The organism is Pseudomonas sp. PDM18, from assembly GCF_014852585.1.
Classification (GTDB): Bacteria; Pseudomonadota; Gammaproteobacteria; order Pseudomonadales; family Pseudomonadaceae; genus Pseudomonas.
This window is the reverse complement of sequence record NZ_JACVBX010000004.1, coordinates 113508-339180: the sequence shown is the minus strand read 5'-3', so window position 1 is coordinate 339180 and position 225673 is coordinate 113508. Positions and strand designations below refer to the sequence as shown.

The window sequence follows — 225673 nt, the reverse complement described above, 5'->3', positions numbered from 1 at the left end:
GTCGGCATGCACGCCAACCTCGGCCGCGCCATCGAGCAGATCGGCCAGCCGCGCTTCTGGAAGCAACTGGTCCTGCTGCTGCACCAGTGGCTGCCGTTCGATAACGCCCTGGCGATGTTCTACCCAGCCAGCGGCACCCCGGTGGCGCTGGAGGAATACGACGCCGAGCCCACCGCCGGCCCGGCGGCCATGGCCATCTACCTCGACGGGCTGTTCCAGCTCGACCCGTTCTACCAGGCCTGCCGCGACGGCGTGCCCAGCGGGCTGTATCGGCTGGAGGAAATTTCCCCGGACCAGTTCCGCCAGAGCGAGTACTTCCTCAGCTACTTCCACGACAACGTGCTGGAGGACGAGGTGCAGTTCATCCTCCAGCTTCCCGGCCAGGGCGCGCTGTCACTGTCACTGGGCATGCGCAAAATGTTCGATGGGGAGCAGATCGGCCTGCTGGCGATGCTCTGCCCCTGGGTGCTGGCGCTGATGCAGCAGCACTGGCAGCTGCGCAGCCAGCGCCTGCTGCCGGGCACAAGCGAGGGTGTGGCGGTGCAGGTGCGCGATGCCCTGAGCCACTTCGGCGCCGGCGTGCTGTCCGAGCGTGAGCTGGAGATCGCCCGGCTGATCCTGCGGGGTTACTCCTCCAAGGCCATGGCCGAGCGCCTGGCGATCTCGCCGGAGACCATCAAGGTCCACCGCCGCCACCTGTACAACAAGCTCGACATCTCCTCGCAGCCAGAGCTGTTCTCGCTGTTCCTGCAGTCGCTGGGGCATGATCCGCAGAATCCCTGAGCGTCGCTTCAGGCCAGGGCAGCCGCCATCCGCGCGGCTGATGGCCCACCATTCGCGCCCACCGGGACACCCCGCTGGCGCTGCACGGACACTACCGCGTGCTCGTCAGGCTTCTAGACTGGACCCGTGCCATCCAGACACGCCACGACTATCACAAGAGAGCACAGCCTGATGAACGCACGCGCCAACTTCACCCACATGGAAGACGGCAGCGCCGAGGACTGGGCGATCATCGCCAAGGACTTCGGCCAGTACGCCGCGCTTCTGCCCGACCGGATCATGACCCACCTGCGCCTGCTCGACGGCGACTTCGGTGGCTTCCCGGTGGACCGCCTGACCCACTCGCTGCAGACCGCCACCCTGGCCCACCGCGACGGTCGCGACGAGGAGTACGTGGTCTGCGCCCTGCTCCACGATATCGGCGACACCCTCGGCTCGTTCAACCACGCCGACATCGCCGCGGCCATCCTCAAGCCGTTCGTCAGCGAGGCGAACCTGTGGATGATCGAGAAGCACGCGATCTTCCAGGGTTACTACTTCTTCCATCACCTGGGCCTGGACCGGCACCTGCGCGAGCAGTTCAAGGACCACCCGCAGTTCGAGCAGACCATCGAATTCTGCGCGCGCTACGATGCCGCCGCCTTCGATCCGGACGGCGAAGTGCTGCCCCTGGAGTTCTTCGAACCCATGCTGCGCCGGGTCTTTGCCCAGCCCCGCCGCTCGATCTACCAGAAGCCCGACGGCACGATGGCCTGAGAGTCCCGAGGTGACCGGCGGTCCGCGACGAAGAGTGGCGAACCGCCGCTGGTCCGGGGGCTGCGCATGGAATAAGATTCCTCCCAAAATCAGACGCGCAAGTGGCCACGAGCCTACGCGCACCAGGGAAGTTTCTTGCGCATGAAGCCTAACGTTCTTGAGCGTGCCAGCAGTCCGCTCACCCCCGCCCCTCTGCGCGAATACCATTCCCGCGTGCTGGCGTATATCGCCATCGCCGCGACTATCACCGCCGGCACCTTCGCCAAGTACTTCGGCTACGAGATCCTCTGGATGATCCCGTACGCCCTGCTCTACCCGCATCTGGCCCAGCAGGTCAGCCGTCGCTTCAAGCGCGACAACCCGCAACGCACGCGCCTGGTGCTGCTGTTCATCGATGCCCTGCATGCCGGCATCGCCACCACGCTGCTGGGCTTCTCCGAGGTGCCCAGCCTGATGCTGGTGCTGATCCTCGCCTTCTCCGCGCTGATCATTGGCGGCCTGCGTTCCCTGGGCCTGGCGCTGCTGGTGGCACTGAGCGCCGCAGTCCTCAGCGCCGCGCTGATCACCCCGGCCTACAAGGGGCAGACGCCGAGCATCGTCGCGCTGGTCAGCGTGCTGTTCTCCACCCTGTACATCTGCATCACCGCTTTCTTCGTGCACCAGCAGGGCCTGCGCCTGGCCCAGGCCCGCTCGGACATCACGCTGGAGCAGGAAAAGGCCGCGCGCCTGGCCAGCAACCTGGCCAAGTACCTGTCGCCGCAGGTGTGGGAATCGATCTTCAGCGGCAAGCGCACAGTGCGCCTGGAAACCCAGCGCAAGAAGCTCACGGTGTTCTTCTCCGACATCAAGGGCTTCACCGAGCTGTCCGAGGAACTCGAGGCCGAGGCCCTCACCGACATGCTCAACAACTACCTCAACGAGATGTCGAAGATCGCCCTGAAGTACGGCGGCACCATCGACAAGTTCGTCGGCGACTGCGTGATGGTGTTCTTCGGCGACCCGGCCACCCAGGGCGCGAAGAAGGACGCCGTGGCCGCCGTGTCCATGGCCGTGGCCATGCGCAAGCACATGAAGGTCATGCGCCAGCAGTGGCGTGCCCAGGGCATCACCAAACCGCTGGAAGTGCGCATGGGCCTGAACACCGGCTACTGCACCGTGGGCAATTTCGGCGCCGACACGCGCATGGACTACACCATCATCGGCCGCGAAGTGAACCTCGCCAGCCGCCTGGAAAGCGCCGCCGAAGCCGGCGAGATCCTCATCAGCCACGAGACCTACTCGCTGGTCAAGGACGTGCTGATGTGCCGCGACAAGGGCCAGATCGCCGTGAAGGGCTTCAGCAAGCCGGTACAGATCTACCAGGTGGTCGACTTCCGCCGCGACCTGGGCTCCAACCCCAGCTTCGTCGAGCACGAGGTGCCGGGCTTCTCCATGTACCTGGACACCAACAACGTGCAGAACTACGACAAGGAACGGGTCATCCAGGCGCTGCAGCAGGCGGCGGAGAAGCTCAAGGACAAGATCATTCTCTGATCCTCGCGGCCTCTTTACCGAGTCCGTGTTCTCTCGCCCAGGCGCCCCGCTTCAGTAACGCCCTTCTCCTTGATGCTCCCACCCGATCGCGGACGAAGTCCGCTCCCACGCTCGCCGGGCATCCTCTGGAATCCGGCAAGGCTGACGCCTTGCGTCGCGGGCATGGCCCGCTCCTAAACCCCGCCTGATACCCCGCGCCCGCTCCCCTGCAGGAGCGGGCCATCCCCACCACAACTGCTGGGCCGAGAGCGCCGCCGGGCTCCAGCTCGCGAACCCGCCCAACTCCAGAGCTGCCGGGAAACGCTTCGCGAGCAAGCTCGCTCCTGCGAACAGCCCCCGCCCTTTTCACCCGCCCATAAAAAAGCCCGCTCAATTGAGCGGGCTGGAAAGGCTCCGGCGCTTCACGTTCACCGGGCCGAATTGCTCTTTAGCGAACCCGTCAGGAAGGCTGCAGCTCCGCGGAGTTGCCAGGACCTGCGGCCAGTTCGGCGGACAGGGTCTTCTCGTCCAGCTGCTTGCACCACTTGGCGACCACGATGGTAGCCACGCCGTTGCCGACCAGGTTGGTCAGGGCGCGGGCCTCGGACATGAAGCGGTCGATACCCAGGATCAGCGCCAGACCCGCAACCGGCAGGTGGCCGACGGCGGACAGGGTGGCGGCCAGCACGATGAAGCCCGAACCGGTGACGCCGGCAGCGCCCTTGGAGGCGATCAGCAGCACGACCAGCAGCGTCAGCTGGTGGGTGATGTCCATCGGGGTGTCAGTGGCCTGGGCGATGAACACCGCGGCCATGGTCAGGTAGATCGAGGTACCGTCCAGGTTGAACGAGTAGCCGGTGGGGATCACCAGGCCGACGACGCTCTTGTCGGCGCCCAGCTTCTCCATCTTGGCGATCATGCGCGGCAGGGCCGATTCGGAGGACGAGGTGCCCAGCACGATCAGCAGTTCTTCGCGGATGTAGGAGATGAAGCGCAGGATGCTGAAGCCGTGGGCGCGGGCGATGCCACCCAGCACGATCAGCACGAACAGCAGGCAGGTGATGTAGAAGCACAGCATCAGCTGGCCCAGCTGCACCAGCGAGCCGAGGCCATAGGCGCCAATGGTGAAGGCCATGGCACCGAAGGCACCGATGGGAGCGACCTTCATGATCACGTTGATGATGTTGAACATCACGTGGGTGATGCGATCGATGAACTCGAACACCGGCTTGCCGTAGTCACCCAGGCGGTGCAGCGCGTAGCCGAACAGCACGGAGAAGAACAGCACCTGGAGGATGTCACCGTTGGCGAAGGCGCCGACCACGGTGCTGGGGATGACGTTCATGAAGAAGTCGATGGTGCTCTGCTTCTCGCCCGAAGCGATGAAGCCGGTGAGCGCCGCGTTCTTGTTCATTTCGGCGGTCAGCGTGGCGACGTCGGCGTGCATGCCGGCACCCGGCTGGACGACGTTGACCACGACCAGGCCGATGATCAGCGCGACGGTGGAAACGATTTCGAAGTACAGCAGCGCCATGCCGCCCGTCTTGCCCACGGCCTTCATGCTCTGCATGCCGGCGATGCCGGTAACCACGGTGCAGAAGATGATCGGCGCGATGGCCATCTTGATCAGTTTGACGAAGCCATCGCCCAGCGGCTTCATCAGTTTGGCGGTGTCGGGGTAGAAGTGGCCGAGTGCGATACCGATGGCGATGGCGATCAGTACCTGCACGTACAGGCTTTTGTAGAAGGGTTGCTTGGTCATGGCAGCTCTGTCCTCACGGGCGAGTGCTCCCTGGGAGGAAACACAAGACCGAACGCGTTATCTCCCTGCAATGGGAGAATTTGTTTTCAGGGCATGCCAGAAGGCAGGCCTTGATCGCATATGGCAAGTGCTGTGCCAGACCTTTAAAAAATATGTAATCCCTTTAAATTCAATAGCTTCCGTAAAAAGTCGCGGCACGGAAGGCCTCAGAAATGGCGGAAACCCGCCTCCGTACTGGCGGGTTTCCCGCCCTCTGGCGGGTATCCGCCACGGCCTTCGTACCGTAGATTGTAGAACTCCGATCAGGTTCGATCGGGTTAACCGCGCGGCTGTTGGACGTGCGGCCAGAACAACAAGGACCGCTCATGCGTGAACGCACCATTGCCAGCCATTTCGTCCGCGCCGCCGTCCACGGGGCCCAGCGCAAGGGGCTTGATGTCCAAGTCCTGCTGCGTGACGCCGGTATCGCCCCGGCCATCCTCGACGAGCCCCGCGCACGCATCGATCCGTCGCAGTTCACCTGCCTGATGCAACGCCTGTGGGAAGTGCTCGACGACGAGTACATGGGCTTCGGCGCCATGCCCAGCAAGCGCGGCACCTTCGCCATGATGTGCAACGCGATCATCCACTGCCGCACGCTGGAAAAGGCTCTGGGACGCGGCGCGCTGTTCTACGGGCTGTTTCCCGAGGCGCCACGGATCGAGCTGGTGCGCGACGGCGACCGCGCCCGCCTGACCCTGGACGAAACGCACCTGCGCGACCCGGACCACTTCCTCGCCGAGAGCCTGCTGCTCATCTGGCACCGCCTGGCCAGCTGGCTGATCGGCCAGCGCATCCGCCTGGAGGAAGCCACCTTCAGCTACCCGGCGCCCGAGCACCAGGCCGAGTACGACCTGCTGCTCCCCTGCCCTCGCCGCTTTTCTGCCGGCAGCACCAGCCTGCTCCTGCAGGCGCGCTACCTGGACATGCCGCTGCTGCAGGACGAGCGCACGCTCAAGCACTTCCTCAAGGATTCCCCCGCCGACCTGCTCGCCCGCCCCGATGGCGGCGACAGCCTGACCAGCCAGATCCGCCGCCTGCTCGGCCGCGACTGCCGCAGCTGGCCGGACCTGGAACAGGTCGCCGCGCAACTGCACATGAGCCCGCAGACCCTGCGCCGCCACCTGCGCGAGGAGGGGCCGAACTTTCAGGAGCTGAAGGACCAGCTGCGCCGCGACCTGGCGATCTACTACCTGGGGCGCGCTGAGCTCTCGATCCAGGACATCGCCGACCAGCTCGGCTTCTCCGAGCCTTCGGCGTTCCACCGGGCATTCAAGAAATGGACGGGGTTGACGCCGGGGGCCTACCGGGCGCAGCAGGGGGAATAGCTCGGTTTCAACCTGTAGGAGCGCCTGCGCCCAGGCCGTAGGGCGCATAACCCGGAACGGGTTATCCGCCGATTGCTCTCGCGGCGGATAACGCTGGCGCATTATGCGCCCTACGACCTAAAACGAGACTCCGGTGAGTGGGCGTTCGCGAGCAAGCTCGCGAACCCGAACCGGCTCCCGACTACCCCGGCAGGCGAATGCGGAAACACGCCCCGCCCAGCGCGGAATCCTCCAGCGCCAGCTCGCCGTCGTAGCTGTCGATGATGTCCTTCACCACCGCCGTGCCGATGCCCTGGCCGGGGTGCTGGGTGTCCAGGCGCTCGCCGCGCTTGAGGATACGTTCGCGCTGGCTGGCCGGCACGCCGGGGCCGTCGTCCTCGATGATCAGCTCGAACAGCCGGCCGTTCTTGCGTGCGCTGACCTTTACCGTGGTCAGGCACAGGCGGTAGGCGTTCTCCAGCAGGTTGCCGAGCAACTCCAGCAGGGCGCCCTTTTCCAACGGCAGGGAAAAGCCCGGCGGAATCTCCCGCTCCAGCTTCACACGCTTGTCGCGGTAGACCTTGTCCAGCGCACCGCCGATAGTGTCCAGCAATGGGTCGAGTGCCGCGCGGTGGCGGATCAGGCCGCTCTTGCGCATCGTTGCGCGCTGCAACTGGTAGCCGATCTGCTGGCTCATGCGCTCGATCTGGGTCTGCAGCACCTGCACCTGCTCGCGGTTCTTCGGCTCGTCGGCGAGGGTTTCGCTGACGCCCTGCAGCACCGCCAGCGGCGTCTTCAGGCTGTGGGCAAGGTCGCCCAGGGAGTTGCGATAGCGCTCGCGCTGGGCGCGCTCGCTTTCCAGCAGGCGGTTCACCGAGTCGGTCAGGCGCAGCATCTCGGCGGGGTGATCGTCACTCAGGCGCTCGCGGTCGCCGGTCTCGATCTGGTCCAGTTCCGAACGCAGGCCGCGCATGGAGCGGAAGCCCCAGCCGAGGCCGAGCCACAACAGGCCCAGCAACAGCAGCAGCGCGCCCCCCAGCCAGAGGTAGAGCTGGTCGCGGAAGCCGCTGACCAGCTCGCGGAACTCGCTTTCCGGCTGCATGGTGACGATGCTGTAGGCCGCACGCTTGCCACCGAGCAGGTCGATCTCCACGTCGTAGACGAAGAACTCCTGGCCGGTGGCGTCGCGGATGCGGGTGAACTCGTCGATCAGGCCGTCGTACTTGGGCGAGTAACTGACGCTCTCGTCCTGGGCCGAGGTGGAGCGCCACACCAGCCTGCCGGACTGGTCGTAGATGAAGCCCAGCAACTTGGACTCGGGGAGGTTGAAGTCCTCCACCGGCAGGTGCTCGGGCATGCTCAGGACATTGCCCTCGATGCGCGCCGAGGACACCAGGGTCGCCACGTCCGCCGCCAGGCGCTGCTGGATGGCGTTCTCCAGGGCGATGCTGAACGCACGCTGGAGAGCCGGCAGCAGCGCCGCCATGAACAGCACGGCGAGAATCGCCGCACCGATCATTAGCCGCAGCCGCAGCGAGCGGATCATTTGCACAGCTCGTTGAAGATGTAGCCCTGGCCGCGCACGGTATCGATCGGTTTGAAGCCCGCAGCGGTCTCGAGCTTGCGGCGCAGGCGGCCGACCAGCACCTCGATGACGTTCGGGTCGCGCTCATCGTCGTCCGGGTAGAGCTGCTCGATCAGCCGTTCCTTGGCCACCACCTGCTGGTGATGGCGCATGAGGTACTCGAGGATGCGGTACTCGAAGGCGGTCAGTTGCAGCGATTCGCCGTTGACCAGTGCCTGTTTACGGTTGATGTCCAGCACCAGCGGGCCGGCCTCGATACTCGACTGCGCAAAGCCGCTGGAACGGCGCAGCAGCGCGTTCAGCCGTGCCTCCAGCTCTTCGAACTGGAAGGGTTTGACCACGTAGTCGTCGGCACCGGCGGCCAGGCCTTCAACCTTGTCCTGCCAGTTGCCACGAGCGGTGAGGATGAGAATGGGGAAGGTCTTGCCCTGGCTGCGGAATTCGCGGATCAGGTCCAGGCCGCTCATGCCCGGCAGGCCCAGGTCGATCATTGCCAGATCGTGATGATATTCGGCGGCGCGGTACAGCGCCTCTTCGGCGTTGGCCACGGCATCGACCACATGGCCTTGCTCGCCGAGCCGGGTATACAGGTGATGGCGCAACAGCGCCTCGTCTTCCACCACCAGCAGTTTCATGCGCGTGCTCCCTGAGTCAGGCAACCGGGCCGCGCGGCCCGGTTGCGTTACCGGTCAGAACTTGTAGTTGGCGCCCAGGTAGAACTGGGAGCTGCTGTGCAGGTCAAGGGATCCCACCTTGCCACCGCCGTGCGGGCTCATCTCGGTACTCGCGTTGGTACGCAGGTAACGGTAGCCGCCTTCTACAGATGCGTTCTTGCCGAGTTCCTGGAGGATACCGGCTTGGGCGCCGATGGCGTAACCCACATCGCTGTCGCGGCTGTAGCCCTTGGAGTCCTGCTCCAGCTTGACCAGGCCGGCGGTGCCGCCGCCGAACAGCTTGGTGCCCTGGTCGCCCAGCGGCAGGAAGGCGTCGTAGCTACCGAGCAGGTTCTGCTGGCGCAGCTTCAGGCCATTCTCGGTATCGGAAACGTTTTCATAGGTGATGTAGTAGCGGCCCTGCTCCATCTGCTGGCCGGCGCGTACGCCCCAGGTGCCGCTGTTGTTGATCACACTGTCGAACTTCGGATTGTCGAGGTTGCGGTTCAGCGCGTCGGATTTCTGGATGTTGTTGCTGGTTTCACCCCAGGTCATACCGACGAAGGTGTCGGCGGCGTTAGCTGCGGTAGCGGCGACGCTGGCACCGAGGATGGCAGTGGCGAGGGCGATTTTCTTCATGGCTTTCATGGGGTTTCTCCCGTAGGGGTCAGTAATGTGTTGACGGGGAGAAGGTTACGGAGAGGGCACTGAACCGAACCTGTCGGACTGCTGAACCAATGCTGAACGACATCGCTGTATGAAAAAAGAATAACGCACGTAGGCTTTTGCCCACACACAGCGCAGGGACTAGGCTCAATTCCAGTCGTTGGCGGGAGGCTGACCTAATGACTGAAGAGACCGGACCCGGCACGGATAAAGGCAAGGAAACCCGGCTGTTCCTGTTCCTCGTGATCTGCCTGTTCCCTCTGCTGTCCGTGGCCATCGTCGGTGGCTACGGCTTCATCGTATGGATGTACCAGCTGATGGTGGGGCCGCCCGGCCCGCCGTCGTAGTGCGCCGCCATGCTCGCCCGTCGTGCCCTGTTGCGGCGCCTGGGCGGTGCGCCTGAAGTACGTCGCCCGCCATGGACTGCCACCGACAGCGAATTCCTCGAAGGCTGCACGCGCTGCAATGCCTGCGTCGACGCTTGCCCCGAGCAGGTGCTGCGCATCGGCGATGGCGGCTACCCGCAGCTGGATTTCAGCCACACCGGCTGCAGCCTGTGCGGCGACTGCGCACAGGCCTGCGAGGCCGGGCTGTTCGACCTTGGCCGCCCGGCCTTCGCCTGGCGCGCACAGATCGACGACCGCTGCCTGGCCCGCGCCGGTATTCATTGCCGCAGTTGCGACGACGCCTGCGAGCCGCGTGCCATCCGTTTCCGCCCGCAGCTCGGCGGACCGTCCCTGCCCCAACTCGATCCTTCCCTGTGCACGGGTTGCGGCGCCTGCGTAGCGCCCTGCCCCGGCCACGCCATCCACCTGAACCGCGAGGCTCCCCATGCCTGAGACTCGGTTGCCCGAGAGCATCCAGATCGCCAGCCTGATCGTTCACTCCCGCCCCAAACTGCTGGAGGCCGTGAAGGCCAATCTGTTGCGCCTACCGGGTCTGGAAGTTCACCAGCAGAGCCCGCAGGGGAAGCTGGTGGTGGTGCTGGAGGCGGCTCACGAAGCCAGCATTCTCGACAACCTGAACGCCATCCAGAACCTGCCGGGCGTGCTCAACGCCGTGCTCATCTACCACGAGATCGTGGATTCGCCCGAAGCCTTGCAGCTCGCCGATAGCCCCCTGATTGCCCAGGCCGGAGGTGCCCAATGAACCTGACTCGCCGCCAGTTTGCCAAGGCCAATGCCGCCGCCATCGCCGCGGCCGCCGCCGGCCTGCCGATCCTGAGCTCCGCCAGCAACCTGGTCACCGAGGCGGACATGACCCGCCTGGACTGGAACAAGGCGCCCTGCCGCTTCTGCGGCACCGGCTGCAGCGTGATGGTCGCCACCCGCGACGGCAAGGTGGTCGCCACCCACGGCGACATCAAGGCCGAGGTCAACCGCGGGATCAACTGCGTGAAGGGCTACTTCCTGTCCAAGATCATGTACGGCAGCGACCGCCTGACGCGCCCGCTGCTGCGCATGAAGGACGGCAAGTACGACAAGCAGGGGGAGTTCCAACCGATCAGCTGGGACGCCGCCTTCGACATCATGGCCGAGAAGTTCAAGGCCGCGCTCAAGGCCAAGGGCCCCACCTCCGTGGGCATGTTCGGCTCCGGGCAATGGACGGTGTGGGAAGGCTATGCCGCCAACAAACTGTTCAAGGCCGGCCTGCGCAGTAACAACATCGATCCCAACGCCCGGCACTGCATGGCGTCGGCGGTGATGGGCTTCATGCGCAGCTTCGGCATGGACGAACCCATGGGCTGCTACGACGACATCGAGGCCACCGACACCTTCGTGCTCTGGGGTTCGAACATGGCCGAGATGCACCCAGTGCTCTGGTCGCGGGTCACCGACCGCCGCCTGAGCGCGGGGCAGGTCAAGGTCGCCGTGCTCTCCACCTTCGAGCACCGCAGCTTCGACCTGGCGGACATCCCCATGGTGTTCAAGCCGCAGACCGACCTCTACATCCTCAACTACATCGCCAACCACATCATCGAAAGCGGCGCGGTGAACCGCGACTTCGTCGACAAGCACACCCGCTTCGCCCACGGCGCCGAAGACATCGGCTACGGCCTGCGACCGGACAACCCGCTGGAGAAGCAGGCGAAGAATGCGGACAAGGCCAACACCTGGAGCGACATCGGCTTCGACGAGTTCGCCGCCTTCGTCAAGCCCTACACCCTGGAACGCACCGCCAAGGAAAGCGGCGTGCCGGCCGAGCGCCTCAAGGCCCTGGCCGAGCTGTATGCCGACCCGAAGCGCAAGGTAGTGTCGTTCTGGACCATGGGCTTCAACCAGCACACCCGCGGGGTCTGGGCGAACAACCTGATCTACAACATCCACCTGCTCACCGGGAAGATCAGCGAGCCGGGCAACAGCCCCTTCTCCCTTACCGGCCAGCCCTCGGCCTGCGGCACTGCCCGCGAGGTGGGCACCTTCGCCCACCGCCTGCCGGCCGACCTGGTGGTGACCAACCCCAAGCACCGTGAAACAGCCGAGAAAATCTGGAAAGTGCCCGCCGGCACCATCCAGGAAAAGATCGGCTTCCACGCCGTGCAGCAGAGCCGGATGCTCAAGGATGGCGTGCTCAACGTCTACTGGACCCAGGTCTGCAACAACATGCACGCCGGGCCGAACATCATGCAGGAGGTCCTGCCGGGCTGGCGCAACCCGGAGAACTTCGTGATCGTCTCCGACGTCTACCCCACGGTCTCGGCCCAGGCCGCCGACCTGATCCTGCCCAGCGCCATGTGGGTGGAAAAGGAAGGCGCCTACGGCAACGCCGAGCGCCGCACGCAGTTCTGGCACCAGTTGGTGAAGGCGCCGGGCGAGGCAAAATCCGACCTCTGGCAACTGGTGGAATTCTCCAAGCGCTTCACCACCGACGAGGTCTGGCCCGCCGAGCTGCTGGCCAAGGCGCCGGCGCTCAAGGGCAAGACGCTCTATGAGGTGCTCTTCAAGAACGGCCAGGTCGACGCCTTCGGCGGCGAGCAGATCGCCAAGGGCTTCGAGAACGACGAGGCCAAGGCCTTCGGCTTCTACATCCAGAAGGGCCTGTTCGAGGAATACGCCAGCTTCGGCCGTGGCCACGGCCATGACCTCGCGCCCTTCGACGCCTACCACGAGGCACGCGGCCTGCGCTGGCCGGTGGTAGACGGCAAGGAAACCCGCTGGCGCTACCGCGAAGGCTACGACCCCTATGTGGCCAAGGGCAGCGGCCTGCAGTTCTACGGCTACCCGGACAAGAAGGCGATCATCTTCGCCCTGCCCTACGAGCCGCCGGCGGAAGCGCCGGACAAGGACTACCCGTTCTGGCTATCCACCGGCCGCGTGCTCGAACACTGGCACACCGGCAGCATGACCCAGCGCGTGCCCGAGTTGTACAAGGCGGTGCCCGACGCTGTGGTGTACATGCACCCAGACGACGCGCGCGACCTGAAGATGCGCCGCGGCAGCGAGGTGAAGGTGATCAGCCGGCGCGGCGAAATCCGCGCGCGCATCGAAACCCGCGGGCGCAACAAACCGCCGCAGGGGCTGGTGTTCGTGCCCTTCTTCGATGCCAACAAGCTGATCAACAAGGTCACGCTGGACGCCACCGACCCGATCTCCAAGCAGACCGACTACAAGAAATGCGCGGTGCGCATCGAACTGGTCAGCCTGGCCTGAGGAACGCGCGATGAAACCGACACTGCCCGCCCTGCTCCTGCTGCTTTTCGCCCTCCCGGCGCCGGCCGCCGACGTCAGCTATCCGCTGGACGCCCCGGCTCCCGACGGCCGCCGCGCTGGCGGCACCCTCACCCAGGACCGCCCGGCTCCGCCGCTGGCCACCGACGAGAACAAGGATATCCGGCGCGAGCGCAACTATCCCGAGCAGCCGCCGACCATCCCGCACACCATCGTCGGCTACCGCATCGATACCAACAGCAACAAGTGCCTGTCCTGCCACAGCCGCGCCAACAGCGCCCGGGTACAAGCGCCGATGATCAGCATCACCCACTACATGGATCGCGACGGCCAGCCACTGGCCGCCGTGGCGCCGCGACGCTATTTCTGCGTGCAGTGCCATGTCCCGCAGAAGGACGTGAAGCCGCTGGTGGGCAACACCTTCGAGGACATCGATACCATCCTGCAGCACGACGCGGCCGCTGGCACGTCGACCGGCAACCCCTGAGGAGGCGCCATGAAAGCTCTGTTCGCCTGGCTTTCGGGCTACTGGCGCGTCCTGCGCCGACCCAGCGTGCACTACAGCCTGGGCTTCCTGACGCTGGCCGGGTTCGTGGCCGGAATCATCTTCTGGGGCGGCTTCAACACCGCGCTGGAAGCGACCAACTCCGAAGCCTTCTGCACGTCCTGCCATGAGATGCGCGACAACGTTTTCGTCGAGCTCAAGGACACCATCCACTACAGCAACCGCTCCGGCGTGCGCGCCACCTGCCCGGACTGCCATGTGCCGCACCAGTGGACCGACAAGATCGCGCGCAAGATGCAGGCCTCCAAGGAGGTCTGGGGCAAGATCTTCGGCACCATCAACACCCGCGAGAAATTCCTCGACCATCGCCGCGAGCTGGCCGAGCACGAATGGGCGCGGCTCAAGGCCAACGACTCGCTGGAGTGCCGCAACTGCCACAACTTCCAGTTCATGGATTTCACCCGCCAGAGCCAGCGCGCGCGGCAGATGCACTCCACCGCTTTGGCCTCCGGCGCGGCGACCTGTATCGACTGCCACAAGGGTATCGCCCACCACCTGCCGGACATGAGCGGGGTGAAGGGCTGGCAGTGAGGTGGGCAGGCGTGGGCGCGTTTCCTGCCCGTGATGGGGCTGCTCTGCGGGAGCTTGGCTGCGTACCCCGCTCCAATGAGCGTAGGGCGCATAACGCGCCAGCGTTATCCGCCGCGAGGCCATCGGCGGATAACCCGTTCCGGGTTATCCGCCCTACGGTGTGATCGTGCCAGCTGACGCCATAGTTTCATCCTGCACCGAACAGCCCCCTCTCCCGCTTGCTGGAGAGGGGGCCGATAGTACCGGCTGATGCTGTAGTTTTCTCCTGCACCGATCGGTCCCCTCTCCCTTCGGAGCGGGGCGCGCAGCCAGGGCTAGGGTGAGGGACTCTTGATCCTGTAGGAACATCCTCCGCCCGCCATCAACCTGCCGCCCCCACCGAATCCGCAGGTTCGCGAGCAAGCTCGCTCCTACGAAAAGCCGCCCAGGCGCGAGGGTGAGACTGTAGGAGCGAGCTTGCTCGCGAACAGTACTCGCCGGCGAACATCAGCAGGAGACGTCACAGCCAAGAAAGCAGAGACCCCGGCAGACCGGGGCCTCTGTCTTGCGGGGCAAACAGGCAGTGTCGGCTAGCCGCCCCTGAGCGCCTTGAGAATCTTCTGCCCGGCGCGCCCGTCCGCCGGCGTCATACCGCGCTTGTTCTGCTCCTGCTGGATCGCCTTGCGCGTCACGTCGCCGATCATTCCGTCGGGCTGACCGATGTCATAGCCGCGCTTGATCAGCAACTCCTGCAGTTCCTTGCGCTGAGCACGGCTTAGGCCCGGATCATCGGTCGGCCAGGGCGTGCGCAGGCCCGGCTCGCCGCGCAGGCGGTCGGACAGCAGGGCGATGGCCAGCGCGTAGCTTTCCGCCGCGTTGTAGGAGTAGATCGCGTCGTAATTGCGCAGCACCAGGAAGGCCGGCCCGTTGGCGCCGGCCGGCAGCAGGATCGCTGCCTTGGAGTCGATGCTCGGGATCGGCTTGCCATCGATACGCGTCACACCGCGGCTGGTCCAGTCAGACAGCGCGCGGCGCTTGGTGCGCCCGGCCTGCGAGGCATCGAAGCCGGCCGGCAGTTTCACCTCGTAGCCCCAGGGCTGCCCTTCGCGCCAGCCGGCCTTGCGCAGGTAATTGGCAGTGGACGCCAGGGCGTCGGCGGTGCTGCCCACCAGGTCGCGGTGGCCGTCGCCGTCGAAGTCCTCGGCGATGCGCGCGTAGGTCGAGGGCATGAATTGCGTCTGGCCGAAGGCGCCGGCCCAGGAACCGGTGATGCCGCTGTCGCGGATATCGCCCTGCTGCAGCAGCTTGAGGGTGGCGAAGAACTCGCCCTGGAAAAACGACTGGCGCCGCCCGTAGCAGGACAGCGTCGACAGCGACACCAGCAGCGGGCGCTTGCCGGTGATGCGGCCGAAATCGCTCTCCACGCCCCACACCGCAACCACAGTCGCCGGGGCGACCTGGTAACGCGCTGCGATCTTGCGCAGCAACTCGGCGTGCTCGGCCATGCGCGCCTTGCCGTCGGCGACGCGCTGGTCATCCACCAGACCGGCCAGGTAATCCCAGATCGGCGTGGTGAACTCGGGCTGGAAATCGAGCAGCGGCAGCACGCTCAAATCCGGCTGCAGGCCCTTGGTGAACTGCGCGAAGCTGGCGGCGCTGACGCCCTTGGCCTGGGCGGCGCCCTGCAGGCGGTTCAGGCAGGCGCCGAAATCGTCGCCCGGCGCGGCCTGCGCCAGTGCCGCCGGCAGCAGCAGGGACAAGGCCAGGCAAGCGCGACGCGCGATGGAAGAAGTCTTCATTGGTGTCGAATGCTCAGATCGGTGAAGGTGGCGCGCCCGCCCTCGCTGGCGGGCCCGCGATTGTCCTGCAGGTAGAGCCCTGCCTTGAAGTACAGGCCCTGGTAGGCCCATTTCGTATCCAGTTGCTGGCTGACCTGGCCGCCTTCGACCTGCACGCTCAGCACCCCGCTGCTGGACACGCCCAGGCGGTAGGTAAAGGTATCGCCCAGCGGAATGCCTTCATAGACGGTATAGGTGCGCGTGGTGATGTCGTCGGGCCGATCGCGAACCAGCGCCTGTACCCGCGCCTTGTCCAGGCGCAGCTGGTAGACCAGCTTGACCAGCGGCAGGGCCTCGGCGCTGCCGCTGCCGTTGCTGTGGATCTGCCCGATCACCATGCGCCGGCTGGAGGGCACGGCCTCCACGCGCAGGGTCGCGACCATCAGGTTCTCCGCCAGCGGATAGCGCCAGGTGACCAGGCGGCCATCGGGCTTGGTCTCGCGCAGTTCGGTACGGGGATATTCGCTGCCGCTGGTATGGGCGCCGTTCACCGGCACCCAGAACACCACGCCATCGGCGCTGCGGCGGAAGTACGGGCTCTCGTAGTTACGGCCGAGTTTCGCCGTGGAAATGGTCGCGGCCGGGCCGCGTTGGGGAATGGTCAGATTCCAGGTGCTCAGGTCCAACATCGGCCTATCGCTTCGCGGGTCAGGACATGGTCGCAAGGGTAGACGAGGCTGTCGGACTTTTCACTCATCCGGCTATCTGAATATCGACCGACAGGTGCGCCCTTGAGCGGCTGCGGGCACACCTCGCGGGCGTTTTTCCCATCACCGGCTATCTTCTTGGATTCCGCCATCCGACATCGCCACGGCCAACGCCACGGAGAACCATCATGCGCCTGCTCACCGCCCTGCTGCTGTTCGCCTTCGCGGCCAGCGCTTCAGCTGCGATCAAGACCCAGGAAATCCCCTACGAATCTACTGACGGCACGAAGATGATCGGCTACTTCGCCTACGACGACGCCAAGTCCGGCATCCGTCCCGGCGTCATCGTCGTCCACGAATTCTGGGGCCTGAACGACTACGCGAAAAGCCGCGCGCGGCAGCTCGCCGAACTGGGCTACAGCGCCCTGGCCATCGACATGTACGGCGAGGGCAAGCACACCGACCACCCCAACGATGCCAAAGCCTTCATGGCCGAGGCGCTGAAGAATGCCGACGCCGCCAGGGCGCGTTTCCAGGCCGGGCTGGAGCTGCTGAAGAAACAGCCGCAGACCGACCCGAGCAAGATCGCCGCCATCGGTTACTGCTTCGGCGGCAAGGTGGTGCTGGACATGGCCCGCGCCGGGCTGCCGCTGGCCGGCGTGGCCAGTTTCCACGGCGTGCTGGCGACCGAGACACCGGCGCAGCCGGGGCAGATCAAGACGAAGATCCTGGTCGAGCACGGCGGCGCAGACACCCTGGTGCCGGCCGAGAGCGTTGCGGCATTCAAGACCGAAATGGACAACGCCAAGGCCGACTACAAGCTGGTGATCCAGCCCGGCGCCAAGCACAGCTTCACCAGCCCGGACGCCGACAAGCACAAGGGCCACGGCCTGGATGTGGGCTACGACAAGACCGCCGACCAGAAGTCCTGGGCGGACCTGCAGGCGTTCTTCAAGGAAATCTTCGACGTAAAACCCGACGCGTAATAAAACGCGGGCAATAAAAAACGGGAGCCCATTCGGGCTCCCGCACTCAATCAAGTGTCAAAGGTCAGAGCCCGCCTTGACGGCACTCCAACAACAACCTCACCTGCGTCCCCTTGGGAACGCGGCGCGCAGTGTGACAAAGCTTGTCGGACGAGTCCGTACGCCTTTGGTGAAGGTTTGCAAACGAATGTAAGTGCCGCGTGACTGGTGAGCCACGTTCTGGCGCGGCAGAATATTCCCATGACCTCCCTCCCCGATTTCTGCACCCCACTCGACGCCGATTGGCCCTTGCCCACGCCGCTGGCGGGCTGCCACTTGCGCAGTACCCGCTTCGACCGCCAGCGTTTGCAGGTTGACGACTTCTCCCTTAGCCGGGTCGAGGCGCCGGCCAACATCCAGCGCTCCGTCGCCAAGCGCCAGGCCGAATATTTGGCCGGGCGCATCTGTGCCCGCGCCGCCTTGCTGGCGGCAGGCTCGGCGGCCTGGGTGCCGGGCACGGACGATGAGCGCGCACCGATCTGGCCGGCGGGCTTCTGTGGCTCGATCACCCACGGCGACGGCTGGGCGGCGGCCATCGTCGCGCGAGACAGCCACTGGCGCGGGCTGGGCCTGGACGTGGAGACCCGCCTGGAAACCGCCCGTGCGGAACGGCTGGCCGGGGAAATCCTCACGCCGGATGAGCTGGCACGTCTGGATCCAAAGCAGGCGGCATTGCAGGTCACCCTCACCTTCTCCCTCAAGGAAAGCCTGTTCAAGGCGCTCTTCCCGCTGGTGCGCAAGCGCTTCTACTTCGAGCATGCCGAGCTGCTCAGTTGGTCCGCCGGAGGGCATGCGCGGCTGCGCCTGCTGACCGACCTGTCGGAGGAATGGCACCACGGCAAAGAGATCGCCGGGCAGTTCAGCCTGTTCGCTGATCGCCTGCTGAGCCTCGTCGCCATCCCCGCGATCAACGACAGCCAGCGAGCCGACTGAGAGCCAGGCGCTAATCTCCCGGAACGCGCCACCCTGCGCTTGCGTAGGGCGCATAACGCGCCAGCGTTATCCGCCCTACAGACTACGAAGAGCAGCCAGACTCAGCCCAGCAACGCCACCGACTTGATCTGCGCCCACACCGCCTGGCCGGTGTGCAGGCCGAGCTGGTCGTGGGAGTAACGGGTGATCCGTGCCAGCAGCGGCGTGCCGGCCACGTCCAGCTTCACCAGCAGGTGCGCCGGGTTGTCCGTCGGCACCATCTCGACAACGGTCGCTGGCAGCACGTTGAGGATGCTGCTGTGGGCCGCCGGTTCCAGGCTCAGGCTGACGTCCCGTGCCTGCACCTTGATGCGCAGCGCCCTGCTCTTTTCCATCGGCGCGTGGGCTAGGCGGATGTGCTGCTCGCAGTGCGGCAGCGCCAGGGTCAGCAGGCCGTAGTCGGCGTTGTGCCCCAGCACCCGGCCGTCGATCACTACGCCAGCGTCTTCCAGGTGGGAGATGGGCAAGTCGGTGCGCGCCAGGGTTTCCACCACCGGGCCGCTGGCGATGGCCTTGCCCTGGTCCAGCAGCACCAGGTGATCGGCCAGTCGCGCGACTTCATCCGGCGAGTGGCTGACGTAGAGAATCGGGATATCCAGCTCGTCGTGCAGGCGCTCCAGGTACGGCAGGATTTCCGCCTTGCGCTTGAGGTCCAGCGCCGCCAGCGGCTCGTCCATCAGCAGCAGGCGGGGGCTGGTCAGCAACGCGCGGGCCATGCCGACACGCTGGCGTTCGCCGCCGGAGAGGTGACCCGGCATGCGCTCCAGCAGATGACCGATGCCCAGCAGCTCGGTGGCCTGGTCCAGCTCGACTCGGTGCTGGTCGCGCGGCACGCGCTTCATGCCGTAGATGAGGTTGCGCTTCACCGACAGGTGTTCGAACAGATTGGCGTCCTGGAACACATAGCCCAGTGCCCGTTTGTGCGGCGGCAGGAATACGCCCGTTGCGCTGTCCTGCCAGACCTCGCCGTTCACCACCAGCCGGCCGAGCGGCGCACGCTCCAGACCCGCCACGCAGCGCAGGCAGGTGGTCTTGCCGGAGCCGGAATGGCCGAACAGCGCGCTCACGCCCTTGCCTGGCAGTTGCAGGTCGACGTCCAGGCTGAAGCCCGAATAGGCGATCTGGAAGCGGGCCTCGATGGCACGCGCGGAAAGCTCTGGCGACATGCCCACCTCAGGTCCAGGCCGAGCGGCTGCGGCGGCTCGCATAGAGCACCAGCAGGACGAAGAAGGAGAAGATCACCATGCCGCCGGCCAGCCAGTGCGCCTGGGCGTACTCCATGGCCTCGACGTGATCGAATATCTGCACCGACACCACGCGAGTCTTGCCCGGGATGTTGCCACCGATCATCAGCACCACGCCGAACTCGCCCACCGTGTGAGCGAAGCCGAGGATGCTGGCAGTGATGAAGCCCGGCCGCGCCAGCGGCAGGACCACGGAGAAGAAGGTATCCAGGGGGCTAGCGCGCAAGGTCGCGGCGGCCTCCAGCGGTTTGTTACCGATGACCTCGAAGGCGTTCTGCAACGGCTGCACCACGAAGGGCAGCGAATAGAACACCGAACCCACCACAAGCCCGGCGAAGGTGAACGGCAGACGCCCCAGCCCCAGGCTCTCGGTCGCCTGGCCGATGACGCCGTGGGGGCCCATGGTGATCAGCAGGTAGAAGCCGATCACCGTCGGCGGCAGCACCAGCGGCAGCGCCACCACCGCTCCCAACGGACCTTTCAGCCAGGAGCGGGTGCGCGACAGCCACCAGGCGATCGGCGTGCCAATCAGCAGGAGGATCAATGTGCTCAGGGCAGCCAGCTCGATGGTGAGCCGGATGGCCAGGAAATCCTCCTGCGTGAGGGGCATCGCGATTCCTTAAGGGCTTAGAGTTCGTAACCGTAGGACTTGATCACCGCAGCGGCCTTAGGCCCCTTCAGATACTCGACCAGCGCCTTGGCGGCGGCGCTGTCCTTGCCCTTGTTGAGGATCACGGCGTCCTGGCGGATCGGGTCATGCAGCTCGGCCGGGACGATCCAGGCGGAACCGCTGGTCACCTTGCCATCCTTGTAGATCTGCGACAACGCCACGAAGCCCAGCTCCGCGTTGCCGGTGGAGACGAACTGGAAGGCCTGGGTGATGTTCTGGCCTTCGACGATCTTGCCGGCAACCTTGTCTTTCAAGCCGAGCTTGTCGATCACCTGGGTGGCGGCCAGGCCGTAAGGAGCGGCTTTCGGGTTGGCGATGGACAGGTGCTGGTACTCGTTCTTCTTCAGCACCTCGCCCCTGGCATCGACATAGCCCTCCTTCGCCGACCACAGCGCCAGGGTGCCCACGGCATAAGTGAAGCGCGAACCGGGGACGATTTCCTTCTCCGCTTCGAGCTTCTTCGGCGTGCTGTCGTCGGCGGCGAGGAAGACCTCGAACGGCGCGCCGTTCTTGATCTGGGTGTAGAACTGGCCGGTGGCGCCGTAAACTGCGACCAGCTTGTGGCCTGTGTCCTGCTCGAAGTCCTTGGCGATCGCCTGGATCGGCGCGGTGAAGTTGGCAGCGACGGCGACCTGCACTTCATCGGCCACGGCCGCGTGCAGGGTGAAGCAGGCAGCGACCAGCAGGGACAAGCTTGCGAGGCGGTGTTTCATCGTGAGCTCCAGTGAGTGTTGTTCTCAAGCGTCGACCCGGCCGATGAATCGCCTGTACGCTCGCTATAACCAAAATTACATAACGACCGAGGCGACTCTGCAATACCCCTCATGGGATAGCAATATCAGTGCGAGGAATCCGTACGGAGCAGGAGCGCCATGGGAGGGCGAATGCCTGGAAGCATTCTGCATTTCCTGACCAAAAGGTCAAATATCGTCATCAACCTTCAGCGCCTGGCGGCGTGGCCACATCAGCGTGAAGCACGCGCCACCCAGCACCTCGCTTTTGGCGATCTGTGCGCGGCCGCCGTGCCAGTGGATGATCCGCCGCACGATGGACAGCCCGAGCCCATGCCCGCCAGTAACCCGCGCGCGGCTGTCGTCGGCTCGGAAGAACGGCTGGAACAGCCGGTGCCACTGCGATTGCGGCACGCCGGGGCCGTCGTCTTCCACGTCCACCTGGCAGCGGTCCACGCTCACCCGGTAACTGATCCGCACCCGCCCTTCGGCGTAGCGCAGCGCGTTGGTCATCAGGTTCTGCAGCGCGCGATGCAGGTAACGCGGCTCGGCCTCGATCCAGCTGCCCTGGTCGAACGGCACCAGCGCACCCGCCTCACAGGTGACGGTGATTTCCCGACGCAGCGGGGCGATCTCCGACACCACCTGCTCCACCAGCGCGCCCAGCTCGATCCGCTGGTAGCTCAGCGCCGGCGAGCCCTGCTCCAGCCGCGCGTAGGTGAGCATCTCGTCCACCAGTTGGTCGAGGTCCTGGATGTCGCCATCCATGCCTTCCATGTACTTGCGCCGGGCCTTGTCGGTCTCCGCGGACTCGATCATCTCCAACCCGAAGCGCAGCCTCGCCACCGGCGTGCGCAGCTCGTGGGACACCGCGCGCACCAGTTCGCGCTGCACCGTCAGCAACAGGTGCAGCTGTTCAGCCATGTGGTTGAAGGCCCCGGCGAGGCGCCCCACCGAGTCCGCGCCGCGCACTTCCACGCGGGTATCCAGGCTGCCGCGGGCGATGCGCGTGGCGGCGGATTCGAGGCCGCGCAGGCGTTGCTCCAAGCCACTGATCAGTAGGTACAGCGTCAGGCCGATCAGCGTCAGCGCGACGACCACGATGATCGTCAGCAGCTGCGGCGGGTACGGGTTCATCTGGTAGATCGGCCCCAGCTCCAGCACCCAGGGAGTGTCGAGGATGCCCGAGAGCACGCGGATCGAATCGCCGCCCTTGCCCAGCGCCATCACCGTGTCGCCCTCCTCCACACGACGGCTCTGGTCGTCGTCCAGATCGACTTCCTTCAGACGCAGCAGGTGCACCTCGAAGCCGAAACGCTTGTCGCGGACGATGCGCGCCAGGTGATAGGGCTGCTCGCTGGCCGGGTAGCGCTTGAGCTCGTCCATCAGCAGGTAGATGGTGGCGCGCGCCAGCTGCTCGCTGACCTGCTCCACCTCGCCGGTGAGGACCAGCCCTTCCGCTGCGCTCACCTGGGTCATCACCTTCACTTCATGGGGCGCACCGGCCTGCACCAGCACCTGGTCGTTCATCAGCCGCGCCCGGCTGCGCCCTTCCATGCCCAGCGCGTCCAGGCTGGTGAGCTTCAGCGGGATGCCCAGCAGGCGGCTCCACTGGCTCAGCGCACGCTTGCGGTCCACCTCGCTCATGGGCAGCAACTCATCCGCCATCAGGCGGAAGGTGCCGCGCGCCAGGTCCTCGCGGTAGCGCTCACCACGCACGTCGTTGACCAGGTGCAACGTCAAAACCGCCAGCGCGGCGACCGCCACCAGGGTCAACAGCATGCCGCCGTAGATGCGCAGGAAGATGGATTTCATTGAGGGCTGTTCCGGGGTGACACGGTGCAGGCTGGGAGCACCCTCACCCTAGCCCTCTCCCAGAGGGAGAGGGGACTGTGCGGAGTACGCGTGAAGATTGGCGCCCTGCTCGAATGGCTCGGCTGGCATCGATCACGACAGGACAACACCGAATCGGCAGCTCGCACGGACGGCCCCCTCTCCCCCTGGGAGAGGGTTGGGGTGAGGGCAGGCCCGAGCAACGGACTCACCCTGCCTCCTCCGAGTTGAGCAACCCGTAGTTGTCCAGGCTGAGGAACGCACCGTCCTTCACCTCGCACTCGCGGCGCCGGCCTTCCAGCGTGAACCCCTGGCGCAGCAGCAGGCGGCCGCTGGCAAGGTTCTCCGTTTCCACCTCGGCCTCGATGCGGTGCACGTTCATTTCTCGGAAGGCGTGGCGGAAGATCAGCGGCAGGCATTCGCTCATCACACCCTGCCCCCAATGCTCAGGCAGCAACCAGTAGCCCAGCTCCAGGCGGCGATGTTCCTGCTGCCAGTTGTTGAAGCCGCAGCCGCCGAGGATGTCCTCGGGGGCGTTCGGCCGGCAGATCGCCCACCAGATGCCGCTGCTTTCCTTATAGATGCGCTCGAACCATTCCATCTGCTCGCGGGTGGCTTCCAGCGTCGCGTAGGAGACGCCGTAGTAGCGGATCACCTCGGGATGCGACAGCGCGCGGAACACCGCCGGCTGGTCAGCATCGGTGAAAGCCCGCAGGCGGAAGCGTTCGCCGTGCAGCTCAGGGAACGGTGGCACGGCGCTCACGGCTCAGAGTTCCCCGACGAACAGGTAGCCCTTGCTGCGCACCGTCTTGATCAGGCGCGGGTGCATCGGGTCGTCGCCGATCTTCGGACGGATGCGCGAGATGCGAACGTCGATGGAGCGGTCCTGGCCGTCGTACTCGATGCCGCGCAGGGAATTGAAGATTTCCTCTCGGGAGAGAATGCGTCCAGCGTTGGCCGCCAGCAGCCAGAGCAAGTCGAACTCGGCGCTGGTCAGCTCGATGGTCTGCTCGTCCAACCAGGCCTCGCGCATGGCGTTGTCGATCACCAGCTTGCCGAAGGTCAGGCGCTTGCCGCTCACCGCCGGCGCAGCTTCGGCCGGCTCACTGCGGCGCAGCAGGGCGCGGATCCGCGCCAGCAGCACGCGCGGGCGCACCGGTTTGCACACGTAGTCGTCGGCGCCCATCTCCAGGCCCTGCACCTGGTCCATGTCGTCGGTGCGCGCGGTGAGCATCAGGATCGGCCCGTCGTAGTCCGGACGCAGGCGCTTGCAGATGGACAGCCCATCCTCACCCGGCAGCATCAGGTCGAGCACCACCAGGTCCGGCCGCTCGGCCAGTACACGCTCCACCGCCTTGCCGCCATGGGACTCGATGGACACCGCCAGGCCGTTGCTCTCCAGGTAATCCTGGGTCAACTCGGCCAGTCGCTGGTCGTCCTCGACGATGAGAATGCGCGCTTCTTGTTCCACCTTGCCTCCTGATGCGCCATGAGCGAGCACGGGCCCCCTTACTATAGAGAGCCCGCAAAAGCGGCCGGCATTGTAGCCAGATTGCCAGCGCTGCCGCACGCAAACGGCGTAAACAGGCATTGCGCGAAAAGGTCAAGGGCTGCTGCCCCAGAAACACTACATATTGTGGTAGTGTTCCTCTCCGCGCAGCGCCTCCCACGCGTGTGAAAAATCTGTCGCCGACCACGACGAACGGTGAAAGGCAGACAGCATCAGGGATAGCGCGAGTTACCCCGCTTCACACACATTCCATGCACATTTTATCCACAGCTTTTCCCCGCCTCCCCGCCTTGCAAACACCCCCATAGCGCATTATCTTGTATCCCCGTTGCGGTATACCCCTACATCTTGGGGTTGCAGCAGCGAACCGGACACAAGAAGAAAGTCGAAATCCCGAGCCTGTTCCACGGCTCCTCCGGTTCCACCACAACGTATTCCAGACGTACTGATGTGCCAGGCGGTCCCGCCCGCAAGGAGCGATTCATGTCGATGGAAATGCGGTACGGGTGTTGCAACGTAACGTTCAACACCACTAGGTATTGTGGTCCCGGCCCGTAAAGCCGGCACCCGAGTTGGGCCAGGGAGGCGCTTCGGGTCATTCCCCCTGTTCCAGAAGAATTCCCGCTTGCGGCTGCATCCGCGAGCTACCGCTCTTTTTGCTCTTTATTTCGCAACGGCGCCCCGGCGTCAGCAACACACCAAATTACGAGAACGTGGAGACAACCACCCATGCAAATCGACACCACTCGCGAGAACCCGCAGGCCAACGCGCCGCAGGCCGCCGAATCCGCTCAGGATCTGGCTGCCACTGCGCCCGGCCAGCTGCGCGTGATCAAGCGCAACGGCACCGTAGTTCCCTACACCGATGACAAGATCACCGTAGCCATCACCAAGGCGTTCCTCGCCGTGGAAGGCGGCACCGCCGCCGCCTCGTCGCGCATCCATGAGACCGTGCGCCGCCTGACCGAACAGGTCACCGCGACCTTCAAGCGCCGCATGCCCTCCGGTGGCACCATCCACATCGAAGAAATCCAGGACCAGGTCGAACTGTCCCTGATGCGCGCCGGCGAGCAGAAAGTCGCCCGCGACTACGTGATCTACCGCGAAGCCCGTGCCAATGAGCGCAAGACCGCCGGCGTCGCCAGCGACATCGCCCAGCCGCACCCGAGCATCCGCATCACCAAGGCCGACGGCAGCACCCAGCCGCTGGACATGGGCCGCCTGCAAACCATCATCCGCGAAGCCTGCGAAGGCCTGGCCGAAGTCGATGGCGCCCTGATCGAACGCGAAACCCTGAAGAACCTGTACGACGGCGTCGCCGAGAAGGACGTCAACACCGCCCTGGTGATGACTGCCCGTACCCTGGTCGAGCGCGAGCCGAACTACTCCTACGTCACCGCCCGCCTGCTGATGGACACCCTGCGCGCCGAAGCCCTGGGCTTCCTGGGCGTCGCCGAGAGCGCCACTCACCACGAGATGGCTGACCTCTACGCACAGGCCCTGGTTGCCTATGTAGAGAAAGGCTCCGAGTTCGAGCTGATCGACAGCAAACTCAAGGGCTACGACCTGGCCAAACTGGGCGCCGCGATCAACCACGAGCGCGACCAGCAGTTCACCTACCTCGGCCTGCAGACCCTGTACGACCGCTACTTCATCCACAAGGACGGCATCCGTTTCGAACTGCCGCAGGTCTTCTTCATGCGCGTGGCCATGGGCCTGGCCATCGAAGAGAAAGACCGTGAAGCTCGCGCCATCGAGTTCTACAACCTGCTCTCCTCGTTCGACTACATGTCGTCGACCCCGACCCTGTTCAACGCCGGCACCCTGCGTCCGCAGCTCTCCAGCTGCTACCTGACCACCGTTCCGGACGACCTGTCGGGCATCTACAACGCCATCCACGACAACGCCATGCTGTCCAAATTCGCAGGCGGCCTGGGCAACGACTGGACTCCGGTCCGCGCGCTGGGCTCCTACATCAAGGGCACCAACGGCAAGTCCCAGGGCGTGGTTCCGTTCCTCAAAGTGGTGAACGACACCGCCGTCGCCGTCAACCAGGGTGGCAAGCGCAAGGGCGCCGTCTGCGCCTACCTGGAAACCTGGCACCTGGACATCGAGGAATTCCTCGAGCTGCGTAAGAACACCGGTGACGACCGTCGCCGCACCCACGACATGAATACCGCGAACTGGATTCCGGACCTGTTCATGAAGCGCGTCTTCGACGACGGCAAGTGGACCCTGTTCTCCCCGTCCGAAGTTCCGGACCTGCACGATCTGACCGGCAAGGCCTTCGAAGAGCGCTACGAGTATTACGAAGCCCTGACCGAGTACAACAAGATCAAGGTGTTCAAGGTCGTCCAGGCCAAAGACCTGTGGCGCAAGATGCTCTCCATGCTCTTCGAGACCGGCCACCCGTGGCTGACCTTCAAGGACCCGTGCAACCTGCGCAGCCCGCAGCAGCACGTGGGCGTGGTCCACAGCTCGAACCTGTGCACCGAGATCACCCTGAACACCAACAAGGACGAGATCGCGGTCTGCAACCTGGGCTCGATCAACCTGGTCAACCACATCGTCGACGGCAAGCTGGACACCGCCAAGCTCGAGAAGACCGTGAAGACCGCCGTGCGCATGCTCGATAACGTTATCGACATCAACTACTACTCGGTCCCGCAGGCTCGCAACTCGAACCTCAAGCACCGCCCGGTTGGCCTGGGCATCATGGGCTTCCAGGACGCGCTGTACCTGCAGCACATCGCCTACGGTTCGGACGCTGCCATCGAGTTCGCCGACAAGTCCATGGAAGCGGTGAGCTACTTCGCCATCCAGGCTTCCTGTGACCTGGCCGACGAGCGTGGCGCCTACGAGACCTTCGAAGGCTCCCTGTGGTCCAAAGGCATCCTGCCCCTGGACTCCCAGCAGATCCTCATCGAAGCCCGTGGCCAGAAGTACATCGACGTCGACCTGACCGAATCCCTCGACTGGGCTCCGGTACGTGCCCGCGTACAGAAAGGCATCCGTAACTCGAACATCATGGCCATCGCGCCGACCGCGACCATCGCCAACATCACCGGCGTATCGCAGTCCATCGAGCCGACCTACCAGAACCTGTACGTGAAATCGAACCTCTCCGGCGAGTTCACCGTGATCAACCCCTACCTGGTTCGCGACCTGAAAGTGCGCGGCCTGTGGGACCCGGTCATGGTCAACGACCTGAAGTACTACGACGGCTCCGTGCAGCAGATCGAGCGCATCCCGCAAGACCTGAAAGACCTGTACGCCACCGCCTTCGAAGTCGAGACCAAGTGGATCGTCGACGCCGCCAGCCGCCGCCAGAAGTGGATCGATCAGGCCCAGTCCCTGAACCTCTACATCGCCGGCGCCTCGGGCAAGAAGCTGGACGTGACCTACCGCATGGCCTGGTTCCGTGGTCTGAAGACCACCTACTACCTCCGTGCACTGGCCGCTACCAGCACCGAGAAGTCCACCATCAACACCGGCAAGCTCAACGCCGTGTCGGCCGGTGGCAACGAAGGCCTGCAAGCCGCTGCTGCCGAGCCGCAGCCGGCTCCGGTTCCGCAAGCCTGCAGCATCGACAATCCTGATTGCGAAGCCTGCCAATAAGGGGGTAAGCGGTCCTCGGAACGGTCCGCGCGTCGTTGCCCGGCAGGTCGGCCCCCATCACGTACAGTCGTACGCTCAGGGGCTCCGACCTACCAGGCGCCTAGCGCGGCCTCGCTCCGAGGCACCGCCAGAACTCCGCAGCTTCAAAGTCCCCTCTCCCTTCGGAGCGGGGCGCGAAGCCAGGGTTAGCGAGAGGGGCTCTTCAAGGCCCCTCAGCCCGACCGAACAACAGCCTCCTCCGCCGCGCACCGCGCAGGACGGAAGACGCACAAGCTCTTAGCGTGCACCACACGCCACCAGACATCAGGCCGCCCTAGAACGGCCATCCAGAACAGGAGAGGACCCATGCTGAGCTGGGACGAATTCGACAAAGAAGACGCCACCGAAGCCAAGGCCGCCCCGGCCGTCGCCCAGGCCGCTGCGCAGAACGCTGACAAACTCGACGCCGACGCCGCCGGCTCCGTCGAAGAAGCGCGCGCTGTATCCGCCGACGACTCCGACGCCGTCGCCCGCGCCAAGCAGGCCCTCGACGCCCTGGACATCCAGGAAGGCCTGGACGATCTCGAAGGCTCTGCCGCCCGCGTACAAGTCGGCGACAAGCAGATGATCAACGCCCGCGCCGACCTCAACCAGCTCGTACCCTTCAAGTACGACTGGGCCTGGCAGAAGTATCTGGATGGTTGCGCCAACCACTGGATGCCCCAGGAAGTGAACATGAACGCCGACATTGCCCTGTGGAAGAGCAAGGACGGCCTCAGCGAAGACGAGCGCCGAATCGTCATGCGCAACCTCGGCTTCTTCTCCACCGCCGACTCCCTGGTCGCCAACAACCTGGTGCTGGCCGTCTACCGCCTGATCACCAACCCCGAGTGCCGCCAGTACATCCTGCGCCAGGCCTTCGAGGAAGCGATCCACACCCACGCCTACCAGTACTGCATCGAGTCGCTGGGCATGGACGAGGGCGAAATCTTCAACATGTACCACGAGATCCCGAGCGTCGCGAAGAAAGCGTCCTGGGGCCTGAAGTACACCCGCTCGATCTCCGATCCGAAGTTCGAAACCGGAACGCCTGAGACCGACCGCCAGTTCCTGCGCAACCTGATCGCCTACTACTGCGTTCTGGAAGGCATCTTCTTCTACTGCGGCTTCACCCAGATCCTCTCCATGGGCCGCCGCAACAAGATGACCGGCACCGCCGAGCAGTTCCAGTACATCCTGCGCGACGAATCCATGCACCTGAACTTCGGCATCGACGTGATCAACCAGATCAAGATCGAAAACCCGCACCTGTGGGATGCCCAGATGAAGGACGAGGCCACCCAGATGATCCTCCAGGGCACCCAGCTGGAGATCGAATACGCTCGCGACACCATGCCGCGCGGCGTGCTGGGCATGAACGCGGCGATGATGGAGGACTACCTCAAGTTCATCGCCAACCGCCGCCTGACCCAGATCGGCCTCAAAGAGGAATACCCGGGCACCAGCAACCCGTTCCCGTGGATGAGCGAAATCATGGACTTGAAGAAAGAGAAGAACTTCTTCGAGACCCGCGTGATCGAGTACCAGACCGGCGGCGCGCTGAGCTGGGACTGACGGAAGTAGTAGCACCACCGCAAGTCAAGACCATTAGAAACGCTGTAACCCGAAATGGAATGTTGGGGCAGTGATTAGAAAGCGAAGAGCCCCGCCTAGTGCGGGGCTTTTTGTTATCTTTAATATGAAACGAAAATACGGCACCCAGCTCTAGACTCACCGAATTTTAACACCCACAATCAAGACAAGCGCGCAAAGTCCAGAATAATTTAGCGAGAAACAAAATGGATAGAGATGCACTAATAACTGTTGCGGAAGATTTGGAATATCTTTTCCAATGGGGTCCAGAAATATCTAACGCAGAGATACGTAGAGGTTCGGCGGTCCTTAGAAGATTATTAGTGGAAAACGCATACGGTAACGCCTGGAGAGCTATAGGCGAACCAGCTCAACCTACCGCAATTGCAGTCGATCTCTCGGCATTATTAGGAAACGACAAGGACAAAGTAATTTACGCACTGGCAGGAGGGGCAAATTTTCGGGGAATCTACTCCGCATGTTCAATTCTAAACAAAGGCTCCACCCCTGTAGGAAATAATCCACCCCCTCCTATTCGTGAAAACGGATATCCTTTCGACAGAAAATTTACCATAACCGAATTACTCTCATCCTTATCCGGAGTAGTAGACGGGAAGGAGTTCAATAGAAGAGAAGTTATAAAATATATAGCCAACATAAAGGGAGGAGTGCATTTAACTACAAAAGAGCGAAAGACCGAAGAAAAACTAATTTCTCGACTAGGGAAAATAGAGAAAAAAATACTACACCACAACACAGATGGGCTTCTCGTCGAATTAGTTGCAATAGCACAGGCCATTGGAAATTCCGAAGACGCAAAAAATCTTATAAAGCGCATCCTATCTATACAAGAAAATTGAGCTCATCCCAAGTTCTGCCCTACGCAGAGGCTGAAATTCCTGTAGGGCGAATAACGCCCCGCGTTATCCGCCGAATCCCCAAGGTACCCTCCAGACTCCAACCGAGCTCGGAGGGACCCAATGCCAAACTACCGACGCGCCTGGGTGCGGGGTGGCACCTACTTCTTCACGGTCACGCTACGTGACCGCCGCTCCAGTCTCCTGACCCAGGAAATCAATCTGCTGCGCCGCGTCATCGCCCAGGCCAAACGCAATCACCCTTTCCAGATCGATGCCTGGATCGTGCTGCCCGAACACATGCACTGCCTGTGGACGCTACCACCGGGCGACGCTGATTTCGCCACGCGCTGGAAGGTCATCAAATCCGGTTTCGCGCGGCGCATTCCCCATGGAGAGCCACGGAGCATCGAGCAACAGATGCGTAGCCAGCGCGGCATCTGGCAGCCGCGCTATTGGGAACATCTGATCCGTGATGAAACGGACTACCAGCGGCACTTCGACTACATCCACATCAACCCGGTGAAACATGGGTTGGTGACGGCGGTGAAGGATTGGCCGTATTCCACCTTTCGCCGGGCGGTTGCCGAGGGCATTTACACCGAAGACTGGGCGGGGGATGTGTCGCTGGATGTGCGGGCGGCGGAGGTACGCCATGTCTGAAGAGTTCCTGATCCCCACCGAATTCATCCGCCACAAGCGCCTGCTACGCGCAGTGCTGCTGGAGGGCCAGTGCTGGTTCTGCGCCCACGACCTGAGCCGGCTGATCGGCGCTCCGTGGTTGGCCGAACGCGTGGAGCGCAACCTGAACGACGACCAATTCCGCCGCGCCCGGGTGGGCGATGGCAGCGGCGATTACGTCAATGAACTACTCCTCAGCGAGTCCGCGGTGTATGCGGCGCTGATCCTGTATTTCCACCCGGAGAACCGCAGCATCCGTCAATGGTTGTCCCTGCATGTGATTCCGGCGTTGCGGGACCCGCATCGGGTGGATTCCGGCAAGCCGAGACGCGAGGTCCTGCGAGGGACGACGACGTTGCCGGTATTGAAGTGGCAGGGCGTGGCCTGGGTGCCATACCAGAGTTGGCCCGAGCTGAGCCTCGGGCCGAAGAGCATGACGTAGGATGGTGTGGAGCGGAGCAATACCCATCGCTCTGCTTCCCCTCCGGTGCTCGGTATTCCCCAGTAGGAGCACCATGCAAACTCGCAACGCCAAAAACCGGAGCCCCCAAAGGAGGCTCCGGTTTTCATTTCAGCAACCGCTTACTTGCCAGCAGCAAACGCGTTGTAGCTGGTCATCAGGTTCCGGTAATCCGGAATGTGGTTCGAGCACAGCGCCGCCAGCCCTTCGATATCGTTGCGCCAGTCGCGGTGCAACTCACAGGCCACGCCGAACCAGGTCATCAGCTGCGCACCGGCCGCTTCCATCCGGCGCCAGGCGGCGTCGCGGGTCATCTCGTTAAAGGTGCCGGACGCATCCGCCACCACGAACACATCGAAACCTTCCGCCAGCGCCGACAGCGCCGGGAACGCCACGCAAACCTCGGTTACCACGCCGGCGATGATCAGTTGCTTCTTGCCGGTGGCCTTCACTGCCTTCACGAAGTCTTCGTTGTCCCAGGCGTTGATCTGGCCGGGACGGGCGATGTACGGCGCGTCCGGGAACTGTGCCTTCAGCTCGGGAACCAGCGGGCCGTTGGGGCCGGTTTCGAAGCTGGTGGTGAGGATGGTCGGCAGGTTGAAGAATTTGGCAAGGTCACCCAGCGCCAGCACGTTGTTCTTGAACTTGTCCGGATCGATGTCGCGGACCAGCGAGAGCAGACCAGCCTGGTGGTCGACCAGCAGTACGGCGGCGTTGTCTTTGTCCAGGCGGTTGTAGGTGGCGTTGGTCATGGTGAAATCCTCGATTTGCTTTCAGTGGGTGCCGGCTGGGCCGGAAGGTTTGGACTCGTTTGCAGTGCGTCACTGCATGGAACAAAGATTAAATTCGACACCCTTGATCCACCAGATGGCAAAATTCACTTCTAGCGTTCCATTTTCAGAACGATAACAAGACACCCCGCAAACCCACGGCTCCCAGGGGCTGCGCCGCTGAGCAAACGCCGACGATCACTCCAAGCACCGCCCCAGAGCCCCCGATTTCACGTCCTTCAGAAATCAGCCTACCAACGATCATCCAGGCCTTTACAAGAAATACTGTATTTACATACAGTATTTCCATCCACCCCGAACCGGAGGCCTCCCATGCACGCCGCAACCTACAACCAGCTGTCCGCCCGCGTGAACGCCCTGCTGGCAGACCCGACCACCCTGAAGAACCTCGGCATCACCCTGCGCCGTGAACCCAGCGACGACTCCGCCGCCTGGAGCCAACTGGTCACCGACCTGCGCCAGGCACCCAACCTGACCCTACTGCCCCTGCAGGACGGCGCGATCCGTTTGGCGTGGCATAGCTGGCTGGATTGAATGGGGATCACGCAGCAGGCCACGTCCGACGTGCACTCCGTCGGCTGCCAAAGCGCAACGCCACTACGCTTCTACGCTCACCTCTGAGGGTATTGCAGTGGAGCGACGCGTGATGAATCTCGACGACGATTTCAACCTCAGTGATTTCAACTTCGATGACCTGAACAGTGACGAACTCAGCCTGGTTCCCATGGAACCCGCCGCTGTGCCTATTGCGGCGATGCCGGCCAAGCCCAAGGCCAAGTTCCAGATCGACACCCGCCACAACGAGCGCCGTTGCAGCGCCGATCGACGACAAACCATTCGCTTCGAAGAGGACCGCCGCAAGGGCGACCGTCGCGGCAGCAGCGTCAGCGATCCCTGGGCGAAGACAGTCGACTTCTGAGCGTCGGCAGCGCCAGATGATTTGCCGGGGCTCGGGCTGAGCTGCTAGAAAGCGGTATCGCATTCAGATTTCCGATACCGCCATGAACGACAGTGATAAACCGAATACCCGCCTCTTCGACCTCGACCTGCTCCGCGCTATCGTCACGGTGGCCGATTGCGGCAGTTTCACCACGGCCGCCACACGTCTGCATTCGACCCAATCTACCGTCAGCCAGAAGATCCGCCGGCTGGAGGAGATGGCCGGGCGTCGCCTGCTCGAGCGCGGCAACCGCGATGTGCTGCCCACCGATGCCGGCGACACGCTGCTGGGCTACGCCCGGCGTCTGCTGGCATTGAATGATGAGATGGTCGAGGCGCTTTCCGGCGCCACCGTGGCGCTGACGGTGCGCATCGGTGTGCCGGACGACTTCGCCACCGGGCGCACTACCGAGCAACTGGCTGCGTTCAACCGCCGCTATCCGCAGGTGAAGCTGGAAGTCACCAGCGGGCTGAGCCGTGATCTGTCCGCCAGCTATGACCGCGGCGAGCTGGACCTGGTGCTGCTCAAGCAGCGGCAGAACGCCCGCGAGGCGGTGGCCTGCTGGCCGGAGAAGACGCGTTGGGTGGATAGCGCGAAGAACGCCTGCATCGAACTGGACCCGCTGCCCATCGTCACCTTCCCACCGCGCGGGGTGTATCGCGACGAGATGATCGCCGCCCTGGAGTCCATCGGCCGGCGCTGGCATATCAGTTTCACCAGTTCGAGCCTGTCCGGCATCCAGTCGGCCATCGCCGACGGCATGGGCATCGGCCTGCTGCCACAGCGCGCGGTAACGACGGAGCACGCCGTGCTGCCGAAGAATATCGGGCTACCCTCGGTGGACGTGTTCGAGGTGGCGATGCTGCACCGGCCGGCGGTGGACCCGATGGTAAAGGAACTGGCGCGGGTGCTGGCGCGGGTTCTGGCGCAGGACACGAAAGGCTGAGCGCCACCGTCGTAGCATTCAATAATTGAATACAGCGGATTCCAACATTTAATTTGTGCATGAACACGCCGCTGGATATCGTGGTTTCCAGCGACGGCCAGCGCACCGACAGCGCGCCGCTCTGCACCAATTGCTCACCACGGCGCCGCACGCGCCGGGCAGCAAGACAACAATGAGGAATTACCCCATGGCCAAATCCACTTATTACGCGCCGCACGGCGGGCACCCGGCACAGACCGAGCTGCTCACCGACCGCGCCATGTTCACCGAAGCCTATGCCGTGATCCCCAAGGGCGTGATGCGTGACATCGTCACCAGCCACCTGCCCTTCTGGGACAACATGCGCATGTGGGTCATCGCCCGCCCGCTGTCGGGCTTCGCCGAGACTTTCTCGCAGTACATCGTCGAGCTCGCGCCCCAGGGCGGCAGCGACAAGCCCGAGCAGGACATCAACGCCGAAGCGGTGCTGTTCATCGTCGAAGGCGAGTTGACCCTGACCCTCCAGGGTGAAGTGCACAAGATGCAGCCGGGCGGCTATGCGTTCATTCCGCCGGGCGCCGACTACAAGGTGCGCAACACCAGCGGCCAGCACACCCGCTTCCACTGGATCCGCAAGCACTACCAGAAAGTCGACGGCGTACCGCTGCCCGAAGCCTTCGTCACCAACGAGCAGGACATCGAGCCGAAGGTGATGCCGGACACCGAAGGCCGCTGGAGCACCACCCGCTTCGTCGATATGGCCGACATGCGCCACGACATGCACGTGAACATCGTGAACTTCGAGCCGGGCGGCGTGATTCCGTTCGCCGAGACCCACGTGATGGAGCACGGCCTGTACGTGCTGGAAGGCAAGGCGGTGTACCGCCTGAACCAGGACTGGGTCGAAGTGGAAGCCGGCGACTTCATGTGGCTGCGCGCGTTCTGCCCGCAAGCCTGCTACTCCGGTGGACCCGGTCGCTTCCGCTACCTGCTGTACAAGGATGTGAACCGTCACATGCGCCTGACCCTGAACCAGCCGCACTGAGTGGCAGGTCAGCCGGGAACTGACTCCGGTTCCCGCAGCTACACACGAAAGACCGGCGCCCAGGCGCCGGTTTTTCTTTTGCGCGTCGCCCGTAGCGTGACCGGTCTCGCGTGGCAAGCATGGCCTGGTCTGCTAAAACGTCTGGCTGGGAAATGTTTTGCAGTCGCCGAGGAAACAGGTACATGGAAGTCCGGTTCTTGCCGCAGACCGAGTTCGACAACGTCCATTTCTACCGCGCCGCCACGCTGCTGATCCTGCTGGCGATGGCCGCCTTCACGCTGATCAAGATGTTCAGCGGCGTCGTTCCCCTGTTCTCCGCCCTGCCCCTCTGCCTGCTGCTGCTCGGCGGGCGCTTCGCCGTGGAGTGGCGGCGGGTGTCGAAGGCGGAACCGGCCTTCATCGACAAGGGTGAACTGGTGCTGTGCGGCCAGGAAAGCCACCGGAAGATCGCCCTGGAGAAGATCAGCTCGGTACGCAGCCGCCACAGCCTGTTCATGGTGCGGCGCTACCGCTCCTGGTCCGAGCACCTGGCGTTCGTGGAATTCACCCTGGACAGCGGCGAGCGCGTCTCCACCCTCGCCGAGAGCCGCGTGCTCGAACTTCCCGCGGCCTCGGGCACGCTGGCGGCGGTCGAGTCGGCCATCCTCGCGGCGAAGGTGAAGCGCCAGGGCGGCGAGGCTGACGCCGTCAGCGGCGGTCGATGACGGCTCAGGGCGAGCCGAACATGGCCGTCCAGTAGATGCCCGCATCGCTCTTCGGGTCCGCCGCGTAGGCCGCGCCCAGTTCGCTGTACTGCGGGTTCATCAGGTTGGCGCAATGGCCGGGGCTGGCCAGCCAGCTGTCCACCACCTTCTGTGCGTTGCCCTGGCCTGCGGCGATGTTCTCGCCGATGCGCTGGCCGGCGTAGCCGTCCAGTTCCGCGCGGTCGCCCGGCGTGCTGCCGTCGCGGCCCTTGTGGTCGAAATAGTTGTTGTTGGCCATGTCGCGACTGTGGGCTTCGGCGGTGCCGCCCAGGGTGGCGTTCCAGCTCAGCGCAGCGGCCGGGCCGAATGCCTGGCCGCCGCACTGGCGGCCCTTGCCGCGTGCCGCGTTGATCGCCTGCAACAGTTGCTGGCCTTCGGCTTCCCAGGTGCCCAGCTTGCCCTGCAGCAGCGGGCGGCCGAGCAGCACGCGCCAGTCATCACCCTCGCGGACGATGCCGACATCGACGAACTGTGGGTCCAACAACACCTGGCAGAAGCTCTCCTGCAGCGCCTTCATGGCGGCGGTCACGTCGCGAGGGCCGGTGAGGCTGAGCATGCGCACGCTGCTCATCGGGTAGCCGGCCTGGTTCAGCGCTGACTTCCACTCCCCCGCCGAAGCCGGCAGCGCCAGGCGCGGGTCCGGCGACAGCGGCGGCAGCACCTGGGAGGCCTGGCCGCCGCAGGACTGCACGTCGCCGCGGTAGGCGTTGATGGCTTCGAGCAGTTGATCCTGGTCGGCCGCACCGGCATTGGCGGCGGCCAGCAGGCCGAGCGACAACGGCAGGCTGCGCAGGAGGAACGACGGGCTGGGCATAGACGGCTCCGAAGGTCGAAAAGGGCTCAATGATGCGTGATTTCTCGACATTTGGCTGCGCCTGAGACGCTCCGGTTCCGTTTCCGGCCGAGGGAAATTCCGGCCTTCGCTCAGCGCGGCTGCATCACCTCGACTTCCTGGATGTCGAAATCGCGGCGCAGGTATTCCATGCGCCGTTCGTGGAACTCGCGCATGTGCGGCAGCGAGGAGTGGATGGCCAGGTGCTCGCGGCTCTGCCAGACCTCGAAGAAGGTAAACAGGGTCGGGTCGCCGGCATCGCGCAACATGTGGTACTGGATGCAGCCCTCTTCGGCGCGACTGGGGGTGAGATAGGTACGGAACAGATCCTCGAAAGCCTGGGACTTTTCCGGAAGGGTGTGGGCCTGGAGGATGAAGGCGTACATCGGATGGGCTCCTGGGAGGTGAAAAGATTGCCCAATCCTGACGCAAATCAATCAGCCGCATTATTGATTCTCACGCACGGATCATTTGTCCGAAAACGGGTTTTTCCGCCGTGCTGAGCTGGATATTCTGCCGCCATCCAATTTCTCACTTCAGGGCCCACACCATGAAAAAGATCCTGCTGATCAATGGCGGCAAACAGTTCGCCCACTCCGATGGCCGTTACAACGCGACCCTGCATGAAGCCGCCATCGCGCATCTGGACCACGCCGGTTTCGACGTGAAGGAAACCTTCATCGACGGCGGCTACGACATCCAGGAAGAAGTGCAGAAGATGCTCTGGGCCGACATCATCGTGTACCAGATGCCCGGCTGGTGGATGGGCGCGCCCTGGACCGTCAAGCAGTACATCGACGAGGTGTTCACCGCCGGCCACGGCAGCCTCTACGCCAATGACGGCCGCACGCGCTCCGATGCCTCGCAGAAGTACGGCAGCGGCGGCCTGCTGCAGGGCAAGCAGTACATGATCTCGGCCACCTGGAACGCGCCGCAGCAGGCCTTCGACGATCCGACCGATTTCTTCGAGGGCAAGGGTGTGGACGCGGTGTACTTCCCCTTCCACAAGGCCAACCAGTTCCTGGGCATGAGCCCGCTGCCGACCTTCCTCTGCGTGGATGTGATGAAGCGCCCGAACATCGCGAATGATGTGGTGCGCTATCAGCAGCACCTGAGTGAAGTGCTGGGCGGCAAGGCCTGATATTCCGAAGTGCGGGCGCCGGGCTTAACCTGTAGGAACGCAGTACCGCTTGGCTAACGGCATTGGGTTCGAGCCTGGAATCGGCTAGGCTTCGCCCTTTCCTACTGCCTGTTCAGGAGTTTTCCCATGGCCCGTGCATCCGCCCGTCACATCCTGGTTTCCAGCGAAGCCAAGTGCAATGAACTCAAAGCCTCCATCGAAGGCGGCGCCGACTTCGCCCAGGTGGCGCGCGACAACTCCACCTGCCCGTCCGGCCGCAGCGGCGGCGACCTGGGCAGCTTCCGCCCGGGCCAGATGGTTCGCGAGTTCGACCAGGTGGTGTTCAGCGCCCCGCTGAACGTCGTCCAGGGTCCGGTGAAGACCCAGTTCGGCTACCACCTGGTGGAAGTGACCAGCCGCGAGGACTGATCCGCTTCACCCGCGCCGCGCCCTTTTCCGGGGGCGGCGCCTGCTCTGCTTTGCGCTCCAGATCCCCGCGTCACACCGGCCCGCCCCGCGCCACCAGCATCACACCCAGCCCTATCAGGATAGACCCGCACACACGCGGCATCAGCCGTTGTCCGCGTCCCTTGCCCAGTGCGCCCAGCAACAGTGAGGCGAACAGCACAGCGAGCACGTCGGCGGTGGAAAACACCAGGTTGACGATCATCCCGAGGATGAAGAACTGCAGGCCCACCGGCAGGCTCGCGGTCGGGTCGACGAACTGCGGCAGGAAGGTCAGGAAGAACAGCGCCGTCTTGGGGTTGAGCACCTCGACGATGATGCTGTCGCGTAGCACTTTCGGCCGCGCCTCGTCCAGATCTTCAGCATCCCTACCCGGTCGGCGTCGGCCGAAGATCATCGTGCCGCCCAGCCAGATCAGGTAGGCCGCGCCGGCCAGCTTTAGCGAGAGGTACAGATTCGGCGCGTGGTGCAGCAATGCGGCTAGGCCGGCACTGGCAGCGAAGATATGGGCGTAGCAACCCAAGTGAATGCCCAGCGCGGCGTGCAGGCCGGCGCGGCGGCCGTGGGCGAGGGTCTGCGAGGTCATGTAGAGAATGGCCGGGCCCGGCATGCAGGCGAAGGCCAGCGTCGCCACGGCGAACGAGGCCCAGTAGGCAGGCAGTGTCATGATGTGATCCTTCCCTGATCGGGTATCGGCCGGCGCTCATCGAGGCGGCGTCTGGTCCGTGTCGGGAAAGGTTAGGGAGCGCGGGCCGCCAGGCACATACGGCAGTTGCCGTATTTTTTATGCCGGTGCGCGGCGCTAGTCTCTGTCCAACGGCTCACTGACAGGACGCGCGACATGCGCACGCAGGCATGGCACAAGCTCGACTCAGGCGCTGGGCACGCCCAGGCGCACGGCGTACGCCGCCAGCTCCGCAGTGCTGTGCAGGTCGAGCTTGCGCATGAGGTTCTCGCGGTGCTTGCGCACAGTCAGCGGGCTGATGCTGAAATGCTCGGCGATCTCCCGCGCGCTGCGACCCTGGGCCGCCAGTGTGAGGATCTGCCGTTCACGGCGGGTAAGGTCCACGGCCGAGAGCAGGTCAGCATCTCCCTGCGGGCGTACGTGCGGGCTTTCCAGCATGAAGCGCAGGCTGCGCGCGAGGTAGAGTTGGCCGCTGCGCAGAGCCTCGATGGCTTCGAGCAGCTCGCCGGTATCATCGCTTTTGCTCAGGTAACCGTGTACGCCGGCATCGAGTACCGAACGCACGGTAGCCGTTTCTGTATTGGCGGTGAGTACCAGCACCTTCAGCCGAGGGCGGCGCTGGCGCAGTTCCTGGATGAACTGCAGCCGGTTGAGGCCGGGCATGTTGAGGTCGAGCAGGAGCAGGTCCGCGCCTTGTTCTTCCAGCAGGGCATGCAGGCGCATGCCATCCCCCGCCTCGCCCACCACCTGGATACCGTCCTGGGTCGAAAGCAACAGGTGCAACCCGTCCCGTACGATGCCGTGATCATCGGCGATGACCACCCGAAATTCGCGCTTCCCATCCATTTTTCGTCTCCCTGAGGCATTTCGGATATGTACAACAGCCTGCAGCAGCGCGATCTGGTCGAACTCCTGTTCCGCCAATCCTACGCCGTGCTCTTTGCCAACCTGGTCATACCCCTGCCGGTGCTGTACATCTTCCGCAATGCCCTGTCGCCGACGACGATGGTCTTCTGGTTGGTCGCGCTCTACGCGCTCACGCTGGGGCGGATTGTCCTGGCACGCACGTACTTCCGGCAAGCCCCCGCGCGCGCGCTGGGCCACGGCTGGCTGTGGAGCAACACGCTGCTGTCCTGGGCCAGCAGTCTGCTCTGGGGATGGCTGGGCTGGGCCGGTTTTGCCCACGGCGATCCGCAGTTGTTCGCGTTCACCTGCATCGTGCTCACCGGCCTGGTGTGCGGCGCGGTGCCGTCGCTGTCGGCCTTTCCGCCGGCCTATATCGGCTCGCTCACCGCGATGCTGTTGCCCGTGCTGGTGCTGTGCCTGAGCGTTGCCGACGAGCAGCACACTACTTACAGCTTCTTCATCGCCTGCCTGGCCGGGGTCAACCTGTACTACAGCCGGGTGACCTACCGCAGCCTGTGCGAGACCATCCGCCTGCGCCAGGAGAATTCCGAGCTGGTGCACGACCTGCGCGAACAGCGCGACCTCGCGCGTGCCGCAGATCGCGCCAAGTCGCGCTTCCTCGCCGCCGCCAGTCATGACCTGCGCCAGCCGATCCACGCCCTCGGACTATTCGTCGGCGCCCTCTCCGCCCTTGCCGAGCGCGGCCCCGTCGACGCCCGCCAGGCGCGTGATATCGCCACGCGCTTGCGTGCCATGCTCGGGAATCTGGGCGACCTGCTCAACGGCCTGCTCGACATCTCGCGCCTGGACGCCGGCGTGGTGCCGGTGGCGCGCGAGCCGATCTCGCTGCATAAACTGTTCGCCGACCTGCGCGAGGCATACGCCGGCACCGCCAACGAGCACAACCTGCGCTGGCGTGTGCAGGACAGCCAGCTGTGGGTGGATAGCGACCCGCTGCTGCTCAAGCGCGTGCTCGACAACCTGCTGAGCAACGCCTTCCGCTATACCCCCAAGGGCAGCGTGCTGTTGGGCTGCCGGCGGCGCGGCGACGAGCTGGAAATCCAGGTGATCGACACCGGCGTCGGCATTCATGCCAGCCAGCAGGAAGTGATCTTCGACGAGTTCGTCCAACTGCATAACGCCGAGCGCGACCGCAAGCAGGGCCTCGGTCTCGGCCTGGCCATCGTGCGCCACACCGCGCGGCTGCTCGGACATCCCCTGGCGCTGTCTTCCGAGGCCGGCCGGGGCACCTGTTTCAGTCTGCGCGTGCCACTGGCCGAGACGCCGTTGCAGGCCCCGCCCCTGCCGATGCCGACGACCGAGCGCGAGCCCGGCCTGGGCATCATGGTGGTGGAGGACGAAGTCGACGTGTTGCACGCGCTGTGCAGCCTGCTGGAGGTCTGGGGCCATCGCGTCTACCCCGGCACCAGCGCACTGCTTGCCTGTCAGCGGCATATCGAAGCCAGCCACGCTGGCCGCGCACCGGTGGACCTGATCCTCAGCGACTACCGCTTAGGTGAAGGCCTGACCGGTGCCGATGCGGTGCGCCGCATCCGCAGCTACCTCTCGCGCAATGTGCCGGCGCTGATCATCACCGGCGACACCTCCCCCGAGCGCCTGCGCGAGGCTGCCGCCAGCGGCAGCCAGTTGCTCCACAAGCCGCTGGACGCCGACCAGCTGCGCGCCGCCATCGCCAGCAGTCAGGAAGTGACCAGCACCGCCTGAAAGCGGCGCCAGGCCTTCAACCACGGGGGCTACGTCAATTCATCCGGGGCTAAAGTCGTGGCCGGATCGGCCGATGCAATGGTGAAACGAATCGGCAACAGCCTTCGTGCCTCACCACTAGAGAAAGCCCTCGCATGTTCAACTCGCGTCTGAAGCAGGAAATCGCCGCCCTGCGTGAAGAACTCGCCTCCTTCGAAGAGATCCGTGCCAGTCTCGACGAGGAAATGCTCGTGCTGTTCCTCGACCCCCGAGGGCGCATCGAGTCGGTGAATGCCAACTTCGAGAAAGAGATGCTTCACCGCGGCGAACAGCTCAAGGGCCGCCCGCTGCTCGACCTGATTCCCGACCACGTGCGCGGACTGGATTTCCACCTGAGGGTCAAGCACGCCATCGAGCGCGGCGAGCACCTCGCCGGGGTGATCCGTCTGCTACGTGGCGACGGCGAAGAAGCCTGGCTGCGCTCTATCCTGCAGCCAGTGCACGACAGCGCCGGAAAGATTCAGCGCTTCTCGATCTACGCCAGCGATCTCACCCGCACCATCGAGAATTCCCGCGAGCACGAGAACCTCATCGAGGCGCTGCAACGCTCCACCGCAGTGATCGAATTCAACCTGCAGGGCGAAGTGCTCGCCGCCAACGACCGCTTCCTCAACGCCATGGGCTACAGCCTGACGCAGATCCAGGGCAAGCATCACCGGATGTTCTGCGAACCCGCCGAGTACAACTCGTCCAACTACGAGGCATTCTGGGCCAAGCTGCGCCGTGGCGAGTTCGTCACCGGCCGCTTCAAGCGTCTCGACAGCCGCGGCCACGAGGTCTGGCTGGAGGCCTCCTACAACCCGATCATCGACGCCCACGATCGCCTCTACAAAGTGGTGAAGTTCGCCACCGTGATCACCGAACAGGTGCACCGCGAGAACGCCGTCGCGCAAGCGGCGACCATCGCCTTCGACACCTCGCAGACCACCGACAACAGCGCCACCAAGGGTGCCGCCGTGGTGCAGCAGACCGTGGATGTGATGCGCGAGCTGGCCGACCGCATGCAGGAGGCCGCCCAGGGTATCGAGGCGCTGGACCGACAGTCCCAGGCCATCGGCGCGCTGGTGCAGAGCATCCGCAGCATCGCCGACCAGACCAACCTGCTGGCTCTAAACGCCGCCATCGAAGCCGCCCGCGCAGGCGACCAGGGGCGCGGCTTCGCGGTGGTCGCCGACGAGGTACGCCAGCTCGCCTCGCGCACCAGCGCCGCCACCGAGGAAATCACCCGCGTGGTGGAGCAGAACCAGCACCTGGCCGGCCAGGCTGTAGCCATGATCGACCGCGGCAAGCAACAGGCCGAGCTGGGGCTGGAGCTATCCGGCCAGGCCGGCACGGTGATCATCGAGATCCAGGACAGCGCCCAGCGCGTGGTCAACGCCGTCGGCCAGTTTGCGAACCAGCTGTCGACCTGAGGTTCTTCCCTGCGGCACGTCAACACGGCGTGTCACAGCCTCGCCTAGGCTCCCGTCCGGCATTGCAGCTAGGCTCAATGCAGATGTGCACCCTCGCCATCGAAGGACGATCCAATGAGCGACACTCCCCTCCCCGACGTCATCCAGTATCTGCGCCTGCTGCCCGAGCGTGGCGGCTCGGACATGTTCTTCAGTGTCGGCGCGCCGCCGCATCTGAAAGCCGAGGGCCATAGCCAACCGGCGGATGACCGCGTACTGCAGAACGGCGAAGTGAAGACCCTCGCCTGGCAACTGATGTCGCCGGCCCAGGCGCAGGAGTTCGAGCGCGACCTGGAGATGAACCTGGCGCTGAGCGTGCCGGACATCGGGCGTTTTCGCGCGAACATCTACTTCCAGCGTGGCGAAGTGGCCATGGTGGTGCGCCTGATCAAGCAGGTGATCCCCGATGTGACCTCCCTCGGCCTGCCTTCGATCCTCGACAAGCTGGCCATGCAGGACCGCGGGCTGATCCTGGTGATCGGCGCGGCCGGCGCGGGCAAGTCGACGACCCTGGCGAGCATGCTGGACTTCCGCAACCGCCACCGCTCCGGGCACATCGTCTGCATCGAGGACCCCATCGAGTTCCTCCACATGCACAAGAAGTCGATCATCGACCAGCGCGAGGTCGGTCTGGACACCCACAGCTACGAGGACGCCCTGCGCAACGTGCTGCGCGAGGCGCCCGACGTGATCATGCTCGGCGAGATTCGCGACGCCGCCACCATGCAGCACGCACTGCACTATGCCGAGACCGGCCATCTGTGCGTTGCCACCCTGCACGGCACCAGCTGTCGCCACGCCATCGAGCGCATCACCCGCTTCTTCCCCGACGAGGCGCGCCCGCAGGTGCTGGCAGACCTCTCGCAGAACATCCTCGCGCTGGTCGGCCAGCGCCTGGTGCCCGGCACCCACCAGCGCCGCGCCGTGGCGGTGGAGCTGGTGCTGGGGACGCCGCACATCCGCGGCATCATCCAGCGCGATGAATTGCCCGAGCTCAAGGGCGCGGTGGAACGCGCGCTGGAAAGCGGCATGCAGAGCTTCGACCAGAGCCTCTACAAATTGCTCGAGGAAGGCCGCGTGAGCGTGAGCGATGCGCTGAAGTTCGCCGATTCGCGCACCGACCTGGCGCTGAAGATCAAACTGGAACGCGGCATGGATGACGACAGCATCGGGCCGGCGTTCGGCAGTTGAGTTGACCCGGCTGCTTTTCGTAGGAGCGAGGGGACGCCCAGTTCTTGCTCGCGAACACAGCTCACCGGCAGGCACAGAGTAAAACGCTTCGCGAGCAAGTTCGCTCCTACTGGATGCCCTTGAGCAACGCATCGATATCCACGCTCCGAGCCATCGCCCGGTTCCCCGCATCGTTGGGGTGCAGGTGGTCGCCGCTGTCGTAGGCCGGCAGCAGGCGCAGCGGGTGGGCGGGATCGCGCAGGTGCGCATCCAGGTCCACCACCGCATCGAACTCGCCGCTCTCGCGAATCCACTGGTTCACCCGTTGGCGCAGCGCCTCCTTGTTGGCGGCGTGGTAGTTCTCGATAGGCGACCCGCTGAGCGCGCGCTCGAACGGCAGGATAGTCCCGCCAATAAGGCGCACGCCGCGCACATGGGCCTGGGCGATCAGTAGACGGTAACCGGCGACCAGGTCCTCGTACTGCACCAGCGGGTTGTTCGGCGCGAAGGTGCTGCCGGGCCAGGAGATGTCGTTGATCCCCAGCGCCACAATGGCCACCTTCACGCCCGGCTTGCCCAGTACGTCGCGCTGGAAACGCACCAGGGCGCTCTGCCCCATGCCGTCGGAGAGCAGGCGCGCGCCGGAGATGCCGGCATTTATCACGCCCACGTCACGCGCTGCCAGCCGCTGCGCCAGCACGTCCGGCCAGCGCTGGTTGCCGTCCAGGCTGGCGCCACGGCCGTCGGTGATCGAGTCACCGAGCACCGCCACCACCGGGCGCGCTGCGGGGCTTTCCACCAGCACATCGGCGAGGAACAGTCGCGCTTCCATCTTGCCGTCCGCCGGCAGGCGCACGGCGTCGAGCTGTTCGCCCGGACCACCGTAGACGCGCTGCTTGCCGTCCCAGTGGAAGCTTTCGATGGCAGTGGGCTGCGGCAGGTAGATCGACACGGCCAGCTCGCCCAGCGGCGGAACGGCGAGGTCCAGCGGATCGCTCAGCAACTCGGCACCCGGTGCGATGTACGCCGTGGGCTGGCCGGCGAAGGTCAGGCGACGGCTCTGGCCATCGAGCTGCCCGGCGGACCCGGCGAGTGCCACGGCGACACCGCCGATGGCCACCGGCTGGCTGCCATAGGCGTTGGACAGCGCGATGCGCACGCGCTGGCCACCCAGGCTCAGCTTCACGCTCTGCCGCAGCGTGTGGTTGCCGATCACCGGCGGCACACCCAGCGGCAGCGGCACTTCCCTGCCCCAGGTGCGCTGCGGGCTGACGCTCCAGGTCGCCTGCCAGTGTCCTTCTTCCGCCTGCGCCAGTGGCAGGGCCAGGGTGATCAGGGCGGCGAGCAGCAAACGTTTCATGGCATTCCTCGAGATCGATGATGGGATGACCACAGGCTCGGCCATTCCCAATCACGGCGGTAGACGGCATATTTGCAGACCCGTCATTCGATAAACGAATAGGACATGGATACTCTCAAGGCGTTGCACTGTTTCGTTCGCGCCGTGGAGCTGGGCAGCCTTTCCGCCGTGGCCCGCGAATCCGGCAGCAGCCAGCCGACGGTGAGCAAGACCATGGCCGCGCTGGAGCGGCAGGTCGGCGCGCAGTTGCTGATCCGCAGCACCACCCGTGTGCAGCCCACCGAACAGGGCCGGCGCTTCTACGAGCATGCCCGGCAGACGTTGGAAAGTTACGCCGAGGGCGTCAGCGAGGCCCGTGGCGAGACCGAGCAGGTGCGCGGCCGCCTGCGGGTCAGCGCACCGGTGAGCCTGGGTGTGCTGCGTCTGAATGCGCTGCTGCTGGAGTTCATGCAATTGCACCCGGAGGTCGATATCGAGTTGCTGCTCAACGACCGCTTCGTTGACCTCGCCGAGGAAGGCATCGACCTCGCCCTGCGCCTGGGCGGCGAACTGCCGGAACAGCTGATCGCGCGCCCGCTGGCCCGCTCGCCGCGCTATCTGGTGGCCGCCCCGGCATGGCTTGCGCGGCAGCTCGAAGTGCGGGAACCCGAAGAACTACCGCTGGCCGACTACCTGCGCTTCGCCTGGCTCGACGCCGGGCAGAACCTGCTGCTGCGCCACGCCGACGGGCGCGAGCTGAACCTCGCCACCCGCAGCCGCTACACGGTGAACAGCTCCCTGGCGATCCGCGAGAGCTACTGCCTGGGCGCCGGCTTCGGCCTGACGCCGGCCTGGCTGGTGGCCGACCTGCTGGCCGACGGCAGCCTGCAACGTCTCCTTCCAGAGTGGCGCGGGCCTACGCAGGAGGCCAGCCTGCTGTATCCTTCGCGGCTTTTTCTGCCGGCCCGGACCCGCGCGCTGATCGACTTTCTCATCGAGCGCCTGCCGCGCCTGCCTGGTTTCGAAGCTCTCTGACGGGCAGCGGCTATGCTTTTCGCCAATGAGCAGAACCGGCGCGCCCACCGACCGGTCGAACCCTGACATCCGCTCCCGAGGGACTTGCATGGGCAAGCAACACATACCTTACCTGCTGGCCACCCTGGCCCTGCCGCTGTTGCTCGCCGGTTGCTCGACGAACGCCAGCAACCCCTGCGACGAGCCACTGAGCGGCGAGGCCTGCCGGCAGGAACGCCTGCTCTATCAGAACGACATGCTGCAGGCAAAGCTGCTGATCGCCAGCGGCGACCTGGCCAACTACGAGCTGGCCGAGGCGCTGCTCGCCCGTTCCATGGAAAAGGACGTGCGCGGCGAGGCGAGCTTCTACATGGCGCTGCTGAAGATCAAGGAAGGCCCGCAGGTGGACGAGGTGCTGCCGCTGCTGGAGAAGGCCGCCGACGCCGGTCAGCCCTACGCCGTGGCGCTGCTCTACAAGATCTGGTCCGAGCCCTTCCTGGTCGAGCAGGCCGACCCGGCCAGGGCCCGGCAGTATCTTGAGGACTACGGCAACCTCGACGTCGCCAAGAGCGGCTACCCATCGTTCGAGAAGGCCACCGCGCTGGTCAACTCACTGCTCAGCGAACCACCCGCCGTCGCCGACCAGCCGGTTCAACCCTAGCCCTCATCGGGCGCCGGAGCGGCCTGGTCGAAGGTCCTCTCGCCCTCGTCCTTCCCGTGGGGCAGATGGTGCTCAATCACCGCATTGAGCTCCGCGCCCAGCAGCAGCACCGCCGACGAGATGTAGAAATACAGCAACAGCACGATGATCGCCCCGACGCTGCCGTACATGGCGTTGTAGTCGGCAAAGTTCTTCACGTAATAGCCAAAGCCCAGCGATGCGGAAATCCACAGCACCACGGCAAGCACCGAGCCGGGGGTGATGAAGCGGAAGCGCTGCTGCACGTTGGGCGTGACGTAGTAGATGATCGCTACCGCCATCATCATCAGCAGCACGATGACCGGCCAGCGCAGGATGCTCCAGAGGATCACCACAAAGTCCTCCAGGCCCACTTTGGCGGCGATCCAGCCCATCACCTGGGGCCCGAGGATCATCAGCGCGGCGATCAGCATCAGCATCGCTACCAGGCCGAAGGTGTAGAACAGCGACAGCGGGATGCGCTTCCATGCCGGGCGCGCCTCCCGCACGTCGTAGGCGGCGTTGAGCGCGATCATCAGCGAACGCACCGCCGCCGAGGACGACCACAGCGCCACCACGATACCAAGAGACAGCAATCCGCCCTGGCGCTGCTGCAACTGGTCGATGACCGGGTTGACCTGATCCAGCGCCTGCGCCGGCAGCACGTAGTCGGCCTGCTGGCGGAGGAAGTCGAAGAACTCCGGCAGGTGCAGGAAGCCCAGCAGGGCGATGAGAAACAACAGGAAGGGAAACAGCGAGAACAGCCCCTGGTAGGCCAGTGCCGCGGCGTAGGTGGGCATCTCGTCGTCGAGGAATTCCTTCACCGTCAGGCTGATCAGCTTCCAGGGCCCCAGACTGAGCCCGCGCATGTCCATGAATCGCATCCCGCACCGTCCTCCCGATGAGCGTCCCGCTCGCCGGCGGGCTGCAGGGTGGACCTGCGCAACGCCGGCAAAGTTGCAACAAAAGCGCGACGCAGAGCGCCCGCCAGCACAGACCATAGCCGCTGGCGGGGCGTGGAAGCCAGTGCGGGGGCGGTTTCAGTCGGCCAGGCGATAGACCTTGGCGAAGCGCTCGGCCTTCACCACGCCGTAGTCGCCGGGGGCGTATTGCATGACCCAGTCGCCAGCGGCACCGGTGAGGCGGTCGCCACCGGCCGAGCGCAGCAGGGTGAAGGGTTCGTCCATGCGGCGGGCCAGCACCGGGCTGGGGATGTTGCAGTAGGCACCCGGCTCGCCGTGGGTGAGCGCGGCGTCGGCGGGCCGGTACTTCGGATCGAAACGCTCGCGGGAGACGACCCAGCGCTCGCCGGTCGCGCCACTGATGATCGCGTCGCCGACGGCATACCGATTCGGGCCTTCGAGGCTCATCAATTCGCCTGCCGCAGCAGCGAATTCGACGGTGACGGTTTCGTCCTTCACCACTCGTTGCGCGGCGGGATCGGTGCGGAGGTCAACCTGGGTCAGTTCGATCATGTCGGGACTACGGACCTGCGGAATAAGGTGGGGTAACTGTGGGGGAAAGAACGGGGGCAAGCCTACTCGCAAAAGAATCGCCCCGCGAGCGGCCAGCGGCTGGCGGTGCTCTACACTCACAGGCCATGAGCGTGCCGTCATCGCGCACTCGACCGAACCCGGCCAACCCCTGGCTGTCGCACCTACTGAGCCCCCCCATCAGCCATACAGGAATCTCCCATGCCGTTTGCCCGTCTCGCCCTGCCCTTCCTGTTGCTCACCAGCCTTGCCGTCCACGCCGAAGACACCCCCGAAGAAGCGAAATTCCTCAAGGAATCGGCGGACTATTTCGACCAGGTGACCAAGTCCAACCTGCCGCGCCAGGTGGACAAGGTGACCACCCTCAACAGCGTGCAGCTCGACCCGGCGAAGAAGATGCTGTATTACCGCTACGCCATCTCCAACCTGCGCCTGGACGCCATGGACCTGGGCGCCCGCGCCAAGTTCGAGAACGGCCTGAAGAAGCAGCTCGAAGGCACCACCTGCGAGCAGACCGACCTGCTGCAGCGCTTCCGCGAGCACCACCTGAGCGTCACCCACGAGTACGCCGGCAGCGACGCCAAGCCGCTGGCCAGCATCACCATCGATCCGCAGACTCTGAGCTGCGCCAAGACCTGACACTGCACCGAAAAGCCACCGATGAGCCGTGCCGACTACCACCAGGAAAACGCCCAGCGCGCCGAGGCCGAAGCCCGGCGCCTGCTGGCCGAACGTGAGCAGCTCGGCGCCCGCTGGCTACCCTGGGTGGCCGGCGAGCTGTACCGGCTGAGCCCGCCGCACTACGCCAACATGGTGCGCCGCGAACTGGAGCGCCTGACCGCCGGCTGAACGGCCGCCCGTCACGGGGCTATGCTGAAGCAGTCAGCTCTCGGCCCGAGGGCGTCCCGTTGGAGGACAGGCGCATGAAAGGTCTCGACGCGAAGAAACAAGCGAAGAAGAAGCCGCTGAAAACCGCGCATGAAAAGCGCATGGCCAAGCGGCAGAAGAAAACCGGCAAGTCGCTGCTGGGCACTCCGCAGCAACCGTCCTGAGGGCGCGCCCCTCGTTCTGCGGATGGCCTCGGTGAGGCTGTCCGCTCACATCTCTTCCCAAGACTCTGCAGGAGCGCGCCATGCGCGCGATCGCGGGCATTGCGCGGTTTCCCTAGGTAAGCAGAGGCAGCCCCCTCCTACAGCCCGGCCATCCCGTTGCAGTTGATTGCTCAGACCAGACCGGCCCGCAGATTCAGCAGCATCCGCTCGCCCTGGGCGAGAATCAGGCCACCCGCGCGATAGCCGGCGGCGCCGATGCACAGGAAGCGCTCCGCTTCACCCGGCTCCACCTGCTCCACCGCGCGGCTGCCGGGGTGCCAGATGACACTGCCGGCGCTGGTGTTCTTGTCGATGCGCAGGCGGCGCTGCCAGCCGGCATCCTCCAGCACCAGGGAACCGGTGTTGTAGAGCACCTGCTTGACCGCGCCACGGGGCGCCCAAGTGTTGGGCAGGCCGCTGGCCTTGCCGTCCAACTCCATCCCGTGGACCACCGAGCGGCGCAGCGAACCCACGCGCCAGTAGGGCTGCAGGGCGAAGCTGAAGAGGCAGTCGCTGTCATCCTCGTGGTAGCTGGAGAGTTCGATGTCCAGGTCCTGGCCCAGGCGCGCTTCCAGGCGCACGTGCCAGTCCTCGATATCCAACTGCCAGCTGACGACCGCCTTCTGGTCATCGGCCCAGGCATCGAGCATGCGCCACTCGCGCTGGCGTGCCCAGCCGTGCTGAGGCCAGTCGGCCTCCACCGGGTGGCTGCCGAACCAGGGCCAGCAGACCGGGATACCGCCGCGGATCGGCGCAGTGCTCAGGCTCGGCCACTGGCTGGAACACCACAGCAGCGGGCGCGCGCCGCGCGGCTGGAAGTGCAGCAGTTGCGCGCCCTGGCGGCTGAAGACCGCCTGGCATTGCGGATGATCGATGAGCAGCAGGTCGCGACGCTGGAAGCGCACCCAGTCGAAGGGGCGCTTGCCCCGCATGGAATGAAAAAAACGCTGCAGCGGATGCTCGAGCATTGTCCGGATGTCCTGATCCAATCCCTGCCCGGACATTCCGGGGCGTGAAGATCTCTGTAGTTTCACTACATCTTACAGAAAAGGCGGCGATTCTAACCGCAAAGCCTAGTCACGCGCAGCGCTCGCGCCAATGAAAAAAGGCCCGTCGCAAGGACGGGCCAGGTTCGCACCAGGGAGCAATCAGAAGCTGGACTGGATCTTCAGGCCGGCCACCACGGCGTTGTTGACCTCGTCCACCCCGCCCGGATGGCGGATGTACTGCAGGTTCGGCCGCACGGTGAGCCAATTGGTCACATGCACGCCGTAGTACAGCTCGGCGTTGTACTCGGTGTCCTGGATGGGCTGGTACAGCGGGTTGTCGTAGTCGTCGATGCCGTTGACCTGGTTCACCAGGCGCTGGCGATCCTGTACGTCGTCGTTGACGTGGATGCGCGCCACGCCGAAGCCGATATCGTCCTTGGGCCGCGCGTCGAACGGGCCTTTGTAGACCACGCCGAGCTGCTGGTAGTTGTCGACGGTGTTGGTGGCCTTGTCGTGCACGGTGAAGTTGGCGAACAGGCTCAGGCCGCGCGAAGTGTCGCCGTCATGGGCGGTGACCTGCTGCTGCGCCACCACCCACCAGCCGTGCTTGCCGCTGTGGGTCTTGGCCGGCTCGCCGGTGAGCGCCTGCGGGTTGCCGTTGACGTCGTCGTACACGTCGTCGGCCTCGGCAGTGCTGTAGTAGTAGCCCAGGCGGTATTCGCCGGGCAGTTGCTGGGCGCCGACCTTGGGCATCCACACCAGCTCCACCGGCAGGATGGTGCCCTTGGTGCCGCTGCCGTTGAGCTTGAAGCCGTTACCGGTTTCCAGGTTCGACGGGTTCTGGTTGTACGCGCCGACCTGGGCGTACCACTGGTCGTTGAAGTTCCACTTCACGCGGGCGGCCCACTGGCTGACAGGCCAGTTGTACCAGATGCCGCCGACCCAGTTGCCCACCTGCGAGCCGCAGAAGGCCAGGTTCTGGAAGTCGCAGGGGAAGCTGTTGAAGTCCTCGCCCTCGCCGAAGCGGCCGACCTTCACGTCCAGCGCGCCGTTGAAGTACTGCTGCTTGATCCACATCTGCGTCAGGCGCCAGGTCTGGCCACGGCCCCAGACTTCCTGCACGGAGCTGAACTGCCCGGCGCGCGGGTCGCTGATGCGGTCGTTGGAGAGGTTGCGACCGCTACGCTCGGTGACGGTGAGCTGGAACTCGGTGGCGTCCCAGCCAAGGATCTTCTGCAGGTCCAGGTGGGTGCCGAGGGCGAACTGGTCGGAGTAGCGCGCAGTGGTGTGCTGGTCATAGCCGCCGCCCAGGTTGCTGGCGGCCTCGCCGACGTAGTCGAGCTTGAAGTCGTAGCCCTTCTCCAGCAGTTCGGTGCGCTTGCCGCCCCAGTCACCCAGGCCCCACTTGGACTCGGATGAGAAGGCATCGGCGGCATGGGCGACGTTGCCCGCGCAGCCCAGTGCGAGCAGGCAGCCCAGGGTTCTTGCTGCAGGCCGGTTCTTGTTGTTCTTGTGCATCTCCAGCGTCCTCGTTGTCTTGGTTTCTAGCGTAGTTACAGGCAGGGGTGTTTCAGGAATGCTTCTGGCGGGCCAGCGGCGTCACCTTGTTCGCGCCGTCGCCGCGCGGCTCGGCGCGCAGACGCTCGCCGCTCTGCGCGTCGAACAGCAGCGCGCGGGAAGGATCGAAGCGCAGCTGCAGGGACGAGCCCGGCTGCGGCGCCTGGTCCGGCGCGAGACGGCAGCAGACCTTGGCGCCGTTGAGCGTGACGAAGGCCAGGGTGTCCGGGCCGGTGGGTTCGACGACCTCGACCTCGGCGCGCAGGTCGCTCGGGCCGTTGGCGCCATCGGTAGCCAACTGCACCTGTTCCGGGCGCACGCCAAGGATCAGCTCGCGGCCTTCGATCAGCCCGGCCTCCAGTTGCAGCGGCAGCTCGCAGCGGTCCTGGCCGCTGTCCAGCAGGCCGACCAGCCGGCCGCCCTGCTGCTGGACCTTGAGCGGGATGAAGTTCATCGGCGGCGAACCGATGAAGCTGGCGACGAACAGGTTCGCCGGGTCGTTGTAGATCTGCTGCGGTGTGCCGAATTGCTGGACGATGCCGTCCTTCATCACCGCCACCTTGTCACCCAGGGTCATGGCCTCGATCTGGTCATGGGTCACGTACACCGTTGTGGTCTTCAGGCGCTGGTGCATCAGCTTGATCTCGGTGCGCATCTCCACGCGCAGCTTGGCGTCGAGGTTCGACAGCGGTTCGTCGAACAGGTAGATCTTCGGCCGCCGCGCCAGCGCCCGGCCCATGGCCACGCGCTGCTGCTGGCCGCCGGAGAGCTGCGAGGGCTTGCGTTCGAGCAGGTGCTCGATCTGCAGGAGCTTGGCCACGCGAGCCACCTCGGCATCGATCTCGGTTTTCGGCAGCTTGCGGATCTTCAGGCCGAAGGCGATGTTCTCGCGCACGCTCATGGTCGGGTACAGCGCGTAGGACTGGAACACCATGGCGATGTCGCGATCCTTCGGGCTCATGCCGCTGATGTCCTGGCCGTCCACCAGGATGGCGCCGCCGGTGAGGTTCTCCAGCCCGGCGATACAGTTCATCAGGGTGGATTTGCCGCAGCCGGACGGGCCGACCAGGATCAGGAACTCGCCCGAATCGATCGACAGGTTGATCGACTTCAGGGTGTCCGCCAGGCCTGCGCCGTAGGACTTGTGCAGGTTGTGCAGTTCAAGGGTGGACATCGGTGCTTACCTCAACCTTTGACGGCGCCGGCGGTGAGCCCGCGCACGAAGTACTTGCCGGCCAGTACGTAGACCACCAGCGTGGGCAGCGCCGCGATCATCGCGGCCGCCATGTCGACGTTGTATTCCTTCACGCCCGTGCTGATGTTCACCAGGTTGTTCAGCGCCACGGTGATGGGCTGAGCATCGCCGCTGGCGAACACCACACCGAAGAGGAAGTCGTTCCAGATCTGGGTGAACTGCCAGATCAGGCAGACCATCACAATCGGCGTGGACATCGGCATCAGGATGCGCAGGAAGATGGTGAAGAACCCCGCGCCGTCCAGCCGCGCGGCCTTCACCAGGGCATCCGGGATAGCCACGAAGTAGTTGCGGAAGAACAGCGTGGTGAAGGCCAGGCCGTAGATGCAGTGCACCATCACCAGGCCCGTGGTCGTGTTGGCCAGGCCGAGCTTGCCGAGGGTGAAGGACATCGGCAGGAGGATGACCTGGAACGGCAGGAAGCAGCCGAACAGCAGCGCGCCGAAGAACAACTGCGAGCCACGGAAGCGCCACATCGACAGCACGTAGCCGTTCATGGCGCCGATGAAGGTGGAGATCAGCACGCCGGGCACGGTGATCTTCACCGAGTTCCAGAAGTAGTCGCCCACCGCGCCCCAGGCTTTCACCCAGCCGATCGCGGTGAAGACATCCGGCAGCGCCAGCAGGTTGCTGTTGCGGATGTCCTCGGGCGATTTGAAGCTGGTCAGCAGCATCACCAGCAAAGGGATCACGTACAGCGCAACGGCGCCCCAGAGGGTCGCATGCACCGCCAGGCGGCTCAGGCTGAACGCCGGTTTCAGGGTCGAGTCATGCATGGCGCTTGCCCCGCAGTTCGGAGTACAGGTACGGCACGACGATGGCCAGCACGGCGCCCAGCATCAGCATCGCGCTGGCCGCGCCCAGGCCCATCTGGCCGCGGGTGAAGGTGTGGGCGTACATGAACATCGCCGGCAGGTCGGAGGAGTAGCCGGGGCCGCCGGCGGTCATCGCAGCGACCAGGTCGAAGCTCTTGATGGCGATGTGCGCGAGGATCATCAGCGCGCTGAAGAACACCGGGCGCAGGCTCGGCAGGACGATACGCAGGTAGATGGTCGGCAGGCTCGCGCCGTCCACCTGGGCGGCGCGCACGATGGCCGGATCGACCCCGCGCAGGCCGGCGAGGAACAGCGCCATGACGAAGCCCGAGGCCTGCCACACGGCGGCGATCACCAGGCAGTAGACGACGCGGTCCGGGTCCACCAGCCAGTCGAAGCGAAAGCCGGTCCAGCCCCAGTCGCGCAGCAGCTTGTCCAGGCCCAGGCCGGGGTTGAGCAGCCACTTCCAGGCGGTGCCGGTGACGATCATGGAAAGCGCCATGGGGTACAGGTACACCGTGCGGATGAAGCCTTCGCGGCGGATGCGCTGGTCCAGCAGCACCGCGAGGAACACACCGAGCGCCAGGCAGGTGCCGATGAACAGGCCGCCGAACAGCAGCAGGTTCTTGCTCGCCACCCACCAGCGATCGTTGTCCCACAGGCGCAGGTACTGGGTCAGCCCGGCCCAGCTGTAGGCCGGCATGAAGCGCGAGTTGGTGAAGGACAGCAGCAGCGTCCAGCCGATGTAGCCGTACACGCAGACCAGCACCACGAGCATGCTCGGGGCCAGCACCAGCTTGGGCAGCCAGGCCTGAAGGCCATCGAGCAGCGAAGCACGGGGCGCGGCGGCGGGAGTGAAAGTCGGAGATCGGGTCGCCATCTGCTTTCTCGAGGATGAGTGAGCCCACCCGGGCTGCCTTGGCGGCCCGGAGTCGTTCAGTTGGGAAGAGAGGCCGGCCCCGCTGCGGAGCCGGCGAACGCCTTACTGCGCGGCGGCCTGGATGGCGGCGCCCAGTTGCTGCGCGGCCTTCTGCGGATCGGCGGCGGGGTCGTTGAAGAAATTGGTGACCACGTCGAAGATCGCGCCCTGCACGTAGCTGGAGGCAGCCATGCTGTGGGCCATGCTCGGCACCAGGTTGTTACTGGCGGAGGCGGCCTTGAAGTCCTTCATCGACTGCTGCGCACAGCTGTCGAAGGGCGTCATGTCGACGTCCAGGCGCACCGGAATCGAGCCCTTGTTCAGGCTGAAATCCTTCTGGAAGGACGGGGCGAGCACCGCGCGCGCCAGGTCCTCCTGGGCCTTGCGGTTTTCCTCGTTGCTCAGCTTGAACATCACCAGGGAATCGATGTTGTAGTCGAAGGCCTTCTGCGTGCCGGGGAATGGCAGGCACTGGTAGTCCTTGCCCGCCACCTTGCCGGCGGCGGTGAACTCGCTCTTGGCCCAGTCGCCCATGATCTGCATGCCGGCCTTGCCGTTGATGACCATGCCGGTGGCGACGTTCCACTCGCGGCCGGCGGCGTCGGCGTCGACGTAGCTGTGCAGTTTCTTCAGCGCGGCAAAGACATCAGCCATCTGCGCGCCGGTGAGGGTTTCCTTGTCCAGTTCGACGAAGGCCTTGCGGTAGCCTTCCGGGCCCATCTTGCTGAGCACCAGGTTCTCGAACAGGGTGCCGTCCTGCCAGGGCTGGCTGCCATGGGCCAGCGGCGTGAAGCCAGCAGCCTTGAGTTTGTCGGCGGCGGCGAAGAGTTCGTCGAGGGTGGTTGGCGGCGTGGCGCCGGCCTTCTTGAAGACTTCCGGGTTGATGTAGAGCCAGTTCACCCGGTGCACGTTGACCGGCACGGCGACGTAATCGCCCTTGTACTTCATGATCTGCGCGACCTGCGGCGGGAGCAGCTGGTCCCATTTGCCTTCGGCGGCGACGTCGTTGAGGTCGGCGAGCAGCCCCAGTTCGCCCCACTCCTGGATGTCCGGCCCCTTGATCTGCGCGGCGGCCGGAGGATTGCCGGAGACGGCGCGGGTCTTCAGCACGGTCATGGCCGCTTCACCACCGCCACCGGCGACAGCGAAGTCCTTCCAGGTGTGGCCCTTGGCTTCGACGAGTTTCTTCAGGGTTTCGGCAGCGCGCTTCTCACCGGGGGAAGTCCACCAGTGCAGCACTTCGACTTCACCGGCGTGGGCCAGCAGGGGGGAGAGACAGAAGGAAGAAAGACAGATGGCGGCCGACAGGCGACGGATCGCATTCATGGGGAGCACCTTGTTCTTGTTATTGGAGGCAAGTCTTCGCTTGCGATGGTCCGAGTCTATCCAAGGCATTCCGTTCTCCGGGTAACGAAGCGATCTTCGATTGTCACCGGCCGGTGACATTGGGCGAATGTTCATGGCGAAAGAGGACGGGAGCGCGAAGCGCCCTACTCCACTTCCAGCCGCGGCAACCTCAACGTCACCCGCAACCCGCCCTCACGGCGGTTCTGCAGGGTGACTTCGCCGCCGTGGGTATGCGCGATGTTGCGCGCGATACCGAGGCCGAGGCCGTACCCCTGGCCGCGTTCGGAAAGGCGGAAGCGCGGTTCGAAGACTTTTTCCAGGCGTTGTTCCGGCACGCCGGGCCCCTGGTCGTCGACGTGCAGGACCACCGCGTCGGGATCGTCCTCGATGCTCAGCTGGGCGCGGCCGCCGTACTTCAGGGCGTTGTCCAGCAGGTTGCCGATGCAGCGCTTGAGCGCCAGGGGCTTGCCCGGATAGGGCTCGAGCGCCGCGCCGAGCACTTCGACGCGGCCGTCGGCGATGTAGGGGCCGGCGACGTATTGCAGCAGTTGGTTGAGGTCCACCGGCTCGACGTTCTCGTGGATGTCGGTGTCCTTCACGCATTGCAGCGCGCCCTTCACCAGCAGCTCCAGTTCGTCGAGGTCGTGGCTGAACTTGTCCCGCGCCTGGTCGTCCTCCAGCAGCTCCACGCGCAGGCGCAGGCGGGTGATGGGCGTGCGCAGGTCGTGGGAGATGCCGCTGAACAGCTGGGCGCGTTCGTTGACGTAGCGGTCGATGCGCTCGCGCATGGTGTTGAAGGCGCGGGAGACCTCCACCAGTTCGCTCGCCCCGCTCTCCTCCAGCGGCTGCTCCTCACCGCCCAACGCGATGTCGCGGGCGGCGCGGGCCAGGCGCTTGAGCGGGCGGCTCTGCCAGTGCACCAGCAGGCCGGTGAACAGCAGGAGCAGCAGGCTGGTGAAAGCGATGGAAATGACCTGCTGCGGCGGCAGGCCTTCGGGTTCCAGGGTGACGTAGGGCGCGGGCATCAGGCTGGCGATGTACAGCCACTCGCTTTCGCCGATGCGGATCTGCGTCACCAGCACCGGAGGGTTCACCGGCTCCAGGGTCAGCGCGTAGTGCGCCCAGGAACGCGGCAGCTCCTCCAGTTTCAGCTCGCCGTTGAACAGCCGCAGATCGTCAGGGCTGACGAACTCCACCTGCAGCTCGACGTCCTTGCCCAGCTTCTGGTGCAGCACCTCCTGCACGATGCCGATCACCGCCTGCTTGTTGGTGGTGTCCGGCAGCGCGCGCAGGTTCAACGGACGCTCATTGAGCGAGACGAAGAAGCGCGTGCCGCCCATGCTGCGCAATTGATCGAGCACCAGCGGGCGGTAACCGATGGGCAGCGAGCGGAAGTAGCTGACGCTGGCGGCCATGGAGTAGGCCAGGCTGCGCGAACTGGTAAGCAGGCCGTCACGCTGGCTGGTGCGCAGGTGGGAAATCCAGAACAGGCTCGACAGGCCCTGGGCGATCAGTACCGCCAGCAGGGTAAGCAGCAGCATGCGGCCGAGCAGCGATCGCGGCACCAGGGCCCAGCGACGGCGTTCACTCATGGCCGGCGAGGTGCGGGCGAACCTGGGCCGCCAGCAGATAGCCGCTGCCGCGCACGGTCTGGATCAGCCGCGCCGGTTTCTCGGTGTCGCGCAGGCGTTGGCGCAGGCGCGACACGGCCATGTCGACGATGCGTTCCAGCGGCATCACCTCGCGGCCACGGGTGGCGCTGGCGATGGTATCGCGGTCGAGTATCTGCCGGGGGTTGTCGAGGAACAGCTTGAGCAGGGCAAAGTCGGCGCCGCTGAGGAAATGCTCCTCGCCATCTTCGTGGAACAGTCGATGGCTGATGGTATCCAGCCGCCAGTCGTCGAAGGCGATGACCTCGCCGCCGCGCACCTGGGTGAACTGCGCCCGGCGCAACAGCGCCTTGATCCGCGCCAGCAATTCGCGGGGGCTGAAGGGTTTGCCGAGGTAGTCGTCGGCACCCAGCTCCAGCCCCACCACGCGGTCGGCCTCGTCGGAGCTGGCGGTGAGCATGATCACCGGCATGCAGGCGTGGCGCTGGTGCGAACGAATCCAGCGGCACAGGCTGAAGCCGTCCTCGTCGGGCAGCATCACGTCGAGGATCGCCAGGGCGGCGTCCTCGTCGCACAGCGCGCGGCGGAAGCTCTCACCATCGGCGACGCTGCGCACCTGGAAGCCGGCGCGGCTGAGGTAGGTTTCCAGCAGTTCGCGGATTTCCTGGTCGTCGTCCACCAGCAGGATGGATCGGGCAGGCTGGTTCACTTCGGGCGTCCTTTCTTTTTTGTTGTTTTCAGGGGTGGAGCGATGCGTCAGCTTTCGTTGCGCAGCGCCTGCTCCAGGGCCACGCCGGCGCCGAACAGGCCCGGATGATCCGCCGTCATGACCCACACCGGAACCGGGTCGAGGTACGGCCCGCTGGTCTTGCCACGGTTGCGGAAGGCTTCGGCGAAGCCGCTGCGCTGGAAACGTTCGAGGAAGCGCGGAACGATGCCGCCGGTGATGTAGACACCGCCCAGCGCGCCGACCGTCAGCACGGCGTTGCCGGCGACCCGCGCCAGCCAGACGAAGAAGTGCTCCAGCACCGCGTCGGCATAGGCGTCGCCAGCCATGGCGCGCTCGCCGATCTCGGCGGCAGTCGCGCATTTCGGCTCCACGCCATCGAGCTGACAGCTCATGCGGTAGAGGTTTTCCAGGCCGCTGCCGGAGAGCACGCGCTCGGCCGAGACATGGCCGTACTTCTCGCGCAGCAGTTGCCAGAGGGCGAAGTCACGTTCGGAGGTCACCGGCAGGTCGACGTGGCCGCCTTCGCAGGGCAGCACTTCCCAGCCGCCACCCGGCAGCGGCATCAGGCTGCCGACACCCAGGCCGGTGCCCGGACCGATGATCAGCTTGGCACGGCCTTCCAGGGCCTTGCCGGGGCGGACCTGCACCAGGTGCTCTTCCGACAGCCGCGAAGCCGCCCAGGCCATGGTGCTGAAGTCGTTCACCAGCAGCAGGTGGCTCAGGCCCAGCTCGGCGCGGAAGGCGTCGCGGCGAATCACCCAGTGGTTGTTGGTGAACTTGAAGTCGCCTGCGCCAACGGGGCCGGCACAGGCCAGGCAGACGTTGTCGATGGCCGACAGGGGCTGGCCGACGCGCTGCAGGTAGTCGCGCACGGCCTCTTCCGGGCGCAGGTAGTCGGCGCAGGCCAGGACCTGGATGGACTCGAGGATTTCTCCGCGCCACAGGGCGAAGCGGGCGTTGGTGCCGCCGATGTCGCCGACCAGGGCGAAACCGTTCGAGGCGTTCTGAGCGTTGTTGGAATTCATTGCGGGCTCGGGCCTGGAAGTGGAGGAAGAAGATTCAGCGTAGGACAGCGCCGAAGGCTCTCCCGCGCGGCGGACAGGCAGTCAATGCCGCGCGGAAGATTCCATCAGGTCTGCGTCTCAGCGCAAGCCGTCGAGCTCGGCGGTGAAGCTGCAGGCGCCCTGCTCGGCCGAACTGAAGGCATTGCGCATGAAGGCGAACAGCTCGCGTCCCATGCCAATGTTATCCAGCGCGGGGGTTTCCACGAGCGGACGGGCATCCCATTCCGCGGCATCCACCAGTACGCGCAGCTCGCCGGTGGTGCCGTCGACGCGCACCACGTCGCCGTCGCGCAGCTTGGCCAGCGGGCCGCCGTTGAGCGCCTCCGGGGACACGTGGATCGCCGCCGGCACCTTGCCGGAAGCGCCGGACATGCGCCCATCGGTGACCAGCGCCACCTTGAAGCCTCGGTCCTGCAGCACGCCGAGGAACGGCGTGAGCTTGTGCAGCTCCGGCATGCCATTGGCGCGCGGGCCCTGGAAGCGCACCACGGCCACCAGGTCACGCTCCAGCTCGCCGGCCTTGAAAGCGGCGGCCAGGCTAGGCTGGTCGTGGAAGATGCGCACCGGGGCTTCGACGATCTGGTGCTCCAGCGCCACGGCGGAGACCTTCATCACGCCGCGGCCTAGGTTGCCTTCCATCAGGCGCAGACCGCCCTCGGCGGAGAACGGCTTGTCGATCGGACGCAAGATGCTCTCGTCCAGGCTCGCCGCCGGCCCTTCGCGCCAGACCAGCTTGCCGTCGTCGAGGAAGGGCTCCTGCAGGTAGCGGCGCAGGCCTTTGCCGACCACGGTCTGCACATCTTCATGCAGCAGGCCGCCATCGAGCAGCTGGCGGATCAGGAAGGACATGCCGCCCGCCGCCTGGAAGTGGTTGATGTCGGCCTGGCCGTTCGGATAAATGCGCGCCAGCATCGGCACGACTTCGGAGAGATCGGCCATGTCCTGCCAGGTCAGCTGGATGCCGGCGGCCTGGGCGATGGCCAGCAGGTGCAGGGTGTGGTTGGTCGAGCCGCCCGTGGCCAGCAGCGCCACCACCGAGTTGACCATGGCCTTCTCGTCGACGATCTCCGCCATGGGCACGAACTGGCCGTTCTCCGGCGCCAGGCGCGACGCCTGGCGCGCGGCTTCGCGGGTCAGCTCGTCGCGCAGCGGGGTGTTCGGGTTGACGAAGGAGGCGCCCGGCAGGTGCAGGCCCATCACTTCCACCAGCAACTGGTTGGTGTTGGCGGTGCCGTAGAAGGTGCAGGTGCCCGGCGCGTGGTAGGAGGCCATCTCCGAGGTCAGCAGCTCCTCACGGGTAGCCTTGCCTTCGGCGAACAGCTGGCGCACCGCGGCCTTCTCCTTGTTGGAGATACCGGTGGGCATGGGGCCTGCGGGCACGAACACCACCGGCAGGTGGCCGAAGCGCAGCGAACCGATCAACAGGCCGGGGACGATCTTGTCGCACACGCCCAGGCACAACGCGGCGTCGAACATGTTGTGCGACAGCGCGATGGCGGTGCCCATGGCGATCACATCGCGGCTGGCCAGGGACAATTCCATCCCCGGCTCGCCCTGGGTCACGCCGTCGCACATGGCGGGTACGCCGCCGGCGAACTGACCGACCGAGCCGATCTGCCGCAGGGCGTCCTTGATCAGCTCCGGGAAGCGCTCCAGCGGCTGGTGCGCGGAAAGCATGTCGTTATAGGCGGAGACGATGGCGACGTTGGCCTGGTTCATCAGCCGCAGCGCCTGTTTGTCGGAATCACCACAAGCCGCGACGCCGTGGGCGAGGTTGCCGCAGGGCAGCGTGCCGCGGTGCGGACCCTTGGTGGCGGCTGCCTTGACCAGATCGAGGTAGCGCTGGCGGGTGGCCGCGCTGCGGGCCTGGATGCGCTGGGTGACTTCAAGCACACGAGGGTGCATGGCAGCATTCTCCTGCAGACTATCGGTTGTTGTTTTTACAACATAATCATCGATTACTAGGCGTTTACTTTTCGTCGACGGCGAAATTTAATTGTTTTTACCACAACAAAAGAAAAGAGACGACCTTCATGACTATACGCCTGGCAATCAACGGATTTGGCCGCATCGGTCGGAACGTACTCCGCGCGCTGTACTCGGGCCCGTACCGCCAGCACCTGCAAGTGGTGGCGATCAACGACCTGGGTGACGCCGCGATCAACGCCCACCTGTTCCAGTACGACAGCGTACATGGGCGTTTCGCCGGCCGCGTCGAGCATGACGCCGAAAGCCTCAGGGTAGAGGGCGACGGCATCGCCGTCACGGCGATCCGCAATCCGGCCGAGTTGCCGTGGAAGGCCCTCGGGGTGGATATCGTGCTGGAGTGCACCGGCCTCTTCACCTCCCGCGACAAGGCCGCGGCGCACCTGCAGGCCGGCGCGCGCCAGGTGCTGATCTCCGCGCCCGGCCAGGACATGGACGCCACGGTGGTGTTCGGCGTCAACGAAGGCATCCTGCGCGCGGAGCACCGCATCGTCTCCAACGCATCCTGTACCACCAACTGCCTGGCGCCCGTGGCCCAGGTGCTGTACCGCGAGCTGGGCATCGAGCATGGGCTGATGACCACCATCCACGCCTATACCAATGACCAGAACCTTTCCGACGTCTACCACAGCGACCCGTACCGCGCGCGCTCGGCCACCCAGTCGATGATCCCGACCAGAACCGGCGCCGCCGAAGCCGTTGGCCTGGTGCTGCCGGAACTGGCGGGCAAGCTGACGGGCCTGGCGGTGCGGGTGCCGGTGATCAACGTGTCGCTGGTGGACCTCACGCTGCAGGTCGCCCGCGACACCAGCGCCCAGGAGGTCAATGCACTGCTGGAGCGCGCCAGCGAGCGCTCGACGATCCTCGGCTTCAACCGCCAGCCGCTGGTCTCGGTGGACTTCAACCACGACCCGCGCTCAGCCATCTTCGACGCCAGCCACACGCGGGTGAATGGCCGGCTGGTGAAGGTGATGGCCTGGTACGACAACGAATGGGGCTTCTCCAACCGCATGCTGGATACGGCGCGGGCGATGGCTGCGGCACGCGGCTGACATTCTGTAGGGCGCATAACGCGCCAGCGTTATCCGCCGTGGAGGATGCGACGGATAACCCGTTCCGGGTTATTCGCCCTACGTCTAACGCCTCTCAGCGGTATAGCCGCTTGCCCTGCGCCTCCAGCACCAGCAGACGCATGTCCGCCTCGGCCAGGATCGCCTCCTGGCCCAGGTGGTCGACACGCTTCCACGCCTTGATTTCCTCACGACTGCGGCCGCAGCCCAGGCAGATGCCCTCTTCGAACTCGCAGACCTTGATGCACGGACTCTTCACGGACTTCCTCTCGATTCGATGGGTGAACGTCAGTGGGCCTGCACAATGGACACCCGCGCGGCGCCAAGGTCCAACTCGATTTCCCCATCGGTGCCATCGACGCGGGTTATCGAAGCGGGCAATCGAAGCCTGCGCGCCTTGCTAGAATCCGCCCTCCACGCCTTCCGGCCTCGCCCATGCTCGCCCTCAAGCTCACCCTGGTTCCGTTGTTCCTGCTGCTGGTATCCCTCTCCGGGCGCTGGTGGGGGCCGACCGTTGCCGGCGGCCTCGCCGCCCTGCCCGCCATCGCCGGTCCCATCCTGTACCTGATCACCGTGGAGCACGGCCGCGACTTCGGCGCACAGGCCGCGCTGCTGGCGCTGGCGGCGATTTTCGCCTCGGAAGCCTTCAACTTCGCCTATGCCTGGCTGTGCCGGAAGCACCGTTGGACGCTGGCCCTGAGCGGCGCGATGCTCGCCTGGCTGGTGGCTGCCTGGGCCCTGACGCAATTTCCAGCCGCGCCCGCCTGGGCTCTTCTTGCCGCAGCACTGGGCGCGCTGACCAGCCAGCAGTTCATGCCCCGCGCCGAGTTGCCGGGCACGGTCGCCGCCCTGGGCCGCTTCGAGCTGGGCCTGCGCATGCTCGCCGGCGCGCTGCTGACCCTGGCCGTCACCGCCCTCGCCGGCTGGGCCGGGCCGAGCTGGAGCGGCCTGCTGGCGGTCTTTCCGCTGCTATCCATCGTGCTCTGCGTGTCATCGCAGCGCTTGCACGGCGCGGGCTTTGTCATCGCCCTGCTGCGCGGCATGGTCAGCGGCCGCCCGGCCTTCGCGGCGTTCTGCCTGTGGCTGGCGCTGCGCCTGCCGGCCAACGACACCCTGCCGAGCTTCGCCGAGGCGGCGCTGCTTTCCGTGCTGGTGCAAGGGGCGGTGCGCTGGCTGATCGGGCTGCGCTCACGCAAGGCTGTCAAAGCCGCCTGAATGAAAAACGCCACGGCTGATCCAGCCGCGGCGTTTCGTTTGCAGCAGCGCGTGACGCTTAGAGCAGCGTGAAGCTTTGCTCCTTCACGTTGTCCGAATCCAGGCCGACGTAGACCTTGAACTCGCCCGGCTCCGAGGCGTAGCGCAGCTGGCTGTCGTAGAAGCGCAGGTCTTCCTCGCGGATCGGGAACTGCACCACCTTCGACTCGCCCGGCTGCAGCAGGATCTTGCTGAAGCCCTTGAGCTCCTTGACCGGACGGCTGATGGACGCGGCGACATCGCGCAGGTAGAGCTGCACGGTGGTTTCGCCGGCGACCTTGCCGGTGTTCTTCACGGTCACGCTGGCGGTCAGCTGGTCACCCTTCTTCAGCTTACTGCCCGACATCTTCACGTCCGAGACGCTGAAGTCGGTGTAGCTCAGGCCGTAGCCGAAGGGGTACAGCGGGCCGTTCTGCGAGTCGAAGTAGCGCGAGGTGTACTTGTTCGGGTGCTCGTGGTCGAACGGGCGGCCGGTGTTCAGGTGGTTGTAGTAGATCGGCACCTGGCCCACCGAGCGCGGGAAGGTCATGGTCAGCTTGCCCGACGGGTTGTAGTCGCCGAACAGCACGTCGGCGATGGCGTTGCCGCCTTCGGTGCCGCTGAACCAGGTTTCCAGCACGGCGTCGGCGTTGGCGCTTTCCCAGCGCAGGTCCATCGGCCGGCCATTCATCAGCACCAGCACCAGCGGCTTGCCGGTGGCCTTGAGGGCCTTGAGCAGCTCGATCTGGCTCTGCGCGATGTGCAGGTTGGTCTTGCTCGACGCTTCGTGGGCCATGCCCTGGGATTCGCCGACCACGGCCACCACCACGTCAGCCTGCTTCGCCTTCTCGACAGCCTCGTCGATCATGGCTTTCGGGCTGCGCGAGTCGACCTTGACGTCTTCGCTGTACTCGTTGAGGTATTTGACGATCTCCGGATCGTCAGTGACGTTGGCGCCCTTGGCGTAGAGCAGCGCAGCGTGGCCACGGGTGGCGGCGCCCATGCCCTCGAGCACGGTCACGGCCTGGAAGGCCTTGCCGGCGGCGGACCAGCTGCCCATCACGTCGCGCTTGCTGTCGGCCAGCGGACCGATCAGGGCAATCACGCCGTCACGCTTGAGCGGCAGCACGCCTCCTTCGTTCTTCAGCAGCACCATGCCCTTGCGCGCGATCTCGCGGGCGTCGGCACGGTGCAGGCGCTCCTCGGCGTCGGTGTCGACCGGGTCCTGGCCCTGCAGGTAGCGGTACGGGTCCTGGAACAGGCCCATGTCCCACTTGGCGGCGAGCACGTCGCGGCAGGCACGATCGATCTCGTCCTGGCTGATCAGCCCGGCCTTGAGCAGCTCGGGCATGTGCTTGCCGTAAAGGTCGTCGTTCATGTTCATTTCGACGCCGGCGTTGATCGCCGCCTGGGTGGCGTCGCGCTCGGTGGCGGCCACGCCGTGCTTGATCAGCTCCAGCACCGCGCCGTGGTCACTCAGGGTCAGGCCCTTGTAGCCCCACTGGCCACGCAGCAGGTCTTGTAGCAGCCACTTGTTGGCGGTGGCCGGCACGCCGTTGATGCTGTTCAGCGAGACCATCACCGCGCCGGCACCGGCGTCGATGGCCGCGCGGTACGGCGGCAGGTAGTCCTGGAACATGCGCTGCGGGCTCATGTCCACGGTGTTGTAGTCACGGCCGCCTTCGCCGGCGCCGTAAAGGGCGAAGTGCTTGACCCCGGCCATGATGGTTTGCGGCTGGTTCAGGCCCTGGCCCTGGTAGCCCTTGACCACCGCGGCGGCGACCTTGCTGGTCAGCCAGGCGTCTTCGCCGAAGCCTTCGGAGACACGGCCCCAGCGCGGATCGCGGGCGATGTCGACGGTGGGCGAATAGGTCAGGTTGAGGCCGTCGGCGCTGGCCTCGATGGCCGCGACGCGGGCGCTGCGCTCGATGGAGGCCATGTCCCAGCTCGCCGCCAGGCCCAGGCCGATGGGGAACACGGTACGGTGGCCGTGGACCACGTCATAGGCGAAGAACAGCGGGATCTTCAGCCGGCTTTTCATGGCCGCGTCCTGCAGGTCGCGGATGCCCGGACGGACCACGGTGTTGAACACCGCGCCGGTGGTGCCCTCGGCGATTTCCTTCAGCAGTACCGGCTTGGGATGGTCCGGCCCGACGCTGACCAGGCGCAGCTGGCCGATCTTCTCTTCGAGCGTCATGCGCTGCATCAGGCTGTCGAGGAAGGCTTCCTTGGACTGGCCGGCCAGCGGCACGGCGGCCGCGGCGGCAGGCGCCTGGGCGGCGGAAAGCGAAGCGCTGCTCAGGCCCAGCAGGAGGCCGAGCCAGCAGATACGGCTGATTGGAGTTCTTTTCATATGGGTACTCAGCAGCCTGCGCGAGGCGCCAGGCCACTGTGGATTGTTGTCGAGAGACGTCGTCAGGGCGGTCGATCGGGCGGCATCCCCGGGTGTTGCCGCCAGCGCCTTGCGAACGCGGCACATAAGGTCGTCGCGCCGAGGGCGGAAGTCAATCACCGAACGGCTGGAAAGCCTCGGTCAGATGCGCCAAAGGCCGGGCTCAATGGTCGCGATTGCGCGCGTTGAACTCCATTTCCTCGAGCATGGCCTCGCGCAGGGCGCGCTCTTCGTCCCATTCATCTTCCGCGGGCGCGGACGGCGTGGGGGCCGACGTTGGCGCGGACGCTTCGGGCTCGGCTTGCGTTTCAGGCTGGACAGGCGCTTGGGCTTCGCCCTGCGGCTCGACCTCCGGCAGCGCGTGCACGCCGCTGAAGTCGGCATCCACGCCGGTGTCCTCGTCGTCGCTCGGCGGGCGGTCGATCAGGTCGTCGAAGTCGGTCTTCAGCCCCTGTTCCATCTCGTCCAGCTCGGCGAGCAGGCTGCGGAAACTGGTTTCCTCCTTCGGCTCCTCCGGCGGCGCGGGCTCGGGCTCCTCACCTGCATCGCGCACGGCCTGGTCGGCCAGGGCCTGCAGCGACGGCGGCACATAATCCTCATCGTATTCCTCGGGGCTCGGCAGGCTGGCCACCGGCGCCATGTCCTCGAGGATCGGCTGCGGCTCGGGTTCCATCAGTTTCAGCTCGGCCAGCGGCGGCAGGTCTTCCAGGCTTTTCAGGTTGAAGTAGTCGAGGAAGGTGCGGGTGGTGGCCAGCATCGCCGGGCGGCCGGGGACTTCGCGGTAGCCGACGATGCGGATCCACTCGCGCTCCATCAGCGTCTTGACGATCTGGGTATTCACCGCAACGCCGCGGATTTCCTCGATCTCGCCACGGGTGATGGGCTGGCGGTAGGCGATCAGCGCGAGGGTCTCCAGCAGCGCACGGGAGTAGCGCTGCGGGCGCTCTTCCCAGAGCCGACCGACCCAGGAGGCGAACTTTTCGCGCACCTGCAGGCGGTAGCCGGTGGCGACTTCCTTCAACTCGAAGGCCCGGCCGGAGCAGGACAGGCTCAGCACCGCCAGTGCATCGCGGAACTGCTGCGGCTCGGGGCGCTCGGCCTCCTCGAACAGCTCGCCGAGGCGCTCCAGCGACATGGGCTTGCCGGCAGCCAGGAGGATGCCTTCGAGCAGGGTCGCCAATTCTTGCGGGTCGGAGAGATTCATCGAGGGCTCGGGTCGGGTTGAAGGTTAAGCGGCTCAGCCGGGAAAGCTACTCAAAGCGCGGCGCCAGGGCAACGCTGGCGGATCAGAGCGGCTCGTCTTCCGCCTCGCCGTCCAGCGCCTGATCGAGCGCTGCCTCGCCTTCCGGGCCGTCGAAGTGGCCGTCCTCGAAGGTCAGCTCGGCCGGCGGCTCCTCGCGTGGCTCGAAGACGTCTTCGTCGCCCTCTTCGAGTACTTCTTCCGACGTTTCCCCGAAGCGTGCGGCGCCTTCCTGCACTTCCGTGCGGGCGCGAACGTGGATCGGCGCGAAGGCTTCGTTCTGCACCAGTTCCACCAGCTGTTCCTTGACCAGCTCCAACACCGCCATGAAGGTCACTACCACGCCCAGCTTGCCTTCCTCGACGCGGAACAGCGTGATGAAGGGCACGAAGCCCTCCCCTTTGAGGCGCTCAAGAATCTCGGTCATGCGCTCCCGGGTGGAGAGCATCTCGCGGGTGACCTGATGGCTTTCGAACAGGTCGGCGCGGCGCAGCACCTCGGCCATGCACAGCATCAGCTCCTGCATGTCCACTTCCGGCAGCAGCCGGCGCGCCCGCGCGTCCGGCGCGGCGACGGTGGGCACCACGTAGTCGCGGCCCAGGCGCGGCAGCTCGTCGAGGTCCTCGGCGGCCTTCTTGAAGCGCTCGTATTCCTGCAGGCGGCGGATAAGCTCGGCGCGCGGGTCTTCCTCTTCTTCCTCGGCCTCGGCCGAGCGCGGCAACAGCATGCGCGACTTGATCTCGGCGAGCATGGCGGCCATCACCAGGTACTCGGCGGCCAGCTCCAGGCGCACCGATTTCATCAATTCGACGTAGCCCATGTACTGGCGGGTGATTTCCGCCACGGGGATGTCGAGGATGTTGATGTTCTGCTTGCGGATCAGGTAGAGCAACAGGTCGAGCGGGCCCTCGAAGGCTTCGAGGAAGACCTCCAGGGCATCCGGCGGGATGTACAGGTCCTGCGGCATCTCCGTCAGGGCCTCGCCGTAGACGAGCGCCAACTGCACCGGCACCTGGTATTCAGGGGCGGCGGCGGGGGCTTCCGGCTCGGTCAGGTCACTCATCGGCCACTCGTCAGGCGCTGGGGTTCGAAGGCGGCATTATCCCTGCTTTTGCCGGCGGCGCGAGGGGCTTTTGGCGGATTTGCGCGGGCCGCCGTCTGCCTGTGCGAAGTCCGCCCCTACAAGATCAAAAGCCCCTCACCCTAACCCTCTCCCGCAAGCGGGAGAGGGAACCGGCCGGAGCAGGCGGAAACCATGGCATCAGCCGGCACGGACGGCCCCCTCTCCCTCTGGGAGAGGGCTGGGGTGAGGGGATAGCAGGCACCGATTGCCGGGAAAGCTACGATTCGTCAGCGGTAGGACAGCCCCATGGCATGCCGCACTTCAACCAGCGTCTCCCGCGCCGCCTCGCGGGCGCGCTCGGCACCTTCGGCGAGGATGCTGCGCACCAACTCAGGGTTGTCCTCGTAGTCCAGCGCGCGCTCCTGGATCGGTTCCAGTTCGTGGAGGATCGCCTCGATCACCGGCCGCTTGCAGTCCAGGCAGCCGATTCCCGCACTGCGGCAACCTTCCTGCACCCACTGGCGGCAACTGTCGTCGGAGTAGATCAGGTGCCACTGCCACACCGGGCAGCGCTCCGGATCGCCCGGGTCGCGGCGGTGCACGCGTGCCGGGTCGGTGGGCATGCGCGCGATCTTCTCCTCGATCAGCGCCGGGCTGTCGCGCAGGGCGATGGTGTTGTGGTGCGACTTGGACATCTTCTGCCCATCCAACCCCGGCATCTTCGGCGCGTGGCTGGTGAGGGTCTGCGGCTCCGGCAACAGCACGCGGCTGGTGCCTTCGAGGTAGCCGAACAGCCGGTCTCGGTCGCCCAGGGTCAAGCTCTGCTGCTCCATGAGCAGCGCGCGGGCAGTTTCCAGGGCCTCGGCATCGCCCTGCTCCTGCCAGGCACGGCGCAGGCTGCTGTAGAGCTTGCCGGTCTTCTTGCCCAGGCGGGCGATGGCGGTCTGGGCGCGGTCTTCGAAGTCCACCTCGCCGCCATAAAGATGGTTGAAGCGGCGGGCGATCTCGCGGGTGAATTCGACGTGGGCGAACTGATCCGAGCCTACCGGCACCAGGCCGGCGCGGTAAATCAGGATGTCAGCGGCCTGCAACAGCGGGTAGCCGAGGAAGCCGAAGGTGGAGAGGTCCTTGTGGACCAGCTTTTCCTGCAGTTCCTTGTAGGTCGGCACGCGCTCCAGCCAGGACAGCGGGCAGATCATCGACAGCAGCAGCTGCAGCTCGGCGTGCTCGGGCACCTGGGACTGGATGAACATCGTCGCGGCGCTGGGGCTGACGCCCACTGCCAGCCAGTCGATGGCCATGTCGCGCACGTGCTGGCGGATGCTGGCGGTCTCGTCGTACTCGGTGGTCAGCGCGTGCCAGTCGACGATGGAGAAGTAGCATTCGTACTCGTGCTGCAGTTTTACCCAGCTCTGCAGCACGCCGTGGTAATGCCCCAGGTGCAGGCGCCCAGTGGGGCGCATACCGGAGAGCACACGGCGCAGGGATTCGACGCTGGTCAAGCGGTCAACCTCGCGGGTTCGGCGATGGGACGAGGGAGTATAGCCAGCACGCCGCGACTGTTCAGGCGCTGACCATGAAGGGTTCCGGGTCGCCGCAGCCGACACGCACGACCACCGGGTCTTCATCGGTCAGGGCGATCACGGTGGAGGCCTCACCGCCGCCGAATCCGCCGTCGATGATCAGGTCGACCAAATGTTCCAGCGAATCGCGCATCTCGTAAGGATCGTTCAGCGGCTCGGTCTCGCCGGGCAGGATCAGGCTGACGCTCATGAGCGGTTCACCCAGCTCCTCCAGCAGCGCCAGGGCGATCGGGCAGGCCGGCACCCGCAGGCCGATGGTGCGGCGCTTGGGGTGCAGCAGCATGCGCGGCACTTCGCGGGTGGCGTTGAGGATGAAGGTGTAGGGGCCGGGCGTGTGCGCCTTGAGCAGGCGGAACAGGCCGGTGTCGACCTTGGCGTAGAGGCCGAGCTCGGAGAGGTCGCGGCAGACCAGGGTGAAGTTGTGCTTGTCGTCCAGCCGGCGGATGTGGCGGATGCGCTCCACCGCGGACTTCTCGCCGATACGGCAGCCCAGCGCGTAGGAGGAGTCGGTGGGATAGGCAATCACCCCACCCTGCCGGACGATCTCCACCGCCTGCTTGATCAGGCGTGCCTGGGGATTTTCCGGATGGATCTGAAAGAACTGGCTCATGGAGTCTCCTTGATCCCGATGGCGTTCTCGGCGCTGGCGAAGCGCGGCCAGAGCGGCGCCAGGTCTTCCGGCACGCTCCGGTAAAGGCCCAGTTCCGACCAGTCGCTGGGGCCATGGAAGTCGCTGCCGGCGGTGACCATCATGCCGAACTCGCGGGCGAGGATGCTCAGCACGCCGACCTGCTCGGCCGGCTGCGGGCCGTTGCAGACTTCCAGCGCATGACCGCCGGCGGCGATGAAGTCGGCCACCAGCTTGCGTCGCTTGGTACGGGTGAAATCATACTGGTAGGGGTGCGCCAGGCTGATCCAGGCACCCGCCGCGCGCAGCGTGCCGACGGCGTCGGCGAGGCTCGGCCAGTGCTGCTTAACGTCGCCCAGCTTGCCGGCGCCCAGCCACTTGCGGAAGGCCTCGGCGCGGTCCTTGACGTAACCCTGGCGCAGCAGGAACTCGGCAAAGTGCGGGCGCGCCGGGGCGTTCTCGCTATCGCCCAGTTCCGCCTGGATCGCCCGCGCGCCCTCGAAGGCGCCGGGCATGCCCTTGGCTTCCAGGCGCCGGCCGATTTCCTCGGCGCGGCTCCAGCGGGCGCGGTGCAGGTCGTCCAGCGCCTTTACCAGCGGCTCGGCCGTCACATCGAAGCCGTAGCCGAGCACGTGAATGGTCGCCCCGCCCCAGGTGCAGGACACTTCGACGCCGTCCACCAGCTCCATGCCCAGCGCCTGCGCGGCGCGGCGCGCCTCGGGCAGGCCGTCGAGGGTGTCGTGGTCGGTCAGCGCCAGCACGCGCACACCGCGCCCATGGGCACGCTCGACCAGGGCCGTCGGGCTGAGCTGTCCGTCGGACGCGGTGCTGTGGCAGTGCAGGTCGACTCGCATGGGACTTCCAGGGAATGCAGGGTGGCTTTGCGTCCGTGTCGGAGCAGATTCGTGTCGGGATAGCTTTCTGTATAGACGCTTCTGTGCCAACGCTCCCGCGGCAATGGCTTGAAACCATGATCTAACACAGCGTTGGGCGGATGGCTCTTTCAGTTCATCCGCAGGTTGGTATTATGCCGGCTCTACTGGGCTCTGGCTGCCGTAATGAAGCAATTCATCGATTTCATTCCCCTTATCCTCTTCTTCATCGTCTACAAGCTCGACCCGCGCAACGTCGAACTGGCTGGCCAGAGCTTCTCGGTCGGTGGGATCTACAGCGCCACGGCCGTGCTGATCGCCGCCTCCGTGGTGGTCTACGGCGCCCTGCTGATCAAGCAGCGCAAGCTCGACAAGGGCCAGTGGGTGACGCTCGCCGCCTGCCTGGTGTTTGGCGGCATGACCCTGGCCTTCCACAGCGAAACCTTCCTCAAGTGGAAGGCGCCAGTGGTGAACTGGCTGTTCGCCCTGGCTTTCGCCGGCAGTCACTTCATTGGCGGCCAGCCGCTGATCCAGCGCATCATGGGCCATGCGGTACACCTGACCGATACCCTCTGGGCGAAGCTGAACGTCGCCTGGGTGCTGTTCTTCCTGATCTGCGGCTGTGTCCAGCTGTTCGTCGCCTTCACCTTCCAGGACTACTGGGTGGACTTCAAGGTGTTCGGCAGCCTGGGCATGACCCTGCTGTTCCTGATCGGCCAGGGCGTGTTCCTGGCCCGCCACATGCACGATGAGCCTACCGGCGAAAAACCCAAGGACTGACATGCTCTACGCGATCATTGCCCGTGATATCACCGCTTCCCAAGAACGCCGCCTGGCCGCCCGCCCCGCGCACATCGCACGCCTGGAGCAGTTGAAGGAAGAAGGCCGCCTGGTCCTCGCCGGCCCGCACCCGGCCATCGACAGCAACGACCCGGGCGCCGCCGGCTTCACCGGCAGCCTGATCGTCGCCGAGTTCGACTCCCTGGCCGCCGCCCAGACCTGGGCCGACGCCGACCCGTACCGCGCCGCCGGCGTCTACGCCGAAGTCGTGGTCAAGCCGTTCAAGAAAGTCCTGCCCTAACAGCGCGCGAGCGTTGCACCCCGAGGCACGGAGCGCCGCGGGGCATCGCAGCCGGACAGCGCCGGGATGGCCATGGACGGCGGCACATCATCGAACAAGGAGTCCCGATGCGCCGTTTGCCTCTGCTCGCCTGCCTCGCCCTGCCACTGCCCGCCCTCGCCGAAGAGCCCGTCATGGTTCAACCGGCGCAAGGCGCTGTCCAACCAACAGCTCAACCGCCGGCCGCCAATCCTGAACTGGAGCAGCGCCTGGCCGACAGCGAACGGCAGCGCACCGAACTAGCCGCGCAACCGGCACAGCAGGATAACAGCCAGGATGAAGCCCGTATCGCCCGCCTCACCCAGGAAAACCAGCGCCTGAAGCTGCAGTTGCGCGAGGCCCAGGCCAACCAGCCGCCGCGCCTGCTGACCGAGCAGCAGACCTGGTACGTGACCGGCGCCGGGACCGCCCTGCTGGCGTTCATCCTGGGCATGCTGAGCCGCGGCCGCCGCCGCTCGCGCCGCGAATGGATCAACTGAAAGAAGCCTCTTCATGAGTGAACTGCTGCTGATCGACGACGATGTCGAACTCTGCGAACTGCTGACCACCTGGCTGACCCAGGAAGGCTTCAGCATCCGTGCCGCCCACGATGGCGCCCAAGCCCGCGCCGCGCTGGGCAGCCGCGCGCCGGACGCGGTCGTGCTCGACGTGATGCTGCCCGATGGCAGCGGCCTGGAATTGCTCAAGTCACTGCGCAGCGACCATCCGGACCTGCCAGTACTGATGCTCTCCGCCCGCGGCGAGCCGCTGGACCGCATCCTGGGTCTGGAACTGGGCGCCGACGACTACCTGGCCAAGCCCTGCGACCCCCGCGAGCTGACCGCCCGCCTGCGCGCCGTGCTGCGCCGCAGCCACCCTGCGCAACCCACCGCGCAGCTTGAACTGGGCGACTTGGCGCTGAACCTGTCGCGCGGCGTGGCCACCATCGGCACCGAGGAAATCAGCCTGACCCTCTCCGAGAGCCGCATCCTCGAAGCCCTGCTGCGCCAGCCGGGCGAACCGCTGGACAAACAGGCGCTGGCGCAGATCGCGCTGGGCCGCAAGCTGACCCTCTACGACCGCAGCCTGGACATGCACGTCAGCAACCTGCGCAAGAAGCTCGGAGGCCACCCCGATGGTCGCCCGCGCATCCTCGCCCTGCGCGGGCGCGGTTACTTCTACGCAGTCTGAAACCTCGCCATGCAGAACGCCCGGGCCGCTCTGGCCCGGACCTCGTAAAGATTCCAGCAGGGCTTCACGTAAACTTTACCGAAGCTTTACGTGGGACTGACCGCCCTTGACCTTGCCGACCCTAGACTGGGCTCATCCGGTAACGACCGGCCCCAGAAAGGAGAAACACCATGCGCAAGACCCTGACCGCCCTGCTGATCGCTGCCGCCCTGCCGACCGTCGCGCTGGCGGCCACTCCCGCGCCGACCGACGCTCCGCCGCCGGCCCCGTTCATGAAGGACCACGGCCCGGGCATGCACCGCGGCGAACACGGCGGTGCATTCCGCGAACTGAACCTGACCCAGGACCAGCGCCAGCAAGTTGGCAAGCTGATGGGCGACTCGATGAAGGATCGCCGTGCGATCACCGAGAAGTACTGGAACAAGCTGCCCGAGGCCGATCGCAAGGCCATGCAGGAGGAACTCAAGGCCAACCGTGACAAGGCCGACGCGGGTATCCGCGGCATCCTCACTCCCGAGCAGCAGAAGAAGTTCGACGAATTGAAGAAGCAGCGCGAACAGCGCAAGGCCGAATGGGCTGAATTCCAGACCTGGAAGGCCCAGAAGGACGGCGCCAAGACCAACTGATAGCTCCAGCAAGCGCAGGCGCCGGGTTCTACCCGGCGCCTTGCCGTGGAGCCCTGACAATGGATAGACCATGCGGCTGAACAGGAAGACCATGCGTTCACTCTTCTGGCGGATCCTCGCCGCCTTCTGGCTCGCCCTCCTGTTGGTGGCCGGACTGTCGATCCTGCTGGGCCGCGCCCTGAACCAGGACACCTGGGTGATCGCCCGCTATCCCGGCCTGCATGACATCGCCAAGCAATGGACCCTGCTCTACGAGACCCAAGGCCCGAACGCCGCGCAAGAACTGCTGGAGAGCCGCCGCAAGCAATACGAACTCTCGGTGCAGGTGCTCGACGAGACCGGCCAGCGCCTGGTCAATGGCACCTACCTGCCGCGCCCGCCGCGCCCGCACGGCAACTTCGACCGCGAGAACCTGCCGCGCTTCCCCTGGCGCCAACTGAGCCAGGAATACACCAGCAGCCGCACCGACCAGACCTACCTGTTCATCTACCGCATTCCGCATCCGACGCTGCAGGCCTGGCACCGCAGCAGCCTGCTCTGGCCGCTGAGCGCGCTAGGCATCGCGCTGGTGGTACTGACCGTATTCAGCCTGCTGCTGACGCTGTCCATCACCCGCCCGCTGAACCGCCTGCGCCGCGCCGTGCATGACCTCGGCCAGACCAGCTACCAACAGGACAGTCTCGCCCGCCTCTCCCGCCGTGGCGACGAACTGGGCGTGCTGGCCCGTGACTTCAACCGCATGGGTGCCCGCCTGCAAGGACTGATCGGCAGCCAACGCCAGCTCCTGCGTGATGTGTCCCACGAGCTGCGGTCACCACTGGCGCGCCTGCGCATCGCCTTGGCGCTGGCCGAACGCTCCGAGCCCGAACAGCGCGCCGCCATGTGGCCGCGCCTGGAACAGGAATGCGACCGCCTCGAAGCGCTGATCAGCGAGATCCTCGCCCTCGCCCGCCTCGACGCCGAGCCGGGCCCGACCAGCCGCATCGACCTGCTGCCGCTATTCGAGCGCCTGCGCAGCGACGCGCAACTGCTTTATCCGGAACAGAGCATCCAGCTGGACGTCGCCCCGCAACTGGCCCTCGACGGCTGGCCGGACATGCTCGAACGCGCCCTCGACAACCTGCTGCGCAACGGCCTGCGCTTCAACCCCGCGGAGCAACCGCTGGAGATCCAGGCTCGGATCGACGACGAACGCCTGCACATCAGCATCCGTGACCACGGCCCGGGCGCCAGCGAAGAACACCTGGCGCAACTGGGCGAACCCTTCTTCCGCGCTCCCAACCAGAGCAGCCCCGGCCACGGCCTGGGCCTGGCCATCGCCCGTCGCGCCGTCGAGCGCCACCACGGGCGGCTGCGCCTGAGCAACCATCCCGAGGGCGGTTTCCTGGCCAGCATTGACCTGCCGCTGCGCCGCCAGGCCGCCTGAACCGAGCGCACATTCGGAGAGCCACCATGAGCCTTCCCGCCTTCGCTACGCCGATTCCCGCCCCGCAACGACCGCTGCCGCCGTCAGCCCTCCTGCGCAGCGATCCCTGCGACGATCCGCAGTACCTGGTGCTGGCGGTGGAACTGGCGCGCCTCGCCACCCAATGGCGAGCACGCTGGCCCGGCTTGCGCCTGAGCCTGCCGCAGAGCGGCACCTGGCCGCTGGAAAGCTGGCCGGATGCGCTGGGCGAAGCATTGGATGCCTTGCTGGAAGGGGCGCTGGCCCGCCATCCGCAGGCTGCGCTGGAGCTTTCGCTCAGTTCAGCACGCGGTGAGCTGCGCCTAGACCTGCAAGGCTACGACCCACAGGCGCGGGCTTGGCTGCCGGAAGCGCTGCCGCCGGCGCGGCGCCTGGCCTCCTGGCAGGGCGGGCACCTGCTCTGGCGCGCTCGCGACGGAGGGTGGAAGGTACGCCTGGAACTGCCGCTCAGCCCCGCCAGGCGCTAACGAACCCGGCCGGGTCCAGCGGTGCCGGGCGGCGCAGTTCGCCGACCGGCGTGCCGAGGTAGATGAAACCGACGATGCGCTCGTTCTCGGCCAGGCCCAGGCCCTCGCGCACCAGCGGATCGAACGCCAGGGCGCCAGTGCGCCACATCGCTCCCAATCCTTCAACGTAGGCCGCCTGGATGATGCCGTGAGCGGCGCAACCCGCCGCCAGCCACTGCTCGATCTCCGGCACCTTGGGGTGATCCTGCAGGCGTGCCACGGCGACCACCAGCAACGGCGCGCGCAGCGGCATGGCGCGAGCCTTGTCCAGCGCCTCGGGCTTGCCGTCGGGCTCATTGGCCGCCACGGCGCGGGCGAACAACTCACCCAGTTCCTTGCGCGCCTCGCCTTCCACGGTGAGGAAACGCCAGGGCCGCAGCTGCCCGTGATCCGGGGCGCGCAAGGCGCTGCGGAACAGGCGGTCCAGCTGCTCGGCGGACGGTGCCGGCTCGCTCAGGCGGGCGTGGGACACACGGTTGAGCAACGCGTCGAGAGCCTCCATGGGCTGCCTCCAGTCAATCTCGAAAGCCGCCATTGTAGACGCAAAGGGTTCGCATTTGTCCGGGAAAGACGGCGCCCTCCTACTCTTCCCCACTTGTAAAGGGGAACGGTGTCACGCGGTTTACTATCGGCAGGCGGCAGGTAAAATGGCCGATTCCCATTGGATTCAGACCTCAGCGAATGGCCCTGCCGACTCTACGCACCCTCGGTTTCATCATCGGCATCTTCGTGATCACGCTGGCGGTCGCCATGCTGGTCCCCATGGCCACGCTGCTGTACTACGGCCGCGCCAACGAGCTGCACCCGTTCATCTGGTCGGCGATCATCACCTTCACCTGCGGGCTGGGCATGGTCATTCCCGGCCGCCCGGAGCAGGTACACATGCGCCCGCGGGACATGTACATGCTCACCGTGTCGAGCTGGGTGATCGTCTGCTTTTTCTCCTCCCTGCCCTTCATGTTCGCGCGGCACATCAGCTTCACCGACGCGATCTTCGAGAGCATGTCGGGCATCACCGCCACGGGGTCGACCATCCTCTCCGGGCTGGACAAGATGTCGCCCGGCATCCTCATCTGGCGCTCGCTGCTGCACTGGCTGGGCGGCATCGGCTTCATCGCGATGGCGGTGGCGATCCTGCCGATGCTGCGCATCGGTGGCATGCGCCTGTTCCAGACCGAATCCTCCGACCGCTCCGACAAGGTCATGCCGCGCTCGCACATGGTGGCCAAGTACATAGTCGGGGTTTACGTGGCCATCACCATCGCCGGCACCCTGGCCTTCTGGTGGGCCGGCATGGGCCTGTTCGACTCGCTCAACCACGCCATGTCGGCGATCTCCACCGGCGGCTTCTCCACCTCCGACCAGTCACTGGCCAAGTGGCACCAGCCGGCGGTGCACTGGGTCGCGGTGGTGGTGATGATCCTGGGCAGCATTCCCTTCGTGCTCTACGTCGCCACCCTGCGCGGCAATCGCAAGGCGCTGATCCGCGACCATCAGGTGCATGGTTTCCTCGCCCTACTGGTGTTCACCTGGCTGGTGATGGGCACCTGGTACTCGGTGACCTCCAGCCTGCCGTGGCTGGACGCCTTCCGTATCGTCGCGGTGAATGTGACCTCGGTGGTCACCACCACCGGCTTCGCCCTGGGCGACTACAGCCTGTGGGGGCACTTCTCGATCATGCTGTTCTTCTACCTGGGCTTCATCGGCGGCTGCTCCGGCTCCACCGCCGGCGGCATCAAGATCTTCCGCTTCCAGGTGGCCTACACCCTGCTGCGCGCCAGCCTCTACCAGCTGATCCACCCGCGCGCGGTGATCAAGCAGAGCTACAACGGCCACCGCCTGGACGAAGAGATCGTGCGCTCGATCCTGACCTTCTCGTTCTTCTTCGGCGCCACCGTTGGCGGCCTGGCGCTGGGCCTGTCGTTCCTCGGCCTGGACTGGATGACCTCGCTCACCGGCGCGGCCAGCACCGTAGCCGGCGTCGGCCCGGGCATGGGCCCGATCATCGGCCCCTCGGGCAACTTCGCCTCGCTGCCGGACGCGGCCAAATGGCTGCTCTGCGGCGGCATGCTGCTCGGACGACTGGAGATCATCACCGTCCTGGTGCTGTTCACCCCAGCCTTCTGGCGGCATTGATCGCCCCCACAACAGCCCAAATTGTCGGATGAACACGCCGTCCTACAAACCGCTTTACCGGGAACGCCGGCACACGGCGCTACCTTGGGAGGATACAAGCGGGCCATGCCCGCGATCGGGCCCATGGGGCGCTCCCACAGGGTGCGCCGTTTTATCCTGCGCACATAAAAAAGCCCGGCGCTGAGGCCGGGCATGTCCAGATCAGGACAGCTCAGTGTGTGTCCAGCAACGCCAGCGCCTCGCGGCTCAGGCGTTCGACCGTGGCCCAGTCGCCGCTGTCGATGGCGGCCTTGGGCAGCATCCAGCTGCCGCCCACGCACATCACGTTGGCCAGCCGGTAGTAGTCGTTGAGATTGTCCGGGCCGACGCCGCCGGTGGGGCAGAAACGCACCTCCGGGAACGGCCCGCCGAACGCCTTGAGCGCCTCCACGCCGCCCGCGACCTTGGCCGGGAACAGCTTGAAGCGGCGCAAGCCATGGCGGTATGCCGCCATGATTTCCGATGCGGTGGCCACGCCGGGCAGCAGCGGCACCGGGCGGGTCACGGCGTACTCCAGCAATTCATCGGTGCAGCCCGGCGTGACGATGAACTTCGCCCCCGCCTCTTCCGCCTGGGCAAAGGTTTCCGGATCGAGCACGGTGCCGGCGCCGACGATCAGCTCCGGACGCTGTTCGCTCAGCTGGCGAATCGCGGTGAGGCCCAGCGAGGTCCGCAAGGTCACTTCCAGAACGGTGATGCCGCCGGCTGCCAGAGCATCCGCCATGGGCAGGATGTCCGCTTCGCGGTCGATGGTGATCACCGGCAGGATGCGAGCACGCTGCGCGAGAGCGTCGATCTGCTGGATGTGTTGTTCAGACATTGCGGTAACTCCGTGCCTCAGGGGCACCAGTGGATCGAAAGAGGCGAACGCAGGAACGCATTGATGGGCATGCGCTGGTCGTCGTTGTCGCTGAGCGCCTGGCTCAGGGTAGCGAGCTTGGACTCGCCCTGGATGGCCAGGATCTGCACCCGCGCGCCCTGCAGTACGGCGCGGGTCAGGGTCAGGCGCTGGTGCGGCACGGTCGGTGCCCACATCGGCAGGCAACGGCGCGTACCGGCCGGGTCGAGCGCCTCTACTAGGTTGCTGCTGCCGGGGAACAGCGAAGCCGTGTGGCCGTCGTCCCCCATGCCCAGCACCAGCACATCGATGGGCAGCATCAGTTCGTGCAGGTAGCGGTCGGCCTTGTCGGCCGCCTCTTCCAGGCTGGCCGCCGGCTGGTAGATACCGATGAACTGCGCCTTCGCCGCCGCCCCCTTGAACAGGTGACGACGTAGCAGGCCGGCGTTGCTGTCCGGATGCGACTCGGGCACCCAGCGCTCGTCGGCAAGGCTGACGGCCACTTTCGACCAGTCCAGCACCGCGCCGCTGAGGGCTTCGAGGAAAGCCACCGGACTGCGCCCGCCGGAAACCACCAGCAAGGCACGGCCGCGTTCGGTCAGTGCCTCGCGCAGCGCATCGGCTACCGCTTCGGCCAGGCCGCGAGCCTGCTCGGCGGCGTTGTTCCAGGTCTTCCAGGCCATGCCTTCAGCCAGTTGGGGTTCAAAGATCGCCATACCAGTCCCTCCCGTCGCGTGCGATCAGGGCAACCGAGGCCTGCGGCCCCCAGCTTCCGGCCGGATAAGGCTTGGGCTCCTCACCCAGGCGCCCCCAGCCGTCAATCAGGCCGTCACACCATGTCCAGGCGGCCTCGATCTCATCCTTGCGGACGAACAGGTTCTGGTTGCCTTGCGTGACTTCCAGCAATAGTCGCTCGTAGGCATCCGGCGTCCGGGCGGTCTGGAAGGTTTCGGAGAAATTCAGTTGCAGCGGACCGGTGCGCAGTTGCATGCCCTTGCCCAGCCCCTGGTCCTTGGTCATCACCTGCAGCGAAATGCCCTCGTCCGGCTGCAGGCGGATGATCAGCCGGTTGCTGATCAGCGAGCGCTGCTCCGGCGCGAAGATGTAGTGCGGCGGTTCCTTGAAGTGGATGACGATCTGCGAGTGCTTCTGCGGCATGCGCTTGCCGGTGCGCAGGTAGAACGGTACGCCGGACCAACGCCAGTTGCGGATATCCACGCGCAGGGCGACGAAGGTCTCGGCATCGCTGTTAGGGTTGGCGTTCTCCTCATCGAGGTAGCCGGGCACCGCCTTGCCATCGATGTAGCCGGCGGTGTACTGGCCGCGCACCACGCGGGTCGCCAGCTGCCCGGGCGCGATGGGTTCCAGCGCGCGTAGCACCTTCACCTTCTCGTCGCGGATGCTGTCGGCGGTGAGGTCCGCCGGCGGGTCCATGGCGATCAGGCAGAGCAGCTGCAGCAGATGGTTCTGCACCATGTCGCGCAACTGGCCGGCCTTGTCGAAGTAGCCCCAGCGGCCTTCGATGCCGACCTTCTCGGCCACGGTGATCTCCACGTGGGAGATGTGGTTCTGGTTCCACTGGGTCTCGAACAGGCTGTTGGCGAAGCGCAGCGCGATGAGATTCTGCACCGTCTCCTTGCCCAAGTAGTGGTCGATCCGGTAGATGCGGTTTTCCGGGAAGAAGCGCGCCACCGCGTCGTTCACCGCGCGGGACGATTCCAGGTCGTGACCGATGGGCTTTTCCAGGACTACCCGGGTGCGCTCGGCGAGGCCGGCGGCGGCAAGGTTCTCGCAGATGCCGCCGAATACCGAGGCGGCGGTGGCGAAGTAGGCGACCAGGGTCTTATCGTCCCCCACCAGCTCGGCCAGCGCCTGGTACGAACCGGCGTCGAGGAAATCCATGCTCAGGTGATGCAGGCGCGCCTGGAAGCGGGCCCAGACGGTTTCGTCCCACTCCTTCGCCGGTACGGCCTGACGCAGGCGGCGCTCGATGGTCGCCAGGGGTTCTTCGCTGGCGCCGTCGTCGCGAGCCAGGGCGAGAATGCGGGTATCGCGGTGCAGCAGATCTTCGCGGTCGAGCTGGTAGAGCGCTGGCAGCAGCTTGCGCAGGGCGAGATCACCCAGCGCGCCGAACAATGCGAGGGTGCAGGGCAGAACTCGGACTTCAGGCATTTGTTGTTACCAACCAAATTTTGAACGATAGTTAGCCTTCTACGCCGACATTAAGACAAATATGTAGTAATTAAACAACATATTTTTACCGCATCGCGCCGTTGTTGGTCGCCTGCCGGCCTGACGTTAGGATAGCGCCGCTGACCGTAGCCAACCGGTCAACCGTCGATTGCCCAAGGAGCACGGATGAAAAACCTGCTGGAGCAGATCCAGAGCCGTCTGGAAGAGCTGAACAAGGCCGAGCGCAAGGTCGCCGAAGTGATCCTGCGCGACCCGCAGCAGGCCACGCGCTTCAGCATCGCCGCGCTTGCGCAGGCGTCCAGCGTCAGCGAGCCGACGGTGAACCGCTTCTGCCGCTCCTTCGGTATGAGCGGCTACCCGGAATTGAAGATCCAGCTGGCCCAGAGCCTGGCCAGCGGCGCGGCTTTCGTGACCCAGGCGGTCGCCGCCGAAGATGGCCCCGAGGCCTACACGCGGAAAATCTTCAGCAGCACCATTGCCTCGCTGGACAGCGCCCACAAGCAGCTCGACCCGAAAGTGATCGACCGCGCCGTGGACCTGCTGATCCAGGCCCGGCAGATTCACTTCTTCGGCCTCGGCGCCTCCAGCTCCGTAGCGCTGGACGCGCAGCACAAGTTCTTTCGTTTCAACCTGGCGGTCTCGGCGCAGAGCGATGTGCTGATGCAGCGGATGATCGCTTCGGTGGCGCACACCGGCGACCTGTTCGTGGTGATTTCCTATACCGGGCGCACCCGCGAGCTGGTGGACGTGGCGCACCTGGCGCGACAGAACGGCGCCTCGGTACTCGGCCTGACCGCCGCGGACTCGCCGCTGGCCCGCGCCAGCACCCTGAGCCTGGACATCCCGCTGCCCGAGGATACCGACATCTATATGCCGATGACTTCGCGGATCATCCAGCTGACCGTGCTCGACGTGCTCGCCACCGGCGTGACCCTGCGCCGGGGCGTGGACTTCCAGCCGCACCTGCGCAAGATCAAGGAGAGCCTGGTGCCGACGCGCTACCAGCTTGACGAGGAAGACTGAACGCCTCTACCTGGCCCCCTGTGCGAGGGCCTCGCCCTCTCCCTTCAAGGCGAGGGACATCCCCGCCCCGAACTTTGAGAACGGTGGCTAAAAACCACGCCAGTTCAATCATCCGCCGCCGGATCCAGCCCGGGGAACAGCACCTCGGTAAAGCCGAACTTGCTGAAGTCAGTGATGCGCGATGGATACAGACGGCCGATCAGGTGGTCGCACTCGTGCTGCACCACGCGGGCGTGGAAGCCTTCCACGGTGCGATCGATGGGCTGGCCTTGGGGGTCGACGCCCTGGTAGCGGATGCGCTGGTGGCGATTCACCGCCCCGCGCAGGCCCGGCACGGACAGGCACCCTTCCCAGCCCTCTTCCAGCCCATCGCCGATGGGCGTGATCAGCGGGTTGAGCAGGATGGTCGGCGGAACCGCCGGCGCATCCGGATAGCGCTCGCTGCGCTCGAAGCCGAAGATCACCAGTTGCAGGTCGACACCGATCTGCGGGGCGGCCAGGCCGACGCCGCCAATGTGGTGCATGGTTTCGAACATGTCGTCGATCAGTTGGCTCAGCTCAGCGCTGCCGATCATCGACTCGGGCACCGGTGGGGCGATGCGCAGCAGGCGCTCGTCGCCCATCTTGAGAATCTCGCGGATCATCTGTGCCTCGCTCGCCGTTGCGTGAAAGCGGCATGCTTTCAATGAGAGCTGCATCCTCGGCCCCTGCAACCGGTCTGGCAAGCCCACGACCGCCGGGCAGCACCCCGGAGACCGCAGCGCCGCAGTGTTAGACTGAGCTGCGACGCCAACCATCGAGCGACGGATATTTGCCGAATTCCACGGCAGATGGCGGTCGAACCCTGGGGGGAGCTTTCATTCCGAGGGGCGTGAGGTTCGTCATGAACAGGCATTACTACATCAGCGACAACCTGGACGACCTGGAGCAGGTCGAGCAGGAGCTCTCCGAAAGCGGCATCGGCATCGAGCAGATGCACGTGCTCAGCGACAGCGACGCGGAAATGCAGGAGCACCGCCTCCACGAAGTGCCCTCAATGATGAAGAAGGACGTGGTGCACTGGGGCAAGATCGGCCTGATGATCGGCGCCGCGCTGGCCGTGCTGGTACTGGTGGTCGGCTACCTGAGCGGCTGGACGCAGACAGCGGCCGGCTGGATTCCGGTGATATTCCTCGCTGCGGTATTGCTGGGCTTCAGCCTATGGGAAAGCAGCTTCTTCGGCCTGCAGCGCCCCAGCGGTGACGTACTCCGCTTCCAGGACAACCTGCAGGAAGGCCGCCATGTGTTCTTCGTCGACGTGAAGCCCGACCAGGAACCGGTGCTGGACATGGTGGTGCGCCACCATCCGCGCCTGGAGATCGCCGGCTTCGGCAGCGCCGCGCCGGCCTGGTGGCTTTCCATGGAGCACGCCTGGAACCGCTTCCGCCACATGATGTGACGCCGCCGGCCGCGGACATCGCCGGGAACTCCCACCGCGCCGTCCGTCACGGCGCGGGAGTGCTTGTCATGCACCAGATTCCTACAGAAAAGTCCTACTCTTGATGCACATCAGGCGTCCGGGCGTCGACAGGTTCGAGACTGAGCCTAACGCTCGCCGACCTGCCACATCGATCCGTCAGGAGGAAGGCATGACCACGCCCACCGAGGTCACTATCCATTCCAGCACCGGCCTCGACCGCCAGCAGTACCGCATCCGCCTGAGCTACACGGTGGATAACGCCAATAGCCGGGATGCCCTGGTGAAATTCGAACTGGACGGCGAGATCGACGGCCAGCCGTTCAAGGACAGCTTCGATCTGCCCGGCGACCTCGCCTTCAACTTCGCCGGCAGCGCCACGCGCATCTTGCGCCGCCACGGCCTGCGGGTCTGCCGCGGGCCGGTACTGCGCTTTCGCAAGGAGCATGACCGGGTGTTCGACGACCTGCGCCGTCGGCTGAAGGCCGAGCCGGGCACGCCGGTCGACCTGCAGCGCATGGGTTCGCTGGCTCCGGCCGAGCCGCGTTGCGCGGTAGCCGAGTCCATCGTCCGCGGGCGCGGCTGAGGTGGTCAGACCAGTTCGATGCCGTCGTCGTGGATGACGATCAAGCCCTGCTTGAACAGGCCGCCGATGGCCTTCTTGAAGTTGCCTTTGCTGACGCCGAACTGCTGCGCGATCAGCTCCGGCGGGCTCTTGTCGCTGAGCGCCAGCTGGCCGCCGGCCTCGCGCAGGGCCTTGAGGATCTGCTCGCTCAGCGCATCGGACAGGCCGGCGCCAGCGGGCTGCAGGCTCAGGCTGATCTTGCCGTCGGCGCGCATTTCCTTGATGTAGCCGGTCTCGCGCAGGCCGTTGCGCATGAACTTGAAGACTTCGTTCTTGTGGATCAGGCCCCAGTGCTTGCCATCGATTATGGCCTTGTAACCCAGGTCGGTGCGTTCGACGACGAGCAGGTCCACCTGCTGGCCGACCTTGTAGTTGGCCGGGACGTTGTCCAGGTAGCGATCCAGACGCGCGGTGGCGGTAATGCGGCGGCTGCGCTCGTCGAGGTAGACGTGGACCACACAGTAATCACCGACCTGCAGCGGGCGCTTCTCTTCCGAGTGCGGCAGGAGCAGGTCCTTGGGCAGGCCCCAGTCGAGGAACAGGCCAACACGGTTGACCTCCACCACCTTCAGACTGGCGAAGCCGCCGACCTGCACCTTGGGCTTCTGGGTGGTGGCGATCAGGCGATCTTCGCTGTCCAGGTAGATGAACACGTTGAGCCAGTCGCCCACTTCGGTGGGTTCGTTCTTCGGCACATAGCGCTTGGGCAGGAGGATTTCGCCGTGGCTCTCGCCATCCAGGTAGAGACCGAAATCGGTGTGCTTGGCCACCTGCAACGAATTGAACCGACCTATGACTGCCATGACGCTTACCTCGTGAACGGGGCGAGCATTCTACGCGGATTGGCGCGTTATGGCTGCCGCCGGTTGCCGGATCGGGTGCGCGTCATCGGCGCGCATCGCGGGCATGGCCCGCTCCTAAAAGTGGTCCGCCTGGCCGAACTGCAACTCTGCCAGGCGCGCATACAGCGGATTGCTGAGCACCAGCTCGGCGTGCCGCCCCAGCGCCAGCAAGCGACCATGCTCGATCACCGCAATGCGGTCGGCGTTTAGCACCGTGGCCAGGCGATGGGCGATCACCAGCGTGGTGCGGTCGCGCATCAGTCCCGGCAGCGCCTGCTGGATCAGGTGTTCGCTCTCGGCATCCAGCGCGCTGGTCGCTTCGTCGAGCAGCAGAATAGGCGCATCCACCAACAGCGCGCGGGCAATCGCCAGGCGTTGGCGCTGGCCGCCGGACAAGCCCAGGCCGCTTTCCCCCAGATGCGTCCGGTAGCCCTGCGGCAGACGTAGGATGAATTCGTGGGCATGGGCCGCGCGGGCGGCGGCCTCGACTTCCCCATCGCTGGCATCAGGGCGGCCGTAGCGAATGTTCTCTTCCACCGTGCCGAAGAACAGCGCCGGGTTCTGCGACACCAGCGCGAAGCTGCGGCGCAGGTCCGTCGGGTCGAGCTGGGCAATGGGCTGGCCGTCGATCAGGATGCGTCCCTGCTGCGGGTCGTAGAAGCGCAGCAGCAAGTCGAACAGGGTGGACTTGCCGGCACCCGACGGGCCGACCAGCGCCAAGGTCTCGCCCGGTTCTACGCGCAGGTCGATAGCGTCGATGGCCCACTGTTCCGGGCGCGACGGGTAGGCGAAACGCACGGCCTGCAATTCGATGCTGCCGCTGATCCGCTCCGGCAGCTGCAGCAGGTCGCTGGCGGGGGCATGGATTTCACTGCGCGCGCGCAAGAGCTCAGCGATGCGCTCGGCGGCACCGGCCGCACGCTGCAACTCCCCAATCACTTCGCTCAGCGTGCCGAAGGCCATGCCGACGATCAGGCTGTAGAACACGAAGGCCGCGAGATCACCCGGACTGATGCGTCCGGCGATCACATCCATGCCGCCGACCCAGAGCATCACCCCAACCGCGCCGAGCACCAACAGGATGACCACGCTGACCAGCCAGGAGCGCTGCATGATGCGCTTGCGCGCGGTGTCGAAAGCGTCTTCCACGGTGCGGCCGAAGCGCGCGCGATCCTGCGCCTGGTGGTTGTAGGCCTGCACCGTCTTGATCTGGCCGAGGGATTCGCCGACGTAGCTGCCGACGTCCGCCACGCGGTCCTGGCTGAGCCGCGACAGGCTACGCACGCGGCGGCCGAACAGCAGGATCGGCGCGATCACCAGCGGCAACGAGGCAACCACGATGCTGGTCAGCTTGGCGTTGGTGAAGAACATCAGGATTACCCCGCCCAGCAGCATCAGCACATTGCGTAGCGCCATGGACAGTGAGGAGCCGATCACCGATTGCAGCAGCGTGGTATCGGCGGTCAGCCGCGACTGGATCTCCGAGGCGCGGTTGTTCTCGTAGAAACCGGGGTGCAGCTCGATCAGATGGTCGAACACGCGCTGACGGATATCGGCGACGAAGCGCTCGCCGATCCACGACACCAGGTAGAAGCGCACGAAAGTGCCGACCGCCAGGCACAGCACCAGCAGGAAGAAAATGCCGATGGCGCGGGTGAGCAGTTGCTCGGACTGGGTGATGAAGCCCTGGTCCACCAGCAGGCGGATGCCCTGCCCCAGGGACAGGGTGATGGCGGCGGTGAACAACAGCGCCAGCAGTGCGCCGAAGGCGCGCCAGCGATAGGGAGCGAGAAACGAGCGAGCCAAGCGCAGGGCATTGCGCTGGCGGGACGACAACAGGGACATGGCGGGCTCTGAACGGCCGGAATGGGCAGAGGGTAGCACCGCCGCGGCGCACCGCGTGAAGGACGATTCAGGCAGGCTAATGGGACCGTTCGCTCCATAACCGCCCCGAAAGCTGCTCGTTTGATGTACAATGGGCGGCCAATTTGCGCAGACAGGTATGGCAGATATGACTACCAAGCCCTCCACCCGCCAGAAAGCAGCCCCCAAGGCTCCCGCCGCTACCGCGACCAGCGAAGCTCTGGAAGCCCAGATCGCGGCCTTCCTGAACTCCGGCGGTGAGATCCAGCAAATCGCCAAGGGCGTGACCGGTCAGAACTACGGCGCACCGAGCCGCCACATCAGTCTCGGCAAGAAGTAATATCTGCAGGCAAGCCTGCCGGTTCCCGGCAGGCTGCCCGCCTCCCTCGCTTCGCCCGTCCTGCGTTCCCCCTCCCTGATACCCCGCTTTACACCAAAGCCTCCGCAATTCCGTCGATCCTGTGTTGCCTGTGCGCCTTGCACTCGGGCAGAGTCCGCCCATAGTCAGGACTTGGCCTATCCCAGGCCACTCGCAAGGAGCACCCCATGCTGCCCTCTCCGGAAAAGCTGCTGTCGCGCAACCTGCTCGATGTGCTGATCCGCGCCGGCCTGATCCTGTTGCTGGCCGTTTTCTGCTTCCGCATCTTCCATCCCTTCCTCGACCTGATGCTCTGGTCGGTGATCCTCGCCATTACCCTCTACCCCATGCACCAGTTGCTCAGCGGCTGGCTCGGCGAGCGCCCGAACAGCGCCGCGAGCCTGATCGTGGTGCTGGGCCTGGTAATCCTGCTGGTGCCGGTGGTGGTGATCGGGTTGTCCATGGCCGATTCGGTGCGCGACCTGGTGCACGCCATCCAGAACCGCACCCTGCAAATCCCGCTGCCGCCGGACTCGGTGCAGAACTGGCCGGTGATCGGGCAGTACATCTATCCCTTCTGGCACCGCGTCGCCACCGACTTCATGGGCGTCGCGCAGCAACTGGCGCCGCACCTGCAGGGCGTGGCGAAGAAGGTCGCCGGGCAGGCAGCGGGCGTCGGCATGGGGCTGATGCAGTTCCTCGCCGCCTTTGTCATCGCCGGGGTGATCATGGCCTACGGCAAGCTGGGCAGCCGTACCGCCTGTGACATCGCCATCCGCATCTCCGGCCCCGACCGTGGCGCGGGCCTGGCGGAGCTATGCACCGGCACCATTCGCGCGGTTGCACAGGGCGTGGTCGGCGTGGCCTTCATCCAGACGCTGATCCTCGGCCTGGGCTTCATCGTCATGGGCATCCCCGGCGCCGGCCTACTGGCTCTGGGCGTGTTGCTGCTGGGGATCACCCAACTGCCGGTGGTGCTGATCACCCTGCCGGCGATCGCCTATGTGTTCATGACCAACGATTCGCTGCTGGTGTCCATCCTGTTCACCGTCTGGACGGTGGCCGGCGGTCTCTCCGACAACGTTCTCAAGCCGCTGATGTTCGGCCGTGGCAGCAAGGTGCCGATGGCAGTGATCCTCATCGGCGCGCTGGGCGGCATGCTCAGCAATGGCATCATCGGCCTGTTCGTCGGCCCGGTGGTGCTGGCCCTGGGCTACGAGCTGTTCATGTCCTGGGTCCACGAACGCGAGGCGCCGGTCGCGCCGCCGGTCGAATCCTCCGAACAGACCTCGCCCTGATCCCCTCGCCCGCGGCTCAGACCGCGGGCGTTCACCCGCAATGGAATGCACCCGATGCCCAAACGCTGCTCCCTCACCGCCGCCCTGCTCGCCGCCGGGCTACTGCTCTCCCCACTGGCCTTCGCCGAAGAGGCCGCCGTCGTCTGGCCGGCCGTGGTCAATGCCGCCGACCAGCAACGCCTGACCACCCTCGACGCGCAGGTGAAGCAACTGCTCGACCAGCTCCAGCAGAGCGAGGACGAAACTACCCGCAACGAGGCGCTGAACCTCTACCGCATCGTGCTGGAAGACCCGGAACCGCTCGCCGATTCGGCCCTCACCGGCAACTGGAAGTGCCGCTCTGTTCAGCTCGAAGCGCAAGCGCTGTACGGCTACCCGAACTTCAAGTGCTCGGTGCGACAGACGCCCAAGGGACTGTTCCTTGAGAAGACCAGCGGTTCGCAGCGCATCAGCGGCTACCTGCAACGCCTGGATGAAAAGCAGTTGGTATTCGTCGGCGGCGCGTCGGTAAACGACGATCCACAGGTCGGCTACAGCGGGCTGGAGCAGGCGGCAGCACGGGAGACCGACGTGGTCGGCGTCGTGCGCAATTCGTACGACGGCTTCGTGCTGCTGGTGCCCGAGCAGCTCGGGGGTTACAACCTGTTCCGCTTCACCCGCTGAGCCCACTCTCGCCAGGAAAGGCTCAGAGCAGCGCCACCATCTCCTTGAGCGTCACCGCCCAGGTGCCTTTCGCGTTGAGGTAGCGATAGCCGAAGCGCGAGCCGTTGGCCTGGGTGGTCAGCACCGCGTTCCAGGCCAGCCCGCGCTGCAGGTCGTGGGCCGGGTCGAGGAGGAAGAAGGCGTCGTCGCTCATCCCCACCGCCAGGCACCAGTGGCGGATGTCACTGTCCTTGCGGCCGTGGAAGCCGAGCACCACCGGGATATTCTCCTCCAGGTGGCGGCGCGTGAGTTCGATCATCCGCGCGCCATTGCCGCGCTCGACGCGGTATTCCTTGTCGCTGATGACCTTGAGCAGTTCCAGCAGGTCGGCGCCCGTGGTGCCGACGCGCACCAGTGTCTCGTGCTGGTTCAGCGCCTCCATCAACCGCCCGTAGCGGGTCCGCGAATCCACCGGCGCCAGCCCCTTGGCCTGACGCCGCGCCAGCTGGTTGCGGGCGAGCATGGCCATCACCAGGCAGTAGGGCCCGCAGGCGCCGTCCATGTCGCCCTGGCGCAGGTGCACCTTCTCGCCGCGCCGATTGATCAGGCCGCCAGTGCCGTGCTCGTCCAGGTCCCAGCCCAGGCCGTCGATCAGGGTGATCCGCATCGCGCATCCTCGTTGCTTGCTCTGAGGTTGTGACCGGACACCGCGCGGATCATTCCACCGGCTTGCGGTTACAATGAACGTTTTCCCCTGCCTGGTTACCCGAAATGTCCGAAGCCATCCGCCTGTCCAAGCGTCTCGCCGAGCTGCTGCCCTGTTCGCGCCGCGACGCCGAGCTGTACATCGAGGGTGGCTGGGTCACGGTCGACGGCCAGCGTGTCGAGGAGCCGCAGTTCAAGGTCAATACCCAGCGCATCGAACTGCTGCCGGGCGCCTTCCCCGAGCCGATTCCGCCGGTAACCATCCTCGTACACAAGCCGGTCGGCCTGGGCAGCGGCAATGGCGCCAACTCCGCGCAGCAACTGCTGACGCCGGACAAGCGCTGGAGCGAGGACAACCTGCAGCAGCGTCTGCTGCGCAAGCACTTCGGCCACCAGTTCAACACCACTGTGCTGGAGACCGACGCCAGCGGCCTGTTGGTCTACACCCAGAGCCGCGGCGTGCAACGCCGGCTGGTGGACGAGGCGGACAACATCGAGCACGAGTACGTGGTCGAGGTCAGCGGGCAGATCGCCGACAACGGCCTGAAGCGCCTCTGCCGCGGCATGCTGATAGACGGCCGCGAACTGCCGCCGCTGAAGGTCAGCTGGCAGAGCGAGACCCGCCTGCGCTTCGCCGGCAAGCAATTCCGCCCCGGCCAGATCGCCGCCATGTGCCGCGCGGTCGGCCTGCAGGCTCTGTCGATCCGCCGCTTGCGCCTGGGCGGCGTGGCCATGGGCAAACTGCCCGTTGGCCAATGGCGCTTCCTGCAGCCGGGCGAGAAGTTCTGACCGTCTACCCGACCAAAGTCGCGGGCGCCCGCGAATAACCAGGGCGCCCTTCTAATCCGCGGCTTACAGCCGCTATCGATAACATCGATAGTCACCAGTCGACGCATTCAGTTCTCTTGATAGTCCGCGCGCGGCATCTTTGCCCCATCAACTCGCTGGCAGGAGATTCGCCGGCCCCGCAGTCGGGCCGCAGGGGCGAACAAGCTACTCGCGAGACGCCCCCAAACGGATCGTCAAGAGGACACCACCATGCAAGTCATTCTCGATTTCCTGCTGCTCGTTGGCTCCCTGGTGGAGCTGCTGCTGTACGTCGCCCTCGCCAGCGTCGTACTCGCTACCACGCTGCTGGCCGGTGGCATCGCCGTGCTGACCCTGCGTTCGCCGGGCTCGGCCGTGATCATCCCCGACCGTCGCCCCTCGGCCAGCCGCCAGCCGCGGCCGGCGGTGAAGCATCAGCTGGCCCGCCCCGTACTGGTCGCCGTAGCGAACGAACCGATCCTGGCGAAAACCGCGTGAAGCCGTCCTCGCAAGCGATTCAGCCCGGGTAGCGCCCGAGTGCGGCCCCCAGGTCGCGCTCGAGATCCCCGTCCCGCTGGCCGCCGTTGTCCATCATCCAGCGCACCCGCTCCAGCGTTTCCGGCGCCGACATATCACCGACAAAGCGCTGCGACTCCTCCACCAACGCCGCCTGATCCGCCGCCGTCACCTGCTCCACCAGCGCCTTCACATGGGCGACACCCGCTGCCGGGAAGGCCGCAATGCGTCGCGCCAGGGCGTCGCAGAACCCTTCCAGTTCCGCGTCCGCCAACGCCCGGTTGATCCAGCCGTAGCGCTCTGCCGTATCCGCATCGAAATCCTCGCCACCCAAGCAGACCTCCAGCGCCCTGCCCCGCCCCAGCATTTGCGCAAGGCGTACCGTGCCACCCGCACCGGGCAGCAGGCCGACTGCCACTTCCGGCTGGCCGAGCAGCGCGTGCTCGCGGGAGGCGAAGCGCATGTCCAGCGCCAGGAGGAATTCGCTGCCGGCGCCCCGCGCGCGGCCGCGCAGTTCGCCGATGGTCACCTGCGGCAGCCGGCTGAAGCGGCTGAACAGCGCGCTGAGCGGGCTGGCCATGCCGGCGGGCAGCTTCATCGGCGGCGCGTCCAGCTGGCTGCCGAGATCGTAGTGGGCGAGGAAAAAATCCGGGTTGGCACTGCGCAGCAGCAGCACGCGGGTATCGCTATCGCGTTCCAGTTCATCGGCCAGGTGCAGCAGGTCGATGACCATGGCGCGGTCGACCAGGTTGATCGGCGGGTGACGGAAGCTCACCACGGCAACGCCGTCGCGGTCTTCCCGGGTGAAAGTGCGGTAGTTGCTCATCGATGGGCCTCCGTTGCGAAGGCCCGAGGATGCGCCGGGGCGCGCGTGGCGCCCCAGCACTATCGATGCGCGGAATGGCCGGTCAGTGGTGGCCGATGCCCTGGTCTTCCAGATGGTCGGCCTCGAACAGGGTCTCCAGCTCCTTGCGCGCCTCGCGGGCGGTCTGGATCACCGCGGTCTCATCGTCGTAGACGCGGTACTGGGCCATCAGCACCGCTTCGTCGTGGCGCTTGAAGCGGCGGATGCGCGCGGCGACCTGTTCCTCGGTCAGGCCCAGACCGGTGAGCAGCAGGCGGCTCATCTCCAGGCTCGAGTGGAAGGTCTCGCGCACTGGCGTCGCATCGGCGTCCAGCAGGTGGTAGACGTGCTGGCGGTTACGCGCCCGGCCGATGACTTTCAGGTGCGGGTAGAGCTTGCGCACCAGCCGCGCCGTCTCGATGTTGGTCTGCGGGTCGTCGGTGGCGACGACGAAGAACTCGGCCTTCTCCACCTGGGCAGCGCGGAGGATTTCCGGGCGCAGCGGGTCGCCGTAGAAGATCGGGATATTGCCGTAGCTGCGGGTCAGCTCGATGGTGTCCACCGAAGTATCCAGGGCGACGAAGGGCACACCCTGGGCGCGCATGATACGGGCGACCACCTGGCCCATCCGGCCCATGCCGGCAATCACCACGCGCGGCGCGTCGTCCGGCAGTTGGCGGTATTCGGGCGGCGGCTCGCGCAGCACGGCGGGCTTGGACTTGATATTGCGCGCCAGGGCCAGCACCAGCAGCGGGGTCATCGCCATGGACAGGGTGATGCACAGCACCAGCAGCGAGTGCAGCTTGCCGTCCATCAGCCCCTGGGCCAGGGCCAGCTTGAACACCACGAAGGCGAACTCCCCGCCAGCGCCCAGCAGCACGCCGAGGCGGATCGCCGAGACCTTGTCCAGGCCACCGGCCAGACGGCCGATGAGGAACAGCAGCGGCAGCTTGATGCCCACCAGCAGCAAGGTAAGGCCGAGCACCACCAGCGGCTCGCTCTTGAGCAGGCCGAGGTCCGCACTCATGCCCACGCTGATGAAGAACAGGCCGAGCAGCAGGCCCTTGAAGGGTTCGATCTGCGCTTCCAGTTCGTGGCGGTACTCCGAGTCCGCCAGCAACAGGCCGGCAAGGAAGGCGCCCAGGCCCATGGACACACCTGCCCACTCCATCAGCCAGGCGGTGCCAACCACCACCAGTAGCGCAGTGGCGGTGGACAGGTCGGCCTGACCGGTGCGGGCCACCGAACGGAACACCGGGCGCAGCAGGAAGCGCCCGCCGATGACTACCATGGCGATGCTGCCGACCACTTCCATGACATGGGCCAGGTCACCGCCCGGCGCCGCCGAATCGGCGCGCGCGCCCAGCAGCGGGATCATGGCGATCAGTGGGATCGCGGCGATGTCCTGGAACAGCAGGATGGCGAAGCCGAGGCGGCCGTAGGGGCTGTTCAGCTCCTTGCGCTCGGCGAGAATCTGCAGGCCGAAGGCGGTGGACGACAGCGCCAGGCCGCCGCCCAGCACCACGGAGGTATTCACCGGCATATCGAAGGCCAGCACCGCGACGCTGCCAATGGCCAGCGCGGTAAGCAGCACCTGCGCCAGGCCAACGCCGAAGACCTGCTTGCGCATCACCCACAGCCGCTTGGGCGAAAGCTCCAGGCCGATGATGAAGAGCAGCAGCACCACGCCCAGTTCGGACAGGCTGGCGACGCTTTCGGGGTTGTCGATCAGCCCCAGCAGCGACGGGCCGATGAACACCCCGGCGAGTAGGTAGCCGAGCACGGCGCCCAGTTGCAGGCGCTTGGCCAGCGGCACCATGAACACCGCCGCGAGCAGGAAGACCACTGCCGACTGCAGGTAATTCGTCCCATGTTCCATCGATCAAGACTCCTTGGAAGGGTTGGGGCGAAGCGAAGATCCACCCGTGTCGTTCATCTCACACATCCAGCGCCACGCCCTCGGCCAGCAGGTGCCGCTGGAATTGCCCGGCCAGGGCGTCCACCTGGTCCCAGGGCTGCTCGTAGCGCTCGTCCAGCGCGACATGACTGCTGGCGCGCACACGGGCCTCGAGCCCGCAGTGCTCGTAGAAGGTGTTCACCGCGGCGACCATCGGCTCGCGCTGGTTCTCCATCAGGATGGCGCCGTGGGCCAGCACCACGTAGCGCCCGTCGCTGGGCCGGCGGCGCCAGCGCTGGGCGGTGCCCACCAGCTTGCGGCCGCCCAGATTGACGTTGTAGCGGCCATCGCAGAAAGCGCCTTCCACTTCCCCCAGGCTCGGATCGAGGCCCAAGGCCGCCAGCCAGTCGCACAGCGGCTGGCACAGGCGCAGGTAGGCGGTCTCGATGCGCGTCTGCTCGTTGTCCCCCGGCGGGATCGCATAGACCAGCGCGACGTTGAGCACGCCGGCGGACTGCGGGACCGGTTCGCCACCGGTGTCACGCAGGGCGATCGGCCAACCGAGCCTGGCGCAGGCGGCCTCGGCAGCGGCAAAGCCTTCCAGGCGGCTGAGCCGGCGCGGCATTACCAGGGACTGTTCCAGCGGGCTCCAGAACAGCAGGCCGCTGTCGCGCTCACCGGCGAAGGTGGCGTCGAGCAGGGCACGCTCGGCGTCCAGGCCCTGTTGCGCCGACAGTCGTTGCACCTTGTTCATAAGAGCGACCTTGGGTTCATGAGAGCGTCCTTGGGGTAAACCGGGTTGCGGACTATGCCCGCCGAGGGCTTATCCGACAATGTTCCAGGCCAATTTGTTGCCGCGTTCGGAAATTTCAGCGTAGCGGGCTGTGACTGCGCCGACGTCGTGCCGAGTCACGTCGACTTCAATCCACACCGCAGCGAAGCGGCGCTGCGTCTATCCTGCTACTGGCCGGCACTTGCGCAGGAGGCCAGAACCCGTGTCCAGGACGTTGCTTCAGCGTCTGCACCACGCCATTGCAGTCAACGACGCACTGGCGCTGCCGATCGCCCGGGAAAACCTGCGGCGCCTGTACTTCTCCGCCCTGCTGGCGGTGCCCTTCGACTTGGTCCACATCCTGGTCTTCCGCCTTAATCTGCAGGGGTCCAACCCCGAATATGACGGCTGGCGGCTGGAGATCATCCGTGTCCACGCCGTGGTCGCCGTGCTCTTCAGCCTGCTCGGCCTGCTCGCCTGGATGGCCTCCCCGCCCCGACGCCACGCGCCTCTGTGGTACATGCAGACCCTGACCGTGCTCGGCAGCATCCTGCTACTGGGGTTCGGCATCGCCATCACCGGCGCCGATCAGCAGGTCACCAGCAGCATTACCCCGTTCCTCATGGCCTCGGTGGCCACCTCGCTGATCATCCTGTTGCGCCCGAGCCTGGCCGTCACGCTCTATATCCTCGCGCTGGCCGCCTTCGAGCTGACCATGACGCTGACCCAAGCCAGCCCACAGCTGCGCCTGTCGAACCAGATGGGCGGACTGACCATCTGCGGCATCGGCCTGGTGCTGTCGTTCATCCTCTGGCACGGCCATGTGCGCAACCTGCGCCAGCGCGAGTTTCTCCGCCAGCAACGGCTGGAGCTGGAGGAAAAGAACCGCCAGCTGGAATACCTCGCCGGCCACGATCCCCTGACCGGGCTGTTCAACCGCCGCCAGTTCGACCAACTGGTGGGCATGGAACTCTCGCGCGCCGCCCGCCAGCCGGCACCGATCAGCCTGCTCATGGTGGACCTGGATCATTTCAAGTTCATCAACGACCGCTACGGCCACCCGCTGGGCGACGAGGTCATCCGCCATACCGCCAGCCTGCTGAGGAACTACACCCGCACCGGCGACAGCGTGGCGCGCCTGGGCGGCGAGGAGTTCCTGCTGCTGTTGCCCGACACCTCACAGCCCCAGGCACGAGTCATCGCCGAGAAAGTTCGCCGGCTATTGGAAGAAACCCCGTTGCCGATGAAGGACGGCCTGCTCTACCTCACCGCGAGCTTCGGCATCGCCTGCCTGGAGGCAGGCATATCGGGCACCTATGAGGGCCTCTACGCGGCGGCTGACAAGGCGCTGTACAAGGCCAAGGCGAGCGGACGCAATCGGGTGGAGGTGATAGAGCTGGGGACGGAGATGGGGACGTTCGATTGAGAGCATCAGCCCGTTGTCAGAGACCGATCCTCCCTGAGCTCCTGCGCCTGGATCAGCCCCCCTAACCCGCTCCCAGGGGGCCGGTGAAGGGTGAAACCATCGTGCCAGACGGCACGACCTGCCCCTTCTCCCTCGGGAGAGGGCTGGGGTGAGGGGGAACGCAGCGATGGATTCAACCGGAGAAGACAGTTCGTAGGGTGCATAACGCGCCAGCGTTATCTACCGCGAGGCAACCAGCGGATAACCCGTTCCGGGTGACTCGCCCTACGAACTGATATGACCGGCGGGCATCGACGTTTCTGGATACGCCAAGCCAGTCACCTCTCCCTTCGGAGCGGGGCGCGCAACCAGGGTTAGGAAGAGGGTGGCGGGCGGAGTCGTAGAGCCAGGGTTCGCTAGCAAGCTCGCTCCTAGGACAAGCGCGCTGTATGCGTTACTGCGCGTACTTGCGCGTCAGCCCCGGCGGTACGCCGCTGCTGTCGGTCTCGGTCCAGGGGCCTTGCGGGCCGACACCCCAGTACCAGCCGTTGTCCCAGTGGTAGTAGGTGCGCTGACGGTAGAAGAGGTCCTTCTGACCTTGGATCACATAGACGCCGAGGCTGGCGTCCCAGCGGCCCTTGCCGCCGGGCGGCGGGGCGAACTGGGTCGGGCGCTTGGCGACCGGTGCAGCGCTGGGCTGCGGGGTGATCGGCGAGCTGGAAGTCCTGGCCGGCGGGATCGGCTTGCTCGGCTGCGAGGGCGGAGGTATCTGCGAAGGCGGTTGCTCCGGCTGCTGCGGCTGCACCACGCAACCACCCAGTACCAGCATGGCACCCAGCGCCAGCAATCTGCCCTTCATCGCTCAACCCTCTCTTGTCGTGATTACTTCTGATCCGGGCTGTCGATTGTCACGCTCTGCTCGCCCGCCTGGGAAGTAGACAACGAAGCACTTCGTCCGATCCATTCCCCCGCGGTGGCATTGCCGGCGCGGGAAACGCGCGCGACCAACTGCACCTGCGGGTGCTGGGAGAGCTTGAGCTGCGGCATCATCGCGTCGGCGTCGCTCAGCGAAACCTCGCTGGGCAGGTCAGAAACTTTCAGGCGCTTCACTGCCAGAGGCATCGGCGGGCCGCTCACGGCGCGAGCGAAGACGAACACGCTGTCGTCCGGCTTGACCTGGCCCTTAACCGCGTCGGTCAGGTCGACCTTCACCTTCAGCGTCACGCCAGCGGTGGCGGCGGCAACCGGCGCCTCAGGCGGAGTCTGGCCCTTCTCGACCATGCGCTTGCGAGCGCGCTCGATGCCACCGGCGATGGCATCGCGCGACGGATCGTCCTGCGGCAGCACGCTGACCAGGCGACCCCAGTAGTCGATGGCGTCAGCGTATTTCTCGTCCTCGAACGCGGCGATGCCGAGGAGACCGAGGGTGGTAACTTCCTGCGGGTCCTTCTTCAGTGCTTCGTCGGCGAGGTCGCGCACTTGCTGGCTGAGCGCCTTGTCGCCGGCGAAGTACAGCGCCTGGGCCCACTGGCCGAGCACTTCCGGCTGGCGGCCGGAGAGGCGCGCGGCCTGTTCGAAGGCCTTGGCGGCGTCGGCGGCGCGGTTCTGGGTCATGTAGGTGCGGCCGAGGAAGTACCAGCCCTCGGCGGAATCCGGCTGGGCCTGCAGGGCGCGCTCCAGGCGCGCGGTCATCTCTTCCATGGACTTGGGCGCGGTGGCGAATTCGCGGGCCAGCTCGACCTTGTCGCTGGCGCCCCAATGCAGGTAGAGGCCCAGCGCGAGGAACGGCAGGACTACTGCTGCCACCAGCGGCGCAGCGCGGCCGAGGCGGGAGCGGCGATCATCGCCGGCACCTTCGGTGTCGGAGAGCAGTTCACGGGCCGCTTCGGCGCGGCCGGCCTCGAACTGCGCAGCGTCGAGGGTGCCGGCGTCACGCTGGGCACCCAGTTCCGCCAGGCGTTCCTGGTACAGGGCGACGTTGAGAGCGGTGCGGTCTTCCTCGGCCTGGGCCTTGCGGCCGCGCAGCAGAGGGATGAGGAGGAATGCCAGGGCCACCAGCAACAGCAGGCCGGCGGCGAGCCAGAAATCGATCATTTGTCTTGGTTATCCAGCAATTGGTCGAGACGCGCCTGCTCCTCGGCGGACAGCGTGGTGGAAGTGGCAGCGGCCGGGCGACGGCGGCGCGCGACAATGGCGCCGATGACGATCACGCCCAGGCCCAGCAGCGCGGCCGGGCCGAACCAGAGCAGCCAGGTGCGCTCGCTGACTTCGGGCTTGTAGCGCACGAACTCGCCGTAGCGGTCGACCATGTAGTCGACGATCTGCTGGTTGCTCTTGCCGGCCGCCATCTGCGTATAGATCTGCTTGCGCAGGTCCGCGGCAATCGGCGCGTTGGAGTCGGCGATGTCCTGGTTCTGGCACTTGGGGCAGCGCAGTTCGGTGGTCAGGTCGCGGAAGCGCGCGCGCTCGGCGTCATTGGCGAACTCGTAGGTGTCGATGGCGGCGTGGGCGATACCGGTCAGGCACAGCCCCAGCGCTGCAGCAGCAAGCAGACGTTTCATTTGCCCTCCGCCTCGTCGACCAGGCCCTGGTAGATCGGCGCCAGCTGTTCACGCCAAACCTTCTCGTCGACGGCGCCGACCAGCTTGTGGCGGATGATGCCGTCCTTGTCGATGATGTAGGTCTCCGGAGCGCCGTAGACCCCCAGGTCGAGGCCCAGGGTGCCCTGGGCATCGGCGATGTTCATCAGGTAGGGGTTGTGCAGCTCCTTGAGCCACTTCTGCGCCGCGGCGCCATCGTCCTTGTAGTTGATGCCGTAGATCACCACGCCCTTGGCGGCGAGGTCGGTGAGCACCGGGTGCTCGAAGCGGCAGGTCGGGCACCAGGTTCCCCAGACGTTGACCAGCGCTGGCTTGCCCTTGAGGTCGGCCTCGGTGTAGGTCTTGCCCGGCTCGGTGACGCTGGGCAGGGAGAACGCCGGGAACGGCTTGCCGATCAGCGCCGAGGGTAGCTCGCTGGGGTCCAGCCACAAGCCACGAAAGAGGAATACCGCGACGACCAGGAAGATCGCCAGGGGCAACAGCAGGATCGCACGCTTCACGCTCAGGCTCCCTGTCCGGCGAGGCCCAGGGCCTCGCGTACACGCGTTTTCACTTTCAGGCGGTAGCGCCGATCCAGCGCCGCCAGCACGCCGCCCAGGGCCATCAGCAGGCCACCGAGCCAGATGAAGCGCACGAAGGGCTTGATGTGCACGCGCACGGCCCAGGCGCCGTTGTCCAGCGGCTCACCCAGGGCGACGTAGAGGTCGCGGGTCAGGCTGCCGTGGATGCCAGCCTCGGTCATCATCGAGTTCTGCACGCTGTACAGGCGCTTTTCCGGGTGCAGGGTGGCGACTTCGGAACCGTTGCGGGTCACGCGGATGGTGCCCTTGTCGGAGGTGAAGTTCGGCCCTTCGAAGTGATGGGTGCCCTCGAAGCGGAACTGGTAACCGGCCAGCTCCACCGACTCGCCCGGCGCCATGCGCAGGTCGCGCTGGGCACTGAACTGGCTGGTGAGGACCACGCCGATGGCGCAGATGGCGATACCGAAGTGCGCCAGCTGCATGCCCCAGTAGCTGCGGTTCAGGCCCGCGGCACCGGCGATCACGCCCTTGTGACGGACCTTGTCGAAGAAGTCACGCACACCGGCCAGCACGACCCAGGCGGCCAGCATGAACACCGCCAGCACTTCCCAGTGCAGCTCGCCGTACAGGAAACTGCCGAGACCGCCCAGCACCACGGTGCCGATCAGCACCGGGGTAAGCATGTTGCGCAGCCAGCGGGTCGGGGTGTCCTTCCAGCGCACCAGCACGCCGACCGCCAGGGCCAGCATGAGGATGGCAATCAGCGGCACGAACAGCGCGTTGAAGTACGGCGGGCCGACCGACAGCTTGGCGCCGCTGATGGCGTCGAGCACCAGCGGGTAGAGGGTGCCCAGCAGGATCATCGAGGCGGTGACCACCAGGATCAGGTTGTTCAGCAGCAGCAGGGTTTCGCGGGACCACAGGGCGAAGCCGACCTGGCTCTTGACCACCGGCGCGCGCAGGGCGAACAGCGTCAGTGAACCACCGACCACCACCAGCAGGAAGGCGAGGATGAACACGCCGCGCTCGGGGTCCGAGGCGAAGGCGTGCACCGAGGTCAGTACGCCGGAGCGGACCAGGAAGGTGCCCAGCAGGCTCAGCGAGAAGGCCGCGATGGCCAGCAGCACGGTCCAGCTCTTGAACACGCCGCGCTTCTCGGTCACCGCCAGCGAGTGGATCAGCGCGGTGCCCACCAGCCAGGGCATGAAGGAGGCGTTTTCCACCGGGTCCCAGAACCACCAGCCGCCCCAGCCCAGTTCGTAGTAGGCCCACCAGGAGCCGAGCACGATACCGACGCCGAGGAAGGTCCAGGCCACCAGGGTCCACGGACGCGACCAGCGCGCCCAGGCAGCGTCGAGACGGCCGCCGAGCAGTGCGGCGATAGCGAAGGCGAAGGCCACCGAGAAGCCCACGTAGCCCATGTAGAGCATCGGCGGGTGGAAGATCAGGCCCGGGTCCTGCAGCAGCGGGTTCAAGTCATTGCCGTCCGCCGGCACCTGCGGCAGCAGGCGGCTGAAGGGGTTGGAGGTGATGATCAGGAACAGCAGGAAGCCGGTGCTGATCATGCCCATCACGGCCAGCACGCGGGCCAGCATCACTTCCGGCAGCTGCCGGGAAAACACCGACACGGCGAAGGTCCAGCCGCCGAGGATCAGCGCCCACAGCAAGAGCGAACCTTCGTGGGCGCCCCACACGGCGCTGAACTTGTAGAACCAGGGAAGCGCGCTGTTGGAGTTGCTGGCGACGTAGGCCACCGAGAAATCATCGTGGAGGAAGGCCCAGGTCAGGCAGCCGAAGGAGAACAGCAGGAAGGCGAACTGCCCCCAGGCAGCCGGGCGCGCCAGGCTCATCCATTGGCGGTCGCCGCGCCAGGCGCCGACCAGCGGGAAGAACGACATCACCAGCGCCATGCACAGCGCGAGGATCAGCGAGAGGTGACCGAGTTCAGGAACCATGTCAGTTGCTCCCCTGTTGCGGCGCGGCATTGCCGCTCTGGCTGGCTTCGTAGTGCTCCAGCTTGCCGCTGTCCTTGAGCGCCTTGGTGACTTCCGGCGGCATGTATTTCTCGTCGTGCTTGGCCAGCACTTCATCGGCGGTCAGCACGCCGGCTTCGTTGATCTTGCCCAGGGCGACGATGCCCTGCCCTTCGCGGAACAGGTCCGGGAGGATGCCGCGGTATTTCACGGTAACTTCCTTGGCGAAGTCGGTGACCACGAATTCCACGTCCAGCGAGTCCGCCGAACGCTTGAGCGAGCCCTTCTCAACCATGCCGCCGGCGCGGATGCGCGTGTCGTGCGGGGCTTCGCCATTGGCGATCTGGGTCGGGGTGTAGAACAGGTTGATGTTTTCCTGCAGCGCCGACAGCGCGAGGGTGACGGCAACGCCGACACCAGCAACGATGGCTAGAACGATGTACAGACGCTTCTTGCGGACCGGATTCACTTGCTGGCCTCCCGGCGCAGACGACGCGCCTCTTCTTGCAGGTAACGCCGGCGCGCCATGATCGGCGAGACGACGTTGATCGCCAGGACCACCAGGCAGATGGCGTAGGCGGACCACACGTAAGGGCCATGGTGACCCATGGCGAGGAAATCGGAAAAGGACTCGAAACTCATAGCGCGCGCTCCACCTCGGCCTTGACCCAGCTCGCGCGGGCTTCGCGCTTGAGCACTTCCAGGCGCATGCGCATCATCAGCACCACGGCGAAGAAACAGTAGAAACCGGCGACCATCATCAGCAGCGGGATCCACATCTCCGGCGGCATCGGCGGCTTCTCGGTCAGGGTGAAGGTGGCCGGCTGGTGCAGGGTATTCCACCAGTCCACCGAGTACTTGATGATCGGGATGTTCACCACGCCGACGATGGCCAGCACCGCGCAGGCCTTGGCCGCGCTGTCGCGGTTGGTGATGGCCTGGCCCAGGGCGATGATGCCGAAATACAGGAACAGCAGGATCAGCATCGAGGTCAGGCGCGCGTCCCAGACCCACCAGGCGCCCCAGGTCGGCTTGCCCCAGATGGCGCCAGTGACCAGCGCGACGAAGGTCATCCAGGCGCCGATGGGTGCAGCGCACTGCACGGCGACGTCGGCGATCTTCATCTTCCAGATCAGCCCGACCGCGCCGGCCACGGCCAGCATCACGTAGCAGGACTGGGCGAGGAACGCCGCCGGCACATGGATATAGATGATCCGGAAGCTGTTGCCCTGCTGGTAGTCCGGCGGCGCGAAGGCCAGGCCCCAGACGGTGCCGGCAACCATCAGCAGGATCGCGGCGACCGCGAACCAGGGCATCCAGCGTCCGCTGATCTCGTAGAACCACTTGGGCGAGCCAAGCTTGTGAAACCAAGTCCAGTTCATCATCAGGCTCTGTAATTCAAAGCTCTAGTCTGCCGCCGGTGCCGCTTCGAGAGCCCGGCGATCGTTCGTTCACTCGCCGACGCTGATCTTCAGCCCGGCGGCGATGGCAAAGGGCGTCAGCGTCAATGCTAACGCCGTCAGGCTGGCCAGCCACAGCAGGTGCCCGGCGGTGGGCAGCCCCTGCAGCGACGCCTGCAGCGCTCCGCTGCCCAGGATCAGCACCGGAATGTAGAGCGGCAGGATCAGCAGGGCCAGCAGTAGGCCGCCGCGTTTGAGACCCACGGTGAGCGCCGCGCCCACGGCGCCCAGCAGGCTCAGGATCGGAGTACCCAGCAGCAACGACAGCAGCAGGTCCGGCAGGCAGCGCGCCGGCAGGCCCAGCATCAGAGCGAACAGCGGCGACAGCAGCACCAGGGCCAGCCCTGAAACCAGCCAGTGTGCCAGCACTTTGGCCAGGACCAGTAGTGGCAGGGGGTGCGGCGAAAGGACCCACTGTTCCAAGGAACCATCCTCGAAATCGCTGCGGAACAGACCGTCCAGTGACAGCAGCACCGCTAGCAATGCCGCGACCCAGACCAGGCCCGGCGAGAGATTCTTGAGCATTTCCGACTCGGGCCCGACCGCCAGTGGGAACAGCGCGATGACGATGGCGAAGAACACCAAAGGATTAGCCAGCTCCGCCGGACGACGGAACAGCAGGCGCGCTTCGCGGGCGAGCAACAGGGTGAAGACGTTGCTCATCGCGCCGCCACCTCCCGTGCGTGCTGGCCCAGGTCGAGGGCGCGGTAGCCTTGCGGCATGCGCTCCAGGGTGTGGTGGGTGGTCAGCACGACGAGGCCACCGCGTTCGCAATGGCCGGCCAGGTGTTCTTCCAGCTGCGCCACGCCCTGCTTGTCCAGGGCGGTGAAGGGTTCGTCGAGGATCCACAGCGGCGGCGCGTCCAGGTACAGGCGCGCCAGGGCCACGCGGCGTTGCTGGCCGGCGGACAGGGTGTGGCAGGGAACGTCCTCGAAACCGCGCAGGCCGACGGCTTCCAGCGCCTGCCAGATGGTATCCCGGTTGGCCGGCTGGTGCAGGGCGCAGAGCCAGGCGAGGTTCTCTTCGGCGGTGAGCAGGCCCTTGATGCCGGCGGCGTGACCAATCCACAGCAGCAGGCGGGCCAGTTCGTGGCGCTGCTCGGTCAGCGGCTTGCCGTTGAGCAGCACTTCGCCGGCGGTAGGCTGCATCAGCCCGCTGAGCAGGCGCAGCAGGCTGGTCTTGCCGCTGCCGTTGGGGCCGACGATCTGTAGCATCTCGCCCGCGCCCAGTCGCAAATCGAGACGCTCGAACAGCATGCGCCAGTCCCGCTCGCAGGCGAGCGCCACGGTTTCGAGGAGGGGATGGGTCAAGGGCATCGGCAACCGTCGGGCAGAAAACAGTCAGTGGTGCAAAAACGCGGCCATACCGCGCAGGCCGCCAAGCACGGCCTCGGGCGGCGCATTATACACAGCCGTTCCTACGCCCGACGTCAGGTTTTTCGACAGGGTGTAACGTCAAATCAGCGCACCTTGAGCTATGTCTATGCGCAACCACCGCCCTGCCCTCCTGCCGCCGGACGGTCTAAAGTGCGCACAATCACCGCCGATACACTGGGCGCAACCCCGTCACGTCGCCTGCAGGTCTCCGATGCCGAGTGAAATTGGCGCTTCCCGTCCGCTACCGCTTACCCCGTCGCTGCGCAACGCGCAGAGCGCGGCCCAGCTGACGCTCAAGCTTGCGCAGAGCCTCGGCGACCTCCTGCCGCCGGGGAACAAGGCCCATGCGGAAGTGCTGGCGGTACGCGACGGGCAGGTGAATTTCCAGCTGCTGCTGCGCCTGACCATGGCTAGCGGCCAGCAGGCCCTGGTGGTGGCGGAAAGCCCACAGGCACTACCCAAGGGCAGCACCTTGCAACTTTCGACGCTGAACCAGAGCAGCCTCGCCGCGACCCTGCTGACGCAACCGAGCCTCGGTTCGCTCGGTCTGGGTGGCGCCAGCCAGGCGCCACTTAGCAGCCTAGACCTCGACGTGCTGCCGGTGGGCACGCTGATCCAGGGCAAGGTGGATGCCAGTCAGTTGATCGCCCTCGGCAAGGCCGAGCAAGTGGTCTACAAGGTGCTTGTGACGCTGCTCAACACGCCGCTGGCCGGGCGCCAGCTGAGCATCGAATCGCCTAACCCGCTCCCCCTCAACAGCCTGCTCAGTGCCCGCGTGCAGGATCAGCAGGCCCTGCAATTCCTGCCGATGAACGCCCGCCTGGACCAGCTCGACCTAAGCCTGCAACTCGGCGCCCAGCAGAACCGCCAGGGCCCGCTGGACAGCCTGCTCAAGGCGCTGCAGGGTGCCGGCAGCAACCCGGACATGAGCCCGGAACTCCGCCAGTCGGTGGACAAGCTGCTCGGCACCCTCCCGGACATCCGCCAGCTGAGCGATGCCAAGGGCCTCGCTCAGGCCTTCCAGCAAAGCGGCGCGTTTCTCGAAGGACAGTTGCTACGCGGGGCGGAGGGTCTGCCCCAGGACCTCAAGGCCAATCTGCTGCGGCTGATCGCGCAGATTCTGCCGACTGTCCAGGGCGGGACGGCGGCCGCAGTGCTCGGCAACCTGCCGGGCAGCGCCCTGGCCGGCGCCAGCAATCTGGCACAGGCCATGCCGGCGTTCGTGCGTAACGCGCTCGGCGTGATAGGCCAGACGAGTGGGCGCACACCGCCACCGGTCAGCTTCCCGCTGCCCAGCCGGCTGGCCAATGAGTTGGAAGAAGAAGGCGACCTCGAGTCGCTGCTCAAACTGGCCGCCGCCGCGGTCTCCCGCCTGCAGACCCACCAGTTGGGCAGCCTGGCACAGAGCGACGTGCTGCCCGACGGCACGGTATTGAATACCTGGCAGTTGGAGATTCCGCTGCGCCATCAACAGCAGATTGTGCCGATCCAGGTGCGTATCCAGCAGGAAGAGAAAGACAGCCCGGCGAGTGAGCGCGAGCAACAGCCGCGGGAAGTGCTCTGGCGCGTGGACCTGGCCTTCGACCTGGACAGCCTCGGCCCGCTGCAGGTCCAGGCCACGCTGGTCCACGGCAGCATCGGCACCCAGCTATGGGCCGAACGCGCCAGCACTGCCAGCCTGATCGACGGCGAACTCGGCACCCTGCGCCAGCGCCTGAACGACGCGGGCCTCAGCGTGGCTGAGCTGAGTTGCCGCCAAGGCAAGCCGCCGCAGGGGGCGCGCACAGCGGTGGAGCAACGCTGGGTGGATGAGACCGCATGAAGAAGCCCAGGAAAACGCCGCGCCAGGCCATCGCGCTCAACTACGACGGGCAGAGCGCACCGACGCTCACCGCCAAGGGCGACGATGAACTGGCGGAAACCATCCTCGCCATCGCCCGACACCACGAGGTGCCGATCTACGAGAACGGCGAGCTGGTGCGCCTGCTGGCGCGTCTGGAGCTGGGCGATGCGATTCCCGAGGCGCTCTACCGCACCATCGCCGAGATCATCGCCTTCGCTTGGTATCTAAAGGGCAAGAGCCCGCTGAACGACAAGCCGGGAGCGCCGCCGGACGCGCTGCCGTTGCTGCTGGAAGGGCCCAATTCCCGGCGCCGGTAAGCCTGCTCAGCCGCGGCACTCGCAGCCGGTGCGGGCAGGAGGAAGGTCGCCAACCGGGGCGAAGTCACTGAACTCGCGCACTGACTTGCGGATCGGCTGCTCATCCTCGCTGTGGTAGAGCACCATGCTGCCGGTGACCTCGCGCAACTGCGCCAGGGAAATCGGCTTCTCCAGCACATCCAGTAGCGGGACGCGATTGGCCCAGGCCCATTGCATCAGGCCGCGCCGCTCCTCCGCACTGTAGCTCCCCACCAGCAGGAACTGACGGAAGGTGTTGCTCCGACTCAGCGCCTTCAGGCTCATCAGCTCGTTGGGGCCGGGACGGAAGTCGTCATGGATGAACAGGCTGTAACGCTGACGGGTGCCAAGCGCCTTTCGCACTTCGTCCAGGTTCAGGCAGAGGCTCAGGTGATAGAACTCCAGGCGATTGAGCAAAACGCTGTAGTTCAGCAGCCGGCCGGGGTGCGAGCACAGCACCATGGCCCGACGGGAAATGGTCGCCATATCGATGGCCTCGAAAAAATTTTGACGAGGCTAATTTAGCGACGAATTGCCGCGATTCTTATCAGACGAGTCCTAATTGCCTGTAGTGAAACTCCTACTAACGAGAAGTCCCGACAGACGGCTGGAACACGAAATAAGGCGACGACGCGGGCTCAGTCCCGCGCCTTGCCCTGATGCAGGCGGGCGACCAGTTCGGCTTCGGCCTGGGACAAGCCACAGCTCTGGGTCAGGTCTTCAGGGCTGGCGCCCATGCCGACCAAACGTGCCGCCTGGCTGAAGGACAGGCTGGTGGGATCACGCTGCTCGATGCGCACCAGGCGCTCGGGCAGCGGTGCGACCTGCTTGTTCAGCTCACGCAGCTCTTCGCCCATGCGGATGTTGATCTGCTGGTAAGACTCGATGCGCTTGCCCTGTTCCTTCAAGCGCTGCTCGAACACCGCCAGTTGCTTGGCCAGCTGCACCGCCTGGGCTTCCTGGGCGCGCTGCCGACCGGACAGCCAGACGCAGGCCATCGCGAGGCCCGCACAGGCGATGCCAAGCACAACCAGAGCGATCAGCACCTCAGATGCTCTCCAGCTCCGACCACTCTTCCTCGGTCATCATCTTGTCCAGCTCGACCAGGATCAGCAGTTCGCCATTCTTGTTGCAGACGCCCTGGATGAACTTGGCCGACTCCTCGTTACCGACATTCGGCGCAGTCTCGATCTCGGACTGGCGCAAGTAGACGACCTCGGCGACGCTGTCGACCAGGATGCCCACCACCTGCTTGTCGGCTTCGATGATGACGATACGGGTGTTGTCCGAGACCGGCGCCGGGTCCAGGCCGAAGCGCTGGCGGGTGTCGATCACGGTGACCACGTTGCCGCGCAGGTTGATGATGCCCAGCACGTAACTCGGGGCACCCGGGACCGGCGCGATCTCGGTGTAGCGCAGCACTTCCTGGACCTGCATCACGTTGATGCCGTAGGTCTCATTGTCCAGGCGGAAGGTGACCCACTGCAGAATCGGATCTTCGGCACCTTGCGCTGACGTTTTCTTCATATCCCCTCGCCTCTTCTGGTTCCACGCCGCCTGCGGCGTGGAGGTTGTCTTGCAAATCTGCTTGCGCGCAGCCTCAGGGCTGCATGCGCTTGGTGGCGCCGCTGGCGATCAGTTCGGCCAGGGCCGAGACGTCGAGCAGCGCGCACATCTGGTCGATCACCGTGCCGGCCAGCCACGGGCGTTGCTGGCGCTGGCTGCGCCACTTCACCTCGGACGGGTCCAGGCGCACCGAGCGGCTGACCTGATGCACGGCCAGCCCCCACTCGTAACCCTGCACGGAAATCACGTACTGCAGCCCCTCGCGGTAATCGTCGCGGTACCGCTCGGGCATCACCCAGCGCGCGGTGTCGAGTACCTTCAGGTTGCCGTTCTGGCCCGGCAGGATGCCGAGGAACCAGTCGGGCTGGCCGAACAGCGGGGTCAGGTCGTGCCCCGCCAGTGGATAAATGGAGCCCAGGCAAACCAGCGGCACGGCCAGGGTCAATCCGGCGACGTCGAACAGCAGGCACTCGAAGGGCTCGGCGGCCCATACCGGGCGACCGTCGTCGAGCAGCTTGAGCGGTGCGACAGGCATCTCGGCGCTGCCGGGCTGGTGCAGGTCGATCACCTGGCCCAGTTGCGCCGGCGGTTCGTCGGCGACGGGAGCATCGGCAACGGGCGCTTCGATGACTGGAGCTGCGGGCTCGGGCAGACGCAGTTCGGCCACCGGAGTCTGGGCAACCGGTGCACGGGTGGCCACGTTCAGGCGTGCATCGCGGACCTGCTCTTCGAGCACGGCCGCTTCGAATTCGTCGAGGCTGACGCTGGCTTTCGGCGCCTGCGCGACAGCAGCCTGGGGCTCGGCAGTGAGCGGAACGACCGGCTCGCTGACCACCAGCGCGACCGGAACAACCGGAGCCGGAGCGACGGGCGTGGCGACAGGCTGCGCTACCGGTTCCGGAGCGAAGTCTTCGAAAGTGGCCTCCTGCAGCAGTGCGTCCAGGTAGGACTGCAGCGCGAGCTGGGGGCGAGTGGCGGTAGCGGAACGACTCATGATGGATAACCGCGCAAGGTGACTGTCCAGCCTATCGGCAGCGGACGCGCCGCTCTTGAGCGCATCTGTCGGATTCTTTTGTTCAGGCCTGCCATCTTCAGGCTACCTGGCTCGCCGGCACATGGGCCAGCAGATGCTTCAGCAGCGCGCGGTAGGCGATCACGCCCCGGCTGTTGCCGTCGTTGCGCGAGGGCACCGTGCCCAGGCGGCTGGCATCGCGCAGCTTGGTATCCACCGGGATGAACGCCTGCCAGAGGGTTTCCGGGTAGGTATCGCGCAGCACCCGCAGGGTGCCCAGCGACGCCTGGGTACGGCGGTCGAACAGGGTCGGCACGATGGTGAACGGCAGCGCCTGCTTGCGCGAGCGGTTGACCATCTTCAACGTGTTGACCATGCGCTCCAGGCCCTTGAGGGCGAGGAATTCGGTCTGCACCGGGATCACCAGGTGCTGGCTGGCCGCCATGGCGTTGACCATCAGCACGCCCAGCAGCGGCGGGCTGTCGATGATCGCGTAGTCGAATTCGTTCCACAGCTGCGCCAGGCTCTTGGCAATCACCAGGCCCAGGCCGTTCTGCCCGGGCGACTGGCGCTCCAGGGTGGCCAGCGCGGTGCTCGACGGCAGCAGGCGGATGTTCTCGTGGCTGGTGGGCAGCAGCAGCGATTCGGGCAGCCCCTCGGGCACGTTGCCCTGGTGCAGGAACAGGTCGAACACGCTGTGCTCCAGGGTGTCCGGGTCATGGCCGAAGTAGCTGGTCATCGAGCCGTGGGGGTCCAGGTCGACGATCAGCACGCGCTTGCCGGCATCCGCCAGCAGGCCTGCCAATGCGATCGAGGATGTGGTCTTGCCGACGCCACCTTTCTGGTTGGCTACCGCCCAGACTTTCATAGTGCTGGCTCCCCGCAGGCCGTGGATCGGATCAGGGTGTTCATCTCGTTCAGTCCCCTGCCGATGACGAAGAATTGACGGCGCCACTGCCGGGCGCCTCGCTGGCAATCACTGGTGCAGATTGCGTGCCAGCATGCCGCAACACGGGATCCGGCTGCGCCTTGCCACTGCCCACTCCACTGATGCTGCGGCGCACCTCCAGGTTGCGGGAGATTACCAGCACCACCCGGCGGTTGCGTGCGCGGCCATCCGCCGTGGCATTGTCCGCCACTGGCTGGAATTCGCCATAGCCCACCGCCGCCAGCCGACCGGCGTCAAGGCCGTCCTGAGCGAGCATGCGGACGATGCTGGCGGCCCGGGCCGCGGACAGTTCCCAATTGGTCGGGTACTGCGAATTATGGATCGGCACGTTGTCGGTGAAACCTTCGACGTGCACCGGGTTGCGGTACGGCGCCAGAATCCTGGCGACCTTCTCGATGATCGCGAAGGCGGCATCATTGGGAATCGCGTCGCCGCTGGGGAACAGCAGGCTGGAATTGAGGGTGATCTCGATCCAGAACTCGTTGCCGCGTACCGACAACTGGTTGGTGGAGATCAGGTCACCGAAGGCCTGGCGCACGCTGTCGGTGATCTGCTGCAAGGCATCGGGGTTGCTCTGGGTCTGGCCGTCGTCCTGCGGCTCGTTGAGCGACTGGTCCGGCTGCTGGGTGCGCGGGCGCTCCTCGCCAACAGGGATCGGACGGATCGAGCGGTCCGGCTGGTTGAATACGCCGGTCAGGGTTTCCGAGAGGATCTTGTACTTGCCCTCGTTGATCGAGGAGATCGAGTACATCACCACGAAGAAGGCGAACAGCAGGGTGATGAAGTCCGCGTAGGACACCAGCCAGCGTTCATGATTCTCGTGTTCCTCATGACGTCTGCGGCGAGGCATGCGCATCCCCTCCCCTTCAGCCGACGAAGCCTTGCAGCTTCAGTTCGATGGAGCGGGGATTCTCGCCCTCGGCAATGGACAGCAGACCCTCCATGAGCATTTCGCGGTAGCAGGACTGGCGCAGCACGATGCTTTTCAGCTTGTTGCCGATGGGCAGCAGAAGCAGGTTGGCCAGACCCACGCCGTAGATGGTGGCGACGAAGGCGACGGCGATCCCGCTGCCCAGCTGGCTGGGGTCGGCGAGGTTGCCCATCACATGAATCAACCCCATCACCGCGCCGATGATACCGATAGTCGGCGAGTAGCCCCCCATGGCCTCGAAGACCTTGGCGGCCGCCAGGTCGCGGCTTTCCTGGTTGAACAGGTCGACTTCGAGGATGCTGCGGATGGCCTCGGGCTCGGTGCCGTCCACCAGCAGTTGCAGGCCTTTGCGCGCGTAGGGGTCGCGCTCGGCGTCGGCGACGGTTTCCAGGCCCAGCAGGCCTTCCTTGCGCGCAGTCATGCTCCAGCCGACCACATGATTGATGCCGCCGACCAGGTCCACCTTGGGCGGCAGGACCATCCAGCGCAGCATGGTCAGGGCGCGCTTGAGCACCGCAACCGGGGTCTGCAGCAGCGCGGCGGCCAGGGTGCCGCCCACCACGATCAGTGCCGCCGGGCCGTTGGCCAGGGCACCGACGTGTCCGCCCTCCAGGAAGTTGCCACCGATGATGGCAACCAGCGCGAGGATCAGGCCGACCAGGCTGAGGACATCCATCAGCCGCAGGCCTCGGTCAGGTGGCGGCCGATGTCGTCCAGGCTGTACACCGCGTCGGCCAAGCCCGCCTTGGCGATCGCCATGGGCATGCCGTAGATCACGCAGCTGGCTTCATCCTGCGCCCACACCTGGGCACCGCCCTGCTTGAGCATGCGCGCGCCTTCGCGGCCGTCAGCGCCCATGCCAGTGAGGACCACCGCCAGGACCTTGTCGCCGTAGGCCTTGGACGCGGAACCGAAGGTCACGTCAACGCAAGGCTTGTAGTTCAGGCGCTCGTCACCGGGCAGTATGCGGATCGCGCCACGGGCGTCGACCATCATCTGCTTGCCGCCGGGCGCGAGCAGGGCCACACCGGGACGCAGGAGGTCGCCATCCTCGGCTTCCTTGACGGTGATCTTGCACAGCTTGTCCAAGCGCTCGGCGAAAGCCTTGGTGAAGGCCGCCGGCATGTGCTGGATCAGCACCAGCGGCGCGGGGAAGTTGGCAGGCAGCTGGGTCAGGACCCGCTGCAGCGCCACCGGCCCACCGGTCGAAGTGCCGATGGCTACCAGCCGGTAGGGCTTACGCTTTGGGGCGGCAGAAGTCGCCGGAGTCGGAGCGGCCGGCGCGTGGCTGGCGCCCGACGAGGCGGGAGCGGCCGGGCGCGCGGTGCCGGCAGCGGGAGCCGAAGCCGGTGCGGCCGGGCTCGACGAGTACGAAGAGTACGCGGCGAAGCGGCGGTTGCTCTTGGCGATGGTGTGGACCTTCTCGCACAGCAGTTGGCGGACCTTGTCCGGGTTGCGCGAGATGTCCTCGAAATTCTTCGGCAGGTAATCGACGGCGCCGGCGTCCAGCGCGTCCAGGGTCACCCGCGCGCCCTCGTGGGTCAGCGAGGAGAACATCAGGACCGGCGTCGGGCAGCGCTGCATGATGGTCCGCACGGCAGTGATGCCATCCATCAGTGGCATCTCGTAGTCCATGGTGATCACGTCGGGCTTGAGCGCCAGCGCCTGATCGATCGCCTCCCGGCCGTTGGTTGCCGTGCCGACCACCTGGATCTGCGGGTCAGCCGAAAGAATCTCCGAGACGCGGCGGCGGAAGAACCCCGAATCGTCCACCACCAGGACTTTGACAGCCATAGACACTCCTGAAAAAAACTTCTTCCATCACACGGGCGGGCGCGGGGTCGTCCCACGTCCCGCCCATGGCGGTCAGATACGACGGGCGTAGCGCTTGAGCATGCTCGGCACGTCGAGGATCAGCGCGATGCGCCCGTCTCCGGTAATGGTCGCCCCGGCCATGCCCGGCGTGCCCTGTAGCATCTTGCCCAGCGGCTTGATCACTACTTCTTCCTGGCCCACCAACTGGTCGACCACGAAGCCGATGCGCTGGGTGCCCACGGAGAGGATCACCACGTGGCCCTCGCCCGGCTCGTCATACTGCGCGCCCGGCACCAGCCAGCGCTTGAGGTAGAACAACGGCAGGGCCTTGTCGCGGACGATCACCACTTCCTGACCGTCGACCACGTTGGTGTTCGACAGGTCGAGGTGGAATATCTCGTTGACGTTGACCAGCGGGAAGGCGAAGGCCTGGTTGCCCAGCATCACCATCAGGGTCGGCATGATCGCCAGGGTCAGCGGGACCTTGATGACGATCTTCGAGCCCTGGCCCTTGGTCGAGTAGATGTTGATGATGCCGTTGAGCTGGGAAATCTTGGTCTTCACCACGTCCATGCCGACGCCGCGGCCGGACACGTCGGAAATCTCGGTCTTGGTCGAGAAGCCCGGCGCGAAGATCAGGTTGTAGCAGTCGGACTCGGACAGGCGATCGGCCGCGTCCTTGTCCAGCAGGCCCTTCTCCACGGCCTTGGCGCGCAGGATGTCCGGGTCCATGCCTTTGCCGTCGTCGGAGATCGACAGCAGGATGTGGTCGCCTTCCTGCTCGGCGGACAGCACCACCTTGCCCGAACGCGACTTGCCGGCGGCCTCGCGCTCGTCGGGGCCCTCGATGCCGTGGTCCACCGCGTTGCGTACCAGGTGCACCAGCGGGTCGGCCAGGGCCTCGACCAGGTTCTTGTCCAGGTCGGTCTCTTCGCCGATCAGCTCGAGGTTGATCTCTTTCTTGAGGTTGCGCGCCAGATCGCGGACCTGGCGCGGGAAGCGGCCGAAGACTTTCTTGATCGGCTGCATGCGGGTCTTCATGACCGACGACTGCAGGTCGGCGGTGACCACGTCGAGGTTGGAGACGGCCTTGGCCATCGCCTCGTCGCCACTGTTCAGCCCCAGACGCACCAGGCGGTTACGCACCAGCACCAGTTCGCCGACCATGTTCATGATCTCGTCCAGGCGGGCGGTGTCCACGCGCACGGTGGTTTCTGCTTCGTTGGCCGGCTTCTCCGCAGCCGCAGCGGCGGGCTTGGCCGGCGCAAGCTTGGCGGCAGCGGTCGGCGCTGGAGCGGCAGCGGGTTTGGCAGCGGGCACGGCCGTAGCGGGCTTGGCGGCCGCGACCGGCTCTTCCTTAGCACCAGTGAACTGGCCCTTGCCGTGAAGCTCGTCGAGCAGCTTCTCGAATTCGTCGTCGGTGATGTTGTCGTCGCCGCCGGCAGCTGGAGCTTCCTCGGGCTTGGTTTCAGCAACAGCCTCGACGGGAGCAGGGGCTTCTTCCTTCGCTCCAGTGAACTGGCCCTTGCCGTGCAGTTGGTCGAGCAGCGCTTCGAACTCGTCGTCGCTGATCTCGTCGCCAGCACCGGCGGCCGGCGTCTCGGCGACCGGAGCCGGAGCCGCGCTGACGGGCTCCTTGGCAGCAGCGCTGAACTGGCCCTTGCCATGCAACTGGTCGAGCAGTGCTTCGAATTCGTCGTCGGTAATGTCGTCGCCGCCGCTGCCAACCGGCGCGGCAGGCGCCTCGGCCGCAGGCTCGAGGGCATCCATCAGCTGTTCGAACTCGGCGTCGGTGATGTCGCCATAAGCGGCGGTAGCGGCGGGAGCTTCTTCCACGACAGGCTCGGCGACAGCCGCAGCGGGAGCTTCGGCAGGAGCGGCGTGCGGATCAGCCAGGCGCGACAGCGCGGCCAGCAGCTCGGGAGTCGCCGGCGTCGGCTCCTCAGCGTCACGTACCTGCTGGAACATGACGTTGACGGTATCCAGCGCCTGCAGCATCACGTCCATCAGTTCGGCATCCACGCGGCGTTCGCCCTTGCGCAGCATGTCGAACACGTTCTCGGCGATGTGGCAGCACTCCACCAGCGCATTCAGCTGGAGGAAGCCGGCACCACCTTTGACGGTATGGAACCCACGGAAGATTGCGTTGAGCAGGTCCATGTCATCCGGGCGGCTTTCCAGCTCGACCAGTTGTTCGGACAGTAGCTCGAGAATCTCGCCGGCCTCCACCAGGAAGTCCTGGAGGATTTCGTCATCGGCGTCGAAGCTCATTCGGTGCTCCCTCTACAGCGTCAGCGGACGCTTAAAAACCAAGGCTGGACAACAGATCATCGACATCGTCCTGACCGGATACGACGTCCTTTCTTGTATCGGCAGCAATCTGCGGACCTTCACCCTTGGACGATCTTTCTTTTTCCACCGCATCGCGCATGCTCTCGTGGTCATGCTCGATGCCGGCGTAGCGATCGACCTGCCCCGCCATCCAGACAAGCTTCACCAGGTTTGACTCGACCTCGGTCACCAGCTTGGTGACGCGCTTGATCACTTGCCCGGTGAGGTCCTGGAAGTCCTGCGCGAGCAGGATGTCGTTCAGGTGCGCGGAGAGCTTGCGGCTGTCCTGAGCGCTGATGTAGAGGAACTGCTCGACACGCTTGGCCAGGTCACGGAAGGCCTCGGGGCCCAGCTCGCGACGCATGAAACGCGACCAGTCTTCCTGCAGCTCCTTGGCCTGGGTCTCGATGTGCATGACCACCGGGGTGCACTCTTCCACCAGGTCCATGGTCCGATTGGCCGCTTTCTCGGTCATCGTCACCACATAGGACAGGCGATCAGTGGCGTCGGCAATCTGCGAGACTTCCTGGGCGCGCGGAGAGCTGGGGTCGATCTGGAAGTTGACGATGGCGTTGTGCAGCTCGCGGGTGAGCTTGCCGACCTCCTGGTAGAGGCCGCGGTCACGCGCCTGGTTGAGCTCGGAGATCAGCTGCACCGCAGTCTGAACGTCGCCGCGCTCAAGGCACTCGACCAATTCGCGCGCGTGTTTTTTCAGGGTCGACTCGAAGTCACCCGCGGATTCGTTGAAATCCATGACGCCCTCTTGTCAGCTTCAGCTGCCGACCCGCTCGAAAATCTTCTCGATCTTTTCTTTCAACACCTGAGCGGTGAAAGGCTTGACCACATAGCCGTTGACCCCGGCCTGGGCCGCTTCGATGATCTGGTCGCGCTTGGCTTCGGCGGTGACCATCAGTACCGGCAGGTGCTTCAGGCGCTCGTCGGCGCGGACCGCGCGCAGCAGATCGATGCCGGTCATGCCGGGCATGTTCCAGTCGGTGACGAGGAAGTCGAAGTTGCCGCTGTGCAGCATCGGCAGCGCAGTGGTGCCGTCGTCGGCTTCTGCGGTGTTGGTGAACCCCAGATCCCGCAGGAGGTTCTTGATGATGCGCCTCATCGTGGAAAAGTCGTCCACGATGAGAATTTTCATGTTCTTGTCCAAACCTGCCTCCATCGATACCAAACGCGCCCTGGCGGGCGTGCCGTCAATTCATCGAGCGTCGTGCGCTCTTAGCTATGGGCGCGTCAAAGGAACGTCACCCCAAAATTCGTAAGCCTATAACTTGCCTAAGGAAAATCCCTTCAGCACTGCCTCTCAGAAGCAGCCGACGCGAAACTACCCGATGCTCAGCGAGCGCGCCACTCCGCCAGTCGCGACCGCAGGCGCGCGGCGCACTGGCTGTGCAGCTGGCTGACACGGGATTCGCTGACGCCCAGCACTTCGCCGATCTCCTTGAGGTTGAGCTCCTCGTCGTAGTACAGGGCCAGCACCAGTCGCTCGCGCTCGGGCAGCTTGGTGATGGCGTCGGCCAGGGCCGCCTGGAAACGCTCGTCTTCCAGCCCATGGGACGGCTCGTTGTCGTGGTGCGAGGCATCTTCGGCAAAGCCGCCGCCCTGGTCACCGTCCTGCAACATGTCATCGAAGCTGTACAGACGGCTGCCCTGGGTGTCGCTGAGGATGCCGTAATAATCTTCGAGGCTCATATTGAGTTCGGCAGCAACCTCCTGATCTTTAGCGTCTCGTCCGGTGCGCGCTTCGACAGCGCGGATCGCGTCGCTGACCATGCGGGTGTTGCGGTGGACCGAACGCGGGGCCCAGTCGCCCTTGCGCACCTCGTCGAGCATGGCGCCGCGGATGCGGATGCCGGCGTAGGTTTCGAAGCTCGCGCCCTTGCCCTGGTCGTATTTCTTCGCCGCCTCCAGCAGGCCGATCATGCCGGCCTGCATCAGGTCCTCCACCTGCACGCTGGCCGGCAGGCGGCCGAGCAGGTGGTAGGCAATGCGCTTCACCAGCGGGGCGTGTTTCTGGATCAGCAGTTCCTGGGAGTTGTGCGCCTGTGCCTTGCTGTACATACGCGCTCCGGAGGCCGCGGTCATACGGCCGAACCCGTGGGATGTTGCACCAGGCGCTCGACGAAGAACTCCAGGTGCCCTCTTGGGTTGGCCGGCAGCGGCCAGCTGTCGACCTTCTGCGCCACCGCACGGAAGGCCAGGGAAGCCTTGCTGCGCGGGAACGCCTCATACACCGAACGCTGCTTCTGCACGGCCTTGCGCACCGACTCGTCGTAGGGAATGGCGCCGACGTACTGCAGCGCCACGTCGAGGAAACGGTCGGTGACCTTGGTCAGCTTGGCGAACAGGTTGCGGCCTTCCTGGGGGCTGTGGGCCATGTTCGCCAGCACGCGGAAACGGGTCATGCCGTAGTCGCGGTTGAGCAGCTTGATCAAAGCGTAGGCATCGGTGATCGACGTGGGTTCATCACAAACGACCAGCAGCACTTCCTGGGCGGCACGGACGAAGCTCACCACCGAGTCGCCGATGCCGGCGGCGGTGTCCACCACCAGCACGTCGATGTTGTCGCTGATGTCGCTGAACGCCTGGATCAGACCGGCGTGCTGCATCGGTGTGAGGTGCACCATGCTCTGGGTGCCTGAGGCCGCCGGGACGATGCGAATGCCGCCAGGCCCCTGGAGAATCACGTCACGCAGGTCGCATTCACCTTCGATGACGTCGGCCAGTGTGCGCTTGGGCGACAGTCCAAGCAGCACGTCGACGTTGGCCAGGCCCAGGTCGGCGTCCAGCAGCATGACGCGGCGGCCGAGATCGGCCAGCGCCAGCGACAGGTTCACCGACACGTTGGTCTTGCCCACGCCACCCTTGCCGCCGGTGACTGCGATTACCTGAACGGGATGCATACCCATATCAATACCTTGTCTCGTCGTTCGACCGTCACGCTTCTGGCGTTTCGGCTAATCCGGCTGCAGTGCTCTACCGCCTCCGGCGCTCGCGGATCGTCTTGCAGAGCATCCGCATCGCTTGGGCGGCTCAACCGGCCACCCCACGCCCCACCCGGGGCTCACAATCTTCAGCTGGCGCGACGCACCGGCTGTTGGTAAAGGCCGGCGAACATGTCCGCCATGGCATCCTCGCAAGGCTCTTCGGGCGACTGCAGGCTCACTGCGCGGCTGACCAGCTGGTGCGCGCGTGCCACATGCAGGTCGTCCGGGATCTTCGGCCCGTCAGCCAGATAGGCTACCGGTAGATGCTGGCTGATAGCCAGAGCCAGAGCTTCGCCGAGGCTTCCCGCTTCGTCCAGCTTGGTCAGGATGCACCCGGCCAGCCCACAGGAACGATAGTTCTGCCAAGCGGATTTGAGCACCTGGCTCTGGCTGGTCGCGGCCAGCACGAGGTAGTTCTTCACGTTCAGGCTCAGCGACGACAGCGCTTCGAGCTGCATGCGCAGCGCCGGATCGTTGGCGGGCAGGCCTGCGGTATCGATCAGCACCAGGCGCTTGCGCGCCAGCGGCGCCATGGCCTGGATCAGGGACTGGCCCGGATCGACCAGGGTCACCGGCACGTTGAGGATGCGGCCCAGCGTCTTGATCTGTTCCTGCGCACCGATGCGGAAGCTGTCCATGGACACCAGGGCGATGCTCTGCGCGCCGTACTTTAATACGTAGCGGGCCGCCAGCTTGGCCAGGGTGGTGGTCTTGCCCATGCCGGCCGGGCCGACCAGCGCGACCACACCGCCCTGCTCCAGCAGGTCGATTTCCGGGGTATTGATCGAGCGCGCCAGGTGCGCCAGCAGCATGCGCCAGGCCTGCTTCGGGTCGGCGATGGACGCCACGCGCTCCAGCAGGTTGCGCGACAGGTCAGCCGGCAACCCCATGCGCTGCAGGCGACGCCACAGGCCGGCCTGTTTAGGGCGCTGGTTCTGCAACTGGTTCCAGGCGATCGAACCAAGCTGCACCTCGATCAGCTCGCGCAGGCCGTTGAGCTCGAAGCGCATGGCTTCCAGCGCCTGCTGGCCGACGGCGGCCGGTGCCGGGGCGACCGGTGCGTCCATGGCGGCGGCCAGGGTTTCGGCAGCGCTGCGGCGGGGCTTCTCGGTGCCGTACATTTGACGGTCGCCGCGCACGCTATCGCTGGCGCGGCTCGGAGCCGACAGGTCAGCCTTGGCCTGGGCGATCTTCGCCTGGGTCTTGCGCAGCTCGGCTTCCAGCGCCGGGTTCGGCTTGCTGGCTGCCACCGGGGCTTGGTAATCCAGCGCCGCGGTCAGCTCTACGCCGCCGGCGACACGGCGACTGCCGATGATCGAAGCGTCCGGGCCCAGCTCGTCACGGACCAGTTTCATGGCCTGACGCATATCAGCGGCGAAGAAGCGTTTTACCTGCATGGTCTGGGACCTCGGTCAATTCTGCCCAACAGTGGCGACAATCGTGACTTGTTTGTTGTCGGGGATTTCCTGGTAAGCCAGCACATTCATGGTGGGAACCGCCATCCGGGCGAATCGCGACATCATCGCGCGGATGGGACCTGCCACCAGCAGAATCGCCGGCTTGCCGAGCATCTCCTGACGCTGCGCCGCTTCAACCATCGAGCGTTGCAGCTTTTCGGCCATTCCGGGCTCCAGCAACATGCCGTCTTCGGAGCCTTGTCCGGCCTTCTGAAGACTATTGAGCAATATCTGTTCCAACCTGGGTTCCAGAGTGATCACAGGCAGCTCCGGCTCTAGTCCCACAATGGTTTGCACGATTGCGCGGGACAGCGCCACGCGAACCGCCGCCACCATCGCGGCGGGATCTTGACTCTTCACCGCCACGTTGGCGATAGCTTCGGCGATGGTACGGATGTCACGTACGGGTACTTGTTCCTGCAACAGCGCCTGAAGGACCTTGAGCAGTGTCGACAGGGAAATCATCCCCGGCACCAACTCTTCGGCAAGCTTGGGCGAGCTCTTGGCCAGCAGTTGCATCAGTTGCTGGACCTCCTCGTGACCCAGCAACTCGTGGGCATGCTTGTGCAGCACCTGGTTGAGGTGGGTGGCGACCACGGTGCTGGCATCGACCACGGTGTAGCCCAGCGATTGCGCCTGATCACGCTGCGAGGCCTCGATCCACACGGCTTCCAGGCCGAAGGCCGGGTCCTTGCCGGCGATGCCGTTGAGGGTGCCGAACACCTGGCCAGGGTTGATCGCCAGGTCGCGGTCCGGGTAGATCTCGGCTTCCGCCACGCTGACGCCCATGAGCGTCAAACGATAGGCGTTGGGCAGCAGGTCGAGGTTGTCGCGGATATGCACCGAGGGCATCAGGAAGCCCAGGTCCTGGGACAGCTTCTTGCGCACACCCTTGATCCGCGCCAGCAGCTGGCCGCCCTGGTTGCGGTCCACCAGCGGAATCAGGCGGTAGCCCACTTCCAGGCCGACCATGTCCACCGGGGTCACGTCGTCCCAGCCCAGTTCCTTGGTCTGCTCGGCGCGCTGGGCGGGCAGCAGTTCCTGCTGGGTCTGGGCTTCCTGCTCGGCCTTCTGGCTGGCCTGGCGCTGGCGATGCCAGATCAGGTACGCGCCACCAGCGGCCAGAGCGCCCAGGCCGACGAAGGAGACGTGCGGCATGCCGGGGACCAGGCCCATGGCGATCAGGATGGCGGCAGAGATCGCCAACGCCTTGGGCGAGGCGAACATCTGACGGTTGACCTGCTGGCCCATGTCTTCGGAGCTGGAGACACGGGTCACCATGATCGCGGCGGCGGTGGACAGCAGCAGCGAAGGCAACTGCGCCACCAGGCCGTCACCGATGGTCAGCAGGGCGTAGACCTTGCCGGCGTCGCCGAAGCTCATCGAGTGCTGGATCATGCCGATGGCCACGCCACCGATGAGGTTGATGAAGAGGATCAGCAGGCCGGCAACGGCGTCCCCGCGGACGAACTTGCTGGCACCGTCCATCGAGCCGTAGAAGTCGGCTTCCTGGGCCACTTCGGCGCGGCGCTTCTTGGCTTCCGCCTGCTCGATCAGGCCGGCGTTGAGGTCGGCGTCGATGGCCATCTGCTTGCCGGGCATGGCGTCGAGGGTGAAGCGCGCGCTCACCTCGGAGATACGCCCGGCACCCTTGGTGACCACCACGAAGTTGATGATCATGAGGATCGCGAAGACCACGATACCGACGACGTAGTTGCCGCCGATCACCACCTCGCCGAAGGCCTGGATCACCTTACCCGCAGCCGCGTGGCCGTCGTGGCCGTGCAACAGCACGACGCGGGTGGACGCGACGTTCAGCGCCAGGCGCAGCAGGGTGGCGACCAGCAGGATGGTCGGGAACACGGCGAAGTCCAGTGGGCGCAGGGCGTACACGCTGACCAGCAGCACGACGATGGACAGGGCGATGTTGAAGGTAAACAGCACATCCAGCAGGAACGGCGGGATGGGCAGGGTCATCATCGCCAGCATGGCGAGCAACAGCAGCGGCACGCCGAGGTTGCCCCGGCTGAGCCCTACCAAATTGCTGCGAACAGTGCCGATCAGTTGCGTACGATCCACCCGAATTTCCCCTGCGCGTTGGTGACCGAGGCGGCCACCGGAACAAACTTTTGACGCCCAACCGGGCATCCGCACAGGGTTTTGCAGGAAGCGTTCCAACTTCTTCGAAACGGTCTCAGGAACTATCTTTCAGGAGCTTGAAGGTGCCGTTCTTGAAGCTGCCCGCCACCGCGCAGGTGGACTGGTTGGCGTCGCTTCGCGCCTCGAATCGGTAGTGGCCGGACATCACGCCGTACTCGGTGTCGTCCTCGCTGCGGACGATCTCCACGCGGTCGATCACCAGCTCGCCATGGCTGGCGCGCAAGGCATCCTCGGGCACCTCCTGGAACACCACTGCCGCGCCCTCGCCGAGCCTTGCCCGTCCCTCGCGCGCCGGGCCAATGGCGTAGCGCCCGGAGAGCTTCGAAGGGTCCCGGCGCAACTGGTCCCGCGCCGTGATCAGGTGGAACTGCGCGGTGAGCGTCGCCGAGTGGCCGCCCTCCCCCTGAACCGCCAGCGGCACGCCGACTACCAACTGGTTGTCGCCGCTGAGCTGGGCAACATAGAGCGAGCCCCACCAGCGATCCGTTACCTGCGCCTCGTGCTGGGTGCCGCAGACCTGCAGGCGGTACCGCGTCACCGGTGTATCGGGCGCGCAGGCGCCGCACAGACTGACGCCCACCGCCATCGCCAGCATCCTGAAGTGCCCCGCTTCGCTCATCGTCCTTCCCCGGTCAGCGCCTCGAAGGTTCGACCGGCCATCTCCGGGCAAAGGTTCCCCTGTCTTTAGGCCGATCACCAGCTCCCGGAGGCGCCGCCCCCGCCGCTGGAGCCACCGCCACCGGAGTAGCTGCTGCCGCTGGACGACGAACCACCGCCGCTGCTGGAGCCCCCGGAGCCGCCGGAACCCGAGCCGCCGGGGACGAAGGCGAACAGCAGCGGAAAGAACAGCATGGGGATCAGCGCGAGCGAATCGGGGAATGCCCAGGGCTGCTGCAGGACACCGGACACATGGATCACCGCGCCGGCGATGAGCAGCGCTACCGCCAGACGGATGGCGAATTCCACACGGCTGCGCCGCCAGGTCTTGTACGCGAGAACGAATGGCAGGCAGAGCAAGACCACGCCAATGCAGCCGCCAATGGGCAAGGCCAGGCCATAGAGCGCCACATCGCCGCCGTCGAAGTACTTGGCACAGACCATCAACGCCACCAGATAGCCGATGACGCCGCCGACTATCCCGGCCGACAGGCGCGAGCCTGCCGCCAGCGCACCGATGCCGGCGCCGAAGATCATGCTGAAGGGAATGGCCATGAGCAGCATCGGCAGGCTTCTCAGCCCCGCGCTGACGGCCATCAGCACGGTTGCCACGGCCAGCGTTGGCAGTACGACCTTCACACCCAGCCAGCGGCGACGTAGTACGACACCGGCCACACCACCGCCGACCAGTCCGACCAGCAGCAGCCAGCCCTCCCAGGTCAGACCGCCACTGTGGCGCTCGTCCGGCAGCGTCTCGCCGTCGATCAGTCGCTCCAGCACAGTCACCGCATTCTCGATGCCACCGGCGAAGTCGCCACTACGGAAAGCCGGAACCATCTCTTCCCGGATGATGCGCCCGGCGACTACGTCAGGAATCGCCCCTTCCAGGCCGTAACCGACCTCGATGCGCATGGTCCGGTCCTCCTTCGCCACCAGCACCAGCACACCGTCGTCCACGCCCTGCCGGCCCAGGCGCCATTGTTCGAAGACGCGGGTGGCGAACTGTTCGATGCTGTCCGCGCCGGTGCTGGGCAGCATCAGGATGGCGATCTGCGAGCCCTTGCGCTGCTGCAATGCCAGCAGCCGCTGCTTCATCGAGGCGATCCAGTCGCTGCCAAGGGTGGCGGTGAGGTCGGTGACCGGACTTTCAAGTTCCGGCACCGGGATGGATCGAGGCAGCTCGGCCTCGCTGTCGGCTTCGTCAGGCGCAGCAACCAGCCCGTCCTGTGCGGGACCGGCAACGTCGGTCGGAACCTCTGCCCGTACGCCAACCGTGCCGAGCAGGAGGAAGAGATACAAAGCGCAACGAATCCAGAGGGTCATGCCTTCTTTCCCTGAAGGTGTGGGCTTGGCAGCCCGGAGCGTCGAGGGATTATGCCGTCACCAGCTTCCCGACGCACCGCCGCCGCCACTGGAACCGCCACCGCCGGAGAATCCGCCCCCGCCCGAACTGCCGCCGGACGACCCGCTGGACGAACTGCCACCGGAGCCCGAGCTGCCGCCCGCGCCACCCTGCCCCGCCGCGAACACCACCAGCCCCGGCAGGCACATGAAGGGCAGCACCAGCAGCCAGTTCAGCGGAGCCGTCGGAGCACCGGCGAAGAAACCGATCAGCAGGTACAGGCCGAAGAATATCGCCAAGCGCCAGTAGAAGGCCTTGTGCCCGGCCGGCGCCTTGGCGGTCTTGCGCCCCTTGCGAGGTCCGCGCCAGACGTCGCGCATCATCAAGATCAGCAGCCACCAGAGGCCGATGACCATCAGCACCGCCAGCGGAGCAGCCAGCGCATAGACCCAGAGCAGGCCGCCGAAGCGCGGCGTCAGGAAACCGAGCAGGATGCAGTAGGCGATCAGCCCCAGCACGCTGTAGAACACCACCCGAGCCGTCCACAGCGCACCGAAGGTAGCGCCGCCGACCAGCAGGCAGATGGGCGTAACGGCCACTACTCCCAGCGCATCCTTGCCGCCGGCCAGCAGTGCCACCAGAACGACCACCACCGCGCAGAATGCCAGCGCGCCGCGCCAGCCCATCCGCCGTGCGGCAAGCAGCACACCGCCCACGCCGCCGGCCGCGAAGGACGCCAGCAGCAGCCAGGCCTCCAGCGGGAACGTCAAAGGTTCGGGAGCCGGGTCAGGCAGCGTCTCGCCATCGACCAGCAGGGTCAGTGCATCCACCGCCGACTCGATGCCGCCGGCATAGTCGTCATCGCGAAAGGCCGGCGCCATGCGCTCGCGGATGATGCGCCCGGCCAGCACGTCGGGAATCGCCCCCTCCAGGCCATAACCGACCTCGATGCGCATCTGGTGGTCGTCCTTCGCCACCACCACCAGCACACCGTCGTCAACGCCCTTGCGGCCGAGCTTCCAGAGGTTGAACAGCTTGTTGGAGAAGGCCTCGATGCCCATCTTGCCCACCGTCGACAGCATCACCACGGCGATCTGCGCACCACGCCGGTACTCCAGAGCCTTGAGCTTGTCGATCAGGTGCGCCTTGGCGGCTGGGTCGAGGGTGCCAGTGACGTCCACCACGCGCTCGTTCAGCGGCAGCAGCACGCCGTCATCAGGAGGTGCGTCGGCCCAGCTGGGCCGCACAAAGGCGAGGAGACAGAGGAAGAGCCAGAACGCAAAGCGCAGGCCGGCGAAGGAATCCCGAAGCATGAAACATTTCCTTGGCTGAACAGGCCGCCCGGAGCCTTCGACGCCGGGCGCGAACCGACCATCCTACTGCACGGGCGACATCTGCGGGTCACTCGTCGCGGCGCAAATCCGGCGGGATAGGCAGGTCCGGCATCGGTCCCGGGCGCTTGCCCTTGCCGGAGCGGTACTGCTTGAGCTGGTAGACGTAGGCCAGCACCTGGGCCACGGCGAGGTAGAGGCCGGCGGGAATCTCGTGGTCGAGTTCGGTGGAGTAGTAAACCGCCCGCGCCAGCGCCGGCGATTCGAGCACCGTGACCTTGTGCTCCTGGGCGATCTCGCGAATCTTCAGCGCCATGAAGTCGTTGCCCTTGGCCAGCAGCCTGGGCGCCCCGCCCTTCTCCGCGTCGTATTTCAGGGCCACGGCGAAGTGCGTCGGGTTGGTGATGATGACGTCGGCTTCGGGCACCGCCTGCATCATCCGCCGGTTGGCCATCTCGCGCTGCATCTGGCGGACCTTGGCCTTGACCTCCGGCTTGCCCTCGGAGTCCTTGTACTCGTCCTTGACCTCCTGCTTGGTCATCATCAGCTTCTTGCGGTTGTCCCAGAGCTGGAAGGGCACGTCCGCGGCGGCGATGAAGATGATGCTGCAGGCCAGCCAGAAGGCGCTCCAGCCGACAATCCGGGCGCTGTGCACCATGGCCTGTTCCAGCGGCTCGTGGGAGATGGCCAGCAGGTCGTCCTGGTCGGACTTGAGCACCAGGATCGCCACGATCAGCACCAGCACGAACTTGGCCAGTGCCTTGAGCAACTCGGTCAGCGAGCGCAGCGAGAACATGCGCTTGAGCCCGGCCAGCGGGTTGAGCCGGCTGAACTTGGGGGCCAGCGCTTCGGCGGAGAACAACCAGCCGCCCAGCGCCACCGGGCCGACCAGCGCCGCCACCAGCACCACCGCAAGGATCGGCCAGAGCGCATCGGCACCGATCTTGCCGCCGGCGATCAGCAGGTTGAGCATGCTCTCGCTGTTCATCACCGTGGCGCGGTCGAGCTGGAAGCTGCCGCGCATCAGGCGCATCAGCGCATCGGCCAGGCTGGCGCCGAACATCAGCAAGGCCCCGGCGCCGGCCAGGAGCACGGCCAGGGTATTCAGCTCCTTGGACCGAGGGAGCTGGCCCTTCTCGCGCGCCTCCCGGCGCCGTTTCTCGGTAGGTTCCTCTGTCTTGTCTTCGCTACTGTCGTTTTCGGCCATCAGCGGGCCCCCACGAGTTCGCGAAGCAGGCGCAGGCCCTCACTGGCCAGCGCCTGGTACTGGGTGAGAATCTCGGCACTGCCAATCCAGACAATGACGAAGCCCATGATCAGGGTGAGCGGGAAACCGATCGAGAAGATGTTCAGCTGCGGCGCTGCGCGAGTCATCGCGCCGAACGCCAGGTTGACCACCAGCAGCGCGGTAATCGCCGGCAAGGCGATCATCAGGCCGGCGCCCAGGACCCAGCCGAGCTTGCCCGCCACCGTGATGAAGTGGTTGCTCGACAACCCCTCGCCCACCGGCAGCGTGGTGAAGCTTTCCGCCAGTACCTCGAAGACCACCAGGTGGCCGTTCATGGCGAGGAACAGCAGGGTCACCAGCATGGTGAAGAACTGTCCCAGTACCGGGACCGAGATACCGTTGGAGGGGTCGACCATGGACGCGAAGCCCAGGCCCATCTGCATCGAGATGATCTGCCCGGAAATGACGAAGGCGTGGAACATCAGCTGCAGGACAAAGCCGAGCATGGCGCCGACGAGGATTTCCTGGGCGATGTAGACCATCGCCTTGAGGCTCAGCGCATCCACCTGCGGCATCGGTGGCAGGTTGGGCGTCAGCGCTACCGCGATGGCCACGGCCAGGTACAGGCGCACGCGGGTCGGCACCAGTTGGGTGCCGATGATCGGCATCACCATCAACATCGCGGCGATGCGAAACAGCGGGAACAGGAAGGCTCCGATCCAGCCGCCGATCTGCGCGTTGCTGAGCTCGAGCATCAACCGATCAGCGTCGGGATGCTGGTGATCAGTGACTGGGTGTACTCCATCAGCTGCCGCAGCAGCCAGGGGCCCAGCACGATGAGGGTGAGCAGCACCACCAGCAGACGCGGCAGGAAGCTCAGGGTCTGCTCGTTGATCTGCGTGGCGGCCTGGAACATCGCCACGATCAGGCCCACCAGCAGGCTGGGCAGCACCAGGATGCCGACCATCACAGCGGTCAGCCAGAGCGCTTCACGGAACAGGTCGACGGCGACTTCGGGGGTCATGGCTGCTCCTGTCGTTCAGCAGAGGGGTTCATCGCTAGACCGTCCCGAAACTGCCGGCGAGCGTGCCGATGATCAATGCCCAGCCGTCCACCAGGACGAACAGCATGATCTTGAATGGCAGCGAGATGATCAGCGGCGAGAGCATCATCATGCCCATCGCCATCAGGACGCTGGACACCACCAGGTCGATGATCAGGAACGGGATGAAGATCATGAAACCGATCTGGAACGCAGTCTTCAACTCCGAAGTGACGAACGCCGGCACCAGGATAGTCAGGGGCGTGGCGTCGGCGCTGGCGATGTCGGTGCGCTTGGACAGCCGCACGAACAGTTCCAGGTCCGATTGCCGGGTCTGCGCCAGCATGAAGGCCTTGAGCGGCACCTCGGCGCGGGTGATCGCCTCCTGCGCGGTAATCTGCTCGCTCAGGTAAGGCTGCAGCGCGGTCGTGTTGATCTTGTCGAACACCGGCGCCATGACGAACAGAGTGAGGAACATCGCCAGGCCGATCAGCACCTGGTTCGACGGCGTGCTCTGCAGGCCGAGCGCCTGGCGTAGGATGGAGAAGACGATGATGATCCGGGTGAAGCTGGTCATCAGCATGACGAACGCCGGGATGAAGCTCAGCGCGGTCATGATCAGCAGGATCTGCAGGCTGACTGAGTATTCCTGCTGCCCCTGCGGGTTGGTGGTCACGGTGATCGCCGTCAGCTGCGTCGGATCGGCGGCGAAGGCCTGCGGCGCCATCAGCGCCAGCAGGCCCAGGAGCAGCGGCGCGACTGCCTTGAGCGCACCGATCAGAACGGAGAGGTTCGGCGAACGGGTCACTGCGGGCGGCCCTTGTCCTTGTTCAGCAATTCCAGCAGGCGCTGGGCGAATTCCGGCTGCGCCGGTTCCGATTCGGCGGCATGCACCGGCTGGCGCAAGACGTGCAGCGGGGTGATGCGACCGGGCGTCAGGCCCAGCAACACCTGTTCCTCACCCACCTGCACCAGCACCAGCCGATCACGCGGGCCGAGGGACTGGCTGGATATCAGGCGGATCGCCTGGTTGCCGCGCGGCACGACCTGCTGCACGCGACGCACCAGCCAGGCCAGCAGGAAGATCAGGCCGACCACCAGGACCAGGCCCAGCAGCAACTGCATCAGCTGCGCGCCGGCGCTGCCGGTGATGATGCTCGGCGTGGAGCTGGCGTGGACGATGGCCGGATTGGATGCCGGCACCGATGCCTCCTCGCCCAGGGCGAAGAGGGACAGCCCCAGCAGCGGCAGGGCGCCCACGCTGGAGAGCAGACGGGGACTCGCGAGCAGGCGGCCCATGTCAGCGCAGCTTCTTGATGCGTTCGCTGGGGCTGATCACGTCGGTGAGGCGGATGCCGAACTTCTCGTTCACCACCACCACTTCGCCGTGGGCGATCAGGGTGCCGTTGACCAGCACGTCCAGCGGCTCGCCGGCCAGGCGATCGAGTTCGATCACCGAGCCCTGGTTGAGCTGCAGCAGGTTGCGGATATTGATGTCGGTATGCCCGACCTCCATGGAAATGGTCACAGGAATATCCAGGATCACATCCAGGTTGGGGCCTTCCAGCCCGGCGATCATCGGCGTCTTGGGCGCCATGCCAAACTCTTCCATCGGTGCGCGCGGTGCGGCGGGCACGGCCGGAGCCGCAGCGCTGGCCATCATCGCGTCGATGTCGTCCTGGTTGGCATCACCGGATTCGGAGAGGGCCGCGGCCCACTCGTCTGCCAGCGCCTGTTCTTCGGGGGTCACGTTTTCTTCATCAGACATGGTGGGTCCTCGTGGGATCCGCTCAGCGCAAGCGCTCGAGGGGATCGAGAATCTGCAAGGCCAGGTTGCCCTTGTGCGAACCCAGCTTGACCTTGAAGGAAGGCACGCCGTTGGCGCGCATGATCATGTATTCGGGCAGCTCCACCGGGATCACGTCGCCCGGCTGCATGTGCAGGATGTCGCGCAGCTTGAGCTGGCGGCGCACGACGGTGGCCCCTACCGGCACGCTGACGTCGAGGATGTCTTCGCGCAGGGCATTGACCCAGCGCTCGTCCTGATCGTCCACGTCGGACTGGAAGCCGGCATCGAGCATCTCGCGGATCGGCTCGATCATCGAGTACGGCAGGGTGATGTGCAGATCGCCGCCGCCGCCATCCAGTTCGATGTGGAAGGTGGAAACCACCACCACTTCGCTGGGGCTGACGATGTTGGCCATCGCCGGGTTCACCTCGGAGTTCACGTACTCGAAGTTGATCGGCATCACCGCATGCCAGGCCTCGGCGAGATCAACGAACGCCTGTTCGATGACCATGCGCACCACCCGCAGCTCGGTGGGAGTGAACTCGCGGCCCTCGATCTTGGCGTGACGACCGTCACCGCCGAAGAAGTTGTCCACCAGCTTGAACACCAGCTTGGCGTCGAGGATGAACAGCGCGGTGCCGCGCAGCGGCTTCATCTTCACCAGGTTGAGGCTGGTGGGCACGTACAGCGAGTGCACGTACTCACCGAACTTCATCACCTGCACGCCGCCCACGGCGACATCCGCCGAGCGGCGCAGCAGGTTGAACATGCTGATGCGGGTGTAGCGGGCGAACCGCTCGTTGATCATCTCCAGGGTCGGCATGCGGCCCCGGACGATGCGGTCCTGGCTGGTCAGGTCGTAGGACTTGATCGCCCCCGGCTCGACGTCGGACTCGGTTTCCACCAGGCCGTCGTCGACGCCGTGCAACAGCGCGTCGATCTCGTCCTGGGAAAGTAGATCCTGCATGGCCATGGCGGGTACCTACTGCAATACGAAATTGGTGAAAAGCACTTGCTCCACGGTCAACTGACCGGTCGCCTTCTTCGCCAGTTCCTGAAGACTGGACGTGGCCTGCTGGCGGAGCATCTCCTTGCCGACCGGCGTCACCAGATTGTCGAAATTCTGGCTGGAGAACAGCATCACCAGTTGGTTGCGCACCAGCGGCATCTGCTCGCGCAGGGCATCCATCTGCGCCTGGTCGCGGCCCATCAGGGCAACGGCAACCTGAAGGTAGCGCTGGCGGCCGTTCTGGTTGAAGTTGACCACGAAGGACGGCGCGAGGATCTCGTAGATCGCCTGCTTCTTCGTCGGTTCGGCGTGTTCCGCGGCCTTGGCTTCGGCTTCGTCGGGCTTGGCGCTCTTGTGCAGGAAGAACCAGGTACCGCCCACCGACGCACCCACCGCCAGCAGGAAAGCCAGCACGATGATGATGATGAGCTTCAGCTTGCCCTTGCCGGGCGCCTGGCCATCGGGGAGAGAAGGCGTCTGTTCTTTCTTGGCCATGCCAATAATCCGTCACTTTTGCGGCGCGAAGCGCTGATACCAGGGTAACAGCAAGGGCTGTGCCAGTTTGCAGGAGGCCTACTGGCAACGCCGCGGATATTACAGGCTAGACGGAGGATGTCACGGGGAGGAGTAAGAATTTTCCTCTGAGCCGGACAGGTCGCGAACAGGGGTAGGACCTGGCGCTCGGGCTACGCCCTCTCCCTCCGCCCTGGCTGGGGAGAGGGCGCTATCAAGCAGCCCCCCAAAGCCAGGTCAGGCGTAGTAATCCACCAACCCCCTGCCCTGCGCCGCCGTCTGCGGGCGGATCTCGGACACGCCACTGATCATTGGCTCGTCGTCACCGCTGCCGCTACCCGCCACGCTCCGCGAGCTGCCACGGCCGTCGCCCTGCTGCTGTTGCTGCCAGCCGCGGGCTGACTGGTCGGAAACGTTCACATCCAGTTGCATGCCCTGCTGGTTGAACATCTCGCGCAGACGGTGCTGCTGGCTGTCCAGCGCTTCGCGGACGTTGGCGTTGGCGCTGACGAAGTTCACCTGGGTCTGGTCGCCGGTCATGTGGATGCGCACTTCCAGGCGACCGAGGTTGGCCGGGTCCATCTGGATCTCGGCCGACTTGAGGTTCTGCGAGGACATCCACATCACCCGGTCCACCACCTGGTCGGTCCAGCCGTTCTGTTGCACGGACACGGCCTGCCCCGGCACCAGCGGGTTCACCGGTCGACTGGTCATCGCCTGCGGCGTATTCAGCGCCTGCGTCAGCGACTCCAGGCGCGCGGCGAAGGCCTCGTTGCGCGGCATCTCCGGTTTGGCGTCGGTCTGCACGTCCGCCAGTTGCCGGGTAAGGTCGGCGCCATCTTTCAATGCGCCTTCAGCGAGCTTGGTTTCAGTGCCCTTGGTAGTCGAGTCCGAGGTCAGCGCAGCAAGAGCGGCCGACAGATCGTTCTTGCCGCTGGCATCCGGCGACTTGTCCCCCGCCTTGGCGGCGAGGTGACCGTTGAGCTGGGTCTGCTGCACCTGCTGCGCCTGGTCGTCAGCGCCGACGGCCAAAGTCAGGTCCACCCCCGGAATCTCGTTGAGCTTCTGCAGGTCGCCATCGCTGCTGGCATCGGTGAGCTGGCTGGCTCCAGTGCTGACCACCAGCGGAGGCGCCTCGGGCTCAGGCAGTTGGCCGGTCATACCTAACATCAGCAGCGGGTCGAGGGTCGCATCGGACTTGGCGTCACCGTCCGCCACCTTCTCGTCCGCCTTGCTGGCGCCATCGGCCGGCAACGCCTTGCCGTCCTCGGCAACCTTTGGTTGGTCGGCGGCAGCCGGCGCGGTGGAATCCTTGCTTGCCGTGTCCTTGCCGGCAGCGTCCCGCGGCTTGTCGGTCTTCGCCTTTGCCGGCTTGTCGGCCCGCTCGCTGGCGGCTGGCCGCTGCTCCTTGGCATAGACGTCGGCAAAGCTGGAACCCTTGTCGTTGCTGCTGTTCGACGAATTCTGGGCAGACTTGGAGAGCGCCGCCTTGGGCCTGATGTCAGGCGTCGAGCTCAATAAAATATCCGGGGCGACAGCCATCGGAGTGCTCCGTTCAGGTGAATATCCAAGACGGAGATAGCAAGGCGCGGGCCAACTCGGAAAAGGTCAGGAGCAACCGGGCAACAGCAGGGTGCGGACGATGCCGAATTCGTGCTCGACCTTGACGATGAGGCCTTGCGCGCAGGCCAGGTCGTTCTGCCGCGCAGCCTCTTCAAGACGCTTGCACAGGCTGCTCAGAACCGAGGCGCCCATGTTGCCGCAACTGCCCTTGAAGCTGTGCGCGGCGTGGCGCAGGGCCGGCGCATCACAAGCGGCGGCTGCCTCGCGGATGCTGCGCAGGCGCTCCTCGGAGTCGCTGAGGAAGGTTTCCACCAGGAGCGGGTACTCGTCTTCCATGATCGACAGCAAATTGCTCAGCACGGCGCCATCGAGATGCGGCTCGGACATTGGGCACTCCCTGAAGGACGGCTCGCCACCCTGCAGGGAGACAAGAAGGCCCCGATTATGCCTGAGCCGACCAGAAGAACTCCACGGAGACCGCCTTGCCGTCTCCCGACCACTGACAGCGGTCAGACAACTGCCGAACCAGCGTCAGGCCACGCCCACAGAGGCTACCGGCGCCCCTCTGCGATGCCAGCACCGCGCCTACGTCGAAACCGTCGCCGCTGTCTTCCACCCGTACCAACAGCCGGCCGCCATCGCCGTGGGGAGCGAGATCGAGATGGAAGCGCACGAAGCCGTCGCGCAGCGCGACCAGGCGCTTGCTGCGCTCTTGGTAATAGCGGGCGAAGCCGGCGGCGTCGCACTTGAGCGAGGAGTCCAGGCCCATCACACCGTGCTCCAGGGCATTGGAGTACAGCTCGGCGAGCACGGTGTAGAGCGCACCACCGCGCGGGCGCAGGTCTTGCACCTCCATCAGCAACTGCAGCAGGAAAGGCAGCGGGTTGAAGTTACGCAGGGTCGGCGCGCGGAACTCGAAGCTGGCGGACCAGTCCAGCGGGCTGCTCAGGCCGGTGTCGGAGAACGCCAGCGGCGGGCGCTGCAGTGAGCCCTCGGGGACCAGCGCGATCTCCAGCATGCTGACGTCGTCCTGCGCCTCGCCGCGAAATCGCGCCACCGCCGCCTGGATGCCGTCGAACAGGCGCGACGGCGCGAGGCCCTCGCCGAACACCTGGAGCAGGCGTTCCTCGCCGAAGGCTTCGCCCGTGGCATTGCGCGCCTCCAGCACGCCATCGGAGAAGAGGAACACACGGTCGCCCTCCTCCATCGCGTAGACCTCGAAATGGTCGCTGAAGGCAGAGGGATCGAGAATGCCCAGCGGCAGATGCCGCGATACCAGCGGCTGCAGTTCGCCGCTGTCGTGGCGATGCAGATAGCCGTTGGGCAGGCCGCCGTTCCACACCTCCACAAGGCCGCGCTGGAAGCTCAGGTTGAGCACAGCGGCGCAGCAGAACACGCCCACCGGGAGAATGCGTTTGAGCTTGGCGTTCATCTCGCGAAGGATGTCCGCCATGGGGTAACCCTTGGCGGTCATGCCGTAGAACACCTCGGCCAGCGGCATGGCGCCGATGGCCGCCGGCAAGCCATGGCCGGTGAAATCGCCGAGCAGCACGTGCATGCCACCGGAGGGCCTGAACGCCGCCAGCAGCAGGTCGCCGTTGAACAGCGCGAAGGGTGATTGCAGGTAGCGGATGTTCGCCGCGTTCAGGCAACCCGAGTGCGCCACCTTGTCGAACACCGCCTTGGCAACCCGCTGCTCGTTGAGCAGGTGCTCGTTGTGCCGGGCGATCAGGTCACGCTGCTCCAGCACCATCCGCTGCAGGTGATGCAGGCGCCCCATGGCGCGGATTTTGGCTTCGAGGATGACGCGGTTGTAGGGCTTGGAGAGGAAGTCGTCGCCGCCCGCCTCCAGGCTCTGCACCAGCGCCTCGGGCTCGCTCAGCGACGTGAGGAAGATGATCGGCACCAGTTCCTCGCCAGCCTGCCGGCGAATCCGCCGCGCCGCCTCGAAGCCGTCCATCACCGGCATCAACGCATCCATCAGCACCAGCTGCGGACGCTCCTGGGTGAACAACGCGAGCGCCTCCAACCCGTTGGCGGCTGTGATCACTCGATGCCCCTGGCGACTGACGATGGTCGACAGCAATAGGCGATCGGCGGCATTGTCGTCGGCGATCAGGACGGTGAGGAGTTCGGACATGGCCGTTGCCACAGCAGGGCGCGCCGCGTCAGCTGATCTTGAACAACTGCTCGAAGTTGGAGATGGACAGTACCTTGCGCACGTCCGGGTTGCAGTGCGCCAGGCTGATCTGCGAGCTCTCGCCGCCGGCGTGGTCGCGAAGTAAAAGGAGCATGCCCAGCGCCGAGCTGTCGAGGTAGGTAGCGCCCTTCAGATCCACCACGTAGCGCTTGGGTGTGATCTCGACGCGCTCGTAGGCATTGCGGAATTCCTGGTGAGCGCCGAAATCGAAACGTCCTTGGACCACGATGGTGAGCTCCTGCCCGTCAGCGGAGGGAACGGAAGTGATGGCCATGGGATTCTCCTTATCGATCAATGGTCGCGCCCGAGCTTGAAGATGTAGCAGCTAGCGATGACAGCGGCAACCTCTGCGAACGATGGGAAACCGCCCCGCCAGACCGGTCGAACGGTACCCGACAGGTCGATTAATGGACCGCCGGTCGCCACAGGCACGGCGAATGCCTTTACCCTTTTACGGGTGCGACTCAGGCGAGGGCCCGCAAGAGGCCTTGGAAGGGTCGCACGCGCAAGAAGGGGGTAGCAGCATGTACAAGACCATTCTCATCGCGGCCTGTGTGTTGTGCGCGGCGCCGTATGCAGGTGCCCAGGTGATGCAGCGTGAGCTGGGTGATTTCGAACTCAAGTTCGCCAACTCGCCAACGCGCAGCATGGCCCAGGGGCTGGTCCAGCCGGGTCAGGCCAACAGCGCCCAGGGCGGCCTCGACATCACCCACGACAGCGGCTGGTACGTCGGCAGCTGGACGTCGAACATCGAGCAGGAAAAGCCCCTGGAGATCGACAGCTACGCAGGCTTCAAGCACCCGCTGGGCGACGGCAAGCTGGGCTACGAGGTGGGTACCCTGCGCTACACCCGGCCGGAACAACCCGACTACGACAGCCAGGCCCTGTACGGCGGCCTCTCGGTATTCGGCAGCCGTCTCGGCGCGGCCTACAGCGCCCAGGCCGGGCGCAGCACCACCACGCTGTTCACCGACCTGGGCGTGCAGCCCGACCTCGGCTTCGACGTGACCTTCAAGTATTCCACCTACAACCTCGCCTCCCCCGTGAGCCTGAACAGCGGTGGCAGCGTCAGCGAATTCGGCGACTGGTCGGTGAACTTCAGCCGCCCCTGGAACGGCATCGACCTGAACTTCTCGTACAGCGGCAGCAGCCTGACCGGCGGCGACTGCAGCGCCTACTCCGGACACAACGCCTATTGCGACTCGGCGTTCATGTTCAAGGCCTCGCGGCCGTTCTTCTGATTTCAGATTTTGCGCGGACGCCCCAGCCCGACGCGGCGGAGAGCAATCTCGCTCCTACACACAGGCGCCGCCATGCTTTTGTGCAATACGTGATGGGCAACGCCGGGCGCCCCTGAAATAGTCAATTTCATTCAAGATGGCGGGGGTCCGAGGGGCTACTCTGCCTATCACCTCTCCGCGCCCGCAGGCCTGACCCAATGCTGCACCGAGTGAACTGCACCGCCGCCGCCCTGCCCGGCCTGCGCATCGTCGATATACTCACGCAGCGCAGCTTCCCGCGTCACGCCCACGACGAGTACGGCATCGGCGTGATGCTTGAGGGCGGCCACCGTTCCTGGAGCGGACGCGGCCAAGTCGAAGCCGGGCCGTGCGACATCATCACCGTGAGCCCCAATGAACTGCACGACGGCATTCCCCTGCGCGGTGCGCCACGGCGCTGGTGGATGCTCTACGTCGAGCCGACCCTGCTGGCGGACCTGGCCGGCGGGGAAATGGCCCGGCGCGAATTCACCCTCCCCGCCCTTGCCGACCCGCAACTCGCCCGGCGCATTGCACACCTGCTGCAGCACCTGCCGGGCGTTGATGCGGACGACGCCCGCGAAGGTGTACTCGACCTGTTCGGCGAGCTGCTCGACCAGCGCCTCAAAACGAGCGTGGCGCCCCTCCCTTCCCGCAGCGTGGCGCGCATGCTCGAACGCATTCACGACGACCCACGCAACGCTCCCGCGCTGGTGGAGCTGGCCGGCATTGCAGGCCTGACGCCCTATGCGGCATTGCGCCGCTTCCGCCGCGAACTGGGCACCACGCCCCATGCCTACCTCCTGCAGTACCGCGTGCGACAAGCCCACAAGGCCATCGGCGAGGGCCGCACACTGGCCGACGCCGCCATGCTCGCCGGTTTCGCCGACCAGCCGCACATGACCCGCGCCTTCGCCCGCCAGCTCGGGCTGACGCCGGGGCAATGGCGCTCATCGCTCAGGTAGCCGCCAGCGCCCTGAATACGCCGGCCTCACTTCTTCCACACAGGAAACCCACGGGAATGAACGCAGAATTCCTGCTGACGGCGTTCGTCGTCGTTTTGCTACCCGGCACCGGCGTGCTCTACACCCTGGCCGTCGGCCTAGGCCTTGGCGCCCGCGCAGCCAGCTTCGCGGCGCTGGGCTGCACGCTGGGCATGGTCCCGCAATTGCTGCTCGCCACTTTCGGCCTGTCGCTGATCCTGCAGGCCAGCGCGGCCAGCTTCCAGATCATCCGGCTGCTGGGTACGGCGTACCTGCTGTTCATCGCCTGGCAGGTGTTTCGCGGCAGCGGCGTCCTGGCGCTGGACTCGGCCAGCCCGCGCAGCACCCGGCAACTGGTGGGCACCGGGCTCTGGCTGAACCTGCTCAACCCCAAGCTCGGGCTGTTCTTCCTGGCCTTCCTGCCACAGTTTGTGCCGGCCGGCAGCGAGGACGCCCGGGGACTATTCCTGATTCTGGGCCTGGTGTTCGCGCTGATGACCTTCTTCGTGTTCATCGGCTACGGGCTGCTGGCCTCCTGGGTGCGCGACTACGTAATCGGTCGCCCAGTGGTGATGAGCCTGATCCGCTGGAGCTTCACCCTCGCCTTCGTCGCACTGGCGCTTCGGCTGGCTATCGAGACGCTGCAGCCCTGATCACCCACGCTAGCCGATCAGCCCTGCGCCCATGTTGATCGCCAAACCCAGGATTGCAGTGTTGAACAGGAAGCCGATCACCGAGTGCGCCAGTACCACCTTGCGCATCGGACGCGAGGCAACTTCCACGTCGGAGGTCTGCACCGCCACGCTGAGGGTGAACGAGAAGTAGAGGAAGTCCCAGTAGTCCGGGTTTTTCTCGCCCTCGGGAAAGCGCAGCACCGGCTCCGTCGCGTCGGCCGAATAGAACTGGCGGGCGTAGTGCATGGTGAAGATGGTGCCGATGAGAAACCAGGAGCCCAGCACCGTGCTGGCGGTGACGGCGTAGCGAACGACCCGCTCACTGCCGTTGGCGTGCCCGGCTGTGGCCAGTTCGACGATGATGGCGCCGAGGCTGGCGACAGCGGCAACGGTAACCAGGACCAGCACGGCCTCGGCGTTCTCGTCCTCGATCTCGGCCAGCCGGCGCACGTCCGCTGGTGCCGCGCGCAGGGCCAGCCAGCCGATCAGCAGCACGTAGAGCCAGGCCATGCAGTTCCAGCCCAGCAGCACGCGGGGCATGGGCGCCAGCGGGTAGCTTGCCAGCGCCACCAGGGCGCCGACGATCACCGAGGCGACCAGTCGCGGATGGGTGCGCAGCAGCGCGCGGTTCAGGCGCAACATGCGCTGCGGTCCAGTTCGGCAGCGGCCAGGTGCGCCACGGCCAGGTCGCTGTCGGCGGCCATGCCGTCATCAAGGAACCAGGCGGCGGAGAGTCCGGCAAAAGCCAGCACCCACTCCAGCAGGCGACGCCGGTCGACGCGCGCGTGCTCGACGATCACATCCAGCTGACGCAGGAAACGCGTGCGCTCGCGGGAGGTAGGCAGGTCCGGGTTGCACAGCAGATTGGCGTAGTCGAACAGGCGCTCGCCATGCAGACGCTTGGGATCGATGGCCCGCCAGCCGCGTTCGCCGAAATCGAGGATGTTGTCGTGGTGAATATCGCCATGCAGCACGCACTGGTCATGCTCGCTGGCCAACAGGGCCTCGGCGGTCTCCAGGCAGCGCGGAAACAGCTCGCCATAGCGCACGGCGGCAGGCGCGAGATCGCGGAACCACTCGCGCAGGCCGATCACCTCCGGCAGGGGCTTTTCCCGAGGCTGATGCAGCTTGCGCACCACATCGCAGACGATGCGGCTGGCCTCGTCGTCCTCGCCGTTCAGCGCCATGTGCATCAGCGACTGCGAGCCCTCGGCGCGCTCCATGAGGATAGTGTCGCCGTCGTAGGCGTAGACCAGCGCCGCGCCGTCGCCGTCCCACCAGTCGAGCACCTTCGAGCCCAGGCGTTCGTCGATGTCCAGGGCGCGTTTGAGCATGGCTGAGCGCCCCTGCCAGCGAACCGGCAGCAGGTGGCTGCTCGGCGTGATGATCGGCTCGCCCTCGGCGCGGAGGCGCCACAGGGAGAAGACGTGCTGGAAATCCACAGGCACAGGAGCGGGAAGCGGCATGGAAAGGTTCCGGTCGTGATCTGACAGGAGCCTAGCACGGCCGCAGGCCGGGTCAGTCGGCGGAAGGCTTCAGGCGCTGGGCGAACTCGTCGAGCTGTTTCTGCTCGTACTTGTCGGCGGCCAGGCGCGCTTCCTCGCGGTAGCGCTCCACCAGCTTGCGCAAGCCTTCGAGGCGCGCGTACTTCTCCTGCCAGATCACCCGCGCCTTGCCCATGTTGGCCTCGTGGAAAGCCACCGAGCGATTCTGCTGCTCGACGGCGCCTTCGAGCTGGGACAGGAAGCGCTGGTAGTTGATCAGCCACTGGCCGCTGACGCCCTGCTGGCCGTTGGTGATCCATTGCTGCTGGTAGTCGTAGCGGTAGCGCTCGAGCTCGGCGAGCTTGCGCTGCGCCTGCTGCAACTGGCCCTGCATCTGGCCGAGCTGGCGCGCGGCCTCGCGCTCGGCCTTGAGCGCCATGTCCACCACCGGCGCGAGGCGTTCGGCGCGGCGGTTCATGGGTAAGCCCTCTGCCGTGCGCCCCTCTCCCCAACCATCTCCCTAAAGGGAGAGGGAGCGAAAAGCTCGGCGCAGGAGATCATGCTCATCAGCCAGCCTTGCCGCTGACGACCGCATCCAGCAGCAGGCGGCTGTCGTCAAGGTTCTGGCTCTCGTCCAGGGCCTGACGGAGGAACTGGCGCATGATCGGGAAGCGCTGGATAGCCAGGTCGGTCTCCGGATCGCCGCCGGCCACATAGGCCCCGACGCTGATCAGGTCGCGGCTCTGCTGGTAGCGCGACCAGAGCTGCTTGAAGCGCTGCGCATCGCGCATGTGTTCAGGCGTGGTGACCTGCGGCATCACCCGGCTGATGGAAGCCTCGATGTCGATGGCCGGGTAATGGCCTTCCTCGGCCAGCCGGCGCGACAGCACGAAGTGACCATCGAGTACGCCCCGCGCGGCATCGGCGATCGGGTCCTGCTGGTCGTCGCCTTCGCTGAGCACGGTGTAGAAAGCGGTGATCGAACCGCCGCCCTTCTCGCCATTGCCGGCACGCTCGACCAGGCGCGGCAGCTTGGCGAACACTGACGGCGGATAACCCTTGGTCGCCGGCGGCTCGCCGATGGCCAGCGCGATCTCCCGCTGGGCCTGGGCGTAACGGGTCAGGGAATCCATCAGCAACAGGACGTTCTTGCCCTTGTCGCGGAAGTACTCGGCAATCCGGGTGCAGTACTGCGCGGCGCGCAGGCGCATCAGTGGCGCGTCGTCCGCCGGGGAGGCGACCACCACGGAACGCTTGAGGCCCTCCTCGCCAAGGATGTGCTCGATGAATTCCTTCACCTCACGACCCCGCTCGCCGATCAGCCCGACCACGATGATGTCGGCCTTGGTGAAGCGGGTCATCATGCCCAGCAGCACGGACTTACCCACGCCGGTACCGGCGAACAGGCCCAGACGCTGGCCACGGCCGACGGTGAGCAGGGAGTTGATCGAGCGGATGCCGACGTCCATCGGCTCGTGGATCGGGTCGCGCGCCAGCGGGTTGATGATCGGGCCGTCCATCGGCACCCAGTCCTCGGCGCGCATGCCGCCCTTGCCATCCAGCGCGCGGCCGACGCCGTCGAGCACGCGGCCGAGCATGGACATGCCCATGGGCAGCCGACCGGAGTCCGGCAGCGGCACCACGCGGGCACCAGGGGCGATGCCGACGAGGCTGCCCACCGGCATGAGGTAGACCTTGCTGCCGGCGAAGCCCATGACCTCGGCTTCCACCTGCACCGGGTGATAGCCGCCGTCGTTGATCACCTGGCAGCGACTACCGACGGCGGCCTGCAGGCCCTCGGCCTCCAGCGTCAGGCCGACCATGCGCAGCAGGCGGCCTTCTACCACCGGCTGGGTCGGCAGGCTCACAGCGTCGCTGTAGCCCTGCAGGCGGCGGGCGAAGCTGACGCGATCAAGACGCATCGGTGCCGCCCTGATCGGCTTCTAGATTCACGTGCAGGTCTGGCTCCAGGGCGTGGGTCGCCTGGTCGCGCTGCTGCTCGAAGAGCTGCTTCACGGCCTGGGCCAGGCGCGTTTCGACAGTGGCGTCGATGCGCGAATGTTCGGTCTCGATGCGGCAGCCGCCGGGCAGCAGGCCGTCGTCCTCGATGATCTTCCAGCTTTCCTCGTGGCGATCGCGCAAGGCCTTCACCAGTTCGAAGTCCTGCGGATTGACCTGGATGCGGATGTTGCTGGCGCCCATCGGCAGCAGCTTGAGCGCCTCGCGCAGCACCAGGCGAATCTGGCTGGAATCGGTGGCCAGCTCGCGCTGCACCACCTGGCGCACCACGTGGGTCACCAGGTTGAGCATGCCCTGTTCGAGCATCTGGTCCTGTTCGGCAATGGGCTCGAGCAGGTGCGACATCAGGGTTTCGAGATTCTGCAGGCGCGGTTGCAGCGCCGCGTCGGCTTCCTGACGCGCCTTGATCTGGCCGGCGTGGAAGCCGTCCTTTTCGCCAGTGGAGAAGCCCTCGTTGTAGGCCTCCTGGCGAATCGCCTCGAGCTCGTCGAGCGTCAGCGGCTTGACCTCTTCCTCGGGCACCTCTTCGATCTGCGGCGGCTCCTCGACTACCGGCTCGGGTTCGGGCTCGGGTTCCGGGGCCGGCCGCGCCGGGTCGAAGCTGGGCAGCGACCAGCGGTCGAAGCCCGCCACGTCGCGCGCGCGGATCAGCTCGCTGAGTTTGTCTTCGTCTTTGGCCGGCGGTACCACGTCAGATCATCTCCTCGCCGCCCTTGCCACCCAGCACGATTTCGCCGGACTCGGCCATACGGCGGGCGATGGTGAGGATTTCCTTCTGCGCGCCTTCCACTTCGCTGACGCGCACCGGGCCCTTGGCCTCCAGGTCGTCGCGCAGCAGTTCGGCGGCACGCTTGGACATGTTGCGGAAGATCTTCTCGCGGATCGCCTCGTCCGAGCCCTTGAGGGCCAGCACCAGCACGTCCGAGGACACCTCGCGCAGCAGTGCCTGGATACCACGGTCGTCGACATCGGCGAGGTTGTCGAAGACGAACATCAGGTCTTCGATCTGGCCCGACAGGTCCTCGTCGACTTCGCGGATGGCGTCCATCAGCGCGCCTTCGACCGAGCTGTCGAGGTAGTTCATGATGTCCGCCGCGCGCTTCACGCCGCCCATGGTGGTACGGGTGGAGTTGGCGTTGCCGGCGAACTGCTTCTCCAGGATCAGGTTCAGTTCCTTGAGCGCGGACGGCTGCACGGTGTTGAGCGAGGACACGCGCAGGATGATGTCCAGGCGCACCTTGTGGTCGAAGTGGCTGAGCACTTCGCCGGCCTGGTCCGGGTCGAGGTAGGCGACCACGATGGCCTGGATCTGCGGGTGCTCGTAGCGGATCACGTCGGCCACCGCGCGCGGCTCCATCCACTTCAGGCTGTCCAGGCCGCTGGTGTTGCCGCCCAGCAGGATACGGTCGATGAGGTTGTTCGCCTTGTCCTCGCCCAGGGCCTGGGTGAGCATCTTGCGGATGTAGCTGTCGGCGCCGACGCCCAGGCTGGTCTGGTCGCCGACGATCTCGACGAACTCGCCCATCACCTGCTCGACCTGCTCGCGGTGCACGTTGCGCATCTGCGCCATGGCCACGCCGACCTTCTGCACTTCCTTCGGGCCCATGTGGCGCAGCACCTGCGCGGCATCGGTCTCACCCAGGGAGAGCAGGAGGATGGCGGCCTTGTCGACCTTGTTCAGTTTGGCGCTCATGCGGGCTTCACTCATCGGAATTGATCCAGTCCTTCACTACCTGGGCAACGCGCCCCGGGTCCTGGGCGACCAGTGTCTTGATCGCATTCAATTGTGCATCGTACCCCTCGGACGGGCTGGGCAGCAGGATGCTGGCCGGGCCACCGAGGCTCACGCGGTCTTCGGACAGTTCGCCCTCCAGACCGCCCAACTCGCCCAGGCCACCTTCGCCTGCGGCGCCACCGGCCACCAGGGCCTTGCTCTTGTTGCCCGACAGGTTGTTCAGCACCGGGCGCAGGACGCCCAGCACCAGCACCAGGATGAAGACGATGCCCAGCACTTGCTTGACCACGTCCCAGAACCAGGGCTGCGAGTAGAACGGCGGCGAGACGATCTCGTCACCCAGTTCCGGGGCGAACGGTGCGTTGATCACGCTGACGCTGTCGCCACGGCTGGCGTCATAGCCTACCGCGTCCTGCACCAGGCGGGTGAAGCGTCCCAGCTCGTCGGCGGTCCAGGGCTGGTGGCTGACTTCGCCGGTTTTGGGATCGGCGATCATGCGGTCATCCAGCACTACCGCGACGGAAAGCCGGCGCAGGCGACCCTGCTGCTGCTTGGTGTAGCTCACCGAGCGATCCAGCTCATAGTTGCGGGTGTTCTGCTGACGCTTGTCGGTCGGGTACGGCGCGAGCTCCGGCTTGCCGGTCTTCGGGTCGATGATCGGCTGGCCGTTGGCGTCCTTCAGCGGCTGGCCCGGTGCGACGAAGTCCGCCGGCTTGTTCTGCGCAGTAGTCTGCGGTGCGCTGGCCGGGCCCGGAGGCTGGTTCGACAGCGCACCCGGCACGCCCTGCGGGCCGTTGCTGTTCTGGCGTTCCTCGTTGTTGCTCTGCTCGCTGCGCAGGGCCGGCTGGTCCGGGTTGAACGACTCCGAGGTGGATTCCACCGCGCTGAAATCGACGTCGGCGGAGACCTCGGCCTTGTAACGGCCGTTGCCCAGCACCGGCGCCAGGATGCTGTGCACACGCTGGGTGAAGTTGGTTTCCATGCGCCGGGTGAAATCGAACTGCTTGCCGGCCATGGTCAGCTCGGAAAGCTCCTGCTGGTCGGACAGCAGGTTGCCCTTCTGGTCGACCACGGTGACCTGGGATTTATCCAGTTCCGGCACGCTGGTGGCGACCAGGTTGACGATCGCAAGCACCTGGCTCGGCTCCAGGGTGCGGCCCGGGTACAGCTCGACCAGCACGGAGGCGCTGGGCTTGCGGTCGTCACGGACGAATACCGAGCTCTTGGGGATCGCCAGGTGCACGCGGGCGGCCTTGACGTTGTTCAGGCTGGAGACGGTGCGCGCCAGCTCGCCTTCCAGGCCGCGACGGTAATTGGTCGCTTCCATGAACTGGCTGGTGCCCAGCGCCTGCTCCTTGTCGAGGATCTCGAAGCCGACGTTGTTGTCGGTCGGCGCCAGGCCTGCGCCAGCAACTTTCATGCGCGCGCGGCCCAGGTCATCGGCCTTCACCAGCAGCGCGCCGGAGTTGGGTTCGATCTTGTAGCCGATGTCGGCAGCGGTCAGCGCCTCGACCACCTTGTTGGCGTCGACGCCGTTGAGGCTGCCATAGAGCGGCTTGTAGTCCGGCTGCTGCGACCACAGGACCATGCCGAAGCCGATGGCGATGCTCGCGGCGAGGCCGACCAGCAGGCCGACCTGGCGCAGTACCGGCATGTCCGCGAGGTTCTCGAGGAAAGTCAGGCCGAGCAGCGGTTTTTTCGGCGCGTCGGCACCAACCTTGGCCGGAACCTGACTGTCAACAACGGAGGCTTGGGACATTACCTACGATCCTCGCCGCTCAAACCGGCATCTGCATGATGTCCTGGTACGCCTGCACGAGCTTGTTGCGTACCTGGGTCATCGCCTGGAAAGAAACACTGGCCTTCTGGGAAGCGATCATCACCTGCGTGAGATCAACACCGCTCTGCCCCATCTCGAAAGCGTTCGCCATGTCGGAGGCGACCTGTTGGGTACCGTTCACCTTGTCCACGGCCTGCCCGAGCATCTGCGAGAAGCTTGGCGCCCCCGGCTCGGCCGGTGCGGCCTGCGTCTTCGCCTTGGCCATGGCCTCCATTTGCATGGAGCGCATTTCCAGCAGCAGACGATTGAACTCGATACCCTGACTCATCACTTACCCCTCCGACTGGCCGCGGTTTTTTGACACTGCGCGGCGCTTTGCAGAGGTGATTGCAACTTGGGTGCCAGGTTTTCGGAACGTAGGAAAAATGCGGAAGACAGCTCTGGAGTGGGGATTTCGGGCCTTCTGATCCGGCGCTTCTGACTGAGCGCCTGGCGTGGGAGGAAAAGCCCCCCCAGCCCTCTCCCTGAGGGAGAGGGGGCAGATCGGAGTGCCTGGAAGATATGGCAATCAGCCGAGAACTCCAGAACTAGAGCCCTGGAGCATCGGCGCAAGCGACAGCCCCTCACCCCAACCCTCTCCCAGAGGGAGAGGGGGCAGATCGGAGTGCCTGGCAAATATGGCAATCAGCCGAGAACTACAGAACTAGAGCCCTGGAACACTGGCGCAAGCGACAGCCCCTCACCCCAGCCCTCTCCCAGAGGGAGAGGGGGCAGATCGGCGTGGGCGAGGAGATCGGCGGTCAGCCGGGCACGCTATCGCAACAGAAAAAACGCCAGACATCCAGCAGGCAGAGGACAGCCCCCTCTCCCTCCGGGAGAGGGCTGGGGTGAGGGCAATCAGCCTGCGCCGGTCTCGACCATCAACCGCAGCGCCTCCAACACAACGTCAGTCCGCAGCAGAACGTCATGGTTCCAGAATCGAACCACCCGACCCCCCTGCCCCACCAGCCAGGCATCACGCTCAGCGTCACGAGCAGACTCCAGATGCTGTCCACCATCAAGCTCCACCGCCAACTGCAACTCGTGGCAGTAGAAATCCAACACGTAAATACCGCACGGCACCTGACGCCGAAACTTCAAACCGAGGAATCTGCGATCCCGCAGATACCCCCACAACCAGGACTCAGCGTCGGTTTGCCGTCGCCGCAACTGCCGCGCGAACTCCACCTCATCCACGGGTCTCTCCTCCTGTCGATCAATCTGGAAGAAAGCTCAGCGATTCTCTTGAGGAGTGCAGCCGGGCGCGGCGTCAACATGCCAGCGAAAAAGCCGAGTCCAACCAAGAAAAGGCCCGCACGAATGCGGGCCAAGAGGGGTTGTCTGTCAGTGGCTCAACTGGCGTAGAGGTAAGCCTCCACATCCATCCCGGCGTCACGCATCTGCGCAAGCTTGTAACGCAGGGTGCGCGGGCTGATGCCCAGGCGCTCGGCGGCCTCCTTGCGGCGGCCGCGCTCGCTGCGCAGGGTGTCGATGATCATCTGGAACTCGCGGCGCTTGAGGTCTTCACCCAGTTGCCCGGCTTCGGCGGCAGGCGACGGAATTTCGACGCTGGCCGGAACCGCAGGGGCAACGGACGCCGGAACAGCTGCCAGCACCGGGCGCGGAGCCAGGCCGATGGGCGCGGTCAGGCACAGGTCGGCGGCCTGCACCTGGCCGCCCTGCTGCAGGATCAGCGAGCGCTGGATGGCGTTATCCAGCTCTCGCACATTTCCCGGCCAGGGATGCGCCAGCAAAGCGGCGCGGGCGTCGTCGGCCAGGGTTACCGGGGAGTGATTCATCTTGCGCGCATACTTGGCCAGCAGGCGTTCGGCCAGCGGCAGGATATCGGCGGGACGTTCGCGCAGCGGGCGCCAAGCCAGCGGGAATACCGACAGGCGATAGTAGAGGTCTTCGCGGAAACGCCCGGCAGCCACTTCACCCAGCAGGTCGCGGTTGGTGGTGGCGAGCACACGGATGTCGAGGCTGATCGGCTTGCGCGCACCGACGCGCTCCACTTCACGCTCCTGCAGCACGCGGAGCAGCTTGGCCTGCAGCGCCAGCGGCATCTCCGAGATTTCGTCGAGCAGGATGGTGCCGCCGTCGGCCAATTCGAACTTGCCCGGCTGGGCAGCGATGGCGCCGGTGAAGGCGCCCTTCTCGTGGCCGAACAAGGTGGCCTCGAGCATGTTGTCCGGAATCGCCGCGCAGTTGATCGCGACGAAGGGTTTGCCGACACGCGGCGATTGCTGATGGATGTACTGCGCCAGGACTTCCTTGCCGGTACCGGACTCGCCGGAAATCAGCACGGTGGAATCGCTGCGCGCGACACGGGCCGCCAGCTCCAGCAATTGCTGGCTGGCCGGTTCCAGCGCCACCGGGCCTTCGCCAACGCTGCTGGGAACGGCACCCAGCGCATGGCGGGCGACCAGCTCCAGCAGCGCCCGCGGCTCGAACGGTTTGACCAGGTAATCCGCAGCCCCCTGGCGCATGGCGTCCACAGCGCGGTCAACGGCGCCGTAGGCCGTCATCAGCAGGACCGGCAGTTGCGGGTAGCGCTTGCGGATCAGGCCAAGCAGTTGATGCCCGTCCATGCCCGGCATGTTCACATCGCTGATCACCAGGCTGAAGCTGTCCTTCTCCAGCGCCGGGAGAGCAGCCTCGGCACAATCGACGGCGACGAAGTCGTGCCCACCGAGCGACAGGGTATCGGAGAGGGCTTCACGAAGGGCGCGGTCGTCTTCGACCAGCAGGACTTTGGCGGCCATGGAATTCACTCCTCGTGGACGACGGGTTGAGCCAGGATCAGCGGCAGAATCAGGGTGGCGCAGGTACCAACACCGGGGCGCGAGCGCAGGCGCAGCTCGCCCTGGTGGGCCTTGGTGACGGCTTTGACCACGGCCAGGCCGAGGCCGGTGCCGGTGGTCTTGGTGGTGAAGAACGGCTCGCCCAGGCGTGCCAGGGTTTCCGCGCTCATGCCCGGGCCGTTGTCGCTGATGGACAGGCGCAGGCTGTTGTCTCGCGGGTACAGGTGCACCTTCAGGCGTACATCGCGGCCGGCAGCCTGGATGGCGTTCTCCACCAGGTTGAGCACGGTGCCGACCAGAGTGTCGCGGTTGCACAACAGCTCGCCGGCGCGGGCGTCGCACTGCCAGCGCAGGTTCAGGCCGGTCACATGGGATTCAGCCGCAGCGCGCAGGCTGCTGAACAACTGATTGGGCGTGAGGCGATCCGGCAATGGCAGCTCGCCGCGGGCGAACACCAGCATGTCGCGCACTTGGCTTTCCAGCTCATGCAGGCGCTCCTTGATACGGCCGGCAAAACGCTGTTGCTGCTCGACCGGCAGTTCGCCTTCGTTCAGGTGACCGGCATAGAGCATGGCCGCGGACAGCGGGGTACGAATCTGATGAGCCAGGGAAGCGACCATGCGCCCGAGGGCGGACAGGCGTTCGTGGCGGGCAAGCTGGTCCTGCAGGCGACGGGTTTCCGTCAGGTCATTGAGCAGAATGAGCTGGCCGGGTTCGCCGTTCAACGGGCGGATGGCGATGGACACACGGCGACCATCGCGCAGGGAAACTTCGTGGCCGTCGTCGGCACGCGGGGCGAAGCTGCGGGCAATGACTTCACGCCAGAGCATGCCCACCAGCGGTTTCCCGAGCAGCGCGACCGCCACCGGATTGGCGTCGCGCACCACGCCCTGGCCGTCGATCATGATGACGCCGCCGGGCAGCACGTCTAGCAGGCTCTGCAGGCGATTGGCCTGGCGCTCCTTCTCCGCCAGCTCCTGCATGCGCTGCGCGCTGACCAGGGCCAGTTCGCCCTTCAGCTCGGTGACGCGGGCTTCCAGCAAGCTGTAGGACTGGTTGAGCTGGCTCGACATTTGGCTGAACAGCTCGAAAGTCTGTTCCAGATGAGCGCGGCTCTGCTGCTCCACCGGCACCTGCAATTGTTCTGCTGGCAGTGTGGGAGCAAGTTCAGTCTGGCGATTGGTGGCGGGCATCATGCGGGTTTTCCTCATCCGTCCGACGGCGTGAATCTGTCGGTCGGATGAGTCTTAGCAAACCCCGTGCCTAAAATTTACTCGTTGTATATCAATGACTTGAAAAAACGAGTACGGCGAAGGCGTCAATCCTCCGCCATTTCCTCTTCGCGGCGGCTCATGCCGTACTTGCGCATTTTCTCCACCAGGGTGGTGCGGCGGATGCGCAAGCGTTCGGCCGCACGGGCGACTACACCGCTGGCGTCGTCCAGCGCCTGTTGGATCAACCCCTGTTCGAGGTTGGCGAGGTAATCCTTCAGGTCGATACCCTCGGCCGGCAGCATGGCAGGCGAGTCGAGGCCCGGCAGCCCGGCGGTGATCGCCGCGCGCTCTTCCAGTTCCTCGCGCAGGCTGGTCGCCAGTTGCTCGTCCTCGTCGTCGACGTGACGGAATTTCTTCGGCAACTCGCCGACGCCGATCACGCCATAGGGATGCATGATTGCCAGGCGCTCGACGAGATTCGCCAGTTCGCGCACGTTGCCCGGCCAGTCATGGCGGCAGAGCGACATGATGGCGGCGGAGTTGAAGCGGATCGAACCGCGCTTTTCGTGTTCCATGCGCGAGATGAGTTCGTTCATCAGCAGCGGGATGTCCTCGACGCGCTCGCGCAGCGGGGCCATCTCGATGGGGAAGACGTTGAGGCGGTAGTACAGGTCTTCGCGGAAGCTGCCTTCCTCGATCATTTTCTCGAGGTTCTTGTGGGTCGCGGCGATGATGCGCACGTCCACGTTCTGCGTCTTGTTGCTGCCCACGCGCTCGAAGGTGCGCTCCTGCAGCACGCGCAGCAGCTTGACCTGCATCGGCAGCGGCATGTCGCCGATCTCGTCGAGGAACAGGGTACCGCCGTTGGCCAACTCAAAGCGCCCGGCACGGGTGGTGATGGCGCCGGTGAAAGCGCCCTTCTCGTGGCCGAACAGTTCGCTTTCCAGCAGCTCCGCCGGGATCGCACCGCAGTTGACGGGAACGAAGGGCGCATCGCGGCGCTTGGAGTGATAGTGCAGGTTGCGCGCGACCACTTCCTTGCCGGTGCCGGACTCGCCAAGGATCAGCACGCTGGCGTCGGTGTCGGCGACCTGCTGCATCATCTGCCGCACCTGCTGGATGGCACGGCTGGTGCCCACCAGGCTGCGGAAGAGGTTCGGCTCGCGCTGACGGCCGCGCTCACGGGCCTGGTCGTACATCTCACGGTAGACCTGGGCGCGGTGCAGGGAGTCGAGCAGCTTGTTGTAGCTGGGCGGCATCTCGAGACTGGCCAGCACGCGACGGCGCAACTCCTCGGGCCACTCGTTGGGCACCGGTTCGCCCATCAGCAGGACCGGCAGGTACTCGTCCCAGGACGCGATCTGCTTGAGCAGCTCCAGCGCCCCGCCCTTGCTCTCCACGGCGCCGACCAATACGCAGAGTACATCGCGGCTGCCATTGGGCAGCGGGTCGACGACCTGGCGCCAGTCACGGCTGCTGCTGGACAGTTGGTCTTCACCCAGGAAGCTGATGATCACCGAAAGGTCCCGGCAACGGTCCTGATTGTCATCGATCACGAGGATTTTCGTTTCGCGCCACATCTTAGCTTGTCATCCCGGGCTTGAAGGCCGTACTACGGCGGCTGACACGACCTGGCCACAGCACAATTTCCTCGTGCTAGCCAGCATTTGGCCACTAGTTAAGTCAAAATTGTGGCTCGAGTCAAATTTATGGCGTGTTTTTTTTGGTGCAGCCCGACGAAGGGTGTTGATCCCTGTCATGGCAATTGAAATGGAGCGTAGTTCGAAGCGGAGGCGGCGGCCACCGGCACCTGGCCGATCACCGCCGAAAGAGAGCCGATCCGGACGGATCAGCCAAACATCTGGTAAACCTTGGCACCCTGGTGCGAACGGTTGACGCGGACGATCTCGGTCGCCACTTCTTCACGCTGGCGGGTAACCGCCTGGACCAGCTCGCGGTACAGCGCCAGCAGCCCTTCGAGGCTGCGCTTGAGGTCGCTGTCATCGTCCATCGGCTCGACCATGGCGGCGTCGACATGCTCACGACACTGGAGGTCGAGTTGAGCAACAGCTTCCCAGTCTTCCTGGGCCAGCGCCGCGCCCAGTGCAAGGCGGGTCTGTTCGATCTGCTGGACGGCGAGAGTCATGTTCGGTATCTCCTGGCGGGTCGCGATCACGGAGCGATGGCGTCCCAACCTTCCTTGATAGTGCGCAGCAGGCCGGATACTTCGTCGAGAGTTTCGACTTCGTTGCTGCGGTTGGCGTCGCCCAGGCGACGACTCATGTAGTCGTACAGGTTGGCATAGTTTTCCGCCACCTCACCACCGGCTTCGAAGTTCAGCGCTTCGCGCAGGCCAGCAATGATGGCCGTGGCCTTGGCGATCAGCATGCCCTTCTGGGCGAACTGCTCGCGTTCCATCGAACCGCGAGCCTGTGCGATGCGGCTCAGGCCGCCTTCCATCAGCATCTGGATCAGACGGTGGGGAGAGGCGTCGTGCACCTGCGACTGGTTGTTCACGTTCTGGTACTGGCGCAGCGCTGCCGAAGCGTTCATCTGATTTCCCCTTGATTCGCTGAACGATCAAATCGTCGATATTCAAAGTATCGGCGCAAGCGGGAAAAGCTTTAGGCAAAAATCAGCACTGGCGTACGGCTGCACAACGGCGTCGCAGAGCGGCGCGTGCGGCCAAGGAATCAGCTGTCAGAACTGCTGGTCTTGTTCAGCGCGTTGAGGGTGGTCAGTACGCTGGAGCGGGTAGCCTTGAGCTGAGCGACGAGGGTGTCCATGGCGGTGTACTTGGCCATGAGCGTTTCGGTGAGCTTGGTCATCCGGTTGTCCAGCTTGATCTGCTGGTCAGCCAGATCGCTCAGCGTGCCGTTGAGCGCGGACGTGCGCTGATCGAGCAGACCGTTGGTCTGGGTGTAGATATCCAGGCTTTTGCTCATGCGAGAGAGCAGCCCGCCATCACCGGAGAAAAAGCCCTGGACCGAGGCGAAGTTCTTTTCCAGCGCCTTGTCCAGCTTGTCGCTATCGACCTGCAGGGTGCCGTCGTTCTTGGTGGAAATCCCCAACTGCGACAGCAACTTGATGCTGCCGCCATTGCTGGAGCCTCCCACAAGTTGGCTATGCAGCCCGCTGAGCAGGTTGCGGGTCATCGAATCACTGGCCAGGGCAGCCGCAGTGGTAGTCGGGTTGCCGCTGGAGTCGGTGGTGTTGGTGACCTTGGTCAGCGAATTGATGCTGGTGATCAACGCGTTGTAGGCATCGACGAAAGACTGCACCGAGGTCTTCAGGCCATCGGTGTTCTTGTCCACGGTCAGCGTCGACTTGCCTTCGGCCACCAGGCTCAGCTCCACGCCACTGATGGCGCTGGAGATCTTGTTCACCGAGCTGCTCATCTCCAGCCCGTCGATGGTGTAGCTGGCGTTCATCGCGGGTTTGTCGATGTAGCCGCCGCTAGTGGCTGAGGCCTTGGTGCCGGCGCCGTCGATGGCGAGCACCGAGAGGCTGCTGTCGCCGGAGGTGGTGACGCTGATGTCACTGCCGGCACCGGTGACGCTCGAGCCCAGGACCAGACGCGGGCCGGTGGAGTCGGTGATGATGTTGGCGGTGAAGCCGCTGTCCTTGAGCTGGCTGTTGATGCTGTCGCGGATGTCCGACAGGCTGGCGCCAGCCTTGACGCTGATGTTGTAGGTACTGCTGCCCTGCTTGATGGTCAGGCTGCCCGCGCCGAAGGAGGTGGACTTGTCCACATACTGCGTGGCGATCTTGGAGCTGGTCGCCAGGTTCTTCACTTCGATGTTGTAGGTGCCGGCGGAGGCGCCGGTGCCCAGCGCAGCGGTGAGCGCATCGGCATTGGAGCTCTTCACGGCCAGGCCGGCGAAGGCGGTGGAATCGGTACCGTTGAGCTTGCCCAGGGCGGTCTGGAAGGTGGACAAGGCGCTCTTGAGCGAACCGATACCGGACAGCGTGGTATTGGTGGTGCTCTTCTGGGTGCTGATCTGGTTCGACTTCGGCGCCTTCTGCGCATTCACCAGAGCGGTCACGATGGAGTCGATGTCGTATCCCGACCCTACACCGTTGATCGAAGTCCCGGCCATTTGCCTACCCTCCTGTCCAAATTTCTGGCGGTTTTCTGATTACCGCCGGCGTCTTGTGACGCTTCATTCAAGAATCGCGCCAGAGCCTTATAAGGACTCAGGCGCGTTCACTGAACAGCAGATTACCCGCTTCCTTCAGGCTTTCTGCCAACTTGAGCGCAACTTCCGAAGGAATCTGCCGGATCACTTCACCGGTATCGGAGGCCACGACCTTCACGACAGTTTCGCCGCTGGCATCGTCCACCGAGAATTCCAGGTTGCGTTGCACCGACTGGGCCTGTTCGCGCAGCCGGCTGACGGCTTCGTTCAGGCTGCGAGCCTTGCTGGCCGGCGATTCCTTGGCGCTCTGCGGCAAGCTGTTGCCGCTGACCGGCTTGCTGCCTGCGACGGCGCTGTCGACCGGACGCGAGTTGTTGATTCCGAGGCTGGTATCCATCAGGTATTACCCTCCGAATGCAAAACAAGGAAGGGCGCCGGGCGCCCTTCCTTTCCGTTTTTGCCTTGCGGCAACCCCTTACTGGAGCAGCTTCAGGACAGCGGAAGGCAGCTGGTTGGCCTGGGCCAGTACCGCGGTGGCGGCCTGTTGCAGGGTCTGCTGCTTGGTCATCTCCGCGGTTTCTGCGGCGAAGTCCACGTCCTGGATGGTGCTGCGTGCAGCGGTGGCGTTCTCGGACACGTTCTGCAGGTTCGAGATGGTGCTGTCCAGACGGTTCTGGATGGCACCCAGCGAGGAACGCTGGCTGTCGATCTGCTTCAGGGCGGCGTCGATCACCTGGGTAGCCGATTGGGCGCCTTTGGCGGTCGCGATGTCCAGCGCCTGGATGGTGGAGTTGGAGGTGACCACAGCGTGCGCACTGCCGGCGCCGGTGCCCACACCTGCGGTGAAGTCCTTGCCGGAAGTCAGCGAGATGGAAGTGGTGGTGCCGCCGCTGCCAGCCGCGCCAGCTACTGCCGCTACGCCGCTGATGTTGGTGTTGATCGCCGAGACGATGTCGTTGGCGCTGGCGCCCTTGGCGTAGCTGACCTGGGTACCGTTGACGGTGATCGAGCCAGCGGTAGCTGCAACGCCACCCGTGCCGGAAAGCACGGTGGACAGGTCCAGGCTGGCGGAAGCCAGTTGCGAGGAGCCTTTCAGCGCGGTGGCACTCATGTCGCTCAGGGTGAAGCTGACGGTTTCGTTGGCGTTGGCGCCGACCTGGAAGGTCAGGGTGCCGTTGGTGCCGGCGGTGCCGTCGAGCAGCTTGATACCGGAAGTACCGCCACCGAAGGTGGTGGTCTTGGAAATACGGGTCAGTTCAGCGGTCAGCGACTTGAACTCCTGGTTCAGCGAGGTCTGGTCTTCGCTGCTGTTGGAGCCGTTGGCGGACTGCAGGGACAGTTCACGCATACGCTGCAGGATGTTGGTGGACTCTTGCAGAGCACCTTCGGCAGCCTGGGCGATGGAGTTGGCGTCCTGGGCGTTCTTCACGGCTACGTTCAGGCCGTTGACCTGACTGGTCAGACGGTTGGAAATCTGCGAGCCGGCGGCGTCGTCCTTGGCGCTGTTGATACGCAGGCCGGTGGACAGACGGGTCATCGAAGTGTTCAGGTTGTTGGCGGCCTTGGTCAGGTTCTTTTGAACCGACAGCGAGGCGATGTTGGTGTTGACGGTAAGAGCCATGACGAATTCCTCGTGTTAGGGCTAAGTGGCCTCCCTGCCCGATTGATTCGAAATGGCGTGGAGAACCTTCGTTAGGGTTATCGTCCCAAGTCGGATGGGCTTTAACTTTTTTTTCGAATTTTCTTCAGATGGGTCTGTAGGGCACGGCTGGCCTCGTTCTTGCAAAGCCCCCTCGCACGCGCCAAAGCTCCGTCACACGCAGGCCCTACATGTCCCAACACAAGCTTCAATCCGAGATTCAGCGCCTGAGCCAGGCACTGCAGATTGCCGAAGATCGTGAAGATCGCGGCGAGCAGATCCGCTTATATGAAGCTCTAGCGACGCTGGCGCCGAACACGCCGATGGTTCACGCCAAGATCGCCCGCCTGCACCTCGAACTGCAGGACCCGCAATCGGCGGAGCCCTGGGCCGAGCGCGCGCTGGATATGACCACCGATCCCAAGGTCGATGAAGAGCTGCTCGACACGATGCGAACTCATCGGCTGTTCATCAAGAACCTTGAGCGCGCCGAGCGCTGGTACCAGGCCTCGCCGAGCCTGCCGCGCATGGCGCTGTATGGCGCCGCACTGAGCCTGCGCAAGCGCTTCGATGAAGCCGAGGCTCTTTATACGAAAGCGCTGGAGAAACCACTGGAGCCCTGGCAACAGAGCAGCCTCCTCGGTCTGCTGGGCACGCTGTACTTCGAGTGCGGCCGCTACCATGACAGCGTCGCCTGCCACCAGCTGACGGTGGAACTGACCCCCAACTACTATTACGGCCCGTTCAACCTCGCCCTGTCCCTGGAACAGGTTGGCCGGTATCAGGAGGCCTATCGCCTCTATGAACAGATGCTGCAGAAAGCGCCGGAGCATTCGGGCACGCACAACAACCTGTCGCTGCTGCAACTGCGCTTCAAGCAGTTCGACGTGGCGTGGGTCAACTACGAAGCACGCTGGAAGACTTCGCTGAAGGAACACCACCAGGAGTTCAACACGCCGCGCTGGCGTGGCGAGCCGCTGGAGGGCAAGACGCTGCTGGTCTGGGCCGAACAGGGCATCGGCGATCATGTGATGTTCGCCAGCATGCTGTCAGACCTGCTCAAGCTGGGCGGCCAGGTGCATGTCGAGACCTATGATCGCCTCTACCCGCTGCTGCACCGCAGCCTGCCAGGCCTTTCCATCATCCAGCGCGAAAGCACCGGCCAGGTTCACAACGGCCAGCGCATGATGCATCGCCAAACCTGGCCGCGCAGCGATTATCAGATTCCCATGGGCAGCCTGGGCGAGTTCCTGCGCCCTACCCTGGCCTCCTTCGCTGGTCCGCGCGCCTTCCTCCAGGCTGACCCGCAGCAGGTGCAGGCCAAGCGCGCCGAGTACCAGCAACTGTTCCCCGGCAAACGCCTGGTGGGCATTTCCTGGCGCGGCGGCACCGACACCGCCAACGACATGCAGAGCCGTCGCATCGAGATGCAGGAGCTGGCGCAACTGGCGAAGCTGGAGAACGTGCAGCTCATCAACCTGCAGTACGGCAATACCGCGCCCGAGCGCGCCGAGGCCGAAAGCCTGGGCCTGCACATTCACCACGACGCGAACGTCGATCCGCTCAAGGATATGGACTCCCAGGCTGCGCAACTCTGCGCGCTGGACGCCGTGCTGAGCATCGACAACACCACCGTCCACCTGGCCGGCGCGCTGGGCGTGCCGACCTTCGTGCTGCTCCAGCTCAACCCGAATTGGCGCTGGGCTGTCGATGACGCGACCAGCTACTGGTACCCGTCCGTACAACTGATCCGCAACCGCGAGCTGGGCCGCTGGGGTGAAGCCCTGGACCAGGCGGTGCAACGCATGCAAGGCAGCGGCGTGATATGAGCGCTATCGCCGCAACGACGTATCAACCGGCCCGCTCGCGCGGCGCCTGTCAATCCTGATCGCCAGCGACTCCGCCTGGAGGAGAACCACCGTGTCCCAACCTTTTGAAGCCCGCACTGCCCAGGCCCAGCAACTGCTCCAGAGCGGCCAGCGCGAAGCCGCCGTCACCGCCTTGCGCGAGCTGCATGGCGAGCGTCCCGACGACCTGCCGGTGCGCCTGAGCCTGGCCATCGCCTTGGGTGAGCTGGGCAAGCACAACGACGAAGCCCTGGAACACCTGCTGCACATCCAACGCAGCGTGCCGGACAACGCTGCGGTGAACAGCCTGCTCGGCCGCCTGCTGGTTCGCCTGCATCGCTACGACGAAGCCCACCCGTACCTGCACCTGGCCGTGCAGTTGGACGCGGAAGACTTCGAAGCGCGCAACACTCTGGCGACCCTGGCGCTGTTCCAGGGCCACCTGGAAGAGGCCTACCACTGGCTGGCCAGCCTCTCCACTTACGAGAAGCGCGCCGACACCGCCGACCTGCTCGCTCAGCTGGAAATGCTCCAGGGCATGCGCCAGGCCGAGGCCAGCAGCTTCTTCGGCAAGGCCCGTGTCTTCGCTCGCTCGAGCAACGCCGCCACCGCCGGCGGCCCGCCCGGCGCCAAGGCAATCATGGAGCAGAACCCTGGCCAGCGTGACGACCTGCTGGCAGTCACCGGCTGGCAGCGTATCGAGTCCGGCACCCTGAACCTGCAGGCGCTGTTCGATCCGAAGGAACTGGTGCAGAAGATCGCCCCGCTGTTCTTCGAGTCCGGCAATGGCATCGTTTACCCCGCGCCGTACGAGCACGTGCCCTACATCCGCATGGGCTATTTCTACTACCAAGGCTTCCTGCAGTTCGAAGGCCGCCACGCGCCGGTGCTGATCCGCCGTGCTGCCGTGCCGTCCTCGCCGGATGTGCTGGAAGTCTGGGCCGAGCACAACCTGCGCGAACAACTGAACCTGGTGGATGGCAACGATGTGCTCTGCTACCTGCGCAGCCCAGAAGCCGCGCCGGAAGACAGCCAATGGCGCGACTGCAAGCTGGATGTGCATGAGAACTTCTTCTCTCAGTCCCAGGTATTCGGTGCCAACAAGGAGCTGTACCAGGGTCACGAAGGCTGGGACCTGCCCGGTGCGCGCCCGACGCTGTTCCGCATGGAGCGCTATGCGCTGGAAAAATGGCTCTCGCCCACCGACCGCGTGCTGGACATCGGCTGCAACATCGGCTGCTTCGGTATCGAAGTGGCACAGAAAGTCGGCAGCTACCTCGGCTTCGACAACAACGACTCGCTGATCCGCATTGCCGAGCGCCTGGCGCAATACCATAGGGTGAAGAACTGCGAATTCCGCACCTGCACTTACGAAGACCTGCGCGCCAGCGAACCGGATCTGTTCGACGTGATCTTCTCCTTCGCCGTGCATGTGTGGATCGGCAAGCCGATGCCCGACTATGTTGCCGACCTGAAAAACCTGCTCAAGCCTGGCGGCATCGTGGTCATCGAGAGCAACGACCTGAAGATGAACGACACCAAGTTCTTCGCCAACGTGCGGCACTTCTACGAGCAGGGCTTCTTCCTGCTGTACCAGGGCCAACTGCTGGACGACAAGGTCCACCACCGTGGCTTCTGCGTGTTCAAGCGACTGGACTGACAGATCGCAGCAACAACAAAGCCCGGCCAATGCCGGGCTTTTTCTTTGGCTTTTCGTAGGAGCGAGCTTGCTCGCGAACAAGTTTCACTGCAAATCCGGGTTCGCGAGCAAGCTCGCTCCTACAGGATTGCCCCCCCGCAAACTGTTCCCCGCCGGGAAGAAAAAGCCTCCGCAAGGGAGGCTTTCTCTTGTCGATCAGAAACCCATCAGTTGGCGATGACGAACGTCTCGCTGGCCTGCCAGCCGTTGCCGCTCCATTGCGGGAAGCCGGTGGCCTGGCGCCATGCAGTGGAGCAGATCAGGCAAGTGGTCACGTTGGGGAATTCAGGCGTGATGCAATCGACCATGCCCTTCCACCACAGCGGCTGGCGCACCGTGATGTGGGCATTCTCGCCGTTGGGCAGCAGCGCCTGCGCCGGATAGCAGGCGACGTTGAGGATTACCAGCCGGTCTGCACACGAATAGATGTCACGCAGAACCTTGGGCACGTCGGCGACGAAGATGTGTTCGAGCACGTCGAAGGACACCACGCAGTCGACTTTCCGACGCTCATCGATACCGCGCGCCGGCTCGTAGCGGTAGGCCGATTCGAGATTGAAGTACTGCACCGCCGACTGGCCGTTGTCGTCAAAGCCGGGCATGTTCCAGTCCGAACCGCCGCAGCCGTAGTCCAGCACGTTGCGAATGGCATGGTTCTGCAGGATCTCGCGGATCTGCGGGCGGAATGGGCGCAACTCGAAGTCGCTGAAAGCCACCTCGACGTGCTGCTCATCGCTGCGGTCGTAGCCTTCGCGGGCCATCTGCCCGTACATCTCGATCAACTGGCGGCCTTTGGAACTGAAGTCGATATCGCCCATATGCGTGTCTTCCGAAATGAGTGCCCGCCGTTACCGGCGGGCTGGATGAATCAGAGTTTGTTGAACAGGCTGAGCTGGCTGATCCGCGCGAACGCGGCCTGAGCCGCTTCGAGCATGGTCTGCTGCAGGACCAGCTGAGAAGTCGCGGCGGCCATGTCGGTGTCACGGATCGACGACTGCGTGGTGGTATTGGTCAGCGCCAGGCTCTGGTTTTCCTGGGTGAGCACATCGATGGTGTTGAGTCGCGCGCCAATCGACGACTGGGTCGCAAGCACTTGGTCGCTTGCCTTGTCCAGGTTGGTGAGTGCGGTGGCCACCATGTTGCGGATGTTCAGCTGCGCCTGCGGGTTGCCTGCGGTGGAGGTATTCAGTGCGTTGCGCAGGTCGCCGATGGTGTTGAGGATGTTCTGCCGCTCCGGCGAGCTGGCGGTGACGCTGAACTGGTCGCCGGCAGCCGGTGCCGCGCTGATACTCATGTCGACGCCGGCCACGGTCACGGTTTGCGGGAAGGTCGCGCCGAGGGTGCCGGTGGACAGCGGCGAAGCGCCTTGGCTGGTGGGTAGCGCATAAACTTCGTAGGCGGTGGCACTGGTGAACTTGAGCTGCACGCCACTGCTGGGGAACTGCGTGGTATAGGCCGTGCTGTTGCTCACCGAGGCCGAGGTGATCTGCGCCGTCGAGGTGTTGGTGGCGCTGCGCTTGACCGACATGCTTTCCGCCGCCGCGCCGAAGCTGAAGCTGTAGCCGCCTACCAGGGTGTCCATGGTGCTGGCGTCATCGGTCTTCTGCAGCGAGACATCCAGCTGGAACTGCGCGCCACGGAAGTTGATGGCGTTGCTGTCGGTGGACGTGGCGTCGTACACGCCGTTGGTGGTGGCTTCACTGGTAACGTCGTTGCCGTTCTTGTCGAGGATCTGGTACTGCGTCCCATTGAGTACGTTCAGCGTGTACGGCGCACCATTGCGGAAGCTGGCGTTGTAGTTGCTGTCGTTGGTGACGTTGCCCTGGGACAGGAAGGCGCGCTGGATGCCGTCAGCGTTCGGATTGCTCGCCAGCGAGCTGGCGGTCCGGCTGGCGTTGGCCGCCATCTCGAAGATGCTCCAGCCGTTGTCGTTGGTCGACATCGTCAGGTTGTCGGATATCTGCAGCTTGAGGGAACTCTGGTCGCCCTGGTAGCTGAAGCTGCCGTCGGCGTTCTGCACGAAGGGCTGCACGGTGCTTTTGCTGCCGGAGAACAGGTAGTTGCCGCTGGCGTCCTTGCTGTTCATCAGGGTCAGCAGTTGATTCTGGATCTCGCCCAGTTCATCGCTGATGGCGCCGCGGTCCTCGTCAGTCATCGAACCGTCGCCAGCGCGCAGCGTCAGTTCGCGCGCACGCTGCAGGGCGGTGGTGATGGAGTCGAGGACGCTCTGCTCCTGGTTCAGGCTGTTGGTCGCGGACGTCATGTTGCCGCTGTACTGGGTCAGCAGCGCCTGCTGCTGTTCCAGTTGCAGCAGGCGCGCGGCTCCGACAGGGTCGTCGGCCGGGGTCTGGATTCGCGTGCCGCTGGATATCTGCTCCTGCAGCTTGGAGAGACTGGCGTAGCCGCGGTTGTAGTTGTCGATGTTCGAGTTGAAGATCTGCGGGGTGGAAATTCGCACAACCATTTCAGCCTCCTCAGATGTTGTTGATCAGGGTGTCGAAGAGCGTCTGCGCAGTCTTGATGATCTGCGCGGAGGCCGTGTAGTACTGCTGGAACTTCACCAGGTTGGCCGCCTCTTCGTCGAGGTTCACCGCCGACAATGAATCGCGGCTGCCTTGCGCCTGGGTCAGCACCGCCTCGGTGGCAGTGGCGTCGAGCTTGGCCTGGTTGGCCGTGGCGCCGACGGTCTCGGTCAAGCTGCTGTACGCGCCGGTCAAGCTCATGCCGCTGCCGCTGCCCGTGCCGCTGCCGACGGTCTTGGCTGTCTGCAGGTCGATCAGCTTCTGAGCGTTGGTATTGTCGGCATCGCCGTTGCTGTTGAAGGCCACGCCGAAGCTATCGCCGTCCGCTGGATAACCGGCGATGGTGGTCTGGAAGCTGAACGAGGGCGAGCCCGGCACAGTGATGCTGATGTCGTTGCTCTGGCCCGGCACGATATTGCCGGTGCCCAGTGGATTGCCCGCCGAATCGTAGATGGTGTAGCCCTGGGTGCCGCCGCTGGCCGCGTCGAAGACCAGCTTCACCGGTAGCCCGGCCTTGATCGAGGCGCTCAGCGCGGCGCCGTTGCTGGCATCCAGCTTGCTGGTCAGGGTGGTGCCGCTGATGGTGCCGCTGCCTTCATTGCCAGTGGTCGTGCTGGCGACCACCGGCGAGGCGAAGGCCAGGCGGTTGGAGTCAGTCATGGTGACCGAGATGTCCGAAGCTGCGGTGCGCGTCGGGATCACCGTGAAGCGGTCGCCCGCCTGCACGGTGCCAACGCTCTGCTGGCTGATGCTGAAGCCGTCGAACTCCTTGGGCGGGTTGTCGGTCAGGTCGCCCGTGCCCAGCACAGAGCCGTCTGAGGAGCGCTTGATGGTGTAGCCGGTGGCGGAGGTGAAGGTCACCTCGTAGTCACTGGTGGTCAGCGCGCCGCTGTCGGTAATGTTGACGTTGAGGTTGCCGGTGCCGGTGTTATGGGTGTTGGCCAGGCTGCGGTTGCCGATGACGCTGGCATCGTTGATGTCCTTGAACAGCTGCGCGCCGAAGTTGCCGTTCAGGTCCAGGCCCTGGGCGAGCTGGCTGTTGAAGGTGTCGGCGAGGACGATAGCCATGCGCCCCAGTTCGTTCTGGGTGGTATCCAGCACGTCGCTGCGGTAGCGCAGCAGACCGCCCATCTGGCCACCGGCGACCACCGAGGTGACGTCCATGGTCGAGCTGCCGGAACTCAGGCTCAGGCTGAATTGCGACGGGTTGTTGGCGCTCGGGCCGGCGGTCAGGGTGGAGGAATTGGCGCCCACCACCAGCGGCTGGCCGGAGCCCAGGTAAAGGTTGAGGCTGCTGCCCTGCTTGACCACGCTGACGCCGACCATGTCGGAGAGCTGAAGCACCGCCTGGTCGCGCTTGTCCTGCAGGTCGTTGGCGCTGGCGCCACCGGCCTCGGCCGCGATGATTGCCTGGTTGTACTGGGCGATGGTCCTGGCCAGGTCGGTAACCTGTCCGGCCAGGCTGTCCATCTGCGTGTTGACGTAGCTGTTCTGGGTGCCCAGCTGGGTGGAAATCGAGTTGAAGCGCTGCGCCAGGTTCGCGGCCTGCGTCAGCACCAGTTGGCGCGAGGCGGCGTCGGTCGGCGTCGCGGCGGCGGTCTGCAGCGAGGCGAAGAAATTCTGCATCACCTTGGACAGACCGGTAGTGCTGTCGGACAGCAGCGAATCGATCTGGTTGACCTGCGACAGGTAGGTCTGCGCATCGCTGTTCACCGACGTGGAACCGCGCAGCTGGTTGGCCAGGAACTCGCTGTACATCCGGCGGACGTCCTGCACCGTGGTACCGGTACCGACGTAGTACTGCCCTGCGAACTGCTCCGCGGAGGTCACCTGCGACGTCGTCTGGCGGGTATAGCCGGCCGTGTTGACGTTGGTGATGTTGTTGCCGGTGGTGCTCAGCGCCGCTTGCGAGGCATTGAGGCCGGACAGTCCGATGGATAGGAGGCTCATGGTCTTTCCTTAGCGCAGTCCTTTGTACAGGGCTTCACAGTGTGCGAGTCGGGGTGTCGGCCATCGCGACGGTCTGGTAGACCTGCATCTGCTTGGCGATCTGGTTCACCTTGCGCGCGTACTGCGGGTCGGTGGCGTAGCCGGCGCGCTGCAGTTCCTTCATGAACTGATCCGGGCGCGCGGCGGAATCCAGCGCGCCCTGGTAGCGATCGTTGTTCTGCAGGAAGCTGACGTAGTCCTGGAAGCTCTGCTCGAAGGAGTTGTAGGCGCGGAACGAAGCCACTTCCTTCACTTCCTTGCCTTTCTCGAATTCGGTGGTGGTGGCGCGGGCGGAGTCGCCCTTCCAGCTCGAGCCGGTTTTGATGCCGAACAGGTTGTGGCTGCTGCTGCCATCACGCTGGGCGATCATCTTCTTGCCCCAGCCGGTTTCCAGCGCGGCCTGGGCCACCAGGTAGCGCGGATCGACGCCGATGCGCTTGGCCGCGCGTTCGGCCATGGGCAGCATGGTACTGATGAAGTCGTCGGCCGAGGCGAACATCGACTTGCCCGGCTTGGTGGAGATAGCCGAAGTATCGATGTCGGCCACCGGCACGGTGGTGTCGATCTGCTTCGTATAGGCCCGGCTGCCGCGCCAGTCGTTGCTGGCCAGCTGCGCCGGCTGGTTGGCGGTGGATGCGACGGAGCTATCGGCGCCCGGCACGAGGCCTGCAGCAATACGCTGGGCGAGCTTGCCCGGCAGCGCGAGACGGCGGGCGTTCAGCGCCTGGCGATCATCACGACCGGCTTCGGGTTGCGGTAAGGCCTTGCCGTTGGCGGCAAACACGCTCGGGGTCTTCTGCCGGTCTGATGCTGCAGCGGTGGCTGCGGCGCTCCGATTGGAGTCGGCGGCCGCCTGCGCCCCAGTCTGGGCGAAGGGATTGTTGCCGGTGTGGCGGACGCCCTGCATCTTCTCCATCTGCTTGACCAGCACGTCGGCCAGGCCGATGCCATGCCCCTGCGTAGCCAGGGACACAGAAAGCTGATGGTCGTACATGTCCTGGTACTGCTTGGCCGCTTCGCTGTTCATCGGGTTGTCCTTGGCGAACACCTCGTTGGCCGAGCGCATGGATTTCAGCATCTCGTTCATGAACAGCGATTCGAACTCCTGGGCGACCTTGCGGATGTTCCCCGCGCTGTCGCGGTTCGCGCCGGTCTTCATCGCCGACAGGCGATTGAGGTCGGAATAGGAACCGGAGTCGGTAGTGGAGGTACCAGCAGAAAGCAGTCGGGCGTCCACGGCGGCGTCCTCAGATCACGATCAGGTCGGCTTGCAGCGCGCCGGCCTGTTTCAGGGCTTCGAGGATCGCCATCAGGTCGCTGGGCGCGGCGCCCACCTGGTTAACGGCGCGTACGATTTCATCCAGCGTGGTGCCGGGGCCGAACTTGAACATCGGTTTGGCTTCCTGGTTGGCGCTCACGTTCGAGCGCGGCACCACGGCGGTCTGGCCGTTGGAGAACGGGCCGGGCTGGCTGACGATGGGGTCTTCGGTGATGGTCACGGTCAGGCTGCCGTGGGTCACGGCGGCCGGCGACACGCGCACGTTCTGGCCAATCACGATGGTGCCGGTGCGCGAGTTGATGATGACCTTGGCCACGGCTTCGCCGGACTGTACTTCGAGGTTCTCCAGCACGGACATGTAGTCCACGCGCTGGCTCGGATCCAGCGGCGCGCTGACGCGCACCGAGCCGCCGTCCACGGCCTGGGCGACGCCCGGGCCAAGCAGTTCGTTGATGCGGTCGACGATGTGCTTGGCGGTGGTGAAATCCGGGCGGTTGAGGTTCAGGGTCAGGGTGTTGCCCTGGTCGAAGCCACTGGGCACCGCGCGCTCGACGGTGGCGCCTCCGGGGATGCGACCGGCCGACGGTACGTTGACGGTAATCTTCGAGCCATCGCGACCTTCGGCGTCGAAGCCGCCGACCACCAGGTTGCCCTGGGCAATGGCGTAGGTCTGACCGTCGATACCCTTGAGCTGGGTCATCAGCAGGCTGCCGCCGCGCAGGCTCTTGGAATTGCCGATGGAAGACACCGTGACATCGATGACCTGGCCTGGTTTGGAGAACGGTGGCAGATCGGCGTGGATGGACACCGCCGCGACGTTCTTCAACTGCACGTTGCCCGTGCCGGCCGGCACCTTGATGCCGAACTGCGCCAGCATGTTATTGAAGGTCTGCACGGTGAACGGCGTCTGCGTGGTCTGGTCGCCCGTGCCATTGAGGCCGACGACCAGGCCGTAGCCGATCAGCTGGTTATTGCGCACGCCCTGGATGCTGGCGATGTCCTTGAGCCGCTCGGCATGGGCGGCCGGCACGGCAGACAGCGCGCAGAGCAGCAGCGCGCCACCGAGGCGGAGCGTGCAGAGCAGGCCGTGGGATACCTTGCGAACGGCAGTCATCGTCATCACCCTCAGAACGGGAACAGCGGGCTGAGGAAGAAGCGATCGAACCAGCCCGGCTGGCTCGCATCGGCGAACGCGCCGGTGCCCGAGTAGGTGATGCGCGCATCGGCCACACGGGTGGAAGCGACGGTGTTGTCGGTGGCGATGTCGTCGGCGCGGATCAGGCCGGCGATGCGCACCAGCTCGTTGCCGGTGTTCAGGGTCATCCACTTCTCGCCCCGCACGGCGAGGATGCCGTTGGGCATGACATCGGCCACGGTGACGGTGATCGAGCCGGTCAGGCTGTTGCTCTGCCCTGCCTGGCTGTCGCCCTTGGCATCGCGCGAGCCGCCGTATTCGGCGGAGAGGCTGAGGTCACCGCCACCCACCGGGTTGTTGGTGGTCAGGCCGCTGCCGAACATCGAGGTCAGCCCCATCTTGGTCTTGCTGTCCTTAGAGATGTCCGAGCTGGCCTTCTTGCTGGCCTGGGTCTTCTCGTTGAGGGTGATGGTGATGATGTCACCCACACGGAAGGCCTTGCGGTCGCCGTAGAGGTTGTTCTCGAACCCGGCCTGGTAGATCGACCCGTTGTTCTGGGCGGCCGGCGCAGGGGTGCGCGGCAACACCGGAGCGTAATAGGGATCGTCCGGCTTGGGCGGCGGGCTCACGCACCCTGCCAACGCGGCGATGGCCAGCAGCGGAAGGAGGTGGGAACGGTTCATCTACAGCTACCTCTCGGGGAGAGCGACTACGGGATCACAGGTGGCCCAAGGGCCGGTTTATCCAACGACCGCGCGAGCTAGGTCAGGCAAGGCGAAATCGAATTTGGAAGCGGAGTTGGCTCCAGCCAATGAGCATTCCTAATTCGATTTCAACGCTGCATGGCCGACGCGCAGCCGGTCGTTATAGGTTCTGGGTGACGAAGGAGAGCATTTGGTCGGCGGTGGAGATCACCTTGGAGTTCATCTCGTAGGCGCGCTGGGTGGTGATCATGTTCACCATCTCCTCCACCACGCTGACGTTGGAGTTCTCCAGGGTGTTCTGCAGGGTGGTGCCCAGACCGTTCAGGCCAGGGGTGCCGACTTGGGGCGCGCCGCTGGCGGCGGTTTCCAGGAACAGGTTGTTGCCGGTGGCTTGCAGGCCGGCCGGGTTGATGAAGTCGGCGGTCTGGATGTTGCCGATGATCTGCGGCGTGGCGTTGCCGGCAACGGTGACCGAGACAGTGCCGTCGTTGCCGACGGTGAAGGTCTGGGTTTCCGGCGGCACGATGATGGCCGGCTCCAGAGCATTGCCGTTGGAGGTGACGATCTGGCCGTCGGAGTTCAGGTGGAAGCTGCCGTCGCGGGTATAGGCGACGGTGCCGTCCGGAGTCAGCACCTGGAAGAAGCCACGGCCGTTGACCGCCATGTCCAGCGGGTTGTCGGTGGTCTGCAGGCTGCCGGCGGTGAAGTTCTTCTGGGTGCCGACGATGCGCACACCGGTACCCAGTTGCAGGCCCGAAGGCAGCTGGGTGTCCTGCGTCGAGTTGGCGCCGGGCTGACGCTTGATCTGGTAGAGCAGGTCCTGGAACTCCGCGCGATCGCGCTTGAAGCCCGTGGTGGACACGTTCGCCAGGTTGTTCGAGATGGTGGTCAGGTTCATGTCCTGGGCGGACAGACCGGTCTTGCTGACCCAAAGTGCCGGAAGCATGTCGTTCTCCTCGGGCGCCGGTTTCGTGGCGCCTCGAACGGTTAATCAGTTTCTATCAGCTGAATTGCAAAACACGCGCCATCGACTGGGAGTCTTCTTCGGCGGTTTTCATCATCTTCACGTGCAACTCGAACTGGCGAGACAGCGCCAGGATCGAGGTCATCTCGTCGACAGCATTGACGTTGCTGGCTTCCAGCACACCGGACTGCACGCTGGCGTTGGCGTCGACCTGGGGAGCGGGCTGACCGGACTTCATGCGGATGAGGCCATCGCTGCCCTTCTCCAGTTGCTTGGCATCGGGAGTCACGAGCTTGATGCGGTCGACGGTGGCCAGCGCATTGGGGTTGTTGCCCTGGCCGCGGATGGTGATGGTGCCGTCCTCGCCGATGTCGATCTTTTCTTCCGGGGGAATCGCGATCGGCCCGCCGTTGCCCATCACCGGCATGCCGTCGCTGGTGCGCAGCTGGCCGAGGGCATCGATCTCCAGGCTGCCGGTGCGCACGTAGGCTTCGCTGCCGTCCGGTGCCTGCACGGCAATCCAGGAATCACCCTTGGCGGCAACGTCCAGGTCACGGCCGGTTTCCTGCAGGGAGCCGGTGGTGAAGTCGGTCGCCGGGCGTTCGCTCATGGCGAAGACGCGCGCCGGAAAGCTGTCGCCGAACACGGGCATCGCGCGAGCTTGCTCGAAGTCACGGCGGAAACCGGTCGTGGAGATGTTCGCCAGGTTGTTGGCGTGAGCCTGCATGGCTTTAGTGTTCTGGCTCGCGCCGCTCATGGCGACATACAGCATTCTGTCCAAGGCTATCCTCCAGTGCCGAGTCGGATTCCCGGCGGTGTTGGAGTGACTTCAGCAAGGGCTGTGCCAGAACTGCAAAATGAAACTCAAGACATTGATATTCATGGAGATATCAAAAAAGAAAGGCTCCCGAAGGAGCCTCGATGGCCGTCAGGCGGCGAAGGACTGCCGCCTGCGGCAAGGGGACGTCATCAACGCAGGTTGATGATGGTGTCGGAGATGGTGCTTTCGGTCTGGACGGTCTTGGCGTTCGCCTGGTAGTTGCGCTGCGCCACGATCAGGTTCACCAGTTGCGCGGTCAGGTCGACGTTGGAGTCTTCCAGGGTGCCCGAGCCGACCGCGCCGAGGGTGCCGGATGTCGGCGTGCCGATCACTGCCTCACCCGAGGCCAGCGACTGCTTCCAGCCGGTGTTGCCCACCGGGGTCAGACCCTGGGTATTGGCGAAGTTGGCCAGGATCACCTGACCGATCACTTTGGACTGGCCGTTGGTGTAAGTGGCGTACATCTGCCCGTCTTCGGCGAAGGACAGGCCGGACATCTGACCCGTGGCATAGCCATCCTGGGTCACCGCAGTGACGGCAAAGGCGCCGTTGGTCTGGGTGGTCTTGGTCAGGTCGATGCTGATACCGCCAGCAGTACCCGCTGCGCCATTGGCACCCCAGGTCACCGGGCTGGTGGTGGAGTCGGTGACAGCCGCAGGAGTCCAGCCGGTCAGAGTCATGGTGTTGTCGGCGTTGACGGTCATGCCGGTGGAGGTAATGCCCGTCAGCTGGCCGGCGCTGTTGAAGGTGATGTCGCTGCTCAGCGGCGTAGTGCTGGTCGGGGTCTGCGGGTTACGCCCATCCACCAGCGTGTACATGCTCCAGTTATTGGCGCTGTCCTTGACGAAGTAGTTCGTCATGGTGTGCGAATTGCCCTGGGAGTCGTAGATGTCCACAGAGGTCGACCAGTTGTAGCTGTCCGAGTCAGTCGCATCGAACGGCGTGGTCTTGGGCGTCGTCGCGTTGGAATTAAGGCTCAGGGTCGAAGTGATCTTCGAGGTCGGGCTCGGCGGCTGGTTGGCGGTGTCGACCTTCAGGTCGGTGATCACGCCGTTGACGATGTTGCCGTTGCCATTGACGCCATAACCCTGCAGGCGATTGCCCGAACCATCGACGATGTAGCCGCTGGCGTCGGTATTGAAGGTGCCGTTGCGGGTGTAGACGCGGCTGCCGTTGTCGCTGGTCATGAAGAAGCCGTTGCCGCTCACTGCCAGGTCCAGGCTGCGACCGGTGGTGCTCAGGTTGCCCTGAGTGAACTGCTGCGAAACGGCCTGGGTGACCACGCCGTTACCCACGGCGATGCGGCCGGTGCCGAGCATCGAGGAGGCGTAGAGGTCGGCGAACTCGGTCCGCGAGGATTTGAAGCCAGTGGTGCCGACGTTGGCAATGTTGTTGCCGGTGACGTTCAGGTCCATCGACGCGGCGTTGAGTCCACTCAGGGCGGTATTGAAAGACATGTGTTGCTCCTGTGCCGAAACGCGGCGTTATTTTCCGATGGTCTGAATGCTGGAGGCGGAAACGGCGCCGATGCCAGCCAGGTTCAGGGACATTTCCCCGCCGTTCTGGCCCAGCGTAACGCTGTTGACCGTGGCCGGCAGGTAGGTGGTCAGGGCGGTACTGGTACCGTCCAGGCTGGCGCTCGCCTTGACGGTGTAGGTGCCAGCACCCACCAGCTCGCCGCTGTCGTCCTTGCCATCCCACTTGAAGTCAATGTTGCCGGCCTTCTGGCTGCCCATATCGACGGTGCGCACCAGATCACCCGAGTCGTCGTAGATCTTCAGGGTCACGCCATCGCCCTTGGACGGCATCACCAGCGAGCCCTTGACGCCCGCGGACGGATCGTCGACCTGCACCTTGCTGGAGTTGACGATCACCGAGCGGCCGACCAGCGAAGACGCCTGCAGGGCCTGGGAAGACTGGAACGAGGAATAGAAGGTGCCCAGGGTGGTATCCAGGTTCTGCATGCTTTCCAGGCTGCTGAATTGCGCCAGCTGGGAGACGAACTCGGTGTTGTCCTGCGGGTCCAGCGGGTTCTGGTTGTTCAACTGGGTGACCAGCAACTGCAGGAAGGAATCCTTGCCCAGCGCACTGGTGCCGGTCTCGGCGGTCGACGACGAGCTCTTGGATCCGGCGTTCAGTGACGACAGGATCGAACTCGAAGCACTGTTATCGGTATTGATGCTCATGGGGCGTCCTCTGCGCTTACTGACCCAGGGTCAGGACCTTCTGCATCATCTGCTTGGCGGTGTTCATCATTTCCGCGTTGCTCTGGAACGAACGGCTGGCGGAGATCATGTCGGCCATCTCCTCCACCACGTTGACGTTGGGGTAGTAAACGTAGCCGTCCTTGTCGGCGGCCGGATGGTTCGGCTCGTAGCGCGGCACCAGCGGGCTCTGGTCCTCGACCACGCCCAGCACCTGCACACCGGAACCAGCCTGGTCGGTCTCGCCGAACAGCGAGCCCTGGTCGCCGCCCTGGGCGTTCTGCAGCATGGTGGAGAACACCGGGTGACGGGCGCGGTAGGTCTGGTCGATGCTCGAGGAGACGCTCTCGGCGTTGGCGATGTTCGACGCGGTAGTGTTCAGACGAGTGGTCTGGGCACTCATGCCGGTACCGGCGATATTGAAGACACTGGCGAGCGACATGGCGATTACTCCCCGCGCAGGGCGTTCATCAGCCCTTTGAATTTGCTGTTGAGGAAAGTGAACGAGGCCTGGAACTGCACGGAGTTCTCCGCGTAGTTGGCTTGCTCGATCTGTTCGTCGACGGTGTTCTGGTCGACCGAAGGCTGGTTCGGGATGCGGTACTTCACCGACTCGTCACCCATGCCGAAACCATCGGCGGCAATGTGATGCGAATTGGTCAGGGTTGCGCTGAAGGTGCCGTTCTTCATCTTGTCCGACTGGGCCGCCAGCACCGAGGCGAAATCCAGGTCGCGCGCCTTGTAGTTGGGCGTGTCGGCGTTGGCCAGGTTATTGGCCAGGACTTCAGCGCGCTGGGAGCGGAAGTTCAGCGCTTGCTGGTGGATACCGAGGGCTTTGTCGAAGCTGATGCTCATGGTCACGAACCTGTTTGCCGGTGTGGGCTTGCCAACACTTCAGCAAGGTGCGTGCCACATCTTCATTCCCTTGATAATCAAGGGCTTGAGGGAATCTGAATAGCGGCAAGGGGCGGCAAACAGCGGCAAAGCGGCAATCGCTTTCCTTGCCGCCGGGGGCAAGGCGGCAAGCTTCCTGCTGCGTTTTGCCGCCCGACGGGCACGTCTACGGCAGCGCGCCCGATCGTTACCGGGACCGCATAAGCAAAAAGCGCGGACGGAGCCCGCGACTGATAAAAGGAAAGCAGCAAGAACCCCGCCCGAACAGGCGGGGCGTCGGCCAATCACTTGGCCTTGTAGATGATCCCCGGGCTGCACTGGACCATCTGGTAGTGGTCCGGCAGCGCGTTGAGCGCTTCGGAAGCGCCAAGGAACAGGTAGCCGCCAGGCTTGAGCGTGGCATGGATACGCAGGAGGATGTCGCGCTTCACTTCGGCCGAGAAATAGATCAGCACGTTGCGGCAGAACACCATGTCGAACTTGCCCAGCGTGGCGTAGCTGTCCAGCAGGTTCAGCGCGCGGAATTCCACGCGGCTCTTGATCGGTGGCTTGACCGTCCAGCGCCCCGGCGTCTTCTGGTCGAAGTAGCGCGCCAGGCGCTCCTGCGACAAGCCACGGCCAATGGCCAGGCTGTCGTACTCACCGGCCTTGCAGGCGGTGAGCATGGAGCCGGACAAGTCGGTGGCGACGATCTGCACCCCCGCCTTCAACTGGCCGAGGTTGGTGCGCTCGAACTCGTCGATGGCCATGGACAGCGAGTACGGCTCCTGCCCCGACGAGCAAGCCGCCGACCAGATACGCAGGCGCTGACCAGGGGAGGCCTTGATCATCTCCGGCAGCACGCGGTTTTTCAGCACCTCGAAGGGATAGGTATCGCGAAACCACAGGGTCTCGTTGGTGGTCATCGCATCGACCACCTGCTCGCGCAGCTGGCTGCGCATCTGGATCTTCTGTACCAGCTCGCCCAGGGACTTGATGCCCTGCTGCTCCATCAACTTGTTCAAGCGGCTGGAGACCAGGTACTGCTTGTTGGCGCCCAGGAGGATGCCGCAGGTCTTCTCCAGGAAATCCCGGAACAGCTCGAATTCAGAATTGGTGGATGTCACAGATAAGCCTCTTTGCTCGTGGACAGCTGCCGGCAAAACGACGACAACTGCCTGACCGGTGCTCAAAAAACCATAGACGATGCGGGCGGCACCGGCGCCGCCCGCATCTCGTCACGCCGGCATCAGGCCGATGCGCCATCCACTGCCTTGATGCGGTCCGACACGCGGGCCGCCAGGTCATCGGGACGGAACTTGGCGAGGAAGTCGTCAGCGCCGACCTTTCTCACCATCGCCTGGTTGAACACCCCGGACAACGAAGTATGCAGGAGAATGTGCAGATCCTGCATGCGCGGGTCGTGACGGATTTCCGCCGTGAGCGTGTAGCCATCCATTTCCGGCATCTCGATATCCGAGATCACCATCAGCAGATCAGTGCCCGGATGCCCGCCGGCTTCCACCATCTGGTGCAGGTAATCCAGCGCCTGGCGGCCGTCGTTGAGCGCCAGCACTTCCACGCCGACGGTCTCCAGGCAACGCACCAGCTGCTTGCGCGCCACGGAGGAGTCGTCCACCACCAGAACGCGCTTGCTGACCGCGCGGGCCTGGGTCTCGGCATCCAGCACGCCCTCGGAGATGTCCTCCGACGTCGGCGCCACTTCGGCGAGGATCTTCTCCACGTCGATGATTTCCACCAGCTGGTTGTCGACCCGCGTCACCGCCGTCAGGTAGTGGTCACGGCCGGTTCCCTTGGGTGGCGGATGGATCGACTCCCAGTTCATGTTGACGATGCGCTCCACCGAGTGCACCAGGAAGCCCTGCACCTTGGTGTTGTACTCGGTGATGATCACGAAGCTGTTGGCGATGTCCCGCAGGGCGTGACGCCCCGTGGCCAGCGCCAGGTCGAGGATCGGAATGGTGCCGCCACGGATGTTCGCCACCCCGCGCACCACCTGGCTGGATTTGGGCATCACGGTCAGGCGGGGGCACTGCAGCACCTCCTTCACCTTGAACACGTTGATCCCGTACAGCTGGCTGCCGTTCAAGCGGAACAGCAGCAGTTCGAGACGATTCTGGCCAACCAGCTGCGTACGCTGGTTGACCGAATCCATGACTCCGGCCATTGAGCCTCCTGTGCACGCAACGCCGCCCGACTCACGAAGGCGGCATGACCATTGCTTGGATCGTTGCATGAAACGAGCAACGACATTTTTCCGACAGCTGAGACCCGCGCGCGCCCTGATGGCTGCGCTGCTCGGCATGACGGGTGCGCTGACCCTCTCCCCGGCTGGGGCGGAAGGCTTCACTGCGCCTGAAATCCTTATCGGCTCCACCCAGGGCTTTCTTGAGTTCAAGGTGGAAGATTATCTGCAGACTTCCGGCATAGACGCCCGTTACGAGATCGAAGTCGCGCGCATCGATCCCCGCCTGCGCCTGGCGGAGTGCGACAAAGACCTGACACAAAAGCTGGAAAGCCCGGCGCAACCCGTTGGTCGGGTCACCGTGCGAGTGCTCTGCGAAGGCAGTTCGCCCTGGACGGTATTCGTGCCGGCGACGGTCAAGTTATTCCGCCAGGTTGTCGTCACCACTCTGCCCCTGCAGCGCAATCATGTCGTCGAGCCCGGTGATATCAGCGTCGTCGAACGGGACGTCGGCCAACTGAGCCAGGGCTATCTGACTGACCCCAACCAGGTAGTCGGCATGAAGCTCAAGCGCCCGACGGTCAACGACCAGGTGCTGGCGCCGGTGTTCCTCGAACAGGCCGCCGCCGTGCGCAAGGGCGACCAAGTGGTGATCCGCGCCAGGACCAGTTCGATCAACGTGTTCATGCCCGGCGAAGCGTTGTCCGATGGGGTAACCGGCGAGCAGATCCGCGTGCGCAACCTGCGCTCCCAGCGTATCGTCAAGGCTCGTGTGGTCGAGCCGGGAGCGGTGGAAGTCACCCTGTAGCGCTCGGCGCCGGGCTTTTTCTGGCATGATGGACGCAGCCCTCTGCAAAATGTGCTCAGGCGCACGAAAATTCGGCCTAAAGTTTCTCTCAAGACGGCCGAAAAGCTTGGCAAGCGTCCAATACCTCCAGAGGTTTCCACCATGGTCATCGACTTCAACCGGCTGAACCCGGCCTCTACGACAGCCAGCACTGGCCGTAGCAGTGCTGCCCAGAGCGGTCGCAGCGAAGCCGCAGCAGAGAATGCCTCCGTCAACGCCCCGGCCAAGAGCGGCGAGTCGGTACAGCTGAGCGACACCGCGCAGCAATTGCAGAAAGTAAGCGATCAACTGAAGGACCAGCCCGTGGTCGACAACGAGAAAGTGGCCCGCATCAAGGCGGCCATCGCTGACGGCAGCTACCAGGTCGACAGCCAGAAAGTCGCCAGCAAGCTGCTCGATTTCGAATCCCAGCGCTGAGTTCGTTCACCGCCTGGTCAACCGCTAGTACGCCGAGCCCAAGATGTCCGATGCCCTGCTTTCTCTGATCAACGGCGACATCGAAGCAGCCAGCAACCTGCTGCAGCTGATCGACGACGAGTACCAGGCGCTGCAAGCCCGCGACCTGGACCAGTTGCAGAAGCTGCTCGACAGCAAGCTACCACTGCTGCATCAGCTCGAGCAGAACGGTCGCATCCGCACTCAGGCACTGCAACAGGCCGGGGTCAGCGCTGATAGCGAGGGCCTTGCGCAAATCGCCCAGGCGACCGGCAACGCCGCTCTCACCCCTCGTGCGCAGGAGCTCGGTGCCCTGCTCGAACGCTGCCAGGAAGCCAACCAGCGCAACGGCCGCATCATCCGTTCTGGCCAGACCAGTACCGAGCGCACGCTCGATATCCTGCGTGGCCAGGAAACTCCGCGACTCTATGACCGTTACGGCGGCTCCACCCAGAGCAACCGCCAGCGTCCGCTCAGCCAGGCCTGAACTCCTCTGGCCTGAAGGCCAGCGCTAGGGCAGAATGCCACTATCCGGCCCTGCCCCGTGCACCACTCATAACAAACACAATGGAGACCCGCGGACCGTGTCCAATCTGTTCGCCGAGGAAAATGGCCCTCAACCACCGAAGGTGTTGAAAGCTCCGGTGGAGATCCACGCCAGCCTGAAAATGCTGATGGACAGTCACGATCCCCTGGTGATTACCTTCGAAGGCCGAGGCCAACGCTTCCAGAGCTTCGTCGTCGAAATCAACCGCGAGCGCAACATCGTTGCCCTTGATGAGCTCATCCCCAACGACGGCGAACGTTTCCTGCAGAACGGCGAGCAATTCCGCATCGAAGCCTTCCACGAAGGCGTGCGCATCGCCTGGGAAAACACCCAGAACGCTTTCTTCTCCGAGATCGACGGCGCCCGCTGCTATTGGCTGCCGGTACCCGCCGAGATGCTCTACCACCAGCGCCGCAACGCCTTCCGCGCGCCCGTCAGCCAAGGCCAGCCGGTGGCCGTGGAGATCGGCGGCAGCAAGCTGAAGTCGCCGCTCAAGGGCAGCCTGATCGACATCTCTGCCACCGGCTGCAAGATCCGCCTGGAAGGCAACGCCACCGAGCGCCTGCAACCCGGCCAGGTCTATGAAGAGTTCACCGCACGCCTACCCTTCGGCGCCCTGACCATGGAAGTCGAACTGCGCCACGTGCACTTCGAGGAAAAGGTCGGCTACAGCTTCGCCGGCATGCGCTTCCACCAGATGAGCGGCCTGGCGCAGCGCAACATCGAGCGCTTCGTCTACCAGCTGCAACGCGAAGCCCGGCGCTTCGAGAAGGACGAGCTGTTCTAGTTCGCTCCGGGCGGCAAGTTCTTGCCGCCCTTCCCTTGTGGCCTCACGCGGGCCGGCTTTCTTCCTCGGCTTCGGTTTCCGTCTCGGGTGCTGGCGCGGTGTTGTCGTTACTCGTCATCTGCTCTTTCACGGCCGCTTCGTCGACCCGCGGGTCGAGGGCGGCGGACAGCGGCGAAGACGCCAGGCTGTCCGGCGTGGCAACGTGTTTGACCGGCGCCTCGTCGACCCGGTGCACACCGCTGACCTTCTCCGGCTGCACGCGCCAGATGAGGATCAGCGAGCAGGCGCAGACGAAGGCGTAGAGCATGTTGCTGCCGAACAGCTTCATCAGCGCGCCGGCCGCCAGCGGGCCGATACAGGCGCCGACGCCGAACGTCACCAGCAGCATCGCCGTCAGCGAGACGCGGCGCTCGCCTTCGACGTGATCGTTGGAGAAGGCCACCGCCAGCGGATACAGGGTGAACTGCACAAGGCAGACGATGAAGCCCATCGGCAGCAGCCACGCCAACGAGATCGGCGGAACCGGCAATAGCGGCAACAGCGCCAGCGGCAAGGCAACTATCAACAGCAGAATGGCAGCGTTGCGGATCAGCACGGCGCGGTCGATGCGGTCCGACAGCCAGCCCAGCGGCCACTGCACCAGCAATCCGGCGAAGATGCAGCCGCCCATGAACAGGCCGATCTCCTCGGTACCCAACCCTTGATCCACTGCATAGAGCGGCGCCAGACCGTAGAACGAACCGACCACCAGCCCGGACACCAGCACCGTGGTCAGCGACTGCGGCACACGCTGGATGAAGAAGCGCGGCTCCAGTGGAGCCGGGCGCAGCGGCGCGGGGTGGACCTTGTGGGTGATCGCCACCGGGATCAGCGACAGGGCGAAGCATAGCGCGATCAGCATCGGCAGCTCCGGGCCCAGCCCCGGATGCACCACCAGCACCAGTTGGCCGAGCACCAGCCCCAGATAGGAGGCGACCATGTAGCCGGCGAACACCACGCCGCGCTGGCGCGCCTCGGCCTGCTCGTTGAGCCAGCTCTCGATGACCATGTACTGGCACATCATCCCCAGGCCGATGGCGACCCGCAGCACCAGCCAGAAGCCCAGCCAGGGCAACAGGCCGATGCCCAGCACCGCAGCGGTCACCAACCCGCCGCAGGCAACGTAGGCGCGGATGTGGCCGACGCGGGCAATCAGGCGGTGGCCGATCTTGCCGCCCAGCACCAGGCCGAGGTAGTAGGCGGCCATCATGGCGCCGATCCACAGCCCATCGACCTTCTCCGCGCCCAGGCGCAGCGCGAGGTAGGTACTGAGCAGACCGGAACCGGTCAGGAGCATGACGGCGGCGAAGTACAGAGCGCGGAAGGCAGTGACGATCCGAAGCATTGGACCTCCTGGTCCAGGACAACCCCGGCACTACGTGCCGGGCAGCGGAAAGCGGGACTTGCGCTCACACCTTAGAGCTTGCCAATCGGCGCGTCGAGAGGGCTGCCGGGCCCGGAATAGCGCGTGTCGCGCACGGTCATGTGGGGCGTTTCGAAGGATGGCGGCGGGATGAACGAGGATGGCCTGAAGATCGCCAGAAGATGGCTGCCGATCACAGCTGCACCTGGTTTCGGCGCAACTGTGTCAGCGACTTCAAATCAGATCATGCGCCTCAGGCTTGCGCTGCGAGAACGCGGCGCTCCCACGGGGTGATTTCGTCGAAGAAGCTGGTCAGCTCCATGGACTTGGTCGCGCTATAGCCGTCGATGAACTCGTTGCCGAACACCTCGCGGGCCAGTTCACTGCGCTGCAGGCGCCGCAGTGCGTCATACATCGTGCAGGGCAGCAGCAGCTCCGGCGGCACCTCGAACTCGCCCTGGATCGGCGCCGTGGGTTCCAGCGCGCGCTCGATGCCGTGTAGGCCGGCAGCCAGGCTAGCGGCAATGGCCAAATAGGGATTGGCGTCGGCGCCCGGCAAGCGGTTCTCCACACGACGGGCCACCGGCGCACTGGCAGGAATGCGCAGGCCGGCGGCGCGGTTGTCGTGGGACCAGCAGGCGTTGTTCGGCGAGGCGTAGGGATGGCACAGGCGCTGGAAGGAGTTCACGTTCGGCGCGAACAACAGGGTGAAGTCCGACAAGCAGGCCTGAAGGCCACCGATGAAGTGGCGGAACTCCGGCGTTGCCTCGCCCTGGGCGTCGCTGAAGATATTGCGGCCCTCGCCGTCGACGATGCTCTGGTGAATGTGCATCGAACTGCCCGGCGTATGCGCCAGCGGCTTGGCCATGCAAACGACGATCAACCCGTGCTTGAGCGCGACTTCCTTGAGCAGGTGCTTGAACAGGAAAGTCTGGTCGGCCAGCAGTACCGGGTCGTCGTGCAGGAAGTTGATCTCGAACTGGGTGGTGCCCATCTCGTGCATGAAGGTGTCGCGTTCCAGCCCTACCGCCTCCATGCAGCGGTAGACGTCCTGGAAGAACGGTCGCAGGCCGTTATTGGACGACACGCTGAAAGCGGAGTGGCCGATCTCACGGCGACCGTCGAGGCCGACCGGCGCCTGGAAGGCTTCTTGCGGATCGGGGTTGGGGGCGAAGACGAAGAACTCCAACTCGGTCGCCACCACCGGGCTCCAGCCGCGTTCGGCGTAGCGCGCAACCACCTGCTTGAGCAGGCCGCGGGTGGACAGGCCGGAAGGCTTGCCGTCGAGTTCCACCGCATCGCAGATGGCGAAGGCGCGAGGCTCGTCGCTCCACGGCAGGCGGTGAATCTGGCTCGGCTCGGCGATCAGGGCGAGGTCGCCATCGTCGCTGCCGTAGAACTTCGCGGCCGGATAGCCGCCCATGATGCACTGCAGCAGGACGCCACGCGCCAGTTGCAGTCGGCGCCCGGTGAGAAATCCCTCGCCGGTCATCACCTTGCCACGCGGCACCCCGTTGAGGTCGGGGGTGACGCACTCGATCTCTTCCACTCCAGCCAGACGCTCGGCGAGTGGGATTCCTGGATCGCTACTCATGACTTCTTATCCTTGTTCTTTTGTCCTTGTCACAGGACGCCGCGCGAGGCGCGCGAGCCCGTACAAAATACGCACCACGCGTTCGATATTTCAAGCGGGCTAGAAAAGGAATACTGCGGAACGAACAAGCTTGATCCATCTGGAAATGGGAAAAAAAACGCCCCGGCTAGCGGGGCGTTTTTCATCGGGCGGCGGATCAGGCCGCGCGCATGGCCTGGTGCGTGTCGATCAGGTGCTGCACCACACCTGGATCGGCCAGGGTGGAGATGTCACCCAGCGAATCGTACTCGGCTGTGGCGATCTTGCGCAGGATGCGGCGCATGATCTTGCCCGAGCGGGTCTTCGGCAGGCCGGGCGCCCACTGGATCACGTCCGGCGTGGCGATCGGGCCGATTTCCTTGCGTACCCAGGCACGCAGTTCCTGGCGCAGCTGCTCGTTGCTTTCCTCGCCGGCATTCAGGGTGACGTAGACGTAGATGCCCTGCCCTTTGATGTCGTGCGGTACGCCAACCACTGCGGCCTCGGCCACTTTCGGGTGGGCGACCAGGGCGCTCTCGATCTCGGCGGTGCCCATGCGGTGGCCGGAGACGTTGAGCACGTCATCGACGCGGCCGGTGATCCAGTAGTAGCCGTCCTCATCGCGACGGGCACCATCACCGGTGAAGTACATGCCCTTGAAGGTCTTGAAGTAGGTGTCCACGTAGCGGTCGTGGTCGCCGTAAAGGGTGCGCGCCTGGCCCGGCCAGGAATCCAGGATCACCAGGTTGCCCTCGGTGGCCCCTTCCAGGATGTTGCCCAGGTTGTCCACCAGCGCCGGCACCACGCCGAAGAACGGCTTGGCAGCGGAGCCCGGCTTCAGGCCGTGGGCGCCCGGCAGCGGGGTCATCAGGCAGGCGCCGGTTTCGGTCTGCCACCAGGTGTCGACGATCGGGCAGCGCGACTGGCCGACGGTCTCGTAGTACCACTGCCAGGCTTCCGGGTTGATCGGCTCGCCCACCGAACCCAGCAGGCGCAGGCTGGAACCGTCGGCGCCTTCGACCGCGGCCTTGCCCTCGGCCATCATGGCGCGAATGGCGGTCGGGGCGGTGTAGAGGATGTTGACCTTGTGCTTGTCGACGATCTTCGCGACGCGGGAGATGTCCGGGTAGTTCGGCACGCCCTCGAACAGCACGGTGGTCGCGCCGTTGGCCAGCGGGCCATAGACGACGTAGGTGTGACCGGTGACCCAGCCGATGTCGGCGGTGCACCAGAAGACTTCGCCCGGGCGGTAGTCGAACACCCGCTCATGGGTCAGCGAGGCGTAGACCAGGTAGCCGCCGGTGGTGTGCAGCACGCCCTTGGGTTTGCCGGTAGAGCCGGAGGTGTAGAGGATGAACAGCGGGTCCTCGGCGCCCATTTCCTTCGGTGCGCAGGTGGAGCCTGCGACCTTCATCAGGTCCTCGAACCACACGTCGCGGTGCTGGTTCCACTTGATGGGAGAACCCGTGCGCTTGCAGACGATGATCTTCTGCACGCTGTTGGTTTCCGGGTTGGTCAGCGCGTCGTCGACATTGGCCTTGAGCGGGGTCTTCTTGCCGCCGCGCAGACCTTCGTCCGCGGTGATCACTACCTTGGAGCGGCAGTCGATGATGCGGCCGGCCAGGGCTTCGGGAGAGAAGCCGCCAAACACCACGGAGTGGATCGCACCGATGCGGGCACAGGCCAGCATGGCGACCACGGCTTCCGGGATCATCGGCATGTAGATGGTCACCACGTCGCCACGGTGCACGTCCTGACCGCGCAGGGCGTTAGCGAACTTGCAGACCTGCTCGTGCAGTTCGCGGTAGGTGATTTCCTTGTGCTCGGAAGGATCGTCGCCTTCCCAGATGATGGCGAGCTGGTCGCCGCGCTCGGCCAGGTGGCGGTCGAGGCAGTTGTAGGAGAGGTTCAGGGTGCCATCGGCGAACCACTTGATGTCCACGTGGTGATCGTCGAAGGAGGTCTGCTTGACCTTGGTGAACGGCTTGATCCAGTCGATGCGCTGGGCCTGTTCGCGCCAGAAGCCGTCGGGATTGACCACCGACTGCTGGTACAGCTTCTTGTAGGTGGCCTCGTCAGTCAGAGTGGTCGCGGCCACTTCGGGACGCACGGGGTACACGGATGCCGCTGTCATGGCGTTTTACCTCGGTGAAGAGTGTTGTTTTTGTTGCCCTAAGTTGTAACGGCGACACCCTCTCCCGAACCATACGACCATGGTCTTACCAATCCTTAGTCTTAGTGATGAGCCCCATAAGCCGTTGTTTTGGCAACGAGCTCATGGGGCCGCGACAACCTGTCACATACCAAGGGCGTGGGGCAGCGCCAGCGAGATATAGGGCACGTAGGTCACCAGGATCAGGAACAGCAGCAGGATCATCAGCCACGGCAGCGCCGCGCGAATGGTCGAGCCCAGTGGCAGGCCGGTGACCGCCGAAGTGACGAACAGGTTGAGCCCTACCGGCGGATGCACCAGGCCGATCTCCATGTTCACCACCATGACGATGCCCAGATGGATCGGATCGATCCCCAGGCGCATGGCGATAGGGAAAAAGATCGGCGCGAGGATCAGCACGATGGCCGAGGGCTCCATGAAGCTGCCGGCCACCAGCAGCACCACGTTGACCATCAGCAGGAAGCCAATCGGCGTCAGTCCTTCCTGCATCACCCACTCGGTGATCTGCTGGGGAATCTGCTCGGTGGTCAGTACGTGGGCGAACAGCATGGCGTTGGCGATGATGAACATCAGCATGATGCTCAGCCGCCCGGAATCCACCAGCACCTTGGGGCAGTCGCGCAGGCGCATGTCCTTGTAGACGAACAGCGCGACGAAGGCCGAGTAGACCGCCGCCACCGCCGCCGCCTCGGTGGGCGTGAACAGCCCCGAGTAAATGCCGCCGAGGATGATCACCAGCAGCAACAGGCCCCAGATCGCCCGGCGCGCGGCGGACAGCCATTCGCGCAGGCTGGCGCGCGGCTGAGCGGGCAGCTTCTTCACCCGCGCGACGATGTAGATCACCACCATCAGGATCACGCCCAGCAGCAGGCCCGGCACCACGCCGGCAACGAACAGTTTGCCCACCGAGGTCTCGGTGGCGGCCGAGTAAACCACCATGACGATCGACGGCGGAATCAGGATGCCCAGGGTGCCGGCATTGCAGATGATCCCGGCGCCGAACTCGCGCGGGTAGCCCGAACGCACCATACCGGCCACGGCAATCGAACCCACCGCCGCCACGGTCGCCGGTGAGGAACCCGACAACGCGGCGAACAGCATGCACGCCAGCACCGCCGCGATGGCCAGGCCACCGCGGATGTGGCCGACGCAGGCGTTGGCGAAGTCGATCAGCCGACGGGCCACGCCGCCGGTGGTCATGAAGGCGCCGGAGAGCAGGAAGAACGGGATCGCCAGCAGCGTGTAGGCCTCGGAGGTCTCGAACAGCTTGATCGCCAGCGAACGCACCGAGTCGGGGCTGAACAGGAGGATCGTCAGCGCGCCGGACAGGCCCAGGGAAATGGCAATGGGCACGCCGATGAACATGAAGACGAACAACAGGAGGAACAGGATCATCACGGTCATGGGCGGCTCTCCGCGGCGTCTTCACCGGCCAGCTTCGAGGCTTCCGCGGCCTCGTCGGCGAGGCCCAGACCGAGCTGGCGGCCGCGCAACAGGTTGACGAGGATTTCCAGGTAGCGCAGTACCACCAGGCCGAAGCCGATGGGTACGATTACCGCGATGTAAGCCTGGAGGATGCCGAAGTGGTCGAGGTCTTCCGCGCCGATGCCGGCGATGAACAGGGTCTTCACCCAGTCGAAGCTGGCGACCATGAACAGCCCGGCATAGCCCAGGCAGCAGAGGCAGGCGAGCACGCCGATGCAGCGCTGCACCGGGCGCGGTGCCAACCGAACCAGCGCGTCCACGCCCAGGTGGCCGGCGGTGCGCACGCCATAGGCGATGCCGAAGAAGATCAGCCAGGCGAATAGCGCCTTGGTCAGCGCGTTGCTCCAGGACATATCCTGGGCGACGCCGAGGATCGCGTCGCCGATGGCGTAGAACGGCCCCTGGATCGACGGCAGGCGGTCGCCCAGGTCATAGAACAGGGTGAAGACGTTGGTCATCACCACGTAGACGAAGGTCACCAGCGTCATGGCCGCCAGCAGGAAGGCGATGGCGCCTTCCTCGAAGTGGTTCCAGACGCGCACGAGTCGGTTCATGGAAAAGTCTCCAGAAGGTCCCACCATCCGGCGAGACCGGGCGGATCAATGGGGGCGGTTGGAGGCTTCGGCGGCCTGGAGGAAGTCGGCGCCGACGTTGTCGCGGAATTTCCGCCACACCGGCTGCATCGCCTCGCGCCAGTCGGCGCGCTGCTTCGCGGTGAGCGGGTGGATCTCGCTGGTGCCGCTGGCGAGGATGCGCTGGCGGGCATCGCGGTTCAGACGCTCGGCTTCCTGGTTCACCTTCACGGTGACCTCGGCCATGATCCTTTCCAGCTCAGCGCGCAGGTCCGGCGGCAGACCGTTCCAGAACTTCGCGTTGGTGATCACCATGTAGTCCACCAGGCCGTGGTTGGACTCGGTGAAATATTTCTGCACCTCGTTGACCTTCTGGCTCTCGTAGTTCGACCAGGTGTTCTCGGCGCCATTCACCACGCCGGTCTGCAGGCCCTGGTAGACCTCGGCGAAGGACATCTTGCGGGAGATCGCGCGCAGCTCGCGGAACTGTTCGTTGAGCACATCGGAGGCCTGCACGCGGAACTTCAGTCCGCGCGCATCGCCCGGCTCGAGCAGCAGGCGGTTGGCCGACAGCTGCTTCATCCCGTTGTGCCAGTAGGCGAGGCCGAGGATGCCCTTGCCCTGCATGCTGCTCAGCAGGCTCTGGCCCTGGGGGCTGCGCTGGAAGTTGTCGACAGCGTCGATGTCGTCGAAGAGGAACGGCAGGTCGAAGATCTGCACCTTCTTGGTGTACTGCTCGAACTTGGCCAGGGACGGCGCGAGCATCTGCACATCGCCCAGCAGCAGCGCTTCCATCTCCTTGCCGTCACCGTACAGCGAGGAGTTCGGATACACCTCCACGCGCACCCGGCCGGGCAGGCGCTCTTCGGCCAGGCGCTTGAACATCAGCGCGCCCTGCCCCTTGGGTGTGTTCTCCGCGACCACGTGGGCGAACTTGATCACTATCGGTTCGTTGGAAGGCCGGGGTTCATTGGCAGTCTGCGGTGCATCGGCAGCCTGAATGGCAGAAGCGCAGGCCAACGCCAGGACGGCGAGCAACGCCCGCCCCATGGTTGTAAACATCGCGTCACCCTCAATTTGTTTTTGTGCTTGCGAGGTGAACCTGGCGACAGGCTCGTCACGAGACTGACGCAAATAGTCGCGTTCGGAGAATTCGTCTTTTCCCAAAGCGGCGTTCGACACAGCGGAACGCAAGGAACGAAAAAAGCGCCCGGCGAAGGCCGGGCGCTTGGGGTTTCAGCTGCTTGCCGCTAGGCGGCGGTGGCTCAGGCAGGCGCCCGCGTGCGGTGTTCGAGCATCATCCGCTCGTGTTCTTCGAGCATGCCGGGCACACAGTCACGGAGGAACTCCACCCAGGTGCGGATCTTCGCGTCGAGGTACTGGCGCGACGGATACAGCGCATAGACGTTGAGGTGGAACAGGCTGTAGTCAGGCAGCACACGGACCAGGCTGCCGTCCTTCAGGCCCTGCACGGCGGAGTACACCGGCAGCGCACCGATCCCCATGCCGGCGCGTACCGCCTCGGTCATGGCGTCGGCGGTGTTGACCTGGAAATGGCTGTGGTTGATGCCGACCATTTCTTGGCCGTCAGGGCCGTCGAACAGCCACTTGTCCAGCGACATCACCGAGTTCACCAAGCGCAGGCAACGGTGATCCGTCAGCTCTCCGAGCTGCTTCGGCATGCCATGCCGCGCCACGTAATCGGGCGAGGCGCAGAGCACGCTGTAGGTCTTGCCGATGCGCTTGGAGACGAAGCCCGAATCGGGCAGCTCCTGGGCGATGACCACGGAGATGTCGTAGCCCTCATCGAGGATGTCGGTGATGCGGTTGGCCAGGGTCAGGTCGAAGGTGACCTCCGGGTAGATCTCGCAGTACTGCGAGATCGCGCGGATCAGGTAGTGCTGGCCGATGCCGGTCATGGCATGCACCTTCACCTTGCCGTGGGGACGGGCGTGGGCGTCGCCGGCCTCGGCCTCGGCTTCCTCGATGTAGCCGAGGATCTGCTGGCAGCGCTGCAGGTAGCGCTGCCCGGCTTCGGTCAGGGCGATGCGGCGGGTGGTGCGGTGCAGCAGGCGAGTGCGCAGGTGAGCTTCGAGTTTGGCCACCGTCCGCGAGACGTACGCGGTGGTGAGGTCCATGCGCTGGGCGGCGGCGGTGAAGCTGCCGGTCTCGGCGACACAGACGAAAGCACGCATGTTGTGCAGCAGGTCCATCATTTCTCCAGAAGAGCCTGTCCACGCCACGGCGGGCGGCCTCTGCAACGGTGCACGGGCGAGCAACGCCTTGTTACAGATTCATGACAGGCGGCGAATTGTCGCACAGGTGCCGCGCAGGGATTATTGTACTTTCAGGTAACAATAATTCGCCCATCCGTCAGCTTATCCTGCCCCCGCCGCACTTCTAGAATCGCCCTCCCCAACGCGGTCTCCCGCCACGCCCCAGGACAAGCAGCCGTGCTCCGCCTTTCGTGCAACGTGCTTCCACCCCTTCGCTCCGCCTTCCAACGACAGGGTTCCCAAAACCCGCCCCAGCCCGACCACCGCCTGCCGAGATAAGCCCGATGAGCAGTCTGTCCGTGCGCCTGCCCAAGGCCGCCGCGGTGCGCTTCGCCCTGTCCGATTGGGCGCACACCGACGGCGTCACCTGGATGTTCATTCTCAAGACGCTGATCACCGCCTTCACGGCATTGTGGCTGGCCTACCGCCTGGAGTTGCCGCAGCCCAGCACCGTGCTGGTGAGCGCCTTCATCGTGCTGCAGCCGCAGAGCGGCCAGGTGCTGGCGAAGAGTTTCTACCGCATCCTCGGCACGCTGGCCGGGCTCACGGTAATGGTTACCTTCATCGCCCTGTTCGCCCAGGAGCGCGTGCTGTTCCTGCTCTGCGTGGCGATCTGGGTCGGCCTGTGCACGGCGGGCGCCGCGCGCTACCGGGACTTTCGCGCCTACGCCTGCCTGCTCGCCGGCTACACCGCGGTAATGATCGGCATCCCCGCCTCCCTGCACCCCGAGGGCGCCTTCATGCAGGCGCTGTGGCGGGTGATCGAGATCAGCCTGGGAATTCTCTGCACCGGCGTGGTCAGCGCCGTGGTCCTGCCACAAACCAGCACGGCCGCCCTGCGCAACGCGCTGAACACCCGCTTCGGCGACTTCGCCGGCCTCGCCAGCGCGGGCCTCAACGGCACGCTGGAGCGCGAGCGCTTCGAGCAGGCCAGCGCGCGTATCGCCGCCGAAGTGGTGGGCCTGGAAAGCCTGCGCAATGTCACCGCCTTCGAAGACCCGCACATGCGCTTGCGCAGCGGTCGCCTGGCGCGCCTGAACAGTGAGTTCATGCAGCTGACCACGCGCTTCCACGCCCTGCAGCGTCTGCTCGAGCGCCTGCGTGAACGCCAGGCCAGCAACGTGCTGGAAGTGCTGATGCCATGCCTGATCGACGTCAGCGAACTGCTTGCGAGCTGGCACGGCCGGCCGCTCAGCGAAGCGGATGCCGAGCGTCTGAGCGTGCAACTCGAACTCTGCAAGCACCACCTGATGCCCCGCATCCGCGAAGCTCGCGCCAACCTCGGCCACACCTGCCCGCGGGAAGCCGACCAGCTGGACTTCGAGACGGCCGCCGAGCTGCTCTACCGCTTCGCCGACGATATGCACAACTACGCCCAGACCCACGCCTCGCTGGCCGCGCACAAACACGAGCGCGAGCAGTGGAAGGAGCGCTTCACCCCCAAGGCCAACGCCCTCGCCGCCGCCGTCGCGGGATTCCGTTGCGCGCTGCTGGTGATAGTTGGCGGCGTGTTCTGGATCGAGACCTCCTGGCTCAGCGGCGCCACCTTCGCGCTGACTTCGGTGCTGATCGCCGCGCTCTCCTCCGCCTCGCCGAATCCCAAGCGCCTGTCGTTGCAGCTGACCCTCGGCACGCTGCTCGGCGCCACACTCGGCTTCATCCTCACCTTCCGCGTGCTGCCGCACATCGACGGCTTCCCCCTGTTGTGCTTCGTGCTCTCGCCGGTGTTCGCCCTCGGTGCCTTCCTGATCACCCGGCCCAAGTGGAGCGGCTACGGTGTCGGCCTGCTGGTGTGGTTCTGCATCGCCTCGCTGCCCGCCAACGTGGCGCGCTACGACGCCTACACCTTCATCAACGAATACCTGGCGATGCTGCTGTCGATGGGCATGGCGGTGGTCGCGGCCATCGTCATCCTGCCGCCGAACCGGCCGTGGCTGTGGGAGCGCCTGGAAGCCGAGCTGCGCCTGCGCGTGGTGCGGGTGATCAGCGATCCGCTGAAAGGTCTGTCATCGAACTTCGAGAGCGGCACCCGCGATCTGCTGAACCAGGCGTATGGATTATCCACAGGTCGCCCGGACGTGCAGCAGCGCTTGCTGCGCTGGACCTTTCAGGTACAGGAGATCGGTCTTTCGATCATCGAGCTGCGCCGCGAGCAGGAGGCCCTGCCGAAGGAACCCTGGTATGCCGAGCGCATGCCCTGGCGCCGGGCTATCCGTGCGCTGGGCCGAGCGCTGATCCGCCTGTTCATCCAGCCCAGCGAGAGCAACCGCCAGCGCGCCCTGGCAGCGGTGGAACACGCCATCCATGCCACGCGCACCACGGATGATCGTCGCCCGCCGCACTTCGATTCCTCGCCCCTGCGCCGGGTGTGCAGCTACCTGCACTTCATCCGTACTTCGCTGCTCGATCCGCAGTCGCCGCTGCGCGATTGACTCCTGCAGGTTCGCGCCATAGGCGCACTCTCAGAAGATACAAAGCCCCTCACCCTAACCCTCTCCCGCAAGCGGGAGAGGGGACCGTTCGTGCAGGATCACACCACAGTGTCAGCTGGCACGATCAGCTCCCTCTCCCTCCGGGAGAGGGCTGGGGTGAGGGGGAAGCCCCAGCGCCGCGATGTCACTCCTGCAAATGCCGAAATCTGCGACCTCCCGCCACACGACCACCCCTGAAACCCTCGCCACACCTGGATTGTTGCCTCTGAGTACGAAGTCTTGTTGGCGCCTGGATATATGACTCAGGTCAGGCAAATCCTATTATTTCCGTGCTGTTACAGCGCGCGCCGCAACACCACCCAAGACCCGACATCATTCCCCAACGCTTCCCGATGCAGCCATCAGCTGAACGTCACGGACCCGTCACGTCCGGACTCCGGGAACAAGGCAGGTAAATTCATGAAAGCTGTAGTCATCCTGGCCATGCTAGGCTTCTCCTCGCTCGCCCTCGCCGAGCAGGTGAACGCCGCCGACCAGGCGCCAAGCTCGGCCGTGGAGCAGTACACCTACGACATGAAACTGGACGTTGCCCAGGTCATCTCGACCACCGACGTATCCAACGAATGCGGCATCGTGCCGGCACGCATGACCTACGACGACTCCAACGGTCAGCGCCACACCGTCGAATACCAGGTGTGGGGCAACGGCTGCTCAGGCGGCTAAGCAAATTGCGCACTCCCGCCGCGGCCCACGCAGCCCCGGCGGGAATGCCAACCCTCTTTACGGCTGCAGGGCCGCCTTCGCGATGTTGCGACTGTGCGCGCCGAAGTGCCGGATCAATTGCAGAATCTGTTCATCCAACGCCTCGTCGTGGCGGAACGGCTCCGGTGAGTTCCCCGCGCTGAAATCCCCCGCCGGCGCCTTCTCGTTTTCCAGCCAATGGCCGATCGCCGCATCGAACGCCGCCGCATGGGCATGGGACTCGCTCGCCACCACCTCGCGCAGATACTGGGTCGAATACGGCGGATAAGTGCCATCCGCGCTGACATCCGCATAGGCAGCCAGCAACGGCGACGGCCCGCCCAGACGCAACGTCTCGCGCAGCCAGTCCACCTCGTAACGCTCCACCCCCGTATGCCGGTCCGCCACGCGCTGGATCGCCGCCTGCTTGTCGGCATCGAAGCCGGCCATGGACTTGCCCGCCGTCCACAGCATGCTGGTGGTGGTCTCGCCCGGCAGCGGCGTCGAGTGGTAGGGCTGGGTCATGTCCTGGATGTAATGCATCGCCCAGCCGAGGAAACGGTAGCCCCAGTACGGATGGCCCTTCTCGAAGGCGAAGCGCGCCAGGCCGTAGAACTGGTAGGCGCGCCACTCCGGCCAGTTGCGCTCCAGGTACGGCGCGCCGGCGAAGATAATGGCGTCCTCGTGGTAGAAGCCCATGTGGAACGGCGCCTGGGAACTGAACTCGTAACGCGGGTCACCGAACGGCTGGGGGCCGAAGCCGTAGCGCTGCCCCGCTTCGCCGGGGTTGTCGCTGAACAGGTTGATGTCGTGGCCGAAGTCCGGCTCATCGGCGGCGCTGGCCAGCACGTCCAGCGCAGGAATCTTTTCCCCCGCCTGCAGTTGCACGAAGCGCCACTGGTTCCAGCCCGACAGGTTGCGGAACACCAGCACGTCCGCCGGCTGCAGGGCCGCATGCTTCTGCAACAAATCGCTCGGCAGCTCACCACCGGGCGGCGGCTGCACGGCGGAGGCCAGCTTGATCTCGGGATTCAAGCGCAGCGCCATGAGGAAGGCCTTGCGCAGGTCATCGCGACCGTCTTCAGTCAGGCGCAGATCGTCCGGGCGCGGCGGGTACTGGCGGAAGTGCTCGCGGGCATAGGCCTCCTGCTCGTCCAGCAACTGCACCAGGCCAGCGCGCTGCTGGCTGACAAAGCTTTCCAGCGGCTCGACCTCGACTTCCGGCGCTTGGGCGACTGCGGGCAACTGTTTCAAGGCGATATAGCTGCCCAGTGTGTGATTGGACCAGGCCCAGAGGCTTTGCGGCAGGGCCAGCAGCCCCGCCAGCAGGCAGGTGGGCAGGCAGATGGAAAGTCGCTTCATCGGCTCTTCGCTCTTATTGGCAATGCAAATCGGAAAATTCCGACGCAGCCTATCAATCCGAAGCCACTCCGGCACTGTCGAAGCTTGCCAGCGCATGTCACCGATAACGCCATCGCTGACCATCATCAATGGCGCATGCCGCCTCAGCCACTACACTTGCCCGGCATGGAAAGGCACCGGTTGCGCGCGCGTGCCAGCCACTCGAAATAAGGGCTTCCCCATGCTGCAGTCCGTTTCACCCAAGCAAGACCTCCCCCTCAAGCCCGATCCAGCCGAACCCCGTAGCGGCGTCCTCGCCCCCTTCAGCATCGCCGCGTTCCGCATCATCTGGATCTGCAACCTGTTCGCCAACCTGGGCACCTGGGCGCAATCGGTCGCCGCCGCCTGGGTGGTCACCGAAGCCCATGCCAGCCCGTTGATGGTGGCGATGATCCAGGTCGCCTCGGCCTTGCCACTGGTGCTGCTGTCGATCATGTCCGGCGTGCTGGCCGACAACCACGACCGCCGCAAGATCATGCTGGTCGGCCTAACGGTGGAACTCTCCGGCGCCGCGCTGGTGACGGTGCTGGCGTTCATGGGCTACCTCGACCCGCTGATGCTGATCGTGTCGATCCTTTGGCTGTCGCTGGGCAGCTCGATCACCATCCCGGCCTGGCAGGCCGCGGTGAACGAGCAGGTGCCGCCGCGCATGCTCGGCGATGCGGTGCTGCTCAACAGCGTCAACTACAACGTCGCCCGTGCCGTCGGCCCGGCCATCGGCGGCCTGCTGCTGTCGGCCACCGGCGCATCCTGGGTATTCCTGTTCAACTGCATCTGCTACGCCGCGCTGATCTGGGCGATCTGGCAATGGCGCCGCGACGTGCCCAAACGCACCCTGCCGCCCGAGCACATCTTCGAAGGCGTGATCGCTGCGCTGCGCTTCACCCAGTACTCCAGCGTCACCCGCCTGGTGATGTTGCGTTCGGCGGTGTTCGGCCTCTCCGCCAGCGCCGTCTGGGCATTGCTGCCGCTGCTGGCGCACCGCAACCCGGACGGCAGCGCCTCGGTGTACGGCTACATGCTTGGCACCCTGGGACTGGGCGCCATCGTCGCCAGCACCATGGTGAGCAAGGCGCGGCAATGGCTGGGCAGCAGCCGGCTGATCAGCTTCGCTGCCGCCACGCTCGCGGTGGTCATGCTCATTCTCGGCTGGGTCGACAATCTCTGGGTGATCTTCCCCGCGCTGGTACTGGGCGGCGCCTGCTGGATCGCCGCTGTGGCCACCTATAACTCCGCCGTGCAGATCCTCGTGCCCGACTGGGTCAAGGCCCGTGCCTTGGCGCTGTACCAGACCGCGATCTATGGCGGCCTGGCAGCAGGCTCGTTCCTCTGGGGTCATTTCGCCGAAACCATGGGTGTGCAGGGCGCACTGATCGCCGCCGGCTGCCTGCTGCTGGTCTCGGTGGCGCTGCTCTACAACTCCCGGCTGCCGGAGCTCGATTCGACCAGCATTGCCCGCGCACCGGGCGGCGTGCCGGGACAGCCAACCTTCGTGTTCAACCCCGAGCGCGGCTCGGTGCTGGTGTCCATCGAGTACCGGATTCCCGCCGAGCGCACCCGTGACTTCGTCCGCTCCGCCAAACCCCTGCGCCGCCTGCGTCTGCGTAACGGCGCGGAACGCTGGGCGCTCTACCTCGACGTGAGCAACCCGGAAATCTGGCAGGAACTGTTCCTGGTGGACAACTGGATCGGTCACCTGCGCATGCTCGACCGCCTCACCCTGGAGGACAAGACCATCATCGACAACGTCACCAGTCTGCACGTGGGCGACGCTCCGCCGGTGATCCGCCACGGGGTGAGCTACGAGTCGGGTAGCTACGAAGCGCCGCCGGACACACTGGGCTAGCGGCGCACAAACAAAAACGCCTCCCGGTCAGGGGAGGCGTTCGGCGTGACGCGAATGACTTATTCCGCAGCCGGCTTCTTGCGCTTGAGCGGCGCCAGGCCGTCCTGGCTCACAATCTTGGACGGGCCGGTCTTGCGCTTGGCAGCGGGCTTCTTCTTCGCCGCCGCCTTGCCACCGGTCTTCTTCGCATCGTCCTTTTTCTTCTTGGTACCGGCGGCCTTGCCGGAAGCCTTGACCTTCTTCGGCCCCTTGTAAGTGGCCTTCAGCTCGTTGATGACACGTAGCTCAAAGCGCAGCTTGAGGTAGCGCTCGATGCTCGACATCAGGTTCCAATCGCCGTGGCCCACCAGCGAGATCGCCGCCCCGCCGGCGCCTGCGCGACCGGTACGACCGATGCGGTGCACGTACTCATCGCCGCGACGCGGGATGTCGAAGTTGATCACCAGGTCCAGGCCGTCGACGTCCAGGCCGCGTGCGGCCACGTCGGTGGCGACGAGGATCTTTACCGCGCCCTGCTTCAGGCGCTCGATGGCCAGCTTGCGATCCTTCTGGTCCTTCTCGCCATGCAGCACGAAGACCTTGTGGCCAGCGGCGATCAGGCGGCCGGTCAGGCGGTCGGCGGCAACGCGGGTGTTGGTGAAGACGATGGCCTTCTCGTAGGTCTCGTTGGTCAGCAGCCACTGCAGCAGCTGCTCCTTGTGGCCAACGTGGTCGGTCAGGATCACCTGCTGGCTGACGTCCTCGTTCAGCTCGCTGACGCGGTTGAGCTGCAGGACCTCAGGCTCTCGCAGGACCTTCTCGACCATCTCGTGCAGGCCGCTGCCGCTGGTGGCGGAGAACAGCAGGGTCTGGCGCTCGGTCGGGCACTGTGCGGCGAGCTTGAGCACGTCCTCGGAGAACCCCATGTCGAGCATGCGGTCGGCTTCGTCGAGGATCAGCACTTCAACGTCGCCCAGCGGCAAGTTGCCGGCGTTGAACTGCTCGTTCAGGCGACCCGGGGTGCCGATGATGATCTCCGGGTTCTTGCGCAGACGCGCACCCTGCACCTTGAAGTCCTCGCCGCCGGTGATCAGGCAGGCCTTGATGTAGGTGAACTGGGCGAAGCGCTCGACTTCCTTGAGGGTCTGCTGGGCCAGCTCGCGGGTCGGCAGCAGGATCAGCGCGCGGGCGCCGCTCTTGGGCTTCTCCTCGGTGAGCAGGCGATTGAGCAGCGGCAGCAGGAAGGCGGCGGTCTTGCCGCTGCCGGTCTGCGCCGTCACCCGCAGATCGCGTCCCTCCAGGGCCTTCGGAATGGCCGCGGCCTGGACCGGGGTCGGCTCGGTGAAGGACAACGAATCGAGCGCCTTGAGCAGGCGTTCGTGGAGGGCGAATTGGGAGAACAAGGCAGACCTCGATATCACGTAAAGACCAAATAGCTGCATAGCTTAATGTTTGCCGAGCCGGCGCGCTGGAATTATTGCCGACGGCCCCTGTGTGCGACCCGCCGCGTCAATAACCCGACAAACGTACCGGCGCCGGACCAAAGGCGATGCCATGCTCTGATGGGCCTGACAAAAAGGAGAATACAGGTGCCATCGACTCTCATTTATTACGTGGCGGCCAGCCTCGACGGCTACATCGCACGCCCCGACGGCAGCGTGGACTGGCTCGAAGGCTACGGCAGCGAAGCCGACGATCACGGCTACAACGCCTTCTATGCCAGCATCGACGGGCTCCTGATGGGCCGCGCCACCTACCTGTTCTGCTTGAAGCAGGACCAATGGCCCTACCAGGAAAAACCCGCGCTGGTCATGACCCGCTCCAACCATCTGCCCAAGGCCGCGCCGCAGGTGGAACTGGAGCACTACACACCAGTGGACGCGCTCGCCTCACTGGAGGCGCGCGGCTGCGAGCGCATCTGGCTGGTGGGCGGCGGCAGTCTGGCGGGCAATTTCCTCGCCGCAGGCTTGCTCGACGAGGTGATCGTCAGCATCATTCCGCACCTGCTCGGCGCCGGCATTCCCCTGTTCAGCATCGGCCTCGAGCAACGCCTGCAGCTGCTGGAGCAGCGCAGCTTCCCCAGCGGCATCGTGCAGATGCGCTACCAGGTTCTGAAGGAAACGCCCTCGCCATGACCGCCACCATTCGTATCGCCGCCGCTTGCCTGCTAGATGAAGCCGGACGCCTGCTGCTAGTGCGAAAGCGTGGCACCCAGGCCTTCATGCTGCCCGGCGGCAAGCACGAACCCGGCGAGACATCGGTCCAGGCCCTACTGCGCGAACTGGGCGAAGAACTCGACCTGCACCTGCCGATCTCTGCGCTGACGCCGCTCGGCCATTTCCAGGCCGAGGCCGCCAATGAGCCGGACGTGCGCGTCGACGCGCAGGTCTATGTCGCCGCCCTGCCCCACACCGTCCAGCCCGCCGCCGAGCTGGAAGAGCTCGCCTGGCTGGACCCAACCGGCGATTACCCGCACAACCTCGCCCCACTGCTGCGCGAACAGGTGCTTCCCGCTCTGCTTGCCCATCTGGGCTGATTCGTTCAGCTCAAACACCTGCACTTCGTCGGGTTTTTCCTTAAGAAGCCTTAAGCGACTGGCTTCTGGCTAGTACCCCGTCAGTTTTCTGCCGCCAGGCGGAAAGCCCCGTTTTATAGGGCTTCCGGCTATAAGGTCAGGCCGTGACTGATGCGTCGGAGCACATGTCACGCAGCGCCCTGCAAGTCACAAGGGAAAAGTCAGAATCGACAGACGGTACGAACTGTCATGAAAAGTCGTTCAGAATGCGTGGAATTTTTGAGCGGACCAAAGGAAACCACGCCGACAACAATGGCGATCCAGCGGAGTCTGGGCGATATCAACCAGCAAGAAGACATGCCGAATGCGAAGTACCCTTTTGACATGCCTTTCCATAGGCTTGGCGACCTTTTTGGTCGCTACCGAGGCTACCGCCTCCTACAAGATCACTCGAACCTATCAACCCGCCCCGGTTGATCTCCGCGTCCCGGTCCAGGGCAGCGCCCTGCTGACCTTCAACGCCAAACCCGTCAAGCAGACCAAGAGCGAGGCGCACCAGGTTACCCAGCGTGCCTACAGCATGATCGGTACGCCTTACCGCTGGGGCGGCACTTCGCCCAAGCGCGGCTTCGATTGCAGCGGCCTGGTGAACTACGTGTTCCAGAACGTAGACGAAGTCGACCTGCCGCGTACCGCCCAGCAGATGTTCAGCATGCGTGGCAACTCGAAAGTGGCACGCGACGACCTGCAGCCCGGCGACCTGGTGTTCTTCCGTATCCACAACCGCCGCAATGTCGACCACGTCGGCATCTACGTCGGCGACAACCAGTTCGTCCACGCGCCACGCCGCGGCCAGAAGGTCCGCGTCTCCGACCTCAGCGGCGACTACTGGAAGAAGCACTACACCGCTGCCCGCCGCATCCTGCCGGAAACCCTGGCCAAGGCTGACGTCGGCGGTCGCTTCGACTGATGCCGAGCGCTCTCCCCTTGCGGGAGAGCGCTGGCTCCTCGCCTCTATCCCTTCGCTTACAGGCCGCGACGCGCCTGTCGGCGCAGCAGTCGCGCGCTATCCCAACCGGTCAGCAGCACGGCGATCCAGATCGGCCCGTAGGTCCAGATCTGCGCCGGGTTGAACGCCTCGCCCAGGAACAGCACGGCGATGGCGAACAGCAGCACCGGCTCGACGTAACTCAGAATCCCGAACAGCCCCATGGGCAGCAGCCGGCTGGCGGCCATCATTGCGCCGAACGCCAGCGCGCTGATGAGTCCCAGCAGCGGCAGCAGAGCCCACAGGCGCGGCACCTCCTCCAGCACCTGGCCGCTATCGGTTATCCACAGGGTCGCCAGGGCGAACGGCAGCAGCACGATCATCTCGAAGACGAAGCCCGACAGCGAATCCACCGCCATCTTGCGGCGCAGCATGAAGTACGGCGGATAGCCCAGTGCCGTGATCAGGGTGAACCAGGAAAATGCGCGGGTCAGCCAAAGCTCGTGCAGCACGCCCGCCAGTGCGAAGGCAACGGCGATGGCCTGCAGCGTGGTCAGGCGCTCGCCGTAGAACACCCGGCCGCACAGCACCATGGTCAGCGGCAGCAGGAAGTAGCCCAGCGACAGCTCCAACGTGCGCCCGACCATAGGCGCCCAGATGAACACGCCCCACTGGATCAGCATCATCGCCGCCGTCAGCGGGAAGCACGCCAGCAGCCACGGCTCGCGCAGCAGGCGCCGGCCCGCGTCGCGCAGCACGCCGCCCTGGCGGGTGAACAGCACCAGCAGCAGAACCATGGGAATCGACCAGACCACTCGGTGAGCAATCACCTGGATGCTGGTCAGCGGCTCCAGCGAGTGGATGTAACCCGGCAGGGTCACGAACAGCACGGAAGACGCCAGGGACAGCGCTACACCACGTCCGGAGATGTTCATGCGAAACGCTCCTTCTGGCGGCGCAGGCCGAAGCGGTTGACACCCAGCGACGCGACGATCACCGCACCACCCAACGCCAGGCGCGGCAGGTCGGCGGCCTCGTTCCAGATCAGCAGGTTGATCAGCAGGCCCACTGGTACGTGCAGGTTGTTCATCACTGCCAGGGTGCCGGCATCCACCATCGTGCCGCCCTTGTTCCACCAGAACTGTCCCAACGCGGTGGCCAGCAGGCCCATCCACACCAGCACACCCCACTGCAGGTCGGTGGTTGGCAGCTTCTGCGGATTGCCGAACAGCAGCCAGCCCGGCAGCGCGATCAACAGCGCGCCGACGAAGAAGTAGCCGAAGCGACGGTACTGCGGGATATCCGAGGGATAACGCTGCACCAGGTGCTTGTAGAACACCTGCCCCGCTGCGAAGGTCGCGTTGGCCAGCTGCAGCAGCAGGAAGCCCTGGATGTAGTCGCCGCTGACGCCGTCATAACGAATGATCCCGGCGCCCAGCACCGCAACGGCGGCAGCCAGCAGCGCCCAGGCGTTGAAGCGGCGGTTCAGCGCGTCATCGATGAGTGCCACGTGCAGCGGCGTCAGCACGGTGAACAGCAGCACTTCCGGCACCGTCAGCACGCGGAAGCTCTGGTAGAGACAGACATAGGTAATGCCGAACTGCAGCGCGCCCGCCAGCATCACGCCGGCGATGAAGCGCGGCTCCACGCCGCGCCAGCGAGTCAGCGGCAGGAACACCAGGCCGGCCAGCACCACACGGGTCAGCACGGCGAAATAGCTGTCGACCTGCCCGGCGAGGTACTCGCCGATCAGGCTGAAGGAGAACGCCCAGAGGACGGTGACGAAAAGCAGGTAAGGCATGGAAAAGGCGACCGGAACGGGGCAGGCAACATAGCGTCAGTCTCAGCGTAGGAAAAGCGCTGCGCGCCCGCGCCCTGTGAAAGGCAGAAACGAAAAAGGGCGACCGAAGTCGCCCTTTTCCTTGGATGGTGAATCAGGGATTAGCCCTGGTTCTCCATCTGAGCACGGATCAGATCACCGATGGTGGTCGGACCAGTGTTTTCTACGTCTTGCTTGGTGCGCAGTTCTTTCATCGCATCTTTCTCGTCATCAACGTCCTTGGACTTGATGGAGAGGGAGATGACGCGGCTCTTACGGTCGATGCTGATGATCTTGGCTTCGACTTCTTCGCCTTCTTTCAGAACGTTGCGAGCGTCTTCAACGCGGTCACGGCTGATTTCGGAGGCTTTCAGAACGCCTTCGATTTCGCCGCCCAGGCTGATGACAGCGCCTTTGGCGTCAACTTCCTTCACGGTGCCGCGAACGATGGTGCCTTTCTCGTTGAGCGAGGCGTAGTTGGAGAACGGATCGTCTTCCAGCTGCTTGATGCCCAGGGAGATGCGCTCGCGCTCCGGATCAACGGAGAGGATGACGGTTTCCAGCTCGTCGCCCTTCTTGAAGCGGCGAACGGCTTCTTCGCCAACTTCGTTCCAGGAGATGTCGGACAGGTGAACCAGACCGTCGATGCCGCCTTCCAGGCCGATGAAGATACCGAAATCGGTGATCGACTTGATGGTGCCGGAGATCTTGTCGCCCTTGTTGAAGCGGCCAGAGAAGTCTTCCCACGGGTTGGACTTGCACTGCTTGATGCCCAGGGAGATACGACGACGCTCTTCGTCGATGTCCAGAACCTGAACTTCCACTTCGTCGCCAACCTGAACGACTTTCGACGGGTGGATGTTCTTGTTGGTCCAGTCCATTTCGGAGACGTGTACCAGGCCTTCCACGCCCTCTTCCAGCTCGGCGAAGCAGCCGTAGTCGGTGAGGTTGGTGACGCGCGCGGTAACGCGGGTGCCTTCCGGGTAACGGGCTTTGATGGCAACCCATGGGTCTTCGCCCAGTTGCTTCAGGCCCAGGGATACGCGGTTGCGCTCGCGGTCGAACTTCAGAACCTTGACATCGATCTCGTCGCCAACGTTGACGATTTCCGACGGATGCTTGATACGCTTCCAGGCCATGTCGGTGATGTGCAGCAGACCATCGACGCCGCCCAGGTCAACGAACGCACCGTAGTCGGTGAGGTTCTTGACGATACCTTTGACCTGCTGGCCTTCCTGCAGCGATTCCAGCAGAGCTTCGCGCTCGGCGCTGTTTTCGGCTTCCAGGACGCTGCGACGGGAAACGACAACGTTGTTGCGCTTCTGGTCCAGCTTGATGACCTTGAACTCGAGCTCTTTGCCTTCCAGGTGAGTGGTGTCACGCACCGGACGCACGTCGACCAGCGAACCCGGCAGGAACGCGCGGATGCCGTTGACGTCAACGGTGAAGCCACCCTTGACCTTGCCGTTGATGACGCCTTTGACCACTTCGTCGGCAGAGAAAGCAGCTTCCAGAACGATCCAGCTCTCGGCACGCTTGGCTTTTTCGCGGGACAGCTTGGTTTCACCAAAGCCATCTTCTACCGCGTCAAGCGCAACGTGGACTTCGTCACCCACATTGATGGTCAGCTCGCCCTGTTCGTTGTAGAACTGCTCGACCGGGATGACGCCCTCGGATTTCAGACCGGCATGGACGGTGACCCAGTCACCATCGATGTCGACCACGATGCCGGTGATGATTGCACCCGGCTGCATGTCGAGGGATTTCAGACTTTCTTCAAAGAGTTCTGCGAAGCTTTCGCTCATGTCTATACCTGTAGTCAAAGGCTTGTAAGCCCGATTCCGCGCCACCAGCAGACACGGTCAAGTGATGAAAAAGAAGCCAGCGGGATCGAGACTGGTATCCCGCCGGCCCCCTGTTGCACCCGCCGAAACGGATGCTCCACATTCAGATTTTAAGGGAAGGTTTCGCTCAATATGGACGAAACCCTCCCGATACAAGGTCTGGAATGGTAGCAACGGATCCCGATTGCGTCAATCGATGACCCTGGTTTCCACCGATCTTCGCCACTCCAGCCTCAATCTTCCATTTTCGCCCAGGCTGGCAAGTTGGGAGAACCGCCCGTCAGATCCCTCCTACGAGTATCCTTATCCGAAAAGAAAAACCCCCGGAATGGCCGGGGATTTTCGTTTCCCGATTCGACTAGTCCGCCAGCCCCAAGCGCGAAACCTCGGCGAGGATGTTATCCACTACTTCGTCGATGCTCATCGAGGTGGAGTCCACCAGGATGGCACCTTCGGCAGGCTTCAGCGGAGCGACGGCACGCTGGCTGTCGCGCTCGTCGCGGGCGCTGATTTCCTCGGCCAGTTGCGCCTGGTCGCTGTCGATGCCCTTGCCCTTGAGTTGCAGGTAGCGGCGACGGGCGCGCTCCTCGGCGGAAGCGGTGAGGAATATCTTCAGCGGAGCGCTGGGGAAGACCACCGTGCCCATGTCGCGACCATCGGCCACCAGGCCCGGCGCTTCGAGGAAGGCACGCTGACGCTGCAGCAGCGCATCGCGGACCGCCGGCAGTGCGGCAACCTGCGAGGCGCCCGCGCCTACCTGCTCTGTACGGATCACGTCAGTGACATCCTCGCCTTCGAGGATGATGTGCTGGCCCTGCCCGCCCTTGGCGTGGGTGAACTGCACGTCCAGATGCGCGGCGAGGACCTTGAGGGCTTCCTCGTTGGTCAGGTCGATGCCGTGGTTACCGGCGGCGAACGCCAGCAGGCGATAGAGCGCGCCGGAGTCCAGCAGGTTCCAGCCCAGGCGCTTGGCCAGCAGGCCGGCGACGGTGCCCTTGCCCGAGCCGCTGGGGCCGTCGATGGCGAGGACCGGCCATTCGCCGTTCATCAGTTCTTCTCCTCGGCAACACGGATGCCCGCGCCGGACGCCAGCCCGAGGAAGTTCGGGAAGGAGGTCGCGACGTTGGCACAGTCGTGGATGCGGATCGGCGCGCCGGCACGCAGGGAGGCCACGCTGAAGGACATGGCGATGCGATGGTCGCCGTGGCTCCAGACTTCGCCGCCGCCGTAGCTGCCGCCGTCGATGATGATGCCGTCCGGGGTCGGCTCGCACTTCACGCCCAGGGCCAGCAGGCCGTCGGCCATGACCTGGATGCGGTCGGATTCCTTCACCCGCAGCTCTTCCGCGCCGCGCAGGACGGTGCGGCCTTCCGCGTTGGCGGCGGCGACGAAGAGTACCGGGAACTCGTCGATGGCCAGCGGCACGAGATCTTCGGGAATATCGATGCCTTTGAGCTTGGCCGAACGCACGCGGATGTCGGCAACCGGCTCGCCGCCCACTTCACGCTGGTTTTCCAGGGTGATGTCGGCACCCATGAGCTTGAGGATGTCGATGACGCCGGTGCGGGTCGGGTTGATGCCGACGTGCTCCAGGGTCAGGTCGGAACCTTCGGCGATGCTCGCGGCGACCAGGAAGAAGGCCGCCGAGGAAATATCGGCCGGCACTTCGATTGAGGTGGCGCTGAGCTTGTGGCCGGACTCGACGCGGGCGGTGGCGCCTTCGACGTCGACCGGGTAGCCGAAGCCGCGCAGCATACGCTCGGTGTGATCGCGGGTCGGAGCCGGCTCGGTGGTGGAGGTTTCTCCAGCGGCATACAGGCCGGCGAGCAGCAGGCAGGACTTCACCTGGGCGCTGGCCATCGGCATGTCGTAGTGCATGCCGGTGAGCTTCTGGCCACCACGGATGGTCAGCGGCGGACGACCTTCGGGGCCGGTCTCGATCACCGCACCCATCTCGCGCAGCGGCTTGGCGACGCGGTTCATCGGACGCTTGGACAGCGAGGCGTCACCGGTCAGGGTGGTGTCGAACGGCTGGGCGGCCAGCAGGCCGCTGAGTAGGCGCATGGAGGTGCCGGAGTTGCCCAGGTAGATCGGGCCGGGCGGGGTCTTCAGGCCGTGCAGGCCAACGCCGTGAACGGTCACGCGGCCGTGGTGCGGGCCTTCGATGACCACGCCCATGTCGCGGAACGCCTGGATGGTGGCGAGGGCATCTTCACCCTCGAGGAAGCCTTGCACCTCGGTCGTGCCTTCGGCGAGGGAGCCGAGCATGATCGAGCGGTGGGAAATGGACTTGTCACCCGGTACGCGAACACGTCCGGAAAGGCGGCCACCCGGCTGGGCCAGGAAAATCAGGTCATTGTTGTGCATGGCGTCCACATAGGCCCGACGGGCCAGGATTTTGCTGAAATGCTCGCGGGCAACACGGGCGCGGGTAAAGACGCCCATCAGTTGTTGCCCGTCCCCTTTGTCGACGGCCTCGCGCAGATCATCGAGGTCGTCACGGAATACGTCGAGGATGCGCAGCACCGCCTCGCGGTTGGCGAGGAAGATGTCGTGCCACATCACCGGGTCGCTGCCGGCAATCCGCGTGAAGTCGCGGAAGCCGCCAGCGGCGTAGCGGAAGATTTCCAGATTCTCGCTGCGTTTGGCCAGCGAGTCGACCAGCGTGAAGGCCAGCAGGTGCGGCAGGTGGCTGGTGGCAGCGAGGACTTCGTCGTGGTGCTCGACGGCCATCTGCTCGACATCCGCACCCAGCTCGCGCCAGAGGCTCTCGACGCACTGGATCGCGTCCGCGTCGGCATTATCCAGCGGCGTGAGGATGACTTTATGACGGCGGAACAATTTGGCGTTGGCCGCTTCCACGCCGCTCTGCTCGGAGCCGGCGATGGGATGGCCGGGCACGAAGCGCGCCGGCATGCCGCCGAATACCGCTTTCGCGGCGCGCACCACGTTGCCCTTGGCGCTGCCCACATCGGTGAGGATCGCGTTACCGATGTCGAGGGTGGCGAGTTCGCCGAGAACCTTCTCCATGGCCAGGATCGGCACGGCGAGCTGGATCACATCGGCCTCGCGGCAACCGGCGGCAAGGCTTTCCTCGCAGCGGTCTACCACGCCCAGCTCCACCGCCAGGCGACGGGTCTGCGGGTCACGGTCGACGCCGACTACTTCCTCGAACAGGCCCTTTTCGCGGATGCCCTTGGCGAAGGAGCCGCCGATCAGGCCCAGCCCCACCACCACCAGTCGGCGCAGCTTGTGCGGCTGGACATCAGGCACGGGCAAGCACCTTGGCGAGCGCTTGGAGGAAACGGGCGTTCTCGGCCGGCAGGCCAATGGAGATGCGCAGGTGCTGCGGCATGCCGTAGCCGCCCACAGGACGGACGATTACGCCTTCGGCGAGCAGGGCCTGGTAGATCGGCCCTGCATCACGCTTGAGGTCGACGGCGATAAAGTTGCCCTTGGAAGGAATCCATTGCAGGTCCAAGGCACGCAGGCCGCTTTCCACCTGGGTCATGCCTTCATCGTTGATGCGCTTGCCTTCAGCCAGATACTGCGCGTCATCCAGCGCGGCGCAGGCGGCGGCCAGGGCCAGGCTGTTGACGTTGAACGGCTGGCGCACGCGGTTGAGCACGTCGGCGACCTGCGCCGAGGAGATCGCGTAGCCGACCCGCAGCGAAGCCAGGCCATAGGCCTTGGAGAAGGTGCGCGAAACCAGCAGGTTCGGGTAGCGGGTCAGGTACTTCAGGCCGTCCGGCAGTTCTTCGCCTTCGGCGTACTCGATGTAGGCCTCGTCGAGCACCACCAGCACATTCTGCGGCACCTGCGAGAGGAAGCGCTCCAGCGCGTCCGGACCGAACCAGGTGCCGGTGGGGTTGTTCGGGTTGGCGATGAAGACCACGCGGGTGTTGGCGTCGATGGCCGCCAGCATGGCTTCCAGGTCATGGCCCCAGTCTTTCGCTGGCACGACCTTGCCCTGAGCGCCAACCGCCTGGGTGGAGATCGGGTAAACGGCGAAGGCGTATTGGCTGAACACGGCGTTCAAGCCGGGGGCTAGGTAGGCGCGGGCCACCAGGTCGAGAATGTCGTTGGAACCGTTGCCCAGGGTGACCTGCGTGGTCTCGACGCCGCAACGGGCGGCCAGTCGACTCTTCAGCTCAAAGCCGTTGCCGTCAGGGTAGCGGGTCAGTTCGGCCAGTTCGGCACGAATGGCGTCGAGGACCTTCGGGCTCGGGCCCAGCGGGTTCTCGTTGCTGGCCAGCTTGACGATGCCGGCGGGGTCGAGCTTCAGCTCGCGGGCCAGTTCATCGACCGGCTTGCCGGGCACGTAGGGGGAAAGTTTCTGCACGCCTGGCTGGGCGAGGGCAAGGAAATCACACGACATCGCTAAAAGCCTCAAGCTATGGGCCGCAAGCCATCAACCTTCTACCGACGTGTCGGCAGCTTGCGGCCCTGGCTTGCGGCTGTCGGTTCAGAGAACCGCTTTGGGGTACGAACCCAGCACCTTCAGGGCAACGGCTTCGCTGTTGATCTTTTCCAGGACATCCTTGATCAGCGGGTCCTTGTGGTGGCCCACGAAGTCGATGAAGAACACGTAGGTCCACTTGCCGCTGCGCGACGGGCGGGTCTCGATGCGGGTCAGGTCGATGCCGTTGTTGTGGAACGGCACCAGCAGCTCGTGCAGAGCGCCCGGCTTGTTGCGCATGGAGACGATGATGGAAGTCTTGTCATCGCCGGTGGGCGGCACTTCCTGGTTGCCGATCATGAGGAAGCGCGTGGAGTTGTCCGGGCGGTCCTCGATCTTCTCGTGCAGCTTGTCCAGGCCGTACAGGTTGGCGGCCATATCGCCGGCAATCGCCGCGCTGTTCCACTCGCTCTTCACCCGCTTGGCGGCGTCGGCGTTGCTGGAGACCGCCACGCGCTCGACGTTCGGGTAGTGCGCATCCAGCCACTTGCGGCACTGGGCCAGGGACTGGGCGTGGGAGTAGATACGGGTGATGTTGCTGGTCTTGGTGTTCTCGCCTACCAACAGGTGGTGGTGGATGCGCAGTTCCACCTCACCGCAGATCACCATGTCGTGCTCGAGGAAGCTGTCGAGGGTGTGGTTGACCGCGCCCTCGGTGGAGTTTTCCACCGGCACCACGCCGAAGTTCACCGCACCGGCAGCGACTTCGCGGAACACTTCGTCAATAGCCGCCATCGGCGTGCTGATCACCGCATGGCCGAAGTGCTTGAGCGCCGCGGCCTGGGTGAAGGTGCCTTCCGGGCCGAGGTAGGCCACTTTCAGCGGCTGTTCCAGGGCCAGGCAGGAGGACATGATCTCGCGGAACAGACGAGCGACTTCCTCGTTGTCCAGCGGGCCCTTGTTCAGCTCCATGATGTGCTTGAGCACCCACGCCTCGCGCTCGGGCCGGTAGAACACCGGCTTCTCGCCTTCGGGCAGGGCAGCCATCTTCACGCGCGCCACGTCGGTGGCGCAGCGGGCGCGTTCGCTGATCAGCTCGAGGATCTTCTCGTCGAGGCTGTCGATGCGTACGCGCAAAGCCTTGAGCTGGTCAGCGTCGCTCATCAGCCATGCTCCTTCTCGAACTCGGCCATGTAGCCAACCAAGGCTTCGATGGCATCCAGGCCCAGGGCGTTATAGATGGAGGCACGCATGCCGCCCACCGAACGATGGCCCTTCAGGTTGAGCAGGCCGCGCGCGTCGGCACCTTCGAGGAAGGCCTTGTCGAGCTTCTCGTCGGCCAGGCGGAACGGCACGTTCATCCAGGAGCGGGCGCTGGGCTGGATCGGGTTGGTGTAGAAGTCGCTGTTGTCGATGAAGCCGTACAGCATGTCCTTCTTGGCGCGGTTGCGCTGCTCCATGGCGTCGACGCCGCCCTGCTCCTTCAGCCACTGGAAGACCAGGCCGGAGAGGTACCAGGAGTAGGTCGCGGGGGTGTTGTACATGGAGCCGTTATCAGCGGCGACCTTGTAGTTGAGCATGGTCGGGCAGATGCTGCGGGCGCGGCCCAGCAGGTCTTCGCGAACGATAACAACGACCAGGCCGGAAGGGCCGATGTTCTTCTGCGCGCCAGCGTAGATCAAGCCGAACTTCGACACGTCGGTCGGGCGGGAGAGGATGTCCGAGGACATGTCCACCACCAGCGGGACGTCACCGACTTGCGGAATCCAGTCGAATTCCAGGCCGCCGATGGTCTCGTTGGACGCGTAGTGCAGGTAAGCGGCGTCCGTGGACAGGTTCCACTCGTTCTGCCCGGGGATGGCGAAGTAGTCGTACTTGGATGCGCTGGCAACCACGTTGACGTTGCCGTAGCGGCGAGCCTCTTCGATGGCCTTCTTCGACCAGATACCGGTTTCCACGTAGTCCGCCACGCCATCTTCGGGCAGCAGGTTCAGCGGGATCTCGGCGAACTGCTGGCTGGCGCCGCCCTGCAGGAACAGCACCTTATAGTTCGACGGCACGCCCATCAGGTCGCGCAGGTCCTGCTCGGCCTTCTCGGCGATGGCCACGTAATCGTCGCTACGGTGGCTCATTTCCATGACCGACAGGCCCTTGCCCTGCCAATCCAGCAACTCGGCGCGGGCGCGCTCCAGCACCTCGGTGGGAAGCGCCGCGGGACCGGCGCAGAAGTTAAAGGCTCGCTTGCTCACATCCACTCTCGCTATCAGTCTTCGCTGGCCTGCGGGGCTTCTTCAGCCGCAGCTTCGCCTGCTTCTGGGTTTTCTTCCGACACTTCGCCCTCGACGATTTCACCATCGATGACGTCGTCTTCGCCTTCCACCACGGTCGGCTCCTGCACCCGCTCCAGGCCCACGACGGTTTCGTCGGCGGCGAGCTTGATGAGGATAACGCCTTGGGTGTTACGGCCAGCGCCGCGGACTTCGTCGACACGGGTACGCACCAGGGTTCCCTGGTCGGAAATCAGCATGATCTCCTCACCATCCAGCACCTGCACGGCGCCCACCAGGTTGCCGTTACGCTCGTTGATCACCATGGCGATCACGCCCTGGCCACCACGACCGCGACGCGGGTAGTCGGCCAGCGGGGTGCGCTTGCCGTAGCCACGCTCGGAGGCGCTGAGGATCTGCGCTTCGCGGCACTCGGGGATCAGCATGGAGATGATGCGCTGGCCTTCGGCCAGGCGCATGCCGCGCACGCCACGGGCGTTACGGCCCATGATGCGCACCTTGCTTTCCTTGAAGCGGATCACCTTGCCGGCGTCGGAGAACATCATCACGTCCTTCGAACCGTCGGTGATGGCGGCGGCGATCAGCGAGTCGCCCTCTTCCAGTTTCAGGGCGATCAGGCCGTTGGAACGTGGCTTGGTGAACTGGATCAGCGGGGTCTTCTTGACGGTGCCTTTCATGGTGGCCATGAAGATGTACGCGCCGGTCGGCTCGTCCTGGCTGAAGTCGGCGTCGTCGCCCTCTTCGGCCTCTTCGGCTTCCACCACTTCGGCGACCTGCTCGGCAACCACGTCGTCGTCATCGTTGTCGTCGCCGGCGAACTGGGCGCGCACGGCTTCCAGGTCGATCTGCAGCATCGCGGTGATGCGCTCGCCCTCGTCCAGCGGCAGCAGGTTCACCAGCGGACGGCCACGGGCGGTACGCGAGGCTTCCGGGATCTCGAAGGTGCGCAGCCAGTAGACCTTGCCCTTGCTGGAGAACAGCAGCAGGGTGGCGTGGCTGTTGGCGACCAGCAGGTGCTCGATGTAGTCCTCGTCCTTCACGCCACTGGCGGACTTGCCCTTGCCACCGCGACGCTGGGCCTCGTAGGCGGCCAGCGGCTGGGACTTGGCGTAGCCGCCGTGGGAGATGGTCACCACGCGCTCTTCTTCGGTGATCAGGTCGGCGATGGTCAGGTCCATCTGCGAGGCGACGATCTCGGTGCGGCGGGCGTCGCCGAACTCAGCCTTGACCTTCTCCAGTTCCTCGCGGATGACTTCCATCAGGCGCTCGGGGCTGGTCAGGATGCGGATCAGCTCGCCGATCAGGGTGAGGATTTCCTGGTACTCGGACAGGAGCTTCTCGTGCTCCAGGCCGGTCAGGCGGTGCAGGCGCAGTTCCAGGATGGCCTGGGCCTGTTCCGGTGACAGGAAGTACTTGCCGTCACGCAGGCCGTACTGCGGGTCCAGGTCTTCCGGACGGCAGGCATCGGCGCCAGCGCGCTCGACCATCGCTTCCACGGCGCTGGATTCCCAGCCGGTGGCGATCAGACGCTCCTTGGCCTCGGCCGGGGTCGGCGAGGTCTTGATCAGCTCGATTACCGGGTCGATGTTCGACAGGGCGACGGCCTGGCCTTCGAGGATATGGCCGCGCTCGCGAGCCTTGCGCAGCTCGTAGACGGTCCGGCGGGTCACCACTTCACGGCGGTGACGAATGAACACCTCGAGCATGTCCTTGAGGTTCATCGTGCGCGGCTGGCCGTCAACCAGGGCCACCACGTTGATGCCGAAGACGCTCTGCAGCTGGGTCTGGGCGTAGAGGTTGTTCAGCACGACCTCGCCCACTTCGCCGCGACGCAGCTCGATGACCACGCGCATGCCGTCCTTGTCGGACTCGTCGCGCAGCTCGGTGATGCCTTCGATCTTCTTCTCTTTCACCAGCTCGGCGATCTTCTCGATCAGACGGGCCTTGTTCAGCTGGTAGGGCAGCTCGGTGATGATGATCTGCTGGCGGTTGCCGCCCTTCTCCATGTCCTCGATGGTGGCGCGGGCACGGATATAGACGCGACCACGACCGGTGCGATAGGCCTCGATGATGCCCGCACGGCCGTTGATGATGCCCGCGGTCGGGAAGTCCGGGCCGGGGATGTACTGCATCAGGTCATCGATGGACAGCTCGGGGTTGTCCATCAGCGCCAGACAGCCGTCGATCACCTCGGTGAGGTTGTGCGGCGGAATGTTGGTCGCCATGCCCACGGCGATACCGCTCGAGCCGTTGACCAGCAGGTTCGGGATCTTAGTCGGCATGACCGCCGGGATCTGCTCGGTGCCGTCGTAGTTGGGCACCCAGTCGACGGTTTCCTTGTCCAGGTCCGCCAGCAGCTCATGGGCGAGCTTGGACATGCGCACTTCGGTGTATCGCATGGCTGCAGCGTTGTCGCCGTCCACCGAACCGAAGTTGCCCTGGCCGTCGACCAGCATGTAGCGCAGCGAGAACGGCTGGGCCATGCGGACGATGGTGTCGTACACCGCAGTGTCGCCGTGCGGGTGGTACTTACCGATCACGTCGCCGACCACACGGGCGGACTTCTTGTAGGGCTTGTTCCAGTCGTTGCCCAGTTCGCTCATGGCGTACAGGACGCGGCGATGCACGGGCTTCAAGCCGTCGCGCGCATCGGGCAGGGCACGACCGACGATCACGCTCATGGCGTAATCGAGGTAGGACTGTCGGAGTTCGTCTTCGATGTTGACCGGGAGGATTTCTTTGGCCAGTTCGCCCATGAGAAGCCTGGTTCCTTTTTCAAATGTGACTCCACCAGGCCCGTCCTGAGCCCGGCGGAGCGCGGCGCGCCATCAAAGCGCCACCGACTCTCTACAAATCAACGACTTGGCCGTTGATCCGCGATGCTGTGGGGGGCGAAAAAATGCCCCATCAAGAACCGTCGGAGCTTACCACAAGCCCGGGTCAAACCCTACCCTCGGCCAAGCCCCTCGATGAATTGCCGCAGACCCCGTCAGTGCAGGCGCTTGCGGCTCATCAGCTGGGCCATGCGCTCGGTGTCCGGACGTTCGACGACGCCGCGCTCGGTCACGATGGCATCGATCAGGTCGGCCGGGGTCACATCGAATACCGGATTGAAGGCTTCGACGTCAGCAGCGACACGTTTGCCGCCAATTTCCAGGAGTTCGCGACCGTCGCGCTCCTCGATCGGGATGTCCTCGCCGCTTTCCAGGCCCATGTCGATGGTCGAACTGGGCGCCACCACCATGAAGCGAACGCCGTGGTGCATGGCGGTGACCGCCAGTTGGTAGGTGCCGATCTTGTTGGCGACGTCGCCGTTGGCGGTGATGCGGTCGGCGCCGACGATGACCCAGGTGATGCTTTCGGTCTTCATCAGGTGCGCGGCGGCCGAGTCCACGTTCAGGGTGACCGGCACGCCCTCGTTGGCCAGCTCCCAGGCAGTCAGGCGAGCGCCCTGCAGCCAGGGGCGGGTCTCGTCGGCGTAGACTCGCTCGATCAGCCCTTCCAGGTGCGCCGCGCGCAGCACGCCCAGTGCGGTGCCGAAGCCACCGGTGGCCAGGGCGCCGGTATTGCAGTGGGTGAGGATCTTCTGCGGGCCGCCATGGTGCTTGCGGATCAGGTCCACGCCCAACTGGGCCATGGTCAGGTTCGCCTCGCGGTCGCTTTCATGGATGGCTACGGCCTCGGCTTCCAGCAGCGGCATCGGGTCTTCGCCCGGCTTCAGGCGCTCAAGACGGTCGCGCATGCGATTCAGCGCCCAGAACAGGTTGACCGCAGTCGGACGCGACTCGGCCAGCACGGTGAAGTCTTCTTCCAGCGCCGCGCGCCAGTCACCACCAGCGGCCACACGGGCACGCAGCCCCAGCACCAGGCCATAGGCGGCGGCGATGCCAATGGCCGGCGCGCCGCGCACGACCATCTGGCGAATGGCGTCGGCTACGCCTTCGGCGGTCTCGTACGACAGCCAGGTTTCCTCCAGCGGCAACAGACGCTGATCCAGCAGACGGAGTGTGCCCTTGCGCCAATCAATGGCCGTGACCCGTTCGGCCGCCAACAGTCGCTCACGCATGGAACACCTCTTCATTTCAATGGAATCGCGGGCCGCTCCGGCACCACGGGAATCACCCCGGAAACACCGGGAAACGGCCGAGTATACCGAGCCTGAAGCCCCGCTGCTCGGCTATACTCGGCGCCTTTATCCACGCGCCCAGGATGCGCTTCATGCCGACCGAAAAAGTCCCGCTCGACCTGCTGCTCTTCCCCACCTGGATCGTCCCCGTGGAGCCCGCCGGCGTCGTCCTGCGCGACCACGGTCTGGGCATCCGCGACGGCCGCATCGCCCTGCTCGCCCCGCGCGCCGAAGCACTGCGCCATCCGGCCACGGAAACCCGCGAGCTGCCGGGCATGCTGCTCTCCCCCGGGCTGATCAATGCCCACGGCCACGCGGCGATGAGCCTGTTCCGCGGCCTGGCGGACGACCTGGCACTGATGACCTGGCTGCAGGAACACATCTGGCCGGCGGAAGCCAAATGGGTCAGCGAGGACTTCGTCCGTGACGGCACCGAATTGGCCATCGCAGAACAGCTCAAGGGCGGCATCACCTGCTTCTCGGACATGTACTTCTTCCCGCAGGTCGCCTGCGAGGTGGTGCACAAGGCCGGCGTGCGCGCGCAAATCAGCGTGCCGGTGCTGGACTTCCCGGTGCCCGGCGCCCGTGACGCCGACGACGCGATCCGCCAGGGGCTGGCGCTGCGCGACGACCTCAAGCACCACCCGCGCATCAAGGTCGCCTTCGGCCCGCACGCGCCCTACACGGTCAGCGACGACAAGCTGGAAAACATCCTGATGCTCGCCGAGGAGCTGGACGCCGGCATCCACATGCACGTCCACGAAACCGCCTTCGAGGTCCAGCAGGCGCTGGAAAAGGACGGCGAGCGCCCGCTGGCCCGCCTGCACCGCCTCGGCCTGCTCGGCCCGCGCTTCCAGGCCGTGCACATGACCCAGGTGAACGACGAAGACCTGGCCATGCTGGTGGAAACCAACAGCTCGGTGGTGCACTGCCCGGAATCCAACCTCAAGCTGGCCAGCGGCTTCTGCCCGGTGGAGCGGCTATGGCAGGCCGGCGTCAACGTCGCCATCGGCACCGACGGCGCCGCCAGCAACAATGACCTCGACCTGCTCGGCGAAACCCGCACCGCCGCGCTGCTGGCCAAGGCAGTGGCTGGCCAGGCCACAGCACTGGACGCCCACCGCGCCCTGCGCATGGCCACCCTGAATGGCGCCCGCGCGCTGGGCATGGAGCAGGAGACCGGCAGCCTGGAACTGGGCAAGTCCGCCGACATCATCGCCTTCGATCTCTCCAGGCTGGCCCAGCAGCCGGTGTACGAACCGGTCTCGCAGGTCATTTATGCCAGCGGCCGCGACTGCGTGCGCCACGTGTGGGTCGGCGGTAAACAACTGCTGGACAACGGCGAACTCACCCGCCTGGACGAAGAGCGCCTGATCGCCGTCGCTGGCGAGTGGGGCCGCAAGATCGCTGGCGCCTGAGCTTTCTGTCGCAGCGGCGGCTCGGGCCGGCGCTGCGACAATCTGTCATGCCGCGCCCCATCCATTGAACGAAGCTGGCATCATAGTCAGCCTTCGTTTCCAGCTTTTTGATCAATAGGGACACCATGAGCAACGTCGACCACGCCGAGATCGCCAAATTCGAGGCCCTCGCCCACCGCTGGTGGGACCGCGAAAGCGAGTTCAAGCCCCTGCACGACATCAATCCGCTGCGGGTCAACTGGATCGACGAGCGCGTCAGCCTCGCCGGCAAGAAGGTACTCGACGTCGGCTGCGGCGGCGGCATCCTCAGCGAAGCCATGGCCCAGCGCGGCGCCACCGTCACCGGTATCGACATGGGCGAAGCGCCCCTGGCGGTCGCCCAGCTGCACCAGCTGGAATCCGGCGTGCCGGTGGAATACCGCCGCATCACCGCCGAAGACCTGGCCGAAGAGATGCCCGAGCAGTTCGACGTGGTGACCTGCCTGGAGATGCTCGAACACGTGCCGGCCCCGGCCTCGGTCATCCGCGCCTGTTACAAGATGGTCAAGCCCGGCGGCCAGGTGTTCTTCTCCACCATCAACCGCAACCCGAAGGCCTACCTGTTCGCCATCGTCGGTGCGGAGTACGTGATGCGCCTGCTGCCGCGCGGCACCCACGACTTCAAGAAGTTCATCCGCCCCTCCGAGCTGGGCGCCTGGTCCCGTGACGCGGGCCTGGCGGTCAAGGACATCATCGGTCTGACCTACAACCCGCTGACCAAGCACTATAAGCTGGCCAACGACGTTGACGTCAACTACATGATCCAGACCCTGCGCGAGGAGTGAGTCGCATGCTCAGAGCGGTTCTCTTCGACATGGACGGCACCCTGCTGGACACCGCGCCGGACTTCATCGCCGTGTGCCAGGCGATGCTCGCCGCCCATGGCCGCGCGCCGATCGATGACCAGCGCATCCAGGACGTGGTCTCCGGCGGCGCCCGCGCCATGGTTGCAGCAACCTTCGACATGGACCCGGAAGCCCCCGGCTTCGAGACCCTGCGCCAGGAGTTCCTCGACCGCTACCAGGAGCACTGCGCCGTCTTCACCCGTCCGTACGACGGCATGGCCGAACTGCTGGAGAGCATCGAGCAGTCGCGCCTGATCTGGGGCGTGGTGACCAACAAGCCGGTGCGCTTCGCCGCGCCGATCATGGAACAGCTGGGCCTGGCCAAGCGCTCGGCCGTGCTGGTCTGCCCGGACCACGTGAAGAACAGCAAGCCGGACCCGGAAATGCTCCTGCTGGCCTGCAGCCAGCTGAAGGTCGACCCGTCCGAAGTGCTGTTCATCGGTGACGACCTGCGCGACATCGAGTCGGGCCGTGCCGCCGGGACCAAGACCGCAGCGGTGCGCTACGGCTATATCCACCCGGACGACAACCCCGCGCACTGGGGCGCCGACGTCATCGTCGATGCCCCCCGCGACCTGCTCACCGTCCTGGACCGCGCCCTCTGCTCCTGCTGAGCCGAATTCCCGGGAGCCCGTCGCGCTGACGGGCTCCGCCAAGGAGAAACCATGTTCGACTATTCCGCCCGCCCCGACCTGCTCAAGGGCCGCGTGGTCCTGGTGACCGGCGCCGGCCGCGGTATCGGCCGGGCCGCCTCGCTCGCCTTCGCCGCCCACGGCGCCACTGTGCTGCTGCTGGGCAAGACCGAGGACTACCTCAACGAGGTCTATGACCTGATCCTCGCCGCCGGCCATCCGGAACCGGTGGTGATCCCGCTGAACCTGGAAACCACCCTGCCGCACCAGTACGACGAGCTGGCGGCGATGATCGAGAAGGAGTTCGGCAAGCTCGACGGCCTGCTGCACAATGCCTCGATCCTCGGCCTGCGCTCGCCCATCGAGCAGATTTCCACCGACAACTTCACCCGCGTCATGCAGGTGAACGTCAACGCCATGTTCAGCCTCACCCACACCCTGCTGCCGCTGCTCAAGCTCTCCGAGGACGCCTCGGTGGTCTTCACCTCCAGCAGCGTCGGCCGCAAGGGCCGTGCGTACTGGGGCGCCTACGCGGTGTCGAAGTTCGCTACCGAAGGCCTGATGCAGGTGCTGGCGGACGAGTGCGAGGACATCTCCAGCGTGCGCGCCAACAGCGTCAACCCCGGCGCCACCCGGACCGCCATGCGCGCCCACGCCTATCCGGGCGAGAATGCCTACAACAACCCGGCGCCCGAAGAGATCATGCCGGTCTATCTGTATCTCATGGGCCCGGACAGCAAAGGCGTGAACGGCCAGGCCTTCAACGCCCAGGACTGATTCCGCCCCTGAAGATTCGGCACTGACGTACCAGCGGCGTCGGCCTGCAGCCCAGCAACCACGCCGCTTTCCGCCAATTTTCCGGCTCCACCTCGCGCAACACTCCGGCAAAGTGCCACTATTTCGCCAGACTTCTGGCGAAACCTTCCTCCCCCGGGAACCCTGACCACCATCGGTCGGTCAATACGGCGACTTTTCAGGCCTTTCCGCGCCCTGGCACGGAAATCGCTCTGTCCTTCGCAAACGCCGTAAAAATGGTCACCGCCATGGTTCCTCCCAAGCAGTCCAACACCATCGATTTCGATGCTGCCAAGCTCCAGCGCGCAGCCAGCCAGGACACCCGCACCCTCTCGCGGCGTCCGCTGGACCTGCTGGAATTGCGCCAGCAGCTGAACCTGCAATTGCAGGTGAGCCTGGAGGCCGAGCGCATCCTGGCGGTGTTCTTCCGCGAGATCCAGCAGATGCTGCCGGTGGAGTACATGGCCTACGCCCATGCCGGAGCCGACCTGCGCCTGGAGTTCGGCGAAGCGGCCCGACACAACGCCGACTACCGCCTGACCCACGCCAGCGAATACCTGGGCGAGATCAGCTTCCGCCGCGCCCGACGCTTCTCCGAGGCCGAGCTGTCGCAGCTGGAATCGCTGATGGCCTGCCTGCTCTACCCCCTGCGCAACGCCCTGCTCTACCGCGCCGCCGTGCAGTCGGCACTACGCGATGCGCTGACCGGCACCGGCAACCGCATCGCCATGGACCAGACCCTGGGCCGCGAGGTCGAGGTAGCCCGGCGGCACCTGCTGCCGCTGTCTATCCTCATGCTCGACCTGGACCACTTCAAGCAGATCAACGACGAGCACGGCCACAGCGTCGGCGACGACGCCTTGCGCGCCGTGGCCACGGCGCTGAAGAACAGCCTGCGCAACGTCGACATGGTGTTCCGCTTCGGCGGCGAGGAGTTCCTCGTGCTGCTCTCCAACACCCCCGGCGTCTCCGCCGTGCAGGTGGGCGAACGGCTTCGCACTGCCGTGGAGGAGCTGAACCTGGCCGCCGACGGCAAGCGCTTGCCGCTGTCCATCAGCCTGGGCTGCGCGACACTCAATGGCGGCGAATCGGTGGACGATCTCCTGCGCCGGGCAGACAACGCCCTCTACGAGGCCAAGCGCGACGGTCGCAACCGGCTGGCCTGCGCCAGCTGACGCCTGCCTCGCTCCTACGAAGAGCCCATCCGGGTAATTCGCAGGCAATAAAAAAGGGCTCCGAGGAGCCCTTCTTCATTTACTGCTGTCGCTTAGCGCTTGAAGCCCGGACGCATGCCGTCACCGGCAGCTTGCGGACGACGCTTGGCGATCGGCTTGCGGGCGACTGGCTTGCCGGGACGCTCGGCCAGCGGGGCGCCTTTCTCGCGAGCCGGGCGGTCGCTCGGCGCCTTGCGCGGTGCGCGGCCTTCGCCGGCATCGCTGCGCGGACCACGGGCCGGACGATCGGCGCCGTCACGCGGAGCGCGAGCAGGACGATCGCCACCGGCGTCACGCGGCTTGCGCGGAGCGCGGCTGTCGGCAGAATCACCACGCGGGGCGCGCGCCGGACGGTCGCCTGCATCACGCGGTGCGCGAGCCGGACGCTCGTCCGAATCGCGCGGAGCACGGGCCGGACGCTCACCAGCAGCCGGACGCGGAGCACGCTGCGGACGCTCGCCTTCGGCGCGATCGGTGCGGGTACGCGAGCCACGGCCCGGACGCTCGCTGGGCGCCAGCTTCTTGCCGAGCTTGCGCTCCTGGCGCTCGACCTTTTCCTTGGTCTTGGTGGAGACCGCCGGCAGGGCGATCGGCGTCAGGCCGACTTCCTCGCTGAGGATGTCCAGCTCGCGCTGGCCCATTTCGCGGTAACGCCCCATGGTCAGCTCGGAGGTCAGGAAGACCGGGCCGAAGCGCACGCGCTTCAGGCGGCTGACCACCACGCCCTGCGATTCCCACAGGCGGCGGACTTCGCGGTTACGGCCTTCCATCACTACCACGTGGTACCAGTGGTTGAAGCCTTCGCCACCCGGAGCTTCCTGGATGTCGCTGAACTTGGCCGGGCCGTCTTCGAGCATCACGCCGGCTTTCAGGCGCTCGATCATCTCTTCGTCGACTTCGCCGCGCACGCGCACGGCGTACTCGCGGTCCATCTCGTAGGAGGGGTGCATCAGGCGGTTGGCCAGCTCACCGTCGGTGGTGAACATCAGCAGGCCGGTGGTGTTGATGTCCAGGCGGCCGACGTTGATCCAGCGGCCGCTGCGCAGGCGCGGCAGGCGGTCGAACACGGTCGGGCGGCCTTCCGGATCGTCGCGGGTGCAGACTTCGCCTTCGGGCTTGTTGTAGATCAGTACGCGACGGACGTGCTCTTCGATCTTCTCGCGCTTGAGCAGGCGGTCGTCGACGGCGATGGCGTCGCGATCACCCACGCGCTGGCCAAGGGTCGCCACGGCGCCGTTGACCTTGACGCGGCCTTCCTCGATCCAGGCTTCGACGTCGCGGCGCGAGCCCACGCCCATGCGGGCAAGGACTTTCTGCAGCTTCTCGCCTTCCGGAGCGGGGGTCAGTTCTGTGTTTTCGTGCGAATCGTTCATCTCGGCACCTCCCGGTGTGTCGTGCAACGAAGAAAAAGGTCGCGCATCATACGCGCTTGTGCGCGGCAAAGCACCGCCTGCGAACGGGAAAGACTAGCCGACTTGCGCGACGACACACGGGGAACAGGTCCATGCAGCACGTAGACGACTTCACCGGCGCCAAACTCGCGCTGTTCCACGCCGGCCAACTGGTGGTCTACAAGCGCGACGAAAAGCCCGGCATCCCCTATCCCGGCTGCTGGGATTTCCCCGGCGGCGGCCGCGAAGGCGGCGAAACCCCGGCGCAATGCGCCCTGCGCGAACTGGAGGAAGAGTTCGCCCTGCGCCTGGACGAGGAGCGCATCGAATGGCAGCGCCGCTACCCCGCCACCCATGGCCCAGCACCCTGGGCCTGGTTCCTGGTGGCGCGCCTGGAACAGGCCGAGTTCGAGGCCATCCGTTTCGGTGACGAAGGCCAGTACTGGCGCCTGATGCGGGTCAGCGAATACCTCGGCCACGACCAGGCGGTGGACTACCTGCAGGAACGCCTGCGGCATTTCCTCGCAGGGCGGCTGGACATCGGTTGATTCCGTAAGGCCGGCCGCTGATCCGTATTTGCGCGGCCTATCTGAATCTGTTTCCTGCCCGCGCATTTTCCTAGATTGCCCGCTCACCGGAACGCGCCGGATTTGCAGTCCATGGCGCGCCCGGACGTTCTGTCACAAGCGGGAATCGAGCATGAACACGAGAAGCACGGAGCAGGCGTACAACTACAAGGTGGTCCGCCAGTTCGCCATCATGACGGTGGTCTGGGGTGTCGTCGGCATGGCCATGGGGGTTCTGATAGCCTCCCAGCTGGTCTGGCCGCAACTGAACCTGGACCTGCCCTGGACCAGTTTCGGGCGCCTGCGCCCGCTGCACACCAGCCTGGTGATCTTCGCCTTCGGCGGCTGTGCGCTGTTCGCCACCAGCTATTACACGGTGCAGCGCACCTGCCAGACGCGGCTGTTCTCCGACAGCCTCGCCGCCTTCACCTTCTGGGGCTGGCAGGCGCTGATCGTGACCATGATGATCACCCTGCCGCTGGGCTACACCACCACCAAGGAATACGCCGAGATCGAATTCACCGGCGCGGTGTGGATGGCCATCGTCTGGGTCGCCTACGCAGTGGTGTTCTTCGGCACGCTGATGAAGCGCAAGACCTCGCACATCTATGTGGGCAACTGGTTCTTCGCCGCCTTCATCCTGGTCACGGCGATGCTGCACATCGTCAACCACCTGGCCATCCCGGTGGACTGGTTCAAGTCCTACCCGGTGTATTCCGGCGCCACCGACGCCATGGTGCAATGGTGGTACGGGCACAACGCGGTGGGTTTCTTCCTCACCACCGGCTTCCTCGGGATGATGTACTACTTCGTGCCCAAGCAGGCCGGGCGCCCGGTGTATTCCTACCGGCTGTCCATCGTGCACTTCTGGGCGCTGATCACTCTGTACATCTGGGCCGGCCCGCACCACCTGCACTACACCGCCCTGCCCGACTGGGCGCAGTCGCTGGGCATGGTGATGTCGCTGATCCTCCTGGCGCCCAGCTGGGGCGGGATGATCAACGGCATGATGACGCTGTCCGGCGCCTGGCATAAGTTGCGCACCGACCCGATCCTGCGCTTCCTGGTGGTGTCGCTGGCGTTCTACGGCATGTCGACCTTCGAAGGTCCGATGATGGCGATCAAGACCGTCAATGCCCTGTCCCACTACACTGACTGGACCATCGGCCACGTCCATGCCGGCGCGCTGGGCTGGGTCGCGATGATTTCCATTGGCTCGCTCTACCACCTGATTCCCAAGGTCTTCGGTCGCGAACAGATGCACAGCATCGGCCTGATCAACGCACACTTCTGGCTGGCCACCATCGGCACGGTCCTCTACATCGCCTCGATGTGGGTCAACGGCATCACCCAGGGCCTGATGTGGCGGGCGGTGAACGCCGACGGCACGCTCACCTACTCCTTCGTCGAAGCGCTGCAGGCCAGCCACCCCGGCTTCGTGGTACGCATGAGCGGCGGCATGATGTTCCTCGGCGGCATGCTGCTGATGGCCTGGAACACCTGGATGACTGTGCGCCAGGCACGCCCGGAAGCCCTGCGCGTCGCCGAACGGATGGCCTGAGATGACGCTCTTGCTGGGACTGGGCGGCCTGCTGGCGCTGTACTTCGGCGTCGGCTGGAGCCTGCGGGCGCACCGCAAGCGCGGCATCGAGGAAGCCAGCATGCTGCCCTTCGCCGATGACGAAGAGGTTGCCCGGCGCATGGAGAAAGCCACGGGGCGCAGCCGCACCGGCTGCGCCTGCCCTGGCCGCTGCCGGGGCGACTGCCAGCACTGGCGCGACTGGCAGCCCTAGCGCGGCATCTTCCGCAAAGGCCTGCGACAGAGCGCCGCATCACCTCCATCAATTTTCATTAGCAAGCACATCAATTTCCCGGCGGGCAGCCCGAGGAGGAATATCACTCCCGTGCCCCGCCACCTGATGGACGCCTGAAGCATCGTCCCCTGTCCTGTCTGGACCCCAGGACAGACATCATCGATGCCAGTGCTCCCCGGTGGGGCTTTCAAACCCATTCAAGGGACCCGAAGGGCCCTTTACCGAGGAAACAAAGAATGAAGCTTGCCTCTGTCGTGTCGGCTGTCATCTCCAGCCTCGCCCCGATGGCTTTTGCCCAGGACGCAATCAAGAACCCCGGCGCCGAGCTGCCGGTCACCGAATACCACTACGGCATGTCCCTGGACGTCGACAAGGTCCTGCACCGCACCGACAACTCCGGCAAGGTCGGCATCGTGCCGGCATACATGGTCTACCAGGATCACAACGGCGAGACCCACAAGGTCCGCTTCCTCGAATGGGGCGGCAGCACCAGCCAGGGCTGAGCCTGAGCGCGCATCGCCCTCCGGCCGTCTTGGCCAAACCCCGCGAGCCTGTGGTGGCGGTCCGGGGGGCGATCCTGATTTCTGCACAGCGATGCGGTTCGGCGAATGGCTGTAGGAGCGAGCTTGCCCGCTCCTACTAAGAGTCATCAGCACGGGGCTGCACCCACAATGAAAAAACGCGCCATTTGGCGCGTTTTTTCATACAGCTGAAACTCAGATTTCCACCTGCGTCCCCAGCTCGATCACCCGGTTCAGCGGCAAATTGAAGTAGCGCAGGTTGCCGTTGGCGTTCTTCAGCAGGAAGGCGAACAGCGCCTCGCGCCAGCGCGCCATGCCGATCAGCTTGGAGGGGATCACCGTCTCGCGGCTGAGGAAGTAGGTGGTGCGCATCGGACTGAAATCCAGCTCGTTGAGGTGGCATAGCTTGAGCGCCTGCGGGATGTCCGGGTCTTCCATGAAGCCGAAGTGCAGCACCACGCGGAAGAAGCCCTCGCCGTAGGCATCCACCTCGAAGCGACGGTCCGGCGGCACGCGCGGGCTGTCTTCGTTGACCACGGTGAGCAGGACGACCTGCTCATGCAGCACCTGGTTGTGCAGCAGGTTGTGCAACAGCGCATGGGGCACGGCGTCGGTGCGCGCGGTGAGGAACACGGCGGTGCCCTGCACGCGGTGCGGCGGCTGCGAGCGGATGCTGGAAATGAACAGCGGCAGCGGCAGCGAGCCCTCGTCGAGGCGGTCCACCAGCAGCTGGCGGCCACGCTTCCAGGTAGTCATCAGGATGAACAGGCCGATGCCGGCGATCACCGGGAAGGCACCACCCTGGACGACCTTCGGCAGGTTCGCGGCGAAGAACAGGGTGTCGACGAACAGCATCATCAGGAAGAACGGAATCGCCAACCACAGCGGCCACTTCCACAGCAGCCAGATCACCACGCCCATCAGCAGCGTGGTCATCAGCATGGTTCCGGTCACCGCCACGCCATAGGCCGAGGCCAGAGCGGCGGAGGATTCGAAGCCCAGCACCAGCAGGACCACACCGACCATCAGTGCCCAGTTCACCATGCCAATGTAGATCTGCCCCTGCTCGTGACTGGAGGTGTGCTGGATCACCATGCGCGGCACGAAGCCGAGCTGGATGGCCTGGCGGGTCAGCGAGAAGGCGCCGGAAATCACCGCCTGGGACGCGATTACCGTGGCCGCAGTGGACAGCGCCACCATCGGCACCAGCGCCCATCCTGGAGCGGTCAGGTAGAAGGGGTTCCGCGCGGCTTCCGGGTCGACCAGGATGGTCGCGCCCTGGCCGAAGTAATTCAGCACCAGCGCCGGCAGCACCAGGGCGAACCAGGCGCGGGCGATGGGCTTGCGGCCGAAGTGGCCCATGTCGGCGTACAGCGCTTCGGCACCGGTCAGCGCCAGTACGGTCGCGCCGAGGATGGCCACGCCGATACCCGGATGCGATAGAAAGAAATTGACAGCCCATGCCGGGTTCATCGCCTTCAGCACTTCCGGCTGGCGCGACACGCCGTAGGCGCCCAGCGCCGCCAGCGCCACGAACCACGCCACCATCACCGGACCGAAGAGAATGCCGATTCGCGCGGTGCCGTGCTTCTGGATGAGGAACAAGCCGACCAGCACGATCAGCGACAGCGGCACCACCCAGTGCTCCAGGCCGTCGAAGGCGATCTCCAGACCCTCGATGGCCGAAAGCACCGAAATCGCCGGGGTGATCATGCTGTCGCCATAGAAGAGTGCCGCGCCAATCAAGCCGGCGATCACCACCATCGCCTGCAAGCGATGCTTCCCGGCGGCGGCGCGGCGGGCCAGTGCCGACAGCGCCATCACCCCGCCCTCGCCCTGGTTGTCGGCGCGCAGGACGAAGATCACGTACTTGATCGACACCACCCAGATCAGCGACCAGAAGATCAGCGAGAGCACGCCCAGCACGCCGTCATGGTTGGCCTGTACGCCATACCCGCCGATGAATACCTCCTTGAGGGTGTACAGCGGGCTGGTGCCGATATCGCCGTAGCAGACGCCCACGGCGCCGACCATCAGGCCGATCGCGGAGCTCGAATGGGGCTGCTCATGCTCAACGGTGCCGGCGCTTGCATCGGACATGTAACAAAATTCCTCAAAAAAATTCGGCGCATCCTGCTCCGAGCCATTCGTCGATGCAAGGGCCGGGTGCGAAGGTTCTGAATGACTATAGAGCCTGTTGCTCACAATTACCGGGCAAACGGGGCTGTCCGATGGCCTGCGACAGGTTGTCCCAGAGAGGCTGGTCAAGTGCGCGGGACGCCGCTAGAATTGCGCACTTTTTGATCAGAGGCGCCGCCAGCGCGCCCTTCGAGGTTAGCCGCACATGTCCACCGCCACACCCAAAGTCGGGTTCGTAAGCCTTGGTTGCCCTAAAGCCACGGTCGACTCCGAACGCATCCTCACCCAGCTGCGCATGGAAGGGTACGAAATCGTCCCCACCTACCAGGACGCAGACGTGGTGGTGGTGAACACCTGCGGCTTCATCGACAGCGCCAAGGCCGAGTCCCTGGACGCCATCGGCGAAGCCATCGCCGAGAACGGCAAGGTGATCGTCACCGGCTGCATGGGCGTCGCCGAAAACAGCATCCGTGATGTGCACCCCAGCGTGCTGGCCGTGACCGGCCCGCAGCAGTACGAGCAGGTGGTCAATGCCGTCCACGAGGTGATCCCGCCCAAGGCCGAGCACAACCCGCTGATCGACCTGGTGCCGCCGCAAGGCATCAAGCTGACCCCGCGTCACTACGCCTACCTGAAGATTTCCGAAGGCTGCAACCACAGCTGCAGCTTCTGCATCATCCCGTCGATGCGCGGCAAGCTGGTCAGCCGTCCGGTCGGCGACGTGCTCAGCGAAGCCCAGCGCCTGGTCAAGGCCGGCGTCAAGGAACTGCTGGTCATCTCCCAGGACACCAGCGCCTACGGCGTGGACCTGAAGTACAAGCTCGATTTCTGGGACGGCCAGCCGGTAAAGACCCGCATGCTGGAACTGTGCGAGGCGCTCTCCTCCATGGGCGTGTGGGTGCGCCTGCACTACGTCTACCCGTACCCCAACGTCGACGACGTGATCCCGCTGATGGCCGCGGGCAAGCTGCTGCCCTACCTGGATATCCCCTTCCAGCACGCCAGCCCGAAAGTGCTGAAGTCCATGAAGCGCCCCGCCTTCGAGGACAAGACCCTGGCGCGCATCAAGAAGTGGCGCGAGATCTGCCCCGAGCTGACCATCCGCTCCACCTTCATCGTCGGCTTCCCCGGCGAGACCGAGGAAGACTTCCAGTACCTGCTCAACTGGCTGACCGAAGCCCAGCTCGACCGCGTCGGCTGCTTCCAGTATTCCCCGGTGGAAGGCGCTCCGGCCAACGACCTGGGCCTGGACGTCGTACCCGATGACGTCAAGCAGGACCGTTGGGAGCGCTTCATGGCGCACCAGCAGGCGATCTCCGCCGCCCGCCTGCAACTGAAGATCGGCAAGGAAATCGATGTGCTGATCGACGAAGTGGACGATGAAGGCGCGGTCGGCCGCTCCTACGCCGACGCTCCGGAAATCGACGGCGCCGTGTACATCGACAGCTTCGACGTGAAAGCGGGCGACAAGGTGCGCGTACGCATCACCGACGCCGATGAGTACGACCTCTGGGCCGAACTGGTCTGATCCGCAAAAGCCCCGCTGAAGCGGGGCTTTTCATTTCAATGGAACGAACATGACCAACAACGACGTACTGCGCAGCCTGCGCTACCTGCTGGACATCCGCGATGCCCAGGTAGCCGAGATCACCGCGCTGGCCGGTTTCAACGTCAGCGCCGAGGAAATCGGCGCCTACCTCGCCCGCGACGACGAGCCGGACTTCAAGCCGTGCAGCGACCGCGTGCTGGCGCACTTCCTCGATGGCCTGATCGTGCATCGCCGCGGCCGCGACGAATCGCGCCCGCTGCCGCCGGTGGAGCTGCCGCTGACCAACAACATCACCCTGAAGAAGCTGCGCGTCGCCTTCGAGCTGCGCGACGACGACATCCTCGCGATCCTCGACAGCGTCAGCTTCATCGTCACCAAGACCGAACTGGGCGCGCTGTTCCGCAAGCCCGGCCACAACAACTACCGCCCCTGCGGCGACCAGTTGCTGCGCAACTTCCTCAAGGGCCTGACCCAGCGCCAGCAGCGCTGAGGTCGCCATGCTCTACCGCCTGGCCGCCGACGCCGTCGTTCTGCTGCACCTGGGGTTCATCCTCTTCGTGCTGTTCGGCGGCCTGCAGGTGCTGCGCTGGCCGCGCCTGGCCTGGCTGCACGTGCCGGCGGCGGCCTGGGGCATGGCGGTGGAGTTCCTCCACCTTTATTGCCCGCTCACTCCGCTGGAAAACCACTTCCGCACGCTGGCCGGCGACAGCGGCTATCGCGGCGGCTTCGTCGAGCACTACCTGATCCCGCTGATCTATCCCGCCAGCCTGACCGAGGCGACCCAGGTCGTCCTCGGCCTGGTAGTGGTTGCGCTCAATCTGCCGCCTTACCTGCTTCTGCTACGCCGGGCGCTGCGGTCGCACTGAGCGACTTGGTCAAGCTTGTTGGCACATAGGCCAGGCTCGCCTCCTTGTTCTTCGCGTGCCCCAGACGCTGACCGTTGTTCAGCTGCGACTCGATCAACCGGTGATCCGCCGTCAGCCAGTTCAGCGGCTGATCTCCCTCATGGGTCATCTGGGAGATGATCAGGGTACGCGCCGGGTCCCAGTCCTCACCGGTGGTCTGGCGAAGCCAGGCAAACAGCGCGGCGCTGTCGCCCTGTGGATAACCGGAGTGGACATAGAAGAAGGAGTGGGCTTGCCGCTGGCCGTACTGCGCCAGATACATCGGCAGACGGGCATCGTCATCTCCGAGGAACAGCACCCGCCACTGCGACCAGGGCGCGGTCTGTTCCGCTGCGGCGCGCACGTCCCTGGCGAACTGCGGAACCCCTCCACCGCCATTGCTCCACGGGTAAGCCACGCCCAGCACCAGCAGCATCAGCGCCGCACCCGCCCCTACCGCTTTAGGCCAGATGCGCCCCAGCCCTTCGAGCCCACGCTCATGCCGCGACTCGACCACCCACCAGGCCGCCAGCAACTGGGCGAACGGTACCAGGGGCAGAACGTAGTAGCTGCGGCGGCTACCGCTGGCGGTGAAGAACACGAACAGCAACAACAGGGCCCAGACCAGCCAGCGCGCGTTGGGCTGCAGTTGCTTCCAGCGGCGCGCGGCGTACCACAGGCCGATGATCCAAAGCGGTGCCCAGGGCAGGGTGTAGGCCGGAAGGTAGACCAGGTAGGTGTAGATCGGCCCCATATGATCGAAGGGATCGAAGAAGCGCACCACGTTTTCCTTGAACACCAGCGCAAGACCACTCTCGCCATAGCTGGGCTGACCATAGAAGTGCGACAGCACGAAAGGAATCGCATACACGCCGCCTGCCACTACCAGCGCGGCCACCAGCCGCAGGTTCAGATGACGGCGCCAGCGCCCCTCGGCGAATAGATGAGGGAGCAGCACCAGTCCAGGCAGGATGAAGCCGATCAGTCCCTTGCACAACGAGGTCAGCGAGAGGATCAGGAAGAAGCCCAGGTAGCCGGAGAAGCTCGTGTCTTCCGGGTCTCGCCAATACCACGCCAGCGCCGCCAGCACGCCGAACACGGTGAGGATGTCGGCCGTCGCTACTCGAGCCCAGAACAGGAAGTAGAAGGTGGTCGCCAGCAGCCAGCCGGCCAGCAACCCGGTGCCCTTGCGCAGCAGGCGCTCGCCCAGCCACCAGGTCAGCCAGACGCTGCCCAGCCCCGCCAGCACGGTGCTCAGCCGCAACGTCCAGTGGTTGAGGCCGAACAGGCTGGCCGGCGCAGTGATCAGCCAATAAGACAGCAGTGGCTTGTCGTAATACGGCGCGCCGCGAAGGTAGGGGTCGAAGTAGTTGCCCGACTGCAGCATCTGCAGCGAGATATCCGCCCAGCGCACTTCCGGCCCCCAGACCTCACGCCAGCCCAGCCCGAACACCAACAGCACCAGCGTGGCGCCCAGCAACAGCACCAGCGCCTTGCGATCTTTGCTCCAACCCTGCATCACCCGGCCCCCGGCCTTTCGAACGTGCGCCGGACACTAGGGCAGCGATGGTTATGCGCAGGTTAAGAAAATGCAGCCATCGCGTAATGCGTCGGCATTTGCCGATTGGATAGTGCTCGGAGCGCCAAGGCGATCTCGCTAGGGTGAGACGAAAACCCAGCCAGGAGAGGCTCATGCACCCGTACTTTTCCCTTGCCGGACGGACCGCCCTGGTCACCGGCGGCACCCGCGGCATCGGCCGGATGATCGCCCAGGGCCTGCTCGAAGCCGGCGCCAAGGTGATCATCTGCGCCCGTGATGGCGCCGCCTGCGCCGACACCGCCACTGAGCTGTCGCAGTACGGCGAGTGCATCGGCCTGCCGGCCAAC

221 protein-coding genes and 2 pseudogenes (2 of these 223 only partly in view) are annotated in these 225673 nt (G+C 65.1%); 82 read left to right on the top strand and 141 right to left on the bottom strand.

Annotated elements, in window-relative coordinates; genetic code table 11:
* From IB274_RS11655 to IB274_RS11645, 3 genes are all read left to right on the top strand, one after another.
* On the top strand, positions 1 to 783 hold the 3' portion of the coding sequence (locus IB274_RS11655; RefSeq protein ID WP_192432062.1) for a helix-turn-helix transcriptional regulator. Its footprint begins 21 nt before the window's first position; 783 of the gene's 804 nt are visible here — the last part of the coding sequence; the start codon falls outside the window, past its left edge; it ends in the stop codon at positions 781 to 783.
* A 171-nt stretch (positions 784 to 954) separates the two neighbouring features.
* Complete coding sequence (locus IB274_RS11650; RefSeq protein ID WP_081518080.1) at positions 955 to 1539, top strand: HD domain-containing protein; 585 nt, start codon at positions 955 to 957, stop codon at positions 1537 to 1539.
* Between the two features lie 141 nt (positions 1540 to 1680).
* A complete protein-coding gene (locus IB274_RS11645) occupies positions 1681 to 3072 on the top strand; it encodes an adenylate/guanylate cyclase domain-containing protein (protein ID WP_192432061.1) in 1392 nt (463 codons plus the stop codon).
* 439 nt (positions 3073 to 3511) lie between these two features.
* Here the strand turns inward: IB274_RS11645 and IB274_RS11640 are convergent, their stop codons facing one another.
* Positions 3512 to 4813, bottom strand: a complete 1302-nt coding sequence (locus IB274_RS11640) for a dicarboxylate/amino acid:cation symporter (protein WP_138526068.1) — start codon at positions 4811 to 4813, stop codon at positions 3512 to 3514.
* A 365-nt stretch (positions 4814 to 5178) separates the two neighbouring features.
* On the opposite strand from IB274_RS11640, the gene IB274_RS11635 reads away from it, so the two are divergent.
* Positions 5179 to 6180, top strand: coding sequence for an AraC family transcriptional regulator (locus IB274_RS11635; RefSeq protein ID WP_192432059.1), 1002 nt, complete (start codon positions 5179 to 5181; stop codon positions 6178 to 6180).
* Positions 6181 to 6361: 181 nt separating this feature from the next.
* On the opposite strand, the gene IB274_RS11630 is transcribed toward IB274_RS11635, so the two are convergent.
* Genes IB274_RS11630 through IB274_RS11620 form a run of 3 tightly spaced genes read right to left on the bottom strand, consistent with a single transcriptional unit; the run spans position 6362 to position 9045 of the window.
* Positions 6362 to 7705: an ATP-binding protein gene (locus tag IB274_RS11630; protein WP_192432058.1), complete on the bottom strand. Its 1344-nt coding sequence runs from the start codon at positions 7703 to 7705 to the stop codon at positions 6362 to 6364.
* On the bottom strand, positions 7702 to 8379 hold the full coding sequence (locus IB274_RS11625; protein WP_192432057.1) for a response regulator: 678 nt from the start codon (positions 8377 to 8379) through the stop codon (positions 7702 to 7704). Before IB274_RS11625 ends, IB274_RS11630 begins: the two co-directional genes overlap by 4 nt.
* A gap of 54 nt (positions 8380 to 8433) precedes the next feature.
* Positions 8434 to 9045: an outer membrane beta-barrel protein gene (locus tag IB274_RS11620; RefSeq protein WP_192432056.1), complete on the bottom strand. Its 612-nt coding sequence runs from the start codon at positions 9043 to 9045 to the stop codon at positions 8434 to 8436.
* Positions 9046 to 9242: 197 nt separating this feature from the next.
* On the opposite strand from IB274_RS11620, the gene napE reads away from it, so the two are divergent.
* Genes napE through IB274_RS11590 form a run of 6 tightly spaced genes read left to right on the top strand, consistent with a single transcriptional unit; the run spans position 9243 to position 13827 of the window.
* A complete protein-coding gene (napE, locus tag IB274_RS11615; protein ID WP_138526074.1) occupies positions 9243 to 9410 on the top strand; it encodes a periplasmic nitrate reductase, NapE protein in 168 nt (55 codons plus the stop codon).
* Positions 9411 to 9419: 9 nt separating this feature from the next.
* Positions 9420 to 9902: a ferredoxin-type protein NapF gene (napF, locus tag IB274_RS11610; RefSeq protein ID WP_192432055.1), complete on the top strand. Its 483-nt coding sequence runs from the start codon at positions 9420 to 9422 to the stop codon at positions 9900 to 9902.
* 7 nt (positions 9903 to 9909) lie between these two features.
* Complete coding sequence (locus IB274_RS11605) at positions 9910 to 10212, top strand: chaperone NapD (protein ID WP_192432162.1); 303 nt, start codon at positions 9910 to 9912, stop codon at positions 10210 to 10212.
* The gene (gene napA, locus IB274_RS11600) at positions 10209 to 12713 is read left to right on the top strand and encodes a nitrate reductase catalytic subunit NapA (RefSeq protein ID WP_192432054.1); all 2505 of its coding nucleotides are present in this window, start codon (positions 10209 to 10211) and stop codon (positions 12711 to 12713) included. The genes IB274_RS11605 and napA overlap by 4 nt, the downstream gene beginning before the upstream one ends.
* Before the next feature lie 10 nt (positions 12714 to 12723).
* Positions 12724 to 13218, top strand: coding sequence for a nitrate reductase cytochrome c-type subunit (locus IB274_RS11595; RefSeq protein WP_192432053.1), 495 nt, complete (start codon positions 12724 to 12726; stop codon positions 13216 to 13218).
* A gap of 9 nt (positions 13219 to 13227) precedes the next feature.
* Complete coding sequence (locus tag IB274_RS11590; protein WP_192432052.1) at positions 13228 to 13827, top strand: cytochrome c3 family protein; 600 nt, start codon at positions 13228 to 13230, stop codon at positions 13825 to 13827.
* A 569-nt stretch (positions 13828 to 14396) separates the two neighbouring features.
* Here the strand turns inward: IB274_RS11590 and IB274_RS11585 are convergent.
* Complete coding sequence (locus IB274_RS11585; RefSeq protein WP_192432051.1) at positions 14397 to 15605, bottom strand: lytic murein transglycosylase; 1209 nt, start codon at positions 15603 to 15605, stop codon at positions 14397 to 14399.
* Positions 15602 to 16273 carry a polysaccharide lyase family 7 protein gene (locus IB274_RS11580; protein WP_192432050.1) on the bottom strand — a complete coding sequence of 224 codons (672 nt, stop codon included), beginning with the start codon at positions 16271 to 16273 and terminating at the stop codon, positions 15602 to 15604. Before IB274_RS11580 ends, IB274_RS11585 begins: the two co-directional genes overlap by 4 nt.
* Positions 16274 to 16479: 206 nt before the next feature.
* Here IB274_RS11580 and IB274_RS11575 point away from each other — a divergent pair, with 206 nt between their 5' ends.
* Positions 16480 to 17277, top strand: a complete 798-nt coding sequence (locus IB274_RS11575) for a dienelactone hydrolase family protein (protein ID WP_192432048.1) — start codon at positions 16480 to 16482, stop codon at positions 17275 to 17277.
* Positions 17278 to 17517: 240 nt separating this feature from the next.
* A complete protein-coding gene (locus IB274_RS11570; RefSeq protein ID WP_192432046.1) occupies positions 17518 to 18249 on the top strand; it encodes a 4'-phosphopantetheinyl transferase family protein in 732 nt (243 codons plus the stop codon).
* Positions 18250 to 18350: 101 nt separating this feature from the next.
* Here the strand turns inward: IB274_RS11570 and modC are convergent, their stop codons facing one another.
* The 6 genes from modC to IB274_RS11540 form a co-directional block, all read right to left on the bottom strand.
* The gene (gene modC / locus IB274_RS11565; RefSeq protein ID WP_192432045.1) at positions 18351 to 19454 is read right to left on the bottom strand and encodes a molybdenum ABC transporter ATP-binding protein; all 1104 of its coding nucleotides are present in this window, start codon (positions 19452 to 19454) and stop codon (positions 18351 to 18353) included.
* A 7-nt stretch (positions 19455 to 19461) separates the two neighbouring features.
* Positions 19462 to 20148: a molybdate ABC transporter permease subunit gene (gene modB / locus IB274_RS11560; RefSeq protein ID WP_192432160.1), complete on the bottom strand. Its 687-nt coding sequence runs from the start codon at positions 20146 to 20148 to the stop codon at positions 19462 to 19464.
* A gap of 11 nt (positions 20149 to 20159) precedes the next feature.
* Complete coding sequence (gene modA / locus IB274_RS11555) at positions 20160 to 20915, bottom strand: molybdate ABC transporter substrate-binding protein (RefSeq protein WP_192432043.1); 756 nt, start codon at positions 20913 to 20915, stop codon at positions 20160 to 20162.
* 207 nt (positions 20916 to 21122) lie between these two features.
* A complete protein-coding gene (locus IB274_RS11550) occupies positions 21123 to 22748 on the bottom strand; it encodes an ATP-binding protein (protein WP_225614808.1) in 1626 nt (541 codons plus the stop codon).
* A gap of 226 nt (positions 22749 to 22974) precedes the next feature.
* Positions 22975 to 23529 carry a GNAT family N-acetyltransferase gene (locus IB274_RS11545; protein ID WP_192432041.1) on the bottom strand — a complete coding sequence of 185 codons (555 nt, stop codon included), beginning with the start codon at positions 23527 to 23529 and terminating at the stop codon, positions 22975 to 22977.
* Between the two features lie 3 nt (positions 23530 to 23532).
* Positions 23533 to 24237: a response regulator gene (locus IB274_RS11540; RefSeq protein ID WP_192432039.1), complete on the bottom strand. Its 705-nt coding sequence runs from the start codon at positions 24235 to 24237 to the stop codon at positions 23533 to 23535.
* A gap of 768 nt (positions 24238 to 25005) precedes the next feature.
* Here IB274_RS11540 and IB274_RS11535 point away from each other — a divergent pair.
* The 5 genes from IB274_RS11535 to IB274_RS11515 all read left to right on the top strand — a co-directional run bounded on the left by IB274_RS11535 (position 25006) and on the right by IB274_RS11515 (position 31485).
* Entirely contained in the window at positions 25006 to 27894 is a 2889-nt protein-coding gene (locus IB274_RS11535) for a ribonucleoside-diphosphate reductase subunit alpha (RefSeq protein ID WP_192432038.1), read from the top strand.
* Between the two features lie 345 nt (positions 27895 to 28239).
* On the top strand, positions 28240 to 29487 hold the full coding sequence (locus IB274_RS11530) for a ribonucleotide-diphosphate reductase subunit beta (RefSeq protein WP_081518061.1): 1248 nt from the start codon (positions 28240 to 28242) through the stop codon (positions 29485 to 29487).
* Between the two features lie 224 nt (positions 29488 to 29711).
* On the top strand, positions 29712 to 30365 hold the full coding sequence (locus IB274_RS11525) for a hypothetical protein (protein ID WP_192432037.1): 654 nt from the start codon (positions 29712 to 29714) through the stop codon (positions 30363 to 30365).
* Positions 30366 to 30485: 120 nt separating this feature from the next.
* On the top strand, positions 30486 to 31025 hold the full coding sequence (locus IB274_RS11520) for an REP-associated tyrosine transposase (protein ID WP_192432036.1): 540 nt from the start codon (positions 30486 to 30488) through the stop codon (positions 31023 to 31025).
* Positions 31018 to 31485, top strand: a complete 468-nt coding sequence (locus IB274_RS11515; RefSeq protein WP_192432035.1) for a phage antirepressor — start codon at positions 31018 to 31020, stop codon at positions 31483 to 31485. Before IB274_RS11520 ends, IB274_RS11515 begins: the two co-directional genes overlap by 8 nt.
* A gap of 140 nt (positions 31486 to 31625) precedes the next feature.
* On the opposite strand, the gene ycaC is transcribed toward IB274_RS11515, so the two are convergent.
* On the bottom strand, positions 31626 to 32255 hold the full coding sequence (gene ycaC, locus IB274_RS11510) for an isochorismate family cysteine hydrolase YcaC (protein WP_192289130.1): 630 nt from the start codon (positions 32253 to 32255) through the stop codon (positions 31626 to 31628).
* Positions 32256 to 32606: 351 nt separating this feature from the next.
* Between ycaC and IB274_RS11505 the strand changes: the two genes are divergently transcribed.
* From IB274_RS11505 to IB274_RS11485, 5 genes are all read left to right on the top strand, one after another.
* The gene (locus IB274_RS11505; RefSeq protein ID WP_024763117.1) at positions 32607 to 32828 is read left to right on the top strand and encodes a DUF1654 domain-containing protein; all 222 of its coding nucleotides are present in this window, start codon (positions 32607 to 32609) and stop codon (positions 32826 to 32828) included.
* Between the two features lie 112 nt (positions 32829 to 32940).
* Positions 32941 to 33213: a hypothetical protein gene (locus IB274_RS11500; protein WP_192432034.1), complete on the top strand. Its 273-nt coding sequence runs from the start codon at positions 32941 to 32943 to the stop codon at positions 33211 to 33213.
* A gap of 82 nt (positions 33214 to 33295) precedes the next feature.
* The gene (locus IB274_RS11495; protein ID WP_192432033.1) at positions 33296 to 34180 is read left to right on the top strand and encodes a LysR family transcriptional regulator; all 885 of its coding nucleotides are present in this window, start codon (positions 33296 to 33298) and stop codon (positions 34178 to 34180) included.
* Between the two features lie 187 nt (positions 34181 to 34367).
* On the top strand, positions 34368 to 35204 hold the full coding sequence (locus IB274_RS11490) for a bifunctional allantoicase/(S)-ureidoglycine aminohydrolase (RefSeq protein ID WP_192432032.1): 837 nt from the start codon (positions 34368 to 34370) through the stop codon (positions 35202 to 35204).
* A gap of 182 nt (positions 35205 to 35386) precedes the next feature.
* Complete coding sequence (locus IB274_RS11485) at positions 35387 to 35908, top strand: hypothetical protein (RefSeq protein WP_192210197.1); 522 nt, start codon at positions 35387 to 35389, stop codon at positions 35906 to 35908.
* Positions 35909 to 35912: 4 nt separating this feature from the next.
* Here IB274_RS11485 and IB274_RS11480 read toward each other — a convergent pair whose 3' ends face one another.
* Both IB274_RS11480 and IB274_RS11475 read right to left on the bottom strand, forming a co-directional pair.
* Positions 35913 to 36761 (bottom strand): CAP domain-containing protein, encoded by an 849-nt coding sequence (locus IB274_RS11480; protein ID WP_192432031.1) that lies wholly within the window; start codon positions 36759 to 36761, stop codon positions 35913 to 35915.
* Between the two features lie 110 nt (positions 36762 to 36871).
* Positions 36872 to 37165: a putative quinol monooxygenase gene (locus IB274_RS11475; protein ID WP_192432030.1), complete on the bottom strand. Its 294-nt coding sequence runs from the start codon at positions 37163 to 37165 to the stop codon at positions 36872 to 36874.
* A 164-nt stretch (positions 37166 to 37329) separates the two neighbouring features.
* Here IB274_RS11475 and IB274_RS11470 point away from each other — a divergent pair, with 164 nt between their 5' ends.
* Together IB274_RS11470 and IB274_RS11465 are read left to right on the top strand one after the other, a co-directional pair.
* Complete coding sequence (locus IB274_RS11470) at positions 37330 to 37920, top strand: NAD(P)H-dependent oxidoreductase (protein ID WP_192432029.1); 591 nt, start codon at positions 37330 to 37332, stop codon at positions 37918 to 37920.
* A 126-nt stretch (positions 37921 to 38046) separates the two neighbouring features.
* The gene (locus IB274_RS11465; protein ID WP_192432028.1) at positions 38047 to 38328 is read left to right on the top strand and encodes a peptidylprolyl isomerase; all 282 of its coding nucleotides are present in this window, start codon (positions 38047 to 38049) and stop codon (positions 38326 to 38328) included.
* A 70-nt stretch (positions 38329 to 38398) separates the two neighbouring features.
* On the opposite strand, the gene IB274_RS11460 is transcribed toward IB274_RS11465, so the two are convergent.
* Positions 38399 to 39031, bottom strand: coding sequence for a LysE family translocator (locus IB274_RS11460; RefSeq protein WP_192432027.1), 633 nt, complete (start codon positions 39029 to 39031; stop codon positions 38399 to 38401).
* A 204-nt stretch (positions 39032 to 39235) separates the two neighbouring features.
* Positions 39236 to 39895, bottom strand: a complete 660-nt coding sequence (locus tag IB274_RS11455) for a response regulator (protein ID WP_192432026.1) — start codon at positions 39893 to 39895, stop codon at positions 39236 to 39238.
* Between the two features lie 27 nt (positions 39896 to 39922).
* On the opposite strand from IB274_RS11455, the gene IB274_RS11450 reads away from it, so the two are divergent.
* From IB274_RS11450 to IB274_RS11440, 4 genes and pseudogenes are all read left to right on the top strand, one after another.
* Positions 39923 to 41680 (top strand): hybrid sensor histidine kinase/response regulator, encoded by a 1758-nt coding sequence (locus IB274_RS11450; protein WP_192432025.1) that lies wholly within the window; start codon positions 39923 to 39925, stop codon positions 41678 to 41680.
* Positions 41681 to 41814: 134 nt separating this feature from the next.
* A pseudogene (locus IB274_RS30110) lies at positions 41815 to 42591 on the top strand (PAS domain-containing protein); the annotation flags it as partial.
* Positions 42571 to 43131, top strand: coding sequence for a methyl-accepting chemotaxis protein (locus tag IB274_RS30105; RefSeq protein ID WP_412548421.1), 561 nt, complete (start codon positions 42571 to 42573; stop codon positions 43129 to 43131). The pseudogene IB274_RS30110 and the gene IB274_RS30105, both read left to right, overlap by 21 nt.
* Before the next feature lie 114 nt (positions 43132 to 43245).
* Positions 43246 to 44361 carry a PilT/PilU family type 4a pilus ATPase gene (locus IB274_RS11440; protein ID WP_192432023.1) on the top strand — a complete coding sequence of 372 codons (1116 nt, stop codon included), beginning with the start codon at positions 43246 to 43248 and terminating at the stop codon, positions 44359 to 44361.
* A gap of 106 nt (positions 44362 to 44467) precedes the next feature.
* On the opposite strand, the gene IB274_RS11435 is transcribed toward IB274_RS11440, so the two are convergent.
* Complete coding sequence (locus IB274_RS11435) at positions 44468 to 45700, bottom strand: SGNH/GDSL hydrolase family protein (RefSeq protein WP_192432022.1); 1233 nt, start codon at positions 45698 to 45700, stop codon at positions 44468 to 44470.
* Positions 45701 to 45805: 105 nt separating this feature from the next.
* On the opposite strand from IB274_RS11435, the gene IB274_RS11430 reads away from it, so the two are divergent.
* Both IB274_RS11430 and IB274_RS11425 read left to right on the top strand, forming a co-directional pair.
* Complete coding sequence (locus IB274_RS11430; protein WP_192432021.1) at positions 45806 to 46714, top strand: LysR family transcriptional regulator; 909 nt, start codon at positions 45806 to 45808, stop codon at positions 46712 to 46714.
* Between the two features lie 88 nt (positions 46715 to 46802).
* Positions 46803 to 47354 (top strand): hypothetical protein, encoded by a 552-nt coding sequence (locus IB274_RS11425; RefSeq protein WP_192432020.1) that lies wholly within the window; start codon positions 46803 to 46805, stop codon positions 47352 to 47354.
* Here IB274_RS11425 and IB274_RS11420 read toward each other — a convergent pair.
* Both IB274_RS11420 and IB274_RS11415 read right to left on the bottom strand, forming a co-directional pair.
* Positions 47351 to 48256 carry a YihY/virulence factor BrkB family protein gene (locus tag IB274_RS11420; protein WP_192432019.1) on the bottom strand — a complete coding sequence of 302 codons (906 nt, stop codon included), beginning with the start codon at positions 48254 to 48256 and terminating at the stop codon, positions 47351 to 47353. The genes IB274_RS11425 and IB274_RS11420 overlap by 4 nt on opposite strands.
* A 156-nt stretch (positions 48257 to 48412) precedes the next feature.
* Positions 48413 to 48847, bottom strand: coding sequence for a PGDYG domain-containing protein (locus IB274_RS11415; protein ID WP_192432018.1), 435 nt, complete (start codon positions 48845 to 48847; stop codon positions 48413 to 48415).
* A 219-nt stretch (positions 48848 to 49066) separates the two neighbouring features.
* Between IB274_RS11415 and IB274_RS11410 the strand changes: the two genes are divergently transcribed.
* The 3 genes from IB274_RS11410 to IB274_RS29825 all read left to right on the top strand — a co-directional run bounded on the left by IB274_RS11410 (position 49067) and on the right by IB274_RS29825 (position 49917).
* Positions 49067 to 49504, top strand: coding sequence for a hypothetical protein (locus IB274_RS11410; protein ID WP_192432017.1), 438 nt, complete (start codon positions 49067 to 49069; stop codon positions 49502 to 49504).
* A 21-nt stretch (positions 49505 to 49525) separates the two neighbouring features.
* Positions 49526 to 49714: a hypothetical protein gene (locus IB274_RS11405; RefSeq protein WP_192432016.1), complete on the top strand. Its 189-nt coding sequence runs from the start codon at positions 49526 to 49528 to the stop codon at positions 49712 to 49714.
* A gap of 74 nt (positions 49715 to 49788) precedes the next feature.
* On the top strand, positions 49789 to 49917 hold the full coding sequence (locus IB274_RS29825; protein WP_017516671.1) for a hypothetical protein: 129 nt from the start codon (positions 49789 to 49791) through the stop codon (positions 49915 to 49917).
* Between the two features lie 170 nt (positions 49918 to 50087).
* Here IB274_RS29825 and IB274_RS11400 read toward each other — a convergent pair whose 3' ends face one another.
* From IB274_RS11400 to edd, 10 genes are all read right to left on the bottom strand, one after another.
* Entirely contained in the window at positions 50088 to 50924 is an 837-nt protein-coding gene (locus IB274_RS11400) for a D-hexose-6-phosphate mutarotase (protein ID WP_192432015.1), read from the bottom strand.
* A 180-nt stretch (positions 50925 to 51104) separates the two neighbouring features.
* Entirely contained in the window at positions 51105 to 52463 is a 1359-nt protein-coding gene (locus IB274_RS11395; RefSeq protein ID WP_192432014.1) for a carbohydrate porin, read from the bottom strand.
* 52 nt (positions 52464 to 52515) lie between these two features.
* Complete coding sequence (locus IB274_RS11390; protein WP_192432013.1) at positions 52516 to 53676, bottom strand: ABC transporter ATP-binding protein; 1161 nt, start codon at positions 53674 to 53676, stop codon at positions 52516 to 52518.
* Positions 53677 to 53687: 11 nt separating this feature from the next.
* On the bottom strand, positions 53688 to 54533 hold the full coding sequence (locus IB274_RS11385) for a carbohydrate ABC transporter permease (RefSeq protein ID WP_192432012.1): 846 nt from the start codon (positions 54531 to 54533) through the stop codon (positions 53688 to 53690).
* Complete coding sequence (locus IB274_RS11380; protein WP_192432011.1) at positions 54526 to 55452, bottom strand: carbohydrate ABC transporter permease; 927 nt, start codon at positions 55450 to 55452, stop codon at positions 54526 to 54528. The genes IB274_RS11385 and IB274_RS11380 overlap by 8 nt, the downstream gene beginning before the upstream one ends.
* A gap of 102 nt (positions 55453 to 55554) precedes the next feature.
* A complete protein-coding gene (locus tag IB274_RS11375) occupies positions 55555 to 56817 on the bottom strand; it encodes an ABC transporter substrate-binding protein (RefSeq protein WP_192432010.1) in 1263 nt (420 codons plus the stop codon).
* Positions 56818 to 56981: 164 nt separating this feature from the next.
* Positions 56982 to 58403 (bottom strand): ATP-binding protein, encoded by a 1422-nt coding sequence (locus IB274_RS11370; RefSeq protein ID WP_192432157.1) that lies wholly within the window; start codon positions 58401 to 58403, stop codon positions 56982 to 56984.
* 19 nt (positions 58404 to 58422) lie between these two features.
* A complete protein-coding gene (locus tag IB274_RS11365) occupies positions 58423 to 59157 on the bottom strand; it encodes a response regulator (protein ID WP_081518033.1) in 735 nt (244 codons plus the stop codon).
* A 47-nt stretch (positions 59158 to 59204) separates the two neighbouring features.
* Positions 59205 to 60203 carry a glucokinase gene (locus IB274_RS11360; protein WP_192432009.1) on the bottom strand — a complete coding sequence of 333 codons (999 nt, stop codon included), beginning with the start codon at positions 60201 to 60203 and terminating at the stop codon, positions 59205 to 59207.
* Positions 60204 to 60320: 117 nt separating this feature from the next.
* Positions 60321 to 62147, bottom strand: coding sequence for a phosphogluconate dehydratase (gene edd / locus IB274_RS11355; RefSeq protein WP_192432008.1), 1827 nt, complete (start codon positions 62145 to 62147; stop codon positions 60321 to 60323).
* Between the two features lie 128 nt (positions 62148 to 62275).
* On the opposite strand from edd, the gene gap reads away from it, so the two are divergent.
* Positions 62276 to 63280 carry a type I glyceraldehyde-3-phosphate dehydrogenase gene (gene gap, locus IB274_RS11350; protein WP_192432007.1) on the top strand — a complete coding sequence of 335 codons (1005 nt, stop codon included), beginning with the start codon at positions 62276 to 62278 and terminating at the stop codon, positions 63278 to 63280.
* A 94-nt stretch (positions 63281 to 63374) separates the two neighbouring features.
* Here gap and IB274_RS11345 read toward each other — a convergent pair whose 3' ends face one another.
* Positions 63375 to 63557: a DUF1289 domain-containing protein gene (locus tag IB274_RS11345; RefSeq protein WP_081518029.1), complete on the bottom strand. Its 183-nt coding sequence runs from the start codon at positions 63555 to 63557 to the stop codon at positions 63375 to 63377.
* A 176-nt stretch (positions 63558 to 63733) separates the two neighbouring features.
* On the opposite strand from IB274_RS11345, the gene IB274_RS11340 reads away from it, so the two are divergent.
* Positions 63734 to 64513, top strand: coding sequence for a hypothetical protein (locus IB274_RS11340; RefSeq protein ID WP_192432006.1), 780 nt, complete (start codon positions 63734 to 63736; stop codon positions 64511 to 64513).
* Between the two features lie 58 nt (positions 64514 to 64571).
* Here IB274_RS11340 and bglX read toward each other — a convergent pair whose 3' ends face one another.
* The 6 genes and pseudogenes from bglX to IB274_RS11310 all read right to left on the bottom strand — a co-directional run bounded on the left by bglX (position 64572) and on the right by IB274_RS11310 (position 72291).
* Entirely contained in the window at positions 64572 to 66869 is a 2298-nt protein-coding gene (gene bglX, locus IB274_RS11335) for a beta-glucosidase BglX (RefSeq protein ID WP_318652869.1), read from the bottom strand.
* A gap of 217 nt (positions 66870 to 67086) precedes the next feature.
* Positions 67087 to 68127, bottom strand: a complete 1041-nt coding sequence (gene scpB, locus IB274_RS11330) for an SMC-Scp complex subunit ScpB (protein WP_192432004.1) — start codon at positions 68125 to 68127, stop codon at positions 67087 to 67089.
* Between the two features lie 211 nt (positions 68128 to 68338).
* A pseudogene (locus IB274_RS11325) lies at positions 68339 to 69097 on the bottom strand (segregation and condensation protein A); the annotation flags it as partial.
* Positions 69098 to 69513: 416 nt separating this feature from the next.
* On the bottom strand, positions 69514 to 70728 hold the full coding sequence (locus tag IB274_RS11320) for a tryptophan--tRNA ligase (protein ID WP_192432002.1): 1215 nt from the start codon (positions 70726 to 70728) through the stop codon (positions 69514 to 69516).
* Positions 70729 to 70789: 61 nt separating this feature from the next.
* Entirely contained in the window at positions 70790 to 71419 is a 630-nt protein-coding gene (locus tag IB274_RS11315; protein ID WP_192432001.1) for an L-threonylcarbamoyladenylate synthase, read from the bottom strand.
* Positions 71416 to 72291 carry a PHP domain-containing protein gene (locus tag IB274_RS11310; RefSeq protein WP_192432000.1) on the bottom strand — a complete coding sequence of 292 codons (876 nt, stop codon included), beginning with the start codon at positions 72289 to 72291 and terminating at the stop codon, positions 71416 to 71418. The genes IB274_RS11315 and IB274_RS11310 overlap by 4 nt, the downstream gene beginning before the upstream one ends.
* 204 nt (positions 72292 to 72495) lie before the next feature.
* Here IB274_RS11310 and IB274_RS11305 point away from each other — a divergent pair, with 204 nt between their 5' ends.
* From IB274_RS11305 to IB274_RS11275, 7 genes are all read left to right on the top strand, one after another.
* Complete coding sequence (locus IB274_RS11305) at positions 72496 to 73089, top strand: septation protein A (RefSeq protein WP_192224980.1); 594 nt, start codon at positions 72496 to 72498, stop codon at positions 73087 to 73089.
* 1 nt (position 73090) lies between these two features.
* On the top strand, positions 73091 to 73390 hold the full coding sequence (locus tag IB274_RS11300; protein WP_192431999.1) for a YciI family protein: 300 nt from the start codon (positions 73091 to 73093) through the stop codon (positions 73388 to 73390).
* A gap of 107 nt (positions 73391 to 73497) precedes the next feature.
* Complete coding sequence (locus IB274_RS11295; protein WP_192431998.1) at positions 73498 to 73908, top strand: translation initiation factor 2 (IF-2, GTPase); 411 nt, start codon at positions 73498 to 73500, stop codon at positions 73906 to 73908.
* Positions 73909 to 73921: 13 nt separating this feature from the next.
* Complete coding sequence (locus IB274_RS11290; RefSeq protein ID WP_192431997.1) at positions 73922 to 74599, top strand: response regulator transcription factor; 678 nt, start codon at positions 73922 to 73924, stop codon at positions 74597 to 74599.
* Between the two features lie 170 nt (positions 74600 to 74769).
* Positions 74770 to 75225, top strand: a complete 456-nt coding sequence (locus IB274_RS11285; protein ID WP_192431996.1) for a Spy/CpxP family protein refolding chaperone — start codon at positions 74770 to 74772, stop codon at positions 75223 to 75225.
* Between the two features lie 91 nt (positions 75226 to 75316).
* Positions 75317 to 76651, top strand: a complete 1335-nt coding sequence (locus IB274_RS11280) for a sensor histidine kinase (protein WP_192431995.1) — start codon at positions 75317 to 75319, stop codon at positions 76649 to 76651.
* A 26-nt stretch (positions 76652 to 76677) separates the two neighbouring features.
* A complete protein-coding gene (locus IB274_RS11275; protein ID WP_192431994.1) occupies positions 76678 to 77157 on the top strand; it encodes a hypothetical protein in 480 nt (159 codons plus the stop codon).
* Here the strand turns inward: IB274_RS11275 and IB274_RS11270 are convergent.
* Complete coding sequence (locus IB274_RS11270) at positions 77138 to 77698, bottom strand: nitroreductase family protein (protein WP_192431993.1); 561 nt, start codon at positions 77696 to 77698, stop codon at positions 77138 to 77140. The two genes, IB274_RS11275 and IB274_RS11270, sit on opposite strands and share 20 nt — an antisense overlap.
* Before the next feature lie 179 nt (positions 77699 to 77877).
* On the opposite strand from IB274_RS11270, the gene IB274_RS11265 reads away from it, so the two are divergent.
* Positions 77878 to 79332, top strand: a complete 1455-nt coding sequence (locus IB274_RS11265; RefSeq protein ID WP_192431992.1) for a TrkH family potassium uptake protein — start codon at positions 77878 to 77880, stop codon at positions 79330 to 79332.
* 211 nt (positions 79333 to 79543) lie between these two features.
* On the opposite strand, the gene IB274_RS11260 is transcribed toward IB274_RS11265, so the two are convergent.
* From IB274_RS11260 to zwf, 3 genes are read right to left on the bottom strand one after another with little or no spacing between them, the layout of a single operon-like run.
* Positions 79544 to 80191: a bifunctional 4-hydroxy-2-oxoglutarate aldolase/2-dehydro-3-deoxy-phosphogluconate aldolase gene (locus IB274_RS11260; RefSeq protein ID WP_192431991.1), complete on the bottom strand. Its 648-nt coding sequence runs from the start codon at positions 80189 to 80191 to the stop codon at positions 79544 to 79546.
* Positions 80192 to 80208: 17 nt separating this feature from the next.
* Positions 80209 to 80925 (bottom strand): 6-phosphogluconolactonase, encoded by a 717-nt coding sequence (gene pgl, locus IB274_RS11255; protein WP_192431990.1) that lies wholly within the window; start codon positions 80923 to 80925, stop codon positions 80209 to 80211.
* Positions 80912 to 82381 carry a glucose-6-phosphate dehydrogenase gene (gene zwf, locus IB274_RS11250; protein WP_192431989.1) on the bottom strand — a complete coding sequence of 490 codons (1470 nt, stop codon included), beginning with the start codon at positions 82379 to 82381 and terminating at the stop codon, positions 80912 to 80914. Before zwf ends, pgl begins: the two co-directional genes overlap by 14 nt.
* 186 nt (positions 82382 to 82567) lie before the next feature.
* Between zwf and IB274_RS11245 the strand changes: the two genes are divergently transcribed.
* On the top strand, positions 82568 to 83425 hold the full coding sequence (locus IB274_RS11245; RefSeq protein WP_192431988.1) for a MurR/RpiR family transcriptional regulator: 858 nt from the start codon (positions 82568 to 82570) through the stop codon (positions 83423 to 83425).
* Positions 83426 to 83529: 104 nt separating this feature from the next.
* Here the strand turns inward: IB274_RS11245 and def are convergent, their stop codons facing one another.
* Positions 83530 to 84069, bottom strand: coding sequence for a peptide deformylase (gene def / locus IB274_RS11240; protein ID WP_192431987.1), 540 nt, complete (start codon positions 84067 to 84069; stop codon positions 83530 to 83532).
* Between the two features lie 239 nt (positions 84070 to 84308).
* Here def and IB274_RS11235 point away from each other — a divergent pair, with 239 nt between their 5' ends.
* Both IB274_RS11235 and IB274_RS11230 read left to right on the top strand, forming a co-directional pair.
* Positions 84309 to 84863, top strand: a complete 555-nt coding sequence (locus IB274_RS11235; protein ID WP_192431986.1) for a magnesium transporter — start codon at positions 84309 to 84311, stop codon at positions 84861 to 84863.
* A gap of 190 nt (positions 84864 to 85053) precedes the next feature.
* The gene (locus IB274_RS11230; protein WP_192431985.1) at positions 85054 to 85467 is read left to right on the top strand and encodes a DUF5064 family protein; all 414 of its coding nucleotides are present in this window, start codon (positions 85054 to 85056) and stop codon (positions 85465 to 85467) included.
* 5 nt (positions 85468 to 85472) lie between these two features.
* Here the strand turns inward: IB274_RS11230 and IB274_RS11225 are convergent, their stop codons facing one another.
* A complete protein-coding gene (locus IB274_RS11225) occupies positions 85473 to 86309 on the bottom strand; it encodes a S1 RNA-binding domain-containing protein (RefSeq protein ID WP_192431984.1) in 837 nt (278 codons plus the stop codon).
* A gap of 114 nt (positions 86310 to 86423) precedes the next feature.
* Positions 86424 to 88193 (bottom strand): ABC transporter transmembrane domain-containing protein, encoded by a 1770-nt coding sequence (locus IB274_RS11220; RefSeq protein WP_192431983.1) that lies wholly within the window; start codon positions 88191 to 88193, stop codon positions 86424 to 86426.
* Positions 88194 to 88350: 157 nt separating this feature from the next.
* Between IB274_RS11220 and IB274_RS11215 the strand changes: the two genes are divergently transcribed.
* The 3 genes from IB274_RS11215 (at position 88351) to IB274_RS11205 (ending at position 90530) form a co-directional block, all read left to right on the top strand.
* Complete coding sequence (locus tag IB274_RS11215; protein ID WP_024765957.1) at positions 88351 to 88551, top strand: hypothetical protein; 201 nt, start codon at positions 88351 to 88353, stop codon at positions 88549 to 88551.
* 206 nt (positions 88552 to 88757) lie between these two features.
* Positions 88758 to 89867: an AI-2E family transporter gene (locus tag IB274_RS11210; RefSeq protein ID WP_192431982.1), complete on the top strand. Its 1110-nt coding sequence runs from the start codon at positions 88758 to 88760 to the stop codon at positions 89865 to 89867.
* 54 nt (positions 89868 to 89921) lie between these two features.
* Positions 89922 to 90530: a DUF4893 domain-containing protein gene (locus IB274_RS11205; RefSeq protein WP_192431981.1), complete on the top strand. Its 609-nt coding sequence runs from the start codon at positions 89922 to 89924 to the stop codon at positions 90528 to 90530.
* A 22-nt stretch (positions 90531 to 90552) separates the two neighbouring features.
* Here the strand turns inward: IB274_RS11205 and IB274_RS11200 are convergent, their stop codons facing one another.
* Positions 90553 to 91176 carry a hypothetical protein gene (locus IB274_RS11200; RefSeq protein WP_192431980.1) on the bottom strand — a complete coding sequence of 208 codons (624 nt, stop codon included), beginning with the start codon at positions 91174 to 91176 and terminating at the stop codon, positions 90553 to 90555.
* Between the two features lie 104 nt (positions 91177 to 91280).
* On the opposite strand from IB274_RS11200, the gene IB274_RS11195 reads away from it, so the two are divergent.
* Positions 91281 to 92003: an RNA pseudouridine synthase gene (locus IB274_RS11195; protein WP_192431979.1), complete on the top strand. Its 723-nt coding sequence runs from the start codon at positions 91281 to 91283 to the stop codon at positions 92001 to 92003.
* 249 nt (positions 92004 to 92252) lie between these two features.
* On the top strand, positions 92253 to 92519 hold the full coding sequence (locus IB274_RS11190) for a hypothetical protein (RefSeq protein WP_192431978.1): 267 nt from the start codon (positions 92253 to 92255) through the stop codon (positions 92517 to 92519).
* A gap of 19 nt (positions 92520 to 92538) precedes the next feature.
* Here IB274_RS11190 and IB274_RS11185 read toward each other — a convergent pair whose 3' ends face one another.
* The 3 genes from IB274_RS11185 to IB274_RS11175 all read right to left on the bottom strand — a co-directional run bounded on the left by IB274_RS11185 (position 92539) and on the right by IB274_RS11175 (position 96032).
* Positions 92539 to 93363 (bottom strand): enoyl-CoA hydratase/isomerase family protein, encoded by an 825-nt coding sequence (locus IB274_RS11185; RefSeq protein WP_192431977.1) that lies wholly within the window; start codon positions 93361 to 93363, stop codon positions 92539 to 92541.
* 82 nt (positions 93364 to 93445) lie between these two features.
* Positions 93446 to 95260 carry a monovalent cation:proton antiporter-2 (CPA2) family protein gene (locus IB274_RS11180; protein ID WP_192431976.1) on the bottom strand — a complete coding sequence of 605 codons (1815 nt, stop codon included), beginning with the start codon at positions 95258 to 95260 and terminating at the stop codon, positions 93446 to 93448.
* A 58-nt stretch (positions 95261 to 95318) separates the two neighbouring features.
* Positions 95319 to 96032 (bottom strand): biotin/lipoate A/B protein ligase family protein, encoded by a 714-nt coding sequence (locus IB274_RS11175; protein ID WP_192431975.1) that lies wholly within the window; start codon positions 96030 to 96032, stop codon positions 95319 to 95321.
* Positions 96033 to 96273: 241 nt separating this feature from the next.
* Here IB274_RS11175 and IB274_RS11170 point away from each other — a divergent pair, with 241 nt between their 5' ends.
* Positions 96274 to 97476 carry a GGDEF domain-containing protein gene (locus IB274_RS11170; RefSeq protein ID WP_192431974.1) on the top strand — a complete coding sequence of 401 codons (1203 nt, stop codon included), beginning with the start codon at positions 96274 to 96276 and terminating at the stop codon, positions 97474 to 97476.
* Between the two features lie 433 nt (positions 97477 to 97909).
* On the opposite strand, the gene IB274_RS11165 is transcribed toward IB274_RS11170, so the two are convergent.
* The 10 genes from IB274_RS11165 to ccmA all read right to left on the bottom strand — a co-directional run bounded on the left by IB274_RS11165 (position 97910) and on the right by ccmA (position 105325).
* On the bottom strand, positions 97910 to 98314 hold the full coding sequence (locus IB274_RS11165) for a hypothetical protein (RefSeq protein WP_192431973.1): 405 nt from the start codon (positions 98312 to 98314) through the stop codon (positions 97910 to 97912).
* A gap of 23 nt (positions 98315 to 98337) precedes the next feature.
* Positions 98338 to 99549, bottom strand: coding sequence for a c-type cytochrome biogenesis protein CcmI (gene ccmI / locus IB274_RS11160; protein WP_192431972.1), 1212 nt, complete (start codon positions 99547 to 99549; stop codon positions 98338 to 98340).
* A complete protein-coding gene (locus IB274_RS11155) occupies positions 99546 to 100016 on the bottom strand; it encodes a cytochrome c-type biogenesis protein (protein ID WP_192431971.1) in 471 nt (156 codons plus the stop codon). The genes ccmI and IB274_RS11155 overlap by 4 nt, the downstream gene beginning before the upstream one ends.
* Positions 100013 to 100555 carry a thiol:disulfide interchange protein DsbE gene (gene dsbE, locus IB274_RS11150; protein WP_015476576.1) on the bottom strand — a complete coding sequence of 181 codons (543 nt, stop codon included), beginning with the start codon at positions 100553 to 100555 and terminating at the stop codon, positions 100013 to 100015. Before dsbE ends, IB274_RS11155 begins: the two co-directional genes overlap by 4 nt.
* 2 nt (positions 100556 to 100557) lie before the next feature.
* Positions 100558 to 102531, bottom strand: a complete 1974-nt coding sequence (locus IB274_RS11145; RefSeq protein ID WP_192431970.1) for a heme lyase CcmF/NrfE family subunit — start codon at positions 102529 to 102531, stop codon at positions 100558 to 100560.
* A gap of 1 nt (position 102532) precedes the next feature.
* Positions 102533 to 103018, bottom strand: a complete 486-nt coding sequence (gene ccmE / locus IB274_RS11140) for a cytochrome c maturation protein CcmE (protein WP_192431969.1) — start codon at positions 103016 to 103018, stop codon at positions 102533 to 102535.
* On the bottom strand, positions 103015 to 103191 hold the full coding sequence (ccmD, locus tag IB274_RS11135; RefSeq protein ID WP_192431968.1) for a heme exporter protein CcmD: 177 nt from the start codon (positions 103189 to 103191) through the stop codon (positions 103015 to 103017). The genes ccmE and ccmD overlap by 4 nt, the downstream gene beginning before the upstream one ends.
* Positions 103188 to 103934: a heme ABC transporter permease gene (locus IB274_RS11130; protein ID WP_088416741.1), complete on the bottom strand. Its 747-nt coding sequence runs from the start codon at positions 103932 to 103934 to the stop codon at positions 103188 to 103190. Before IB274_RS11130 ends, ccmD begins: the two co-directional genes overlap by 4 nt.
* Before the next feature lie 66 nt (positions 103935 to 104000).
* A complete protein-coding gene (gene ccmB / locus IB274_RS11125; RefSeq protein ID WP_017520311.1) occupies positions 104001 to 104672 on the bottom strand; it encodes a heme exporter protein CcmB in 672 nt (223 codons plus the stop codon).
* On the bottom strand, positions 104669 to 105325 hold the full coding sequence (ccmA, locus tag IB274_RS11120) for a cytochrome c biogenesis heme-transporting ATPase CcmA (RefSeq protein WP_192431967.1): 657 nt from the start codon (positions 105323 to 105325) through the stop codon (positions 104669 to 104671). The genes ccmB and ccmA overlap by 4 nt, the downstream gene beginning before the upstream one ends.
* Positions 105326 to 105596: 271 nt before the next feature.
* Between ccmA and IB274_RS11115 the strand changes: the two genes are divergently transcribed.
* Together IB274_RS11115 and IB274_RS11110 are read left to right on the top strand one after the other, a co-directional pair.
* The gene (locus IB274_RS11115; protein WP_192431966.1) at positions 105597 to 107207 is read left to right on the top strand and encodes a flagellar hook-length control protein FliK; all 1611 of its coding nucleotides are present in this window, start codon (positions 105597 to 105599) and stop codon (positions 107205 to 107207) included.
* Positions 107204 to 107545 carry an EscU/YscU/HrcU family type III secretion system export apparatus switch protein gene (locus tag IB274_RS11110; RefSeq protein ID WP_192431965.1) on the top strand — a complete coding sequence of 114 codons (342 nt, stop codon included), beginning with the start codon at positions 107204 to 107206 and terminating at the stop codon, positions 107543 to 107545. Before IB274_RS11115 ends, IB274_RS11110 begins: the two co-directional genes overlap by 4 nt.
* Positions 107546 to 107551: 6 nt before the next feature.
* Here the strand turns inward: IB274_RS11110 and IB274_RS11105 are convergent, their stop codons facing one another.
* The 30 genes from IB274_RS11105 to IB274_RS10960 form a co-directional block, all read right to left on the bottom strand.
* A complete protein-coding gene (locus tag IB274_RS11105) occupies positions 107552 to 108049 on the bottom strand; it encodes a hypothetical protein (protein WP_225614806.1) in 498 nt (165 codons plus the stop codon).
* Between the two features lie 152 nt (positions 108050 to 108201).
* Positions 108202 to 108561: a DUF2802 domain-containing protein gene (locus IB274_RS11100; protein ID WP_167523289.1), complete on the bottom strand. Its 360-nt coding sequence runs from the start codon at positions 108559 to 108561 to the stop codon at positions 108202 to 108204.
* 49 nt (positions 108562 to 108610) lie between these two features.
* Positions 108611 to 109090 carry a chemotaxis protein CheW gene (locus IB274_RS11095; protein ID WP_015476565.1) on the bottom strand — a complete coding sequence of 160 codons (480 nt, stop codon included), beginning with the start codon at positions 109088 to 109090 and terminating at the stop codon, positions 108611 to 108613.
* A 73-nt stretch (positions 109091 to 109163) separates the two neighbouring features.
* The gene (locus IB274_RS11090; protein ID WP_192431964.1) at positions 109164 to 110123 is read right to left on the bottom strand and encodes a CheW domain-containing protein; all 960 of its coding nucleotides are present in this window, start codon (positions 110121 to 110123) and stop codon (positions 109164 to 109166) included.
* Between the two features lie 97 nt (positions 110124 to 110220).
* Positions 110221 to 111009, bottom strand: a complete 789-nt coding sequence (locus IB274_RS11085; protein ID WP_045212042.1) for a ParA family protein — start codon at positions 111007 to 111009, stop codon at positions 110221 to 110223.
* 49 nt (positions 111010 to 111058) lie between these two features.
* A complete protein-coding gene (gene motD, locus IB274_RS11080; protein ID WP_192431963.1) occupies positions 111059 to 111940 on the bottom strand; it encodes a flagellar motor protein MotD in 882 nt (293 codons plus the stop codon).
* 16 nt (positions 111941 to 111956) lie between these two features.
* Positions 111957 to 112697: a flagellar motor protein gene (locus tag IB274_RS11075; RefSeq protein WP_192431962.1), complete on the bottom strand. Its 741-nt coding sequence runs from the start codon at positions 112695 to 112697 to the stop codon at positions 111957 to 111959.
* Positions 112697 to 113815 carry a protein-glutamate methylesterase/protein-glutamine glutaminase gene (locus tag IB274_RS11070; RefSeq protein WP_192431961.1) on the bottom strand — a complete coding sequence of 373 codons (1119 nt, stop codon included), beginning with the start codon at positions 113813 to 113815 and terminating at the stop codon, positions 112697 to 112699. Before IB274_RS11070 ends, IB274_RS11075 begins: the two co-directional genes overlap by 1 nt.
* Positions 113816 to 113887: 72 nt before the next feature.
* Positions 113888 to 116107 (bottom strand): chemotaxis protein CheA, encoded by a 2220-nt coding sequence (locus IB274_RS11065; RefSeq protein ID WP_192431960.1) that lies wholly within the window; start codon positions 116105 to 116107, stop codon positions 113888 to 113890.
* Positions 116108 to 116138: 31 nt separating this feature from the next.
* Positions 116139 to 116921 (bottom strand): protein phosphatase CheZ, encoded by a 783-nt coding sequence (locus IB274_RS11060; RefSeq protein WP_192431959.1) that lies wholly within the window; start codon positions 116919 to 116921, stop codon positions 116139 to 116141.
* 18 nt (positions 116922 to 116939) lie between these two features.
* The gene (locus IB274_RS11055) at positions 116940 to 117314 is read right to left on the bottom strand and encodes a chemotaxis response regulator CheY (protein WP_085988857.1); all 375 of its coding nucleotides are present in this window, start codon (positions 117312 to 117314) and stop codon (positions 116940 to 116942) included.
* Between the two features lie 197 nt (positions 117315 to 117511).
* Positions 117512 to 118261, bottom strand: coding sequence for an RNA polymerase sigma factor FliA (gene fliA, locus IB274_RS11050; RefSeq protein WP_045212057.1), 750 nt, complete (start codon positions 118259 to 118261; stop codon positions 117512 to 117514).
* Positions 118258 to 119085, bottom strand: a complete 828-nt coding sequence (gene fleN, locus IB274_RS11045; protein ID WP_017520297.1) for a flagellar synthesis regulator FleN — start codon at positions 119083 to 119085, stop codon at positions 118258 to 118260. Before fleN ends, fliA begins: the two co-directional genes overlap by 4 nt.
* A gap of 164 nt (positions 119086 to 119249) precedes the next feature.
* A complete protein-coding gene (flhF, locus tag IB274_RS11040; RefSeq protein WP_192431958.1) occupies positions 119250 to 120560 on the bottom strand; it encodes a flagellar biosynthesis protein FlhF in 1311 nt (436 codons plus the stop codon).
* A gap of 15 nt (positions 120561 to 120575) precedes the next feature.
* Complete coding sequence (flhA, locus tag IB274_RS11035) at positions 120576 to 122699, bottom strand: flagellar biosynthesis protein FlhA (RefSeq protein WP_192431957.1); 2124 nt, start codon at positions 122697 to 122699, stop codon at positions 120576 to 120578.
* 115 nt (positions 122700 to 122814) lie between these two features.
* A complete protein-coding gene (locus IB274_RS11030; RefSeq protein WP_192431956.1) occupies positions 122815 to 123399 on the bottom strand; it encodes a hypothetical protein in 585 nt (194 codons plus the stop codon).
* Positions 123400 to 123473: 74 nt separating this feature from the next.
* A complete protein-coding gene (locus tag IB274_RS11025) occupies positions 123474 to 124760 on the bottom strand; it encodes a TPM domain-containing protein (protein WP_192431955.1) in 1287 nt (428 codons plus the stop codon).
* Between the two features lie 57 nt (positions 124761 to 124817).
* Entirely contained in the window at positions 124818 to 126092 is a 1275-nt protein-coding gene (locus tag IB274_RS11020; protein WP_192431954.1) for a TPM domain-containing protein, read from the bottom strand.
* A gap of 88 nt (positions 126093 to 126180) precedes the next feature.
* Entirely contained in the window at positions 126181 to 127317 is a 1137-nt protein-coding gene (flhB, locus tag IB274_RS11015) for a flagellar biosynthesis protein FlhB (RefSeq protein ID WP_192431953.1), read from the bottom strand.
* Positions 127317 to 128093 carry a flagellar biosynthetic protein FliR gene (fliR, locus tag IB274_RS11010; protein ID WP_192431952.1) on the bottom strand — a complete coding sequence of 259 codons (777 nt, stop codon included), beginning with the start codon at positions 128091 to 128093 and terminating at the stop codon, positions 127317 to 127319. Before fliR ends, flhB begins: the two co-directional genes overlap by 1 nt.
* Complete coding sequence (fliQ, locus tag IB274_RS11005; protein ID WP_045212070.1) at positions 128093 to 128362, bottom strand: flagellar biosynthesis protein FliQ; 270 nt, start codon at positions 128360 to 128362, stop codon at positions 128093 to 128095. The genes fliR and fliQ overlap by 1 nt, the downstream gene beginning before the upstream one ends.
* 34 nt (positions 128363 to 128396) lie before the next feature.
* Positions 128397 to 129107 carry a flagellar type III secretion system pore protein FliP gene (fliP, locus tag IB274_RS11000; RefSeq protein ID WP_225614829.1) on the bottom strand — a complete coding sequence of 237 codons (711 nt, stop codon included), beginning with the start codon at positions 129105 to 129107 and terminating at the stop codon, positions 128397 to 128399.
* Between the two features lie 77 nt (positions 129108 to 129184).
* The gene (fliO, locus tag IB274_RS10995) at positions 129185 to 129679 is read right to left on the bottom strand and encodes a flagellar biosynthetic protein FliO (RefSeq protein ID WP_192431951.1); all 495 of its coding nucleotides are present in this window, start codon (positions 129677 to 129679) and stop codon (positions 129185 to 129187) included.
* Between the two features lies 1 nt (position 129680).
* Positions 129681 to 130148: a flagellar motor switch protein FliN gene (gene fliN, locus IB274_RS10990; protein ID WP_192431950.1), complete on the bottom strand. Its 468-nt coding sequence runs from the start codon at positions 130146 to 130148 to the stop codon at positions 129681 to 129683.
* A 22-nt stretch (positions 130149 to 130170) separates the two neighbouring features.
* Complete coding sequence (gene fliM, locus IB274_RS10985; RefSeq protein ID WP_192431949.1) at positions 130171 to 131142, bottom strand: flagellar motor switch protein FliM; 972 nt, start codon at positions 131140 to 131142, stop codon at positions 130171 to 130173.
* Between the two features lie 9 nt (positions 131143 to 131151).
* Positions 131152 to 131673 carry a flagellar basal body-associated protein FliL gene (gene fliL, locus IB274_RS10980; protein ID WP_138520532.1) on the bottom strand — a complete coding sequence of 174 codons (522 nt, stop codon included), beginning with the start codon at positions 131671 to 131673 and terminating at the stop codon, positions 131152 to 131154.
* Between the two features lie 255 nt (positions 131674 to 131928).
* Positions 131929 to 133233 (bottom strand): flagellar hook-length control protein FliK, encoded by a 1305-nt coding sequence (locus IB274_RS10975; protein WP_192431948.1) that lies wholly within the window; start codon positions 133231 to 133233, stop codon positions 131929 to 131931.
* Positions 133234 to 133299: 66 nt separating this feature from the next.
* Positions 133300 to 133641 carry an Hpt domain-containing protein gene (locus tag IB274_RS10970; RefSeq protein WP_192431947.1) on the bottom strand — a complete coding sequence of 114 codons (342 nt, stop codon included), beginning with the start codon at positions 133639 to 133641 and terminating at the stop codon, positions 133300 to 133302.
* A gap of 55 nt (positions 133642 to 133696) precedes the next feature.
* Positions 133697 to 135394 (bottom strand): SpoIIE family protein phosphatase, encoded by a 1698-nt coding sequence (locus IB274_RS10965; RefSeq protein ID WP_192431946.1) that lies wholly within the window; start codon positions 135392 to 135394, stop codon positions 133697 to 133699.
* Between the two features lie 28 nt (positions 135395 to 135422).
* A complete protein-coding gene (locus IB274_RS10960; RefSeq protein WP_192431945.1) occupies positions 135423 to 135728 on the bottom strand; it encodes an STAS domain-containing protein in 306 nt (101 codons plus the stop codon).
* A gap of 250 nt (positions 135729 to 135978) precedes the next feature.
* Between IB274_RS10960 and IB274_RS10955 the strand changes: the two genes are divergently transcribed.
* From IB274_RS10955 to IB274_RS10945, 3 genes are all read left to right on the top strand, one after another.
* On the top strand, positions 135979 to 136695 hold the full coding sequence (locus tag IB274_RS10955; RefSeq protein WP_192431944.1) for a TorF family putative porin: 717 nt from the start codon (positions 135979 to 135981) through the stop codon (positions 136693 to 136695).
* Positions 136696 to 136892: 197 nt separating this feature from the next.
* Positions 136893 to 137678 (top strand): AraC family transcriptional regulator, encoded by a 786-nt coding sequence (locus tag IB274_RS10950; protein ID WP_192431943.1) that lies wholly within the window; start codon positions 136893 to 136895, stop codon positions 137676 to 137678.
* Between the two features lie 56 nt (positions 137679 to 137734).
* Positions 137735 to 138349, top strand: coding sequence for a LysE family translocator (locus tag IB274_RS10945; protein WP_192431942.1), 615 nt, complete (start codon positions 137735 to 137737; stop codon positions 138347 to 138349).
* Between the two features lie 9 nt (positions 138350 to 138358).
* On the opposite strand, the gene IB274_RS10940 is transcribed toward IB274_RS10945, so the two are convergent.
* The 17 genes from IB274_RS10940 to IB274_RS10860 form a co-directional block, all read right to left on the bottom strand.
* Positions 138359 to 139012 carry a DUF1345 domain-containing protein gene (locus IB274_RS10940; protein WP_192431941.1) on the bottom strand — a complete coding sequence of 218 codons (654 nt, stop codon included), beginning with the start codon at positions 139010 to 139012 and terminating at the stop codon, positions 138359 to 138361.
* Entirely contained in the window at positions 139000 to 139836 is an 837-nt protein-coding gene (locus IB274_RS10935; RefSeq protein ID WP_192431940.1) for an aminoglycoside phosphotransferase family protein, read from the bottom strand. The genes IB274_RS10940 and IB274_RS10935 overlap by 13 nt, the downstream gene beginning before the upstream one ends.
* Positions 139837 to 139888: 52 nt before the next feature.
* A complete protein-coding gene (fliJ, locus tag IB274_RS10930) occupies positions 139889 to 140332 on the bottom strand; it encodes a flagellar export protein FliJ (RefSeq protein ID WP_192431939.1) in 444 nt (147 codons plus the stop codon).
* Positions 140333 to 140420: 88 nt separating this feature from the next.
* A complete protein-coding gene (gene fliI, locus IB274_RS10925; RefSeq protein WP_192431938.1) occupies positions 140421 to 141776 on the bottom strand; it encodes a flagellar protein export ATPase FliI in 1356 nt (451 codons plus the stop codon).
* Entirely contained in the window at positions 141766 to 142563 is a 798-nt protein-coding gene (gene fliH, locus IB274_RS10920; RefSeq protein ID WP_192431937.1) for a flagellar assembly protein FliH, read from the bottom strand. The genes fliI and fliH overlap by 11 nt, the downstream gene beginning before the upstream one ends.
* Before the next feature lies 1 nt (position 142564).
* Positions 142565 to 143581 carry a flagellar motor switch protein FliG gene (gene fliG / locus IB274_RS10915; RefSeq protein ID WP_017520274.1) on the bottom strand — a complete coding sequence of 339 codons (1017 nt, stop codon included), beginning with the start codon at positions 143579 to 143581 and terminating at the stop codon, positions 142565 to 142567.
* Entirely contained in the window at positions 143574 to 145367 is a 1794-nt protein-coding gene (fliF, locus tag IB274_RS10910; RefSeq protein WP_192431936.1) for a flagellar basal-body MS-ring/collar protein FliF, read from the bottom strand. Before fliF ends, fliG begins: the two co-directional genes overlap by 8 nt.
* Positions 145368 to 145386: 19 nt before the next feature.
* Positions 145387 to 145716 (bottom strand): flagellar hook-basal body complex protein FliE, encoded by a 330-nt coding sequence (gene fliE / locus IB274_RS10905; RefSeq protein ID WP_138215092.1) that lies wholly within the window; start codon positions 145714 to 145716, stop codon positions 145387 to 145389.
* A 569-nt stretch (positions 145717 to 146285) separates the two neighbouring features.
* A complete protein-coding gene (locus IB274_RS10900) occupies positions 146286 to 146624 on the bottom strand; it encodes an endonuclease domain-containing protein (RefSeq protein ID WP_192431935.1) in 339 nt (112 codons plus the stop codon).
* A 155-nt stretch (positions 146625 to 146779) separates the two neighbouring features.
* Positions 146780 to 148192 (bottom strand): sigma-54-dependent response regulator transcription factor FleR, encoded by a 1413-nt coding sequence (fleR, locus tag IB274_RS10895; RefSeq protein WP_192431934.1) that lies wholly within the window; start codon positions 148190 to 148192, stop codon positions 146780 to 146782.
* A gap of 5 nt (positions 148193 to 148197) precedes the next feature.
* Positions 148198 to 149427 carry a sensor histidine kinase gene (locus IB274_RS10890; protein ID WP_412548419.1) on the bottom strand — a complete coding sequence of 410 codons (1230 nt, stop codon included), beginning with the start codon at positions 149425 to 149427 and terminating at the stop codon, positions 148198 to 148200.
* Between the two features lie 122 nt (positions 149428 to 149549).
* Positions 149550 to 151025: a sigma-54 dependent transcriptional regulator gene (locus IB274_RS10885; protein ID WP_192431933.1), complete on the bottom strand. Its 1476-nt coding sequence runs from the start codon at positions 151023 to 151025 to the stop codon at positions 149550 to 149552.
* A 269-nt stretch (positions 151026 to 151294) separates the two neighbouring features.
* On the bottom strand, positions 151295 to 151591 hold the full coding sequence (gene fliT, locus IB274_RS10880) for a flagellar protein FliT (protein WP_045212118.1): 297 nt from the start codon (positions 151589 to 151591) through the stop codon (positions 151295 to 151297).
* 26 nt (positions 151592 to 151617) lie between these two features.
* Complete coding sequence (gene fliS, locus IB274_RS10875; protein ID WP_192431932.1) at positions 151618 to 151998, bottom strand: flagellar export chaperone FliS; 381 nt, start codon at positions 151996 to 151998, stop codon at positions 151618 to 151620.
* A 140-nt stretch (positions 151999 to 152138) separates the two neighbouring features.
* Positions 152139 to 153545 carry a flagellar filament capping protein FliD gene (gene fliD, locus IB274_RS10870; protein WP_192431931.1) on the bottom strand — a complete coding sequence of 469 codons (1407 nt, stop codon included), beginning with the start codon at positions 153543 to 153545 and terminating at the stop codon, positions 152139 to 152141.
* A gap of 97 nt (positions 153546 to 153642) precedes the next feature.
* Complete coding sequence (locus tag IB274_RS10865; protein WP_192431930.1) at positions 153643 to 153981, bottom strand: flagellar protein FlaG; 339 nt, start codon at positions 153979 to 153981, stop codon at positions 153643 to 153645.
* Positions 153982 to 154059: 78 nt separating this feature from the next.
* Positions 154060 to 155205, bottom strand: coding sequence for a flagellin (locus IB274_RS10860; protein WP_024764928.1), 1146 nt, complete (start codon positions 155203 to 155205; stop codon positions 154060 to 154062).
* Positions 155206 to 155414: 209 nt separating this feature from the next.
* Here IB274_RS10860 and IB274_RS10855 point away from each other — a divergent pair, with 209 nt between their 5' ends.
* Together IB274_RS10855 and IB274_RS10850 are read left to right on the top strand one after the other, a co-directional pair.
* Entirely contained in the window at positions 155415 to 157052 is a 1638-nt protein-coding gene (locus IB274_RS10855; protein ID WP_192431929.1) for a tetratricopeptide repeat-containing glycosyltransferase family protein, read from the top strand.
* A 91-nt stretch (positions 157053 to 157143) separates the two neighbouring features.
* Positions 157144 to 158730 (top strand): methyltransferase domain-containing protein, encoded by a 1587-nt coding sequence (locus tag IB274_RS10850; RefSeq protein ID WP_192431928.1) that lies wholly within the window; start codon positions 157144 to 157146, stop codon positions 158728 to 158730.
* Positions 158731 to 158936: 206 nt separating this feature from the next.
* Here the strand turns inward: IB274_RS10850 and IB274_RS10845 are convergent, their stop codons facing one another.
* The 14 genes from IB274_RS10845 to IB274_RS10780 all read right to left on the bottom strand — a co-directional run bounded on the left by IB274_RS10845 (position 158937) and on the right by IB274_RS10780 (position 173447).
* Positions 158937 to 159587, bottom strand: coding sequence for a hypothetical protein (locus IB274_RS10845; RefSeq protein ID WP_192431927.1), 651 nt, complete (start codon positions 159585 to 159587; stop codon positions 158937 to 158939).
* A 50-nt stretch (positions 159588 to 159637) separates the two neighbouring features.
* Entirely contained in the window at positions 159638 to 161233 is a 1596-nt protein-coding gene (locus tag IB274_RS10840; protein ID WP_225614805.1) for a flagellar hook-associated protein 3, read from the bottom strand.
* A gap of 10 nt (positions 161234 to 161243) precedes the next feature.
* A complete protein-coding gene (gene flgK / locus IB274_RS10835) occupies positions 161244 to 163241 on the bottom strand; it encodes a flagellar hook-associated protein FlgK (protein WP_192431926.1) in 1998 nt (665 codons plus the stop codon).
* Positions 163242 to 163275: 34 nt separating this feature from the next.
* On the bottom strand, positions 163276 to 164517 hold the full coding sequence (gene flgJ / locus IB274_RS10830) for a flagellar assembly peptidoglycan hydrolase FlgJ (protein ID WP_192431925.1): 1242 nt from the start codon (positions 164515 to 164517) through the stop codon (positions 163276 to 163278).
* 10 nt (positions 164518 to 164527) lie between these two features.
* On the bottom strand, positions 164528 to 165679 hold the full coding sequence (locus tag IB274_RS10825; RefSeq protein ID WP_412548418.1) for a flagellar basal body P-ring protein FlgI: 1152 nt from the start codon (positions 165677 to 165679) through the stop codon (positions 164528 to 164530).
* A 5-nt stretch (positions 165680 to 165684) separates the two neighbouring features.
* Positions 165685 to 166377, bottom strand: a complete 693-nt coding sequence (gene flgH, locus IB274_RS10820) for a flagellar basal body L-ring protein FlgH (RefSeq protein ID WP_192431924.1) — start codon at positions 166375 to 166377, stop codon at positions 165685 to 165687.
* A 181-nt stretch (positions 166378 to 166558) separates the two neighbouring features.
* On the bottom strand, positions 166559 to 167344 hold the full coding sequence (gene flgG / locus IB274_RS10815; protein WP_138215106.1) for a flagellar basal-body rod protein FlgG: 786 nt from the start codon (positions 167342 to 167344) through the stop codon (positions 166559 to 166561).
* Positions 167345 to 167399: 55 nt separating this feature from the next.
* Entirely contained in the window at positions 167400 to 168143 is a 744-nt protein-coding gene (gene flgF, locus IB274_RS10810; protein WP_192431923.1) for a flagellar basal-body rod protein FlgF, read from the bottom strand.
* A gap of 188 nt (positions 168144 to 168331) precedes the next feature.
* Complete coding sequence (flgE, locus tag IB274_RS10805) at positions 168332 to 169639, bottom strand: flagellar hook protein FlgE (RefSeq protein WP_192431922.1); 1308 nt, start codon at positions 169637 to 169639, stop codon at positions 168332 to 168334.
* A gap of 27 nt (positions 169640 to 169666) precedes the next feature.
* On the bottom strand, positions 169667 to 170368 hold the full coding sequence (flgD, locus tag IB274_RS10800) for a flagellar hook assembly protein FlgD (RefSeq protein WP_192431921.1): 702 nt from the start codon (positions 170366 to 170368) through the stop codon (positions 169667 to 169669).
* Between the two features lie 16 nt (positions 170369 to 170384).
* Positions 170385 to 170828 (bottom strand): flagellar basal body rod protein FlgC, encoded by a 444-nt coding sequence (gene flgC, locus IB274_RS10795; protein ID WP_045212156.1) that lies wholly within the window; start codon positions 170826 to 170828, stop codon positions 170385 to 170387.
* 5 nt (positions 170829 to 170833) lie between these two features.
* Entirely contained in the window at positions 170834 to 171241 is a 408-nt protein-coding gene (flgB, locus tag IB274_RS10790) for a flagellar basal body rod protein FlgB (RefSeq protein WP_045212157.1), read from the bottom strand.
* Between the two features lie 323 nt (positions 171242 to 171564).
* The gene (gene cheR / locus IB274_RS10785) at positions 171565 to 172386 is read right to left on the bottom strand and encodes a protein-glutamate O-methyltransferase CheR (protein ID WP_192431920.1); all 822 of its coding nucleotides are present in this window, start codon (positions 172384 to 172386) and stop codon (positions 171565 to 171567) included.
* 122 nt (positions 172387 to 172508) lie between these two features.
* The gene (locus IB274_RS10780; RefSeq protein ID WP_192431919.1) at positions 172509 to 173447 is read right to left on the bottom strand and encodes a chemotaxis protein CheV; all 939 of its coding nucleotides are present in this window, start codon (positions 173445 to 173447) and stop codon (positions 172509 to 172511) included.
* A gap of 136 nt (positions 173448 to 173583) precedes the next feature.
* Between IB274_RS10780 and flgA the strand changes: the two genes are divergently transcribed.
* The 4 genes from flgA (at position 173584) to IB274_RS10760 (ending at position 176081) form a co-directional block, all read left to right on the top strand.
* Positions 173584 to 174273, top strand: coding sequence for a flagellar basal body P-ring formation chaperone FlgA (flgA, locus tag IB274_RS10775; RefSeq protein WP_192432147.1), 690 nt, complete (start codon positions 173584 to 173586; stop codon positions 174271 to 174273).
* Positions 174274 to 174414: 141 nt separating this feature from the next.
* Entirely contained in the window at positions 174415 to 174729 is a 315-nt protein-coding gene (flgM, locus tag IB274_RS10770) for a flagellar biosynthesis anti-sigma factor FlgM (RefSeq protein WP_045212162.1), read from the top strand.
* A gap of 43 nt (positions 174730 to 174772) precedes the next feature.
* Positions 174773 to 175234: a flagella synthesis protein FlgN gene (locus tag IB274_RS10765; RefSeq protein ID WP_192431918.1), complete on the top strand. Its 462-nt coding sequence runs from the start codon at positions 174773 to 174775 to the stop codon at positions 175232 to 175234.
* Between the two features lie 97 nt (positions 175235 to 175331).
* Positions 175332 to 176081 carry a flagellar brake protein gene (locus IB274_RS10760; RefSeq protein ID WP_192431917.1) on the top strand — a complete coding sequence of 250 codons (750 nt, stop codon included), beginning with the start codon at positions 175332 to 175334 and terminating at the stop codon, positions 176079 to 176081.
* Positions 176082 to 176124: 43 nt separating this feature from the next.
* On the opposite strand, the gene IB274_RS10755 is transcribed toward IB274_RS10760, so the two are convergent.
* The 7 genes from IB274_RS10755 to IB274_RS10725 form a co-directional block, all read right to left on the bottom strand.
* Positions 176125 to 177465, bottom strand: a complete 1341-nt coding sequence (locus tag IB274_RS10755; RefSeq protein ID WP_192431916.1) for an MFS transporter — start codon at positions 177463 to 177465, stop codon at positions 176125 to 176127.
* Between the two features lie 271 nt (positions 177466 to 177736).
* Positions 177737 to 178975, bottom strand: a complete 1239-nt coding sequence (locus IB274_RS10750; RefSeq protein WP_192432145.1) for a glutamine synthetase family protein — start codon at positions 178973 to 178975, stop codon at positions 177737 to 177739.
* A 298-nt stretch (positions 178976 to 179273) separates the two neighbouring features.
* Positions 179274 to 181229, bottom strand: a complete 1956-nt coding sequence (gene acs / locus IB274_RS10745; protein ID WP_192431915.1) for an acetate--CoA ligase — start codon at positions 181227 to 181229, stop codon at positions 179274 to 179276.
* Positions 181230 to 181391: 162 nt separating this feature from the next.
* Positions 181392 to 182672, bottom strand: a complete 1281-nt coding sequence (gene dctM / locus IB274_RS10740) for a C4-dicarboxylate TRAP transporter large permease protein DctM (protein ID WP_192381992.1) — start codon at positions 182670 to 182672, stop codon at positions 181392 to 181394.
* Positions 182669 to 183307 (bottom strand): TRAP transporter small permease, encoded by a 639-nt coding sequence (locus IB274_RS10735; RefSeq protein ID WP_192431914.1) that lies wholly within the window; start codon positions 183305 to 183307, stop codon positions 182669 to 182671. Before IB274_RS10735 ends, dctM begins: the two co-directional genes overlap by 4 nt.
* A 45-nt stretch (positions 183308 to 183352) precedes the next feature.
* Positions 183353 to 184387: a TRAP transporter substrate-binding protein gene (locus IB274_RS10730; protein WP_192431913.1), complete on the bottom strand. Its 1035-nt coding sequence runs from the start codon at positions 184385 to 184387 to the stop codon at positions 183353 to 183355.
* Positions 184388 to 184590: 203 nt separating this feature from the next.
* On the bottom strand, positions 184591 to 185538 hold the full coding sequence (locus IB274_RS10725; RefSeq protein WP_192431912.1) for a LysR family transcriptional regulator: 948 nt from the start codon (positions 185536 to 185538) through the stop codon (positions 184591 to 184593).
* A 347-nt stretch (positions 185539 to 185885) separates the two neighbouring features.
* Between IB274_RS10725 and IB274_RS10720 the strand changes: the two genes are divergently transcribed.
* Positions 185886 to 188033: an FUSC family protein gene (locus tag IB274_RS10720; RefSeq protein ID WP_192431911.1), complete on the top strand. Its 2148-nt coding sequence runs from the start codon at positions 185886 to 185888 to the stop codon at positions 188031 to 188033.
* 459 nt (positions 188034 to 188492) lie between these two features.
* Positions 188493 to 188756, top strand: a complete 264-nt coding sequence (locus IB274_RS10715; RefSeq protein WP_192431910.1) for a DUF2790 domain-containing protein — start codon at positions 188493 to 188495, stop codon at positions 188754 to 188756.
* 57 nt (positions 188757 to 188813) lie between these two features.
* Here the strand turns inward: IB274_RS10715 and IB274_RS10710 are convergent, their stop codons facing one another.
* Positions 188814 to 190136, bottom strand: coding sequence for a phospholipase (locus IB274_RS10710; protein ID WP_192431909.1), 1323 nt, complete (start codon positions 190134 to 190136; stop codon positions 188814 to 188816).
* 220 nt (positions 190137 to 190356) lie between these two features.
* Between IB274_RS10710 and IB274_RS10705 the strand changes: the two genes are divergently transcribed.
* Positions 190357 to 192021, top strand: a complete 1665-nt coding sequence (locus IB274_RS10705; protein WP_192431908.1) for an MFS transporter — start codon at positions 190357 to 190359, stop codon at positions 192019 to 192021.
* A gap of 59 nt (positions 192022 to 192080) precedes the next feature.
* On the opposite strand, the gene IB274_RS10700 is transcribed toward IB274_RS10705, so the two are convergent.
* Positions 192081 to 193418 carry a DEAD/DEAH box helicase gene (locus IB274_RS10700; protein ID WP_192432143.1) on the bottom strand — a complete coding sequence of 446 codons (1338 nt, stop codon included), beginning with the start codon at positions 193416 to 193418 and terminating at the stop codon, positions 192081 to 192083.
* A 171-nt stretch (positions 193419 to 193589) separates the two neighbouring features.
* On the opposite strand from IB274_RS10700, the gene IB274_RS10695 reads away from it, so the two are divergent.
* The 3 genes from IB274_RS10695 (at position 193590) to IB274_RS10685 (ending at position 195485) form a co-directional block, all read left to right on the top strand.
* Positions 193590 to 194135 (top strand): dihydrofolate reductase family protein, encoded by a 546-nt coding sequence (locus tag IB274_RS10695; RefSeq protein WP_192431907.1) that lies wholly within the window; start codon positions 193590 to 193592, stop codon positions 194133 to 194135.
* The gene (locus IB274_RS10690) at positions 194132 to 194536 is read left to right on the top strand and encodes an NUDIX hydrolase (RefSeq protein ID WP_192431906.1); all 405 of its coding nucleotides are present in this window, start codon (positions 194132 to 194134) and stop codon (positions 194534 to 194536) included. Before IB274_RS10695 ends, IB274_RS10690 begins: the two co-directional genes overlap by 4 nt.
* Positions 194537 to 194879: 343 nt before the next feature.
* A complete protein-coding gene (locus IB274_RS10685; protein WP_138215142.1) occupies positions 194880 to 195485 on the top strand; it encodes a C40 family peptidase in 606 nt (201 codons plus the stop codon).
* A gap of 56 nt (positions 195486 to 195541) precedes the next feature.
* Here IB274_RS10685 and rarD read toward each other — a convergent pair whose 3' ends face one another.
* The 10 genes from rarD to mtnA form a co-directional block, all read right to left on the bottom strand.
* Positions 195542 to 196438, bottom strand: a complete 897-nt coding sequence (gene rarD / locus IB274_RS10680) for an EamA family transporter RarD (protein WP_192431905.1) — start codon at positions 196436 to 196438, stop codon at positions 195542 to 195544.
* The gene (locus tag IB274_RS10675) at positions 196435 to 197304 is read right to left on the bottom strand and encodes a carboxylate/amino acid/amine transporter (RefSeq protein ID WP_138215144.1); all 870 of its coding nucleotides are present in this window, start codon (positions 197302 to 197304) and stop codon (positions 196435 to 196437) included. The genes rarD and IB274_RS10675 overlap by 4 nt, the downstream gene beginning before the upstream one ends.
* Positions 197305 to 197444: 140 nt before the next feature.
* On the bottom strand, positions 197445 to 199127 hold the full coding sequence (gene rpsA, locus IB274_RS10670) for a 30S ribosomal protein S1 (protein ID WP_017517968.1): 1683 nt from the start codon (positions 199125 to 199127) through the stop codon (positions 197445 to 197447).
* A gap of 397 nt (positions 199128 to 199524) precedes the next feature.
* On the bottom strand, positions 199525 to 200214 hold the full coding sequence (gene cmk / locus IB274_RS10665) for a (d)CMP kinase (RefSeq protein ID WP_192431904.1): 690 nt from the start codon (positions 200212 to 200214) through the stop codon (positions 199525 to 199527).
* Complete coding sequence (locus IB274_RS10660; protein ID WP_192431903.1) at positions 200214 to 202439, bottom strand: bifunctional prephenate dehydrogenase/3-phosphoshikimate 1-carboxyvinyltransferase; 2226 nt, start codon at positions 202437 to 202439, stop codon at positions 200214 to 200216. Before IB274_RS10660 ends, cmk begins: the two co-directional genes overlap by 1 nt.
* Positions 202432 to 203544, bottom strand: a complete 1113-nt coding sequence (hisC, locus tag IB274_RS10655) for a histidinol-phosphate transaminase (protein WP_192431902.1) — start codon at positions 203542 to 203544, stop codon at positions 202432 to 202434. Before hisC ends, IB274_RS10660 begins: the two co-directional genes overlap by 8 nt.
* 87 nt (positions 203545 to 203631) lie before the next feature.
* A complete protein-coding gene (gene pheA, locus IB274_RS10650) occupies positions 203632 to 204729 on the bottom strand; it encodes a prephenate dehydratase (RefSeq protein ID WP_192431901.1) in 1098 nt (365 codons plus the stop codon).
* Positions 204729 to 205814 carry a 3-phosphoserine/phosphohydroxythreonine transaminase gene (serC, locus tag IB274_RS10645; protein ID WP_192431900.1) on the bottom strand — a complete coding sequence of 362 codons (1086 nt, stop codon included), beginning with the start codon at positions 205812 to 205814 and terminating at the stop codon, positions 204729 to 204731. The genes pheA and serC overlap by 1 nt, the downstream gene beginning before the upstream one ends.
* Before the next feature lie 14 nt (positions 205815 to 205828).
* The gene (gene gyrA, locus IB274_RS10640; RefSeq protein WP_192431899.1) at positions 205829 to 208609 is read right to left on the bottom strand and encodes a DNA gyrase subunit A; all 2781 of its coding nucleotides are present in this window, start codon (positions 208607 to 208609) and stop codon (positions 205829 to 205831) included.
* Positions 208610 to 208842: 233 nt separating this feature from the next.
* The gene (mtnA, locus tag IB274_RS10635; protein ID WP_192431898.1) at positions 208843 to 209919 is read right to left on the bottom strand and encodes an S-methyl-5-thioribose-1-phosphate isomerase; all 1077 of its coding nucleotides are present in this window, start codon (positions 209917 to 209919) and stop codon (positions 208843 to 208845) included.
* Between the two features lie 152 nt (positions 209920 to 210071).
* Here mtnA and IB274_RS10630 point away from each other — a divergent pair, with 152 nt between their 5' ends.
* The 5 genes from IB274_RS10630 (at position 210072) to IB274_RS10610 (ending at position 214883) form a co-directional block, all read left to right on the top strand.
* Positions 210072 to 211397 (top strand): TRZ/ATZ family hydrolase, encoded by a 1326-nt coding sequence (locus IB274_RS10630; protein WP_192431897.1) that lies wholly within the window; start codon positions 210072 to 210074, stop codon positions 211395 to 211397.
* Between the two features lie 125 nt (positions 211398 to 211522).
* Entirely contained in the window at positions 211523 to 212221 is a 699-nt protein-coding gene (gene ubiG, locus IB274_RS10625) for a bifunctional 2-polyprenyl-6-hydroxyphenol methylase/3-demethylubiquinol 3-O-methyltransferase UbiG (RefSeq protein WP_192431896.1), read from the top strand.
* Positions 212218 to 212895, top strand: coding sequence for an N-acetylmuramic acid 6-phosphate phosphatase MupP (mupP, locus tag IB274_RS10620; protein ID WP_192431895.1), 678 nt, complete (start codon positions 212218 to 212220; stop codon positions 212893 to 212895). Before ubiG ends, mupP begins: the two co-directional genes overlap by 4 nt.
* A 51-nt stretch (positions 212896 to 212946) precedes the next feature.
* The gene (locus tag IB274_RS10615; protein WP_192431894.1) at positions 212947 to 213690 is read left to right on the top strand and encodes a YciK family oxidoreductase; all 744 of its coding nucleotides are present in this window, start codon (positions 212947 to 212949) and stop codon (positions 213688 to 213690) included.
* Between the two features lie 266 nt (positions 213691 to 213956).
* The gene (locus IB274_RS10610) at positions 213957 to 214883 is read left to right on the top strand and encodes a GGDEF domain-containing protein (RefSeq protein ID WP_192431893.1); all 927 of its coding nucleotides are present in this window, start codon (positions 213957 to 213959) and stop codon (positions 214881 to 214883) included.
* 92 nt (positions 214884 to 214975) lie between these two features.
* Here IB274_RS10610 and rluB read toward each other — a convergent pair whose 3' ends face one another.
* Positions 214976 to 216295, bottom strand: coding sequence for a 23S rRNA pseudouridine(2605) synthase RluB (gene rluB / locus IB274_RS10605; RefSeq protein WP_192431892.1), 1320 nt, complete (start codon positions 216293 to 216295; stop codon positions 214976 to 214978).
* Positions 216296 to 216426: 131 nt separating this feature from the next.
* Here rluB and IB274_RS10600 point away from each other — a divergent pair, with 131 nt between their 5' ends.
* The 4 genes from IB274_RS10600 (at position 216427) to IB274_RS10585 (ending at position 219196) form a co-directional block, all read left to right on the top strand.
* On the top strand, positions 216427 to 216861 hold the full coding sequence (locus IB274_RS10600; protein ID WP_192431891.1) for an NUDIX hydrolase: 435 nt from the start codon (positions 216427 to 216429) through the stop codon (positions 216859 to 216861).
* Positions 216862 to 217012: 151 nt separating this feature from the next.
* Positions 217013 to 218440 carry a cytochrome-c oxidase, cbb3-type subunit I gene (gene ccoN, locus IB274_RS10595; RefSeq protein WP_192431890.1) on the top strand — a complete coding sequence of 476 codons (1428 nt, stop codon included), beginning with the start codon at positions 217013 to 217015 and terminating at the stop codon, positions 218438 to 218440.
* Between the two features lies 1 nt (position 218441).
* The gene (locus IB274_RS10590) at positions 218442 to 218672 is read left to right on the top strand and encodes a cbb3-type cytochrome c oxidase subunit 3 (protein ID WP_192431889.1); all 231 of its coding nucleotides are present in this window, start codon (positions 218442 to 218444) and stop codon (positions 218670 to 218672) included.
* A gap of 257 nt (positions 218673 to 218929) precedes the next feature.
* Entirely contained in the window at positions 218930 to 219196 is a 267-nt protein-coding gene (locus tag IB274_RS10585; protein ID WP_081517936.1) for a DUF2790 domain-containing protein, read from the top strand.
* A gap of 213 nt (positions 219197 to 219409) precedes the next feature.
* Here IB274_RS10585 and IB274_RS10580 read toward each other — a convergent pair whose 3' ends face one another.
* Complete coding sequence (locus IB274_RS10580) at positions 219410 to 221314, bottom strand: potassium transporter Kup (RefSeq protein WP_192431888.1); 1905 nt, start codon at positions 221312 to 221314, stop codon at positions 219410 to 219412.
* 244 nt (positions 221315 to 221558) lie between these two features.
* On the opposite strand from IB274_RS10580, the gene rimO reads away from it, so the two are divergent.
* From rimO to IB274_RS10565, 3 genes are read left to right on the top strand one after another with little or no spacing between them, the layout of a single operon-like run.
* The gene (gene rimO / locus IB274_RS10575) at positions 221559 to 222881 is read left to right on the top strand and encodes a 30S ribosomal protein S12 methylthiotransferase RimO (RefSeq protein ID WP_192431887.1); all 1323 of its coding nucleotides are present in this window, start codon (positions 221559 to 221561) and stop codon (positions 222879 to 222881) included.
* A 49-nt stretch (positions 222882 to 222930) separates the two neighbouring features.
* Positions 222931 to 223392 (top strand): DUF1456 family protein, encoded by a 462-nt coding sequence (locus tag IB274_RS10570; protein ID WP_081517933.1) that lies wholly within the window; start codon positions 222931 to 222933, stop codon positions 223390 to 223392.
* A gap of 7 nt (positions 223393 to 223399) precedes the next feature.
* Positions 223400 to 223768, top strand: coding sequence for a DUF2784 domain-containing protein (locus IB274_RS10565; protein ID WP_192431886.1), 369 nt, complete (start codon positions 223400 to 223402; stop codon positions 223766 to 223768).
* Here IB274_RS10565 and IB274_RS10560 read toward each other — a convergent pair.
* Complete coding sequence (locus IB274_RS10560; RefSeq protein ID WP_192431885.1) at positions 223716 to 225305, bottom strand: ArnT family glycosyltransferase; 1590 nt, start codon at positions 225303 to 225305, stop codon at positions 223716 to 223718. The two genes, IB274_RS10565 and IB274_RS10560, sit on opposite strands and share 53 nt — an antisense overlap.
* A gap of 173 nt (positions 225306 to 225478) precedes the next feature.
* Here IB274_RS10560 and IB274_RS10555 point away from each other — a divergent pair, with 173 nt between their 5' ends.
* Positions 225479 to 225673: the 5' portion of an SDR family oxidoreductase gene (locus tag IB274_RS10555; protein ID WP_192431884.1), read on the top strand. Its footprint extends 579 nt past the window's final position; the window shows 195 of its 774 coding nt (coding positions 1-195); it begins with the start codon at positions 225479 to 225481; its stop codon lies beyond the right edge, outside the window.

Coding starts and splice junctions, on each gene's coding strand:
- IB274_RS11650 (WP_081518080.1), top strand. CDS start 955: ATGAACGCACGCGCCAACTTCACCCACATGGAAGACGGCAGCGCCGAG.
- IB274_RS11645 (WP_192432061.1), top strand. CDS start 1,681: ATGAAGCCTAACGTTCTTGAGCGTGCCAGCAGTCCGCTCACCCCCGCC.
- IB274_RS11640 (WP_138526068.1), bottom strand. CDS start 4,813: ATGACCAAGCAACCCTTCTACAAAAGCCTGTACGTGCAGGTACTGATC.
- IB274_RS11635 (WP_192432059.1), top strand. CDS start 5,179: ATGCGTGAACGCACCATTGCCAGCCATTTCGTCCGCGCCGCCGTCCAC.
- IB274_RS11630 (WP_192432058.1), bottom strand. CDS start 7,705: ATGATCCGCTCGCTGCGGCTGCGGCTAATGATCGGTGCGGCGATTCTC.
- IB274_RS11625 (WP_192432057.1), bottom strand. CDS start 8,379: ATGAAACTGCTGGTGGTGGAAGACGAGGCGCTGTTGCGCCATCACCTG.
- IB274_RS11620 (WP_192432056.1), bottom strand. CDS start 9,045: ATGAAAGCCATGAAGAAAATCGCCCTCGCCACTGCCATCCTCGGTGCC.
- napE (WP_138526074.1), top strand. CDS start 9,243: ATGACTGAAGAGACCGGACCCGGCACGGATAAAGGCAAGGAAACCCGG.
- napF (WP_192432055.1), top strand. CDS start 9,420: ATGCTCGCCCGTCGTGCCCTGTTGCGGCGCCTGGGCGGTGCGCCTGAA.
- napA (WP_192432054.1), top strand. CDS start 10,209: ATGAACCTGACTCGCCGCCAGTTTGCCAAGGCCAATGCCGCCGCCATC.
- IB274_RS11595 (WP_192432053.1), top strand. CDS start 12,724: ATGAAACCGACACTGCCCGCCCTGCTCCTGCTGCTTTTCGCCCTCCCG.
- IB274_RS11590 (WP_192432052.1), top strand. CDS start 13,228: ATGAAAGCTCTGTTCGCCTGGCTTTCGGGCTACTGGCGCGTCCTGCGC.
- IB274_RS11585 (WP_192432051.1), bottom strand. CDS start 15,605: ATGAAGACTTCTTCCATCGCGCGTCGCGCTTGCCTGGCCTTGTCCCTG.
- IB274_RS11580 (WP_192432050.1), bottom strand. CDS start 16,273: ATGTTGGACCTGAGCACCTGGAATCTGACCATTCCCCAACGCGGCCCG.
- IB274_RS11575 (WP_192432048.1), top strand. CDS start 16,480: ATGCGCCTGCTCACCGCCCTGCTGCTGTTCGCCTTCGCGGCCAGCGCT.
- IB274_RS11570 (WP_192432046.1), top strand. CDS start 17,518: ATGACCTCCCTCCCCGATTTCTGCACCCCACTCGACGCCGATTGGCCC.
- modC (WP_192432045.1), bottom strand. CDS start 19,454: ATGTCGCCAGAGCTTTCCGCGCGTGCCATCGAGGCCCGCTTCCAGATC.
- modA (WP_192432043.1), bottom strand. CDS start 20,915: ATGAAACACCGCCTCGCAAGCTTGTCCCTGCTGGTCGCTGCCTGCTTC.
- IB274_RS11550 (WP_225614808.1), bottom strand. CDS start 22,748: ATGAAATCCATCTTCCTGCGCATCTACGGCGGCATGCTGTTGACCCTG.
- IB274_RS11535 (WP_192432038.1), top strand. CDS start 25,006: ATGCAAATCGACACCACTCGCGAGAACCCGCAGGCCAACGCGCCGCAG.
- IB274_RS11530 (WP_081518061.1), top strand. CDS start 28,240: ATGCTGAGCTGGGACGAATTCGACAAAGAAGACGCCACCGAAGCCAAG.
- IB274_RS11525 (WP_192432037.1), top strand. CDS start 29,712: ATGGATAGAGATGCACTAATAACTGTTGCGGAAGATTTGGAATATCTT.
- IB274_RS11520 (WP_192432036.1), top strand. CDS start 30,486: ATGCCAAACTACCGACGCGCCTGGGTGCGGGGTGGCACCTACTTCTTC.
- IB274_RS11515 (WP_192432035.1), top strand. CDS start 31,018: ATGTCTGAAGAGTTCCTGATCCCCACCGAATTCATCCGCCACAAGCGC.
- ycaC (WP_192289130.1), bottom strand. CDS start 32,255: ATGACCAACGCCACCTACAACCGCCTGGACAAAGACAACGCCGCCGTA.
- IB274_RS11505 (WP_024763117.1), top strand. CDS start 32,607: ATGCACGCCGCAACCTACAACCAGCTGTCCGCCCGCGTGAACGCCCTG.
- IB274_RS11500 (WP_192432034.1), top strand. CDS start 32,941: ATGAATCTCGACGACGATTTCAACCTCAGTGATTTCAACTTCGATGAC.
- IB274_RS11495 (WP_192432033.1), top strand. CDS start 33,296: ATGAACGACAGTGATAAACCGAATACCCGCCTCTTCGACCTCGACCTG.
- IB274_RS11490 (WP_192432032.1), top strand. CDS start 34,368: ATGGCCAAATCCACTTATTACGCGCCGCACGGCGGGCACCCGGCACAG.
- IB274_RS11485 (WP_192210197.1), top strand. CDS start 35,387: ATGGAAGTCCGGTTCTTGCCGCAGACCGAGTTCGACAACGTCCATTTC.
- IB274_RS11480 (WP_192432031.1), bottom strand. CDS start 36,761: ATGCCCAGCCCGTCGTTCCTCCTGCGCAGCCTGCCGTTGTCGCTCGGC.
- IB274_RS11475 (WP_192432030.1), bottom strand. CDS start 37,165: ATGTACGCCTTCATCCTCCAGGCCCACACCCTTCCGGAAAAGTCCCAG.
- IB274_RS11470 (WP_192432029.1), top strand. CDS start 37,330: ATGAAAAAGATCCTGCTGATCAATGGCGGCAAACAGTTCGCCCACTCC.
- IB274_RS11465 (WP_192432028.1), top strand. CDS start 38,047: ATGGCCCGTGCATCCGCCCGTCACATCCTGGTTTCCAGCGAAGCCAAG.
- IB274_RS11460 (WP_192432027.1), bottom strand. CDS start 39,031: ATGACACTGCCTGCCTACTGGGCCTCGTTCGCCGTGGCGACGCTGGCC.
- IB274_RS11455 (WP_192432026.1), bottom strand. CDS start 39,895: ATGGATGGGAAGCGCGAATTTCGGGTGGTCATCGCCGATGATCACGGC.
- IB274_RS11450 (WP_192432025.1), top strand. CDS start 39,923: ATGTACAACAGCCTGCAGCAGCGCGATCTGGTCGAACTCCTGTTCCGC.
- IB274_RS11440 (WP_192432023.1), top strand. CDS start 43,246: ATGAGCGACACTCCCCTCCCCGACGTCATCCAGTATCTGCGCCTGCTG.
- IB274_RS11435 (WP_192432022.1), bottom strand. CDS start 45,700: ATGAAACGTTTGCTGCTCGCCGCCCTGATCACCCTGGCCCTGCCACTG.
- IB274_RS11430 (WP_192432021.1), top strand. CDS start 45,806: ATGGATACTCTCAAGGCGTTGCACTGTTTCGTTCGCGCCGTGGAGCTG.
- IB274_RS11425 (WP_192432020.1), top strand. CDS start 46,803: ATGGGCAAGCAACACATACCTTACCTGCTGGCCACCCTGGCCCTGCCG.
- IB274_RS11420 (WP_192432019.1), bottom strand. CDS start 48,256: ATGCGATTCATGGACATGCGCGGGCTCAGTCTGGGGCCCTGGAAGCTG.
- IB274_RS11415 (WP_192432018.1), bottom strand. CDS start 48,847: ATGATCGAACTGACCCAGGTTGACCTCCGCACCGATCCCGCCGCGCAA.
- IB274_RS11410 (WP_192432017.1), top strand. CDS start 49,067: ATGCCGTTTGCCCGTCTCGCCCTGCCCTTCCTGTTGCTCACCAGCCTT.
- IB274_RS11405 (WP_192432016.1), top strand. CDS start 49,526: ATGAGCCGTGCCGACTACCACCAGGAAAACGCCCAGCGCGCCGAGGCC.
- IB274_RS29825 (WP_017516671.1), top strand. CDS start 49,789: ATGAAAGGTCTCGACGCGAAGAAACAAGCGAAGAAGAAGCCGCTGAAA.
- IB274_RS11400 (WP_192432015.1), bottom strand. CDS start 50,924: ATGCTCGAGCATCCGCTGCAGCGTTTTTTTCATTCCATGCGGGGCAAG.
- IB274_RS11395 (WP_192432014.1), bottom strand. CDS start 52,463: ATGCACAAGAACAACAAGAACCGGCCTGCAGCAAGAACCCTGGGCTGC.
- IB274_RS11390 (WP_192432013.1), bottom strand. CDS start 53,676: ATGTCCACCCTTGAACTGCACAACCTGCACAAGTCCTACGGCGCAGGC.
- IB274_RS11385 (WP_192432012.1), bottom strand. CDS start 54,533: ATGCATGACTCGACCCTGAAACCGGCGTTCAGCCTGAGCCGCCTGGCG.
- IB274_RS11380 (WP_192432011.1), bottom strand. CDS start 55,452: ATGGCGACCCGATCTCCGACTTTCACTCCCGCCGCCGCGCCCCGTGCT.
- IB274_RS11375 (WP_192432010.1), bottom strand. CDS start 56,817: ATGAATGCGATCCGTCGCCTGTCGGCCGCCATCTGTCTTTCTTCCTTC.
- IB274_RS11360 (WP_192432009.1), bottom strand. CDS start 60,203: ATGAATTCCAACAACGCTCAGAACGCCTCGAACGGTTTCGCCCTGGTC.
- edd (WP_192432008.1), bottom strand. CDS start 62,147: ATGCACCCTCGTGTGCTTGAAGTCACCCAGCGCATCCAGGCCCGCAGC.
- gap (WP_192432007.1), top strand. CDS start 62,276: ATGACTATACGCCTGGCAATCAACGGATTTGGCCGCATCGGTCGGAAC.
- IB274_RS11340 (WP_192432006.1), top strand. CDS start 63,734: ATGCTCGCCCTCAAGCTCACCCTGGTTCCGTTGTTCCTGCTGCTGGTA.
- scpB (WP_192432004.1), bottom strand. CDS start 68,127: ATGAATCTCTCCGACCCGCAAGAATTGGCGACCCTGCTCGAAGGCATC.
- IB274_RS11315 (WP_192432001.1), bottom strand. CDS start 71,419: ATGAGCCAGTTCTTTCAGATCCATCCGGAAAATCCCCAGGCACGCCTG.
- IB274_RS11310 (WP_192432000.1), bottom strand. CDS start 72,291: ATGCGAGTCGACCTGCACTGCCACAGCACCGCGTCCGACGGACAGCTC.
- IB274_RS11305 (WP_192224980.1), top strand. CDS start 72,496: ATGAAGCAATTCATCGATTTCATTCCCCTTATCCTCTTCTTCATCGTC.
- IB274_RS11300 (WP_192431999.1), top strand. CDS start 73,091: ATGCTCTACGCGATCATTGCCCGTGATATCACCGCTTCCCAAGAACGC.
- IB274_RS11295 (WP_192431998.1), top strand. CDS start 73,498: ATGCGCCGTTTGCCTCTGCTCGCCTGCCTCGCCCTGCCACTGCCCGCC.
- IB274_RS11290 (WP_192431997.1), top strand. CDS start 73,922: ATGAGTGAACTGCTGCTGATCGACGACGATGTCGAACTCTGCGAACTG.
- IB274_RS11285 (WP_192431996.1), top strand. CDS start 74,770: ATGCGCAAGACCCTGACCGCCCTGCTGATCGCTGCCGCCCTGCCGACC.
- IB274_RS11280 (WP_192431995.1), top strand. CDS start 75,317: ATGCGTTCACTCTTCTGGCGGATCCTCGCCGCCTTCTGGCTCGCCCTC.
- IB274_RS11275 (WP_192431994.1), top strand. CDS start 76,678: ATGAGCCTTCCCGCCTTCGCTACGCCGATTCCCGCCCCGCAACGACCG.
- IB274_RS11270 (WP_192431993.1), bottom strand. CDS start 77,698: ATGGAGGCTCTCGACGCGTTGCTCAACCGTGTGTCCCACGCCCGCCTG.
- IB274_RS11265 (WP_192431992.1), top strand. CDS start 77,878: ATGGCCCTGCCGACTCTACGCACCCTCGGTTTCATCATCGGCATCTTC.
- IB274_RS11260 (WP_192431991.1), bottom strand. CDS start 80,191: ATGTCTGAACAACACATCCAGCAGATCGACGCTCTCGCGCAGCGTGCT.
- pgl (WP_192431990.1), bottom strand. CDS start 80,925: ATGGCGATCTTTGAACCCCAACTGGCTGAAGGCATGGCCTGGAAGACC.
- zwf (WP_192431989.1), bottom strand. CDS start 82,381: ATGCCTGAAGTCCGAGTTCTGCCCTGCACCCTCGCATTGTTCGGCGCG.
- IB274_RS11245 (WP_192431988.1), top strand. CDS start 82,568: ATGAAAAACCTGCTGGAGCAGATCCAGAGCCGTCTGGAAGAGCTGAAC.
- def (WP_192431987.1), bottom strand. CDS start 84,069: ATGATCCGCGAGATTCTCAAGATGGGCGACGAGCGCCTGCTGCGCATC.
- IB274_RS11235 (WP_192431986.1), top strand. CDS start 84,309: ATGAACAGGCATTACTACATCAGCGACAACCTGGACGACCTGGAGCAG.
- IB274_RS11230 (WP_192431985.1), top strand. CDS start 85,054: ATGACCACGCCCACCGAGGTCACTATCCATTCCAGCACCGGCCTCGAC.
- IB274_RS11225 (WP_192431984.1), bottom strand. CDS start 86,309: ATGGCAGTCATAGGTCGGTTCAATTCGTTGCAGGTGGCCAAGCACACC.
- IB274_RS11220 (WP_192431983.1), bottom strand. CDS start 88,193: ATGTCCCTGTTGTCGTCCCGCCAGCGCAATGCCCTGCGCTTGGCTCGC.
- IB274_RS11215 (WP_024765957.1), top strand. CDS start 88,351: ATGGCAGATATGACTACCAAGCCCTCCACCCGCCAGAAAGCAGCCCCC.
- IB274_RS11210 (WP_192431982.1), top strand. CDS start 88,758: ATGCTGCCCTCTCCGGAAAAGCTGCTGTCGCGCAACCTGCTCGATGTG.
- IB274_RS11205 (WP_192431981.1), top strand. CDS start 89,922: ATGCCCAAACGCTGCTCCCTCACCGCCGCCCTGCTCGCCGCCGGGCTA.
- IB274_RS11200 (WP_192431980.1), bottom strand. CDS start 91,176: ATGCGGATCACCCTGATCGACGGCCTGGGCTGGGACCTGGACGAGCAC.
- IB274_RS11195 (WP_192431979.1), top strand. CDS start 91,281: ATGTCCGAAGCCATCCGCCTGTCCAAGCGTCTCGCCGAGCTGCTGCCC.
- IB274_RS11190 (WP_192431978.1), top strand. CDS start 92,253: ATGCAAGTCATTCTCGATTTCCTGCTGCTCGTTGGCTCCCTGGTGGAG.
- IB274_RS11185 (WP_192431977.1), bottom strand. CDS start 93,363: ATGAGCAACTACCGCACTTTCACCCGGGAAGACCGCGACGGCGTTGCC.
- IB274_RS11180 (WP_192431976.1), bottom strand. CDS start 95,260: ATGGAACATGGGACGAATTACCTGCAGTCGGCAGTGGTCTTCCTGCTC.
- IB274_RS11175 (WP_192431975.1), bottom strand. CDS start 96,032: ATGAACAAGGTGCAACGACTGTCGGCGCAACAGGGCCTGGACGCCGAG.
- IB274_RS11165 (WP_192431973.1), bottom strand. CDS start 98,314: ATGAAGGGCAGATTGCTGGCGCTGGGTGCCATGCTGGTACTGGGTGGT.
- ccmI (WP_192431972.1), bottom strand. CDS start 99,549: ATGATCGATTTCTGGCTCGCCGCCGGCCTGCTGTTGCTGGTGGCCCTG.
- IB274_RS11155 (WP_192431971.1), bottom strand. CDS start 100,016: ATGAAACGTCTGCTTGCTGCTGCAGCGCTGGGGCTGTGCCTGACCGGT.
- IB274_RS11145 (WP_192431970.1), bottom strand. CDS start 102,531: ATGGTTCCTGAACTCGGTCACCTCTCGCTGATCCTCGCGCTGTGCATG.
- ccmD (WP_192431968.1), bottom strand. CDS start 103,191: ATGAGTTTCGAGTCCTTTTCCGATTTCCTCGCCATGGGTCACCATGGC.
- IB274_RS11130 (WP_088416741.1), bottom strand. CDS start 103,934: ATGATGAACTGGACTTGGTTTCACAAGCTTGGCTCGCCCAAGTGGTTC.
- ccmB (WP_017520311.1), bottom strand. CDS start 104,672: ATGAGCAACGTCTTCACCCTGTTGCTCGCCCGCGAAGCGCGCCTGCTG.
- ccmA (WP_192431967.1), bottom strand. CDS start 105,325: ATGCCCTTGACCCATCCCCTCCTCGAAACCGTGGCGCTCGCCTGCGAG.
- IB274_RS11115 (WP_192431966.1), top strand. CDS start 105,597: ATGCCGAGTGAAATTGGCGCTTCCCGTCCGCTACCGCTTACCCCGTCG.
- IB274_RS11110 (WP_192431965.1), top strand. CDS start 107,204: ATGAAGAAGCCCAGGAAAACGCCGCGCCAGGCCATCGCGCTCAACTAC.
- IB274_RS11105 (WP_225614806.1), bottom strand. CDS start 108,049: ATGGCGACCATTTCCCGTCGGGCCATGGTGCTGTGCTCGCACCCCGGC.
- IB274_RS11100 (WP_167523289.1), bottom strand. CDS start 108,561: ATGGCCTGCGTCTGGCTGTCCGGTCGGCAGCGCGCCCAGGAAGCCCAG.
- IB274_RS11095 (WP_015476565.1), bottom strand. CDS start 109,090: ATGAAGAAAACGTCAGCGCAAGGTGCCGAAGATCCGATTCTGCAGTGG.
- IB274_RS11090 (WP_192431964.1), bottom strand. CDS start 110,123: ATGAGTCGTTCCGCTACCGCCACTCGCCCCCAGCTCGCGCTGCAGTCC.
- IB274_RS11085 (WP_045212042.1), bottom strand. CDS start 111,009: ATGAAAGTCTGGGCGGTAGCCAACCAGAAAGGTGGCGTCGGCAAGACC.
- motD (WP_192431963.1), bottom strand. CDS start 111,940: ATGCCTCGCCGCAGACGTCATGAGGAACACGAGAATCATGAACGCTGG.
- IB274_RS11075 (WP_192431962.1), bottom strand. CDS start 112,697: ATGGATGTCCTCAGCCTGGTCGGCCTGATCCTCGCGCTGGTTGCCATC.
- IB274_RS11070 (WP_192431961.1), bottom strand. CDS start 113,815: ATGGCTGTCAAAGTCCTGGTGGTGGACGATTCGGGGTTCTTCCGCCGC.
- IB274_RS11065 (WP_192431960.1), bottom strand. CDS start 116,107: ATGAGCTTCGACGCCGATGACGAAATCCTCCAGGACTTCCTGGTGGAG.
- IB274_RS11060 (WP_192431959.1), bottom strand. CDS start 116,921: ATGGATTTCAACGAATCCGCGGGTGACTTCGAGTCGACCCTGAAAAAA.
- IB274_RS11055 (WP_085988857.1), bottom strand. CDS start 117,314: ATGAAAATTCTCATCGTGGACGACTTTTCCACGATGAGGCGCATCATC.
- fliA (WP_045212057.1), bottom strand. CDS start 118,261: ATGACCGCGGCCTCCGGAGCGCGTATGTACAGCAAGGCACAGGCGCAC.
- fleN (WP_017520297.1), bottom strand. CDS start 119,085: ATGGGTATGCATCCCGTTCAGGTAATCGCAGTCACCGGCGGCAAGGGT.
- flhF (WP_192431958.1), bottom strand. CDS start 120,560: ATGCAGGTAAAACGCTTCTTCGCCGCTGATATGCGTCAGGCCATGAAA.
- IB274_RS11030 (WP_192431956.1), bottom strand. CDS start 123,399: ATGAGCGAAGCGGGGCACTTCAGGATGCTGGCGATGGCGGTGGGCGTC.
- IB274_RS11025 (WP_192431955.1), bottom strand. CDS start 124,760: ATGACCCTCTGGATTCGTTGCGCTTTGTATCTCTTCCTCCTGCTCGGC.
- IB274_RS11020 (WP_192431954.1), bottom strand. CDS start 126,092: ATGCTTCGGGATTCCTTCGCCGGCCTGCGCTTTGCGTTCTGGCTCTTC.
- flhB (WP_192431953.1), bottom strand. CDS start 127,317: ATGGCCGAAAACGACAGTAGCGAAGACAAGACAGAGGAACCTACCGAG.
- fliR (WP_192431952.1), bottom strand. CDS start 128,093: ATGCTCGAGCTCAGCAACGCGCAGATCGGCGGCTGGATCGGAGCCTTC.
- fliQ (WP_045212070.1), bottom strand. CDS start 128,362: ATGACCCCCGAAGTCGCCGTCGACCTGTTCCGTGAAGCGCTCTGGCTG.
- fliP (WP_225614829.1), bottom strand. CDS start 129,107: ATGGCGCCGCAGGCCTTCGCCGCCGATCCGACGCAGCTGACGGCGATC.
- fliO (WP_192431951.1), bottom strand. CDS start 129,679: ATGGGCCGCCTGCTCGCGAGTCCCCGTCTGCTCTCCAGCGTGGGCGCC.
- fliN (WP_192431950.1), bottom strand. CDS start 130,148: ATGTCTGATGAAGAAAACGTGACCCCCGAAGAACAGGCGCTGGCAGAC.
- fliM (WP_192431949.1), bottom strand. CDS start 131,142: ATGGCCATGCAGGATCTACTTTCCCAGGACGAGATCGACGCGCTGTTG.
- fliL (WP_138520532.1), bottom strand. CDS start 131,673: ATGGCCAAGAAAGAACAGACGCCTTCTCTCCCCGATGGCCAGGCGCCC.
- IB274_RS10975 (WP_192431948.1), bottom strand. CDS start 133,233: ATGGCTGTCGCCCCGGATATTTTATTGAGCTCGACGCCTGACATCAGG.
- IB274_RS10970 (WP_192431947.1), bottom strand. CDS start 133,641: ATGTCCGAGCCGCATCTCGATGGCGCCGTGCTGAGCAATTTGCTGTCG.
- IB274_RS10965 (WP_192431946.1), bottom strand. CDS start 135,394: ATGTCCGAACTCCTCACCGTCCTGATCGCCGACGACAATGCCGCCGAT.
- IB274_RS10960 (WP_192431945.1), bottom strand. CDS start 135,728: ATGGCCATCACTTCCGTTCCCTCCGCTGACGGGCAGGAGCTCACCATC.
- IB274_RS10955 (WP_192431944.1), top strand. CDS start 135,979: ATGTACAAGACCATTCTCATCGCGGCCTGTGTGTTGTGCGCGGCGCCG.
- IB274_RS10950 (WP_192431943.1), top strand. CDS start 136,893: ATGCTGCACCGAGTGAACTGCACCGCCGCCGCCCTGCCCGGCCTGCGC.
- IB274_RS10945 (WP_192431942.1), top strand. CDS start 137,735: ATGAACGCAGAATTCCTGCTGACGGCGTTCGTCGTCGTTTTGCTACCC.
- IB274_RS10940 (WP_192431941.1), bottom strand. CDS start 139,012: ATGTTGCGCCTGAACCGCGCGCTGCTGCGCACCCATCCGCGACTGGTC.
- IB274_RS10935 (WP_192431940.1), bottom strand. CDS start 139,836: ATGCCGCTTCCCGCTCCTGTGCCTGTGGATTTCCAGCACGTCTTCTCC.
- fliJ (WP_192431939.1), bottom strand. CDS start 140,332: ATGAACCGCCGCGCCGAACGCCTCGCGCCGGTGGTGGACATGGCGCTC.
- fliI (WP_192431938.1), bottom strand. CDS start 141,776: ATGCGTCTTGATCGCGTCAGCTTCGCCCGCCGCCTGCAGGGCTACAGC.
- fliG (WP_017520274.1), bottom strand. CDS start 143,581: ATGAGTGAAGCCCGCATGAGCGCCAAACTGAACAAGGTCGACAAGGCC.
- fliF (WP_192431936.1), bottom strand. CDS start 145,367: ATGTCCCAAGCCTCCGTTGTTGACAGTCAGGTTCCGGCCAAGGTTGGT.
- fliE (WP_138215092.1), bottom strand. CDS start 145,716: ATGAGTCAGGGTATCGAGTTCAATCGTCTGCTGCTGGAAATGCGCTCC.
- fleR (WP_192431934.1), bottom strand. CDS start 148,192: ATGGCCGCCAAAGTCCTGCTGGTCGAAGACGACCGCGCCCTTCGTGAA.
- IB274_RS10890 (WP_412548419.1), bottom strand. CDS start 149,427: ATGATGCCCGCCACCAATCGCCAGACTGAACTTGCTCCCACACTGCCA.
- IB274_RS10885 (WP_192431933.1), bottom strand. CDS start 151,025: ATGTGGCGCGAAACGAAAATCCTCGTGATCGATGACAATCAGGACCGT.
- fliT (WP_045212118.1), bottom strand. CDS start 151,591: ATGACTCTCGCCGTCCAGCAGATCGAACAGACCCGCCTTGCACTGGGC.
- fliS (WP_192431932.1), bottom strand. CDS start 151,998: ATGAACGCTTCGGCAGCGCTGCGCCAGTACCAGAACGTGAACAACCAG.
- fliD (WP_192431931.1), bottom strand. CDS start 153,545: ATGGCCGGGACTTCGATCAACGGTGTAGGGTCGGGATACGACATCGAC.
- IB274_RS10865 (WP_192431930.1), bottom strand. CDS start 153,981: ATGGATACCAGCCTCGGAATCAACAACTCGCGTCCGGTCGACAGCGCC.
- IB274_RS10860 (WP_024764928.1), bottom strand. CDS start 155,205: ATGGCTCTTACCGTCAACACCAACATCGCCTCGCTGTCGGTTCAAAAG.
- IB274_RS10855 (WP_192431929.1), top strand. CDS start 155,415: ATGTCCCAACACAAGCTTCAATCCGAGATTCAGCGCCTGAGCCAGGCA.
- IB274_RS10845 (WP_192431927.1), bottom strand. CDS start 159,587: ATGGGCGATATCGACTTCAGTTCCAAAGGCCGCCAGTTGATCGAGATG.
- IB274_RS10840 (WP_225614805.1), bottom strand. CDS start 161,233: ATGGTTGTGCGAATTTCCACCCCGCAGATCTTCAACTCGAACATCGAC.
- flgK (WP_192431926.1), bottom strand. CDS start 163,241: ATGAGCCTCCTATCCATCGGACTGTCCGGCCTCAATGCCTCGCAAGCG.
- IB274_RS10825 (WP_412548418.1), bottom strand. CDS start 165,679: ATGACGATGACTGCCGTTCGCAAGGTATCCCACGGCCTGCTCTGCACG.
- flgH (WP_192431924.1), bottom strand. CDS start 166,377: ATGAACCGTTCCCACCTCCTTCCGCTGCTGGCCATCGCCGCGTTGGCA.
- flgG (WP_138215106.1), bottom strand. CDS start 167,344: ATGCTTCCGGCACTTTGGGTCAGCAAGACCGGTCTGTCCGCCCAGGAC.
- flgE (WP_192431922.1), bottom strand. CDS start 169,639: ATGTCTTTCAATACCGCCCTGAGTGGACTCAACGCCGCGTCGATGGAC.
- flgD (WP_192431921.1), bottom strand. CDS start 170,368: ATGAGCATCAATACCGATAACAGTGCTTCGAGTTCGATCCTGTCGTCA.
- flgC (WP_045212156.1), bottom strand. CDS start 170,828: ATGTCGCTCGCCAGTGTCTTCAATATCGCCGGTACCGGCATGAGTGCC.
- flgB (WP_045212157.1), bottom strand. CDS start 171,241: ATGAGCATCAGCTTCGACAAAGCCCTCGGTATCCACCAGCAAGCGCTG.
- IB274_RS10780 (WP_192431919.1), bottom strand. CDS start 173,447: ATGGCCGGAGTCATGGATTCGGTCAACCAGCGTACGCAGCTGGTTGGC.
- flgA (WP_192432147.1), top strand. CDS start 173,584: ATGACGGGTGCGCTGACCCTCTCCCCGGCTGGGGCGGAAGGCTTCACT.
- flgM (WP_045212162.1), top strand. CDS start 174,415: ATGGTCATCGACTTCAACCGGCTGAACCCGGCCTCTACGACAGCCAGC.
- IB274_RS10765 (WP_192431918.1), top strand. CDS start 174,773: ATGTCCGATGCCCTGCTTTCTCTGATCAACGGCGACATCGAAGCAGCC.
- IB274_RS10755 (WP_192431916.1), bottom strand. CDS start 177,465: ATGCTTCGGATCGTCACTGCCTTCCGCGCTCTGTACTTCGCCGCCGTC.
- IB274_RS10750 (WP_192432145.1), bottom strand. CDS start 178,975: ATGACCGGCGAGGGATTTCTCACCGGGCGCCGACTGCAACTGGCGCGT.
- acs (WP_192431915.1), bottom strand. CDS start 181,229: ATGACAGCGGCATCCGTGTACCCCGTGCGTCCCGAAGTGGCCGCGACC.
- dctM (WP_192381992.1), bottom strand. CDS start 182,672: ATGACCGTGATGATCCTGTTCCTCCTGTTGTTCGTCTTCATGTTCATC.
- IB274_RS10735 (WP_192431914.1), bottom strand. CDS start 183,307: ATGAACCGACTCGTGCGCGTCTGGAACCACTTCGAGGAAGGCGCCATC.
- IB274_RS10730 (WP_192431913.1), bottom strand. CDS start 184,387: ATGTTTACAACCATGGGGCGGGCGTTGCTCGCCGTCCTGGCGTTGGCC.
- IB274_RS10725 (WP_192431912.1), bottom strand. CDS start 185,538: ATGGACCTGCTGCACAACATGCGTGCTTTCGTCTGTGTCGCCGAGACC.
- IB274_RS10720 (WP_192431911.1), top strand. CDS start 185,886: ATGAGCAGTCTGTCCGTGCGCCTGCCCAAGGCCGCCGCGGTGCGCTTC.
- IB274_RS10715 (WP_192431910.1), top strand. CDS start 188,493: ATGAAAGCTGTAGTCATCCTGGCCATGCTAGGCTTCTCCTCGCTCGCC.
- IB274_RS10710 (WP_192431909.1), bottom strand. CDS start 190,136: ATGAAGCGACTTTCCATCTGCCTGCCCACCTGCCTGCTGGCGGGGCTG.
- IB274_RS10705 (WP_192431908.1), top strand. CDS start 190,357: ATGCTGCAGTCCGTTTCACCCAAGCAAGACCTCCCCCTCAAGCCCGAT.
- IB274_RS10690 (WP_192431906.1), top strand. CDS start 194,132: ATGACCGCCACCATTCGTATCGCCGCCGCTTGCCTGCTAGATGAAGCC.
- IB274_RS10685 (WP_138215142.1), top strand. CDS start 194,880: ATGCGAAGTACCCTTTTGACATGCCTTTCCATAGGCTTGGCGACCTTT.
- rarD (WP_192431905.1), bottom strand. CDS start 196,438: ATGAACATCTCCGGACGTGGTGTAGCGCTGTCCCTGGCGTCTTCCGTG.
- IB274_RS10675 (WP_138215144.1), bottom strand. CDS start 197,304: ATGCCTTACCTGCTTTTCGTCACCGTCCTCTGGGCGTTCTCCTTCAGC.
- rpsA (WP_017517968.1), bottom strand. CDS start 199,127: ATGAGCGAAAGCTTCGCAGAACTCTTTGAAGAAAGTCTGAAATCCCTC.
- cmk (WP_192431904.1), bottom strand. CDS start 200,214: ATGAACGGCGAATGGCCGGTCCTCGCCATCGACGGCCCCAGCGGCTCG.
- hisC (WP_192431902.1), bottom strand. CDS start 203,544: ATGTCGTGTGATTTCCTTGCCCTCGCCCAGCCAGGCGTGCAGAAACTT.
- pheA (WP_192431901.1), bottom strand. CDS start 204,729: ATGAGCGACGCTGACCAGCTCAAGGCTTTGCGCGTACGCATCGACAGC.
- gyrA (WP_192431899.1), bottom strand. CDS start 208,609: ATGGGCGAACTGGCCAAAGAAATCCTCCCGGTCAACATCGAAGACGAA.
- mtnA (WP_192431898.1), bottom strand. CDS start 209,919: ATGCGTGAGCGACTGTTGGCGGCCGAACGGGTCACGGCCATTGATTGG.
- IB274_RS10630 (WP_192431897.1), top strand. CDS start 210,072: ATGCCGACCGAAAAAGTCCCGCTCGACCTGCTGCTCTTCCCCACCTGG.
- ubiG (WP_192431896.1), top strand. CDS start 211,523: ATGAGCAACGTCGACCACGCCGAGATCGCCAAATTCGAGGCCCTCGCC.
- IB274_RS10615 (WP_192431894.1), top strand. CDS start 212,947: ATGTTCGACTATTCCGCCCGCCCCGACCTGCTCAAGGGCCGCGTGGTC.
- IB274_RS10610 (WP_192431893.1), top strand. CDS start 213,957: ATGGTTCCTCCCAAGCAGTCCAACACCATCGATTTCGATGCTGCCAAG.
- rluB (WP_192431892.1), bottom strand. CDS start 216,295: ATGAACGATTCGCACGAAAACACAGAACTGACCCCCGCTCCGGAAGGC.
- IB274_RS10600 (WP_192431891.1), top strand. CDS start 216,427: ATGCAGCACGTAGACGACTTCACCGGCGCCAAACTCGCGCTGTTCCAC.
- ccoN (WP_192431890.1), top strand. CDS start 217,013: ATGAACACGAGAAGCACGGAGCAGGCGTACAACTACAAGGTGGTCCGC.
- IB274_RS10590 (WP_192431889.1), top strand. CDS start 218,442: ATGACGCTCTTGCTGGGACTGGGCGGCCTGCTGGCGCTGTACTTCGGC.
- IB274_RS10585 (WP_081517936.1), top strand. CDS start 218,930: ATGAAGCTTGCCTCTGTCGTGTCGGCTGTCATCTCCAGCCTCGCCCCG.
- IB274_RS10580 (WP_192431888.1), bottom strand. CDS start 221,314: ATGTCCGATGCAAGCGCCGGCACCGTTGAGCATGAGCAGCCCCATTCG.
- rimO (WP_192431887.1), top strand. CDS start 221,559: ATGTCCACCGCCACACCCAAAGTCGGGTTCGTAAGCCTTGGTTGCCCT.
- IB274_RS10570 (WP_081517933.1), top strand. CDS start 222,931: ATGACCAACAACGACGTACTGCGCAGCCTGCGCTACCTGCTGGACATC.
- IB274_RS10565 (WP_192431886.1), top strand. CDS start 223,400: ATGCTCTACCGCCTGGCCGCCGACGCCGTCGTTCTGCTGCACCTGGGG.
- IB274_RS10560 (WP_192431885.1), bottom strand. CDS start 225,305: ATGCAGGGTTGGAGCAAAGATCGCAAGGCGCTGGTGCTGTTGCTGGGC.